The organism is Mesorhizobium sp. M0184 (assembly GCF_040322215.1).
In the GTDB taxonomy this organism is placed as follows: Bacteria; Pseudomonadota; Alphaproteobacteria; order Rhizobiales; family Rhizobiaceae; genus Mesorhizobium.
This window is the reverse complement of sequence record NZ_JAMYSZ010000004.1, coordinates 1-225,146: the sequence shown is the minus strand read 5'-3', so window position 1 is coordinate 225,146 and position 225,146 is coordinate 1. Positions and strand designations below refer to the sequence as shown.

General features: G+C 62.0%; 206 protein-coding genes, 1 tRNA gene and 13 pseudogenes. 98 read left to right on the top strand and 122 right to left on the bottom strand.

Annotation, left to right across the window (positions count from 1 at the left end; all coding sequences use genetic code 11):
- Positions 1 to 335 precede the first annotated feature (335 nt).
- From NKJ23_RS07945 to NKJ23_RS07935, 3 genes are all read left to right on the top strand, one after another.
- Complete coding sequence (locus tag NKJ23_RS07945; protein WP_352679746.1) at positions 336 to 2,447, top strand: S9 family peptidase; 2,112 nt, start codon at positions 336 to 338, stop codon at positions 2,445 to 2,447.
- 77 nt (positions 2,448 to 2,524) lie between these two features.
- Entirely contained in the window at positions 2,525 to 3,151 is a 627-nt protein-coding gene (locus tag NKJ23_RS07940) for a LysE family translocator (RefSeq protein WP_352679744.1), read from the top strand.
- Between the two features lie 145 nt (positions 3,152 to 3,296).
- Positions 3,297 to 3,680, top strand: coding sequence for an SET domain-containing protein (locus tag NKJ23_RS07935; protein ID WP_352470993.1), 384 nt, complete (start codon positions 3,297 to 3,299; stop codon positions 3,678 to 3,680).
- 11 nt (positions 3,681 to 3,691) lie between these two features.
- Here the strand turns inward: NKJ23_RS07935 and NKJ23_RS07930 are convergent, their stop codons facing one another.
- The 4 genes from NKJ23_RS07930 to NKJ23_RS07915 all read right to left on the bottom strand — a co-directional run bounded on the left by NKJ23_RS07930 (position 3,692) and on the right by NKJ23_RS07915 (position 6,852).
- Positions 3,692 to 4,642 carry a cytochrome c gene (locus NKJ23_RS07930; protein ID WP_352679741.1) on the bottom strand — a complete coding sequence of 317 codons (951 nt, stop codon included), beginning with the start codon at positions 4,640 to 4,642 and terminating at the stop codon, positions 3,692 to 3,694.
- A 9-nt stretch (positions 4,643 to 4,651) separates the two neighbouring features.
- Positions 4,652 to 5,095: a c-type cytochrome gene (locus NKJ23_RS07925; RefSeq protein ID WP_352449059.1), complete on the bottom strand. Its 444-nt coding sequence runs from the start codon at positions 5,093 to 5,095 to the stop codon at positions 4,652 to 4,654.
- Positions 5,096 to 5,269: 174 nt separating this feature from the next.
- Positions 5,270 to 5,866, bottom strand: a complete 597-nt coding sequence (locus tag NKJ23_RS07920) for a superoxide dismutase (protein ID WP_023677850.1) — start codon at positions 5,864 to 5,866, stop codon at positions 5,270 to 5,272.
- 107 nt (positions 5,867 to 5,973) lie between these two features.
- A complete protein-coding gene (locus NKJ23_RS07915; RefSeq protein ID WP_352679739.1) occupies positions 5,974 to 6,852 on the bottom strand; it encodes a branched-chain amino acid aminotransferase in 879 nt (292 codons plus the stop codon).
- 151 nt (positions 6,853 to 7,003) lie between these two features.
- Between NKJ23_RS07915 and NKJ23_RS07910 the strand changes: the two genes are divergently transcribed.
- Complete coding sequence (locus tag NKJ23_RS07910; protein ID WP_352679737.1) at positions 7,004 to 7,666, top strand: haloacid dehalogenase type II; 663 nt, start codon at positions 7,004 to 7,006, stop codon at positions 7,664 to 7,666.
- 171 nt (positions 7,667 to 7,837) lie between these two features.
- The gene (locus NKJ23_RS07905) at positions 7,838 to 8,662 is read left to right on the top strand and encodes a L,D-transpeptidase (RefSeq protein ID WP_352679734.1); all 825 of its coding nucleotides are present in this window, start codon (positions 7,838 to 7,840) and stop codon (positions 8,660 to 8,662) included.
- Positions 8,663 to 9,019: 357 nt separating this feature from the next.
- Here the strand turns inward: NKJ23_RS07905 and NKJ23_RS07900 are convergent, their stop codons facing one another.
- The 7 genes from NKJ23_RS07900 to NKJ23_RS07870 all read right to left on the bottom strand — a co-directional run bounded on the left by NKJ23_RS07900 (position 9,020) and on the right by NKJ23_RS07870 (position 15,000).
- Positions 9,020 to 9,439 carry an Ohr family peroxiredoxin gene (locus tag NKJ23_RS07900; protein ID WP_352679731.1) on the bottom strand — a complete coding sequence of 140 codons (420 nt, stop codon included), beginning with the start codon at positions 9,437 to 9,439 and terminating at the stop codon, positions 9,020 to 9,022.
- A gap of 55 nt (positions 9,440 to 9,494) precedes the next feature.
- Positions 9,495 to 10,556, bottom strand: a complete 1,062-nt coding sequence (locus NKJ23_RS07895; protein WP_352679728.1) for an alpha/beta fold hydrolase — start codon at positions 10,554 to 10,556, stop codon at positions 9,495 to 9,497.
- Between the two features lie 46 nt (positions 10,557 to 10,602).
- A complete protein-coding gene (locus NKJ23_RS07890; RefSeq protein ID WP_352679726.1) occupies positions 10,603 to 11,349 on the bottom strand; it encodes an SDR family oxidoreductase in 747 nt (248 codons plus the stop codon).
- A 91-nt stretch (positions 11,350 to 11,440) separates the two neighbouring features.
- On the bottom strand, positions 11,441 to 12,097 hold the full coding sequence (locus tag NKJ23_RS07885; protein ID WP_502902512.1) for a VOC family protein: 657 nt from the start codon (positions 12,095 to 12,097) through the stop codon (positions 11,441 to 11,443).
- Positions 12,098 to 12,318: 221 nt separating this feature from the next.
- A complete protein-coding gene (locus NKJ23_RS07880) occupies positions 12,319 to 12,966 on the bottom strand; it encodes a cysteine hydrolase family protein (protein ID WP_352679720.1) in 648 nt (215 codons plus the stop codon).
- Positions 12,967 to 13,013: 47 nt separating this feature from the next.
- Positions 13,014 to 13,550: a hypothetical protein gene (locus NKJ23_RS07875; protein ID WP_352679875.1), complete on the bottom strand. Its 537-nt coding sequence runs from the start codon at positions 13,548 to 13,550 to the stop codon at positions 13,014 to 13,016.
- Positions 13,551 to 13,680: 130 nt separating this feature from the next.
- Entirely contained in the window at positions 13,681 to 15,000 is a 1,320-nt protein-coding gene (locus tag NKJ23_RS07870) for an epoxide hydrolase family protein (protein ID WP_502902509.1), read from the bottom strand.
- A gap of 207 nt (positions 15,001 to 15,207) precedes the next feature.
- On the opposite strand from NKJ23_RS07870, the gene NKJ23_RS07865 reads away from it, so the two are divergent.
- The gene (locus tag NKJ23_RS07865) at positions 15,208 to 18,066 is read left to right on the top strand and encodes an ATP-binding protein (RefSeq protein ID WP_352679717.1); all 2,859 of its coding nucleotides are present in this window, start codon (positions 15,208 to 15,210) and stop codon (positions 18,064 to 18,066) included.
- Positions 18,067 to 18,219: 153 nt separating this feature from the next.
- Here the strand turns inward: NKJ23_RS07865 and NKJ23_RS07860 are convergent, their stop codons facing one another.
- Complete coding sequence (locus NKJ23_RS07860; protein WP_352679716.1) at positions 18,220 to 19,752, bottom strand: helicase HerA-like C-terminal domain-containing protein; 1,533 nt, start codon at positions 19,750 to 19,752, stop codon at positions 18,220 to 18,222.
- 276 nt (positions 19,753 to 20,028) lie between these two features.
- Here NKJ23_RS07860 and NKJ23_RS07855 point away from each other — a divergent pair, with 276 nt between their 5' ends.
- The 4 genes from NKJ23_RS07855 (at position 20,029) to NKJ23_RS07840 (ending at position 24,272) form a co-directional block, all read left to right on the top strand.
- On the top strand, positions 20,029 to 21,471 hold the full coding sequence (locus NKJ23_RS07855) for a methylmalonyl-CoA mutase subunit beta (RefSeq protein WP_352679713.1): 1,443 nt from the start codon (positions 20,029 to 20,031) through the stop codon (positions 21,469 to 21,471).
- Positions 21,468 to 23,591 (top strand): methylmalonyl-CoA mutase, encoded by a 2,124-nt coding sequence (gene scpA, locus NKJ23_RS07850; protein WP_352679710.1) that lies wholly within the window; start codon positions 21,468 to 21,470, stop codon positions 23,589 to 23,591. The genes NKJ23_RS07855 and scpA overlap by 4 nt, the downstream gene beginning before the upstream one ends.
- Before the next feature lie 73 nt (positions 23,592 to 23,664).
- Complete coding sequence (locus tag NKJ23_RS07845) at positions 23,665 to 23,886, top strand: AbrB/MazE/SpoVT family DNA-binding domain-containing protein (RefSeq protein ID WP_352645795.1); 222 nt, start codon at positions 23,665 to 23,667, stop codon at positions 23,884 to 23,886.
- Positions 23,883 to 24,272 (top strand): type II toxin-antitoxin system death-on-curing family toxin, encoded by a 390-nt coding sequence (locus tag NKJ23_RS07840; protein ID WP_352645793.1) that lies wholly within the window; start codon positions 23,883 to 23,885, stop codon positions 24,270 to 24,272. The genes NKJ23_RS07845 and NKJ23_RS07840 overlap by 4 nt, the downstream gene beginning before the upstream one ends.
- Here the strand turns inward: NKJ23_RS07840 and NKJ23_RS07835 are convergent.
- Entirely contained in the window at positions 24,269 to 24,742 is a 474-nt protein-coding gene (locus NKJ23_RS07835) for a GreA/GreB family elongation factor (RefSeq protein WP_352490814.1), read from the bottom strand. The two genes, NKJ23_RS07840 and NKJ23_RS07835, sit on opposite strands and share 4 nt — an antisense overlap.
- Before the next feature lie 141 nt (positions 24,743 to 24,883).
- Positions 24,884 to 25,702, bottom strand: coding sequence for a class I SAM-dependent methyltransferase (locus NKJ23_RS07830; RefSeq protein ID WP_352679705.1), 819 nt, complete (start codon positions 25,700 to 25,702; stop codon positions 24,884 to 24,886).
- A gap of 21 nt (positions 25,703 to 25,723) precedes the next feature.
- Between NKJ23_RS07830 and NKJ23_RS07825 the strand changes: the two genes are divergently transcribed.
- Complete coding sequence (locus NKJ23_RS07825; RefSeq protein ID WP_352679702.1) at positions 25,724 to 26,509, top strand: TetR/AcrR family transcriptional regulator; 786 nt, start codon at positions 25,724 to 25,726, stop codon at positions 26,507 to 26,509.
- A gap of 92 nt (positions 26,510 to 26,601) precedes the next feature.
- On the top strand, positions 26,602 to 27,978 hold the full coding sequence (locus NKJ23_RS07820; RefSeq protein WP_352679700.1) for a TIGR03808 family TAT-translocated repetitive protein: 1,377 nt from the start codon (positions 26,602 to 26,604) through the stop codon (positions 27,976 to 27,978).
- On the opposite strand, the gene NKJ23_RS07815 is transcribed toward NKJ23_RS07820, so the two are convergent.
- Both NKJ23_RS07815 and NKJ23_RS07810 read right to left on the bottom strand, forming a co-directional pair.
- Positions 27,971 to 28,975 (bottom strand): asparaginase, encoded by a 1,005-nt coding sequence (locus NKJ23_RS07815; protein ID WP_352679697.1) that lies wholly within the window; start codon positions 28,973 to 28,975, stop codon positions 27,971 to 27,973. The genes NKJ23_RS07820 and NKJ23_RS07815 overlap by 8 nt on opposite strands.
- 25 nt (positions 28,976 to 29,000) lie before the next feature.
- Complete coding sequence (locus tag NKJ23_RS07810) at positions 29,001 to 30,167, bottom strand: acetyl-CoA acetyltransferase (RefSeq protein WP_352679694.1); 1,167 nt, start codon at positions 30,165 to 30,167, stop codon at positions 29,001 to 29,003.
- 224 nt (positions 30,168 to 30,391) lie between these two features.
- On the opposite strand from NKJ23_RS07810, the gene betI reads away from it, so the two are divergent.
- From betI to betB, 5 genes are read left to right on the top strand one after another with little or no spacing between them, the layout of a single operon-like run.
- Positions 30,392 to 30,982: a choline-binding transcriptional repressor BetI gene (gene betI, locus NKJ23_RS07805; protein ID WP_352449081.1), complete on the top strand. Its 591-nt coding sequence runs from the start codon at positions 30,392 to 30,394 to the stop codon at positions 30,980 to 30,982.
- Positions 30,979 to 32,508: a choline-sulfatase gene (betC, locus tag NKJ23_RS07800; protein ID WP_352679690.1), complete on the top strand. Its 1,530-nt coding sequence runs from the start codon at positions 30,979 to 30,981 to the stop codon at positions 32,506 to 32,508. Before betI ends, betC begins: the two co-directional genes overlap by 4 nt.
- Complete coding sequence (locus tag NKJ23_RS07795; RefSeq protein ID WP_502896959.1) at positions 32,508 to 33,515, top strand: threonine/serine dehydratase family protein; 1,008 nt, start codon at positions 32,508 to 32,510, stop codon at positions 33,513 to 33,515. Before betC ends, NKJ23_RS07795 begins: the two co-directional genes overlap by 1 nt.
- Positions 33,516 to 33,518: 3 nt before the next feature.
- The gene (gene betA, locus NKJ23_RS07790; protein WP_352679685.1) at positions 33,519 to 35,171 is read left to right on the top strand and encodes a choline dehydrogenase; all 1,653 of its coding nucleotides are present in this window, start codon (positions 33,519 to 33,521) and stop codon (positions 35,169 to 35,171) included.
- Between the two features lie 59 nt (positions 35,172 to 35,230).
- Complete coding sequence (gene betB, locus NKJ23_RS07785) at positions 35,231 to 36,694, top strand: betaine-aldehyde dehydrogenase (protein ID WP_352679682.1); 1,464 nt, start codon at positions 35,231 to 35,233, stop codon at positions 36,692 to 36,694.
- On the opposite strand, the gene NKJ23_RS07780 is transcribed toward betB, so the two are convergent.
- Both NKJ23_RS07780 and NKJ23_RS07775 read right to left on the bottom strand, forming a co-directional pair.
- Positions 36,658 to 38,928 carry an AGE family epimerase/isomerase gene (locus NKJ23_RS07780; protein ID WP_352679679.1) on the bottom strand — a complete coding sequence of 757 codons (2,271 nt, stop codon included), beginning with the start codon at positions 38,926 to 38,928 and terminating at the stop codon, positions 36,658 to 36,660. The two genes, betB and NKJ23_RS07780, sit on opposite strands and share 37 nt — an antisense overlap.
- A gap of 17 nt (positions 38,929 to 38,945) precedes the next feature.
- Complete coding sequence (locus NKJ23_RS07775; protein WP_502902508.1) at positions 38,946 to 40,460, bottom strand: phosphomannomutase/phosphoglucomutase; 1,515 nt, start codon at positions 40,458 to 40,460, stop codon at positions 38,946 to 38,948.
- Between the two features lie 205 nt (positions 40,461 to 40,665).
- Between NKJ23_RS07775 and NKJ23_RS07770 the strand changes: the two genes are divergently transcribed.
- A tRNA-Pro gene (locus NKJ23_RS07770) sits at positions 40,666 to 40,742 on the top strand.
- 499 nt (positions 40,743 to 41,241) lie between these two features.
- Positions 41,242 to 42,264 carry a site-specific integrase gene (locus tag NKJ23_RS07765; RefSeq protein WP_352679674.1) on the top strand — a complete coding sequence of 341 codons (1,023 nt, stop codon included), beginning with the start codon at positions 41,242 to 41,244 and terminating at the stop codon, positions 42,262 to 42,264.
- On the opposite strand, the gene NKJ23_RS07760 is transcribed toward NKJ23_RS07765, so the two are convergent.
- From NKJ23_RS07760 to NKJ23_RS07745, 4 genes are all read right to left on the bottom strand, one after another.
- A complete protein-coding gene (locus NKJ23_RS07760) occupies positions 42,239 to 43,858 on the bottom strand; it encodes an ABC transporter ATP-binding protein (protein WP_352679671.1) in 1,620 nt (539 codons plus the stop codon). The two genes, NKJ23_RS07765 and NKJ23_RS07760, sit on opposite strands and share 26 nt — an antisense overlap.
- 1 nt (position 43,859) lies before the next feature.
- On the bottom strand, positions 43,860 to 44,978 hold the full coding sequence (locus NKJ23_RS07755) for an ABC transporter permease (RefSeq protein ID WP_352679668.1): 1,119 nt from the start codon (positions 44,976 to 44,978) through the stop codon (positions 43,860 to 43,862).
- Complete coding sequence (locus NKJ23_RS07750; protein WP_352679665.1) at positions 44,971 to 45,894, bottom strand: ABC transporter permease subunit; 924 nt, start codon at positions 45,892 to 45,894, stop codon at positions 44,971 to 44,973. Before NKJ23_RS07750 ends, NKJ23_RS07755 begins: the two co-directional genes overlap by 8 nt.
- Before the next feature lie 166 nt (positions 45,895 to 46,060).
- The gene (locus NKJ23_RS07745; RefSeq protein ID WP_352679662.1) at positions 46,061 to 47,653 is read right to left on the bottom strand and encodes a peptide ABC transporter substrate-binding protein; all 1,593 of its coding nucleotides are present in this window, start codon (positions 47,651 to 47,653) and stop codon (positions 46,061 to 46,063) included.
- A 381-nt stretch (positions 47,654 to 48,034) separates the two neighbouring features.
- Between NKJ23_RS07745 and NKJ23_RS07740 the strand changes: the two genes are divergently transcribed.
- On the top strand, positions 48,035 to 48,514 hold the full coding sequence (locus NKJ23_RS07740; RefSeq protein WP_352645782.1) for a TadE family protein: 480 nt from the start codon (positions 48,035 to 48,037) through the stop codon (positions 48,512 to 48,514).
- 1 nt (position 48,515) lies between these two features.
- Complete coding sequence (locus tag NKJ23_RS07735) at positions 48,516 to 50,300, top strand: pilus assembly protein TadG-related protein (RefSeq protein ID WP_352679659.1); 1,785 nt, start codon at positions 48,516 to 48,518, stop codon at positions 50,298 to 50,300.
- Between the two features lie 16 nt (positions 50,301 to 50,316).
- On the opposite strand, the gene bglA is transcribed toward NKJ23_RS07735, so the two are convergent.
- The 10 genes from bglA to NKJ23_RS07685 all read right to left on the bottom strand — a co-directional run bounded on the left by bglA (position 50,317) and on the right by NKJ23_RS07685 (position 66,326).
- Positions 50,317 to 51,945 (bottom strand): beta-galactosidase BglA, encoded by a 1,629-nt coding sequence (bglA, locus tag NKJ23_RS07730; protein WP_352679657.1) that lies wholly within the window; start codon positions 51,943 to 51,945, stop codon positions 50,317 to 50,319.
- Entirely contained in the window at positions 51,935 to 53,968 is a 2,034-nt protein-coding gene (gene glgX, locus NKJ23_RS07725; RefSeq protein WP_352679654.1) for a glycogen debranching protein GlgX, read from the bottom strand. The genes bglA and glgX overlap by 11 nt, the downstream gene beginning before the upstream one ends.
- Positions 53,968 to 55,596 carry an alpha-D-glucose phosphate-specific phosphoglucomutase gene (locus tag NKJ23_RS07720; RefSeq protein ID WP_352679651.1) on the bottom strand — a complete coding sequence of 543 codons (1,629 nt, stop codon included), beginning with the start codon at positions 55,594 to 55,596 and terminating at the stop codon, positions 53,968 to 53,970. The genes glgX and NKJ23_RS07720 overlap by 1 nt, the downstream gene beginning before the upstream one ends.
- A gap of 3 nt (positions 55,597 to 55,599) precedes the next feature.
- Complete coding sequence (glgA, locus tag NKJ23_RS07715) at positions 55,600 to 57,045, bottom strand: glycogen synthase GlgA (RefSeq protein ID WP_352679648.1); 1,446 nt, start codon at positions 57,043 to 57,045, stop codon at positions 55,600 to 55,602.
- Between the two features lie 3 nt (positions 57,046 to 57,048).
- Positions 57,049 to 58,314 carry a glucose-1-phosphate adenylyltransferase gene (gene glgC, locus NKJ23_RS07710; protein ID WP_352525595.1) on the bottom strand — a complete coding sequence of 422 codons (1,266 nt, stop codon included), beginning with the start codon at positions 58,312 to 58,314 and terminating at the stop codon, positions 57,049 to 57,051.
- Between the two features lie 36 nt (positions 58,315 to 58,350).
- Positions 58,351 to 60,564 carry a 1,4-alpha-glucan branching protein GlgB gene (gene glgB / locus NKJ23_RS07705; RefSeq protein ID WP_352679645.1) on the bottom strand — a complete coding sequence of 738 codons (2,214 nt, stop codon included), beginning with the start codon at positions 60,562 to 60,564 and terminating at the stop codon, positions 58,351 to 58,353.
- A 145-nt stretch (positions 60,565 to 60,709) separates the two neighbouring features.
- On the bottom strand, positions 60,710 to 63,178 hold the full coding sequence (locus tag NKJ23_RS07700; RefSeq protein ID WP_352679642.1) for a glycogen/starch/alpha-glucan phosphorylase: 2,469 nt from the start codon (positions 63,176 to 63,178) through the stop codon (positions 60,710 to 60,712).
- Positions 63,179 to 63,353: 175 nt separating this feature from the next.
- A complete protein-coding gene (locus tag NKJ23_RS07695) occupies positions 63,354 to 64,142 on the bottom strand; it encodes an ATP-binding cassette domain-containing protein (RefSeq protein WP_023679303.1) in 789 nt (262 codons plus the stop codon).
- Complete coding sequence (locus tag NKJ23_RS07690) at positions 64,139 to 65,221, bottom strand: ABC transporter permease (RefSeq protein WP_352679639.1); 1,083 nt, start codon at positions 65,219 to 65,221, stop codon at positions 64,139 to 64,141. Before NKJ23_RS07690 ends, NKJ23_RS07695 begins: the two co-directional genes overlap by 4 nt.
- Positions 65,222 to 65,309: 88 nt before the next feature.
- The gene (locus tag NKJ23_RS07685) at positions 65,310 to 66,326 is read right to left on the bottom strand and encodes a sugar ABC transporter substrate-binding protein (protein ID WP_352449223.1); all 1,017 of its coding nucleotides are present in this window, start codon (positions 66,324 to 66,326) and stop codon (positions 65,310 to 65,312) included.
- A 229-nt stretch (positions 66,327 to 66,555) separates the two neighbouring features.
- On the opposite strand from NKJ23_RS07685, the gene NKJ23_RS07680 reads away from it, so the two are divergent.
- From NKJ23_RS07680 to NKJ23_RS07660, 5 genes are all read left to right on the top strand, one after another.
- The gene (locus tag NKJ23_RS07680; RefSeq protein WP_352679636.1) at positions 66,556 to 67,785 is read left to right on the top strand and encodes an ROK family transcriptional regulator; all 1,230 of its coding nucleotides are present in this window, start codon (positions 66,556 to 66,558) and stop codon (positions 67,783 to 67,785) included.
- A gap of 2 nt (positions 67,786 to 67,787) precedes the next feature.
- A complete protein-coding gene (locus tag NKJ23_RS07675; RefSeq protein WP_352618617.1) occupies positions 67,788 to 68,234 on the top strand; it encodes an RbsD/FucU family protein in 447 nt (148 codons plus the stop codon).
- Complete coding sequence (locus tag NKJ23_RS07670; RefSeq protein WP_352679633.1) at positions 68,231 to 69,154, top strand: carbohydrate kinase family protein; 924 nt, start codon at positions 68,231 to 68,233, stop codon at positions 69,152 to 69,154. The genes NKJ23_RS07675 and NKJ23_RS07670 overlap by 4 nt, the downstream gene beginning before the upstream one ends.
- A 252-nt stretch (positions 69,155 to 69,406) precedes the next feature.
- Positions 69,407 to 70,549 (top strand): DegT/DnrJ/EryC1/StrS family aminotransferase, encoded by a 1,143-nt coding sequence (locus NKJ23_RS07665; protein WP_352679630.1) that lies wholly within the window; start codon positions 69,407 to 69,409, stop codon positions 70,547 to 70,549.
- Positions 70,550 to 70,567: 18 nt separating this feature from the next.
- Complete coding sequence (locus tag NKJ23_RS07660; RefSeq protein WP_352679628.1) at positions 70,568 to 70,774, top strand: hypothetical protein; 207 nt, start codon at positions 70,568 to 70,570, stop codon at positions 70,772 to 70,774.
- Positions 70,775 to 70,795: 21 nt separating this feature from the next.
- On the opposite strand, the gene NKJ23_RS07655 is transcribed toward NKJ23_RS07660, so the two are convergent.
- Both NKJ23_RS07655 and NKJ23_RS07650 read right to left on the bottom strand, forming a co-directional pair.
- Entirely contained in the window at positions 70,796 to 71,200 is a 405-nt protein-coding gene (locus NKJ23_RS07655) for a type II toxin-antitoxin system VapC family toxin (RefSeq protein WP_352679625.1), read from the bottom strand.
- Entirely contained in the window at positions 71,197 to 71,430 is a 234-nt protein-coding gene (locus NKJ23_RS07650) for an AbrB/MazE/SpoVT family DNA-binding domain-containing protein (protein ID WP_292653638.1), read from the bottom strand. Before NKJ23_RS07650 ends, NKJ23_RS07655 begins: the two co-directional genes overlap by 4 nt.
- 252 nt (positions 71,431 to 71,682) lie before the next feature.
- Here NKJ23_RS07650 and NKJ23_RS07645 point away from each other — a divergent pair, with 252 nt between their 5' ends.
- Positions 71,683 to 72,702, top strand: coding sequence for an LLM class flavin-dependent oxidoreductase (locus NKJ23_RS07645; protein ID WP_352679622.1), 1,020 nt, complete (start codon positions 71,683 to 71,685; stop codon positions 72,700 to 72,702).
- Between the two features lie 37 nt (positions 72,703 to 72,739).
- Here NKJ23_RS07645 and NKJ23_RS07640 read toward each other — a convergent pair whose 3' ends face one another.
- The 3 genes from NKJ23_RS07640 to NKJ23_RS07630 form a co-directional block, all read right to left on the bottom strand.
- Positions 72,740 to 73,222 (bottom strand): RES family NAD+ phosphorylase, encoded by a 483-nt coding sequence (locus NKJ23_RS07640; protein WP_352679619.1) that lies wholly within the window; start codon positions 73,220 to 73,222, stop codon positions 72,740 to 72,742.
- A complete protein-coding gene (locus NKJ23_RS07635; RefSeq protein ID WP_352679869.1) occupies positions 73,219 to 73,653 on the bottom strand; it encodes an antitoxin Xre-like helix-turn-helix domain-containing protein in 435 nt (144 codons plus the stop codon). The genes NKJ23_RS07640 and NKJ23_RS07635 overlap by 4 nt, the downstream gene beginning before the upstream one ends.
- 69 nt (positions 73,654 to 73,722) lie before the next feature.
- Positions 73,723 to 74,349 carry a CDP-alcohol phosphatidyltransferase family protein gene (locus tag NKJ23_RS07630; RefSeq protein WP_352679617.1) on the bottom strand — a complete coding sequence of 209 codons (627 nt, stop codon included), beginning with the start codon at positions 74,347 to 74,349 and terminating at the stop codon, positions 73,723 to 73,725.
- 268 nt (positions 74,350 to 74,617) lie between these two features.
- Between NKJ23_RS07630 and NKJ23_RS07625 the strand changes: the two genes are divergently transcribed.
- Positions 74,618 to 75,178 carry a phosphatidylglycerophosphatase A family protein gene (locus NKJ23_RS07625; RefSeq protein WP_352679614.1) on the top strand — a complete coding sequence of 187 codons (561 nt, stop codon included), beginning with the start codon at positions 74,618 to 74,620 and terminating at the stop codon, positions 75,176 to 75,178.
- 81 nt (positions 75,179 to 75,259) lie between these two features.
- The gene (locus NKJ23_RS07620; protein ID WP_352679611.1) at positions 75,260 to 76,336 is read left to right on the top strand and encodes a tartrate dehydrogenase; all 1,077 of its coding nucleotides are present in this window, start codon (positions 75,260 to 75,262) and stop codon (positions 76,334 to 76,336) included.
- Between the two features lie 98 nt (positions 76,337 to 76,434).
- On the opposite strand, the pseudogene NKJ23_RS07615 reads toward NKJ23_RS07620, so the two are convergent.
- The 5 genes and pseudogenes from NKJ23_RS07615 to NKJ23_RS07595 all read right to left on the bottom strand — a co-directional run.
- A pseudogene (locus NKJ23_RS07615) lies at positions 76,435 to 76,569 on the bottom strand (hypothetical protein); the annotation flags it as partial.
- Positions 76,570 to 76,772: 203 nt separating this feature from the next.
- Entirely contained in the window at positions 76,773 to 77,951 is a 1,179-nt protein-coding gene (locus NKJ23_RS07610; RefSeq protein ID WP_352679609.1) for a hypothetical protein, read from the bottom strand.
- Positions 77,952 to 78,006: 55 nt separating this feature from the next.
- A complete protein-coding gene (locus NKJ23_RS07605; protein ID WP_352679606.1) occupies positions 78,007 to 79,014 on the bottom strand; it encodes a succinylglutamate desuccinylase/aspartoacylase family protein in 1,008 nt (335 codons plus the stop codon).
- A gap of 9 nt (positions 79,015 to 79,023) precedes the next feature.
- The gene (locus tag NKJ23_RS07600) at positions 79,024 to 79,368 is read right to left on the bottom strand and encodes a RidA family protein (RefSeq protein ID WP_352525568.1); all 345 of its coding nucleotides are present in this window, start codon (positions 79,366 to 79,368) and stop codon (positions 79,024 to 79,026) included.
- A 48-nt stretch (positions 79,369 to 79,416) separates the two neighbouring features.
- Positions 79,417 to 80,736: an alanine racemase gene (locus NKJ23_RS07595; RefSeq protein WP_352679605.1), complete on the bottom strand. Its 1,320-nt coding sequence runs from the start codon at positions 80,734 to 80,736 to the stop codon at positions 79,417 to 79,419.
- 77 nt (positions 80,737 to 80,813) lie between these two features.
- On the opposite strand from NKJ23_RS07595, the gene NKJ23_RS07590 reads away from it, so the two are divergent.
- Positions 80,814 to 81,755 carry an amidohydrolase family protein gene (locus NKJ23_RS07590; RefSeq protein WP_352679602.1) on the top strand — a complete coding sequence of 314 codons (942 nt, stop codon included), beginning with the start codon at positions 80,814 to 80,816 and terminating at the stop codon, positions 81,753 to 81,755.
- Here the strand turns inward: NKJ23_RS07590 and NKJ23_RS07585 are convergent.
- Genes NKJ23_RS07585 through NKJ23_RS07570 form a run of 4 tightly spaced genes read right to left on the bottom strand, consistent with a single transcriptional unit; the run spans position 81,729 to position 86,238 of the window.
- Positions 81,729 to 82,700 carry an ABC transporter permease gene (locus tag NKJ23_RS07585; RefSeq protein WP_352679601.1) on the bottom strand — a complete coding sequence of 324 codons (972 nt, stop codon included), beginning with the start codon at positions 82,698 to 82,700 and terminating at the stop codon, positions 81,729 to 81,731. The two genes, NKJ23_RS07590 and NKJ23_RS07585, sit on opposite strands and share 27 nt — an antisense overlap.
- Positions 82,697 to 83,662 (bottom strand): ABC transporter permease, encoded by a 966-nt coding sequence (locus tag NKJ23_RS07580; protein ID WP_352679598.1) that lies wholly within the window; start codon positions 83,660 to 83,662, stop codon positions 82,697 to 82,699. The genes NKJ23_RS07585 and NKJ23_RS07580 overlap by 4 nt, the downstream gene beginning before the upstream one ends.
- Positions 83,659 to 85,167, bottom strand: coding sequence for a sugar ABC transporter ATP-binding protein (locus tag NKJ23_RS07575; protein WP_352679595.1), 1,509 nt, complete (start codon positions 85,165 to 85,167; stop codon positions 83,659 to 83,661). The genes NKJ23_RS07580 and NKJ23_RS07575 overlap by 4 nt, the downstream gene beginning before the upstream one ends.
- Positions 85,168 to 85,185: 18 nt before the next feature.
- On the bottom strand, positions 85,186 to 86,238 hold the full coding sequence (locus NKJ23_RS07570) for an ABC transporter substrate-binding protein (protein ID WP_352470927.1): 1,053 nt from the start codon (positions 86,236 to 86,238) through the stop codon (positions 85,186 to 85,188).
- A 240-nt stretch (positions 86,239 to 86,478) separates the two neighbouring features.
- Between NKJ23_RS07570 and NKJ23_RS07565 the strand changes: the two genes are divergently transcribed.
- On the top strand, positions 86,479 to 87,279 hold the full coding sequence (locus NKJ23_RS07565; protein ID WP_352679593.1) for an IclR family transcriptional regulator: 801 nt from the start codon (positions 86,479 to 86,481) through the stop codon (positions 87,277 to 87,279).
- Positions 87,280 to 87,454: 175 nt separating this feature from the next.
- On the opposite strand, the gene NKJ23_RS07560 is transcribed toward NKJ23_RS07565, so the two are convergent.
- The 3 genes from NKJ23_RS07560 to NKJ23_RS07550 form a co-directional block, all read right to left on the bottom strand.
- Positions 87,455 to 88,033 carry an SDR family NAD(P)-dependent oxidoreductase gene (locus NKJ23_RS07560; protein ID WP_352679590.1) on the bottom strand — a complete coding sequence of 193 codons (579 nt, stop codon included), beginning with the start codon at positions 88,031 to 88,033 and terminating at the stop codon, positions 87,455 to 87,457.
- Entirely contained in the window at positions 88,030 to 88,275 is a 246-nt protein-coding gene (locus NKJ23_RS07555; protein ID WP_352679588.1) for an SDR family NAD(P)-dependent oxidoreductase, read from the bottom strand. Before NKJ23_RS07555 ends, NKJ23_RS07560 begins: the two co-directional genes overlap by 4 nt.
- A gap of 213 nt (positions 88,276 to 88,488) precedes the next feature.
- Positions 88,489 to 89,412, bottom strand: a complete 924-nt coding sequence (locus NKJ23_RS07550) for a LysR family transcriptional regulator (RefSeq protein ID WP_352679586.1) — start codon at positions 89,410 to 89,412, stop codon at positions 88,489 to 88,491.
- Positions 89,413 to 89,518: 106 nt separating this feature from the next.
- Between NKJ23_RS07550 and NKJ23_RS07545 the strand changes: the two genes are divergently transcribed.
- The 4 genes and pseudogenes from NKJ23_RS07545 to NKJ23_RS07530 all read left to right on the top strand — a co-directional run bounded on the left by NKJ23_RS07545 (position 89,519) and on the right by NKJ23_RS07530 (position 93,150).
- On the top strand, positions 89,519 to 90,562 hold the full coding sequence (locus NKJ23_RS07545) for an aldo/keto reductase (RefSeq protein ID WP_352679585.1): 1,044 nt from the start codon (positions 89,519 to 89,521) through the stop codon (positions 90,560 to 90,562).
- 64 nt (positions 90,563 to 90,626) lie between these two features.
- Positions 90,627 to 91,166: pseudogene (locus tag NKJ23_RS07540) on the top strand (NADPH-dependent FMN reductase); the annotation flags it as partial.
- Positions 91,167 to 91,352: 186 nt separating this feature from the next.
- Positions 91,353 to 92,258 carry an NAD(P)-dependent oxidoreductase gene (locus NKJ23_RS07535; protein WP_352679583.1) on the top strand — a complete coding sequence of 302 codons (906 nt, stop codon included), beginning with the start codon at positions 91,353 to 91,355 and terminating at the stop codon, positions 92,256 to 92,258.
- A 328-nt stretch (positions 92,259 to 92,586) separates the two neighbouring features.
- Positions 92,587 to 93,150: a cytochrome b gene (locus NKJ23_RS07530; protein WP_352679580.1), complete on the top strand. Its 564-nt coding sequence runs from the start codon at positions 92,587 to 92,589 to the stop codon at positions 93,148 to 93,150.
- A gap of 534 nt (positions 93,151 to 93,684) precedes the next feature.
- On the opposite strand, the gene NKJ23_RS07525 is transcribed toward NKJ23_RS07530, so the two are convergent.
- Positions 93,685 to 95,229, bottom strand: a complete 1,545-nt coding sequence (locus tag NKJ23_RS07525) for a winged helix-turn-helix domain-containing protein (RefSeq protein ID WP_352679577.1) — start codon at positions 95,227 to 95,229, stop codon at positions 93,685 to 93,687.
- Between the two features lie 188 nt (positions 95,230 to 95,417).
- On the opposite strand from NKJ23_RS07525, the gene NKJ23_RS07520 reads away from it, so the two are divergent.
- Entirely contained in the window at positions 95,418 to 96,119 is a 702-nt protein-coding gene (locus NKJ23_RS07520; protein WP_352679574.1) for an alpha/beta hydrolase, read from the top strand.
- Positions 96,120 to 96,258: 139 nt separating this feature from the next.
- Here NKJ23_RS07520 and NKJ23_RS07515 read toward each other — a convergent pair.
- Positions 96,259 to 96,712, bottom strand: a pseudogene (locus NKJ23_RS07515) (NAD(P)H-dependent oxidoreductase); the annotation flags it as partial.
- A gap of 70 nt (positions 96,713 to 96,782) precedes the next feature.
- On the opposite strand from NKJ23_RS07515, the pseudogene NKJ23_RS07510 reads away from it, so the two are divergent.
- A pseudogene (locus NKJ23_RS07510) lies at positions 96,783 to 97,256 on the top strand (amino acid synthesis family protein); the annotation flags it as partial.
- Between the two features lie 34 nt (positions 97,257 to 97,290).
- On the opposite strand, the gene NKJ23_RS07505 reads toward NKJ23_RS07510, so the two are convergent.
- A complete protein-coding gene (locus tag NKJ23_RS07505; RefSeq protein ID WP_352679571.1) occupies positions 97,291 to 98,325 on the bottom strand; it encodes an aldo/keto reductase in 1,035 nt (344 codons plus the stop codon).
- 187 nt (positions 98,326 to 98,512) lie between these two features.
- Here NKJ23_RS07505 and NKJ23_RS07500 point away from each other — a divergent pair, with 187 nt between their 5' ends.
- From NKJ23_RS07500 to kdgD, 4 genes are all read left to right on the top strand, one after another.
- The gene (locus NKJ23_RS07500; RefSeq protein ID WP_352679568.1) at positions 98,513 to 99,604 is read left to right on the top strand and encodes a sugar ABC transporter substrate-binding protein; all 1,092 of its coding nucleotides are present in this window, start codon (positions 98,513 to 98,515) and stop codon (positions 99,602 to 99,604) included.
- 208 nt (positions 99,605 to 99,812) lie between these two features.
- Positions 99,813 to 100,823 (top strand): ABC transporter permease, encoded by a 1,011-nt coding sequence (locus NKJ23_RS07495; protein ID WP_352679565.1) that lies wholly within the window; start codon positions 99,813 to 99,815, stop codon positions 100,821 to 100,823.
- Positions 100,820 to 101,647: an ATP-binding cassette domain-containing protein gene (locus NKJ23_RS07490; RefSeq protein ID WP_352679563.1), complete on the top strand. Its 828-nt coding sequence runs from the start codon at positions 100,820 to 100,822 to the stop codon at positions 101,645 to 101,647. Before NKJ23_RS07495 ends, NKJ23_RS07490 begins: the two co-directional genes overlap by 4 nt.
- A 91-nt stretch (positions 101,648 to 101,738) precedes the next feature.
- Positions 101,739 to 102,671 carry a 5-dehydro-4-deoxyglucarate dehydratase gene (gene kdgD, locus NKJ23_RS07485; protein WP_502902507.1) on the top strand — a complete coding sequence of 311 codons (933 nt, stop codon included), beginning with the start codon at positions 101,739 to 101,741 and terminating at the stop codon, positions 102,669 to 102,671.
- A gap of 49 nt (positions 102,672 to 102,720) precedes the next feature.
- Here the strand turns inward: kdgD and NKJ23_RS07480 are convergent, their stop codons facing one another.
- On the bottom strand, positions 102,721 to 103,452 hold the full coding sequence (locus tag NKJ23_RS07480; protein ID WP_352679560.1) for a FadR/GntR family transcriptional regulator: 732 nt from the start codon (positions 103,450 to 103,452) through the stop codon (positions 102,721 to 102,723).
- Positions 103,453 to 103,610: 158 nt separating this feature from the next.
- Between NKJ23_RS07480 and NKJ23_RS07475 the strand changes: the two genes are divergently transcribed.
- A complete protein-coding gene (locus NKJ23_RS07475) occupies positions 103,611 to 104,441 on the top strand; it encodes an NAD-dependent epimerase/dehydratase family protein (protein ID WP_352679557.1) in 831 nt (276 codons plus the stop codon).
- A gap of 5 nt (positions 104,442 to 104,446) precedes the next feature.
- On the opposite strand, the gene NKJ23_RS07470 is transcribed toward NKJ23_RS07475, so the two are convergent.
- Complete coding sequence (locus tag NKJ23_RS07470) at positions 104,447 to 106,042, bottom strand: GMC family oxidoreductase (protein ID WP_352679554.1); 1,596 nt, start codon at positions 106,040 to 106,042, stop codon at positions 104,447 to 104,449.
- Between the two features lie 214 nt (positions 106,043 to 106,256).
- On the opposite strand from NKJ23_RS07470, the gene NKJ23_RS07465 reads away from it, so the two are divergent.
- The 4 genes from NKJ23_RS07465 to NKJ23_RS07450 all read left to right on the top strand — a co-directional run bounded on the left by NKJ23_RS07465 (position 106,257) and on the right by NKJ23_RS07450 (position 110,967).
- Entirely contained in the window at positions 106,257 to 107,339 is a 1,083-nt protein-coding gene (locus NKJ23_RS07465; RefSeq protein WP_352679552.1) for a sugar ABC transporter substrate-binding protein, read from the top strand.
- Positions 107,340 to 107,497: 158 nt separating this feature from the next.
- Positions 107,498 to 108,481: an ABC transporter permease gene (locus NKJ23_RS07460; protein ID WP_502902511.1), complete on the top strand. Its 984-nt coding sequence runs from the start codon at positions 107,498 to 107,500 to the stop codon at positions 108,479 to 108,481.
- A gap of 5 nt (positions 108,482 to 108,486) precedes the next feature.
- Positions 108,487 to 109,989 carry a sugar ABC transporter ATP-binding protein gene (locus NKJ23_RS07455; protein WP_352679548.1) on the top strand — a complete coding sequence of 501 codons (1,503 nt, stop codon included), beginning with the start codon at positions 108,487 to 108,489 and terminating at the stop codon, positions 109,987 to 109,989.
- Between the two features lie 9 nt (positions 109,990 to 109,998).
- Complete coding sequence (locus tag NKJ23_RS07450) at positions 109,999 to 110,967, top strand: ABC transporter permease (protein WP_352679545.1); 969 nt, start codon at positions 109,999 to 110,001, stop codon at positions 110,965 to 110,967.
- A gap of 86 nt (positions 110,968 to 111,053) precedes the next feature.
- Here NKJ23_RS07450 and gloA read toward each other — a convergent pair whose 3' ends face one another.
- Positions 111,054 to 111,467, bottom strand: a complete 414-nt coding sequence (gloA, locus tag NKJ23_RS07445; protein WP_352679542.1) for a lactoylglutathione lyase — start codon at positions 111,465 to 111,467, stop codon at positions 111,054 to 111,056.
- 161 nt (positions 111,468 to 111,628) lie between these two features.
- On the opposite strand from gloA, the gene NKJ23_RS07440 reads away from it, so the two are divergent.
- Both NKJ23_RS07440 and NKJ23_RS07435 read left to right on the top strand, forming a co-directional pair.
- A complete protein-coding gene (locus NKJ23_RS07440) occupies positions 111,629 to 113,071 on the top strand; it encodes an FAD-binding oxidoreductase (protein ID WP_352679539.1) in 1,443 nt (480 codons plus the stop codon).
- A gap of 3 nt (positions 113,072 to 113,074) precedes the next feature.
- Positions 113,075 to 113,860, top strand: coding sequence for a FadR/GntR family transcriptional regulator (locus tag NKJ23_RS07435; protein ID WP_352679536.1), 786 nt, complete (start codon positions 113,075 to 113,077; stop codon positions 113,858 to 113,860).
- 16 nt (positions 113,861 to 113,876) lie between these two features.
- Here NKJ23_RS07435 and NKJ23_RS07430 read toward each other — a convergent pair whose 3' ends face one another.
- Positions 113,877 to 114,794 carry an NAD(P)-dependent oxidoreductase gene (locus NKJ23_RS07430; protein WP_352679534.1) on the bottom strand — a complete coding sequence of 306 codons (918 nt, stop codon included), beginning with the start codon at positions 114,792 to 114,794 and terminating at the stop codon, positions 113,877 to 113,879.
- Between the two features lie 101 nt (positions 114,795 to 114,895).
- Between NKJ23_RS07430 and NKJ23_RS07425 the strand changes: the two genes are divergently transcribed.
- The gene (locus tag NKJ23_RS07425; protein ID WP_352679532.1) at positions 114,896 to 115,645 is read left to right on the top strand and encodes a FadR/GntR family transcriptional regulator; all 750 of its coding nucleotides are present in this window, start codon (positions 114,896 to 114,898) and stop codon (positions 115,643 to 115,645) included.
- 8 nt (positions 115,646 to 115,653) lie between these two features.
- Here NKJ23_RS07425 and NKJ23_RS07420 read toward each other — a convergent pair whose 3' ends face one another.
- The 5 genes from NKJ23_RS07420 to NKJ23_RS07400 form a co-directional block, all read right to left on the bottom strand.
- Positions 115,654 to 116,385, bottom strand: coding sequence for an ABC transporter ATP-binding protein (locus NKJ23_RS07420; RefSeq protein WP_352679530.1), 732 nt, complete (start codon positions 116,383 to 116,385; stop codon positions 115,654 to 115,656).
- Positions 116,382 to 117,107, bottom strand: a complete 726-nt coding sequence (locus NKJ23_RS07415; protein ID WP_352679528.1) for an ABC transporter ATP-binding protein — start codon at positions 117,105 to 117,107, stop codon at positions 116,382 to 116,384. The genes NKJ23_RS07420 and NKJ23_RS07415 overlap by 4 nt, the downstream gene beginning before the upstream one ends.
- A complete protein-coding gene (locus tag NKJ23_RS07410; RefSeq protein WP_352679526.1) occupies positions 117,104 to 118,156 on the bottom strand; it encodes a branched-chain amino acid ABC transporter permease in 1,053 nt (350 codons plus the stop codon). Before NKJ23_RS07410 ends, NKJ23_RS07415 begins: the two co-directional genes overlap by 4 nt.
- A complete protein-coding gene (locus tag NKJ23_RS07405; protein WP_352579325.1) occupies positions 118,153 to 119,034 on the bottom strand; it encodes a branched-chain amino acid ABC transporter permease in 882 nt (293 codons plus the stop codon). The genes NKJ23_RS07410 and NKJ23_RS07405 overlap by 4 nt, the downstream gene beginning before the upstream one ends.
- Positions 119,035 to 119,131: 97 nt before the next feature.
- Positions 119,132 to 120,346: an ABC transporter substrate-binding protein gene (locus tag NKJ23_RS07400; RefSeq protein ID WP_352679524.1), complete on the bottom strand. Its 1,215-nt coding sequence runs from the start codon at positions 120,344 to 120,346 to the stop codon at positions 119,132 to 119,134.
- 163 nt (positions 120,347 to 120,509) lie between these two features.
- On the opposite strand from NKJ23_RS07400, the gene NKJ23_RS07395 reads away from it, so the two are divergent.
- Positions 120,510 to 121,496 (top strand): aldo/keto reductase, encoded by a 987-nt coding sequence (locus tag NKJ23_RS07395; RefSeq protein ID WP_352679521.1) that lies wholly within the window; start codon positions 120,510 to 120,512, stop codon positions 121,494 to 121,496.
- 178 nt (positions 121,497 to 121,674) lie between these two features.
- Here NKJ23_RS07395 and NKJ23_RS07390 read toward each other — a convergent pair whose 3' ends face one another.
- Both NKJ23_RS07390 and NKJ23_RS07385 read right to left on the bottom strand, forming a co-directional pair.
- Entirely contained in the window at positions 121,675 to 121,854 is a 180-nt protein-coding gene (locus tag NKJ23_RS07390; protein ID WP_352679518.1) for an SDR family NAD(P)-dependent oxidoreductase, read from the bottom strand.
- A gap of 31 nt (positions 121,855 to 121,885) precedes the next feature.
- A pseudogene (locus NKJ23_RS07385) lies at positions 121,886 to 122,389 on the bottom strand (enolase C-terminal domain-like protein); the annotation flags it as partial.
- A 332-nt stretch (positions 122,390 to 122,721) separates the two neighbouring features.
- On the opposite strand from NKJ23_RS07385, the gene NKJ23_RS07380 reads away from it, so the two are divergent.
- The 4 genes from NKJ23_RS07380 to NKJ23_RS07365 all read left to right on the top strand — a co-directional run bounded on the left by NKJ23_RS07380 (position 122,722) and on the right by NKJ23_RS07365 (position 124,928).
- Entirely contained in the window at positions 122,722 to 123,459 is a 738-nt protein-coding gene (locus NKJ23_RS07380; RefSeq protein WP_352679515.1) for a hypothetical protein, read from the top strand.
- Positions 123,356 to 123,751 carry a phage holin family protein gene (locus tag NKJ23_RS07375; RefSeq protein ID WP_352679513.1) on the top strand — a complete coding sequence of 132 codons (396 nt, stop codon included), beginning with the start codon at positions 123,356 to 123,358 and terminating at the stop codon, positions 123,749 to 123,751. Before NKJ23_RS07380 ends, NKJ23_RS07375 begins: the two co-directional genes overlap by 104 nt.
- Positions 123,748 to 124,242, top strand: a complete 495-nt coding sequence (locus NKJ23_RS07370) for a hypothetical protein (protein WP_352679510.1) — start codon at positions 123,748 to 123,750, stop codon at positions 124,240 to 124,242. The genes NKJ23_RS07375 and NKJ23_RS07370 overlap by 4 nt, the downstream gene beginning before the upstream one ends.
- Positions 124,243 to 124,358: 116 nt before the next feature.
- Positions 124,359 to 124,928, top strand: a complete 570-nt coding sequence (locus tag NKJ23_RS07365) for an ATP synthase subunit B family protein (RefSeq protein WP_352679508.1) — start codon at positions 124,359 to 124,361, stop codon at positions 124,926 to 124,928.
- On the opposite strand, the pseudogene NKJ23_RS07360 reads toward NKJ23_RS07365, so the two are convergent.
- From NKJ23_RS07360 to NKJ23_RS07235, 26 genes and pseudogenes are all read right to left on the bottom strand, one after another.
- A pseudogene (locus tag NKJ23_RS07360) lies at positions 124,925 to 125,445 on the bottom strand (ferritin-like domain-containing protein). The gene NKJ23_RS07365 and the pseudogene NKJ23_RS07360 sit on opposite strands and share 4 nt — an antisense overlap.
- Positions 125,446 to 125,533: 88 nt before the next feature.
- A complete protein-coding gene (locus NKJ23_RS07355) occupies positions 125,534 to 125,779 on the bottom strand; it encodes a hypothetical protein (RefSeq protein ID WP_352679505.1) in 246 nt (81 codons plus the stop codon).
- The gene (locus NKJ23_RS07350) at positions 125,776 to 126,825 is read right to left on the bottom strand and encodes a M20/M25/M40 family metallo-hydrolase (protein ID WP_352679502.1); all 1,050 of its coding nucleotides are present in this window, start codon (positions 126,823 to 126,825) and stop codon (positions 125,776 to 125,778) included. Before NKJ23_RS07350 ends, NKJ23_RS07355 begins: the two co-directional genes overlap by 4 nt.
- Positions 126,747 to 127,172, bottom strand: coding sequence for a hypothetical protein (locus NKJ23_RS07345; RefSeq protein ID WP_352679499.1), 426 nt, complete (start codon positions 127,170 to 127,172; stop codon positions 126,747 to 126,749). The genes NKJ23_RS07350 and NKJ23_RS07345 overlap by 79 nt, the downstream gene beginning before the upstream one ends.
- A 391-nt stretch (positions 127,173 to 127,563) precedes the next feature.
- Positions 127,564 to 128,385 carry an IclR family transcriptional regulator gene (locus NKJ23_RS07340; RefSeq protein WP_352679496.1) on the bottom strand — a complete coding sequence of 274 codons (822 nt, stop codon included), beginning with the start codon at positions 128,383 to 128,385 and terminating at the stop codon, positions 127,564 to 127,566.
- Between the two features lie 56 nt (positions 128,386 to 128,441).
- A complete protein-coding gene (locus NKJ23_RS07335) occupies positions 128,442 to 129,641 on the bottom strand; it encodes an aminotransferase class V-fold PLP-dependent enzyme (RefSeq protein ID WP_352679493.1) in 1,200 nt (399 codons plus the stop codon).
- Positions 129,642 to 129,671: 30 nt separating this feature from the next.
- Positions 129,672 to 130,163: a RidA family protein gene (locus tag NKJ23_RS07330; protein WP_352679490.1), complete on the bottom strand. Its 492-nt coding sequence runs from the start codon at positions 130,161 to 130,163 to the stop codon at positions 129,672 to 129,674.
- A 13-nt stretch (positions 130,164 to 130,176) separates the two neighbouring features.
- A complete protein-coding gene (locus NKJ23_RS07325; RefSeq protein ID WP_352679487.1) occupies positions 130,177 to 131,169 on the bottom strand; it encodes an ABC transporter ATP-binding protein in 993 nt (330 codons plus the stop codon).
- Positions 131,166 to 132,173, bottom strand: a complete 1,008-nt coding sequence (locus NKJ23_RS07320) for an ABC transporter ATP-binding protein (protein WP_352679863.1) — start codon at positions 132,171 to 132,173, stop codon at positions 131,166 to 131,168. Before NKJ23_RS07320 ends, NKJ23_RS07325 begins: the two co-directional genes overlap by 4 nt.
- A gap of 8 nt (positions 132,174 to 132,181) precedes the next feature.
- Entirely contained in the window at positions 132,182 to 133,405 is a 1,224-nt protein-coding gene (locus NKJ23_RS07315; protein ID WP_352679484.1) for an amidohydrolase/deacetylase family metallohydrolase, read from the bottom strand.
- Positions 133,405 to 134,268 carry an ABC transporter permease gene (locus tag NKJ23_RS07310; protein WP_352679481.1) on the bottom strand — a complete coding sequence of 288 codons (864 nt, stop codon included), beginning with the start codon at positions 134,266 to 134,268 and terminating at the stop codon, positions 133,405 to 133,407. Before NKJ23_RS07310 ends, NKJ23_RS07315 begins: the two co-directional genes overlap by 1 nt.
- On the bottom strand, positions 134,268 to 135,209 hold the full coding sequence (locus NKJ23_RS07305) for an ABC transporter permease (protein WP_352679478.1): 942 nt from the start codon (positions 135,207 to 135,209) through the stop codon (positions 134,268 to 134,270). Before NKJ23_RS07305 ends, NKJ23_RS07310 begins: the two co-directional genes overlap by 1 nt.
- Before the next feature lie 105 nt (positions 135,210 to 135,314).
- Positions 135,315 to 136,853: an ABC transporter substrate-binding protein gene (locus NKJ23_RS07300; protein ID WP_502902505.1), complete on the bottom strand. Its 1,539-nt coding sequence runs from the start codon at positions 136,851 to 136,853 to the stop codon at positions 135,315 to 135,317.
- 436 nt (positions 136,854 to 137,289) lie between these two features.
- Positions 137,290 to 137,700, bottom strand: a pseudogene (locus NKJ23_RS07295) (PIN domain-containing protein).
- Positions 137,697 to 137,945, bottom strand: a complete 249-nt coding sequence (locus NKJ23_RS07290; RefSeq protein ID WP_352679475.1) for a type II toxin-antitoxin system VapB family antitoxin — start codon at positions 137,943 to 137,945, stop codon at positions 137,697 to 137,699. The pseudogene NKJ23_RS07295 and the gene NKJ23_RS07290 overlap by 4 nt, the downstream one beginning before the upstream one ends.
- A gap of 472 nt (positions 137,946 to 138,417) precedes the next feature.
- Entirely contained in the window at positions 138,418 to 139,707 is a 1,290-nt protein-coding gene (locus NKJ23_RS07285; RefSeq protein ID WP_352569919.1) for an ABC transporter substrate-binding protein, read from the bottom strand.
- Positions 139,708 to 139,735: 28 nt separating this feature from the next.
- Positions 139,736 to 140,572, bottom strand: coding sequence for a carbohydrate ABC transporter permease (locus NKJ23_RS07280; RefSeq protein ID WP_352569920.1), 837 nt, complete (start codon positions 140,570 to 140,572; stop codon positions 139,736 to 139,738).
- Positions 140,562 to 141,509 carry a carbohydrate ABC transporter permease gene (locus NKJ23_RS07275; RefSeq protein WP_352569921.1) on the bottom strand — a complete coding sequence of 316 codons (948 nt, stop codon included), beginning with the start codon at positions 141,507 to 141,509 and terminating at the stop codon, positions 140,562 to 140,564. Before NKJ23_RS07275 ends, NKJ23_RS07280 begins: the two co-directional genes overlap by 11 nt.
- Before the next feature lie 24 nt (positions 141,510 to 141,533).
- On the bottom strand, positions 141,534 to 142,397 hold the full coding sequence (locus tag NKJ23_RS07270; RefSeq protein WP_352679472.1) for a TauD/TfdA dioxygenase family protein: 864 nt from the start codon (positions 142,395 to 142,397) through the stop codon (positions 141,534 to 141,536).
- A gap of 111 nt (positions 142,398 to 142,508) precedes the next feature.
- Positions 142,509 to 143,216 (bottom strand): TetR/AcrR family transcriptional regulator, encoded by a 708-nt coding sequence (locus tag NKJ23_RS07265; RefSeq protein WP_352679469.1) that lies wholly within the window; start codon positions 143,214 to 143,216, stop codon positions 142,509 to 142,511.
- Positions 143,210 to 143,575: a DUF982 domain-containing protein gene (locus tag NKJ23_RS07260; RefSeq protein WP_352679857.1), complete on the bottom strand. Its 366-nt coding sequence runs from the start codon at positions 143,573 to 143,575 to the stop codon at positions 143,210 to 143,212. The genes NKJ23_RS07265 and NKJ23_RS07260 overlap by 7 nt, the downstream gene beginning before the upstream one ends.
- Positions 143,576 to 143,610: 35 nt before the next feature.
- A complete protein-coding gene (locus NKJ23_RS07255; RefSeq protein ID WP_352679467.1) occupies positions 143,611 to 143,856 on the bottom strand; it encodes a DUF982 domain-containing protein in 246 nt (81 codons plus the stop codon).
- 8 nt (positions 143,857 to 143,864) lie between these two features.
- The gene (locus NKJ23_RS07250; protein WP_352679464.1) at positions 143,865 to 144,110 is read right to left on the bottom strand and encodes a DUF982 domain-containing protein; all 246 of its coding nucleotides are present in this window, start codon (positions 144,108 to 144,110) and stop codon (positions 143,865 to 143,867) included.
- A 233-nt stretch (positions 144,111 to 144,343) separates the two neighbouring features.
- The gene (locus NKJ23_RS07245) at positions 144,344 to 144,586 is read right to left on the bottom strand and encodes a DUF982 domain-containing protein (protein WP_352503357.1); all 243 of its coding nucleotides are present in this window, start codon (positions 144,584 to 144,586) and stop codon (positions 144,344 to 144,346) included.
- A gap of 877 nt (positions 144,587 to 145,463) precedes the next feature.
- Positions 145,464 to 146,192 carry a hypothetical protein gene (locus tag NKJ23_RS07240; RefSeq protein ID WP_352679461.1) on the bottom strand — a complete coding sequence of 243 codons (729 nt, stop codon included), beginning with the start codon at positions 146,190 to 146,192 and terminating at the stop codon, positions 145,464 to 145,466.
- A 40-nt stretch (positions 146,193 to 146,232) separates the two neighbouring features.
- Complete coding sequence (locus NKJ23_RS07235; protein WP_352679458.1) at positions 146,233 to 147,402, bottom strand: coiled-coil domain-containing protein; 1,170 nt, start codon at positions 147,400 to 147,402, stop codon at positions 146,233 to 146,235.
- Positions 147,403 to 147,709: 307 nt separating this feature from the next.
- On the opposite strand from NKJ23_RS07235, the gene NKJ23_RS07230 reads away from it, so the two are divergent.
- The gene (locus NKJ23_RS07230; protein ID WP_352569929.1) at positions 147,710 to 147,973 is read left to right on the top strand and encodes a glutathione S-transferase N-terminal domain-containing protein; all 264 of its coding nucleotides are present in this window, start codon (positions 147,710 to 147,712) and stop codon (positions 147,971 to 147,973) included.
- Positions 147,974 to 148,200: 227 nt separating this feature from the next.
- Here the strand turns inward: NKJ23_RS07230 and NKJ23_RS07225 are convergent, their stop codons facing one another.
- From NKJ23_RS07225 to NKJ23_RS07205, 5 genes are all read right to left on the bottom strand, one after another.
- Positions 148,201 to 149,058, bottom strand: coding sequence for a protein-L-isoaspartate O-methyltransferase family protein (locus NKJ23_RS07225; RefSeq protein ID WP_352645731.1), 858 nt, complete (start codon positions 149,056 to 149,058; stop codon positions 148,201 to 148,203).
- 321 nt (positions 149,059 to 149,379) lie between these two features.
- Positions 149,380 to 150,501: a LacI family DNA-binding transcriptional regulator gene (locus tag NKJ23_RS07220; RefSeq protein WP_352645729.1), complete on the bottom strand. Its 1,122-nt coding sequence runs from the start codon at positions 150,499 to 150,501 to the stop codon at positions 149,380 to 149,382.
- Positions 150,502 to 150,579: 78 nt separating this feature from the next.
- Positions 150,580 to 152,109: an amino acid ABC transporter permease/ATP-binding protein gene (locus tag NKJ23_RS07215; protein WP_352645727.1), complete on the bottom strand. Its 1,530-nt coding sequence runs from the start codon at positions 152,107 to 152,109 to the stop codon at positions 150,580 to 150,582.
- Positions 152,110 to 152,185: 76 nt separating this feature from the next.
- The gene (locus NKJ23_RS07210; RefSeq protein WP_352637498.1) at positions 152,186 to 153,022 is read right to left on the bottom strand and encodes an ABC transporter substrate-binding protein; all 837 of its coding nucleotides are present in this window, start codon (positions 153,020 to 153,022) and stop codon (positions 152,186 to 152,188) included.
- Between the two features lie 163 nt (positions 153,023 to 153,185).
- Positions 153,186 to 154,052, bottom strand: a complete 867-nt coding sequence (locus tag NKJ23_RS07205) for a PfkB family carbohydrate kinase (protein ID WP_352679454.1) — start codon at positions 154,050 to 154,052, stop codon at positions 153,186 to 153,188.
- A 102-nt stretch (positions 154,053 to 154,154) separates the two neighbouring features.
- On the opposite strand from NKJ23_RS07205, the gene NKJ23_RS07200 reads away from it, so the two are divergent.
- Both NKJ23_RS07200 and NKJ23_RS07195 read left to right on the top strand, forming a co-directional pair.
- Positions 154,155 to 155,156: an SIS domain-containing protein gene (locus tag NKJ23_RS07200; protein ID WP_352679452.1), complete on the top strand. Its 1,002-nt coding sequence runs from the start codon at positions 154,155 to 154,157 to the stop codon at positions 155,154 to 155,156.
- Between the two features lie 64 nt (positions 155,157 to 155,220).
- Positions 155,221 to 156,348: an NAD(P)/FAD-dependent oxidoreductase gene (locus tag NKJ23_RS07195; protein ID WP_352679449.1), complete on the top strand. Its 1,128-nt coding sequence runs from the start codon at positions 155,221 to 155,223 to the stop codon at positions 156,346 to 156,348.
- A gap of 683 nt (positions 156,349 to 157,031) precedes the next feature.
- Here the strand turns inward: NKJ23_RS07195 and NKJ23_RS07190 are convergent.
- The 4 genes from NKJ23_RS07190 to NKJ23_RS07175 form a co-directional block, all read right to left on the bottom strand.
- Positions 157,032 to 157,469, bottom strand: a complete 438-nt coding sequence (locus tag NKJ23_RS07190) for a TA system VapC family ribonuclease toxin (RefSeq protein ID WP_352679446.1) — start codon at positions 157,467 to 157,469, stop codon at positions 157,032 to 157,034.
- Positions 157,466 to 157,693, bottom strand: a complete 228-nt coding sequence (locus NKJ23_RS07185) for a hypothetical protein (protein WP_023679266.1) — start codon at positions 157,691 to 157,693, stop codon at positions 157,466 to 157,468. Before NKJ23_RS07185 ends, NKJ23_RS07190 begins: the two co-directional genes overlap by 4 nt.
- A gap of 343 nt (positions 157,694 to 158,036) precedes the next feature.
- Positions 158,037 to 158,630, bottom strand: coding sequence for a DJ-1/PfpI family protein (locus NKJ23_RS07180; protein WP_023679265.1), 594 nt, complete (start codon positions 158,628 to 158,630; stop codon positions 158,037 to 158,039).
- A 151-nt stretch (positions 158,631 to 158,781) separates the two neighbouring features.
- A complete protein-coding gene (locus NKJ23_RS07175) occupies positions 158,782 to 159,483 on the bottom strand; it encodes a GntR family transcriptional regulator (RefSeq protein ID WP_352679444.1) in 702 nt (233 codons plus the stop codon).
- Between the two features lie 323 nt (positions 159,484 to 159,806).
- Between NKJ23_RS07175 and NKJ23_RS07170 the strand changes: the two genes are divergently transcribed.
- The 3 genes from NKJ23_RS07170 to NKJ23_RS07160 are packed head-to-tail and all read left to right on the top strand — an operon-like array spanning position 159,807 to position 163,369.
- Entirely contained in the window at positions 159,807 to 161,033 is a 1,227-nt protein-coding gene (locus NKJ23_RS07170) for an iron-containing alcohol dehydrogenase (protein WP_352679442.1), read from the top strand.
- A gap of 18 nt (positions 161,034 to 161,051) precedes the next feature.
- Complete coding sequence (locus tag NKJ23_RS07165; protein ID WP_352679440.1) at positions 161,052 to 162,539, top strand: NAD-dependent succinate-semialdehyde dehydrogenase; 1,488 nt, start codon at positions 161,052 to 161,054, stop codon at positions 162,537 to 162,539.
- 8 nt (positions 162,540 to 162,547) lie between these two features.
- Positions 162,548 to 163,369 carry an alpha/beta hydrolase gene (locus NKJ23_RS07160; RefSeq protein WP_352679439.1) on the top strand — a complete coding sequence of 274 codons (822 nt, stop codon included), beginning with the start codon at positions 162,548 to 162,550 and terminating at the stop codon, positions 163,367 to 163,369.
- On the opposite strand, the gene NKJ23_RS07155 is transcribed toward NKJ23_RS07160, so the two are convergent.
- The 6 genes from NKJ23_RS07155 to NKJ23_RS07130 form a co-directional block, all read right to left on the bottom strand.
- Entirely contained in the window at positions 163,370 to 164,119 is a 750-nt protein-coding gene (locus NKJ23_RS07155) for a ribonuclease activity regulator RraA (protein ID WP_352679437.1), read from the bottom strand.
- A gap of 22 nt (positions 164,120 to 164,141) precedes the next feature.
- Positions 164,142 to 165,305, bottom strand: coding sequence for a mandelate racemase/muconate lactonizing enzyme family protein (locus NKJ23_RS07150; RefSeq protein WP_352679434.1), 1,164 nt, complete (start codon positions 165,303 to 165,305; stop codon positions 164,142 to 164,144).
- Between the two features lie 33 nt (positions 165,306 to 165,338).
- Positions 165,339 to 166,436 (bottom strand): ABC transporter ATP-binding protein, encoded by a 1,098-nt coding sequence (locus tag NKJ23_RS07145; protein ID WP_352679432.1) that lies wholly within the window; start codon positions 166,434 to 166,436, stop codon positions 165,339 to 165,341.
- A 10-nt stretch (positions 166,437 to 166,446) separates the two neighbouring features.
- Complete coding sequence (locus tag NKJ23_RS07140; protein WP_352679430.1) at positions 166,447 to 167,337, bottom strand: carbohydrate ABC transporter permease; 891 nt, start codon at positions 167,335 to 167,337, stop codon at positions 166,447 to 166,449.
- A complete protein-coding gene (locus tag NKJ23_RS07135; protein ID WP_352679428.1) occupies positions 167,337 to 168,296 on the bottom strand; it encodes a carbohydrate ABC transporter permease in 960 nt (319 codons plus the stop codon). Before NKJ23_RS07135 ends, NKJ23_RS07140 begins: the two co-directional genes overlap by 1 nt.
- Before the next feature lie 79 nt (positions 168,297 to 168,375).
- On the bottom strand, positions 168,376 to 169,854 hold the full coding sequence (locus NKJ23_RS07130) for an ABC transporter substrate-binding protein (RefSeq protein WP_352679426.1): 1,479 nt from the start codon (positions 169,852 to 169,854) through the stop codon (positions 168,376 to 168,378).
- Positions 169,855 to 170,062: 208 nt separating this feature from the next.
- On the opposite strand from NKJ23_RS07130, the gene NKJ23_RS07125 reads away from it, so the two are divergent.
- From NKJ23_RS07125 to NKJ23_RS07110, 4 genes are read left to right on the top strand one after another with little or no spacing between them, the layout of a single operon-like run.
- The gene (locus NKJ23_RS07125) at positions 170,063 to 170,773 is read left to right on the top strand and encodes a GntR family transcriptional regulator (RefSeq protein WP_023679253.1); all 711 of its coding nucleotides are present in this window, start codon (positions 170,063 to 170,065) and stop codon (positions 170,771 to 170,773) included.
- A gap of 54 nt (positions 170,774 to 170,827) precedes the next feature.
- Positions 170,828 to 171,994, top strand: a complete 1,167-nt coding sequence (locus NKJ23_RS07120; RefSeq protein WP_352679424.1) for a mandelate racemase/muconate lactonizing enzyme family protein — start codon at positions 170,828 to 170,830, stop codon at positions 171,992 to 171,994.
- 56 nt (positions 171,995 to 172,050) lie between these two features.
- The gene (locus NKJ23_RS07115) at positions 172,051 to 173,412 is read left to right on the top strand and encodes a mandelate racemase/muconate lactonizing enzyme family protein (protein WP_352679421.1); all 1,362 of its coding nucleotides are present in this window, start codon (positions 172,051 to 172,053) and stop codon (positions 173,410 to 173,412) included.
- 17 nt (positions 173,413 to 173,429) lie between these two features.
- Positions 173,430 to 174,629 carry a mandelate racemase/muconate lactonizing enzyme family protein gene (locus NKJ23_RS07110; RefSeq protein ID WP_352679419.1) on the top strand — a complete coding sequence of 400 codons (1,200 nt, stop codon included), beginning with the start codon at positions 173,430 to 173,432 and terminating at the stop codon, positions 174,627 to 174,629.
- A 277-nt stretch (positions 174,630 to 174,906) separates the two neighbouring features.
- On the opposite strand, the gene NKJ23_RS07105 is transcribed toward NKJ23_RS07110, so the two are convergent.
- The 3 genes and pseudogenes from NKJ23_RS07105 to NKJ23_RS07100 form a co-directional block, all read right to left on the bottom strand.
- Entirely contained in the window at positions 174,907 to 176,493 is a 1,587-nt protein-coding gene (locus NKJ23_RS07105; protein WP_352679416.1) for a serine hydrolase, read from the bottom strand.
- A gap of 745 nt (positions 176,494 to 177,238) precedes the next feature.
- A pseudogene (locus NKJ23_RS34635) lies at positions 177,239 to 177,400 on the bottom strand (IS91 family transposase); the annotation flags it as partial.
- A 21-nt stretch (positions 177,401 to 177,421) separates the two neighbouring features.
- Positions 177,422 to 177,730: a hypothetical protein gene (locus tag NKJ23_RS07100; protein WP_156937426.1), complete on the bottom strand. Its 309-nt coding sequence runs from the start codon at positions 177,728 to 177,730 to the stop codon at positions 177,422 to 177,424.
- Between the two features lie 88 nt (positions 177,731 to 177,818).
- Between NKJ23_RS07100 and NKJ23_RS07095 the strand changes: the two genes are divergently transcribed.
- Both NKJ23_RS07095 and NKJ23_RS07090 read left to right on the top strand, forming a co-directional pair.
- Positions 177,819 to 179,495 carry a winged helix-turn-helix domain-containing tetratricopeptide repeat protein gene (locus NKJ23_RS07095; protein ID WP_352679414.1) on the top strand — a complete coding sequence of 559 codons (1,677 nt, stop codon included), beginning with the start codon at positions 177,819 to 177,821 and terminating at the stop codon, positions 179,493 to 179,495.
- Between the two features lie 70 nt (positions 179,496 to 179,565).
- Positions 179,566 to 179,733: a hypothetical protein gene (locus NKJ23_RS07090; protein WP_352679411.1), complete on the top strand. Its 168-nt coding sequence runs from the start codon at positions 179,566 to 179,568 to the stop codon at positions 179,731 to 179,733.
- 246 nt (positions 179,734 to 179,979) lie between these two features.
- On the opposite strand, the pseudogene NKJ23_RS07085 reads toward NKJ23_RS07090, so the two are convergent.
- Positions 179,980 to 180,611 (bottom strand): annotated as a pseudogene (locus NKJ23_RS07085) (tyrosine-type recombinase/integrase).
- A gap of 435 nt (positions 180,612 to 181,046) precedes the next feature.
- On the opposite strand from NKJ23_RS07085, the gene NKJ23_RS07080 reads away from it, so the two are divergent.
- The 9 genes from NKJ23_RS07080 to NKJ23_RS07040 are packed head-to-tail and all read left to right on the top strand — an operon-like array spanning position 181,047 to position 191,000.
- Positions 181,047 to 182,057, top strand: a complete 1,011-nt coding sequence (locus tag NKJ23_RS07080; protein WP_352679409.1) for an ABC transporter substrate-binding protein — start codon at positions 181,047 to 181,049, stop codon at positions 182,055 to 182,057.
- A 47-nt stretch (positions 182,058 to 182,104) separates the two neighbouring features.
- Complete coding sequence (locus NKJ23_RS07075) at positions 182,105 to 183,115, top strand: ABC transporter substrate-binding protein (protein ID WP_352449181.1); 1,011 nt, start codon at positions 182,105 to 182,107, stop codon at positions 183,113 to 183,115.
- 44 nt (positions 183,116 to 183,159) lie between these two features.
- Positions 183,160 to 184,167 carry an ABC transporter substrate-binding protein gene (locus NKJ23_RS07070; protein WP_352449182.1) on the top strand — a complete coding sequence of 336 codons (1,008 nt, stop codon included), beginning with the start codon at positions 183,160 to 183,162 and terminating at the stop codon, positions 184,165 to 184,167.
- 30 nt (positions 184,168 to 184,197) lie between these two features.
- Complete coding sequence (locus NKJ23_RS07065) at positions 184,198 to 185,217, top strand: ABC transporter substrate-binding protein (RefSeq protein WP_352449183.1); 1,020 nt, start codon at positions 184,198 to 184,200, stop codon at positions 185,215 to 185,217.
- Between the two features lie 38 nt (positions 185,218 to 185,255).
- A complete protein-coding gene (locus NKJ23_RS07060; RefSeq protein ID WP_352449184.1) occupies positions 185,256 to 186,254 on the top strand; it encodes an ABC transporter substrate-binding protein in 999 nt (332 codons plus the stop codon).
- Entirely contained in the window at positions 186,251 to 186,856 is a 606-nt protein-coding gene (locus NKJ23_RS07055) for an SCO family protein (RefSeq protein ID WP_352449185.1), read from the top strand. Before NKJ23_RS07060 ends, NKJ23_RS07055 begins: the two co-directional genes overlap by 4 nt.
- Positions 186,822 to 189,476 (top strand): GAF domain-containing protein, encoded by a 2,655-nt coding sequence (locus tag NKJ23_RS07050; RefSeq protein WP_352679404.1) that lies wholly within the window; start codon positions 186,822 to 186,824, stop codon positions 189,474 to 189,476. Before NKJ23_RS07055 ends, NKJ23_RS07050 begins: the two co-directional genes overlap by 35 nt.
- Positions 189,473 to 189,838, top strand: coding sequence for a response regulator (locus tag NKJ23_RS07045; RefSeq protein WP_352449187.1), 366 nt, complete (start codon positions 189,473 to 189,475; stop codon positions 189,836 to 189,838). The genes NKJ23_RS07050 and NKJ23_RS07045 overlap by 4 nt, the downstream gene beginning before the upstream one ends.
- A 13-nt stretch (positions 189,839 to 189,851) precedes the next feature.
- Positions 189,852 to 191,000, top strand: coding sequence for an adenylate/guanylate cyclase domain-containing protein (locus NKJ23_RS07040; protein ID WP_352449188.1), 1,149 nt, complete (start codon positions 189,852 to 189,854; stop codon positions 190,998 to 191,000).
- Between the two features lie 282 nt (positions 191,001 to 191,282).
- Here NKJ23_RS07040 and NKJ23_RS07035 read toward each other — a convergent pair whose 3' ends face one another.
- Together NKJ23_RS07035 and NKJ23_RS07030 are read right to left on the bottom strand one after the other, a co-directional pair.
- Positions 191,283 to 191,795 (bottom strand): OmpA family protein, encoded by a 513-nt coding sequence (locus NKJ23_RS07035; protein ID WP_352449189.1) that lies wholly within the window; start codon positions 191,793 to 191,795, stop codon positions 191,283 to 191,285.
- 10 nt (positions 191,796 to 191,805) lie between these two features.
- Positions 191,806 to 192,465 (bottom strand): L,D-transpeptidase, encoded by a 660-nt coding sequence (locus tag NKJ23_RS07030; RefSeq protein WP_352449190.1) that lies wholly within the window; start codon positions 192,463 to 192,465, stop codon positions 191,806 to 191,808.
- A 267-nt stretch (positions 192,466 to 192,732) separates the two neighbouring features.
- Between NKJ23_RS07030 and NKJ23_RS07025 the strand changes: the two genes are divergently transcribed.
- Positions 192,733 to 193,866 (top strand): aminopeptidase, encoded by a 1,134-nt coding sequence (locus NKJ23_RS07025; RefSeq protein WP_352679401.1) that lies wholly within the window; start codon positions 192,733 to 192,735, stop codon positions 193,864 to 193,866.
- A gap of 159 nt (positions 193,867 to 194,025) precedes the next feature.
- Here the strand turns inward: NKJ23_RS07025 and NKJ23_RS07020 are convergent, their stop codons facing one another.
- Positions 194,026 to 194,259: a hypothetical protein gene (locus NKJ23_RS07020; RefSeq protein ID WP_023679240.1), complete on the bottom strand. Its 234-nt coding sequence runs from the start codon at positions 194,257 to 194,259 to the stop codon at positions 194,026 to 194,028.
- 320 nt (positions 194,260 to 194,579) lie between these two features.
- Here NKJ23_RS07020 and NKJ23_RS07015 point away from each other — a divergent pair.
- Positions 194,580 to 195,185 (top strand): annotated as a pseudogene (locus NKJ23_RS07015) (enolase C-terminal domain-like protein); the annotation flags it as partial.
- Positions 195,186 to 195,323: 138 nt separating this feature from the next.
- Positions 195,324 to 195,573: pseudogene (locus tag NKJ23_RS07010) on the top strand (glutathione S-transferase family protein); the annotation flags it as partial.
- A gap of 55 nt (positions 195,574 to 195,628) precedes the next feature.
- Here the strand turns inward: NKJ23_RS07010 and NKJ23_RS07005 are convergent.
- The gene (locus NKJ23_RS07005; protein ID WP_352449192.1) at positions 195,629 to 197,299 is read right to left on the bottom strand and encodes an FAD-dependent oxidoreductase; all 1,671 of its coding nucleotides are present in this window, start codon (positions 197,297 to 197,299) and stop codon (positions 195,629 to 195,631) included.
- Between the two features lie 161 nt (positions 197,300 to 197,460).
- Here NKJ23_RS07005 and NKJ23_RS07000 point away from each other — a divergent pair.
- From NKJ23_RS07000 to NKJ23_RS06980, 5 genes and pseudogenes are all read left to right on the top strand, one after another.
- Positions 197,461 to 197,718: pseudogene (locus NKJ23_RS07000) on the top strand (SAM-dependent methyltransferase); the annotation flags it as partial.
- Positions 197,719 to 197,756: 38 nt separating this feature from the next.
- The gene (locus NKJ23_RS06995; RefSeq protein ID WP_352679399.1) at positions 197,757 to 198,080 is read left to right on the top strand and encodes a DUF718 domain-containing protein; all 324 of its coding nucleotides are present in this window, start codon (positions 197,757 to 197,759) and stop codon (positions 198,078 to 198,080) included.
- An 815-nt stretch (positions 198,081 to 198,895) separates the two neighbouring features.
- Positions 198,896 to 200,251 carry a selenium-binding family protein gene (locus NKJ23_RS06990; protein WP_352679397.1) on the top strand — a complete coding sequence of 452 codons (1,356 nt, stop codon included), beginning with the start codon at positions 198,896 to 198,898 and terminating at the stop codon, positions 200,249 to 200,251.
- Positions 200,248 to 200,619 carry a 2Fe-2S iron-sulfur cluster-binding protein gene (locus NKJ23_RS06985; RefSeq protein WP_352449195.1) on the top strand — a complete coding sequence of 124 codons (372 nt, stop codon included), beginning with the start codon at positions 200,248 to 200,250 and terminating at the stop codon, positions 200,617 to 200,619. The genes NKJ23_RS06990 and NKJ23_RS06985 overlap by 4 nt, the downstream gene beginning before the upstream one ends.
- Before the next feature lie 5 nt (positions 200,620 to 200,624).
- Positions 200,625 to 201,074, top strand: a complete 450-nt coding sequence (locus NKJ23_RS06980) for a CoA-binding protein (protein WP_352645845.1) — start codon at positions 200,625 to 200,627, stop codon at positions 201,072 to 201,074.
- A gap of 73 nt (positions 201,075 to 201,147) precedes the next feature.
- Here NKJ23_RS06980 and NKJ23_RS06975 read toward each other — a convergent pair whose 3' ends face one another.
- Positions 201,148 to 202,377 (bottom strand): NAD(P)-binding domain-containing protein, encoded by a 1,230-nt coding sequence (locus tag NKJ23_RS06975; protein ID WP_352679395.1) that lies wholly within the window; start codon positions 202,375 to 202,377, stop codon positions 201,148 to 201,150.
- Positions 202,378 to 202,436: 59 nt separating this feature from the next.
- The gene (locus tag NKJ23_RS06970; RefSeq protein ID WP_023679231.1) at positions 202,437 to 202,994 is read right to left on the bottom strand and encodes an OsmC family protein; all 558 of its coding nucleotides are present in this window, start codon (positions 202,992 to 202,994) and stop codon (positions 202,437 to 202,439) included.
- 1,338 nt (positions 202,995 to 204,332) lie between these two features.
- On the opposite strand from NKJ23_RS06970, the gene NKJ23_RS06965 reads away from it, so the two are divergent.
- The 8 genes from NKJ23_RS06965 (at position 204,333) to NKJ23_RS06930 (ending at position 211,502) form a co-directional block, all read left to right on the top strand.
- Positions 204,333 to 204,944, top strand: coding sequence for a cupin domain-containing protein (locus NKJ23_RS06965; protein WP_023679230.1), 612 nt, complete (start codon positions 204,333 to 204,335; stop codon positions 204,942 to 204,944).
- A 116-nt stretch (positions 204,945 to 205,060) separates the two neighbouring features.
- Positions 205,061 to 205,999, top strand: coding sequence for an ABC transporter substrate-binding protein (locus NKJ23_RS06960; RefSeq protein WP_352449198.1), 939 nt, complete (start codon positions 205,061 to 205,063; stop codon positions 205,997 to 205,999).
- Positions 206,000 to 206,073: 74 nt separating this feature from the next.
- On the top strand, positions 206,074 to 206,871 hold the full coding sequence (locus tag NKJ23_RS06955; RefSeq protein ID WP_352449199.1) for an ATP-binding cassette domain-containing protein: 798 nt from the start codon (positions 206,074 to 206,076) through the stop codon (positions 206,869 to 206,871).
- Positions 206,868 to 207,872 carry an ABC transporter permease gene (locus tag NKJ23_RS06950; protein ID WP_023679227.1) on the top strand — a complete coding sequence of 335 codons (1,005 nt, stop codon included), beginning with the start codon at positions 206,868 to 206,870 and terminating at the stop codon, positions 207,870 to 207,872. Before NKJ23_RS06955 ends, NKJ23_RS06950 begins: the two co-directional genes overlap by 4 nt.
- A 4-nt stretch (positions 207,873 to 207,876) precedes the next feature.
- The gene (locus NKJ23_RS06945) at positions 207,877 to 208,965 is read left to right on the top strand and encodes a phosphotriesterase family protein (protein ID WP_023679226.1); all 1,089 of its coding nucleotides are present in this window, start codon (positions 207,877 to 207,879) and stop codon (positions 208,963 to 208,965) included.
- A gap of 27 nt (positions 208,966 to 208,992) precedes the next feature.
- Positions 208,993 to 209,763: a glutamine amidotransferase gene (locus NKJ23_RS06940; RefSeq protein ID WP_023679225.1), complete on the top strand. Its 771-nt coding sequence runs from the start codon at positions 208,993 to 208,995 to the stop codon at positions 209,761 to 209,763.
- A gap of 3 nt (positions 209,764 to 209,766) precedes the next feature.
- On the top strand, positions 209,767 to 210,675 hold the full coding sequence (locus NKJ23_RS06935; RefSeq protein WP_023679224.1) for a ribokinase: 909 nt from the start codon (positions 209,767 to 209,769) through the stop codon (positions 210,673 to 210,675).
- The gene (locus NKJ23_RS06930; RefSeq protein ID WP_023679223.1) at positions 210,672 to 211,502 is read left to right on the top strand and encodes a BtpA/SgcQ family protein; all 831 of its coding nucleotides are present in this window, start codon (positions 210,672 to 210,674) and stop codon (positions 211,500 to 211,502) included. The genes NKJ23_RS06935 and NKJ23_RS06930 overlap by 4 nt, the downstream gene beginning before the upstream one ends.
- 222 nt (positions 211,503 to 211,724) lie before the next feature.
- On the opposite strand, the gene NKJ23_RS06925 is transcribed toward NKJ23_RS06930, so the two are convergent.
- From NKJ23_RS06925 to NKJ23_RS06910, 4 genes are all read right to left on the bottom strand, one after another.
- Positions 211,725 to 211,925 carry a PIN domain-containing protein gene (locus NKJ23_RS06925; protein ID WP_352679391.1) on the bottom strand — a complete coding sequence of 67 codons (201 nt, stop codon included), beginning with the start codon at positions 211,923 to 211,925 and terminating at the stop codon, positions 211,725 to 211,727.
- Entirely contained in the window at positions 211,922 to 212,167 is a 246-nt protein-coding gene (locus tag NKJ23_RS06920) for a type II toxin-antitoxin system Phd/YefM family antitoxin (RefSeq protein ID WP_023679222.1), read from the bottom strand. Before NKJ23_RS06920 ends, NKJ23_RS06925 begins: the two co-directional genes overlap by 4 nt.
- 382 nt (positions 212,168 to 212,549) lie before the next feature.
- Positions 212,550 to 212,837 (bottom strand): hypothetical protein, encoded by a 288-nt coding sequence (locus tag NKJ23_RS06915; RefSeq protein WP_023679221.1) that lies wholly within the window; start codon positions 212,835 to 212,837, stop codon positions 212,550 to 212,552.
- A gap of 366 nt (positions 212,838 to 213,203) precedes the next feature.
- On the bottom strand, positions 213,204 to 213,668 hold the full coding sequence (locus NKJ23_RS06910) for a hypothetical protein (protein WP_245274788.1): 465 nt from the start codon (positions 213,666 to 213,668) through the stop codon (positions 213,204 to 213,206).
- Between the two features lie 236 nt (positions 213,669 to 213,904).
- Between NKJ23_RS06910 and NKJ23_RS06905 the strand changes: the two genes are divergently transcribed.
- The gene (locus NKJ23_RS06905) at positions 213,905 to 214,297 is read left to right on the top strand and encodes a hypothetical protein (RefSeq protein ID WP_031212493.1); all 393 of its coding nucleotides are present in this window, start codon (positions 213,905 to 213,907) and stop codon (positions 214,295 to 214,297) included.
- A gap of 57 nt (positions 214,298 to 214,354) precedes the next feature.
- On the opposite strand, the gene NKJ23_RS06900 is transcribed toward NKJ23_RS06905, so the two are convergent.
- Positions 214,355 to 215,896, bottom strand: coding sequence for a caspase family protein (locus NKJ23_RS06900; RefSeq protein WP_352679388.1), 1,542 nt, complete (start codon positions 215,894 to 215,896; stop codon positions 214,355 to 214,357).
- Positions 215,897 to 216,105: 209 nt separating this feature from the next.
- Here NKJ23_RS06900 and NKJ23_RS06895 point away from each other — a divergent pair, with 209 nt between their 5' ends.
- From NKJ23_RS06895 to NKJ23_RS06885, 3 genes are all read left to right on the top strand, one after another.
- Entirely contained in the window at positions 216,106 to 218,055 is a 1,950-nt protein-coding gene (locus tag NKJ23_RS06895) for an adenylate/guanylate cyclase domain-containing protein (protein WP_156937424.1), read from the top strand.
- A 26-nt stretch (positions 218,056 to 218,081) separates the two neighbouring features.
- Positions 218,082 to 218,840, top strand: coding sequence for a hypothetical protein (locus NKJ23_RS06890; protein WP_352679385.1), 759 nt, complete (start codon positions 218,082 to 218,084; stop codon positions 218,838 to 218,840).
- Between the two features lie 457 nt (positions 218,841 to 219,297).
- Positions 219,298 to 219,759 (top strand): phasin, encoded by a 462-nt coding sequence (locus NKJ23_RS06885; RefSeq protein ID WP_352616184.1) that lies wholly within the window; start codon positions 219,298 to 219,300, stop codon positions 219,757 to 219,759.
- On the opposite strand, the gene NKJ23_RS06880 is transcribed toward NKJ23_RS06885, so the two are convergent.
- Positions 219,756 to 220,073, bottom strand: coding sequence for a hypothetical protein (locus NKJ23_RS06880; protein WP_023679214.1), 318 nt, complete (start codon positions 220,071 to 220,073; stop codon positions 219,756 to 219,758). The genes NKJ23_RS06885 and NKJ23_RS06880 overlap by 4 nt on opposite strands.
- Before the next feature lie 367 nt (positions 220,074 to 220,440).
- Here NKJ23_RS06880 and NKJ23_RS06875 point away from each other — a divergent pair, with 367 nt between their 5' ends.
- The 3 genes from NKJ23_RS06875 (at position 220,441) to NKJ23_RS06865 (ending at position 223,547) form a co-directional block, all read left to right on the top strand.
- The gene (locus NKJ23_RS06875; RefSeq protein WP_352646160.1) at positions 220,441 to 221,580 is read left to right on the top strand and encodes an FIST N-terminal domain-containing protein; all 1,140 of its coding nucleotides are present in this window, start codon (positions 220,441 to 220,443) and stop codon (positions 221,578 to 221,580) included.
- A 10-nt stretch (positions 221,581 to 221,590) separates the two neighbouring features.
- Positions 221,591 to 222,931: an ATP-binding response regulator gene (locus NKJ23_RS06870; protein WP_352646163.1), complete on the top strand. Its 1,341-nt coding sequence runs from the start codon at positions 221,591 to 221,593 to the stop codon at positions 222,929 to 222,931.
- A 70-nt stretch (positions 222,932 to 223,001) separates the two neighbouring features.
- Complete coding sequence (locus NKJ23_RS06865) at positions 223,002 to 223,547, top strand: hypothetical protein (RefSeq protein ID WP_352646165.1); 546 nt, start codon at positions 223,002 to 223,004, stop codon at positions 223,545 to 223,547.
- A 98-nt stretch (positions 223,548 to 223,645) separates the two neighbouring features.
- On the opposite strand, the gene NKJ23_RS06860 is transcribed toward NKJ23_RS06865, so the two are convergent.
- Together NKJ23_RS06860 and NKJ23_RS06855 are read right to left on the bottom strand one after the other, a co-directional pair.
- Entirely contained in the window at positions 223,646 to 224,329 is a 684-nt protein-coding gene (locus NKJ23_RS06860; RefSeq protein ID WP_023679211.1) for a response regulator, read from the bottom strand.
- A 730-nt stretch (positions 224,330 to 225,059) separates the two neighbouring features.
- A pseudogene (locus NKJ23_RS06855) lies at positions 225,060 to 225,146 on the bottom strand (S-(hydroxymethyl)glutathione synthase); the annotation flags it as partial.

Sequence of the window (225,146 nt, the reverse complement as noted above, 5' to 3'; positions counted from 1 at the left end):
GCCGATTCAGTAAAATCATAGGTTGCGAAGCGTTACTGTTGCTCGCGAGCCGTCGCCGGAGCGGTGCGCTGTGTCATTGAAATGGGGTAATGTATTTCCGTAGACCCAGCCATATCGGCCACTTGCCAAGCCGCGAAGGCAGTTGCATGAGATTGACCGGCACTGGCAGGGTCATCGCAGCGACGGCGAGAACCGCGGCAGTCCGAGAAGAAATATTCGTTATCCGCTCCTCCAGCCCGTCCTCTCGAGCCACCACGACAATAGATCATAGCCCTTGAACCCGCGCTGCTCGGCGTGTTCATTCGCCATTCAAGTAGCTTCCACAGCGAGACGCAATGACCAGAACCCCAGTGTTTCCGACCGCCACGCCGCCGCAGCCGGAGAGGCGGCCGATCTTCGACACGCATCACGGCATAACGCGGACGGACGATTATGCCTGGCTGAGGGCCGCCAATTGGCAAGAGATGTTTAGGGATCCGTCCCTGCTCGACGGCCAAATCCGCGCCCACCTCGAAGCCGAGAATGCCTACCAGGCGGCGCTGATGGCCGATACGGTCCAACTGCAGAAGCAGCTTTTCGCGGAAATGAAGGGACGCATCAAGGAAGACGATTCTTCCGTGCCGATGAAGGACGGACCTTACGCCTACGGCTCCTCCTTCAAGCTTGGCGGCCAGCAGCCGCGTTATTTCCGCACGGCGCGTGACGGCGGCGACAAGCAGATATTGCTCGACGGCGATGCCGAGGCCGAGGGCAAGCCCTATTTCCGCCTGGGCGGCGTCGATCATTCGGACGACCACAGCAAGCTGCTCTGGGCCTTCGACGACAAGGGTTCCGAATTCTACACGCTGCGCGTCCGCGATCTGGCCGGCGGCAACGATCTGGCGGACAGGGTCCCGGACACCGGCGGCGGCGGTGTGTGGGATGCCGGCAATGACGGTTTTTTCTACACCCGCCTCGACCCCAACCACCGTCCTTCCAAAGTGCTGTTCCATGCGCTTGGCGACGGTCCTGAAAACGACCGGCTGATCTACGAGGAGACCGATCCCGGCTTTTTCATGGATGTCGGCGGCACGCGCTCCAACGAGTGGATCATGATTGGCATCAACGATCATGAGACCTCGGAATACCGTATCATGAGCGCCAACGATCCGTTCGCAGAGCCGAAGCTGGTTGCGGCGCGCCAGACCGGCCTGCAGTACGAACTCGAGGAAGGCGGCGACATCTTCTTCATCCTCACCAATGCCGACGGCGCCAAGGACTTCAAGATCATGACGGCGCCGGCCCACGATCCGGTGCGCGCCAACTGGCAGGAACTGGTGCCGCACGAAGCGGGCCGGTTGATCCTTTCGGTGATCGGCTTCAAGGACCACATGGTCCGGCTCGAGCGCAAGGAAGGCCTGCCGCGCATCGTCGTACGCGACCGCAAGAGCGGCGAGGAGCACCTGATCTCCTTCGACGAGGAAGCCTTCTCGCTCGGCCTGTCCGGCTCCTACGAATACGACACCGAGATCATGCGCTTTTCCTATTCGTCGATGACGACCCCGGCGCAGGTCTTCGATTACAACATGCGCACCCGCGAGCGGGTGCTGCTCAAGACCCAGGAAGTGCCGTCCGGCCACGACCCGGAGCACTACGTCACGCGCCGGCTGATGGCGCCTGCCGCCGACGGCGAATTGGTGCCGATCTCGCTCCTCCATCACCGCGACACACCGCTCGACGGGTCCGCCCCTTGCCTGCTTTACGGCTACGGATCTTACGGCATAGCCGTACCCGCCGCGTTCAACACCAATCTGTTTTCGCTGGTCGACCGCGGCTTTGTCTACGCGATAGCCCATGTTCGCGGCGGCAAGGACAAGGGCTATGGCTGGTACGACGACGGCAAGCGGGCGAACAAGATGAACACGTTCACCGATTTTGTCGCTGCCGCCCACCACCTCGTCGCCGAACGCTATACACAGCATGACCGCATCGTTGCGCAAGGCGGTTCGGCCGGCGGCATGCTGATGGGCGCGGTCGCCAACATGGCGCCGCAATGCTTCGGCGGCATCGTCGCCGAGGTCCCCTTCGTCGACGTGCTCACCACCATGCTCGACGCCAGCTTGCCGCTGACGCCGCCGGAATGGCCGGAATGGGGCAATCCGATCGCGTCGGCGGAGGATTACCGGACCATCGCCGCCTACTCGCCCTACGACAATGTCGCCGCACTCGACTATCCGCCGATCCTGGCACTGGCCGGCCTGACCGACCCGCGCGTCACCTATTGGGAGCCGGCCAAATGGGCGGCGCGGCTGCGCGACCGCAAGACGGGTGAAAATCCGGTGCTGTTCAAGATCAACCTGGATTCAGGCCATGCCGGCGCGTCCGGCCGGTTTTCAAGACTGGAGGAAATCGCCTTCACCTACGCCTTCGGGCTCAAGGTGACGGGCAAGGCCGAGCTTGCGGCGTGAACATCGGCGGATGAGCCGTCATTGCCTTCCGTTCCGCGACGTGGCTTCATTGGCGGTGAGAGTTGCGGAGCCCACCAATGATCGATCTCGCCACGTTGATAGCTTATGTCGCGGTTGTGCTTGGCTTTGTCTTCATCCCAGGTCCCGCCACTCTTCTGACGGTGGCGCGGGCAACCAGTTCCGGAACCAGGGTGGGCATTGCGACCGGCGCCGGGATCGCGGCCGGCGACGTGGTTCACACCTTCATGGCGATCGTCGGCATTTCGGCGATCATTGCCACGTCGGCGGCGCTTTTCAGCATCGTGAAGTACATCGGCGCAGCCTACCTCATTTATCTCGGCATTCGCGCGATCATCGAGAAAACGCCTGCCTATCCGGCCGCCAGCGCACTTGCGATCCCCGCTGCCAAAGCATTTCGGCAGGCTGTTTTGACCGAGGTTCTCAATCCCAAGACCGCGCTTTTCTTCCTCGCATTTCTTCCGCAGTTCGTGCGGCCTGAAAACGGATCGGTGATGCTTCAACTGGCAATATTGGGCGTCATCTTTGTTCTGTTGGGCCTCGTCAGCACGGTGGTTTTCGCCGTGGGTGCGGGCGGCCTCGGTGCATTCATGCGCCGAAACCCGACGGTGCTGAGATGGCAAGGCAAGGCTGTCGGCGGTATCTATTGCGCCTTAGGCATCCGGCTGGCGCTGCAACAGCGCTAGGGTCTCGACAGGCGACGAGCCGTACGAGGCTTCGGATAATGGGCAGGCACAGCTGATTTTCCGCTCGCAATTGCAAAGGCCGCGCGCTACCCAGTGCGCGGCCTTTTCACAGCCGCGCCAACACACAATCACCCAGGGATCTGCCATGTTGCTCGTCGATGTCTATCTCGACAAATCGCCCATCCAGGGCATCGGCGTCTTTGCCAAGAACCACATTGCCCGCGGCACGCTGGTCTGGAAGCTCGACCCAAAATACGACCGGCGCATCGAGGTGGAGACCTATGAGCGGGAAACCGGGCCGGTCAAAACCTATCTCGACCGCTACGCCTATCCGGACCGGCGCGACCCGAACTACATCGTCTTCGAAGCCGACGATGCGCGCTACATGAACCATGCCGACGACCCGAATTGCGATGTCTCGCAGCCGGAGGAGACCTATGCCTTGCGCGACATTGCGCCCGGCGAGGAAATGACCTGCGACTACAATCACTTCTTCGAAACCGGCTTCGACTTTCTCGGCGACCGCTGACGCAACGGCCGTCAGCTCGACGGCTTCTTACGCGCCGGATAGCCGTTGGGGTGCGGCGGCACGGCTTTCAGGTAGGCGGCGATCGCCGCGCGGTCCTCCGGGGTCAGCACGGCCATGTTCCGCTGCACGTCGACCATGGCGCCGCCGACCGTATCGAAATCCGGCGTGAAGCCGGTTTCGAGATAGTTGGCGATGTCGGCCTCGGACCAGTCCGCGATGCCGCCCTCGCCCGACGTGATGTTCGGCACGATGCCGCTGCCTTCGGCGGCGGCCGCACCTGCCAGCCATTGGCTCTTCCTGGTGCCGCCGGTAAGATCCCGCGGCGTGTGGCATTCGCCGCAATGGCCGGGGCCTTCGACCAGATAGCGGCCGGCCTGCACCGGCTGCGGCGTGCCGTCGGCGAAGGAAACGACCGGCTGGTCGCTCAAATAGAGCAATTTCCACAGACCAAGGCCGCGTCGGACGTTGAAGGGAAACCCCAGCGAATTGGCGGGCGCCTTGCCGGCGACCGCGGGCAAGGTCTTCAGGAAAGCGTAGAGATCGGCAATGTCGGCCGGCTTCATGCGCGCGTAGGAGGTATAGGGAAATGCCGGATAGAGATGCTCGCCCGACGGCGACACGCCCTTCAGCATGGCGTTGGCAAGATCCTCGACCGACCAGGCGCCGATGCCGTCCCTGGTATCCTGCGATATGTTCGGCGGCACGAAGGTGCCGAATGGCGTCTTGAGTTCAAGGCCGCCCGCCAGCTGAAGACGGGCGTCGCCTTGCGAGCCAGGCTTGGCATGACAGGATGTGCAGCCGCCGGCGTAGAAGATGCGCTTGCCCCTGGCGGCGTCGCCAGGACCAAGCTCAGCCAGCGTTGCGGCATCGAGCCTGACCGGAGCCGACAGGAACCAGCCGGCAATCGCGGCCGCGCCGCCCAGAACGAAGGCGGCGCCGACAAGTTTCTTCAGCAAGCGCATTGCCCGCTATCAGCCTTTTTTCACCCGGTAGTTTTGATGACAGTTGCCGCAGCCGCCGCCGATGGTGTTGAACTGCGCCTTCAACGCGTCGGCATCCGCAGGTGCTGCGGCGACCGCCGCCTTGACGTCGGCGAGGTACTTGCCTTCAGCCGTCTTGAAGCCGGCCATGTCCTGCCAGATTTTTGGGGACGCCGTGGTGTCGCCGGTGTCGCTGCCCGCCGGGAAAAGCGTGTCGACGCCGGCATGGAATTTCTCGGCATTGACCTGCAGTGCCTGCAACGCCGTCAGCACCGAAGCTGCGTCGTAGGGCGTCTCGCCCTTGACCACTTTCGACAAGCCGGCGGCGATCTTGCCACGTTCCTTCATCAGGGCCTGCCGGTCGGCTACCGGGTCGGCAAATGCCGCCGAACCGGCGAAGGCGAGCATCGAGATGGCGAGGATAAGCTTTCTCATTCACTTGGCTCCATGTTGAAGGCAATTCAGGATGCGGCCCCACCCCGATGACAAACGGCAAGGATGGCTTAAAAATTCCGACGCTTCGCCTCACGCTTGCGTGAAATTTTTGCAGCTGTCGTTCTGATGCTGAAAAAGAAAAGCCCCGGTTCTGCCGGGGCTTTCTGGAACGGATCAGGCCTTTTCGTAGAGCTCGAGCACATAGTCCCAGTTGATGAGACTGTCGACGAAGGCTTCGAGATATTTCGGCCGGGCGTTGCGATAATCGATGTAATAGGAATGTTCCCAGACATCGACGCCGAGGATCGGCGTTGCGCCATGGACGAGCGGGTTCTCGCCATTCGGCGTCTTCGAGATCGCCAGCTTGCCGTCCTTGACCGAGACCCAGGCCCAGCCCGAACCGAACTGGGTGGTGCCGGCGGCGATGAAGTCGGCCTTGAACTTGTCGTAGCCACCAAGATCGCTGTCGACCGCCTTTTGCAATGCGCCCGGCAGCTTGTTGCCACCGCCGCCCTTCTTCATCCATTTCCAGAAATGGATATGATTGTAGTGCTGGGCGGCATTGTTGAAGAGGCCCGCATTCTTGCCGAAGGACTGTTTGACGGCCTCTTCGACCGACAAATCGCCCATGCCCGCCTCGGCGGCCAGCTTGTTGCCGTTGTCGACATAGGCCTTGTGATGCTTGTCGTGGTGATATTCCAGCGTTTCCTTGGACATGTAAGGCTGCAAAGCCTCGTAATCATAGGGCAAGGCGGGCAATTCAAAAGCCATCGGTCGTACTCCCTCGTGGAAAAATCCGGTGTCGATACCGGACTAACATAGGACTGGATTGGTCTGGAACAACTCCGGAAACGAAGCGCCGGCCGCTTTTTAGCGGGTCAGCCGGGCGAAGTCGAATGCGCCCATTCCCAATAGAGTTCGCGCGCCTTCTTGGCGACCGGTCCGGGCTGCAGATTGCGATCCTCGATACGGGTGACCGGCACGACTTTCGAGTGGTTTCCCGTCGAGAAGATTTCGTCCGCCTCCAGGAAATCGCGGATCGACAGCGTCTTTTCCGTCGTCGTGAAACCGTATTCGCCTAGCAGGGCCATGGTGCGCGCGCGGGTAATGCCGGACAGGAAGGTGCCGTTCGGCGCCGGCGTCAGGACATGGCCGTCCTTGACCAGGAAAATATTCGAGGTCCCGGTCTCGGCGACATTGCCCAGCATGTCGAGCACGAGCGCATTGTCGAAGCCGCGCATCTTGGCTTCTAGGATGGCCCGGCCGTTGTTGGGATAAAGGCAGCCGGCCTTGGCGTTGGTCGGCATGGTTTCGATGGTCGGGCGCCGGAACGGCGACACCGTCACCGAAAACCCCGCCGGCGAGATCATCGGCGATTCGTAGAGGCAAAGGCAGAAACGCGTCGAGGCCGGGTCGGCCGGGACGCCCATATAGCCGCCATGCTCGGCCCAATACATCGGCCTGATATAGACCGCCGTCTTGCCGTCGAACTTCTTCAGCCCGTCCCAGGTCAGGCCGACGATCTTGTCGGTGCTCATCGTCGGCTTCAGGCCGAGCGCGATCGCCGAGGCGTTCACCCTCGCTGCATGGCGATCGAGATCGGGAGCGACGCCCTCGAACCAGCGGGCGCCGTCGAACACGCTGGTGCCGAGCCACATGGCGTGGCTGCGCGGCCCTAGAACGGCAATATTGCCCTCGTACCAGTCGCCGTCGACGAAGGTCCATGTCGCGGATTGCGCCGCAGTCGCCAATGTCATTGCCAGGTTCCGTTCGATGCTTGTTGCGGCGCATTGGAAGATGCTTTGGCGGCCGCCGTCAACCGGCTTGGCTGAGATTTGTTAAGGCCAGCGGGCTGGCGGACTGCAATCAGCGCTTGCGCCTTGCCTTACGCGGCCTCAAAACTGTCGAATGCAGTTCGCGGCTTACGTTTTCGATGCCTATGGCACGCTGTTCGACGTGCATGCGGCCGTGCGCCGTCACGCCGACCAGATCGGGCCGGACGGCCAGTTGCTGTCCGATATCTGGCGCGCCAAGCAGCTGGAATATTCCTGGGTCAGGACGCTGATGGGGGCCTATGCCGATTTCTGGCAGCTCACCGAGCAGGCGCTCGATTTCGCCCTGCGCAAGGTTCCGTCCGCCGATGCCGGACTGAAAGCGAAGCTGCTCGAGGCTTATTGGCGGCTGGACTGCTATCCGGAGGTGCCGGCCGTGCTCAAGGCGCTCAAGGCATCGGGGGCAAGGCTGGCGATCCTGTCCAACGGTTCGCCTGAAATGCTGGAGGCGGCCGTCAAGTCCGCCGCGCTCGACCAGGTCCTGGACGACGTCTTTTCCGTCGACAGCGTCAGGCGCTTCAAGACCGATCCGTCGGTCTACGACATGGTCACCACGGGCTGGCGCCTCTATCCGGACGCTGTCTCTTTCCAGTCATCCAACCGCTGGGACATCGCCGGCGCCACCAAATTCGGCTTCAGGACGGTGTGGATCAACCGCGCCAATCAGCCAGAGGAATACCGGGATTTTCCACCGGCCCTGATCCTGCCGTCCCTTGAAGGTCTGGTCGCCGGGGGGTGACACCGGAAATGTTGCGTCGGCGCAACAGTGACGATCCAGTCACAGCTTTGCCTTTGTTTGTCCACCCTGCGGCCAGAATTGGAACCGCCTATCGCGCCGGGCATTGCTCGGCACCTGCGCAACAGGACGCATTTATGCTTTGTTGCGATTTGAGACTTAAAAAAGGCAATCATGTTCACACCCCAATCGTCCTCTCTGCGCCTTAGCCGTCGCGGTTTCCTCAACGCAGCAGCCCTTGGCGCCGCCTCGATCGCGGTCTCCAGTTGCACCACCCTGTCGCAGCAGCCGGTCGAGCCACCGCCGCCGACCTATGTCGAGCCGGCGCTCGGCGACTATGTGACGATGTATGGGCCGATGTCGGATGGCGGCTTCGAGCTGCCGGCCATACCGGTCGACAAGATCGACCCGCAGTTCCTGCGCCAGATCGTGGACGATCCGACCGGTCAGCAGCCGGGCACCATCGTCGTCGACACCACCAACCACTTCCTCTACCTGGTGCGCCCGGGCGGCCAGGCGATCCGCTACGGCGTCGGCCTCGGCCGCGCCGGCTTCGAATGGTCGGGCGATGCGGTGGTCCAATGGAAGCAGAAATGGCCGAAATGGACGCCGCCGGACGAAATGATCGTCCGCCAGCCCGAACTAAGACCGTACAGCGCCGACAATGGCGGCATGCCCGGCGGGCTCAAGAACCCGCTTGGCGCGCGGGCGCTTTATCTCTTCCAGGGCAACCAGGACACGCTCTACCGCTTGCACGGTTCGCCGGAATGGCGGTCGATCGGCAAGTCGGTGTCGTCGGGCTGTGTGCGCCTGATGAACCAGGACATTATCGACCTCTACGATCGTGTGCCGAACAAGACCCCGGTCGTGGTGACGGCCGACATCGGCCAGCCGATGGTGGCGACAGCAAACCGCAAAGCCATCCCGATCGACGCCGGCGTGCCGGAAGGATCGATCCTGCTCGGCCCGATAAAAGCGGTGACCAACTCGATCTTCTGAGCTGGCCGAAAGCGCGGGGGCGGAATTGCTCACGGCTCCTGCTGGTTTTGCCGAGCGTCGGCTTGCCCGTTCCGGTGCCCGCCTTTGGATTTGATGCCTACGTTGAGGCGGACTTTGCCGCACGTGTGTGCAGACGCCACCAGTGACAGCTCATGACCCAGAGCGGACATTTCGCGCTCAGAAGGGATTATCACGGTGATCGGAGGGATACCCCTCCTGTCATCCTGACCGTATTTGTGCTGGATGCGCTCTGACAGGTGCGATGCCGTGGCAGGTTTTTGTAGACCTTGGCGAGAAGGAATGATCCAAAATGTAACCCTGGCCATGCCAATTGCTTCAACGATCGATGCAATCCACTCAGAGCAGGTTGATCGCAATTTGCACGTTGCCGCGCGTCGCTTTCGAGTACGGACAAATGTCGTGCGCCTCGTCGATCAGGGCTCGTGCGGTATTGTACTCCACGCCGGGCAGGCTGACGTTGAGCCGAGTGCTGAGAGAGTAGCCGTCGTCCCCGAGATTCAGATCAACCTCGGCATCGATTCTCACTCCGGCCGGCAGCGTAATTTTTTGTTCGTGAGCCACAGACGCAACCGCGCTTGCGAAGCTGGCCGACCAGCCGGCTGCAAGCAGTTGCTCCGGGTTGGTGCCGATGCGCGCCGATCCGGGTATGGAAAGCCTGATGTCCAGAAGGCCATCAGAGCTGCGCGAGGTGCCATTCTCGCGGCCACCTGTGGTTGCGGTCCTGGCCGTGTAAACAACCCTTGCGATCGGGTTCATAGGCATTCTTTTGGTGGTTGTCGTACCTGCCGGAGGGGCGGTGCCGCGAACTCGATCACGCGTCGACCTCGACAACGGCGTCGGCAAAGGCCTGTGGTGCTTCCTGAGGTAGGTTGTGTCCAATGCCGCCCATGACTACCCGGTGGCTATATCTGCCTGAAAACATCTTGGCGTAAGCGCTGGCGTCCGGATGCGGCGCGCCATTGGCGTCGCCCTCGAGCGTCATCGTGGGCACGGAGATGACGGGTGCCTGAGCAAGCCGCTGCTCCAGTGAATCATATTGCGCCTCGCCTTCTGCCAGGCCGAGCCGCCAGCGATAATTGTGGATGACGATCGCGACGTGATCCGGATTGTCCAAGGCCGCAGCACTCCGCTCGAACGTGGGCTCATCGAAATTCCATTGCGGCGAGGCGAGCTGCCAAATCAGCCTGGCGAAATCGCGCGTATATTTCTCGTAGCCGACACGGCCGCGATCGGTAGCGAAGTAATATTGGTACCACCATTGCAGCTCGGCCTTCGGCGGCAGCGGCAGTTTGCCGGCTTGCTGGTTGCCGATGAGATAGCCGCTCACCGAGACCATCGCCTTGCAGCGTTCCGGCCACAGGGCGGCGATGATGTTCGCCGTCCGAGCGCCCCAGTCGCAGCCGGCAATCGTCGCCTTCTCGATACCCAGCGCATCCATCAGCGCGACGATGTCGGCAGCGATGGCCGACTGCTGACCATTGCGCATCGTCTCGTCCGACAGGAACCGCGTCGTGCCGTATCCGCGCAGGTAGGGCACGATCACGCGGCGGCCTTTCGCCGCCAGAATGGGCGCAACGTCGACATATGTGTGGATGTCGTAAGGCCAGCCATGGAGAAGGATAACGGGCGGACCGTCGGCAGGGCCGGCCTCTGCATAGCCGACATTAAGGACACCGGCATCGATCTGCCTGGGTTCGCCGAACGAGTTCTTTGCCGTGTGCATCGCAGAGGCCGTCGTCTGGTCGACTCCGCTGGGCGCCGCCTTCGCTGTCGCGGTCATGCCGAGTTCGGCAAGCGTCATGCCCATTGCGGCTGCACCGATCAGGCGACGGCGGCGCTCATCGATTTTGTCGCAAACACTGATCGTGTTCATGGTGATGTCTCTTTGTGATGAGGCAATGTGCTTTGTTCCTGCGTAGTCACGAGACGAGCTGCTGGCCGCCGTCGACGTCGTATGTCGCGCCCGTCAGCGCCGTGTTGCTCATGATGTGAACGGCGAGCGCGGCGACATCAGCCGGTCCGACGACACGTCGGATTGGCAGCGTCGCGCGCAGTTCGTCGCGCCGCTTGTCGAGGTTGTCGCCGAGCAGCGACGCCGACGTGTCGACGAAGCCTGCGGCGATCAGGTTGACGCGTATCGGCGCGAGCTCGAGCGCGAGATTGGCGATGAGCGCGGGGAACGCGACGGTAACCGTCGAGACGATCGCGAGGCCTGGTTTTGGGCGGCGTGCGCCCGTGCCGCCCATGAATATCAGTGAGCCGGCCGACCCGACCTTGCCAGCGGCGCTGCGTGCCACATTGAGCGCGAGCAATAGGTGGTCCGTGAGATCGTGTCGTGCCTCCTCGGGAGGAATTTCGAGGGGTGAGCGATAATGGGGAGCGCCGGCAGTAACCATCACATGGTCGATCAAGTCCGGCAGATCTTGAAAGAACGACTTCAGCTGGGTCGCATCGTTGGCGTCGAAGGCGGCGGTGCCCTCAGCGCTAATCTCGCACGCTGCTTGATCGAGGCGGTCGCGATTGCGTCCGGTGAGGATGACGCGGGCGCCTTCGGCGCGGGCACGCCGGGCGGTCTCCAGACCGATGCCGGCGCTACCGCCGATGACGACGACGGTCTGGCCAAGAAGTTCAGGTTCGCGCTGAGTGGGGATGGCTGCGGTACTCATGATTTCCTCCGATAAAGGCCGTCAGGTCGCCACGATCTCCGCAGGCCGCGGACGAATACGGCGGCAGTGTGCCGCCGTCTGGAAGCTCGTCCTACTGCGGCAGTTCCTCGCCAGACTGCTCGGCCACCATGTATTCGGCGTACCAGTCCGGCCAGTTCTCGTCACGCTGGCCGCCGGTCCGCTTCTCGTGCTCTCCGTGGGCGACCGACGCGCGCCGCATTGCGGCGGCCAGGTCGCCCTCGGAGGCGAAGCTCGTCGCCTTCGAGTCGATCCGGCCCGGAAACCGGGTGGTGATCTCCTGGAGCAGCCAGCCGTTCCCGTCGGGATCGCTGAACGTTGCAAAGGAGACGTAGCTGCGTCCCTCCGGGTCCCGACCATTGACAGCAGGCTGTCCCGGACCGGCACGGTGGAACACTTCGCTCACATCTGCACCGTGAGCGATGAGCTCGGCGCGCGCCGCTACGATGTCGGACACGATGAGATAGAGACCCTGTGTCGACCCCGGCGCGGCCGAGGTGACACCCTTGCCGAAGTGGATCGAGCCAGGCGAGCCCGGAGGCGTGAACTGCACAACCCGGAACGTGTCGCCGACCGCGAAGTCGGCATCGAGCCGCCAGCCGAGGCCCTCGTAGAACTGCTTGGAGCGGTCGACGTCTGCGACCGGAATAACGACAACCTCGAACTTCAGGTCGACGGGACGTGCGCTTGCGGTGTCGGAGGTCTTTTCGCCCTGACGGGCCGTTGCGATGTCTGACATGGTCGTTTTCTTTCCAGTTGGGTGGGACCTGGTCCTGCCCGATCGTTGCCACGTAATGACCGAGCCTGTTCTGGATCTCTCTGCTGGATGTCGGCCAGAGCCAAGTTCTCTTCGACATATTTTGACGCGTCGAGCGCACGGAAACGGTCCGCCGGTGTGCAGAGTGAGATGCGCACGGTTAGCCATTCCCTCGCGTGTGAGATCGATCATCACTACGCCTCGGCGGCCGAGGTCTGGACGGCAGAAATCGAGTCGATGATTTCGTCTGTCGTGACAATCGCGCTGGCGTAGTTCGGCATGTTGATGTCGAGAGCCGCGTGCATCTCCTCATCCGAGTAGTCTGCCGTCGCGTCCCTCACCATGGTTACGTCGTAGCCGAGCTCGGCGGCGAAGCGAACGGTCGCTTCGACGCAGGTGTGTGCGATCAGTCCGATGACAATGAGTTTCTGGATTCCGTGCCTTTTCAGCTGCAGATCCAGATCCGTATTGGCGAACCCACTGGAACACCAATGTTCGGTGGCGACAGTTTCGCCTGGCTTGGGCTCGAACTCGGACCGAATCTCGCCGCCCCAGGTGCCGTATTCAAAGCTCTTGCTCTTCCATGCTCTCTTCTGGACGGGCGCGACGTAAGTCCATGTCTCATAGTCGCCCGGACGGTATCGATGATGCATTGCATAGAAGACGCGAAGCTTAGCTTGACGCGCGGCATTCAGGACTTGCAGCATGTGAGGCACGCAGCCGTTCGCCTCTGCGACAGCCCGGATGCGGGGCCATATCTTGCCCCCATCGGAAATGAAGTCGTTGTACGGATCGATCACCAGAAGTGCGGTGACCTCCCGGTCATGTGCGTGCCTCGTCATTGTGCCTCCTCCATGGAGCGGCTAGATCACAAGAAAGATGCTGCCGCTCAGTTCCTGAGCGCGGCTCGTTCGATGCTGGCCGCAAAAAGCGGCGTCTCGCCCTTGTTGTGAGCGATCGACATGGGCTGGCGCTGTGACCGAAGCACCTCGAACGGGATGCCCTGGCGCTCGAAGAAGGCCATGAATTCCTTCGTGGCCCAGGACCGGACGTGGTTGGTAAACTCACATCGGCGACTGTCGATAGCCTTGACGCTCAGCTCCCAATGCACATGGATCGTGGTGCGGCCCGTAGGCGTGAAGAGGTCTGAAACCGACTCCAGGATGAGGTGATCCTTGCGGCCGAGCGTCTCGACATAGTGTTGCACCATCAGGCTGCCGCCGATGATCTCGACATTGATCGACATGCGCTTGCCATCCGGCGCCGTCGTGAAACCGGCCGCTATGTGGGCGGGCGAACACCCCTGATATTCATGTTCCGACAGCGCGAAGCACCAGTTGGGAATGTCGATCTTCTCGATCGGCGCGTTGATGATAGCCGTAAAGCTTGAATCGACGATCTCATGATCCTCGACGGGGGCTGCCATCTTCGTGATGGGTTCGTGCGATGCGGAAGATTGCGCGATTGCTGACATGACGTTCTCCTTTGTCCCGGGCTCAATCGGGTTGCCTTGGACAGTCGAGCAGGTGTGACTGCAAGCGGAACCCTCTGGGGGTTCAGATTTGCTGGCGCAGCGGACGAAATGCCGTCCGGAGTTCGGCGGTGAAGGCCGCGGGCTGCTCCCAGGCTGCGAAATGGCCGCCCTTGAGGAGCCTGTTGTAATGGATAAGCTTCGGATACGCCTTTTCAGCCCAGCTCTGCGGCGCCTGGTAGATCTCGTCCGGGAAGGCGCTCACAGCGACCGGGATCTTGATGCCCCTGGGGTCGAAGAAGCCTCCCGTCGGGTGGTGCGCGTTGTCCCAGTAAAGACGCGCCGAGGAGATCGCCGTGTTGGTCAGCCAGTACATCGTGACATTGTCCAGGATATCATCCTTCGTCAGCCCTTCCGCCTGCCCGTCGAAGACGCGTGCGATCAGCTCGTAGCTGCGGATGTCGTGGTCGAGCATCCAGGCTGCGAGACCGACCGGCGAGTCGACGATGCCGTAGAGCGTCTGCGGGCGATTGTTCATCTCGATCGCGTAGCCCAGCCCGTTCTTGTAGAAGTCGTCGAGCTGGTCGTAGGCCCGCTTCTCGTCGGGCGAGAGGCCGGCGGGCGCCGGGCCGCCGGCGGCAAGCGCCTTCGAGATGTCGGCGGGCACGGTGGCAGCCATGTTGGTGTGGATGCCGAGCAAGCCCGGAGGCTCTTGCAGAGCCATCGTCTCCGACACGGCGTTGCCCCAGTCGCCGCCCTGTGCGACGTATTTCGTGTAGTCGAGACGCTGCATCAGCGTAGCCCACGCCTTGGCGATGCGGGCAGGGATCCAGCCAGGTGCCGTCGGCTTGCCGGAGAACCCATAGCCCGGCAAGGACGGGATCACCACGTGGAACGCATCCGCCTCGGTCCCGCCGTATGCAGTTGGATTGGTGAGTGGCTCGATGACCTTCAACTGCTCTATGATCGAGCCAGGCCAGCCATGCGTGACGATGATCGGCAGGGCATTCTCATGCCTGGAGCGGACATGGATGAAGTGGATGTCCAGCCCGTCGATCTCGGTGATGAACTGCGGCAGGGCATGGAGCCGGGTCTCCATCTTGCGCCAATCGTAATCCGTCGCCCAGTACTTCGCGAGCTTCTGCATTGTGGCGAGCTGCACGCCCTGGGTGTCGTCGGCCACATTCTCCTGGTCCGGCCAGCGGGTCGCGGCGACGCGTCGGCTAAGCTCGTCGATTTCCTCCTGAGGAAAGCTGACCTTGAAGGGCCGGATCGCATCGCCCGCGGCTGCGGCGACCGATGGGAGCAGGCTGGCAGTACCTACGGCGGCAATGCCCATTGCGGCCGTGCTCAAAACCAGGCGGCGGTCCTGATCGATTAGTTCGGGAGTCTTGGTCGTATTCATGGGTCTCTCCTGGGGGGTGCTCGGTGCTGCCGAAAACTTACGCCCGCAGGACGAGAATCGCCCGTTATTTGTTGTGAGCCCCCTGTTAGTCGCTGTCAGCGCTGGTGGCTCCGGGCAGCGGGGTCCTGCCACCGTTCGCCTATGGTGCAGGTGTTGTACTTGACTTAGACTATAAGCTTGGTGGCGGGCGGCTCCGAGAGAAGCGCCATGACGATAGTGGCAGGTCAGGCCAAGGACGGGCTGTCGTTCGGTCCTTTCCATCTGGTTGCGAGCGAAAGGCTCGTCACAAAAGACGGCGCTCCCTTGGCGCTGGGTTCGCGTGCACTGGACATTCTCATTGTCCTGATCTCCATGCCGAATGAAATCGTCGGCAAAAAGGATCTGATGTCACGGGTTTGGCCCGATGTCGTAGTCGAGGAAGGCAGCCTGCGGTTTCACATGACCAGGCTCCGCAAGGCGCTGGGTGACGGAAAGGACGGCGCACGATACATCGCGACACTACCAGGGCGGGGTTATTGCTTCATCGCGCCCGTCTCGCAGACCGGCGGTCCGCGCGATGAAGAGCCTGCAGCTGCCGCCAGTTTTCCGCACGCGAATCTTCCGAGCCGCTTGGGCCGAATGGTTGGCCGGGACGACGACGTTCTCCAGCTGTCGGCTCGACTGAATGCGTCGCGCTTCGTCACAATCGTTGGCGCGGGCGGCGTCGGCAAAACCACCGTCGCGATCGCGGTCGGACATCACCTCATTGACGCCTTCGCGGGCGCTGTGCTGTTCGTCGACCTGGGAATGCTCGGCGATCCCGACCTGGTGACGACAGCCGTCGCCTCCATGCTTGGGCTGTCGGTTCAATCGAGTGACGCGACGCCCAATCTGATCGCCTACCTGCGCAACAAGCGGATGCTTTTAATCCTCGACACCTGCGAGCATCTCGTCGATGCGGTGGCGCCTCTGGCCGCAAGCATCATCGACGCGGCGTCGCAGGTCCACATTCTGGCAACAAGTCGCGAAGCGCTTCGGGTCGAAGGCGAGCATATCTACCGATTGGATGCCCTTGCCTGTCCGCCGGACGACCCAAGGCTTACGGCGGCGGTTGTCCAGACGTTCCCGGCCATTCAACTGTTCGTGGAGCGCGCGGTGGCAAGTGGCGCGCGCTTGGATGTCAGCGATGCGGAAGCCCTGATCGTCGCAAGCATCTGTCGAAAGCTTGACGGTGTGGCGCTCGCAATCGAGTTGGCGGCCCGGCGGGTCGAGTCTTATGGATTGCAACAAACGGCCGCGCTTCTCGATCAACGTCTGACTTTGCTGTGGCTGGGATCGCGGACCGCGCCACCGCGTCAAAAGACCCTGCAGGCCACGCTGGATTGGAGCTTTGGGCTACTTACCGACCTGGAGCGCGCAGTGCTTCGCAGGCTCGCTGTATTCCTTGGTCATTTCACGCTCGATGCGGTCTTGGAAGTCGTTACAAGCGCTGCCCTCGACAGATCGACCGTTCTTAATGCCATGGATAGTCTTGTTGCCAAGTCGATCATAGCGACGCGCCCGCTCGGAGCGATGATGCGCTATCGGCTCCTGGATACCACGCGCGCCTACGTCCTCGATATCAGCATAGATGACGCCGAGGCCGCCGATCTGGCGGTGCGCCACGCAGCCTACTATCGAAGATGGCTTGAGCAAACAGGTATCGAGTGGCCAGGTCTGGCGACCGGCGAAGAGCGGGCTCCTCACTTCGCCGCCATCAACAATGTGCGGGCCGCTCTGGAATGGTGCTTCGGCGAGGGCGGAAACGCCGATATCGGCATCGGACTTGCCACTGCTGCCGCGCCTGTTTTCCTGGCGATGTCCTTGTTGCCGGAGTGTCATCGCTGGTCAGAACGCGCGATATTCGCTCTCGACGATGCCGCTCTTGGCGGACTTGACGAGATGCATCTCCAGGCAGCCTTGGGTGTGTCCCTGATGTTCATGCGGGGAGGACGTGATGCGGCGCGCGTCGCTCTGGAGAAAAGCCTGGCGATTGCCGAAGAACGCGGTGATACGTTGGATCAAGTGCGCCTGCTGGGTCCGCTCAACATGTTCCACCTGCGGACAGGCAATTTCGTGACCGCCCTCCAGTTTGCAAAACGCTGTTCAGCCATAGCCGCGACCCTGGAGGATCCGGTCGTGATTGCGTTGGCGCATACCATTCTGGGGATATCGCTTCACCTTCGTGGTGACCTGGCCGAAGCCCGCGCGGAGCTTGAGGCAGCGCTGGATCGTGGGCCACGCTCTCAGCGAACCACAACGGTCTATCTCGGTTTCGAGGGCAAAATCCTGGCCAAGGCTATCCTGGCGAGGAACCTTTGGCTGCAAGGCCATCCGGACCAAGCCATGGACCGTGCTCGACAGGCCGTCGAAGAGGCCGCCGCCATGGATCATTCGCTGACGCTGGCGATAGCCTTGATCTGGGGAATATCGGTATTCCTGTGGGCAGGCGAACTGGAGAGTGCTGAGGCATACATAGACATGCTCATTTCCCGCGCTGAATCCCATTCCATGGCTCCGTACCTGCTGGTTGGTCGAGGATTCAAAAGCGACGTCGCGATCGGTCAAGGCGACGCGCAAGGTGGTGTCGAGGGACTGCGAACTTCTCTCCAGAAGCTCCACGCGGCGCCTTACGAATTGCTCACAACTGCACTCAACCTCTCGCTGGTCAGGGGGTTGTCCGCGATCGGTCAGGTCGATGAAGCAATGGTGCTGATCGACGATTCACTTGGTCAAGTCGAAAAGAACGGCGACCTAATGTACCTTCCGGAGTTGCTGCGGATGAAGGGAAGCCTTATTCTCCAGGTGTCGGAACGCAATCGCGCCGAAGCCGAGACATGCCTGTTGCAGGCGCTGGAGTTGAGCCGCAGTCAGGGTGCGCGAGCATGGGAGCTGCGAACCGCAGTCGACATGGCGACGCTGATGGCCGGGCAAGGAGAAGCCGGCAGCGCTTGCGCGCTGTTACAGCCGGTATACGAGCAATTCGAGGAAGGCCTGAGTACAGCAGATTTGAAGGCCGCCGAGCGCCTGGTGGCGACGCTGAGCTAGCTACCGCCGATACGCGTTACACTTTTGCAGACGGCCCGACGGCAGCTATTGGCGCATAGCCGCCGTCCGCTGTCCTCCAGATCTGGCTACTGGCGCTTGATGTGTAAGACAGAATTACCAACACCGACGCCCGCCTTCGGGTCCGATGCCCCCTCACCTGCCCCTGGACAAGCTCCCCAAAATCCCGCGGACGATCGCCCGTCCGACCGACGACCCGACCGAGCGCACGACTGATTTGATCGCCGCCTCCGCCACCGTCTGGCGGTTGGAGGGGCGCGGCGCGCGGCGGCCGCCGGTCGGCTGGGGATCGTCATTGCCGAAGCCGGGAATAGTCCAGCGCGAACGGCCTGCGTCCTGTTGCTGCGCCTGTGCCTCCTGGGCGTCCTTAGCCTTTTTCTGCAGGATCTCGAAAGCCGATTCGCGATCGACGGTCTGGTCGTACTGTCCCGCAACCGGGCTCTCATTGATCAGCTTGCGGCGCTCTTCGGGCGTGATCGGGCCAAGCCGCGAGGACGGCGGGCGGATCAGCGTTCGCTGCACCATGGAGGGCACGCCCTTGGCTTCCAGCGTCGAGACAAGCGCCTCGCCGGTGCCGAGCTGCGTGATCACGGTTGCGCAGTCGAAATCGGGATTGGGCCTGAACGTCTCGGCCGCCGTCTTGACGGCCTTCTGTTCGCGCGGCGTATAGGCACGAAGTGCGTGCTGCACGCGGTTGCCCAACTGGGCCAGCACCGTTTCGGGGATATCCAGCGGATTTTGCGTGACGAAATAAACGCCGACGCCCTTCGAACGGATCAGCCGGACCACCTGCTCGACGCGGTCGATCAGCACCTTCGGCGCGTCGTCGAACAAAAGATGCGCCTCGTCGAAGAAGAAGACCAGCTTCGGCTTGTCGGGATCGCCGACCTCGGGCAGTTCCTCGAACAGTTCCGATATCAGCCATAGAAGGAACGTCGCATAGAGCCGCGGATTCATCATCAGCTTGTCGGCGGCGAGCACGCTGATGGCGCCGCGTCCATCGCGCGTGGTGCGCATGATGTCGGATATCCGCATTGCCGGCTCGCCGAAGAAATTGGCAGCGCCCTGCTGCTCCAGGACCAGCAGCGTGCGCTGGATCGCGCCGACCGAAGGTTTCGTAACATTGCCGTAGCGGGCGCCGATCTCTTCGGCGCGGTCGGCGATATTGGCGAGCAGTGACTGCAGGTCCTTCAAATCGAGCAGCAGAAGGCCTTCCTCGTCGGCGATGCGGAAGGCGATGTTCATGATGCCTTCCTGCGCCTCGGAAAGGTTCATCAGCCGCGACAGAAGCAGTGGGCCCATCTCCGAGATGGTGGCGCGGATCGGGTGGCCCTGCTCGCCGAACAGATCCCAGAAGATAACCGGGAATTCCTGGAATTCATAGGGATCGAGCTTGACCTGCTCGGCCCGCTTGACCAGGAAATCCTGCGCTGTGCCCATCATGGCGATACCCGACAGGTCGCCCTTGATGTCGGCGCAGAATACCGGCACGCCGGCGTTGGAGAAACCCTCGGCCAATATCTGCAGGGTCACCGTCTTGCCGGTGCCGGTCGCGCCGGTGACCAGGCCGTGACGATTGCCATATTGCAGCAAAAGCTGTTCGGGCCGCTGATAGCTGTCGTCCGGCTTGCGGCTGGCCCCTATGAAGATACTGGTATCGTCGGCCATGTGTCCGGTCTCCGCAAACCTATAGGGTTGAATGCCCTGATCCCTTGAAGAAAAGGGAGCCCCGCCGCAGGTATAGTGAGGCCGTTGCGCAGCGACAATGGGCATCGCCGAAAATGGCTTTTTGGAGCTTGCGGAACCCGCCCATGTTTGGCAATCGGTTGACGGTCACCGTCACGGAAGGCGTGTTGCACGGGACGTGTGCTGCATTGTGATATCGGGCCGGGGACCGTAGACTGACATAGTCGGCCGCTGCGGCCGCTAGAACGAGGAGAACCGATGGGCGCCGGTGCCTTGACCCAGGATGCCGAACTTCCGAACGTCGACCGGCAACGATGGCTGGCGCTGGCGGAGAAGGCGCTGGCCGGCGGGTCCTTCGAGGAAAAGCTCGTCTCGCATACGGACGACGCCATCCGCATCGAGCCGCTCTACGAGCGTTCGGTAAGCGCCGAGCCTGTCGTGCGCGCCAACCCGGGATCACCGTGGATCGTCAGCCAGCGCATCGACGATCCGGACATAGGCCGCGCCAGTGCGCAGGCGCTGGAAGACGTCGCGCAGGGTGCCACCGGACTGTCGCTTGTCTTCGAGGGTGCGCCGAACGCCTTCGGCTATGGCTTGCCGAGGACGGCGGAGGCGCTGGAGGGCGTGCTCGACGGCGTACCGCTCAACCGCATCCAGATCCGCATCGACGCCCATCCCTGGAGCCGTGCCGTGGCCGACTGGCTGGTGGCGTTTTTGACCAAGCGCCGCTCCGACCCGGCAAAGCTCAACCTCTCCTTCGGCATCGATCCGGCGGCGATCTTTGCCGGGACCGGCAGGCTGCGCATGTCGATCGAGGCTTTACAGGCTTCGATGCCGCAATCGCTGGCGCATTTCTTTTCGATGGGTTTGCCCGGCGTGCTGCTGGAGGCCGACGGGCGGGTATTCCACAATGCCGGCGCCACCGAGGCGCAGGAGCTTGGCACCATGCTCGCCTCGGCCGTCTCCTATTTGAGGCTGTTCGAGAAGGCGCGCCAGCCGCTCGTCTACGCGGCGCCGCATATCGGTTTTGCGCTCAGCGTCGATCAGGACCAGTTCGTTTCGACGGCCAAGGTCAGGGCGTTGCGCAGGCTGTGGGCGCGTGTCCAGGAGGCCTGCTCGATACCGCCCTCCACCGCCAGCATCCATGCCGAAACCTCCTTCCGGATGATGACGGCGGCCGACCCGGAAACCAACATCCTGCGCACCACCATCGCCGCTTTCGCGGCTGCCGCCGGCGGCGCGGATTCGATCGCCATCCTGCCGCACACCATCGCGCACGGCCTGCCGGCGGGGTTTGCTCGCCGCGTTGCCCGCAACGCGCAACTGATCATGGCCAATGAAAGCCACATCGACCACGTCGCCGATCCAGCTTGCGGTTCGGGCGCCGTCGAAGCGCTGACTGCGGAGCTCTGCGCGGCGGCCTGGCAGGAGTTCCAGCAGATCGAGGCGGAAGGCGGCGTGCTGACCAGCCTTGAGCAAGGCCACATCCAGAGACGCGTCCAGGCAGCTTCCGCCCGCCGCAACGCTGCCTACCAGGCCGGCGAACGGGCGATCGTCGGCACGACGCTGCACCCGTCGAAAACCGAGCGTCCGGTCGAGACGCTGGCGGCGGAGCGGCGGCCTGCCTTCACCGAAGGCGTTGCGGTGTGCGAGCCGCTATTTCCGATCCGTATCGATCAGTCGATCGGAGCCGTACCATGATCCCGGATTTCAGCCAGATCGGCTGGTCGCCGCCACGGCGGGTGCCGGTCGAGGTCAAAGGCCAGCGGATGACGCCGGAAGGCATCGCCGTCAAGCATCTCTACAACCAGGGCGATCTCAAGGGCTTGCCACATCTCGATACCTATCCGGGCCTGCCGCCCTTCGTGCGCGGCCCCTATCCGACGATGTATGTCCAGCAACCCTGGACGATTCGGCAATATGCCGGCTTCTCGACTGCCGAAGAGTCCAACGCCTTCTACCGTCGCAACCTTGCCGCCGGCCAGAAGGGCCTGTCGGTCGCCTTCGATCTCGCCACGCATCGCGGCTACGACAGCGACCATCCGCGCGTCGCCGGCGATGTCGGCATGGCCGGCGTGGCCATCGATTCCATTCTCGACATGCGCCAGCTGTTCGACGGCATCCCGCTGGATGAGATGACGGTGTCGATGACGATGAATGGCGCGGTGCTGCCGATCATGGCGCTCTATATCGTCGCGGCGGAGGAACAGGGCGTCGCGCAGAAGGATCTCACCGGGACCATTCAGAACGACATCCTGAAAGAGTTCATGGTACGCAACACCTACATCTATCCGCCAAAACCCTCGATGCGGATCGTGTCGGACATTTTTTCCTACACGTCGAAGCACATGCCGAAGTTCAATTCGATCTCTATCTCCGGCTACCACATGCAGGAGGCAGGTGCGACGGCGGATCTCGAGCTCGCCTACACGATTGCCGACGGTATCGAATATGCGCGCGCCGGCGTCGCGGCCGGCCTCGACATCGACCGTTTCGCGCCGCGCCTTTCCTTCTTCTGGGCGATCGGCATGAATTTCTTCATGGAAGTCGCCAAGCTGAGAGCAGCGCGCCTTTTGTGGGCCAGCCTGATGCTGAAGAACTTTTCGCCGAAAGACGAGCGCTCGCTGTCGCTGCGCACCCATTGCCAGACTTCGGGCTGGTCGCTGACGGCGCAGGATCCCTACAACAACATCATCCGCACCATGATCGAGGCGATGGCCGCCACTCAAGGCCACACGCAGTCGCTGCACACCAATTCCTTCGACGAGGCAATGGCGCTGCCGACCGACCATTCGGCCCGCATCGCCCGCAACACACAGCTCATCCTGCAGAAGGAATCCGGCACGACGCGCATTATCGACCCGTGGGGTGGCTCCGCCTATGTCGAACGGCTGACACATGATCTGGCGGCGCGCGCGCTTGCGCATATCGAGGAGGTCGAGAGCCTCGGCGGCATGGCCGCAGCGATCGAAAAGGGCCTACCGAAGCTGCGCATCGAAGAGGCTGCCGCGCGCACCCAGGCGCGCATCGATTCCGGCGAACAGATCGTGGTCGGTGTCAATGCCCAGCGTCCCGGCACGGACATCGAAGTCGACGTGCTGAAGATCGACAATGCCGAAGTCAGGGCGCGGCAATTGTCGAAGCTGCAGCGGCTGAAAGGCACGCGTGACGTCGCCGCCGTCGAGAGCGCGCTCGATGCGCTTACCCGTGCTGCCGGGAGTAACGCAAACCTGCTGGAATTCGCCATCCGGGCCGCACGCGCCAACGCCACCGTCGGCGAGATTTCGCTGGCGCTGGAAAAGGTTTTCGGCCGCCATGTCGCCTCGGTGCAGACGATCTCCGGCGTCTATCGCAACGCGCTCGGAGACAATCCGGTGGTCGACCGGCTGCAGGACAAGATCGTCGCGTTCGAGGAGAAGTCCGGCGGCAAGCCGCGCATTCTGGTCGCCAAAATGGGGCAAGACGGCCATGATCGCGGCCAGAAAGTGATCGCCACCGCCTTTGCCGACCTAGGCTTCGACGTCACCGTCGGGCCGATGTTCCAGACGCCGGACGAGATCGCCAGGCTGGCCGTCGAGCATGACGTGCACATCGTCGGCGCCTCGTCGCTGGCAGCAGGCCATTTGACGCTCATTCCCGAACTCAGGCTTGCACTGAAGAAGTTGGGCCGCGAAGACATGCTGATCGTCGCCGGCGGCGTCATCCCGCCGCAGGATTACGACTCAGTCCGGCAGGCAGGCGCCACTGAAATCTTCCCGCCCGGCACGGTCATCCCGGAAGCGGCGGAGCGGCTGATGGACCGGCTGCTGCAGGCCGGCTGACGCTTTGTTATAATGTCTGTTGTAACAAGAAACGCGCTGAGTTATAATCAGTGTTGCAACAGGATGCCTCACCATGAAAACGACCATTCGCAAGATCGGCAATTCCGAAGGCGTGATCCTGCCGAGGGAGCTTCTCGATCGTCTGAACCTGAAGGCCGGCGACCAGCTTCAAATCGTTGAAACAGGTGACGGTTTTGCGCTGAGGCCGGTGGACGACAGCTTCGAGCGGCAAATGAAAGCTGCCCGCGAGGTCATGGACAAATACAAGGTCGCGCTTCAGAAGCTCGCCGAATGAGCTGGGAGTTTCTGACGAGGCGTGCAGTCGAAGCCATGCACGCGGAGCAGTTGCGCCGACACGGCGGAGCACAAGGCTTGAGGGATGAAAATGCCCTCGAATCGGCGCTCGCTCGCGCCGAAAACAAGGCCAACTACGGAGACCCGTCGGTTGAGGAACTCGCAGCCGCCTATGTCTTCTGCATTGCCAGAAATCATGCCTTTGTCGACGGCAACAAACGCACCGCCATTGTCGCGGCCGGCGCATTTCTGATTGTGAATGGTTATGCCCTGTCGGCCAATGACGGCATGCTTTACGAATTCGTCATGGGCGTCGCCGCCGGCGAAATCGACGAGGCCGGCGCCGCGGCGTTCTTCCGCGATCATGTCGTTAAGCTCGAAGACTAACTGTCGGAGAGCTTGACGATTTCCCATTCCTTGCCATTGACCACGGCAACTTCGCCGACCTTCTTGCCGAACAGCGCCATCGCCATCGGCGACATATGGGAAATTGTCCCCTTAGCGGGATTGGCTTCGTCCTCGCCGACGATCTTCCAATGCACCTTCTTGCCGTCGTGGCTTTCCAGGGTGACGCCCATGCCGAAGCGAACCATGTCGCTGCCCGGTTCCGGCACGGAGAGCTCGGCGCTTTCCCGCCTTGCCGTCCAATAGCGAAGATCGCGCGAAACCAGCGCGATGCGCTCGCGGTCGGCCCTCTTCTCGGCTCTGCCCAGTTCGTCGCGCAGAGCGGCCACCTCGGCATCGATCAGCGCCATGCCGCGTTCCGTGACCAGATTGCGGTGATGGCTGATCGGCCGCTCGCCGATGCCGGCAATGGCGTTTTCGCTGTCTTCCTCGCGGGTGAAGGCCCTGCTCATCTGACGAACTTAGGCTTGGAATGGCGACTCCACAAGCCATTGCTGATGAAGAGACTAATGGTGAAGATCTGGGTTCAGTACCCGAGATTAGACAGCTGTTTGGGTGTAAAGCTGACCATGCGAATGCCTCAACTTGGCGCACTATCGCGCTTCGAGGGCCGCAAGGCTAAGGTCCGGTTGCGCAACTAGGTAGCGGAGCCCCTTGGTTCCGACGTCGCCTTGCTCAACGATATTGAAGCCGTGCCGGCCGAGATCCGCTGCAACTTTGTCCAAATCGACGTAACCATGCCGGTGGAGCCGAAAGGTGCTCTTCCGGCGCGGCGGTTTCGCAAAATCGACGATAAGCACACGACCGCCCGGCCTCAGGACGCGGAAGGCCTCTCTGCCGAATTCCTCGCGGCCCTTCTTTGGAAGATGGTGGAACATCAGCGTGCTGAGGACGACATCAAATTCCCCATCCTTGAAAGGCAGTTCCTGAGCGGTGGCGGTCGAGAACCCGACTTGTAGCCCGGCTCGCCGGGCCTTTGCCGTCGCGCGCGCAACCATTTCGGCTGAGGCGTCGACGCCGTCCACACGCCCCTCCGGCCCCACCTTCTGTCTGACGAGGAGCGCGGTGGTGCCGGTGCCGCACCCGACATCCAGGACCACTTCTCCCGGTTTCAGCTCCGCAAAGCTTAATATCCTTTCGCGAAAAGCACGTTCGCGACCGAAGGTCAGAAGCCACGCCAGCATATCGTACAGGGCGGCGGAATGAAGCGTGATGCCGACATGCGGCGCCTTCTCCTCGCCGGCGGCCGGTCTGCGGTCCTTGGCGGACAGCCGCCCGTGAGCGCTTTGCCATATCAATAAGCTCGCGACTACGACGAGTGCACCAGCATGAAGCAGGAGGACGGGAACTCCCAAGGAAAAGACCGCATTTGCCTGTCCCAACGAGAAAAATGCCGCGAGCACCACGGCCACTTTGACGAGCGCGACTAGCGCATGCCCTCCAACTATTGTTCCGAAAAGACGTTGGTGCATTGCTTTATCTCCGGCCAGCCGGGCATCGCGCCGGGCCTTCCGCAAGAGCATATGATACTGGACAGTGTGTCCAGTATCAGTTTTACTGGCCACATCGCACCGACGCGCCCAATACTGGACGATTTGGTGTCCTTTGGCCGGAAAAGGATGTTGCCGATGCCAGCCGGACCGATCGACCGTCGGGTCGCCAGGACCCGCAGCCGACTGCAGCAGGCGCTTTTCAGATTGACCGCCGAGAAGGGATATACGGCGATCACGGTCGAGGACATCTGCAGGGAAGCCGATGTCGGCCGCTCGACTTTCTACACGCACTATCCCGACAAGGACTACTTGAGGAAAGCAACGATCGACGAGCATATGAAGGGCTTGCAGGCACGTGGTGCCGAACGCCATTCGCAGAGAAATGCCAAGGGCTTTTCCTTCAGCGGTCCGGTGTTCGAGCATGCTCTTGCCACGCGGGAGATGCACCGTGCGCTGATGGGCGGGAAAAAGCGCGAAATGCCAGAAGAGATCCGCGGCTGGATAAGCAGGCAGGTTCGCCATGAGTTGGCGAATATCCAAGGTGATGAAGGCGGAGTCAGACTTGAGATCGCCACACGCTTCATCGTTGGCGCGTTCTTTGAAGTGATGCACTGGTGGCTTGAGAGGGATACGAAGCTGTCTCCCGCGGAGATCGACCAGACATTCCTGCAACTTGCCTTCAACGGGGTAAATGCGGTGATCGCTGAGCCAACGAGGATCGAATAGGGGCCAAGCGTCAGATTTTCACCACGAGTTCGACCGGGCTAGTCTGGCACGAATCCTGCGGCGTGAGCGTTGGACGCAAGGGATCTGTGCCGATGTTGAACAGAAGAACGCTGCTTGCGCAGACCGCCGGCTTTGCCGTCATGGGGCTTTCGCTCGGCAAGGCAGCGGCGAAAAACCTTCCCGGCATCGAGAAAGCCGCAATGCGTGGCGCGATCAACGCGACCGAGCTCGGCGTCCGGCCCGGCGCGCTAGACGATCAGAGCAAGGCTTTCACCAAGCTGCTGCGCGACGCGCACGACCGCGACATGCCGGTGTTCCTGCCGCCGGGGATCTATATCGTTTCCAACCTGTCGCTGCCCGGCCGGGTGCGCCTGTCCGGCGTGCCGGGCGCATCGCGGATCGTCTATGGCGGCAATGGCCATCTCATCATGGCCGAACGGGCCGAGCATATCGAACTCAGCGGGCTGGTGTTCGATGGCAGCAACCGCTGGATGGGCGACTACACGCAAGGCCTGCTCGATCTGCGCCGCATCGCCCATCTGGTCGTCGACAACTGCCAGATGACCGGCAGCGGCAAGAACGGTCTGGCGCTCGAACACGCCTCGGGCCGCATCCAGCGCTCGGAGATATCCGGTGCGGCCGATGCCGGCATCTATTCGGTCGAGGCCGATGGCCTGGAAATATCAGGCAATAGCGTCTCCGACTGCGCCAATGGCGGCATTCTCGTGCACCGCTGGCAGGCGGCGGAAGACGGCACCATCGTCAGCGGCAACCGGATCGAGCGCATCCAGGCGCGCGGCGGCGGAACCGGCCAGAACGGCAACGGCATCAATGCGTTCCGCGCCGGCAACGTCATCATCTCCGGTAATATTGTTTCGGACTGCGCGTTTTCGGCGATCCGCGCCAACAGTGCCAGCAATTTGCAGATCACCGGCAATACCTGCTCGCGCTCGGGCGAAACGGCCGTGTATTCCGAATTCTCATTCGAAGGCGCGATCATCGGCAACAACATCGTCGATGGCGCCGCCAATGGTATTTCGATCGTCAATTTCAACGAAGGCGGCCGCATGGGCGTGTGCTCCGGCAACATCGTCCGCAATCTGGCGACCAGCGGCCCCTACCCTGCGGACGCGCCCGGCTTCGGCGTCGGCATCAGCGTCGAGGCAGACACCACAGTTTTCGGCAATGTCGTCGAGAATGCGCCACTCTACGGCATGCAGATCGGCTGGGGACCGTTCATGCGCAATGTGGTCGCCACGGGAAACGTCATCCGCAAGGCGGGGACCGGTATCGTCGTCAGCGTGGTCGAGGGTGCCGGGACGGCAATCATTTCCGACAACGTCATCGACGGGGTCCAGAACGGCGCGATCGTCGGCCAGCGCTGGGCCGAGCCGGTAACCGGCGACCTCGCCGCGTCAGGCAATGCCGGCTATGCGCATCTGACCGTCGAGCGCAATCATGTCAGTTGAGGGTGGCCGTCGGCCGGAGCGCGCCGACCTTGGCGCCGATCCGGCTTTCAATGGGCGGATTTGCCTGTTCGATCAATTTCACAGCGAGCGCGTGGTCGGCGTGCAGCAGCTTAGCCAGCACGGCCGCGACCATCACTTCAGCGGCGCGGCCGGCGCCATCGTCGCATTTCAGCGCGATGCCAAGGCCAAGCTCCGGAACGGCGGCGCAAAAAACACCTTCGGCGCCTCCCTTGACGAAAATCCGGCCCAGGGCGGCCTCCATCATCGCGACGTCGGACCTGCCCGTGCCGGCGACGAAAAACGGCTCGGCCATGCAGGCAGAAAGCAGCCGCTTCGCCGCCCGGGCGCGCACCGGCTCGAAGCCGGCACCTGTCGCCATGCGAGCAAAGCCAAGCGCAAAGCTGCGCAACGGCACGGCATAGGTCGGAATCGAGCAGCCGTCGGTGCCGCGGTGATCGGCGTCATGGGCAGCACCGGTCACCGCCTGCATCGCTTCGCGCACCATCTCCTGCGAAGCATGGCCAGCCTTGACGTAACCACGATGGGCGATGCCGCTGTGAACGCAGGTGCATAGGAAGCCTGAGTGCTTGCCGGAACAATTGTTGTGCAAGGTGTTCGGCGCACGGCCGGCGCGCGCGAGCGCCAGCGTCGCCCCGTGGCTCGACGGCCAATGCGCGCCGCATTCGAGTGCCGTCTCGTCGAGGCCGGCTTTCGCCAGCATGGCGCGCGCCAGCTCGACATGCGGCGGCTCGCCGGAATGGGAGGCGCAGGCCAGCGCCAGCTCCCGGTCACCGAAGCCGTAGGCATCGGCAGCGCCGCTCTCGACCAGCGGCAACGCCTGGATCGCCTTGACCGCCGAGCGCGGGAACACCGGCTGTGCCGTGTCGCCGATCTCCCAGACAGGCTTGCCGTCGGCGTCGAAGACGGCAACAGCGCCGCGATGGGCACTCTCGACGATTGCGCCGCGCAAGACTTCGACCAGAACCGGATTTGCCATGTCACCTCCCGCAATGCGGGCGGGTTTATCTGATCCGGTCGAGAATGGAAACGTAGTTGGCGACCGCGGCACCACCCATGTTGAAGATGCCGCCGAGTTTTGCTCCCGGCACCTGGATGCCGCCCGCCTCGCCGACAAGCTGCATGGCGCTCAGCACATGCATCGATACGCCGGTGGCACCGATCGGGTGGCCCTTGGCCTTCAGCCCGCCCGACGGATTGACCGGCAGCCTTCCATCTTTCGCCGTCTCGCCGTCCAGGGCCAGCTTGGCGCCCTCGCCCGGCTTGGCCAGGCCCATCGCCTCATACTCGATCAGTTCGGCGATGGTGAAACAGTCATGCGTCTCGACGAAGGACAGGTCGCCGAGCGTCACGCCCGCCTGCTTCAGCGCCTGGTTCCACGCCTGCTCGCAGCCTTCGAAGGCGAGAATGTCGCGCTTCGACATCGGCAGGAAATCCTGCACATGCTCATTGGCGCGGAAGGCGACGGCGCGGCGCATCTTCAGCGCCGTGGCCGTGTCGGCAAGGACAAGCGCGGCGGCACCGTCCGACACCAGCGAGCAGTCTGTGCGCTTCAGCGGACCGGCGACGAAGGGGTTTTTTTCGCTTTCCTGCCTGCAGAACTCGTAGCCGAAATCCTTGCGCATCTGCGCGTAGGGATTGTCGACGCCGTTCTTGTGGTTCTTGGCGGCAATCATCGCCAGCGCATCCGACTGGTCGCCGTAGCGCTGGAAATAGGCTTGGGCGATCTTGCCGAAGACGCCAGCGAAGCCTGCCGGCGTGTCACCGTCCTCCGGCAGATACGAGGCCTTGAGCAGGTTCTTGCCGATCTCGGGACCGGGCGTCGTCGTCATCTGCTCGGCGCCGACCACCAGCACGATACGGGCGGCATTGGCGTCGATGGCGCGGATACCTTGCCTGACCGCCGCCGAGCCGGTGGCGCAGGCGTTCTCGACGCGGGTCGCCGGCTTGAAGCGCAGCCGGTCGTCGGCCTGGAGGACCAGGCTCGCGGTGAAATCCTGGCCGGAAAACCCGGCGTTGAAGTGGCCGAGCACGATCTCGTCGACGTCATCCGGACCGATGCCGGCATGATCGAGCGCCTCGACTGCCACCTTGGTGATCAGGCCCTCCAGCGTCTCGCCTTCGAGCTTGCCGAAGCGCAAATGCGCCCAACCGACGATGCATGCTGTCATGGCGATCTCCATCCTGTGGACCCGGGCTACGCGATACTGCGCGCGCATCAGCATTGTTCAAGCATGAACCGTTTCGCCGGCCTCGTGAAGGGGCCAGAACCGCACAATCGCTTGATCTTGATCATCTGGTCATAGTGCTTGGCTTTTGCCAGCAAATCAGGCCGGATTTTTGTTGATTGATGCGTCAATAAAAAATAATCTTGTCGCAACAGGCCGGAGCAGGAATGCCGAAACTCGGAATGGAGCCGTTGCGCCGCAGGGCGCTCATCGACGCAACGATCTCGGCGATCGGCGAGCGCGGTTCGCTTGATGTGACGATGTCGGAAATCGCCGGCCGCGCCGGCGTGTCCTCGGCGCTTGCCCACCATTATTTCGGCGCCAAGGACGAATTGCTGTTGGCGACGATGCGGCACATCCTGAGCGAGCTCACCGCCGATACGCGCCGTGCACTTCGCGCGGCCGGCACGGCGCGCCAGCGCGTCTCGGCGGTGGTCGCGGTCAACTTCTCCGACATCCAGTTCCAGCCCGAAACGATCGCCGCCTGGCTCGCCTTCTATGTCGAGGCGCAGAAATCGGCAGCACTCCGCCGGCTGCTCAAGGTCTATGCGCGCCGGCTGCATTCCAATCTGCTCAGCGGGCTGGCCGGCATCCTGCCGAGAAGCGAGGCCGACCGGGTCGCCGAAGCGACCGCGGCGCTGATCGACGGGCTCTATATCAGGCGCGCGCTGAAGGACGGTGTTCCCGATGCCGCGACCGCGATTGCACTGGTCGAGGACTATCTCGAAACGAAGCTCAGCGGACGGCAGAAGCAGTGACATCCAAGCGACCCAACATCCTGATCGTCATGGTCGATCAGCTCAACGGAACGCTATTTCCAGACGGGCCGGCAGACTTCCTGCACGCGCCGCATCTAAAGGCGCTCGCCGCGCGTTCGGCGCGTTTTTGCAACAATTACACCGCGTCACCGCTCTGCGCGCCAGGCCGGGCCGCATTCATGAGCGGCCAATTGCCGTCACGCACCGGGGTCTATGACAATGCCGCCGAATTCACCTCGTCGATCCCGACCTTTGCTCATCATCTGCGTGCCGCCGGCTATCACACCTGCCTTTCCGGCAAGATGCATTTCGTCGGTCCGGACCAGTTGCACGGCTTCGAAGAGCGGCTGACCACCGACATCTATCCGGCCGATTTCGGCTGGACACCCGACTATCGCAAACCCGGCGAGCGCATCGACTGGTGGTATCACAATCTCGGCTCCGTCAGCGGCGCCGGTACTGCCGAGATCACCAACCAGCTGGAATATGACGACGAGGTCGCCTTCCATGCGGTGCAGAAGCTCTATGATTTTGCCCGCGTCTCCGACGATGCCGCACATCGGCCCTGGTGCTTGACGGTTTCCTTCACCCATCCGCACGATCCTTACGTCGCACGGCGGCAATACTGGGACCTCTACGAGGATTGCCCGGCGCTCGAGCCCGAGGTCGGCTTCATTCCTTACGACAGGCAGGACCCGCATTCGCAGCGGCTCTACCGCGCCAGCGACTATGACAGGTTCGACATCACCGCTGAGCAGATACGCCGCGCACGGCGCGGCTATTTCGCCAACATCTCCTATCTCGACGACAAGCTCGGCGAATTGATGTCGGTGCTCGAGCACACACACATGCTCGACGACACGGTCATCCTGTTCTGCTCGGATCACGGCGACATGCTCGGCGAGCGCGGCCTGTGGTTCAAGATGTGCTTCTTCGAAGGTTCGGCGCGGGTGCCGCTGATGGTCGCCGGCAAGGGCATCGCCGCCGGCCTGATCGACACGCCGGTCTCCAATCTCGACGTGACGCCGACGCTTTGCGACCTCGCCGGCATCGACATCAGCGCGATTGCGCCGTGGACTGACGGCCAGTCGCTGCTGCTGTTGCTGAACGGAAAGAAACGCTCCGCGCCGGTGCTGATGGAATATGCCGCCGAAGGCTCCAACGCGCCGATGGTGGCGATGCGCGAGGGCCGCTACAAATTCATCCATTGCGAGATCGATCCGCCGCAACTGTTTGATCTTGAATCGGATTCGCAAGAATTGACCAATCTCGCCGCCGATCTGGCCAATGCGGCATTGGTGGCCGCTTTCACAGACAAGGTGCGGGCGCGCTGGGACATGGCGGCCTTCGACGCGGCGGTGCGTGCCAGCCAGGCACGCCGCTGGGTGGTCTACCCGGCGCTGCGCAACGGCACCCATTATCCCTGGGAATTCCAGCCGCTGCAGAAGGCATCGGAGCGCTACATGCGCAACCACATGAACCTCGACCTGCTCGAAGAGCAGAAGCGCTTTCCGCGAGGCGAATGATGGCAGATAGTCTCGTCCCCTCGCTCGACCATCTCAGGCACGCCTATGCCGTCACCTCCAAGGCGACGCAGGTCACGCCGCTGCTGGAATCGGCGGCACTCGCGCGCGAGACCGGCGCCGCCCGCGTCTTCGTCAAGGCCGAATCGCTGCAATGGGCAGGATCGTTCAAGGTGCGCGGCGCCTACTGGCGGCTGAAGAAGCTCTCGCCTGACGAAGCCAAAAAGGGCGTCGTCGCCTACTCCTCCGGCAATTTTGCGCAGGGGCTAGCGGCGGCTGGCCAAGCGCTTGGCATTCCCGTCACCATCGTCATGCCGATCGACGCGCCGGCCGCCAAGCGCGACGCCACATTGGGTTACGGCGCGCGCGTGGTGCTGACTGACCATGGCGAGCGCGCGCGTGAGGAAGTCGCCGCCGCCAAGGCGCGCGAGATCGCTGCGAGCGAAGGCCTGGCGCTGCTGCACCCGTTCGACGATCCGGAGATCGTCGCCGGCCAGGCCGGTGCCGGGCTGGAGGCACTCGACCAGATCGCCGCCAGGCAAGCGGAGGCCGATCTCTTGTTCTGCTCGGTCGGCGGCGGCGGCCTGATCGGCGGTGTTTCACTGGCCTTTCACTACCTGTCGCCAGCCACGAAGATCATCGGCGTCGAGCCGGAAGGTTTTGACGGCATGGGCTCGTCGCTGGCGCATGGCGCCATCGAAACCATGCCGATCGGGCCGAAATCGATCTGCGACGGGCTGATGTCGCGGCGGCCCGGCGACGCGCCGTTCGCAGCGGTGAAGGCCGCCGGCGTTCGCGGCGTCACCGTCGACGATGCTTCGGTGCGGCGCGCCATGCGCCTCGCCTTCGAGCGGCTGAAGCTGGTGCTCGAGCCATCCGGCGCTGCTTCGCTGGCGGCGTTGCTCGGCGGCAAGGTCGACGTCACCGGCAAGACCGTTCTCGTAATGGCAACCGGCGGCAACGTCTCGCTGGCCGATTTCATTGCGCATATGAACCACGGGCGCGCATGAACCATGCTTGAAGCGGATTTCGTCATCATCGGCTCCGGCTCGGCCGGTTCGGCCATGGCCTACCGGCTCTCGGAGGACGGCAAGCATTCGGTGATCGTCATCGAATATGGCGGCAGCGATATCGGCCCGCTGATCCAGATGCCGTCGGCACTGTCGATCCCGCTCAATATGAGCCTCTACGACTGGGGCTTTGCCAGCGAGCCGGAGCCGCACCTCGGCGGCCGCGTGCTGGCGACGCCGCGCGGCAAGGTCATCGGCGGCTCGTCGTCGATCAACGGCATGGTCTATGTGCGCGGCCATGCCCGCGACTTCGACCATTGGGCCGAACAGGGCGCGACCGGCTGGGGCTTTGCCGATGTGCTCCCGTACTTCAAGCGCATGGAGGACAGCAATGGCGGCGAGAATGGCTGGCGCGGCCATGGCGGGCCGCTGACTGTGCAGCGCGGCTCGAGGACGAACCCACTCTACGGCGCCTTCGTCGAGGCAGGCCGTCAGGCCGGTTTCGAGCTGACCGACGACTATAATGGCGCGAAGCAGGAAGGCTTTGGGCCGATGGAGCAGACCATTCGCGGCGGCCGTCGCTGGTCCGCGGCGAGCGCCTATCTGAGGCCGGCGCTGAGGCGGAAAAATGTCAGCCTGGTCAAAGGTTTCGCCCGGCGGGTAATCGTCGAGAATCAACGCGCCACCGGCGTCGAGATCGAAGTGCGCAAACGGATTCAGGTGGTCAGAGCGCGGCGCGAGGTGATCGTTGCCGCGTCCTCGATCAACTCGCCCAAGATCCTGATGCTGTCCGGCATCGGCCCCGGCCAGCACCTTAGGGAGAACGGCATCCCGGTGATCGCCGACCGGCCCGGAGTCGGCCGCAATCTGCAGGACCATATGGAACTTTACATCCAGCAGGAATCGACAAAGCCGATCACGCTGAACTCCGTCTTGAACCCGTTCTCGAAGGCGCTGATCGGGGCACAATGGCTGTTCTTCAAATCCGGCCTCGGTGCCACCAATCATTTCGAGGCGGCCGCCTTCGTGCGCTCGCGCGCCGGCGTCGACTATCCCGATATCCAGTATCACTTCATCCCGGCCGCGGTCCGCTATGACGGCAAGGCGGCGGCCAAGGCGCATGGTTTCCAGGCGCATGTCGGGCCGATGCGGTCGAAGTCGCGCGGTTCGGTCACGCTGCGCTCGCCCGATCCCAAATCGAAGCCGGTGATCCGCTTCAACTACATGTCGCATCCGGACGACTGGACGGAGTTCCGCCACTGCATCCGGCTGACCCGCGAGATCTTCGGGCAAGCGGCCTTCGATCCGTACCGCGGCAAGGAACTGTCGCCGGGCTCGCATGTACAATCGGATGAAGAGCTCGACGCCTTCATTCGCGACCACGCCGAAAGCGCCTACCACCCTTGCGGCACCTGCAAGTTGGGCCGTGCCGATGATGCGATGAGCGTCGTCGATCCGGAATGCCGCGTCATTGGCGTCGAAGGGCTTCGGGTCGCCGATTCCTCGATCTTTCCACGCGTCACCAACGGCAATCTCAACGCGCCGTCGATCATGACCGGCGAGAAGGCCGCCGACCACATTCTCGGGCGTACGCCGCTGCCACCGTCCAACCAGGAACCATGGATCAATCCGCGCTGGCAGGTGTCGGACAGATAGGCCATGATCCGGCGGACGCATATTCCGCATGCCGCGACAAGACGATTTGGAGAACAGTCATGCGCGCCCAGCCAACGGCATCGCATTATGTCAACGGCCGCTATATCGACGACGAGCGCGGCGCAGCGCTGCCGGTTATCTATCCGGCAACCGGCGAGACCATCGCCATGCTGCGCTCGGCGACGCCGAACGTGCTGGAGCTCGCGATCGAGGCGGCGCGTGCAGCACAACCGGCCTGGGCGCGGCTGAAGCCGGTCGAACGCGGCCGCATCCTGCGCCGCGCCGCCGACATCTTGCGCGCGCGCAATGCCGATCTGGCGCGCATCGAGACGCTGGATACCGGTAAGCCGATCCAGGAGACGCTGGTTGCGGACGCCCCGTCGGCGGCCGACTGCCTGGAATATTTCGGCGGCGCCGTCGCCGCCTTTAATGGCGAAGCCGTCGATCTCGGCGGACCCTTTGCCTATACCAGGCGCGAGGCGCTCGGCGTTTGCGTCGGCATCGGCGCCTGGAACTATCCGATCCAGATCGCCGGCTGGAAGTCGGCGCCGGCCCTCGCCATGGGCAATGCGATGGTGTTCAAGCCCTCGGAGAACACGCCGCTTTCAGCGCTGGCGCTCGCCGAGATCTACACCGAGGCCGGGCTGCCCGACGGGCTGTTCAACGTCGTGCAGGGTTTTGGCGATGTCGGCGCCGGTCTTGTCGGACATGATGTCGTCGCAAAGGTCTCGGTGACCGGCTCGGTGCCGACCGGCCGCAAGGTGCTGTCGCTCGCCGGCTCGAAGATGAAGCACGCGACGATGGAGCTCGGCGGCAAGTCGCCGCTGATCGTCTTCGAAGACGCCAACCTCGAAAATGCCATCGGCGGCGCGATGCTCGGCAATTTCTATTCGACCGGCCAGATCTGCTCCAACGGCACGCGGGTCTTCGTGCAGAGCAGCATCCATGACCGTTTCGTCGAGAGGCTGACCGAACGGACGAAGAAAATCCGCATCGGCGATCCGCTCGATCTGGACACGCAGATGGGGCCGCTGGTCTCGAAGGCGCAGCACGACAAGGTGGTTTCTTACATCGAGGCCGGCAAGCAGGATGGCGCGGTGCTCGCCTGCGGCGGAAACGTGCCTTCGCTGCAGGGTTTCCATGGTGGCTTCTTCGTCGAGCCGACGGTGTTCACCGGTGTCACCGACACGATGCGCATCGCGCGCGAGGAGATTTTCGGGCCGGTGATGAGTGTGCTGAAATTCGACAGCGAGGACGAGGTGATCGAGCGCGCCAACGATACCGAATTCGGCCTCGCCGCTGGCGTGTTCACCCGCGATCTGCAGCGCGCCCATCGTGTCATCGCCGAACTGCAGGCCGGCACCTGCTGGATCAACGCCTACAATCTGACGCCGGTCGAAATCCCCTTCGGCGGCTTCAAGCAGTCCGGCATCGGCCGCGAGAATTCGCTCGCGGCACTGGCGCTCTATTCGCAACTGAAGTCGGTCTATGTCGAGACCGGGGATGTCGCCAGCCCGTACTGATCCTTGCAGGCCGTGCCGTCCAGATATTGGGTCAGCGCGCAGACCAGATGATAGAAGATGCTGGCCGGCACCTCGCTTGCCAGTGAACGGCCGCGCTCGTCGATGCGGTCGATCCACAGGCCGAGCGGTGCGGGATTGATGTGCCAGCGGAACAGCCGGCCGACACGCGCCTCGATTTCCGGCTTCAGGTCGGGACCGCCCGAACCGTCCAGCGCGATCGCCGCCTTGATCGCTTCGGCCTGTGGCCAGCTGCGCGAGACGCGGTCGAGCGGCAGCCCTTGCCGCGAGACCGCGCCGTAGGCGAGGCCTGTGGCGCGGTTCAGGCCATTGGCAATTGCCGACGCGTAAAGCTTCCGGGCAAGGGCGGTCAAGCCGCTCTGGCCGCTGCGCCCGGCGAAGTCGACCAGCAGCGAGGCCCATTCGAAATGATGGCCGGGTTCGGTCCACGTGCCCTTCTCGCCAGGGGCCGGCCGCCATTCATTGTCGAAATACTCACCCAGCGTCCAGCTTTCCGGGTCGAAGAAATGGCTGCGGAACAGATCGACGATGCGCGCGGCGCGACGAAGATAGGCGCGCTCGCCCGTCGCCTGATGCCAGGCCAGGAATGCCTCGAGCAGATGCATGTGCGGGTTGGAGCGGCGCTCGCCCTCGCCGCTCGAGGTCTCGCGGAAGCCGGTCAGGCGTTCGTCCTCGAGATGCGCGTCGATGAACGCGAAGGTCTCCTCGCCAAGCCGCAACGCATCGGGATTACCGCACATATGGGCATGCGCAAGCGCCAGGAGCACGCAGGAATGGTCATAGGCATCCTCGGCGGCGTCGGCGACAGTGCCGTCGATGTTGAGCGTGCGTACCCAGCCGCCATTGTCGGTACGTCCGTGCCTGGCCATGAATTCGAGGCCGTGGCTGATCAGCCGATCGGCCGGGCCGTTCCAGCCGCGCGCCTTGGCGACGGCGAAGGCGTAGATCTGCCTGGCCTGAGTGCGCATGCGTTTGGGTTTCATCAGTGGGGCGGCATCGAAGCCGAGCGCCTCGTGGAACCCGCCATGGCGCTCATCGACGCCGACCGTCGACCACAACGGCACCGTCTCCTCGAACAGCCAATGGTGCACGCGGCGCTGCCAGGCGCCGCTTTCGATGACGCGGTCGTCGGCGGGCGTGAACCTGGTCTCGAGGCGGCCGCTTTTTTCGAGCTGCTCGACGATCTTCTTGACGTTCTGGCTGTGGCTGACCGGCGCGACGAAAGTGGCGTCGGCCGTCGACACGATGGCGACGTCCTTCAGGCCAATGGCCGACAGCAGGCGGCCGTCGCTGCGGATATAGGAGTTCTCGCAATCGATGGCGACGACATCGCCGACGATGACGTTGCCCTGGGTGTCGGAGGGGCCGACGTCGAGCAGCGATTGCCAGGAGCCGAGATCGTTCCAGCGAAAACCGGCCGGCACCATGGCGATGCCGCTCGCGCGCTCCATGATCGCATAGTCGATCGATGTCGATGGGATGGCGGCATAGAGCTCCAGAGGCATGTAGAGGCCGGAAAGGTCCGATGTGGCACCCTGGTAGGCAGCCTCGGTGGCGCTCCAGATGTCGGGCTGGAAAGCCATGAACGCATCGCGCATGGCACTGGCGCGAAACAGGAAGATGCCGGTGTTCCAGTAGAAATTGCCGGCCTCGAGATAGCTCTGCGCCGTGGCGAGATCGGGTTTTTCGACGAAACGCGAGACATCGCAGATGCCGTCGCGCTCGCCGGCCACCTCGATGTAGCCATAACCGGTCTCGGGTTGGGCGGGCTTGATGCCGAACACCACCAACCTGCCTTGGCGCGCGGCCGCAGTGCCGGCCTCGATGCTCCGCCAGAACTGCTGCGCGGTCGCGATCTCATGGTCGGACGGCACCACCAGTACCAGGCTGTCGCCGAATTCCGACAGCGTGCGCAGGCTTGCCAAAGCGACGGCCGCCGCGGTGTTGCGTCCGGTCGGCTCGAAGAGCGGACCGCCGCCGGAAAGCTCGTGACCGGCAATGTCGGCATGAACGCGGTCGGCATGCCTTTCCGAGGCAATCAGGAAAACCGGCGTTTCGCCTTCCAGCCGCGCGGTCAGCCGCCGCAGCGTCTTGGCCAGCATCGAGCCGTCGCCGGAGAAATCATGGAACTGCTTGGGATTGTCCTCGCGCGACAGCGGCCACAGCCGCGAGCCGACGCCGCCGCTCATCACAAAACTGACGATCCGTTCGGTCATGAAAACAAGCCTCGTGCTCAAAAGGTCTGATTGTAGGCGCCGACTTCGGAGCTGCGGCGCAGCACCGCATCGACGCCTTCGAACATCTGCCGCCGCCGCTCGGACGATACCGGACTCTCCACCACCACCACAAGCTCAGGCTTGTTCGATGATGCCCGCACCAACCCCCAGGTACCATCCTCCGCAACGACCCTGACGCCGTTGACGGTGATCAGTTCGGCGATCTTCTGGCCGGCGAAGACGGCGCCCTCGTCCTTCATCTTGCGAAAGTCGCCTACGACGCGCTCGACCACGCCGTATTTGAGTTCGTCGGCGCAATGTGGCGACATGGTCGGCGTGCCGAAGGTCAGCGGCAGATCGCGGTAAAGATCCGCCATGCTGCTTTGCGGGCTGCGATCCAGCATCTGGCATATGGCGATGGCCGTGACCAGGCCATCGTCATAGCCGCGGCCGATCGGCGGATTGAAGAAGAAATGGCCCGATTTCTCGAAACCGGCGGCGGCGCCGAGTTCGGCGACGCGCCGCTTGATATAGGAGTGACCGGTTTTCCAATAGTCGGTGACCGCGCCATTTTCCCGCAACACCTTGTCAGTCATGAACAACCCGGTCGACTTGACGTCGACGACGAAAGTCGAGCCGGGATAGAGGTGCGAAATGTCGCGCGCCAGCATGACGCCGACCTTGTCGGCGAATATCTCGTTGCCTTCATTGTCGACCACGCCGCAGCGGTCGCCGTCGCCGTCGAAACCGAGCCCGACATCGGCGCCCGTTTCCAGCACCTTGTCGCGAATGGCGTGCAGCATCTGCATATCTTCGGGGTTGGGATTGTAATTGGGAAAAGTATGATCGAGCTCGACGTCGAGCGGGATCACCTCGCAGCCGATCCTTTCCAGTGCCTCGGGAGCGAAAGCCCCGGCGGTGCCGTTGCCGCAAGCGGCCACCACCTTGAGCTTCCTGGAGATACGCTTTCCCGCTGTCAGATCGTCGAGGTAGGTTTTGCGGAAATCCGCAACGAAGTCATAGGAGCCACCACCGACAAGGTCGAAATCGCCTGAGAGCACGATCGCCTTCAGCGCGCTCATCTCCTCCGGACCAAAAGTCAGCGGGCGCGCCGCGCCCATCTTGACGCCGGTCCAGCCATTCTCGTTGTGCGAGGCAGTGACCATGGCGACGGAGGGCGTGTCGAGCGCGAACTGGGCGAAATAAGCCATCGGCGACAGGACCAGCCCGATATCCTTGACCCGTGCGCCGGCTGCCATCAGCCCGGAAACCAGCGCCAGCTTTATGGCAAGCGAATAGGAACGGAAATCGTGACCGGTGACGATGTCGGGTCCGGCACCCAGGCGACGGATCAGCGTGCCGAGCCCCATGCCGAGCGCCTGGACGCCGATCAGATTGAGTTCCGGCGTTTCGTTCGAGCCGGGATGGCCGAACCACCAGCGCGCATCATATTCGCGAAACCCGGAGGGTTTGATCAGCGCCGAGGTTTCAAACTCAAAAGTGTTTGGTCTGACATCGCTAACGATCTTCATCGACAAGGCTGCAAACTCCAGGCGGCTGAATCAGGTGCTTCGAGGCAAGTGGACGGTTACCCAGATGCCCTTTAAGCCGTGTTTGTGCGACAGGAAACTGAAACCTGTATGACGTGGCGGCGAAAGCGAAAGAAATGCGACAGAAGCGCTGCCATTGGCGCTTGCAGTAACCAAACGCGGCGGCTATAAGCCCGCGGTCTGGTCACGGAGTGTAGCGCAGCCTGGTAGCGCACATCGTTCGGGACGATGGGGTCGCAGGTTCAAATCCTGCCACTCCGACCAGAAAAAACATCCCCGGTTCAAGGCCCGCAGGCGCTCTTTCCAAATTACCCCTATACATTCGGACAAGAAGGCAGGTCTGGCCGGGGAGAGGCTAAGCGGTGCCCGCAGGGGCATCGGATCGCGGCTAATGCCGACGCGAGCGGATGTTCGTCATCGGCAAAAAGCGACTTTCCATGGCACCCGAAACCTCCCCCGCTTCGGCATGCCAAGTCGTCCGGTGAAGGCCGGCGTGAGATTTACACCTCAGTTATGACCGCAACATGGGGTAGCCCGGGCCACCATTTTGACGCGGCTGTCGGCTACCCTCCGGGAACTCACCAAAACCTATCGTCCGGCGCGAAAGCCAAGCCGGTGCGATTCCTCCGCCGCATTTCGCAAGTCTTTGCATCTCACAGCACTATCGCCCATTTTGCTTGTTGCAAAGCCGGTCTTGTTGCCTCTTCTAACGATCCCCATCCGCAGGACGAACAACTTCGGAGCAAAAAAGGGGACCATCGTGATGACCCATCATCATGCCCGCACGGCAGCAGCGTCTAGCGCTTCAGGTATGCTGCGCCCTCAACTCGGGCCTGCCGCCGCCGGCAAATATCAGCCCCCGATCTCCAGGGCCGATGCCCGCCGCCTGACTGTCGGTGACATCCTCGCCGCCTATGCCGAAGCACGCCAGGCCAAGATTGCCGGTCGCAAGGAATTTCTCGCCAGGATGCGTTTTCTGAACGAATTCTTCGTCACCGAGCCGGTCGCCAGCATCAATGGAGATCGCTGCCGCGCCTATGTCGAGCACCGTTCGCGCGAGCGCAATCGGGTAGAGCGTGAGCGAATCGCCAAGCTCAACGCTGCGGCGATGGAGACCCGCCGTGCGTTACTCCCGGCGTGGCGAGACAAGGACTTTACATCAGGCCCGCGTCGCGATCTTGAGGACCTCCGCTCGGCGATCAACTTTTGGGCCAAGGAATACGGTCTCGATCCGAAGCCGTCCGTCACCTTGCCAGACAAACCAGCAGCGCGCGAGCGCTGGCTGACGCGCGAGGAAGCAGCGGGACTGCTGCGCGCGGCATTGCGGCTGCGCCGGAAGCACGGTCAGTATGCTCATCTCTGCCGCTTTATCATTGTGGGGCTCTACACTGGCTGCAGACATCGTTCAATCCTGCAACTCAATTGGGATGGCGAGGCCGCAGAAGCTTGGCCGGACCTAGGCCGCGGCGTGCTCTATTGCAAAGATCAGCACGCGAAAAAAAGCAAGAAATGGCGTCCGCCGACGCGACTGCCGTCACGGCTGATCGCCCATATGCGCCGCTGGAAGCGTATCGATTGCGACTGCGGGCCGGTCGTCCATGACAGCCTGGGCGAACCGACAAAGCGCATCGAGAAGGCGTTCCGCACCTGCCGCGTGGAAGCCGGGCTCGGCCACGATGTCACCCCGAATGTGCTTCGCTATACCCGCGCCATGTGGCCTGTGCTGTGCGACGTCGACATGTGGCGGATCGCCAGCAAGGCTATGCGCTCAGGCGAAATCGCGTGACATCGATGGCCGCGGCCATCAGTGTCTGTGTGTAGGTTGCCTGCGGATTGCTGAAGATCGCCTCGGCCGGCCCCTCCTCGACGATCTTGCCCTGTTTCATAACGATGATGTAGTCGGCCATGGCGCGCACGACGGCGAGATCGTGGCTGATGAACAGATAGGACAGCTCGTGGTCGGCCTGCAGCTTGCGCAGCAATTCGACGATCTGCTTCTGCACGGAGCGGTCCAGCGCCGAGGTCGGCTCGTCCAGCACCACCACTTTCGGCTTCAGTATCATGGCGCGCGCAATGGCGATGCGCTGCCGCTGACCGCCGGAGAATTCATGCGGATAGCGGTTGCGCGTGTTCGGGTCGAGCCCGACTTCGAGCAAGGCATCGACCGCGCGGAGATCGCGCTGCCTGCCCGACAGATTGGGCTCATGGACCAGAAGCCCCTCGGTGATGATCTGGCCGACGGTCATGCGTGGCGACAGCGAGCCGAACGGATCCTGGAAAACCAGCTGCAATTCGCGCCGCAGCGGCCGCATCGCCTGGCGGTCGGCGTGGGAAATGTCGCGGTCACCAAGCCGGATGATACCGTCGCTGGGCAGGAGCCGCAGCAAGGCGCGGCCGAGCGTCGATTTTCCCGATCCGGATTCGCCGACGATGCCGATCGTCTGGTTGCGCTTCAGCCGTATCGAAATGCGATCGACGGCGCGCAGCAGCAGCGGCTCGCCGCCAAGAAATCCGCCGCCGATCTTGAAGGTCACCTCGACGTTCCTGCCTTCAAGCAGGACAGGGGCATTCGGAGGCGGCGGCGCCTTGGTGCCGGTCGGTTCGGCGGCAAGCAGCATCTTGGTGTAGCCGTGCTGCGGGTTGGCGAAGATTGCTTCCGCCTCGCCCTCCTCGACCACCTCGCCATAGCGCATCACATAGACCCGGTCGGCAAAGCGCCTGACGATGCCGAGATCGTGGGTGATGAAGACGATCGCCATGCCGAGCTTGCGCTGCAGTTCGGCGAGCAGCATGAGGATCTGCGCCTGGATGGTGACGTCGAGCGCGGTCGTCGGCTCGTCGGCGATCAGTATGTCGGGATCGTTGGCCAGCGCCATGGCGATCATTACGCGCTGGCGCTGGCCGCCCGACAACTCGTGCGGATAGGATTTCATCCGCCGCTCCGGATCGGGAATATGGACCAGCCGCAGCAGCTTGAGCGCCTCCTCGCGCGCCGCGGCGGCGCCAAGTCCGCGATGCTTGCGGATCGGCTCGATCAGCTGGTTGCCGATCGAATAGAGCGGGTCGAGCGAAGTCATCGGCTCCTGGAAGATCATGCTGATCTTGCGGCCGCGGATCTTGTTGAGCTCTGGCTTGCCCAGCGTCAAAAGATTGCGGCCGCGATAATCGACGGTGCCGGTGGCTTCGCCGTTCGAGGCGAGCAGGCTCATCGCCGCCATCATCGTCTGGCTCTTGCCGGAACCGGATTCGCCGACGACGGCGACGGTTTCGCCTGATTTGACGTGGATGTTGATGCCCTTCACCGCCTCCACCACACCGTCGAGGGTGCGGAAGCGGACGCAAAGGTCCTTGACGCTGAGGATGGTTTCGGAAGCAGCCATCTCAACGATCCTTCGGGTCGAGCGCGTCGCGCAGCCCATCGCCGACGAAGTTCAGCGCGAACAGCGTGGAGACGAGAAAGAAGGCCGGGAACAGAAGCAGCCAGTTGGCCGAGCCGATGTTCTGGGCGCCGACCGAAATCAGCACGCCCCAGCTGGTCATCGGCTCCTGGACGCCGAGCCCGAGGAACGACAAAAAACTCTCCAGGATGATGACCTGCGGCACGAGCAGCGTCATGTAGATCACCACCGGCCCGAGCAAATTGGGGATCACATGGCGCAGCAGAATGCCGCGCTGGCCGACGCCCATCGCCTCCGCCGCCTGGACATATTCCTGCCGGCGGATCGACAGCGCCTGTCCGCGCACGATGCGCGCCATATCGAGCCACAGCACCGCGCCGACGGCCAGGAACATCAGCACGAAGTTCCTGCCGAAGAACACCACCAGCATGATGACGAAGAAGATGAACGGCAAAGAATAGAGCACGTCGACGACACGCATCATCACCTCGTCGACCCTGCCGCCGGCAAGGCCGGCGGTGGCGCCGTAGAGCACGCCGATGACCACGGCTACGATGCCGGCAAGCAGGCCGATGGCCAGCGATATGCGCCCGGCCATCAGCGTTCGGGACAAGAGATCGCGGCCGGTATTGTCGGTGCCGAACAGGAAATATTGCTGCTTGATCGAGGCACTCATCACCATTTCGAGACCGTCCGGCGATTTGCTCTCGATCTTTGTGTCATCAAAGGTATCGGAACGATCAAGGTAGCGAATGTTGCGGTCGTCGATCGGCTTGGACGATTTTACGGTAACGAACACACGGCTGCCCTCCTGCCGCCACTCCTTGATTTCGGCGCGCATGCGCCTGATCGCCTCGTCGAGAGCGCCTTCGATCATGTCGGCCTTCGGATAGGCGGAGAAGCTCGGCGGCGTACGGACGTAATCGCCATAGATGGTGGTGTATTGGTGCGGCACGAAAGAGGGCCCAAACACGCTGATGACGGCGATGAAGGCAAGATAATAGAGGCTGAGCATGGCTGCGCGATTGGCCTTGAGGCGCGCCCAGGCGTCACCCCACAGGGATCGGCCGACGACCGGTGCGGCTACTGCGATATCAGTCATAGCGCACCCTCGGATCGACGACCCCGTAGAGGACGTCGACGATCAGGTTGAAGACAATTGTGAAGAGCGCGATCACCACCACTGTCCCCATCACCAGTGTGTAGTCACGGTTGAGCGCAGCAACGACAAAATGGCGGCCGATGCCCGGGATAGAGAAGATGGTCTCGACAATAATCGAGCCAGTGAGAAGGGCCGCGGCTGCCGGACCGGTGAAGGAGACGATCGGCAGGATGGCGCCGCGCAGCGCATGCTTGACGACGACTGACCAGTCGGACAGGCCGAGAGCGCGCGCGGTGCGGATGTGATGCGAGTGCAGCGATTCGATCATCGAGCCGCGCATCAGGCGGGCAACGATGGCGATCTGCGGCAGAGCGAGCGTCAGTACCGGGCCGACCTTGTTGATGAGGGCTCCGTCGCCCCAGCCGCCGATCGGCAGCAGCTTCCAGGTCAATCCGAATACAAGCTGGATTATCGGGGCGATGACGAAGGTTGGTATGGTGCTGCCGGCGGTCGCCAGCGCGATCACAGAATAGTCGGCAAGCTTGTTCTGGTTGAGCGCGGCAACAGTGCCGAGCACGCTGCCGAGGAGCAGCGCCAGAACGAGCGCCGAAGCGCCAAGTTGGATCGAGATCGGCAGGCCTTCCCTGAACAACTCGCCGACGGTGAAATCCGGCATGTTGTAGCTGGGGCCGAAATTGCCGCGCAGAAGATTGCCTAAATAATGGAGGTACTGCAGCCAGAGCGGGTCGTTGAGCCCGAACTGGGCTTCGAGATTGGCCCTGATCTCGGGGCTCAGGCCCCGCTCCTGGTTGAACGGGCCGCCCGGCGCGACGCGTATCAGAAAGAACGCTATAGTCACGATGACGAACAGCGTCGGGATGGCGGTCAGGAGCCGCCGGAAAACGAATCGCAGCATCGATGCCCCGCTTGATCCAGAGCAGCGCGCGTCCGGCTGGACGATTGCGCTCTAGCCTTCAAATCTTCGCACCGACATTGTCGAAAATCGAATCCGGTTCCCGGGCCGATGCGATGGCAAACCGGCGCCGCCGCGCATTGAGTCGCGCGGCGGCCTGGCTAAGGGATCAGTCCTTGCTGATGAAGCGGGACGGATGGATGTCCATCACATTGTCGTCGAAGCCGTGCAGCTTCGAGGAAACGATGTCGTGGTAGCTGTAGTAGAGAAGCGGGATCTCGCCGACGTCGTCGACGAGGATGCGCTCGGCCTCGGCGAGTTCCTTCATGCGCTGTTCGGGCTTGCCGCCGGCGGCGGCGGCCTTGTCCATGGCCGCCTCGAATTTCGGGCTGTTATAGCTCGAATAATTGTTGCCGCTGGCCTTGCGAGATATGCCGAGGAAGGTTTCCGGGTCCTTGTAATCGGCGATCCAGGCGGCACGCGCCACATCGTAGTCGCCCTTCTGCTCGAGGAAGGAGTAGTGGGTCTTGGTGTCGGTGTTGAGCAGCGTGACCTCGACGCCAAGCGGCTTCAACTGTTCCTGGATGGCGACAGCGGTGTTCTTGTGGTTTTCCGAGGTGTTGTAGCGGATCTGCATCTTCAACGGATGCTCGGGTGTATAGCCGAGTTTCTCGAGGATCTTCTTGGCAGCGTCCTCGCGGTCGATCTGCGGCATGTCGGCGTATTTGGCCAGTGCCGGCGTGTAGCCCTGGATACCCGGAGGGACCATCGAATAGCCGGGCAGCATCGAATTCTGCCAGACTTTTTCAGCGAGGAAGTCGCGATCGATCGCCATCGAGATAGCGTTGCGCAGTTCGACGTTGTCCCAAGGCGCCTTGTCGGTCTTGATCGCGTAATAGTAGATGCCGAGATATGGCCCGACACGGACCTGGTCGCCGAATTTGGTCTTGAGATCGGCGAGCTGTTCGGTCGGCAGGTCACCGTAACTGTCGAATTCGCCGGCCTCGAAGCGCTTCATCGCGGACGAGCGATCCTCGGTCGGGATGTAGTTGACCACGTCGAACTTGACGCTGGCGGCGTCCCAGAATTTCGGATTCTTGACCAGCTTCAGATGGTCGTTGGGAATCCACTCCGCCGCTGTAAAGGCCCCGTTGGAGACCAGCTTGCCTGCCTTGATCCAGTCGGCGCCAAGCTTTTCGATAGACGCCTTGTTAACTGGATAGGTCGCCTGATGGGTCAGCATCTCCAGAAAGTAAGGCGTTGGCGCCTTGAGCGTGACTTCGAGGGTAGTTGCATCAATCGCCTTGACGCCCATATCCTCCGGCTTGCCCTTCTTGGTGTTGACTTCCTCGGCACCCTTCACAGGATAGAGCATGGAAGCGTATTCGGCTGCGGTGGCCGGATCTTCAAGCCGACGGAACGAATAAACGAAGTCGTCCGCCGTCACCGGGCTGCCATCCGACCAGAGGCCGTCCTTGCGCAGCTTGAAGGTGTAGACGGTGCCGTCGTCGGACACCGTCCAGCTTTCGGCGGCGCCTGGAATGAGATTCGTCTTCTGGTCATGCATCACGAGGCCCTGGAACAGGTCGCGTATGATATCGGCTTCGTAGACCGTCGAGGTCTTGTGCGGATCGAGCGTCTCCGCTTCGGCGGCGGCTCCGCGGTTGTAGACGGTTTCGGCGAAAGCCGGCGTGTAGAACGTACCGGCGGCCAAGACCATGGTCGTGGCGAGTACCGTCGCCTTCAGCACATGTTTCAGCATGGAGTTCTCCCTAATGACGTCGCCCTTCAGCCACGTCTCCAAGTGTTGACGCCCCGAAACCGATTGGTTGGTTCCTTTCGAGCGCGCAGCCGGTTCCCTCTCCGGCAGCTGGTGGCCAAACAGTAACGTGGAGATTTTTTATTTCAACAGACTCTCGGGGTCACCCAAAGTAAGGGGGCCGGGGCAGTCGTTTTGCGGGCGGCCAATCAATGGTCGAAACCATGAGTTTGACTGGGTTTCCCGGCCAGAACGCCGATCTGGGAAATAATCTGGCCGATCATTTCAGTTTACCGGATTGTATTAATTGGTTCTTAGGCAACCAAGGGTTACAAATTTCGATGGAATCGGCACATCGACCTTGGGTTCCAACGGGCAAGGGCAATGAACAAGATAGACAGTAATACTGTCGCATTGAAGCGTAAAATATTGCGCCACGTACGGACGAATCTACGCAAAATTGGAGAAGAGTCCGGAACTTCCGCGGTCGAGTTCGCCCTGCTTTCCCCAATCTTTATCCTTCTTTTGCTCGGAATGGTTGCATATGGTATCTATTTTGGTGCAAGCAACTCCTTGCAGCAAATCGCCGCCGATGCCGCCCGCACCGCAATTGCCGGATTGAATCAAACCGAGCGCCAGGCGCTGGTGGCGAGTTTCGTCAAAAACAATGCCAGTGGATACCCGTTCGTCGATTCCGGCAAGCTGACCTATCAGGCGACGGACAGCACGGCCGACGGAAATCAGTTCGTCGTGTCGATCCAGTACGATGCCAGCAACCTGCCGATCTGGAACCTGTTACCAAGCCTTGCGATGCCGCAAACCACGATGTCGCGCAGATCTACCATCAGGATTGGAGGCATTTGAAATGTCGCAGTTCTTGCTGAGGAGCATCGGGCGGATCGCTCGCTCGATGGTTGGCGACAAGAAGGCGAACTTTGCCGTCATGACGGCGCTGACAGCGCCATTCGCGCTGGGGCTGGCGGCCTTCGCTGTCGACGAAGGTTCGATCTACACGGAGCGCAGGGAAGCCCAGGCGATGACCGATCTGGCGGCGATCACCGCGGCGTCGAACATCAACAATATGGAAGCCGCGGCGGTAACCACGCTCAGTGACAACCGAATGCCCGGCATCATTGTTCAAAAGGCAGGTCAGACAATGGTTCCCACGGTTGGCAAAACCGTCGTGTCGGTCACCGGCGGCCGATACTCAGCGGCGTCCTCCGTTGGCGTCGACAAGCGCTTCGAAGCCGGTAAAACGCCTTACAACGCCGTTCGCGTCACTCTGCAAAAAATCCCCGCCCGGTATTTCGCCAGTTCGCTCATCCCTACTCCGGTTGTCGGCACCGAAGCCATTGCCAGCGTGACCCCGCAAGCGATGTTCTCGGTCGGGTCCAGGCTCCTCAGCGTCAATGGCGGCATCCTCAACGCGCTTCTCAGCAAGTTGCTGGGCGCCAACATTTCGCTCAGCGTCATGGACTACAACGCGCTGATCTCGGCCGATGTAAACGTGCTTTCGTTCGTCGATGCCCTTGCCGTACAGTTGCAACTGACAGGTGTCAGCTATTCCGACGTGCTGGCGTCAAAAGCGACGGTAGGCCAGATCGCGACCGCCATGGCCAATGCGTCCGGGTCGGGCAGCGCCAGCAAACTTGTGCTGCAGACGATCGCGTCGAGGGCCACCAACACGGTCAAGATACCCCTCAGTCATCTTATCGATCTTGGCTCGATCGGTAAGCTCGGCCTCGGACAAAAGTCTCCCGGCTTTTCCGTCGACGCAAGCGCGATGGGCATGCTGGGTGCCGCCGCCTCGCTGGCCAATGGCTCAAACCAGGTCCAGGTCGATCTCGGCGCCACTATTCCGGGACTTACCTCCACCACGCTCGCCATCGCCATCGGTGAGCCAATGCAATATTCACCCTGGCTGGCCGTCGGGGAAAAAGGCACCGTGGTGCGCACCGCGCAGACGCGCATCAAGCTGGTCACCACAGTGGGCATCGGCAATTCCAATCTCGGCGGCGGCATCAGCCTGCTGTCCGTCAACCTGCCTCTGCATGTCGAAGTCGCCTATGCGGAAGCCAAGCTAACCGACATCAGCTGCCCGACGGGCCGGCCCGATAGCATCAAGGTCTCGATCGCCGCGCAGCCTGGCGTGGCCTCGCTGCACCTTGCCACCAGCGACGCCGACAACAACCCATCGGCTTTCGCCGATTTCAGCAATCCGCAATCGTTCTCCGATGCCACGATTGCACAGGTAAGCGTAAAGCTTCTGCTGCTCACCCTCAATCTGCTCGATGTGAAGGGTTCGTCATCACTTGCCATCACCAACAACGATCCGACCGCATTGACGTTCGACAGCACCGATATCGCAAACAAGACGATAAAAACTGTCGCCACAAAAAACCTGACGCAATCACTCACGACATCGCTGGTCAGCGGCCTCTCGCTCCCGGTCAACGCACTGGGCCTCGGGCTGGACGTGACGGCCCTGCTCGGAACGGTTAAGCCGGCGGTGGTAACGGTTCTGAACGGCGTGACGGCGCCGGTCGACGAACTGGTCTATAACGTGCTTGCAGCTGTCGGCGTGCATGTCGGCGAGGCCGATGTGCGGGTTGTCGGCGCGACTTGCGGGCGCTCCGTGCTCGTTCAATGAGATAATGAAATAGAGCTCAGCCGATCCGGCCGAGGAAGCAGCCCAGCGGCGGCAGCGACAGAGTTCTTTCCTGCAAGACGCCGGCAGCACCGCCAAGGTCTATCGGCTCTATCGCTTCCAGATCCGGTGGCAATTGCCAGCCGGCCGGCTCGTCGGCGAAATTGAAGACACAGAGCAGCTTTTCGTCATCGCCTTCGCGAATGAAAGCAAGGACGTCGCCTTCGGCATCGAGGAACCGGATCGAGCCTCGAACCAGCGCCGGATGCTGCTTGCGCAAGGCCAGCATCGCCCGGTAGCTCGCCAGGACGGAGGTTTGCTCGCCGTCCTGGACGTCGACCGCCTGGGCGCGATGGCTTGCCGGGACCGGAAGCCACGGCTTGCCGGTCGAAAAGCCGGCATTGTCGGCGCCAGCCTCCCAGACCATCGGCGTTCGGCACCCATCCCGTCCCTTGATTGCCGGCCAGAAGCGGATGCCGAAGGGATCGCGCAAATCCTCGAACGCCGGTTCGGCCTCCTCCAGCCCGAGTTCTTCGCCCTGGTAGAGGCAGATCGATCCGCGCAGGCAAGAAAGCAGCACGATCGAGAATTTCGCCACCCTGTCCGGATCGCCGCCCGGCCTTGTCCATCGACTGACATGGCGCACGACATCGTGGTTGGAGAACGCCCAGCAAACCCAGCCGTCGAATACCTTACTCTCGAAGGCCTCGACACAGCCACGCACATGCGACGCCGAGAATTGCGGGCCGAGCAGGTCGAACGTGTAGGACATTTGGAGCTTGTCGCCACCGCCGGTATAGGCGGCGAGCGTCTGCAAGGAACGCGTTTCGTCGCCAATCTCGCCGACAGCGACGCGGCCTTCATATTCGTCAAGCAAGGCCCGGAAGCGCCTGAGGAAAGCAAGGTTTTCCGGCTGGCTCTTGTCGAACAGATGCTCCTGATAGAGATAGGGGCTGGGTGCCGTATTGGTGCCGGCGACGCTTTCCGCCAAAGGCGGGTTGCTGCGCAGCCAGCGGTCGTGGATGTAATAGTTGACCGTATCCAGCCGGAAACCGTCGACGCCGCGCTCGAGCCAGAACCGCACCGTTTCCAGCAAGGCGTCCTGCACCTGCGGGTTGTGGAAATTCAGGTCCGGCTGCGAGGCAAGGAAATTGTGCAGGTAATATTGCCTGCGCGTTGCGTCCCATTCCCAGGCCGGGCCGCCGAAAAGCGACAGCCAGTTGTTGGGGGCGGTGCCGTCGGGCTTCGCATCGGCCCAGACGTACCAGTCGGCCTTGGGGTTGTCGCGGCTCGTGCGGCTTTCGACGAACCATTCGTGCCGATCCGACGAATGCGACAAGACTTGATCGATGATCACCTTCAGGCCGAGCCGGTGTGCCTCGGCAACCAGCGCGTCGAAATCCTCTGATGTGCCGAACATCGGATCGACGGCGCAGTAATCCGAAACGTCGTAGCCCATATCGGCCATTGGCGACTTGAAGAAAGGCGACAGCCACACCGCGTCGACACCCAGCGATGCGACATGGGCCAGCCTCGAGGTGATGCCGCGGAGATCGCCGCTGCCGTCGCCTGTCGTATCCTGGAAGGAGCGCGGGTAGATCTGATAGATGACGCAGCCGCGCCACCATTCGGCATTGTCAGCCATCATGGCTCTCCCCTGCGCCCGCCCGCGCTGTCCTGCTTTCGATCATGAACAGGACCGTTCGCCCAGGCACCGGCCGCGAGATATAGCTACTATCCGGTTCGATAGCTGGGCGCCAAAGAAAACCCGCCCGTTCCGGCAGCGTGAACATGCAGGCCCGGCGGTCGCCGTTGATGATCACCGCAAGGCGACTGTTCTCACCGCTCCCGAGAACCAGGACCAGCCGGTGCCGCCTGGCATCGTGCCAGGCGGCCTCGTCGAGCGGCATGCCGGTTTCCGTCAGCCAGGCTACGTCTGGGATTTCCGAGCCCGCAGGCGGTTCTCCGGTCAGGAATGTTGTGTCCAAAAGCGCCGGCACGGCACGACGCATCTTGGCGAGCAGAACCGTGTACAGCTCCAGTGCCCGGTCGCGCCCGGCCCAGTCGAGCCAGGTGATGTCATTGTCCTGCGCGTAGGCGTTGTTGTTGCCGCGCTGCGTGCGGCCGAACTCGTCGCCGGCCGTCAGCATGATCGTGCCGCGCGAGGCAAAGAGCGTCGCCAGCAGCGCGCACTGGTCATCGAAACGGGCCGTAACGATTGACTGGTCGCCGGTCTCGCCCTCGAGGCCATTGTTCCAGGACAGGTTGTCGTCGTGGCCATCGCGGTTCTTTTCGCCATTGGCCTCATTATGCTTGTGCTCATAGGCAACGATATCGGCCAGCGTCATGCCGTCATGCGCGGCGATGAAGTTGATGCTGCGGCTCGTTGTCTGGCCTGGTTTGGCAAAGGCATCGGACGAACCGGCAAGCCGCGTCGCCAAGGCACCGATCATGCCGCCGTCGCCGCGCCAGAAACGGCGGATATCGTCACGGCATATGTCGTTCCATTCGAGGAAGGGTGGCGGAAAATTGCCGAGCTGATAGCCATCCGGTCCGATATCCCAAGGCTCGGCGATCAGCACCCGGTCGCCAAGAACAGGATCTTTGCGAATGGCGTTCAGCAGCGGCGCATCGGCGTCGAAAACGCCGTCGACGCGGCCGAGGATCGGCGCCAGGTCGAAGCGGAATCCGTCGACACCGGCGCGCTGGACAAAGTGGCGAAGCGTGTCGAGGACCATTTCCCGGACGACCGGATGCTCGCAGGCGAGCGTATTGCCGGTTCCGGTGTCATTGACCAGAGCGCCGTCGGCCTCGTGCCGGTAATAGGCGCGATTGTCGAGCCCGCGCAGCGACAATGTCGGGCCGAGCCGGTCGCTTTCGCCGGTGTGGTTGAACACCAGGTCGAGAATGGTGCCGATGCCGGCCTCGCGCAGCGCGGCGACCGTTCCGCGCAACTCGGCCAGACCGCCGGGCGCCAGTCGCGGATCGAGCGCCATGAAGGTCACGGGATTATAACCCCAGGCGTTGCGCAGACCGAGCGGCGGTAAATGCCGTTCGTCGATCGATGCAGTCACCGGCATCAACTCAATGGCTGCCACGCCGAGTTTTTGCAGATGCTCGACAACGAGGGGGTGAGCGAGCGCTCCAATGGTGCCGCGTTGCTTCTCGGGAATGTCCTTATGCAGCTTTGTGAACGCGCGTACCGGCACTTCGTAGATGAGGCCGCCGGGCCGAAACAGCGGCGGCAAGGCGGGCAAGGGTTCCGGCAAGGCGCCGGCGATGGCTTTCGGCATCAGCGGCGCCGTGTCGGCCCCCTCGCCCCGGCGCGCGGCTAGCCGGCCGTCATAGGCATAGGGCCTGTCGATCTCGACGGCATACGGATCGGCCAGCAGCTTGTCGGGATCGAACCAGAGACCGTGTTCCGGCGCGTAGTCGCCATCGGCACGGAACCCGTATCGGGTGCCGGCGGCGAGACCGGCAACAAAAAGTGCGTGGACGCCCTCGCCTTCCGACTGGAGTTCCAGCCGGTCGATTTCGCGGTTGCCGTGTTCGTCGAAAATCGAAACCCAGATGCGCCGAGCCAACGAGGACCATGCGGCGAAGCGGATGCCGCCCTCCCCGGCAAGCCCGCCAAATCGCGGACGATAGCCGGCGGATAGTCCCGACGACATCAGGTGATGACGCTCGGTTTGGCGCGGCCGGTATGGCTGCGAATCCCGGCAATGTCGTCGGCCGCCGCGATCAGATCGGCAAGCGCCTCCTGGGTGTCGAGATCGTGGCGGTTCTTGTCCGGCTCGTAGCGCTCGACATAAAGCCGCAGCGTCGCGCCCGAGGTGCCGGTGCCGGACAGGCGGAAGACGACGCGTGAGCCGCCTTCGAACAACACCCTGATGCCCTGGTTCTTGCTGACCGAGCCGTCGACCGGATCGTGATAGGCGAAATCATCGGCGCTGGCGATCGTCATGCCGCGCACGCTGGTGCCAGGCAGCGAGCCGAGCTTGGCGCGCAGCTCGTCGACAAGCGCGTTGGCACGATCAATCTCGACCTCCTCGTAGTCGTGGCGCGAATAATAGTTACGGCCATAGGCCGCCCAATGCTGGGTGACGATCTGCTTGGCGCTTTCGCCGCGCACGGCAAGGATGTTGAGCCATAAAAGCACAGCCCACAGGCCGTCCTTTTCGCGGACATGGTTGGAGCCGGTCCCCGCACTCTCCTCGCCGCAGATCGTCGCCATGCCGGCATCGAGCAAATTGCCGAAGAACTTCCAGCCGGTCGGCGTTTCATAGATGCCGATGCCGAGTTTTTCGGCGACCCGGTCGGCAGCACCGCTGGTCGGCATCGAGCGGGCGATGCCTTTCAGCCCCGCCTTGTAGCCCGGCGCCAGATGGGCATTGGCGGCGAGCATGGCCACTGAATCCGATGGGGTGATGAAAATGCCCTTGCCGATGATCAGGTTGCGGTCGCCGTCGCCGTCGGAGGCGGCGCCGAAATCGGGCGCGTCCGGTCCCATCATCTCGTCATAGAGGTGTTTTGCGTGGACCAGATTGGGATCGGGATGGTGGCCGCCGAAATCCGGCAGCGGGATGAAATTACGGGCGGTGCCGTTGGGCGCACCGAGCCGGTTTTCGAGGATCTCCTTGGCATAGGGACCGGTCACCGCATGCATGGCATCGAAGCGCATGCGGAAGCCTGATTTGAACAGCGCCCGCAAGGCGTCGAAATCGAACAGGCTTTCCATCAGTTCGGCATAATCGGCGACCGGATCGATGATCTCGACGGTCATGTCCCCCGTCTTGACCGTGCCGATCGTATCGATGTCGACCGGTCCGATATCGGCGATCTTGAAGCTCGAGATAGCCTTGGTCCTGGCGAAGATCGCGTCGGTCAGCTTTTCCGGTGCCGGGCCGCCATTGCCGGCATTGTACTTGATGCCAAAATCCTCATGCGGGCCGCCCGGATTGTGGCTGGCCGACAGGATGATGCCGCCGAAGGTCTTGTATTTGCGGATGACATGCGAAGCGGCAGGTGTCGACAATATACCGCCCTGCCCGACCATCACCTTGCCGAAGCCGTTTGCCGCGGCCATGGCGATGGCCTTCTGGATGACCTCGCGGTTATAGAAGCGGCCGTCACCGCCGATCACCAGGGTTTTGCCCTCGAACCCTTCCAGCGCGTCGAAGATCGACTGGATGAAGTTCTCGGCATAGTGCTCCTGCTGGAACACCGGGACTTTCTTGCGCAGCCCGGAGGTGCCGGGCTTCTGGTCGGTATAGGGTTTGGTAGCGACAGTGCGGATCATGCGTCAGGCAGCCCTTTTCGAAAGCAGCAAGCGATAGAGTTCGACATATTTTTCGGCGCTTTTGTCCCACGACACATCGGCCTTCATGCCTTGCCGCTGCATCGACGTCCAGACCGTGGGGTTGGCATGCGCCTCGACAAGGCGGCGGATGGCATGCAGCAGGGCGCCGGCATTGGCGGGCGCAAACTGGAAGCCGGTCGCCACGCCGGCCGAAATGGCGGCTTCGTTGGCATCGATGACCGTGTCGGCAAGGCCGCCGGTGCGCGCGACGACCGGCACGCAGCCATAGCGCAGCCCGTAAAGCTGCGTCAGCCCGCAAGGCTCGAAGCGCGACGGGATGATAATGGCGTCGCAGCCGCCCTGCATAGTGTGGGAGAGCCCCTCGTCATAGCCGACGACTACGCCAATGCGGCCGCGATGGCGGGCTGCGGCGGCAAGCAATGCGCCTTCGAGGCCGGCGTCGCCGGAGCCGAGGATCGCCAGCCGCGCACCTGCCGCGACGATACCGTCGACGGCCGCCGCCAATATGTCCATGCCCTTTTGCCAGGTCAGCCGGCTGACGACGCAAACGATCGGGCTGTCGTCGCGATCGAGGTTGAAGCGATCCTCGACCGCGGCCTTGTTGGGCATCCGCGCCTTGAGCGTCTTTGCCGTGTAGTTGGAAACCAGATGCTTGTCGGTTTCCGGGTTCCAGATCTCGGTATCGATGCCGTTGACGATGCCATGGAGATCGACGGAGCGCATGTTGATCAGCCCGTCGAGGCCCATGCCGAATTCGGGCAAGCGGATCTCCTGCGCATAGGTCGGGCTGACCGTGGTGATCGCCCAAGCGGCCTGCAGGCCGGCCTTGAGGAAGCCGACGCCGCCATAGTATTCGACGCCGTCAAGCGCCATCGCCGCCGCCGGCAGGCCAAGCTCGCCAAAGATGCCGGCGCCGAACTGGCCCTGGAAGGCGAGGTTGTGCACGGTGATCATCGACGGCGTGCCGACCGCCTTGCCGTAGCGCATGTAGGCGAGCGTCATTGCCGACTGCCAGTCATGGGCATGGACGATATCGGGCAGGTAGCCCGAGATAGCGCCGCCGGCGATGTCGCCGCCGACCCGGCTCAACGCCGCGAACCGCCGCCAATTGTCCGGCCAGTCGGCGCCGGTCGCATTGCCGTATGGGCCGCCGGGACGGTCGAAAAGATGCGGCGCGTCGAGCACGAACAGGTCGAGCCCGGCGATCTGGACGGCATGCACTGAAGCCTTGCCGCCGTGCAGCAGCGGATATTGTTGAACCGCCTTCTTTTTCCTGAAGGCGTCCATCACCTGGGGATAGCCGGGGACGAGCGTGCGCATGGTGACGCCGTTGCCGGCCAATGCCACGGGCAAGGCGCCGGTTACGTCGGCGAGCCCGCCGGTCTTGACCAGCGGAAAGATCTCGGGCGTCACCGACAGAACCTGCATGCACTACGATCCCAGCCTGTTGACCATGTCCTGCGTGACCAGGCAGATGCCTTTTTCCGAAACGCGGAAACGCTTGGCGTCGAGGACGGGATCCTCGCCGACCACCAGCCCCTCCGGGATCCTGACGCCGTGATCGATGACCACGCGCTTCAGCCTGGCGTTGCGGCCGACATGAACGTCGGGCAGCATGACGACCTCCTCCAGCGTCGAATAGGAATTGATGCGCGCGCCGGTGAAGATCAGGCTTCGCTTCAGCGAAGCGCCCGAGACGATGCAATCGCCCGAGACGAGAGACGAGACGGCCGACCCGCGGCGGCCATCCTCGTCATGGACGAACTTTGCCGGCGGCTTCAATTCGGCATAGGTCCAGATCGGCCAGTCGCGGTCGTAGAGGTCGAGTTCCGGCGTGATGTCGGTCAGGTCGATATTGGCTTCCCAATAGGCGTCGACCGTGCCGACGTCGCGCCAATAGGCCTCGTTCTCGGCGGTCGAGCGCACGCAGGATTTGGCGAAACGATGGGCGATCGCCTTTCCGTGCTCGACGATGTAGGGGATGATATCCTTGCCGAAGTCGCGGCTCGAGCCGGGCTCCGCCGCATCGCGACGCAATTGCTCCATCAGGAACTTGGTCTTGAACACATAGATGCCCATCGAGGCCAGCGCAAAATCCGGTTTGTCGGGAATGCCGGGCGGATCGGCGGGCTTTTCGATGAAGGAGATGATGGTGTCCTTGGTGTCGACATGCATGACGCCGAAGCCGGTGGCTTCCATGCGCGGCACTTCGAGGCAGCCGACGGTGACATCGGCGCCAGCCTCGACATGCTGGCGAAGCATCAGCTCGTAGTCCATCTTGTAGATGTGGTCGCCGGCAAGGATGACCATGTATTCCGGCCCGTAGGCCTCGATGATGTCGATGTTCTGGTAGACGGCATCGGCGGTGCCCTCATACCATTGCGTTTCCGAGACGCGCTGGCTGGCCGGCAGGATGTCGAAGCTCTCGTTGCGCTCGGGCCGCAGGAAGTTCCAGCCGCGCTGCAAATGGCGGATCAGCGAATGCGCCTTGTACTGGGTGGCGACGCCGAGGCGGCGGATACCGGAATTGAGCGCGTTGGAGAGCGCGAAATCGATGATGCGCGTCTTGCCGCCGAAATAGACCGCCGGCTTGGCGCGGCGGTCGGTCAGTTCCTTGAGCCGGCTGCCGCGGCCGCCGGCCAGCACATAAGCCATGGCGTCGCGTGCCAGCGGCTGGGTTCGTTTTATTTCAGCCATTCTTATCCTCCCACATTATTCGTTCAAGGACATAGCTCAGTCCGGGACGAATTCGAGCATGATCGTCGACAGCGGCGGCAAAAGCATCGTCGCCGAAATGCCTCCTCCTTCCGCCTGAGCCTCGACGCCGCCGCTATTGCCCTTGCCGGAACCGCCATAATCCGTGGCATCGGTGTTGATGATCTCGCGCCATTTTCCGGCGTGCGGCAACGGCACGCGGTAATTGTCGCGCGGCACCGGCGTGAAGTTGGAAATGACCGCGACCGGGTTGCCGCCCGGCGCGCTGCGCAGCCAGGCAAATACTGAGTTCGCGCTGTCGTCGACGATCAGCCAGGAAAAGCCCTCCGGCTCGCAGTCGCGGGCATGCAGCGCGGGGCGCGAGCGGTAGAGATAGTTGAGATCGCGCACCGTCTGCCAGACGCCGCGGTGGAGCCGGAAATCGAGCAGGTTCCAGTCGAGCGCGCGCCCCTCGCTCCACTCGCGGCGCTGTGCGAACTCCTGGCCCATGAACAACAGCTTCTTGCCGGGATAACCCCACATGAAGGCGTAATAGGCGCGCAACGTCGCGAATTTCTGCCAGTCGTCGCCGGCCATCTTGTTGAGCAGCGTGCCCTTGCCGTGCACCACTTCGTCATGGGACAGCGGCAGCACGAAATTCTCGCTGAAGGCGTAGACCAGACCGAAGGTGATGTCGTTGTGGTGATGCTTGCGGAAGATCGGCTCCTTGGAGAAATACTCCAAAGTGTCATGCATGAAGCCCATGTTCCATTTGAAACCGAAGCCCAGTCCGCCTTCATGCACCGGCTGCGAGACTTTCGGCCACGAGGTCGATTCCTCGGCGATGGTCATCACACCTGGATGGTGGCCGTAGACCTCCTTGTTCATACGCTGCAGGAAGCTGACCGCTTCGAGGTTCTCCCGCCCGCCCTTCTCGTTGGGAATCCATTCACCGGCCTTGCGCGAATAATCGAGATAAAGCATCGAGGCGACCGCATCGACGCGCAGTCCGTCGACGTGATATTTCTCGGCCCAGAACAGCGCATTGTTGACCAGGAACGAAATCACTTCGCGGCGGCCGAAATTGTAGATCGCTGTGTTCCAGTCGGGATGGAAGCCCTTGCGCGGATCGGCATGTTCGTAGAGCGCGGTGCCGTCGAACTTTGCCAGACCGTGTTCGTCAACCGGGAAATGCGCCGGCACCCAGTCGAGGATGACGCCGATGCCTGCACGGTGGGCGCCGTCGACGAAGCGGGCAAAACCGTCCGGATCGCCAAAGCGGGCACTCGGCGCATAAAGGCCCGTCGTCTGGTAGCCCCAGGACGGGTCATAAGGATGTTCGGAGATCGGCATGAATTCGATGTGGGTAAAACCGGTCTCGACCACGTAAGGGATCAGCCTGTCGGCGAGCTCATCCCACGACAGGAAGCTGCCGTCGTCGTGAAGCCGCCATGACCCGGCATGGACCTCGTAGATCGATACGGCTTCGCGCCTGTGGTCGGCATTGCGCCAGTAGTTCCGGTGCGCCTCGTCACCCCATTCATGCGCCGGCGGCAGTGCCGTCACCGAGGCGGTGGCCGGGCGCAGTTCGGACTTGAAGGCGAACGGATCGGCTTTGAGCGGCAATCTCACGCCATCCGGCCCGATGATTTCATACTTATATGGGCGGCCAGCGCCGATGTCGGGAATGAACAGCTCCCAGATGCCGGTGTCGCGGCGGACGCGCATGGTATGCCTGCGGCCGTCCCACTCGTTGAAGTCGCCGACCACCGAGACGCGCCTTGCATTGGGCGCCCACACCGCAAAATGCACACCCGATGCACCTTCATGGTCGATGAGATGGGCGCCGAGCTTGTCGAACAGCCTGAGATGCGATCCTTCGGCGATGTAATAATCGTCCATCGGGCCGAGCACGGGGCCGAAGGAATATGGATCGGTCAGCCACCAGTCACCGCCGGAATTCCTTGCATGATAGCGCAGCGGCTGGCGTTTGCGCAGCGACAGTTTGCCTTCGAAGAAACCGCGGTCGTCGCGTCTCGACAGCTCGCCGGCCTTCTTGCCGGTCAGCGTATAGGCGGTGACGAACTCGGCATGAGGGACGAAGCAGCGGGCGACAAAGCCCTTTCCCGCCTCATGCACGCCAAGCACGGCAAACGGATCGCCGTGCGTGCCGGCGACAATCGCCGCGACATCGCCGGCTGGCGCCAGTCCGTCCGGCCCGCTTGTCGCAACGGTCGCGCGCGGCTTGCTCATCAGGCAGTGACCCTCCCCGGGCACCAAGTGTATGTTTCTAGTGGAGTTTTGAATTCGACATTCGCATGCCGCCTTACCCTCCAAGGGATGCGAGGGTCAAATCACTCCACTAGGGCCACATTGTTCCTGGTCTCATGCAATCACATCAGGCGGGCACGTGCCAGATGTCTTTCGCATATTGGCGGATCGTGCGGTCGGACGAGAACCAGCCGACGCGCGCGACATTGCGGATGGCTCTGGCGTACCAATCCGGGCTGTTGCGCCAGACGGTATCGACGTCGCGCTGGGTGGCGGCGTAGGCATCGAAATCCGCGGCGACCATGAACCAGTCGCTCTGGTAAAGACCGTTGATCAGGTCGCGATAACGGTCCGGATCGTCAGGTGAAAAGACTCCGGATGAAACCGCGGCCAGCGCCTGCGCCAATTCAGGCGATCCCTCGATCACAGCGCGCGGATCGTAACCATTGTTGCGTCGCTCGGCGACCTCATCGGTGGTCAGGCCGAAGATGAAGATATTGTCGTCGCCCACGCATTCCTTGATCTCGACATTGGCGCCGTCGAGCGTGCCGATGGTCAGCGCGCCGTTCAGCGCGAACTTCATGTTGCCGGTGCCGGACGCTTCCATGCCGGCGGTCGATATCTGCTCCGAAAGATCGGCGGCCGGCATCATGATCTCGGCAAGGCTGACATTGTAGTTCGGCACGAACACCACTTTCAGCAAACCGCGCACCGCCGGGTCGCGGTTGATGACCCGGGCGACGTCATTGGCAAGTTTGATGATCAGCTTGGCGTTGTGATAGCTGGGCGCCGCCTTGCCGCCGAAGAATTTGACGCGAGGCATCCAGTCGCGCTCCGGATGCGAGCGGATCTGGTCGTAAAGCGCGACCGCTTCGAGAATGTTCAAGAGCTGGCGCTTATATTCGTGGATGCGCTTGACCTGGATGTCGAACAGCGCCGATGGGTCGACCTTGATGCCGAGCCGGTCGGCAACGAGCTTGGCAAGCCTCGCCTTGTTCGCCCGTTTGACGGCGGCGAACTTGTCGCGGAAGGCGGCGTCCTCGGCGAAAGGATCAAGCCGCTTTATCTCGTCGATGTCGTCGAGGAAGCCGTCGCCAATCGCCTCTCGGGTGAGTGCAGTGAGGCCGGGATTGCACTGTATCAGCCAGCGCCGCGGTGTGATCCCGTTGGTCTTGTTGTTGATGCGATCCGGGTAGAGCCTGTGGAGGTCGGCAAACACCGTCTCCTTCATCAATTCCGTGTGCAGGGCAGAGACGCCGTTGATCGAGTGCGAGCCGACAAAGGCCAGATTGCCCATGCGCACGCGGCGATCGCCATTTTCCTGGATCAGCGAGATGCGGCTGATCTGCTCGTCCGAGAACTGGTCGGAGGCGCGCGCCTCGAGCAGCACCTCGGCGTTGATGGCGTAGACGATCTGCATGTGGCGCGGCAACAGCCGCTCGAACAGCGGCACGGGCCAGCTTTCCAGCGCTTCGGGAAGCAGCGTGTGGTTGGTGTAGCCGAAGGTGCGCTTGGTGATACTCCAGGCCTGGTCGAAATCCATGCCGTGGACATCCATCAACAGGCGCATCAGCTCGGCTACGGCGATCGCAGGATGGGTGTCGTTGAGATGGATCGCCGCCTTGTCGGGCAGCGATTGCAGGTCGCCATACTGGCTGAGATGACGCTGGACGATGTCCTGCAGCGAGGCGGTGGAGAAGAAATACTCCTGCCTGAGCCGCAGCTCCTGGCCGGCCTTGTGGGAATCGGCCGGGTAAAGGACGCGCGACAACGCATCGGCCTTGTTGCTTTCGGCGAGCGCGCCGATGTGATCGCCGGCGTTGAACTTGTCGAGCAGGATCGGGTCGACCGGCATGCCGGACCACAGACGCAGCGTGTTGACGCGGTTGGCCCGCCAGCCAACCACCGGCGTATCATAGGCAACGGCCAGAACATGTTCGGTCGGCTTCCAGACGTGGCGCTCGAGCCGGCCGTCCTTCGACGTGACCGATTCCACCGAGCCGCCGAAGCCGACCTCGAAGGAGCGTTCGCGGCGCTCGAACTCCCAGGGATTGCCGTGATCGAGCCACGTCTCGGGCAGCTCCACCTGCCAGCCGTCATGGATCTCCTGCCGAAACATGCCGTTGGCGTAGCGGATGCCGTAGCCATGCGCGGGGATATTGACGGTCGCCATGCTTTCCATGAAGCAGGCGGCGAGCCGGCCAAGACCGCCATTGCCAAGGGCAGCGTCCGGTTCGAGCGCAGCAATGATGTCGAGGTCGACGCCAAGCGACGACAGCGCCTCGCGCATATTGTCCATCAGGCCGAGATTGGAGAAGGCATCGCGCATCAGGCGGCCGATGAGGAATTCCAGCGACAAATAGTAGACGCGCTTTTCCTGCTGGGCGTAGGCCTCTTGGGTCGCCTGCATCCAGTGATCGACTATGCGGTCGCGTACAACCTTGATTGAGGCGGTGAGCCAATCGTACTGGGTTGCAACGTTGGTGCCCTTGCCGACCCTGTATTTGAGGGCTTGCAAGACTTCCTCGGCGAGCGTCTTGGGATCCGGGTTTTTGAGCGTGGGCAGAGGAGCTTCGGTTGTCATCGCGCGCGTCATGCTGCCTCTCGTGACGTTGCCAGGATCATGCGGCTTTCACCATCTCTGCCAATGCTAGTACATCCCACCGGATGTTCAATCGATTCAGGTGATCGCAAGCCGGGTTGCCCTGCGGCAATTTGGCATTTGGAAACAGCGCGTTTGGGCCCCTCGGCGATGGGCCTCAAGTTCTTGCTCAAGCCGCCAGCGCCGCTTCCGGCGGCACCTTGGCGCCGGTCATGAAGGCGACCGCATCGGACATCGTATACTGCTTCGGATCGATGACACACAGGCGACGGCCGAGCCGATGAATGTGGATGCGGTCGGCCACCTCGAAGACATGCGGCATATTGTGTGAAATCAACACGATCGGCAGGCCTCGGCGTTTTACGTCGAGTATGAGTTCGAGCACGCGGCGGCTCTCCTTGACGCCGAGCGCAGCCGTCGGCTCATCCATGATGACCATCTTCGAGCCGAAGGCGGCGGCACGCGCCACCGCCACGCCTTGGCGCTGGCCGCCCGAGAGCGTTTCCACCGCCTGGCTGATGTTCTGGATCGTCATCAGGCCAAGTTCGGTGAGCTTGTCGCGGGCACGCTTTTCCATCGCCGGACGGTCGAGCATGCGCAGCCATTCGCCGAGGAACCCGGGCTTGCGGATCTCCCGGCCGAGGAACATGTTGTCGGCGATAGACAGCGCCGGCGACAGCGCCAGGTTCTGATAGACGGTCTCGATGCCGGCCTCGCGCGCCTCCATCGGTGATTTGAAGGCAATAGGCTTGCCTTCAAGCCGTATCTCACCTTCGTCCGGGGTGACCGCTCCGGAAATGGCTTTGATAAGCGACGACTTGCCGGCGCCGTTGTCGCCAATGACAGCAAGGATTTCGCCCGGATAGAGGTCGAAGTCTGCGCTGTCGAGAGCGGTGACGCGGCCGTAGCGCTTGACCAGGCTGCGCGCGGTAAGGATCGGTTCGTGAGTCTGGTTCATGCCGAGATCTTCCTGATCCACTGGTCGATACCAACAGCGATGATGATAAGGGCGCCGACGGACAATTGCGTCCATTGCGGATCTGTCCCCCAAAGCCTGAGGCCGAGCGCGAACACGCCGACGATCAGCGCACCGAAGATGGTCCCGAGGATGGAGCCGCGGCCGCCGAACAGCGAAGTGCCGCCGATCACCACGGCGGTAATCGAATTGATGTTCTCGAACTGCCCGGCCTGCGGCGAGACCGATCCGATGCGTCCGATCAGGGCCCAGCCGGCGATGGCGCAAATGATACCAGTCAGCGTGTAGACCGCGACCAGCATCCGGCTGACGCGCACTCCCGACAGTTCCGCGGCCTCCGGGTCGTCGCCCACCGCATAGACGTGCCGGCCCCACGCGGTGTGATTGAGCACGTACCAGGCAATTGCCGCCATGATCAGCACCAACAGCACGCCATAGGTGAAGACGGCGCCGCCGATCCTGAACGATCCGCCGAAAAACTGCAGCAGCGGCGCCGTCGTCTCGAGATCCTGGCTGCGGATGGTCTCGTTACCGGAATAGATGAAGTTGATGGCAGCGTAGATCGACCAGGTGCCGAGCGTCACGATGAAGGGCGGCAGTTTCACCCAGGCGATGAGAATGCCGTTGATCAAGCCGCAAATCGCGCCGACAAGCAGCCCGACGGCAACGGCCACCGGCGCTGGAACACCGTAATGCATGGCAAACTGGCCCATGACGACCGAGCTCAGCACCATGATGGCACCGACGGACAGGTCGATGCCGGCGGTGAGCACCACCAGTGTCTGCGCGATGCCGACCATGCCGGTTATCGCCACCTGCTGGAGGATCAGGGTGAGGGTGAAAGGAGAAAAGAAGCGTCCGCCGACAAAGACTGCGAACAGAGCCACCGAGATGATCAGGATGATCAGCGGCACCATGGCAGGGCTTTTGTGCAAGCGGTGCTGGATGCTCTCCAGCGTCGAGCGGGAATGCGTCTCGAATGAAGCGACGCTGGTGTCGCTAGTGGCCAGGACCGTCTCGAATTCCTGCGGTCCCTTGCTCCTGGTTGTTTCGACGCTCAAGTCGACCTCCCGCCTGTGATGTGGAGCGGCCGAAACCGCTCCACATTCTCTATTGTTCTTTTGAAGTTGAGCCGATCAGGGGATCAAATCAACCCCAGCACTTGCTGAGGCCTTGCTTCGTGTCGATGGATTCGATGCCGGCGGCAGGCTTGTCGGTGATCAGCGTCACGCCGGTGTTGTAGAAGTTCAGACCGGGCGACGGCTCAGGCTTCTTGCCGCTGTCGGCAAAGGTCTTGATCGCCTCGATGCCGAGCGAGGCCATGAGCAGTGGATATTGCTGTGAAGTGGCGCCGATCACGCCCTCGGCAACGTTCTTGACACCCGGGCAGCCGCCATCGACCGAGACAATCAGGACGTCCTTCTCCTTGCCGACGGCCTTCAGCGCCTGGTAGGCGCCCGCGGCCGCGGGTTCATTGATGGTGTAGACGACGTTGATATCCGGATCCTTCTGCAGGCAGTTCTCCATGGCAGTGTGCCCGCCATCCTCATTGCCGCTCGACAGATCGTGACAGACATTGCGTGCGTCGGTTTCGTCGCCGATCTTGTTGGGGTCGCCGAGGTCGATGCCGAAGCCCTTCATGAAGCCTTGATCACGCTGCACGTCGACGGAGGGCTGGCTGGCGATAAGATCCATGTAGGCGATGTGCGCGTCCTTGGCCTTGTCGCCCAAGGTGGCCTTTGCCCAGGAGCCGATAAGCTCGCCGGCCTTGAAATTGTCGGTCGCAAACGTCGCATCGGCGGCGTCGGCAGGCTCGAGCTGGGTGTCCAGAGCGATCACCAGCACCCCTGCATCACGCGCCTTCTTCACCGCCGGCACGATGGCCGCAGTGTCGGTGGCGGTGATCAAAATACCCTTGGCGCCGTCGGCGATGCAGGATTCGATCGCCGCAACCTGGCCCTCATTGTCACCTTCCGCCTTGCCGGCGTAGGCCTTCAGATCGACACCAATTTCCTTGGCTTTCGCGGCGGCACCTTCCTTCATCTTGACGAAGAAGGGATTGGTGTCGGTCTTGGTGATCAAGCAGGCGCCGACCCCGGCGGCCGATGCCGTCGATGCAAACGCCATCAAGCTCAGTCCGGCCGCGGCAAACACGGTGGATTTCAACAGTTTTGACGTGGTCACGATTTTCCTCCCATGGAACCATTTAGGATGCCGGCCAACCGGCATCTGCAGCGCGTCCGACGAAATCTCCCAGTGTCGACGCCGATCTCAAGAGACACCAGTCCGCCAGCACTGTCAATAATTAAATCACTCTTATTTATTATTGACATCGCAGGATTGTTCACCCACTCTAGACCAAAAGCATTGAGGGGAAACGACGGGAGGAACAGGGGTGGAGACCGGCGTTACGAGGCACGGTTCGCCCGATGCGGCCGAAAGCCGTCTGCACCGCGGCACCAATCAAAGCGGCATGCGGGACCACAATGAGCGGCTGGTGCTGTCGCTGGTGCGTCAGCACGGCAGCCTGGCCAAATCCGATATTGCGCGCATGACGGGCCTTTCGGCGCAGACAGTGTCCGTCATCATGCGCGAGCTGGAGGAGGACGACCTGCTCGTCCGCCAGGCGCCGTTGCGCGGCAAGATCGGCCAGCCCTCGATACCCATGGCGCTCAATCCCGACGGCGCCTATTTCATCGGCCTGAAGATCGGCCGCCGCAGCGCCGAGCTGGTGCTGATCGATTTCCTCGGCAATGTGCGCTCGATGCTGCAGCATTCATACCGCTATCCAGCGCCGCGCGAGACGGTGGAATTCGTCACGAGCGGCATGAAGAAGATGCGCGGCGAACTCACCCCGGCGCAGGACAAACGCATTGCCGGGCTTGGCATCGCCATGCCGTTCGAATTGTGGAACTGGGCCGACACCGCCGGCGCGCCGCGCGAAATCATGGACGAATGGCGCCATCGCGATATTCGCGCCGACATCCAGGCGCAATGCGAATTTCCAGTCTATCTGCAGAACGACGCCACCTCGGCCTGCGGCGCCGAGCTCGTGTTCGGCCACGCGGCGGGTGCGGCACGCGATTTCGTCTACTTCTATATCGGCGCCTTTGCCGGCGGCGGCATCGTGCTGAACGGCCGGCTGTTTGGCGGCCCGACCGGCAATGCCGGCGCGCTGGGCTCAATGCCGGTGCCCGGGCCGGACGGCAAGCCGACGCAGTTGATCGACGTGGCGTCGATCGCCATGCTGGAAAAGGCGCTCAACGCGCGCGGCATCGAGGCCTCGCATCTGTGGACATCACCGGGGGACTGGGGCGAGATCGGCGCCGAGCTTGACGACTGGATCGCCAGCGCCTCGCAGGCGCTTGCCTATGCCATCGTTTCGGCCTCCTCCGTCATTGACTTCGAAGCCGCGGTGATCGACGGATGGATGCCGCTTGCCGTGCGCAGGCGGCTTGTCGATGCCGTCATCCAAGCCATCGGCAGGATCGACGGCGAAGGCCTGAGGCTGCCGGCCGTTCGCGAGGGAACGGTCGGCATCCATGCGCGGGCGCTGGGTGGCGCCAGCCTGCCGCTGTCGGAGCGCTTCCTCATCGGCTCGACCACGATTTCCCGGAGCTTCTGAGCATGCTGATCGGCATCCCGGCGCTGCTCGGCCCCGAGCTTCTGGCGATATTGCGCGCCATGGGCCATGGCGACGAGATCGCCTTGGTCGACGGCAACTACCCGGCCGAGCAGCAGGCACAGCGGCTGATCCGCGCCGACGGTCATCATCTCGTCCCCGTGCTCGATGCGGTATTGAGCGTATTGCCGGTCGACGATGCCGTGCCGCACGCGCTGTTTCGCGCCTCGGCCAAAGGCGATCCCCTGCTCGCCGATCCGGTTCACCATGAGATGGAAGCGATCTGCGCCAGGCGTGCGCCGGGCCGCAAGGTGGTTGCGCTTGCCGGTGCCGACTTCTATGCACGGGTCAAGGCCGCGCACGCGATCGTCGCGACGAGCGAGCCGCGGCTTTATGCCAACATCATCATTCGCAAGGGCGTGATCTATCCGCCGGAAAGCAAGACTTCATGATTCTCTGCTGCGGCGAAGCCCTGATCGACATGCTGCCGCGCACCACGACGGAGGGCGAGCCGGCCTTTGCGCCCTATGTCGGCGGTGCCGTCTTCAACTCGGCCATTGCGCTCGGCCGGCTCGGAGCGCCGGCCGGCTTCTTCTCCGGCCTGTCGTCGGATCTGTTCGGCGGCCAGTTCAGGGAGGCGCTGGGGGCCAGCAAGGTCAGTTCCACCTATGCGCACACTTCGCCGCGGCCGACCACGCTCGCCTTCGTGCGGCTCACCAACGGCCAAGCGACCTACACATTCTATGACGAGAACACCGCCGGGCGCATGCTGACCATCGAGGACCTGCCGGAACTCGGCAGCGAGATCGAGGCCATGCTGTTCGGCGCCATCAGCCTGATCTCCGAGCCGGCCGGATCGGCCTATGAGGAGTTCATGCGGCGCGAGCATGAGCGCCGCGTGATGATGCTCGACCCCAACATCCGGCCAAACTTCATTCCCGACAAAGCCAAGCACCTCAGGCGCATCCGCGGCATGATGGCGATGGCCGACATCGTCAAATTGTCGGACGAGGATCTGAACTGGTTCGGCGAAGCCGGCTCGCATGAGGACGTCGTCCGCAACTGGCTGGATCGCGGCCCGAAGCTGATCGTCGTCACCCACGGCAGCGAGGGCGCGGTCGGTTACAGCAGCCAGCACCGCGTCACGGTCGTGCCGGACAAGGTCGAGGTGGTCGATACGGTCGGCGCCGGCGACACGTTCAATGCCGGCATCCTCGCCTCCTTGCACGAGCAGGGCCTGCTGTCGAAGACGGCAATCGCCAGCTTGCCGGAAGAAGCCATCCACAAGGCGCTGACGCTCGGCGCCAAAGCCGCGGCGGTGACGGTATCGCGGGCCGGCGCCAACCCGCCATGGCGGCATGAAATCGCCTGACCGGCTGGCAACAGCCTCGCGGACCGCTTGCCGGCGATCACTTTATGTTTCGTCCAGCCTGGCGGGCGGGATGCGAAGCCTGTATCAGGCCGGCCGAAGCCCGGATTTCCTCGCGTTTAAGAGGGCAGATCGGAAACCAGAGGTAACAGGCTGCGACACTTGAGCAATTCAGGGTTTTGCCCTGCGGCTTTCTCGGCCGTGCCAAGTCTGCTACCAGCGGCCGGTTATCTGGCTAAACCGTTTGAGGCCGACATGCAGTTCATCGATCTTGGCGCGCAGCGCGAACGCATCCGCGACAGGCTGAAAGCGGCAATCGACCGGGTCGTCGACGAAGGCCGCTATATTCTCGGACCTCAGGTCACCGAATTCGAAAACAAGCTCGCCGCCTATATCGGCACCAAGCATGTGGTCGCTTGCGCCAACGGCACCGATGCGCTGCTGCTGCCGCTGTTTGCCGCCGGCATCGGCCCGGGCGACGCGGTGTTCGTGCCGAGCTTCACCTTCGCCGCCACGGCCGAAGTGGTGGCGCTGACCAAGGCCGAACCGGTGTTCGTCGATGTCGATGCCGACAGCTACAATATCGACATCGCCAGCCTCGAGGCGGCAATCGCCATGATCAAGGCGGAGGGCCGGCTGAGGCCGAAGGCGATCATTCCCGTCGACCTGTTCGGCCTCGCCGCCGATTACGAGGCGATCATGGCCATCGCCGATCGGGAAGGCCTGATGGTCATCGAGGATGCGGCGCAGGCGACCGGCGGCTCGGCTCACGGCAAGATGTGCGGCTCGTTCGGCACCGTCGGCTCGACCAGCTTCTATCCGGCAAAGCCGCTCGGCTGCTATGGCGACGGCGGTGCGATGTTCACCAATGATGATGCGCTGGCCGAACAGCTGCGCTCGTTCGCCTTTCACGGCAAGGGCGAAACGCAATACGACAATGTCCGCGTCGGCATCAATTCACGGCTCGACACGCTGCAGGCGGCGATCCTGATCGAGAAGCTGGCCATCCTCGAGGACGAGATGGTGGCGCGGCAAGCGGTCGCCAATCGCTATGCCGAAGGTGTCGGCGATATCGTCAAGGCGGCGCGCAATCTGGGCGGCGGCCGCTCGGCCTGGGCGCAATACGCCATCGAAACGCCGAAACGCGACGGGCTCAAGGCACATCTCGGTGAAAAGGGCATTCCGTCGGTTATCTACTATGTGAAACCGCTGCACAGCCAGATTGCCTATCGCGATTATCCGCGCACGCCGACCGGCCTTGCCGTTTCGGAAGAGTTGCCGAAGCGCATCCTGTGCCTGCCGATGCATCCCTATCTGAGCGAGGCTGACCAGGACCGGATCATCGAAACGATCCGTAACTATATCGGCTCGAATTCGGCGCATGTAGCGGCGGCATAAATTCGAAAGTTTCGAAGCGTGGTCGCGGAATACATCGACGAGTTCATCATGTTCTGCGCCGGGTTGTGGATGGCTGGCGTCGGCTTCGGATTTCTCTCGAACCCCTCTCAAGCTCGCCCGGGCCAGCAGCAGGCATGGTGGACCAACTTTGGGACCCATTTTAAATGGATGGGGCCGCTGTTGATCATCATCGCGATAGTGCTCGCATTCGCGGCGCCTTCCTAGCGGCCGTGTTCGACGGGCTATTCACGAGTTCGGTGCGATCAGCTTGAGTGATGGAAAATAGGTACGATAGCGACCAACATCGCGAGTGAGCAGCGGCAGCCCATTGACTGCGGCATGGGCACCGATGAAGAAGTCAGGCAGCACGCCGGTGCGCAACCCGCCCGATCTCCTGTATTGGGTAAAGACCTTTCCCGCGAGGAACAGTGCTGCCCGTGGCATCGAAGCGATTTCGAGACCAGCTTTGTCAAGAAACGCGTCGAGATCCTCGATGCGCCCGTATCGAACAGCCAACTCGGCATAGACAGCATCGTTGATCAACAGCGGCCCAGTCAGGCTTTGCGCCTCAAGCTGGGCGATCGACCAATCCGCCCAGTTCGGATCATTGGTGACAAGATCGAGCAGAACGTTGGTGTCGACCAGCGTCACACGTCGCCACGCGTCAGTGCCATGATCGCGTCGGTATCGAGACCCTTGCCGGCATGGCCGCGCAATTTCGCGAAGCGGCTCGCAGGCTGCTTCTTGTCACTGCGCGTAATCACGACGTTACCGTCATCGGCGCGGCGGAAGTCGACTCTGCTGCCCGGGACGATCCCAAGCAGTTCGCGGACCGGCTTTGGAATGGTCACCTGTCCCTTGGCTGTGACTTTGGTGGTCATGTTCGAACCTCCGTAATACCAATAATCAATAAGGTATTACTCGTCGTGTTGGATTTCAACCGCTATATCCACATTCATCCCGCCATTCGCGATCACACGTTCGCCTTCAGAATTGCCAAAACTCCTCCCCTGCCCTTCTCCACAAATGTGCCGGAGCGGCTTTGAAGATTGCCGTCAGGGCGGAATTTTGGGATGCTTTGCTCTGCGCCGAAGCATAGTCTGCACCTGTCTTCCCTCTAGGCTGGCTATTTCATGAAGAAGATTGGTTTCCTCTCGTTCGGGCACTGGACGCCCTCGCCGCAATCGCAGACGCGGACGGCATCCGACGCGCTTTTGCAGTCCGTCGAGCTGGCCGTCGCGGCCGAGGAGCTGGGTGCGGACGGCGCGTATTTCCGCGTGCATCACTTCGCGCGCCAGCTCGCCTCGCCCTTTCCGCTGCTGGCAGCGGTTGGGGCGAAGACCAGCCGAATCGAGATCGGCACGGCGGTGATCGACATGCGCTATGAGAACCCGCTCTACATGGCCGAGGACGCTGGCGCCGCCGATCTGATCGCCGGAGGGCGTCTGCAGCTGGGCATCAGCCGCGGCTCGCCGGAGCAGGTGATCGAGGGATGGCGCTACTTCGGCTATGCCCCGCAAGAGGGCGAGAGCGATGCCGACATGGCCCGCAGACACACCGGAGTGCTGCTCGAAGTGTTGCTGGGCAAAGGTTTTGCGCAGCCTAATCCGCGGCCGATGTTTCCCAACCCGCCCGGCCTGCTTCGCGTCGAACCACACTCGGAGGGCCTGCGCGAGCGCATCTGGTGGGGCGCCGCCACAAACGCCACCGCAGAATGGGCGGCGAAACTGGGGATGAACCTGCAGAGTTCCACGCTCAAATTCGACGAAGGCGGAAAGCCGTTTCACATCCAGCAGGCCGAACAGATCCAGGCTTTTCGTCAGGCCTGGAAGGCGGCCGGCCACACGCGCGAGCCGCGTGTGTCGGTCAGCCGCAGCATTTTTGCCCTGGTCGACGATCGCGACCGCGCCTATTTCGGCGGCAATGAGAGCGGAGATCAGTTCGGTTACATCGAGGCAGACAGGCGCGCCGTGTTCGGCCGCTCCTACGCCGCCGAGCCGGACGTGCTCATCGAACAGCTAAAGGGCGACGAAGCCATTGTGGAGGCCGATACGCTGCTGCTTACCGTCCCCAACCAGCTCGGCGTCAACTACAACGCCCATGTCATCGAGGCGATCCTGACCCATGTCGCCCCCGGCTTGGGCTGGCGCTGACGGGTTGTGTTAAGTATGAACCTGCCTCTCTGCCCGCTCAGGAGCCAAACAGGCGGCTATCCCAGTATACGGGTTGATGCAGGCTGGCCGTGATCAGGGAAAACTCCGGATGTGCCGGATTGATTAACACGTTGTTGTCGAGGCGAGCCACGACGCTTGGCACGATCAGGATCGCGCTGCGGCGCTCGATACACCATGTCTCACCGAATTCCTTGCTCACCGTTGCCGGCATCATATCCCATCCGGGCAACGACGGCTGAGAAAAGATTTCGTAGCTCAGCCCGCGCGGAAGCATGATCTGGACGTAATGCTGGTTGGGCGGCAGTCTGCCGCTGCCGTGCACCAGCTTTTCCAGCAAGGCCGTCGAATAATGCTCGCTGGTGTAGATCAACGGGCTGCCGGGCGTGTTCCAGCGGCCAGGCGCTATCGTCGAGCCAGTCGCGTCGAAGATCGGATATGTGCCGGCTGGATCGCCGATCCTGAAGCACTGCAGCGTGCGATCGAGTATCTGCGCCGTCAAGCAGCGGTGCCGTACTTCAGGCCTGCAAGGATATCGAGCACCAGTTCGGCGCCGATCTCGCTTTGAATGACCACGTCGATCGGGCGTCGGTCTTCCAGCATGGGATGAGACCGAAACAGAAAGTCACGAGCCTCACCTTCGATCTGCCAAACGTCGAGGGCCAGGTTCCATACGCGCGCCACCCGCGCCACCCGCATGCCCTCTTCCGAAGAGAGTCGGAGAGCACCTCTCTTGCGGCGCTCATAAGTTGCCTTTGGGACGAGGCGATATTTGAATTGCGTATCGGCCGGTGCCAGCAATTGTGAGACGCGTTCAAGCGCACCCAACGGCAATCCGTCTTCGATTCGAGCCATCAGCCCGAATGGCGACCGTGCAGCCGTCTCCTTGGGCGGCAGCCCCAGCACATCGGCTATATTTCCAAATGCTAACATCTCTGCTTCCCATTCATATGAAGCAGTATATAGCCTCACATGAGGCTTAATGCAAGCGGTCTTGCGGTCTCACGGCTGCTTGCCGTCGGCTCGTTTAAGCATCGCAAATGCACGACTGATCCGTTGTAGCGCTGTGGCGTTGGCCAGTACTGCGTACAGCGCGAACCCACCCGCCAGAATCCAGGGCGAAGCCGCGCCCATGGCGGTAGCAACTCCGTCCGCGGCGAGCAGCACGCAAATGAACACCAGACGTTCCATCCGCTCGAAGAAATCCGGCCACCCGTAGTTTTCGACAGGGATTTCCAGCGCCGTCCGCGCCTTGGCATAGCTCGTGAGAATGCCGCCGGCGAACGCGAACATTGCGATCGCCCACAGATCGGCGACCCAGCCTATTGCCGCAAAGACCGCCAGTTCCTGGTACCGGTCGACCATTGCGTCGAAATAGCCACCGGCCTTGGTGATCATATCTCTCCGGCGGGCGACCGCGCCGTCCAGGGCGTCGAAGGTGAAGGCAAACGCCAGGCACAGGCCGAAGGCCAAGCTTGATTCGTGGTACAGGTAGGCACCCGAGGACAGCGCGACGAGCACGAGCCCGCCGGCCGTAACCTGGTTCGGTGTCATGCCGATCGCGATCAGCGGAGAGGCGGCCTGCTCCCACAGCGGGTCGATGCGACTTTTCATGAGACCGGCGATCATGGATGACTCGGCTCCTCTGATGATGTCGTTTCATGGAGCTTTACCAGCAATTTGCCGGTTTGTTCCACCGTCGCTACCGTTCGACTTGGTCAACGCGGGCGGAGAACCGGGCTCAGCAACGTTCTCAACGCGCCGCAACAGCGATTTCTTTTGGCGAATGCGGCCAACGGATTAAGGTGCTTGCCAAGCTGACGGCGAAACAGAACTTCCGGTCGCAGCGACAACTGCCCGATGGCATTTCACCGTTTGGGCAATGCCCTTGTGACGGTTGCGCAAAGCGACCGGCGGTCTGGCGGCAGCACCCGAACGATGTGACTATGGTGCTTGCCATCCGTGGGAAGCCGGCCGAAACTCGATGCATAAATTTCCACCCAAGCTCGCATACCTGCTCGCAACCTCTGTCGGCGCGGGATTGTCTCCAATTTGGCCGGGCACGGCCGGCGCAATGGTTGGAGTGGCTGTTGCCACGGCTCTGACACCTGCATCGCCTTGGCTGACCGTGCTTGCCTATGCGGCCCTATTCGCGGTCGGCGTATGGGCGTCGTCGCACGTTGTCTCCCGTACCGGGACGGAGGACCCGCAGATCGTCGTCATTGATGAAACCTTCGGCGCCGCCGTGACACTTTCCATGCTGCCGGTCGACCCGCTGTGGTGGGCAGCAGGCTTCCTTGCTTTCCGGTTTTTCGACGTCGTCAAGCCTTGGCCCATCCGTATCATGCATGAGAAGGTAAGGGGCGGGGCCGGCATCATGATGGACGATGCGGCTGCGGCTGTGGCCGCCGGGGTGCTGCTGCTCCTGCTGAACGGTTTGATCAACCATTTGCCGTAACCGCGACATTCGGTCTCGACTGCCAACGGCCAGCACGATGGTCCATGGGAGTTTAGCACCACAAGGGGAGGACCGGACCCAATGCGAAGCTATAGAATCGCGGCCATTCCAGGCGATGGGATCGGCAAGGAAGTCGTAGCCGCCGGCCTTCGTGCGCTGGCCGCCTGCGCCACGCGCGACGGTGGTTTCAATCTCGAAGTGCAGCACTTCGACTGGGGCTCGGACTACTACAAGGTCAACGGCGTGATGATGCCCAAGGACGGCACTGAGCGGCTGAAGGCCTTCGACGCCATCTATTTCGGCGCCGTCGGCGCACCTGACGTGCCTGACCATCTGACGTTGTGGGGGCTGCGGCTGGCGATCTGCCAGCCCTTCGACCAATATGCCAACGTCCGCCCGACCCGCATCCTGCCCGGTATCGAGAGCCCGCTTCGTGGTGTCGCGGCAGGCGATCTCGACTGGGTCATCGTCCGGGAGAATTCGGAAGGCGAATACGCCGGCCAGGGCGGGCGCTCGCATCTCGGCCTGCCCGAGGAAGTCGCCACCGAGGTCGCGATCTTCACCCGCGCCGGCGTAACGCGCATCATGCGCTTCGCCTTCGAGATGGCGCGGTCACGGCCGCGCAAGCTGTTGACCGTGGTCACCAAGTCGAATGCCCAGCGTCACGGCATGGTGCTGTGGGACGACATCGCCCGTGAGGTCGCGGCCGATTTCCCGGATATCGCATGGGACAAAATGCTGGTCGACGCAATGACGGTGCGCATGACACTCAATCCGCGCTCGCTCGACACGATCGTTGCCACCAATCTTCACGCCGATATCCTGTCGGATCTTGCGGCGGCGCTTGCCGGATCGATCGGCATCGCGCCGACTGCGAACCTCAACCCCGAGCGGCGGTTTCCGTCGATGTTCGAGCCGATCCACGGCTCGGCCTTCGACATCACCGGCAAGGGCATTGCCAATCCGATCGGCACGTTCTGGTCGGCGGTGATGATGCTGGAGCATCTTGGCGAGCCGACTGCCGCGGCGCGCCTGATGCGCGCCATTGAGCGCGTGACCGCGGACGCCTCACTGCACACGCCCGACCTCGGCGGAATCACCACCACCGACAAGGTCACCGAAGCGGTTTGCGCGGCACTACTCGGCGACAACGAGTAGGAAAAGGAGCAAGCGCCTGGACATCGCTGTCATTCCCAGTGTTGGCATCGGCAAGGAAGTCATGCCCGAAGGCGGGAGGCATCTGCACTCGCCGCCGCTCACCGATGGTGTTCGTGTGCCTGTGTGTGGAAACCGAACCCATCAAGTGTTTCGATCAGCATCTCTACAGGATCAGGCACACCGTGCGTTGATCGCCACGCGACAAAGCCGTCCGGCCTGACCAAGGCGGCACCGCGCTACGTATACTCGGAAGCGTATAAAGACTAAAATACGCTAGGGCGTATAACCTTCGGTCCACATGGACCTTCACGGGCCATGCTTTCAGCTTTTCCGGCCGCCGCCGACCAATGTGACCGAAGCGAATAGTCGGCACGCTCATAAAGCTCCAAGGCAAAGCGAGGTCAGTCCTAGCAGACTGCGGCAACGGGTCGGTTTTTCAAACGGATCGTGCGGCACTCACCCAGTCGAGTCGTGCGGCAGGGACAAGGCCGTAATTGTAAAAATTGATGCCGTCGACATCCGGCGCCATCGCAGGTTTCACCTTGGCGGTGAGGATGTCGGGGCCTGCCATTTCCGGATAGAACAGCCGGTAGCCGGCGCCGAGGAATTTTTCCGCGCCAAGGGCTGCGCGTCCGGCCGCCATCAGGCTAGCGACATCGCCGGCCTGCATGTCGTAGGCACACAGGATTGCCCCGTCACAGACCTTGCCGAGCGCCGCGAGATCGCAGCCGCCAAGCCAACCGTCTTTCAAATCGATGATGACAACGCGGGTCGCCGGATTGCCCACCTCGCGCAGTTCGGCGACCAGGCTGGTCACCGGTTCGAACCGCCACAGCAGGTAGCCATAGAGTTCCGGCCATGGCAAAAAAGTGTCGAGGCCGTTCCCCGGAAAATCTGGAAAGCGCCGTTCGGGAACGGCGCGCTCGCAGGTCTCGACGATCCATTGCCCGACGAGCTTGCGCGCTACTTCGCCGTCGACGCCGGCCCCGGCCGCGCGCGCAAGGCAGGACGGACAGAAACATATCGACAACAGAAAATCGTCTTCCGGCGTCAGCCCGACACCATCTTTCTCATGATGGTATTCGTGGGCGAAGCCCATGAAGGATGGGCTTTCAAGCTCGATCCGGTCCGGCCGGTAGCTGTGCGAGATATCGGCGATCAGCGCGCGGACATAGGCGCGCGCATCCGGATGTGATGGGCAGAGATTGTAGTAGTTGGGATCGCCGAACGCGTTGCGGGTTACGGCCTGCGGATGAAGCATGCCGAGCCGGGTGTTGTGCAAGCAGACCGTCCAGCACGAAACGCCGAGCCCGCCCACCTCGCGCCGGCGGACAAGGTCACCAAGCACATCGCCGCCTTCCATGATCACGTCCGCCACCTTGGGCTGGATGGCAAGGTCGGCCCAGTGTGCCGCATCTGGCTTGAAATAGATGGTTCCGTCTTCGGGAAAATAGGCTTTCCGGCGCGGGCTGCGCGGCTGCAGAAACCGGCCAGCGTGATACGAAGTCGCCAGACTGATCATGTTGAGCCCGGCACGCTCGACAAGATCGCGTTCGACCGTCTCCAAGCCCACATCCTGGACATCCCAAGGATAGGTCCACATTGACAGTTGCATCCGGTTATCCTCAGTCTTGATCCCGATATGGGCGTATGGTCGGGAGGGCTTCTTATCAGTCGACCGGCTCGGCGACCTGCATGAGGCAGTCTCCCGCCTCGCACATCGTGTGCAGCCGGCGCGAAAGCACAATGCCGCTTTCGGCGAAGTGCAGGGCTTGCTCGGCGAGGTCGAGCCGTTCGAGGTCGTGGTACCAGCCCGCCAGTTGGCCTGAAGTCACGCTGTCGCCCAGCCTGACTGCCGGCTCGAACCAACCACGGCTTGTGGCATAAAGGCCCTGACTGTGCCGAGACAAGGAAAGAAGCCGCGTCGGCGCCGAAGGCCTGGTTGCCGGTGCAAGAACCGGCGCCTCGATCACTCCCAAGGCGACCATCAGGGCGTCGAGTGCGCGGGCGGTAATCTCCATCGTATCGACCGTGACAGTGCCACCGCCGCCGAACTCTCCGCTGACGCCGATGGCGCCGGCCCGGCGCGCCGCACCCATGGAGGTCGGTGAGGCCTGGCCGTTGTCGGCCACGAACCCATATGGCATGGTGAGCGTCCGCATTAGCTCCACACCGCGCCGGTGCCGGTCGGGATCGGTATTGCGCTCGACAAGCGCGGTCGGCAGATGCTCCATCGAGGTGCCGCCAGAATGAATGTCGAAGATGACGTCGTGGCGGGGAAACAGTTCCATCTCCAGGAAATTGGCAAGCCGGCTTGTTGGCGTGCCTGACGGGTCGCCCGGAAAGGCGCGGTTGAGGTTGCCGCCGTCGAGTGGCGAGCAGCGCTTTGCGGCCATCACCGCCGGCACGTTCGCCATCGGCAGGATGGTGACGCGACCCTTGATCCGCTTGGGATCGAGCCGGCGCACCAGCTTTGCCAGCGACAGCTCGCCTTCATATTCGTCGCCGTGATTGCCGGCCATCAGAAGCACCGACGGGCCTTCGCCGTTGCGGACAAGGCAGATCGGGACCTTGACCTGGAAATAGGGCGAACGGTCGATCGAAAACGGAATGCTGAGATGGCCGAGTGTCTTGCCGTCCCGGTCGAAGTCGAGCGTATGGCTGAGGCCGGTATGCATGGCGGCGGCTCAGACAGCTGCGATCGCAGTGACCTCTATGCGGAGGTCGGGATCGGCGAGACGCGCCTCGACACAGGCGCGCGCCGGCAGGCGCGCAGGATCCACCCAGGCATCGTAGATGCTGTTCACGGCATCGAAGTCGGCGATCTGCGGCAGGAAGATGTTGATCGCCACTAGCCTCGACTTGCTGCTGCCGGCCTCGACAAGGAGTGCCTCGACCTTGGAGAGCACGTCGCTCGTCTGACCCTCGATGCCGGCCTTGCGGTCGTCTGCCACCTGGCCTGCGATGTGCACGAGGCCGCCATAGACGACCGCCTGAGACATGCGGGAGCCGGACTGGAAGTACTTGATCATATCAGATCCTTTCGAGGTTCTCTTTTTTGGAGTGGCCGCGATATCTGGTCAGCCGAAATAGGTAGGAAAGGCGTGGCGGACATACCCGGCTGCGTCGGCGCCGAAGATCACGCGATAGCGATCGAGGCAGGTGCAGGGGTGCGAGATGCCGAATTCAACGACGTCACCAACGGCAATATCGTCGCCTGACGCAATTGTCAGGAAGGCGTGCTGGTCGTTGAGCCTGAAGACCTCGGCACGCGCTTTCGGCAGCTGCTTGCCGGCACGAAAGATGGTCACGACCTTCGGAAAGCCCTGGTCGAACGACACGTCGCGCATGCCCATACCGCAGATAGCAAGGCCGGGCTCCGGCCGCGACAGTACCTCGGCCCACAGACGCAAAGCCGGATGGAAGGAATTTCGTGCGGAAGCACTGACGCCGCCGATCGCAAAACCGTCGCGGGCATCGAGTGCGCCCAGCGACCTGTCGTAGACGCCATGGTCGTGAAAGAAGATGGCGCCGCTGCGCAGCACCAACGTGGCATTGCCGTCCCTGGAGACGAGGGGCGAAAGCGCTGCGACCACCTTGTCGAAGTACACCGAGCCGCCGGCGGTGACGATCAGCGGGGTGTCGCCGCCCACGCGGGCGCGGAGCCGCAGGAACATATCGGCTGTCATTGCCAACAGGGCGGATATCGCCTCATCGGTCCGGCCAGGATCGGCTTGCGCCGCGGCACCTTCGTAGGTTGCGACGCCGGCGATCAGCAGCCGCCCGCCGGCTGCTACAACCGCGTCGGCGATCGCCTCGGCTTCGCCGGTGGTCCGGGCGCCTGCCCTTCCCGCACCAAGTTCGACGAACACGCGCAATGGCGGCAGCGTCGCATTGGCGCGCCAAGCTTCAGCAAGCGCATTCACGGCGTCGAAAGAGTCGGCAAAAACGTAGAACTCGGCGTTTGGCCAGGCGCCGACGAGGACAGCAAGTCGGTTCGCACCACCTGGTCCACCGACCTCATTGGCGATGATCAGCCGAGAGAGCCCGGCTCTGAGCATCACTGTGGCCTGCCTTATGTCGGCGACGGTCGTGCCCCATGCTCCGGCCTCGATCAGGGACCGGGCAAGGTCAGGCGCCATCGGGGTCTTGGCATGCGGGGCGATCATGGCGCCCTGTTCTCGCGCATACCCCAGGAACAGGTCACGATTGGCGATGAAGGCCTCCTCGTCGAGGGTCAACACCGGCAACGACATACGTCCATGCGCTGGATGCCAGCGCTCAGATGCGACAAGGCTGCTGTCCAGCCCGAGGGTGCCAGGCGGCACGCCGCGGATACGATCGTCGAGCAGGAAATTTTCACGGGTCGCGAGCGACAGTACGGGTGAGTTTTCGGTCATCCGATGCTAGTCCTTTCGCTTTCGCAGGATGAAGTCCGGATCGATTTCCGATGCCGGCCACACTATGAGAGAGATGCGTGCCAAAGCGTTACTCCGGACCGATCATCGATGCCCACCATCACCTTTGGGATCTCGGCCTCGGCCGCCATCCCTGGCTCACGCCCACGGCTGGCGAACGCGGCGGTCTGGGCGAGCTTGGCCCCTTGCGGCGAAACTACCTTCCTGAAGATTATTTGCGCGACGCCGGCCAGCACAATGTCGTCGCCACCGTCCATGTTGAAGCCGGTTGGGCCGGGGATGACTGCGTCGGTGAAACGCGGTGGCTTGAAACCCTCGACAAGTCGCGCGGCGTGGCCGCCCGTTATGTCGTTCACGTACCACTGGCGAATCGCCAAGCGCCGGCGCTGGTCGAGGCGCAGGCGGCATTCGACCGTGTCGTCGGCATACGCGACATACTGAGCTGGGATCCGGATCCCGCCCGTCGTTTTGCTCCCCGTGACGGCATCATTGACGATCCGGCCTGGCGTGCCGGCCTGTCCCTGCTTAGGCGCCACCGGCTGGTTTTCGACCTGATGGTGTTTCCGCGCCAGCTCACCGGCGCGGCGCGCCTCGCAGCGGCCTTTCCGGACCAGCTCTTTGTTCTCAACCATTGCGGCAGCCCGATCGATCGCGATGCGGACGGGATGCGGGTGTGGCGCGAAGGGCTGCGGCTTTTGTCGGAGCGCGAGAACGTCGCGATCAAGATATCGGATCTGGTCGCCTACGATCATGATTGGACGCTCGACAGCCTAAGGTCGGTTGTCATGCATTGCATCGACTGTTTCGGTACGCGGCGCGCGATGTTCGGCAGCGACTTTCCGGTCGCCGGCCTGCATGCATCGTTCGATGCGGTGTATGACAGCTTCAAGGCCATTGCAGGAGAGCTTTCCGCGGACGAGCAGACGGCACTGTTCTACAGCAATGCACGGCGCATTTATCGGCTGGACGATATGTCATCGGCGGGCCTGCTCTCTGCCTGAGAGAAGCAGCAGCCCCAGGATCAGCGACCCGAACAGGATACTGCGCCAGCCGGGCGATGCGTTGACGACGGTGATCAGCGCCGTGATCGTAACCAGCAGGATGGCGCCGGGGATGGTGCCGGCATAGGTGCCGAGCCCGCCGAGGATCGAGGTGCCGCCAAGCACCACGGCGGCAATCGAGGCGAGCAGATAAGGATCGCCGATACCGACATAGCCTTGTCCGTTCATGCCGAGGACCAAGACACCGGCAAGTCCCGAACAGAAGCCGCTGATGCCGTAGACCGCGAGCGTGGTCGAGGCGACGGGAACCCCGGACAGCGCCGCGGCGAGCGGATTGGCGCCCATCGCGAATATGCGGGCGCCAAGGGATGTCGCATGCATCGTGGTCAGAACGGTCACTGAAATGACCACCCACAAAAGCACGCCTGCCGGAATACCGACCGGCCGCGCATTGCCGAGCCAGCGGACCAGCGGGTTCTCGGCGGTCACGGCACTCCCGCCGGCGATGATGATCAGCAGACCTTGCAGGAATGTCGCCATCGCCAGTGTCATGATCATCGGATGAACGCGCAGCAGCGCCACGCCCAGCCCGTTCACCAGACCGATTGCGCTCGTCAACGTGAGAACTGCAAGAACGGCGGTGAGCCCTGTCGGATCCGCCTGCCACGAAAGCAGCGGCAGGCTGACAGCGCTAACCGTGACGATCGCCGCGACGGAAAGGTCGATGCCGCCGGCAATCACCACGAAAGTTTGGCCCGCCGCAACCAGGCCGATCACCGCGCCCAATTCAACCAAATAGCGCAAATGCCCATAAGCGCCGAAGCCAGGTGAAGCGAAGCTCGCCGCGATCCACACCGCCGCAACTATAGCGATCGTAAGGAAGGGCCGGCTGCGCAGAATCGTCAGGGCGCGCCTGCCGCTCACGCTCTCTTTCCGTGCTGTCATTGCTGCACCTTGCGGAATTGCGGGATGGCGACCGCGCCGATGATGATGAGGCCCTGGGCGACATATTGGGCGACCGGCGTGAAGCCGAGGAAGAACATGACACTGATCATCAGGCTGAGCAGCAGGCTGCCCGCAAGAGCGCCGCGCATGGTGCCCTGGCCGCCAAGGAAACCGATGCCGCCGAGCACTGCGGCGGCAATGGAATTCAGCGTGAACGCCGTGCCGATGACTGGATCGCCCGAACCCGTTTGCGCGGCGACGAACAGGCCGGCGCCTGTGCAAAGCAGGCCGCTAATCGCGTAGGCGGCGATCCGGGCACCGTCGACCGGCACGCTGGAGCGGTAGGCGCCGACGGGATTTTCGCCTGCAGCATAGATGCTCAAACCAAGCGGCGTGGCGAGATAGAGTTTCCACAAAAGCACGATGAGTACCAGCAGCACGAATGCCGCCGGCGTGTTGCCGGCAAGCAGGTCCGACAGCCACTCGGGTATGGCGCCGCCCGGCCTCGGCAGGATGAGCAGCGCAGCACCGCCGATAATGAAGGAGCCAGCGAGCGTCACCACAATCGCCGGCAACCGAAGTTTCACGACGATGAATCCGATCGCGGCACCGATGCCGAGACCGGTCAGCGCCACCGCAGCGGCACCGCCGGCTACGCCCAGCGGTCCAGTCATCGTCGTCGCAGCCATCACCGCGCCCAGGCTGACCATTGCGCCGATGGCCAGGCTTATGCCGCCGGTGAGCATGAGGATCGCCTGAGCCATCGCAACCAGCGCCAGTGGAAACCAGCTCTGGGTGAATTTGGCGAAGCCCGACGCTGTCAAGAGGCCGGGAAACAGGAAACCGTAGGCAATGACGAACGCCAGGACCACAGCGAACAGGCTGCGCACGCCGACATTGCGGCGCAGCTGAACCGGCCAGTAGAGCGCGCCGGCTTGGCTTGAGGATGCAACCGTGCTCATGCCGCAACTTTCTGCTGTTCGGCGCCCATTGCGGCGGAAACGATGGCTTCCTCGCTCAGTGCCTCGCGCTTGAGCATGGCCACGATGCGGCCTTCGCGGACCACGCCGACGCGGTCGCAAAGGTGCACCAGTTCGGGTGTGTCGGAACTGAGCAGCACGATCGCCTTGCCGGCGGCGGCGAGTTTGCGAAGCATCATGTAGATCTCACGCTTGGTCTCGACATCGACGCCGCGCGTCGGGTCATTGAGGAGAAGCACAAGCGGCTCGTGTGGCATCCATTTCGCCAGCGCGACCTTCTGCTGGTTGCCACCTGAGAGTGCCTGCGCCGGGCGGTCGAGGTCGCCCTTGATGGCAAGCTGGGCGGCGAGGCCCCTTGCCATATCGCGCTCGGCACGCCGGCTGCGCAGCTTCAGCGCCGGCAGCCTTGCGAAGGCGGGCAGCATCATGTTGGTGATGATGGGATGGATCAGGTGCAGGCCTTCGCGCTTGCGGTCAGCCGGGACATAAGCGAGGCCGAGCGCATTGGCTTTCGGCACGCCGCCGGGCAAACCCGAAACACCGTTTACCGTCGCGGATACCGTCCTGGCGGGGATCGCGCCGTAAAGGCCAAGCAGCAGATCTTCCTGCCCCTGCCCGACCAGGCCGCCAATGCCAAGCACCTCGCCCGTCCTGATGTCGAGATCAACGTCGCGCATCAGGCCGGCCGAAAAATTTCGAACCGAGATGGCGTCGGCCGGCGATGGCGAAGGCCGCCATCGTGGAAAGAGATCGCCGGGGTCGCGGCCGACCATCAGCCGTACCAGCCCGGCGGCATCGGTTCCTTCCAGCGAGCAGTCCGCCGTGCAGGTCCCGTCCTTGAGCACGGTGACATGCTGGCACAGCGTCATCACCTCGTTCAGTCGGTGCGAGATGTAGAGAATAGCGATGCCCTCGCCCCGAAGCCTTTCCAGCAGGTCGGTGAGGATTTTTGTCTCCGTTGCCGAGAGCGATGAGGTGGGTTCGTCGAGAATGAGCACGCGCGGCCGGCGGTAAAGCGCCTTGGCGATCTCCACCATCTGCCGGCGGCCGAGGGACAGGTGCCCCACCGGCGTCGACAGCGGTTCGTAAAGCCCGACAAGATCGCATGCGGCCCTGGCCCGGACGGCAAGCTCGTTGTAGTCGATCAAGCCGAACCGCTTGGGATAGGCACCGAGCCCGATGTTTTCGGCAATGGACAGGCTGGCCGTCAAGCTGAGTTCCTGCTGGACAACGGCGATCCCGGCCTGTCGCGCATTAGCGGGGGTCATGCGCGAGACCGGGCGCCCATCGACCTCGATCGCCCCACCGTCCGGGCGCAAGGCGCCGGACAAAAGGTTGATCAATGTCGACTTACCTGCGCCGTTCTCGCCCAGCAGCGCATGCACGCGGCCCGGCTGGAGAGCGACGGAAACGTTGCGCAGAACGGGGTTGCCGAAGAAGGACTTCGACACCCCCCGCGCAGCGAGAAGCGGAGCCGTGGTTGTCAATGCTACAACCCTTCAGGCTTATTTCTGGGCCAGCAGCTTCTTGAATAGATCCTCATCGTACGGCGAATAGATGTAACCGTCAGCCGGGAAATCCTTCGCCCGGGCGAGGTATTCGTCGATGTTGGAATTGTCGATCACCGGCAACGGGATCTTGACGAAAGCCGGCACATCCTCGCCCTCCAGTGCCTGGACGGCGGTGTAGGTGGCGAAGGCGCCGAGCCAGTTCGGCTGCATCGTCGCCCAGCTCTTCAGGCCCTTTTCCTTCCACAGTTCGAGAAACTGGCGCGCATTCTCGCCGGTGATCGGCACCTGGTCGCGGCCCTGCTTGTCGAGCGCGAGCACGGCGCCCGCCGACAACGCGCCGCCCAGCGACAGGATGCCGTCGATTTCGGGGTTGGCGAAAAGCAGGCTGGTGACGGCCTCCTGGGCGGGCGCGACATTGTAGGGCGTGTTAGTCTCGGCAAGCACCTTCACATCGGGATGGGCCTTAAGCTCGGCATCGGCGCCTTTGCGCCGGTCGTCGCTGACCGAAACGCCGGCTGGGCCATTGAGGATGAGGATCTTGCCCTTGCCGCCGATGGCGTCGATCAGGAACTTGGCCGCCTGATCGCCCCACTGTGAGGAATCGGTGTTGACCTTGGCGGTCACCTGGTCGGTATCGACGAGGCTGTCGAAGTTGATGATGGCGATGCCCTTGGCGCAGGCGTCCGCCAGCACGCGCGCCGGCGCGGTCGACGAACCAGCGATCAAGATGATGGCATCGACATCGGAATCGATCATCGACTGGATCTGCTGAATCTGGACGTTGGCGTCGCCCTGGGCATCGGTCACGACGAGTTTGTCGACCAAGCCTTGCTTCTTCAAAGTCTCGACTTCGGCTTCGATCGTGCCCTGTGTCTGCTTCATCCAGGTCGGCACTGAATAGATATTGGCCCAGCCGATCGTATATGGCGCTTTGCGATCGCCCTTGATGCATTTAGCGGCGGCGTTGGCCTGCGAACCGGCGCCGAGGCTAAGGAGAAGGCCGAGGCAAAGGGCACTGGCGGATGCGAAAAACGATGATTTCGTCATGATTGTTCCCTTCTGAAGTTATGCCTGGACGTGCGGGGTCGGGACGAGAAAACCCGCCGGTTGCCGTATCGGAAACCGCCCGTTTTTCTCGTCAGGACTTACTGCGCCTGGCTCGTTATTGTCCGATATTTCAGACAATAAGCCTGTATATCGGACAAAGGGGATGCTAGACTGAGCCTTGACATCTTTCAAGCGTCTTGAGACGAGGGCCGAAATGATTTTTGCGCGGGTGCGGCCTACATGAGCGATGGCGTCACTGGTCTAATTGGAACGGAAGCCGGCGCCGAGCCGCGCAATGGCGAACGGCGTCGCGGGATCGACCGCGTCATCATGCTACTCGAGGCCCTTCTGCGGCACCGCGCGCCGATGCGCGTCGGCGACATCGCCAAGATGATCGGCGCGCCGCGTTCAACCACTTATGAAATCGTCAACAGTCTGCTGGAAGCCGAAATGCTCGAAAATGTCGGAACGGAAGGCTATGTCTATTTCGGAAAGGCGATGCATCTGTTCGGCTGGGCCTACTCACATCATAATGCCCATTACCGGCGCATCATCGAAACCCTGGACAAACTAGGCGCGGAGACGAGCGAGACCGTCCAACTGTGCGGCCTGCGCGGGACCAAATATGTCGTCCTTGATTGCCGGGACTCGCCTGGCCCGTTCCGGATTTCAAGCGATGTCGGAGTCGAGGTGCCGATACCGTGGACGGCGTCCGGAAGGCTGCTGCTCGGCCATATGAGCGAGCAGGAAATACGGGACTTCATTCCGCCTGGCGACTACACGCTTCCCGACGGCCGCGTCATTGCGCCAGCCGAGTTCTTCGGCGATGTCGCTCTGGCGCGCCAGCAAGGTTTCAGCGAGACCGCCGCTCTGGCCGACCGCTTCACCTGGTGCATGGCCGCGCCCATCCGCGACGGCAACGGAGCCATCAACAAGACGCTTTGTTTCGTGTTGCCCGTCGACACGCCAGAAGCGCGGCGCAGCGAATTGCTTGCCCTGTTATGCGAGCGCGCCAGTGGGTTGTCGCTCGCGGGAAGCTAGTAAAAAATCGGCGCGCGAAGGTCCGGGGTAGGCTCCGTTCGTTCAGCCGCAGCAGCGAAGCCCGAAACTGGTACTGCGGTGAGTATGGCAAAGGCGGCAGCGCGCTCCTGCTACCAGATCATCGCATATTCGATCGGAAAGATCGGCAGTCGGCTTCGGCCTGGTTCAGACCTGCCTACGGAGTGTCGCCGACCATGCCTGAGAACAGCACCGAACCGCGCTGATCGAGAAGAGAAAGCGAAGTGAAGTCCAGTATCGAGAGCCCTCCGTCGGCGATCAGGGTTTGGCCCGTGACGAACGAAGCTTCATCACTCGCGAGGAACGCCACCGCCGCAGCGATTTCGGCCGGCGTTCCCATTCGGCCCAATACGCTTGGCGGCACCGTCCAATCGCCGGCGCTGCCCGACGCGGGCGTCGTTAGGTCGGTTTCGGTGGCAATCCAACCGGGGCTGACGCAGTTTACTCTGATTCCGTGCGGAGCACCCTCGATGGCCAGCGATCGCGTGAGCGCTTCGACGGCCGCCTTGGCGACGCAGTACAGGCCCCAATTGCCGTGCAATGTGGCCGTGGACGATATGTTAACAATCGCACCTCCGCCTGAATCCCGCAGCAGCGGCAAGGCGTAGGATGATACAAAATAGGTGGAGTCCAGGTTGGCGCCGCGCATCTTGTCCCATCTCGCGCCGGGACGATCGCCTGGTTCAATTCCGCTTCGGCGCGAACCGGCGCCTGCATTGTTGACGACGACACTCAATCGCCCCATTGGCCGATTAGGCCGATCAGGTCCTCTACTTGACGTTCCTCCGACAGATCGCACGGGAAAAAGCGAGCGTCACCTTCAAGCGCCTTTGCTTCCACTTCAACGGCGCGGCCCTTCTCTTGATCGCGGCCGGCGAAAGCAATCCGGGCTCCCTCTTTTAACAAATACTGAACGATTCCGCGTCCTATCCCCGAATTTCCGCCGGTCACGAGAACGTCTTTACCTTTGAACCGCATGGTTTACCCCTGCTCGCAAGTTGGGCAGAGGCCCGCGAACTGCGGCATCTCTGGTCCCATCCCCTAAGAAACGACGGACGAGAACGATGTATATCTCGCCCTTCAAATCAGCGTCAGCGCCACAGCCAGGTCGAGGATTAGCCATCGTTTGCTGGGAGCAATTCTTTAAGTGGCGGCAATTGCGGGCGCGCCAGATCCGGCCTTTTTTTGAAGTCATGGTTGGTATTGTAAACTGCTGTCGGATCTCCTTGCATCCGCCAGAAGTTCCAGAAAGGCCTTCGGGGCATGATCTGCGGGGTAAGGACTGGCACCCTCGCCGGCTGCGTAAGCTACGACGAGTTCCCAGCAGATCTCCGTTTGCGCAATCGGGGTGATGTGGAGCGTGGAGCGCCGTGCTTCAGCGATGGCTTCCGGAACAAGGGCGATCCCGAGGCCGCGCGCGACCAATTCCAGGAGCGTTTCAAGGTCGCTAACCTCGAAGACGGTGCGACGCTCTATGCCGGCCTCCAGAAAAGCGCGGTCCACGAGTTTCCGCGTCCCCCACTCCGGCTCGAAATCGACGAATGGTTCGCCTTTCAACGCGGAGAGCGACACCTCGTCACCGCCCGCCAGGTCGTGATCGAGTGCGCAGATCACGACGAGAGATTCACAAGCAATCATGGTTGTCGCGATGCCGACTGGCGGCTCGCATAGAGGCAAAAACGCAAGGTCAATTCGCCCGCTTCTGATCTTCTCCAGAAGATGGGTCGAGCTTCCCTGGCAGAGCCGGACCTCGATACCTGGGTGCTGCGCATGGAACCGCGCGAGCAGCGACGGCAGATCCAGAAAAGCCGGGAGACTCTGCACGGTGCCGATAGTGAGCGTGCCTTGATCCAGTCCCTTTATCGCCGCCACGGTGTCGCGAGCTTCGCGCACCGCTTCAAGTGCCGCTCGCGCCTTGTCGAGGAAGACACGGCCGGTGGTCGTAAGCCGTACCTGTCGCGTACTGCGAATGAAGAGCTGAGCGCCGAGCTCCTCCTCGAGAGCCCGGATGGAAACCGACAGAGCCGATTGGACAATATTCACCCTCTGGGCGGCCCGGGTGAAATGGTTCTCCTCGGCGACCGCCACGAAATGCTGCAACTGGCGCAGTTCCATGATTGCCGTCCTATTAAGGCATTAAACCGATCAATAGCATCTCAATTATCCATTGGAAAGATGGACGGAGATTTCTCATGTTGCGGTGCACATAGGAGAATGCATCATGGATACGCTTCAACAATCGACATCCCTCGCCAAGGCACTCCCGACCCGCCGCTTGGGTCGCACCGACATGGAGATCACCCATGTCGGGTTCGGCGCCTGGGCGATCGGCGGAGCCGATTGGGCCGTTGGTTGGGGTGCACAGGACGATAGCGACTCGATCACTGCAATACGGCATGCGGTGGAACGCGGTATCAATTGGATCGACACGGCGGCTATTTACGGCCTCGGCCACTCGGAAGAGGTCGTGCGTCAAGCGCTCGCTGAGATCCCGGCCAATGAGCGGCCTTACGTTTTCACCAAGTGCGGCCTCATCTGGGACGAAAACGATCGCCAAGCGCTCCCCAGCAAAGTCGGCGCGCCTGCAAGCATCCGCCGCGAGGTGGAAGCCTCGCTGAAGCGCCTCGGGGTTGAGCGCATCGATCTCTACCAGATGCACTGGCCGGCCGAAGATGGCACGCCGCTTGAAGTGTATTGGCAAACGCTCCTCGAACTGAAGAAGGAGGGCAAGGTGCGTGCCGTCGGCCTTTCAAATCATAGTGCCGCGCAGTTGGAAACGGCCCAGAGCCTCGGCCATGTCGACACGTTGCAGCCGCCGTTCTCCGCGATTCGTCGCGATGTCGCCCAGGCCGAATTGCCCTGGTGCCACGCTCATGGGACTGGCGTCATTGTCTACAGCCCCATGCAATCCGGCCTTCTCACCGGCGGCTTCTCCGTCGCGCGCGCCCGGGCCCTGCCGAAAGACGACTGGCGATCCCGCAATGCGGAATTTTCCGGCGAAAAGCTTACCCGCAACCTGGCGTTCGCCGGTGCCTTAATACCGATCGCCGAGCGTCACAGCACGAGCGTTGCCGCGGTTGCGATCGCTTGGACGCTGGCCTGGCCGGGGGTGACGGGTGCGATCGTCGGCGCGCGCAGCCCGGCTCAGGTGGATGGCTGGCTTGACGCGGCAAGCTTCGAATTGACCGGGCGGGATTTGGCCGAGATCGCTGCCGCCATTGAAGCGACCGGCGCCGGCTCGGGCCCGTTGCAGTCCGAAAAGTAATTGTACCGGTGACGATGATAGCAGCACGTAGCCAGGCGCGGCTCCTCGGCCTGCCGGGGAGCCGCGCCGAGGCTCTTACTCCCTTGCTGTCCTGCGAGGCCTGCAGCCGGCGCTCAGTTCGGGGGTAGATCTCCAAATCTGCGATCCGCGGCTACCTCTTTACGATCAGGACGAAGACGGACCGTCGACACCGCAGACGGTGCAGGCGTTCAGGCAAGCCGTTGCGGAAAGCGACGGGATCGTAATCGCGACGCCGGAGTACAATCACGGCATCCCAGGCGTCGTCAAGAACGCGCTTGACTGGGCGTCGAGGCCACTCGGTCGGTCGGCGTTGACCGGCAAAGCGGTGCTCGTCATCTCCGTGTCGCCGGCCTTTACCGGCGGCGTTCGTGCTCAGGCACAGGCCAACGAGACGCTGCTCGCCATCCAGTCACGTCCCGTTCTCGGTCCGCAGGTCGTCATCGGCAACGTTGCCGACAAGATCAGGGATGGACGATTGACCGACGAGCCCAGCCTGCGCTTCGCCTTATCGGCGATCGATCGCCTGATCGCCCTTTGCCCAGCTGGTCATCAGGCCGAGTATGCGCAACCGTCGTTGAGCTGAGTCCAGATAATTTCCGAAAGTGCACTGCATGTTGGCAACCGCACGGTGATGGAGCACGTTCCAACGGGAACCGTATACCGCAAGACCTCAAGCCCAGGAGATCCAGCCAACCCGAGCGTCTGGATCGGGCGGATCGGCACGAGTGAGAAACGCGCGTTTCGCGACCCGCATGGAAAGGAGAACATCATGGATGTCGGCTTCATCGGACTGGGGCACATGGGGGCCGGAATGGCCACGAACATTCTCGAGGCAGGGCATGCCATGACCGTCTACAACCGAACGCCGGGCAAGGACGAGGTCCTCGTCCGCAAGGGTGCGCGCTCGGCGGCCGAGCTCTCAGATGCCTGCCGCGGCGAGGCTGTCGTCACCATGCTGGCAGACGATCACGCGGTCGAAAGCGTGGTCTATGGCGATGGCGGCTTGCTCGCGACCCTTCGCACAGGAGCGACACACATCTCCTTCAGCACGATCAGTGTCGCTCTGTCGGAGCGCCTGGCGGCCGATCATGCCGCGGCTGGCCAGCGCTTCGTCGCAGCGCCGGTGTTCGGCCGGCCCGATGTGGCGGCTGCCGGCAAACTGTTCGTCGTCGCGGCCGGCGCGCCGGACGCCATTGCAGCCGTGCAGCCGATTCTCGACGCCGTGGGCCAGAAGACCTTCGTCGTCTCCGAGACGCCGAAAGCCGCCAATCTGGTAAAGCTTAGCGGCAACTTTCTGATCGCCTCGGTGATCGAATCGCTCGGCGAAGCCATCGCGCTGGTCAGCAAGGGCGGCGTCGAAAAGCAACAATATCTCGACCTTCTGACGTCGACCTTGTTCACGGCACCCGTCTACAAAACCTATGGCGCGCTGATCGTGGAGGGCAAGTTCAAGCCGGCTGGCTTCGCAGCGCCGCTCGGCCATAAGGACATCCGGCTGACCCTAGCGGCAGCCGAGGACCTACGCGTGCCGCTGCCCCTCGCAAGCCTCCTGCGCAACCGCTTCCTCACCCTGCTTGCCCATGGCGGCGAAAAGCTCGACTGGTCGGCCATCGGCCAGCTTGCCGCCAGGGATGCCGGGGCAGACGTACCTTCGGCGGCGGGCATGCCCTCATAGGAGGTATAACCAAGCAGTATCCGCCGCCCTGCCCGGAAACGCCTGGCGTTTTTTGTAGGAGGCCGGCGTCGCGAAGGATCATGCGCAGTGTGGTCCGCAGGATCAGGCACATGGCGGACAGTCAGGCGTCTCGCCCGTGTAGCGGATCTTCAGTGCTTCCTCCCAATCAGCGCAGGTCCGCGACTGGAGGACGGCAAGGAGACCCAGCCTGCATCACTCGCCCTCGTTGCGGCTGAGAGACGCTTTGCATTACGAAACCGTAACATCGGAGCCGCAACTTCGCCCTAATGCAGTTAGCAACTCGAACGGTCTAAACCGGAGATGCCCTATGCCGATAGTCGGTTATTCCTCGGTCCAGAAGAGTTTGCACTGGGCTTTGTTCGCGTTGGTTGTAGGCATATATCTCCTGACCTTCGGCGATGATCTCTTCCAACATGGCGATCCCAACCGAGCCCTTGCATGGTGGCTTCACATCTCCTTTGGCCTGCTTCTGGCTGCTCTCGTGCTCTGGCGGGTGGCCTTGCGGTTGGCAAGAGGCGCACCGACTCTCCCCAATTCCATGACAGGTTTCGAACGTGCCGTGGCCAAGCTTGGTCATCTCGCCCTGTATGTCCTGCTTGTCGCAATTCCCGTGCTTGGCATCCTGCTAACGTGGTTTAGGGGCGATGCACTGACCTTTTTCGGATTGTTTACGATCCCGGCACCCTTTGTGCCGGATCGCGGCATCGCGAGCAGTATCAGAGAAATTCATAGCCTTTGCGCCAACGCAATCCTGATCCTGGCTGGCGGACACGCGCTAGCCGCACTATGGCACCACTTCGTGAAGAGGGACGACGTGTTGGAGCGGATGCTGCCCCATAGCCATCATCCCCAGCTTCGGCGATTTCATTGACGCGACAAGCCTGAAGGTCCGCGGCTGGGTGGACAACCCGAACGGGGAACTGATGGGGCCAGGCGTTGATCAAGTGCTGGATGGAGCCCTTGATGGCCTGACAGGATTAGCCGCTCCAGATCTGACAGATTGATAAGATCTTGCCTTTTGGCCATCACCAAACGTCTGGCTTGCAATGACACTACGCCCAGCATGCCGCCGCTCGTCTACGTTGACGCCCGAAACCAAGCGGTATGCATTTTGCAAGCGTTTATGGCTTCTGCTCGGTATCTGGATGCTTTTCTTCCGTCAGGCAACAGTGGAGCGAGCCGGCGCTTTCCTGACATCAGCGAGCGCACCGTCAATGAGATCGCACTGAGCCCGCGCACTGTTCAGTCATTGCCGAGGCCGCGCGAATATCTGGCCGGCAGGGCATTGTTGTGTGGCGGGTGCCGAAGCATCATGAGTGCCGGCGCCAGCGCAGCGCCGCACCGCCGATGCTTCGCGCTGCTCGCATGGGGAGCATTTCCGCGAGCCGGTTCGCGCGTTTCTCGGCTATGCCGGCAAGCCTGCCATCCGCATGGCGTCGGTGACGTCATCAACGATATCAGGTGCAAGTCCCACTGCGGCAGCCCAGCGGCCGATGGTGAAGCGCGGGTCGAGCGACAAAAGCCGCGTGGCCGATACTTTGGCCTCGTCGAGCCGCCCGAGCCTGGCCAGCGGTGCGGCCAGCCATCCGTGCAGCATGCTGAATCCGGGGTTCATTTCTACCGCCCGTCGGCCTGATATGACGGCCTGCTCGTGCCGGCCGGACAGGAAGTTGCCGAATCCGATCACGCCTTGCGGTACGCAGCTCATGGCGTCGAGGGGGTTCAGCCGTAACGCTTGCTCGCCCCAGTCGATCGCCCGGGCAGCGTCGCCGCCATACGCTACCGACACGCAGCCGAAGGCATAGATGAAGGCGCAGGAGGCGCTGAGCGTCAAGGCATGGGCAAACGCCTCGTCGGCCAGTCTGCGATCGTGCTCCACGATGCCGATGGTGAACCCGGCCAGAGCGAGCGCCATGGCGTCGCCCGAGCCGTGCTCGATCGCTGCATGGGCATGGCGGATCGATCTTTCCTGATTCTCCGGTTTCATGCCGCCGCGCACGAATAGTGACTGATGCGCCCAGGCGGCAAAGCCATGGGCAAGGGCGTAAGTCGGCTCGATGGCTAAAGACTGCTCCAGCAGCGGCAGGCCCTTGGCTGCACCCTGCGGCATGAAGGTGTAGACATCGGGCAGCGCGCGAAGCAGAAGATCGTAGGCGTCGAGACTGTCGGGGCGCTTGCGTCGGACGCGTTCGATCTCGGCCCGGCGCAGATTGGGCTCTATTGCCGCGATCACGCTGATGGTGATCTCGTCCTGCAGCGCGAACACATCGGTCAGTTCGCGGTCGTAGCGTTCGGCCCACAGATGGCTGCCGTTCTCCGCATCGATGAGCTGGCCGGTGATGCGCACGCGACTTCCCACCTTGCGCACGCTGCCTTCCAGCACGTAGCGCACGCCGAGCTCGTGTCCGATCTGCTTCACATCCACCGCGCGGCCCTTGTAGGTGAAGGAGGAATTTCGCGCGATGACGAACAGCCACCTTATGCGCGACAGACCGGTGATGATGTCCTCGACCATGCCGTCGGCAAAGTAGTCCTGATCCGGATCGCCGCTCAGGTTCACGAAGGGAAGCACGGCGATGGAAGGACGGGCGGGAATGCCCAGGCCAGGCTTCGGTTGCTCCACCGGTGCCGTAGCCTCGGCCTCCTCGCGCACGGTGCCAACGAAGCGAAGGCCCCTGCGCAGGATGGTGCGGATGAGGCGCTGCTCCTCGCCACTGTCGTGCAGCGCATTGCGCGCTGCGTTGATGCGGCTGGCGAGCGTGGCGTCCGAGACGATGCGGCCCTGCCAGACCGCATCGATCAAATCGTCCTTGCTGACCACCCGCTCGCGATTGCGGATCAGATATTGCAGCAGGTCGAACACCTGCGGCTCGATGGAAATCAGGTCGTTGCCGCGACGCAGTTCGCGCCGATCGCCGTCCAGGGCAAAATCCTCGAAGAGATACGGCAACTTGCTGGCTCCAGATCGCGCGGGAAATAGCGACTCTCAACACTGTAGCCGCCTCGTGGGCGCAAAATCAAAGCGATCTGAATGCAAAATCAAGGCGGCCTGAATGTCGCCTCAAAGCGCGTCCGTCGGCCCTGCCGCATAGTCCTCCTGCAACCAACGCAAACAACACTTTGAAAAGGAGAACTCAAATGTCGAACACTGCCGCAAAGTCCGTCGTCCTCGTACATGGCGGCTTCGTCGATGGCTCCGGGTGGGACGGGGTCTACCAGATCCTCAAGAAAGACGGCTATGACGTGACCATCGTCCAGAACCCGACGACCTCGCTCGCCCACGATGTCACTGTCACCAAGCGCGCCATCGCCGCCGCTCCCGGCAACGTCATCCTGGTCGGCCACTCTTATGGCGGCGTCGTGGTGTCGGAAGCCGGCACCGATCCGAAGGTGGCAGGTGTCGTCTATATCGCAGCCTTCGCACCGGATGCAGGCGAGTCGGTTTCGACCCTGATCGCCAACCCGCCGCCCGGAGCGTCGGTGCCGCCGATCCTGCCGCCCGTCGACGGCTTCCTAATGCTCGACAAGGCCAAGTTCGCCGCTTCGTTCGCCGCCGATGTCCGTCCTTCGCTCGCCTCCTTCATGGCCGATTCGCAGGTGCCGTGGGGTGTGGCGGCGCTCGAAGGCAAGGTCACCGCTCCAGCCTGGAAGGTGAAGCCCTCGTGGTATCTCGTCGCCACCGACGACAAGATGATCCCGCCGCCGGCGCAGCGCCAGATGGCAACCCGCGCCCAGGCGACGACAGTTGAGGTTGTCGGCAGCCACGCTGTCTATGTCTCCAACCCCGCAGCTGTCGCCAAACTCATCGAACAGGCGGCCACCAGCGTCGTCAAGAACTGAACCCGCATCCACTTCATGGACAGCCTGGGCGCCTGGCGGCACCCAGGCTCTTTGCTGTTCTCATCATGCGCCCATAAGCTCCGCCGAACCCGGTTTGCGGCTCACCGATTCGCCGTCCCGTTTGCGTCAACAATCCGTCTCAGATCGACCGCTGATTGACCTGCTTGGCGACCTCTTCGGCGCTTTCGACGCGCTCTGAATAGCGATCGGTAAGGGAGGCGGGACGGTCGCGCAGAAGCAGGGTGAACTTCATCAGCTCCTCCATCACGTCAACGATACGGTTGTAGCAGGACGACGGCTTCATCCGGCCAGCCTCGTCGAACTCTGCGAAGGCCTTCTACCGAAGACTGGTTCGGGATCGTAACCATCCGCATCCACCGGCCGAGGATGCGGAGCTGGTTGACGGCGTTGAGGCTCTGCGAGCCACCCGACACCTGCATGACGGCGTGCGTGCGGCCCTGGGTCGTCCTGACACCGCCTGTCGACAACGGCAGCCAGTCAATCTGGGCTTTCATGACGCCAGACATCGACCCGTGGCGCTCTGGCGAACACCAGACCTGACCTTCCGACCAGATCGAGAGATCCCGGAGCTCTCCACAGAACGTCGCCAGCGGCATACTGCTGAACGGGGATAAGCAGGAGCACTAGCTGTGGAGCCTCAGGGCGGGGCGGGGCTTCGTCGAAAACCTTCGCCCCGAAATCCTAGACGTCACCCCCAAGGTCGGCGCCGAACTCACCCGGCGGCTGATCGCCTTGATGCCGCCTAGTGAAATCGAATCCTACGGCAAGGCTGCGGCGGTCGGCGTCAACGGCGAGATCGAGCATGCCTCGGCGCTGATCCACACACTGCGCTTTGGCAATCTGTTCCGCGACGCCGTTGGCGGCACCACCTATCTCGAATTCTGCAATACGCGAAACGCGCCCGGGGCATTGCTGTCATTGCCGATGATGCACAAGAGCGAGAACGGCAGGCGCTCGCATTTCCTCACGGCAAATTTCCAGATCGCCGACGCGCCAGGTGCCGACGAAGTGCTGGTTGCCATTGGAGCAGCCAATGGCGGACGGATGCATGCCCGGATCGCCGATCGCTTTCAGGATGTTGCAGAAATGGAGGCGGAGAACGCCTCCGCGCTATGAGTGGTCGCTCGGGCAGCCAAGCTCAGATTGCCCGTCACGATCGAGGTACGGGTGCATCGATTTCAATCAGTCGGGCGTCCTTGAGATCGGCCCACAGAGCCGGAGGAATGTCCTCGCGCAAATAACCCAGACTCTGCTTCAGCTCTTCGACCGACCGCGCGCCTGGTATGACGCTCGACACCAAGGGGTGGCCGAGCGGGAACTGAAGTGCGGCCGCCGGCAACGATACATGATAGCGGGCGCAGACCGCCTCGATGCGCCTAACGCGTTCAAGCACCGGCTCCGGCGCCGGCCTGGTGTTGAAGGTCGCGCCCTTGACGGCACCCGTGGCCAGGATGCCGGAATTATAGGGACCGCCGATGATGATCCTAGTGCCGCGCTGCTCGCACAGCGGCAGCAAGGTCGCCAGCGGCTCCTGCTCGAGCAGCGTGTAGCGGCCGGCAAGCAGGAAATAGTCGAATTCCCCGGCCACGACGAAATCGGAGAGCATCTGCCATTGGTTGATGCCGACGCCGACCGCCTTGATGACGCCTTGCGAACGCAACTCGTCGAGCGCCGGGTAGGCGCCGTTCATGGCCTCCCTGAAGCGGCTTCTGGCATAGGGGTCCTCGCCGGGGCCGAAATGAATGGCTTCGTCCGGATCATGGATCGAGACCATGTCGACATAGTCGGTGTCGAGGCGCTTCAGCGTTCCTTCGAGCGAACGCATCACGGCATCGCGCGAATAGTCGAACTCGGCGCGGAAGGAGCCGGGCTGGTCCCACAGCGCCGGCTGAAGGTCCTCGGGCGGGATCGGCACGAGGTCGTAGCCGATCTTCGACGAGATGACGATGTCGGCGCGCGGCAGCGACTTGATCGCCAGCCCAAGCCGGGTCTCGCTGACGCCAAACCCATAGACCGGCGCGGTGTCGAAATAACGGATGCCATTGTCGTAGGCCGCGTGCACCGTCTTGACCGCGGCGTTGGTGTCGACGGCGCGATACATGTTGCCCAGCCCGGTGCCGCCGAGCCCGATCGTCGTCACCTTCAGGCCGTTCTTCGCGACAGCCCTGAATTCGATTTCAGCCATTTTCTCTTCCTGTGATCCCTGCTGTCCATCGTGCCGATCAAGCGGCAGCCTTCCCGTACCGCGCTCAGGCCGCGAAAGGCCATCGTGAATCCGGCGTCGAAAAAGCATTGACACAAAAGTTGTCATATAACAATGTAACCAGACGACAAATGTGGGCAAGTCCGCAAAACGAAGAGGGAGGAACCAAATGGACGACGAAACGAATAATCAGATGGAGATGGTGAATGCCGCCATCAGCCGGCGCAGTGCTTTCGCACTGGCCGGAAAGCTCGGTTTGGGTGCCGCCGGCCTGGCCAGCGGCCTAGCAGGTGCGGGTCTTGCCAGTGGCATCAGTGCCGCGAAGGCAGCGGATTCATCGGCCGGCCTGCCGAAGAAGCCCTACAAGTTCCACTTCGTCTGCCATGTGACGCTCGACCAGTTCTTCACGCCGACGGTCTATGGCATCCAGGACGCCTGCGCCGCCTTCGGGTGCAGCTATCAGTGGACGGGTTCGCAGAAGAACGTCGTCTCCGAAATGGTCAGCGCCATGCAGACCGCGATCGCGCAGAAGTCGGACGGCATCGCCGTCTGCCTGGTCGATCCGACGGCCTTCGACGCCGCCACCGACATGGCCGCGCAGGCCGGCATCCCGGTCGTCGCCTTCAACGCCGACGTGCCGGTCGGTAGCCCCAACAAGCGGCTGTCCTATGTCGGCCAGCCGCTTTATCAGTCGGGGTACAATTCGGCGCTGAAGTGGCTGAAGCTGATTCCCAAGGGCGGCCACGTCATGCTGTCGATCGGCGTTCCCGGCTCGCTCAACACGCAGCCGCGCCTCGACGGCTACATCCAGGCGATTAAGGACAGCGGCAGCGGCGTCACTTACGATGTCGTCAACACCGGACCCGATCCGGCAACGGAAATCTCGCGCGTCGAGAGCTACTATCTCAGCCACAAGGACGTCAAGGGCATGTTCGGCACCGGCGGTTCCGACACCTATGCCTGCGGTTTCATCTCCAACAAATATGGCCTGGTGAAAGCCGGCGGCGCCGTGGCCGGCTTCGACCTGTTCCCGCAGACGCTGGACTTCATCAAGTCCGGCGACGTCAACTTCACCACCGACCAGCAGGCCTATCTGCAAGGCTTCCTGCCCGTCCAGCAGATGTACCTGTACAAGCTCTCCGGCGGTCTCGTCGGCCCGGCCAACAGCGATACCAGCCAGGCCTATGTGACCAAGGACAATGTCGACGCCTATGTCGGCAAGTCCCGCTTCGAGGGTCGCAGCGACGTCGAGCCGACCTGACACTGTCCAGCAGGCGAAACTTCTGCCCTCGCCGCGTCATCTTCCGATGACGTGGCGAGGGCCCCCGCCGACTGACGGAAAGTCAGTCGGCTAGCCTGTCGCCGATCCGTCTCTTCGCCCAGAATTCGAAATCAGGAAGACAAGTGTGCCGCCAATCGAACCTAAGCCAGCGAAGAATAGGACAGTTGGCGTCAAGATACCGCACACGATGACAGAGAGGCTGCTCATCCTGCTTTCCCGCTACCGGGAGGCCAGTATCGCCGTGGTCGCCGTAGTGCTGGTGATCTATTTCCAGGTCGGCAGCGATGGCGGATTCCTGTCGCCGCAATTCATGAGCGTCGTGCTGCGCGACACCGGCCGGCTCGGCCTGATCGCCGCTGCCGAGGTCATGCTGATGATCACCGGACAGATCGATCTCTCCTTGAGCGCCATCTTTTCGATCGCACCTTACGTCATGGCTCTGATGTCGGTTGCCTGGGGCGTACCGCTGGCTGTCGGCGCGGTCATCGGCGTGCTGATCGGCATACTTGTCGGGGCCATCAACGGTATCATTACGGTACGTTTCCGCGTGCCGTCGCTGATTACCACGGTCGGCACGCTGTTCTTCCTGCAGGGCATCGTCGTCTCGATCTACAACAGCCAGCCGATCGTCGCGCCGGTCGAACAGCCGTTCAACGCGATCTTAGGACAGAGCCTCTACCAGCCGTCGGATGCCCTGCTTTCCTGGCACGGCGTAACGGCCTTCACGCCCTTCCTGTGGACGGTGCTGATCGTGCTGGTGCTGGCGCTGGTGCTCAACCGAACCACCTTCGGGCTGCACACGATCGCGACGGGAAGCAACATCATCGGCGCGCGTGAGATCGGCGTGCGTAGCGACCGGATGAAGGTCTACAATTTCATGATCGCCGGCGGCTGCGCGGCTTTTGCCGGCATCATCAACACCGCCCAATTCACATCCGCCGACCCGCAGGCCGGTAGCCCGTTTCTCACCTTGCAGGCGATCGCGGCAGCAGTCATCGGCGGCACCTCGCTGATGGGCGGCTCCGGCACCGTCCTCGGCGCTCTGATCGGCGCCTTCGTAGTCGCCTCACTCAACAACGGACTGGTGATGATCGGCGCCCAGGCCACGGTTTCCGACATCTATCTCGGCGCCGCCATCATCGCCGCCATGGTACTCAGCATCCAGGTCGACCGCCTGCGCACCAGGAGGCGCCTATGAACAAGCAGACCATTCCGCCGCTCGCACCCGATGCGCCGGTCGTCCTGGAAATGTCAAACATCTCCAAGAGCTTTGGCGCCGTCACCGCGCTGGTCGATGTCTCGATCAAGCTGCGTCAGGGCGAGGTTCTGGCGCTGGTTGGCGACAATGGGGCTGGCAAGTCCACCCTGATCAAGATCCTGTCCGGTTTTCACCGGCCGGACACCGGCACGATTGTGTCGCAAGGCAAGGAGGTGCGTTTTGCTTCGCCACGAGACGCACGTGCCCAAGGCATCGAAACCGTCTACCAGGACCTCGCGCTGATCGGCGACCTCAGCGTCTTCCACAACATGTTCCTGGGCCGCGAATACCACAAGCGCATCCTTGGGCTGAACCTGCTGGACAACAGGAGAATGCGCGAGCAGGCGCAGGTCTACCTGGACACGCTGGGCATCTCGATCCCCAGCGTCAACAGCACGGTCGACCTTCTGTCGGGCGGACAGCGCCAATGTATCGCCGTTGCCCGCTCGATCTACTCGTCGCCCAAGATACTGGTCCTCGACGAGCCGCTGGCCGCACTCGGCGTGCGCGAGAGCGCGCATGTTCTGGGCCTGATCCAGAACCTTCGCCAGCAGCGCCAGGTCTCGGTGATCCTGATCGTTCACAACTACAATCAGATCTTCGAAGTCTGCGACCGCATCAACTTCCTGCATTCGGGCGAGGTCGCGCTTGACGCGTCCACATCCGAGACGAGCGAGGAGGAATTGATCCGCATTGTCAAGTCGGGTCTCGGCAGCAAGGCGATCGACGCCGCGGCAGCCGAAGTCCGACCAGGCATCGTATGACCCTGCCGCCACCAAACATTACGGCCACAAAAACCTTTGCCGGCCTGATCATCCAACCCGATTTGCCGACCCCATATACGGAGTACTTGTCTTGACGTTCTCACCCACCGAGTTGACCAAATCTCTTGGCCGCGGGCTGTTGTCCTTTCCGCTGACCTTTTTCGACGAAGCCTGCGCGTTCAACGAAGCGGGCTATCGCGCCCATGTCGCGCAGCAGGGCGCTGCCGGAGCGAGCGGGCTTTTCGCGGCCGGCGGCACGGGCGAATTCTTTTCGCTGACGCTCGATGAGTACAAGCGCGTCGTGAGGGCAGCGTCGGATGAAGTTCCCGATCACCTGCCGCTGCTGGCCGGCGTCGGCTACGGCACGCATATGGCGATGGAATTCGCCAAGGCCGCGGAGGCCAATGGCGCCGACGGCCTGCTGGTGCTGCCGCCCTATCTGGTCAAGTCCGAGCAGGAGGGCCTGCGCCGGCATCTGACCGCCATCTGCCGCTCGGTCGGCATCGGTGTGATCGCCTACAACAGGGACAATGCGGTGCTGACACCCGAGACCCTCGACCGGTTGGCGCAGGACTGCCCGAACCTGATCGGGCTCAAGGATGGCGTCGGCGACATCGAGCTTCTCACCGCCTTGCGCTATCGCATGGACGACCGCCTGATCTTCATCGGCGGCATGCCGACGGCCGAAGTCCATGCCAGTGCCGCCGCCGCCATCGGCATGACGACCTATTCGTCGGCGATCTACAATTTCGCGCCTGAGATGGCGCTGCGTTTCTTCAACGCCTTGCGCGCCGGGCGCACGGCGGAAGTCGGCGATCTCATCCGCACCTTCTTCCTGCCCTACCTCGCCATCCGCAACCGGCGTGCCGGCTATGCCGTCTCGATCGTCAAGGCGGGCGCGCGCATCGCGGGGATCGACTGTGGACCGGTCCGGTTGCCGCTTCTCGACCTGACGGCGGATGAGGAGCGGCAGCTTGCGGCGCTCATGCAGTCCTGCCGCATGCCCGTCGGAGAGTTGGCGTGAGATCGGATGGGCTGCGCAAACGGATCGAAGATCAGGTTTGACGCCAGTGTTACGACCTGACCGAACCGTCGACCATGCGGCGATAGCGCTCGCGGCCCGCCTCCAAATGTTCGCGCAAGGTGAAGCGGGCGGCTTCGACATTCTGCCGCTCGATGGCCTGATAGATGCGGCGGTGTTCCATCTGGACCTGCTCGAGATAGAGCCGCCGCTGCTCCGGCGTTTCGGCCCGCGGGCGGATCGACTGGCGCGGAATGATGACCGGTCCGAGAAAATGCATGAAGCGCTCGAAATAGGGATTGCCGGTTGCCGAGGCGATCGCCCGGTGAAAGGCAAAATCCGGCTCGATGGCGCTGTCGCCGGCGGCGATAGACGCATCGATGGCATCGAGACAATCGCGCATGCGGGCAAGGTCGTCGTCGCTGCGCTTCTCGGCGGCGATGCCGGCGGCTTCGAGTTCCACCGCGAGCCGCAGCTGCAGCACGTTCTGGACTTCCGTCAGCGAGTGAAGCTCGTCGGAGACGATGCGAAAAGTGGTGTTGGCCTCATGGTCGGCGATGAACACGCCCGACCCCTGACGGCTGACCACAAGCCCTTCCGAGCGCAGCGAAGCCATGGCCTCGCGTATCACCGTGCGGCTGACCCCGAATTGCGCGATCAGTTCCTGCTCGGTCGGCAACTTCTCGCCGCTGGTCAGATGGCCGGCGCGTATTTCGCGCGCAAACCAGTCGGCCACTTGCGCCGTGCGGCTGATCTGCGGGGGAAGGCCAAAGGAACGTTTCATCGCCACCAAGCAATAAACGAACCGCTGTTCTTGGCAACTAATTATTTATATGGTGATATGATGACATTTACGAGGCGCTCGGCGCGCAAAATCTCCATTCGCCTTGCCAGGCCGGCTCGAACATGTCTCCCGATTTTCCGACCATGAAAGGACAGGGATTGGCTCTCCCCGACAGACCGGTGCTGTTGACCGGAGCCTCCGGCACGATTGGACGCCTGCTTTCGGCGAGGCTGGCGGCGCTCGGCTGGACCTTGCGGCTCACCGATGTCGTGCCCCTGCCGATCCCGCTCCCGCGCAACGCAAGTTTCGACATTGTCGATCTCGAGGACCAGCAGGCGGTGAACGATCTCGCCCGGGGATGCGGTCTGATCCTGCATTTCGGCGGCATATCCACCGAACAATCCTTCGAGACGGTGCTCGGCCCCAACCTGCGCGGCAGCTTCCATATCTACGAGGCGGCGCGCAGCCAGAAGGCGCGCGTGGTTTTTCCTTCCTCGGTGCACGCCGTCGGCCTCTATGAGCGGACAGAGATCCTCGACCAGGACTGCCTGTTGCGGCCGGACGGCTATTACGGCCTGTCGAAGGCCTATGGCGAGATGCTGGCGCGGCTGTATTGGGACAAGCACGCGGTCGAAAGCGTGCTGATCCGCATCGGCTCGGTGCTGCCGGAGGTTCCGGACGAAAGGATCCTGTCGACCTGGATATCGCATGACGATTTTATCAGGCTGATCGAGCGTTGCGCCGGGGCCGAGCATGTCGACTGCTCGGTCATCTGGGGGCAGTCCAACAACAGCCGCGGCTTCTGGCGGCACGATGCCCGCCACAAGATCGGCTGGGCGCCGCTCGACAGTTCCGACAGCCAGGCCGAGCGCGTTCGCGGCAAGGTGACGGACAATCCGGTCGTGGAGCGATACCAGGGCGGCAAGTTCATCGTTATCGACTATAGCCGCGCCGACTTCCCGCCGCGCTCGATGTTCCCTGACGAATGAGCTCGCTACACCGGCAACAGGCCCCGCCCGGCGATCATATCGGCTGCCTTTTCAGCGATCATGATGACGGCGGCGTTGGTGTTTGACGACACGATGCGTGGCATCACCGAGCTGTCGCAGACGCGCAGGCCTTGAAGCCCGCGCACGCGAAGCTCGGGATCGACGACGCTCTGCGCATCGCCGCCCATTCGGCAGGAGCCGACCGGATGGTAGGCGCTGCGGCCATGCTCGCGGGCGAAGGCTTCGAGTGCCGCGCGTCCCTTGATTGCCGTGCCCGGAAGGTGCTCCCGACTGATGTATTTTGCAAAGGCCGGCTGAGACAGGATCTCGCGGCTGATCTCGATGCCATCGACGGCGCGCTCCAGGTCGTAGGGTTCGGCGAAAGGGTTGGGATCGATGACCGGAGCATCGCGCGGATCGGCTGATCTGAGCGTGACGCTGCCGCGCGAGCGGGGGCGGACATGGTAGGAATTCAGCGTGCAGCCATTGCCACCAGGGACCGAGCCGATGCCCTCCTCGACACCGGCACCGGGCAGGAAATGAAACTGGATGTCCGGGGTTTTCTCCGTGCGGTCGCCCCACCAGAAACCGCCGGCTTCGACGATGTTGGACGCCACCGGCCCCTTGCCGAACAGCGCATATTCCAAGCCGGCGACCGCCTGCCAGCGCTTTTTCTTATAGCGGTCGATACCGTGCGGCCCGTTGAGTTCGGCGACGACGTCGATATCCATGTGATCGTGCAGGTTCTGGCCAACGCCAGGCAGATCGTGGATCACCTTGATACCGTGCGTGCCAAGATGCGCGGCCGGGCCGATGCCCGACAGCATAAGCAGTTTGGGCGAGCCGATGGCGCCGGCGGTGATGATCACCTCGCGCTCGGCGCGCAGCAGTTCCGCACGGCCATTGACGATGATCTCGACGCCGACGGCGTGCCCATTTTCGACAACGATGCGGCTGACCGTTGCGTCAGTGCGCAGCGTCAGGTTCTTGCGGCTCATCGAGGGCTTGAGGTACGCGACGGCAGTGCTGCTGCGGCGGCCGTTGCGCGTCGTCGTCTGGTAAAGCCCCGCCCCTTCCTGCTGACCGGCGTTGAAGTCGGCGCGATACGGAAGACCGGCCTGCTGCGCCGCCCTGACGAAAACCCGTGTCAGCGGATGCGGCGTGCCACTCGAAACGCCGAGCGGCCCTTCGGTGCCGTGATGTGGGCCGGCGAAAGTGTCGTTGCCTTCGGAGCGCCGGAAATACGGCAGCACGTCGGCATAGCTCCAGCCGGCGCAACCCTCCTCAGTCGCCCAGTCGTCATAGTCTTGCGGGCAGCCGCGCGTGAACACCTGCGCGTTGATCGAGGAGCCGCCACCGAGAACGCGTGCTTGCGGATAGACCATGGCGCGGCCGTCGATCGCCTTGCCGGGCGCCGTTTCGTAACCCCAGATCAGTGGCCCCGACGTCATCTTGAAGAAGCCGACCGGCAGATGGATGTAGCGATCCGTGTCGGGTGGACCGGCCTCGAGCAGCACGACCGACAGGTCGGGATTCTCGCTGAGCCTGGCGGCAAGGATGCAGCCAGCCGAGCCACCGCCGACGATGATGTAATCCGGCATTCTTCCTCCGATGCCACGGCCGAAAATCCCGCCCGGCTCACATGCGCGTGACGATCTCAAGTCGCTTGTGTCGCGTCAAGAGAAAGGGTATGGTTATCGTGTTGAAGGGTTGTCGTACAAGTAGAGGAACTTGACAATCCCTCGATCGGAGGCCCGGCCGCGTCCCCGCGCATGCAGCCGGGCGGGAAACAGATTTCAATCGGGAGGTTTGATAATGAAGGACAGGAAGAGTTTGACGCTTTCCGGCACAGTCAGTCGCCGGACACTGATGCTGGGCGCCACGGCCGGAGTGGCCGCACTTGCCATGCCAAGGGTCCTGCGCGCACAGGAAAAGCCGACGCTGGTGACGTCGATCCGCTCGCTATCTAATCCCTACCATGCGGTGTGGAAAACCGGCGCCGAGGCCTATGCCAAATGGGCCGGACTCGAGCATGTTACGCTGGTTTCGGAAGGCAACAGCGAGAAGGGCATCGCCGACATCAAGGCCATGCTTGCCAAGACCGGCGGCAACATGGTGCTCAATTCCGACCCCAACGATACGCCGGACGCGCGCCCCATCGTCGAGGCCTGCGCCAAGGCCGGCGCCTATGTGGTGACGCAATGGAACAAGCCGCCGGATCTGCACCCCAAGGACTTCAACCCGAACTACGTTTCCCACATCGAGTTCGACGGCATCTCGAGTGGCAAGACCATCGCCGAGATCCTGTTCAAGACGATCGGCGGCAAGGGTGGCATCGTCGCACTCGGCGGCTTGATCTCGACCACCGCGGCGATCGAACGCAAGAAGGGTCTCGACGCGGCGCTCGCCGCCAATCCCGACATCAAGCTGCTCGACTTCCAGGTCGCCAACTGGAAATCGACCGAAGCCTTCGACCTGATGGGCAATCTGCTCACCCGCTTCGGCGACGACATCAAGGGCATCTGGGCCGCCAATGACGATATGGGCTCCGGCGCACTCGAAGCGCTGCGCGCCGAAAACCTTGCCGGCAAGGTGCCGATCGTCGGTGTCGACGGCATCAAGACGGCGGTGGACGCAGTGCGCACGGGCGAGTTTGCCTGCACCGTCACCTCGGATCCGTTCTGGCAGGGTGGCATGGGGCTAGCCATCGGCTACAACGCCAAGATCGGCAAGTTCGATCCGGTCAAGGAGCCGCCGGAGCACCGCGAATTCTACGGCAAGGCGGTGCTGATCTCGCACGACAATGTCGAGGAGTATTACAAGACCAACGTCGATGCGAAGCCCGAGATCGACTGGAACGACCTGTGGGGTCGGGTGACCGGAGCCATCCGTACCTGATCGCCGGAGCGGGCTGCTTACTCCCTGGCGGCCCGCTCCCTTTTACAGACGCCATTGCATCAGCATCGGCGACTGTCATGACGCAGACGGGAAGCGGTTTCTTGACAATCGATACAGAACCCCTGAAGTCCGTTTCGGACATCGAGCGGACGACGCTTATGACACTGATCCCCGGCCGCATCGCCGGCCTGTTCGGCGGCAGGCGCTGGCGCAGCCTGGCGCCGCTGGCGGTGCTGATCGTGCTATGCGTGCTGATCGCCATTGCCAATCCCAATTTCATCGAATTGCGCAACCTCGTGCGCGTCGCCAATTCGGCCGCCGTGCCGCTAACGCTGGCCATGGGGCTGACCTTCATCATCCTGATGGGCAGCATCGACCTGTCGGTCGAGGGCACGCTGTCGGTAGCGGCGATGGTGGTGGTGCTGCTCGCCGCCAATGACGGCAACGGCAATGACTACGGCTGGTGGGCGGTGCTCGCTGCGGTGGCTGCCGGAACGGCGATGGGCCTTGTCAGTGGTCTGGTGCAGACTATGCTGAGGATCCCGTCCTTCATGGCCACGCTTGGCATGTGGTTCATCGGTCTCGGTTTGTCGGTCTATATGCTCGGCGGCTCGGCGATCCGCCTCAACGACGCCTCGATCCGCGATCTGGCGCTGACCCGTTTCCTTGGGCTGCCGCTGGCGGTGTGGGTCGCCACCGGAGCGTTCCTGCTCGCCGCCGTCATCCAGTATCACACCAAGCTCGGGCGCCACATCCTGGCGATCGGCGGTGACGAGGACGTGGCCAAGCTCTCCGGTGTCAACGTGGTGCGCGTGCGCATCACGGCCTTCGCGCTGGCTGGCTTCTTCTTCGGCATAGCCGGCGTGCTTGCCGCGGCTCAACTCGGCCAGTCGCATGCCGTCATCGGCGACGGCAGGCTGTTTGCCGCGGTCACCGCCGTCGTCGTCGGCGGCACGGCTTTGACCGGCGGCGAGGGCGGCGTCGTCAACACGCTGATCGGCGTGCTGATCGTCACCGTGCTTGCCAACGGCATGATCCTGCTCGGCATCTCGCCCTTCATCCAGCAGACGGTGCAGGGACTGATGATCATCGCCGCTGTGGCGCTGTCGCTCGATCGCGTCCGCCTCAAAATAGTGAAGTGAGCGCCATGTTGAGCGCATCCGGCATCATCAAGACTTTTCCCGGCGTCCACGCTCTGCGCGACGTCTCGATCGAGGTTCGGCCGAACGAAGTGGTTGGGCTGATCGGCGAGAACGGCGCCGGCAAGTCGACGCTTATGCGGGTGCTGGCCGGCACCTACCGGCCGGATGGCGGCACCCTCACGCTCGACGGCGAGCAACTTAAGCTGCGCAATGCCCGCGACGCCGCAAGGCACGGCATCGGCATGGTGTTCCAGGAACAATCGCTGGTGCTCAACCTGACGGTGGCCGAAAACATCTATCTCGGCCAGGAAGACCGCTTCACGCGCTTCGGCATCGTCAACTGGCGCGGCTTGAATACAGCAGCGCGCCGCCAGCTCGGCAAGATCGGCATAGACATCGATGTCACCGCGCGCACCTCCGAACTCACCTTCGCCGCGCGCCAGATGGTCGAGCTGGCCAAGGCGCTGACGCTAGAGGAAATGGTCGAGCGGCCGCTGCTGATCCTGCTCGACGAGCCGACTTCGGTGCTCAATGCCGCCGACATCAAGGTGCTGTTCGCGCGCGTCCGTTCGCTCAAATCCCGCGCCAGCTTCGTCTTCGTCTCGCACCGTCTCGACGAGGTGCTGGCGATCTCCGACCGCGTCTACACGATGAAGGATGGCGCGGTGGTCGCCGAACACCGCACTGCCGAGGTCACCGCGCCGGAGCTGCACGAGATCATGGTCGGACGCGGGCTGCAGGCCGAATACTACCGCGAGGCCCGCCAGCAGGCGCCGCGCGAGGAGACAATGGTCGAAACCAGGCGGCTTGGCGTCGCCGGCGCCTACCATGGCGTGGACCTCAGGATCAGGGCCGGCGAGATCGTCGGCATCGCTGGCGTCGTCGGTTCCGGCCGCGAGGAAGTCACCCGCACGGTCGGCGGCTTCCTTCAGCACAGCGCAGGCGAAATTATAATCGCCGGCGACGCCGTGCATTTCGGCTCGCCGGAGCCGGCCGTGCGCAAGGGCATCGGCTATGTGCCGCGCGAACGGCGGCTCGAGGGCCTGGTGATGTTCCTGTCTATCGCAGAAAACATCTCGCTCGCCGACCTGTCGAGTGTCATGCGCCACGGCGCGATCGACTACGGCAAGGAGCGCCGGCTTGCCGCCGACTGGATCAAGCGGCTGCGCATCAAGGCGCCAGGCCCCGATGCGGCCTGCCGCAAGCTCAGCGGCGGCAATCAGCAGAAGGTGGTGCTGGCACGCTGGATGACGGCGGGCTCGCGCATCCTGGTGCTCGACCATCCGACCCGCGGCCTCGATGTCGGCGCCAAGGAGGAGGTCTATGAATTGATCCGCGATCTTTCCGGACAGGGCGTGGCGATCCTGCTGATCTCCGACACGCTGGAGGAAACGATCGGTCTGTCGCACCAGGTGCTGGTGATGCGCGACGGCGAGATCACCGCGCGCTTCGACGCCAGTCCCGGCAACAAGCCGGACCAGGTCGAACTGTTGCGGGCGATGGTGTGAGGCCGGCCTATGAAAGAGATATTTTCCCTGCAAAGATTCCTCGACAGCAAATGGACACATGGCGCCATTCCGCTGGTGTTGCTTGTCGCCTTGCTGCTGATCATCGAGATCGCCGCACCCGGCTTTCTCACCGGCGAAACCGTGGCCTTGCTGTTCGCCAACACCGCCGTGCTGTTCATCCTGGCGACCGGCGTCACCTTCGCCATCCTGCTCGGCGGCATCGACCTGTCGATCCAGGCGGTCGCCTCGCTGGCGAGCGTGATCCTGGCGCAGTTGCTGCCCTCGCTCGGCCTCGCCGCCTTTCCGGTGGCGATCCTGTCCGGTCTCGCCTTCGGGGTGTTGAGCGGTATCGTCCACGTCAAGCTGCGCGTCCCGTCTTTCGTGGCGACGCTCGCCACCGGTGGCGTGGTGACAGGCATTGCGCTCTGGGTTTCCGACGGCCGCGCCATCACCATCGAGGAAGGCGGCCGCGAAAACACCGCCTGGATCAACGCCACGATCGCCGGCCTGCCGGTGGTGGTGCTGATTTCGGCGGTGATCGGCATCGCCGGCTTTCTCGCCTTGCGCTATACGCGCTTTGGCCGCCAGGCGATCGCAGTCGGCGCCGGCGAACCTGCTGCCTGGGCGGCAGGCATCAATGTCGACCGCACCAAGATCATCGCTTTTGCGGCTTCGGGCATGCTGGCCGCCGTCGCCGGCGTCGTGCTGGCGGCAAGGCTGTCGAGTGGCTCGCCGGTTCTCGCCAATCAGTTGCTGCTGCCGGCCATTGCCGCCGTCATCGTCGGCGGCACCGCCATCACCGGCGGACTGGGTGGTGTCGCCCGCACGGCGGTCGGCGCACTGATCATTTCGATCGTGCGCATCGGCATGACCTTCATCGGCGTCAACATTTTCCTGGAAAACATGGTGTTCGGCGCGGTCCTGATCGCCGCCGTCGCCATCACCATCGACCGCAGCAAGATCGCGGTCATCAAGTGACAGAGCCATCCGCACCGCCTCCCAAGCAAGCGCGGACAGGACGGGACCGCATCGGCACAAAGCCGATGCGGTCCCGCCTGAAGCCCCTACATCGTGTCGAGGCCGATCAGTTCGATCTTGTAGCCATCCGGGTCTTCAACGAAGGCGATGTGGGTCGTGCCATGCTGCATCGGCCCGGGCTTGCGCGGGATCTTGGCACCACGCTTTTCGAGCTCGGCGCAGACGCCGTAGATGTCGTTGACGCCGAGCGCCAGATGGCCAAAGCCGGTGCCGATCTCGTAGGGCTCCTCGCGGCCCCAGTTCAGCGTCAGCTCAACGACCGCCTCCTTGTCCTCCGGACCATAGCCGACGAAGGCGTTGGTAAACTTGCCGCCCGGATAGTCGTCCCGGCGCAGCAAGGTCATGCCGAGCACTTCGGTGTAGAAGGCAATCGACCTGTCGAGGTCGAGCACCCTGATCATGGTATGCATGTAGCGGAAGCGGCCTGGGGCGTCGCTCATGGGGAAAGTCCTCCGAATTCGGTGATTTGCTGGTCTGACCATCCACATCAAACGGCTGGTTGGGAAACGGCGCCGCTTGATGTTCTAAATCAGGGTTGTATGATAACACGACAAGAACGGTGGTTGTCCAGTCGTTTCCGCAGAGAGTCCAGAGCCAGGTCATGAATGTCGTGCAGCCCACCTCCGCATCGCTGATAGCAGCCCTTGCCGGCGTGTTGCCGAATGGCGGGTTGCTGACTAACGAGGAAGATCTGGCGCGCTATAGCCGCGACTGGTCGGGCGACCATTTCGGCCGCCCGCTGGCGGTGGCGCGCCCGGCCTCGGTCGCGGAGATGTCGGCGCTGATGCGGCGCTGCCACGAGGAGCGTATCCCTGTCGTGCCACAGGGCGGCCTGACCGGCCTCGTCGGCGCGGCGGTGGCGGCAGACAGCGGCGAAGTGGTGATCTCGCTGGAGCGCCTGAACACAATCCGCTCCGTCAACCCGATCGATTTCGCCATGGTGGTTGAGGCCGGTTGCATCCTTGAGGACGCCAAGCGTGCCGCCGAAGCGCATGATTGCCTGCTGCCGATCACCTTCGGGGCGCAAGGGAGCTGCCGCATCGGCGGCAACGTCGCCACCAATGCCGGCGGCTTCAACGTGCTACGCTACGGCATGACGCGCGACCTTGTGCTTGGCCTGGAAGTTGTGCTGGCCGACGGTCGGGTGTGGAATGGACTGAAGGTGCTGCGCAAAGACAATCGCGGCTACGACCTCAAGCAGGTCTTCATCGGCAGCGAAGGCACGCTCGGCATCGTCACCGCCGCGGCGCTAAAACTCTATCCTAAGCCGACGCAGATCGAGACGGCGTTGGTCGGGCTGCGCTCGGTCGAGGACGCCATGGCGCTCTATGCACGGGCACGGCGCGACTGCAGCGACCTTTTGACCGCCTTCGAATTGATCCTGCGCCGTGGCATCGAGATCACCATGCGCGAGGCTGCGGATTTTCGGGAGCCATTGACCAGAGCCTACCCGGCCTATGTGCTGATCGAAGTTTCCGCCGGCGGATTGATCGACTTGTCCGCCATGCTTCTGGATTTTCTCGCCGGCGTTACCGATCTCGTCGAGGACGGCGTGGTGGCCTCGACCAGAGCCCAGGGCGATCGGCTGTGGCGCTACCGCGAGATCATGGTCGAGCGGCAGGGCCGCGGCGGCCGCTATCTGCGCACCGACGTTTCGGTGCCGATCTCGAAACTCGCTGATTTCGTTACCGACGCACTGGCGGCGCTGGAGCAAGCGCGGCCGGACGCATTCGCCGTCACCTACGGCCATGTCGGCGACGGCAACATCCATCTCAACGTCGTGCCGCCGGAAGGCATGGCACCCGAGGCCGTCGAGCAGCTGTTCGAAGAGGCCGAAGCCCATATCTTCGCAGTAGTCGACCGCTATGGCGGCTCGATCAGCGCCGAACACGGGATCGGCCGGGTCAAGCAGAAGGCCTTCCTCGAACGCATGGACCCGGTGGCGCTCGATCTGGCGGCAGGCATCAAGGAAGCCTTCGATCCGCACCACATCCTGAGCAACGGGCGCATTCTGGCGTCCAAATCCGCCGTCGACTATAGGTGAGCGATGACGCTGAAGCTCGACAAGGTCAATCGCGGACCACACCTCTCCACTCTGGTCGCCAGTTCCATCTCGCGCGAGATCGCACAGGGGCGCCTGAAGCCCGGCGATCAGCTGCCAACCGAGCAGGCGCTGGCCACCACTTTCGGGGTCAGCCGCAACGTCGTGCGTGAGGCGATCGCGCGGCTGCGCTCGGAAGGCCGCATCTGGTCTCAGCAGGGGCGCGGCGCCTTCGTCGTCGAAGCCGGCAACGCGACCGTGCTCACCATCGACTACGAAGCGCTGCAACGTGCCGACTCTTTCCGCAGCCTGTTCGAACTGCGCGGCATCCTCGAGGTGCAGGCCGCCGCACTTGCCGCAACACGGCATACAGCCGCCGACCTCGCAGCGATGGGCGAAGCGTTGGCCGGCATGCGTGCAGCGCCCTATGGCAGCGTCGCCTGGCTGCGCAGCGACCTTGAATTCCACCGCACCGTCGCCGAGGCGACGCGCAACAGCTACATGGGCCAGTTTCTGGTCTTCGTTTCAGAGCGCGTTCGCGAAAGCATCCTCGCCGCCGGCAACCAGCAGAAATCCGACGACATGGCGCGCATCACGCTGGGCGAGCACGAGCGCATCTTCGCCGCCATCCGCGCTGGCGATGTCGAGGCGGCACAAACGGCCATGCATGACCATCTGGCGGGAGCCGCTTTGCGCGTCGGGCTGCATGACAGTGATGCGGTCGCCGAGGTGACACTTCAGTTGCCACAGGCGAGGCGAAAGAAGGCCACTCGCGGGCAAGCCATCGGGTAACGGGCTTCGCTCCACATCAGTTCGTTTTGGGCTCAACCAGCGAGACCCCGTTCAGGCCGGCGATGATATCGGAAAGCGCCGGCACGAATTTTTCGCCATGACCGGTGGTGACTGCGGTGGCGAAGCCGTTGCGCACCGCAGCACCAATCGGATTGGCGACGCCGGCAGCCTGCGCAAAGGAAGCAAGATAGGTCATGTCCTTGAGCGCATTGGCGATGGCAAAACGCTGTGCGTTCTCGTTGCGGTTCAGCACGAAGTCGAAGAAGGCCTGGTAGAAGCCGCAGTCCATGCGGCTGCCCGAGATGACGCTGTTGAAGACCTGCGGCGTCAGGCCGGCCTTTGCGCCGAGCGTCAGCGCCTCCGAATAGATCGCCGAGTACCCCATCGAGATGAAATTGTTGAGCAGCTTCATGGTGTGGCCGCTGCCGGTCGGTCCGGTGTGCACGATGCGCGCGGCAAAGGCTTCGAGCACCGGCCGCGCCCGCGCGACGGCTTCTGCCGAGCCGCCGACCATGACGTCGAGCTTGCCCTCGGCTGCTTCCTTGGGTGTACGCGCCAGCGGCGCATCGATCAGCGTCAAGCCTTGAGCGGCGAGTTCGGCCGCCAGCGCTGTCGTCAACGACGGGTTGGAGGTCGAGCAGTCGATGATCAGCAGCGGTCTGCCGGCCGTAGCCAGCCCGTCCGGTCCCTTCACCAGCGCTTCCACCTCGCGCGAACCGGTGACGCAAAGGACGACGACGTCGCTCGCGGCGGCAAGCTTGTGCAGGCTTTCTGCCTCTGTGGCGCCGGCCGCGACGAACCGGTCGGCCGCATCGCGGCTGCGATGCGCCCAGACCGTCAGAGGCCAGCCTTTGGCCAGAAGATTGGCAGCCATGCCGGCGCCCATGCTGCCCAGTCCGATGAAGCCTATGCGTTCCTTCATGTTTTTCTCCAATTGTGCCGCATGCCGGGCAGCAGCTGCATTTCCTCACCTTGCGGCGAGAACGTGTCGATGCAATCCTTGCCGGAGAATCGGACCGGAGGCTGCATCCCCCGATGGCGGATCACGAGACCATGCTTTTCGACGCCATACCGCAAGCGCCTAATCTGAGGAGCGGGCTCGTCAACACACTGATCGCGCAGATCGAAGCCGGCGACCTTGCGCCGGGTCAGAGGCTGCCGACCGAGCAGGAGATCGTCGCTGCGACCGGCGTGAGCCGCACCGTCGTGCGCGAGGCGCTGGCTGCGTTGCGCGCCCGGGGGCTTATCACCACCCGCCAGGGTCTGGGTGCTTTCGTCACCAAGGATCCCCTGCCCCGGACCTTTTCCATCCTGCCGGACGATCTTGAATCGATCGACGAGGTGTTGCGTGTGCTCGAACTGCGCATGGGCATCGAGGTGGAAGCGACCGGCCTTGCCGCCGAGCGGCGCAGCGACGCAGCACTTGAGCAGATGAGCTCCCGGCTTGACGCGCTTGAAGCCGCGGTCCGCGCCGGCGAGTCGGGCTCGGAAGAGGATTTCGGCTTTCACCGCGCCATTCTCGCCGCGACGCGTAACGCCAATTTCACCCGGCTGTTCGACACCTTTGGCAGCGCCATGATCCCGCGCCAGTGGACCCGGCTCGATCGCATGACCGTTCCCGAACGGGAAAAATACCTCGCCCGCATGCAGCGCGAGCATCGAGCCATTCTCGCCGCCATCGAAGCCAGGGACGTGAATGCGGCGCGCCGTGCCATGCGCAGCCACCTGACCAAGAGCTATGCCCGTTTCGCGACCTTGCGCGACAAGGCCGAACGCGGCGACTGAGCCCTTGCTCATATCGCTGTTCCCGCCACGCCGCCGAGGTAGAGATCCCGCATCAGCGACATGTCGCGCAATTCCGCGATCGGCCCCGAGACGACGATGCGGCCGTTCTGCATCAGGTAGCCGCGCGAGGCGACCGACAGCGCCAGACCGGCATTCTGCTCGACCAGCAGCACCGAGGCGCCAAAACGCTCGCCGACGTCGAGGATGATCGCCTTGATCTCCTTGACCAGCAGCGGCGACAGGCCGAGCGACGGCTCGTCGAGCAGGAGAACGCGCGGCCGCGCCATCAGGCCGCGCGCGATCGCCAGCATCTGCTGCTGGCCACCGCTCAGCGAGCCGCCCTTGTCGCGCCGCTTGGTGGCGAGGATCGGAAAGAAGGCCAGCATCGTAGCGAAGTCGGCTTCGATGGCATCATCGTCACGGCGTGAATAGGCGCCGAGGCGGAGATTTTCCCCGACCGTCATGTCGACGAATATTTTTCGTCCCTCCGGCACCAGCACGACGCCACGGGTTGCCATGATATCGGCGGGCAGGCCGGTAACGTCGCCGCCGTCGAAAACGATGTTGCCGGCGCGCGGCCTGACCAGCCCGGCGATCGCCTTCAGCAGTGTCGACTTGCCGGCGCCGTTGGGCCCGAGGATTGTGACGATCTCGCTTTTGGCCAAAGTCAGCGAGACACCCCGGTTGACGATGGTCGGGCCATAGCCGGTGACAACATCGGAAATGGCGAGCAGGCTCACAGGTCGCCTCCCAGATAGACTTCCAGGACCTTGGGATCGGCAAGCACCGTCTCGGTCGTTCCGTCGGCGATCTTGGAGCCGAAGTCGAGCACGGCAAGGCGCCGGCACAGCATCTGCATCAGCTTCATGTCGTGGTCGATGACGCAGACGGTGATGCCATGGCCTGGCAGTTGGCGCACAAGCCCGACAAGAGCAGTGGTTTCGCGGTCGTTGAGCCCCGCGGCCGGCTCGTCGAGCAGCAGCAGCGTCGGCTGCGCGGCGAGTGCCAGCGCCAGGCCGAGCAGGCGCAGGCTGCCGAACGGCAGCACGCCGGCCTTTTCATCCGCTAGCGCTGTCAGACCGACGAAATCGAGCAGCGCCTGCGGCTTCGGCCAGGGGGTGTTGGCGCTTGCTCGGGCTCGCACATGCTCGCCGGCGATCTGCACATTCTCCAGCACGCCGAGGCCGGCGAAAGCCATCGCCTGCTGGAAGGTGTAGCCGATGCCTGCCCGCGAAATGGCGTGCGGCGCCGAACCGGTGATGTCGCGCCCGCGAAACGACACGCTGCCAGCGCTGGGCTTATGGACGCCAGTGACGACGTTGAACAAAGTCGTCTTGCCCGAGCCGTTCGGGCCGACCACGCCGAGGATTTCGCCTTCCGTGATGGAGAGGTCGACGCCGGCGAGCGCGGTGACGCCGCCGAACTGCTTGCTCAAGGCGCGGATCTCCAGGATCGGGCTCATCGCCGCGCCTCGGAGGGACTGCCGCCGGCACTGTTTTCCAGTTCCTGCCGCTCTTTCGGCCTCGCCAAAAGGACTTTGCGCACGGCCGCGGCGATGCCGGCGATCAGTCCGTCGGGCAGAAGCAGAATGACGGCGATCAGGCAGACGCCGTAGACGATGCGCGACTGGACCGGATCGAGATTGAGAACTTCCGGCAGGAAGGCGACCAGGATGCCGCCGGCGAGAGGACCTGCGATCAGACGGGCGCCGCCGATCATCACCATCAGCGCCAGATAGATGCTCGGAAAGGACGCAAACTGCGTCGGCGAGATGTGGCCGAGGAAATAGGCCAGCAGCACACCGGAGATGCCGGCAAAGACACCGCTGACGACGAAAGCGCCGATCTTGTGCCGGCCGACATTGATGCCGAGCGAAGCCGCAAGTTTCTCGTTCTCCCGGATAGCACGCAACGTGCGGCCATAGGACGAGTTGATGATCGCCCAGCTCGCCACCGCCGCGACAGTCACGAAAGCCACCACCATCAAATAGTAGCGCGTCAGGTCGCTCATGTCGGCGCCGAACAGGGTGACCGGACCAGCAAGGTCGAGCCCCGTCGCCGCACCCGTATAGTCGCCGCCATTGGTGAGCACGATGGCGAGCAACTGCCCGAAGGCGAAAGTCATGATGACGAAGTGATGGCCGCCGACGCGCAGCGACGGAATGCCGACAATCATCGCGAATACGGCGCTCGCAAGGGCGGCCGCCGGCAGCGTTGCCCAAAAGCCGACGCCGAAATCGCGCGCCAGGATCGCCGCTGCATAGGCGCCGACGCCGACCAATGCCGCGTGGCCCATCGACAGGATGCCGGTCTGGCCGAACAGCACCGACAGCCCGTAAAGGGCGATCACATTGGTGCCGGCCGAGATCGCCAGCGACAGGAAGCGGTTGCTCGGCGAGAACAGCGGCACAAGCGCGATCAGCGCCAGGATGACCAGCACCGGAGGCAGGGACCGCATTGCCTTGAAGGCGGGGGCCGCGCGACCACCGTGGAACTCCTGGCCTGCGTTCATGACGCCATCCTGGGTCCGCTGGTGCCGCCGAACAGGCCGTGCGGGCGAACGATCAGCACCAGGATCATCAGGGCGAAGGAATAGGCGTCGGTCCATTGCGAGAAGCCGTAGCCGGCGCTGAAGCCTTCGACGATGCCGAGGATGAGACCGGCGGCGACGGCGCCGTAGATGTTGCCGAGCCCGCCGATCAGCGCAACGGCGAACCCCTTCATCACCATGGCGCCACCGGTGAACGGCGTGATCGGAAACAGCGCGATCAGCAATGCGCCGCCAAGCCCGGCAAGCGCACTGCCGAGCACGAACACGCCGGAGATGTAGCGGCGCACCGGAATGCCCATCAGGGCCGCGGTGTCGCGGTCCTCCACGCTGGCCCGCAACGCCCGGCCGTAGCGGCTTGCCGTGATCATCCGGAAGCTGAGCGCCACCACGGCGATGGTGATCAGGATGACCATGACGCGCACGGACGCGATACGCACGCCGCCGACGTCCCAGACGGTGGTCAGCGGGCGCGGGATGCTCTTCTGGTTGGGGTTCCAGAACAGCACGACGACGTGCTGCAGGACGACGATGAGGCCGAGCGAAACGATGAAGCCATTGGTCGGCCGCTCAAGCGTGAAGCGGAAAAGGCCGCGCTCGAGAATGTAGCCCATCAGCCCGACCGCCAGGATCGCCAACACCACCGCAAGCGGAAAGCCGAGGCCGGCGCTGACGGCAAGCCAGGTGACGATGCCGCCGATCATCAGGAATTCGCCATGAGCGAAGTTGATGATGCCGGTCAGGCCGAAGATCAGGGTCACGCCAATGGCGATGAGTGTGATCACGCTGGCGATGGAAAGGCCGTTGAGGATCTGTTGGATAAAGATATCCACGGCTGACATCCGCTGTTGATGGAGGCGGGCGATCAAGACCTGCCTGTATTCAAGAAGGATGAGTTGGCAACGGGTGACGCCGCCAACTCAGGGATCAGTTCCCAGATCAGCTCTTCGGGGCTTCAGCCGGCGGCTGCTGCATGGAGCAGGAGATGGCGCCGCCAGGTGCCGCGGCGCAGACCTCGGTGGCATGGGTGACCTGATGGGTTGGATTGAAAATCAGGTCATCCGAGACCACGCCCTGATGGTGCAGCGTCAGCAACGCTTCGACCGTCTTGTCCGGATCGAAGCTGCCGGCTTTCTCCCATGCTTCGGCGAGGAAATGCACATAGTCGTGGTAGAGCAGCGACACCGACGAGGTCACGCCGTGCGGCGCGCCGGCGGCGAAGTAAGCGTCGAAATAGGCCTTGGCTTTCGGGTTGGACGACTCGCCCCAGCAGACCGGCACGCAGCTCATTGCCACCGGCACATCGGCCGTCAGCGCCTTTTCCTTCCATATGCCGGGGTCGACGCCGAACAGGAAATAGCTCTTGGCGGCACCCAGTTCGAGCGCCTGCGGCAGCGCCGTCAGCGTTGAATCGCCATTGTACCAGAAGTGGATGATATCCGGATTGAGGCTCTTGGCGCGGGTCAGGAAGGGCGAGAAGTCGGTCGTATCTGGCGGATAGAAGATGATGTCGGGAACGTCTTGGCCCTCGGCTTTCAGCGCCTTGTAGTAATAGGACGACAGGAACTGGCCGGTGGCGTCGTTGCCGACGATCATGACCGATTTCTTTGGCTTAAAACCGAGCAGTGGTTCAAGCAAGGTCAACACGCCCCGCGCGGTCGATCCGGACCGCTGGAATTCCTGCGGCTCGGACTGGAAGAGATAGTGATCCTCTCCGCCCGGCTTGACGGAGTCGGGTGTCAGGATTTTCGCCAGTGTCGAATTGCCGGCGAAATGAATGATCTTGGCCGGCTGCGTGATCTTGGCCATCGCCAGCGTGAAGTCATGCGTCTCCGATCCGAAGATCGCCTGCACCTTCACGTCGCGAACCAGTTCCTGGGTGGCGGCGATGGCGGTGGCGATATCGGTGCGGTCATCGCGTTTGACCATTTCCAGCTTGTAGGTCTTGCCGCCGACCTTGATGCCGCCGGCGTCGTTGATCTGCTTGACGGCAAGCCCGACGCCCGCGGGCAAAGTGTGACCGGCGGAAACGAACGAGCCCGATTCCGCCGCGACGACGCCAATCTTGACGATGTTGTCCTCGGCGAACGCAGGATGGGCAAGCGCGCTAAGGCAAAGTGCCGCCGACGCGCTCATTTTCAGAACGGTTTTCAACTTGAGATCCTCCCGACTCCAAATCTTTGCAGTCTTACCGGGTTGTCATACAACCCTGTTATCTGGTAAATCTAACGAACGCGGATGTCAATCGCGTCATCATTCGATTAAGTACCGCGAGCAGGATGCGAATCGGCTTGCTAGCCGGAACGAGGGACAGGACATGCAGTCACGGAAATTCGGCCGCACTGGCCGCAAGGTCAGCGAGATCGGCTTTGGTTCATGGGCGATCGGCGCCGCCTGGGGCGAGGTCAATGACGACGACGCAGTGGCCGCTCTGCACGCCGCCCTCGATGCCGGCGTGACCTTCATCGACACCGCCGATGTCTATGGCGACGGCCGCTCCGAGAAACTCATCGCCAGGGTGATGAGGGAACGCGGCGGGGAGCGGCCATTCATTGCCACCAAGGCCGGAAAGCGGCTGCCGACGCAGACGGTCGAAGGCTTTACGCAAGAGAACCTGACCGACTGGATTGACCGCAGCCTCAGATATCTCGAGGCCGACACGCTCGATCTCGTGCAACTGCATTGCCCGCTGACCGACCTCTATTATCACCCGGAAGTGTTCGAGCGGCTCGACCGCCTCGTTGAGCAAGGCAAGATCCGCAACTACGGCGTCAGCGTCGAGCGCGTCGAAGAGGCGCTGAAGGCGATGGAATATCCAGGCGTCGTCAGCGTCCAGATCATCTTCAACGCCTTCCGCCAGCGCCCTGCCGAACAGTTCTTCGACCTGGCCAAGAATAACGATGTCGCCATCATCGCCCGCGTACCGCTGGCCAGCGGGTTGCTGTCGGGAAAATTCAAGGCCGAGACCAAATTCGAGGACAATGACCACCGCAAATTCAACCGCAACGGCGAGGCCTTCGACGTCGGTGAAACCTTCTCGGGTGTGCCCTATGAGGTCGGGCTGGCGGCGGTCGAGCGCATCCGGCCGCTGGTTTCTGATGGCACGACGATGGCAAAATTTGCGCTGCGCTGGATCCTAATGTTCGACGCGGTCACGGTGGTTATTCCCGGCGCGCGCAACCCGGCTCAGGCCCGCTCCAATGCCGAGGCCGCGGCACTGCCGCCGCTCTCCGGCGAGGTCATGGAGGAGATCCGTACTGTCTACGACCAGGATATCAAGCCCTACGTGCATCAACGCTGGTGATCAAAGTTGAAGGCCAGCCTCCATAGTTCCCGATCCCGAATCAGGGGAGCGGATAGTCGTCGCGTTCAGTACCCATCCCTGCTTTTGCGGGAAATCGAGTCTGGGGGAGAGAAGACGTCGACCAGTTGATTGAGGCCAGCGTCAACAGTTCGCGTGGTGTGGACAGCTGACGGCGGGATCACGGCGACCGAGGGTGCCCATCGTCGGTGAACTGTTTGGCGACGACGAGTGTATCGTCCGCGTGACCGACTACGGCAACGTTGGCGCCTCGCTCGGCTAGCAGCCGGGCCGTGGCCAAGCCAATGCCGGAACTTCCCCCGAGTACAGAGGCCGTTCGGCCCTCGAACTCGCGCTCCACTGGTAGAAGCTCCTCATCCTTCCCTCCGGCACTAGCAGGACTGACCGAATGCCGCCACCGCCTGGTCGGTCAGCGTGCAACCTGCCCCAGGCATCTGCGGCCGGACATAGTGGCCGTCCTCGACCTTGATGGGCTCGACAAAACAGTCCTTGATCCAGGGGATGTATTCCAGCATCGAGGTCGCCGGATGCCAGTATGAAAGGTGAACATGCACCTGCCCCATGTCGCCGACGTGAGCGACGACCGGCAGGCGGTGCGAGTGGGCGTTGTGCGCAACCTGGATGTACTCGGTGATACCCGCGATGCGCGTGACGTCAGGCTGCACGTATTGCACCGCGCCGGCGTCGATGAAGGTGTTGAACGCGTCGGCGGTATAGAGCTGCTCGCCAAGAGCCACGGGGATCGACGTCGATCGCGCAAGCGCGGCATGGGACCCCACATCATCATACCACATGGGTTCCTCGAACCAGAACACGTCGAGCGGCTCGGCCTGAGCGCAGAACCGCTGACAGGTGGGCAGATCCCATTTGCCGGACCTGAGGTGCTGATGATCGCGCGGCCTGCGATCGACTGGTGAAGACAAGCCGTGGCAGCTGCCGCGGCTTGCCGATCACGGCCCTCACAGAGGCATTGCGGACGGCGCGAGAAAACTTCTTTGTGACGGCGTTTCGCAGGGGCGAAGCAGGCCTCAGAACGGTTAGGCAGCGCTTACCAAAAAAGATGTCGCCGGAAGGGAACTCAGGAAGCCCAGGCAAGTTCTGTGCGAAGTGGAGGAGATTGCGCCATGAACAGTGTCATTTATCTCATCGGCCTTGTCGTCGTCGTGCTTGCGATCCTCTCCTTCCTCGGATTCCACTAGGAGACACCATGCAGCACCAAAACGATCAGGGCCGTCAGACGGCCGATTTCGAGACAGCCAAAAGCGAGCTTTCGGAAAGATTACAACGAGAAAAGCAGACCGCGACCGAGGCGCTACATGACGCTCGCGACGAGGTCACTCGGAAAGCCAGCGATTACGCTTCGGAAGCCAAGCAAGCGTTGTTCGACAAGGCAGAGGGAACACAACGCGACGTCAGCGCCAACTTGAAGGCCTTAAGCGGTGCATTGCGCGCGGCAAGCGAGCATCTGGCCAATAATGATCAACGGACCGCTTCAAAGTTCGCCCTCGATGCCGCAGGCGGGCTTGAGCGGCTTTCATCCTCATTAAAGGATAAGCCGTTCGATGAGGTGCTTGGCGAAATCCAGTCCTTCGGCCGTGAAAACTCCGGGGCGCTGATCGCTGGCTCGGTATTGGCTGGCTTGGCGTTAGGACGGTTCATCAAGAGCTCGCCGCCATCTGCTTCGATCGGGACCCCGGATCAGTCGGGAGCAGGCCGGGCGTCCGAGACGGGTTCGAGCTCGAATGAGTTCGGATGGCGATCGGCAGAGCCAGTTGAGCCTACGTTATCCCGCTCGATCAGTCCGGCGATGACTGGGCCGATGCAAGTCTGGAGCAAAACCCATGACCGACAATCAGGACACTCGCAGCCTGACAACCCTTGTTGGCGATCTGGCACAGCAGGTTACAACTCTGCTTCAAACCGAAAGCAGGCTGTTGCGGGCTGAAATGTCGGAAAAGGTGAGCAAGGCCGGCGCCGGCGCCGTGGAGGTGGTAGGAGGCGCCATTTGCCTGCTCGCCGCCCTGATGGTGCTTTTGCAGGCGCTGGTGATTGCCTTGGCGAGCGCCGGATTGGGAGCCGGATGGTCTTCGCTGCTGGTCGGCGTCGTGGTGGCGATGCTGGGCGTCATACTCTTGCGCTCCGGCAAAGCAAGCATGGCTCCTTCCGAACTCACGCCCGACCGCACACAAGACCAGCTTAAGCGTGATGCACGCGTGATCAAGGAACAGATAAGATGACCGAAAAATCCGCAGCCGAGTTGGAACGCGATGCTGATATCGCCCGCGCCAGAGTCGCAGATACCGCAGACTCGATCCGCAGCAAGATGACACCGGGTCAACTGATCGACGAATTCACCGGAATATTCAGCGGTGAGGGATCCGCTATGCTCACCAACCTCAAGACTCAGGTCAGGGACAATCCGTTGCCGCTTACCTTGGTCGGCGCCGGCCTGGCCTGGCTGATGCTCGGCAAGGGCACGTCCGTGGACAGTTCAGCACTAGGTGACTATCAGACCCGCAGAGAACCTGACCCCGCCAGGGATTTCTCCGACCGGCGCAACTTGGGCGGCGAGGGATGGCAGGGTCGAGCGGCGACGAGTACGGTGCCGAGAGCGAAGATTCCGGAATCGGCACCACGCTCTCCGATGCCGCTGGTTCGGTTGCTTCCGTTGCAGGCGGCGCCGCTGAAGCTGTGGCAGACCTTGCGGATAACGCCAGAGAAGGAGTGAGAAGCACGGCAGGACAGCTCGGCTCAGCCGCCAGTGATGTGGCCGCACGGGCGCGTCAGTCGGCGCAGGACCTGTTCCAGCGCGAGCCTCTGGCGATAGCCGCGGTGGGCCTTGCCGTGGGCACCGCCATCGGCGTGATGCTGCCTCACACCGCCGCGGAAGACGAGCAACTTGGCGCCTACCGTGACAAGCTTCGTGACAGTGCCGAGGACGTCTTCGAGAAGGGCCTGGAGCAGGCCAAGCAGGTCGCCGCCGAAGCCTATGAGACCGCAAAAGAAGAGGCTGACCGACAGGGCACCAGCGGCGATGCCGAGACGTTGGTCGACCGCGTCGGGGAAGTCGTAAAATCGACGGCAAGCAAAACCGAGGAAGCCATTCGCGATCGTTTGCCGGAGTCGGACGACTCCCGGATCGGAGGAGTCTCCGAAAACTACGCCATAGCGCTGTCGCCGGTCTTTCGTGGTGACGCCTGTCGCGGGCCGCCCCGCCGTCGGAATGTTTCACCCGGGGTCAGAATGTCGGAAGTCCGCCAGGGGTCCGCCACCTTTCCAGCCGGCTGTGATTGCCGGGGCATCAATCGATCAAAAACGGAGGCTCTCCGTCCGGTCCTGAAAACAACCACCCCGTCGCGGTCGATCCGCCGAGGGTGGTTGCCAGGAACTCCTCTTGGCCAGCGGGCGGCCTAGCTCTTGGCGGTCTCTCCCGGCTCACGCAGCCTGGCGTATTGAAAGGTTACGTCGCGCAGGTTCTGCTTCAACCAGTCGGCCATGGCCTCTTCTTCGTTCAGGTTTTGCTGAAGAGAGCTTTTTGCCCGGTTGAACGCTCCGGCCTCGGCGAGCACGAGCAGGGAGTTGTGGGCGCGATCTCATAGTTTTCGAACGCAAAATTGGCGAAGCTGTTCTTGAGGATTTCGTCACCGGCTACGGAATGTCCCATCGCCGCCATGCTGCCGACCATCGACATGGCTGTGTCCTTGAAGGTCGAATGGTCCTCATCAAGGCCGTCCAGAATCGATTCGAGCCGGGCGATCTGCCCTTCTGTCTCCTGGATGTACTGCTGCAGGCGGTCGGCGACCTGCGGATAGTTCTCCATCCGCTTGACTTGAGGCTTCATGATCGACAGCGCCTGATTCTTCATGGCGTTCGCGTTGCGCAACCCGACAATGAAGATCGAGCGGGTTTCGGAATTGACATCAGTGTCCATCGGATTTCCTCGCCGGTGGATCTGACATCCAGACCTTGGCGTTGAAGATTTGTTCCTGGCAAGGTGTCGAGGCATAGGGCTTTCGCGCCTATTCCGGCTTTGTAAGAAGTGCAGCACAAACATCGCTCACGACTTGTGGCAGGACGTCGGAAGCGTGGCCGATATGCAGACGCTCGAGCGGCGTGTGGTAGTCTCGTCCCCACGGGCCGATATTGATGGTGGGAATGTTGGCTAGCCCACCTGACTTCGGCCAGCGAATGCCCTCCCCCCACATCGGCGTGTTGCGGGCGACGACGTCGAGACCGGACTCGGCGGCCTCCCCAAAGAAGCTCATATCCGAGATGCCGGCGAAATAATCCGCACAGCTGATTGCTGAGCCATAGCGGGCGCTTGCGCCGGCGGCGATGTCCGAGACGATGGCGCGCGCAGCCTCGCCGCTGCCGGCTTCTCCGAAAGGCCCGTCGGCAGATAAGGTATCGAGCCGAAGCCGGTGACGATTGCCGGTCCCAGCAAGCGGCTCAATCGCCATGCCTCCTCGGTGGCCAGCCGGCATTGCTCCGGCAGAGGAAGATCGCCAGCGGCAAGGGACGCTCCAACCGCGCCAAGCCTTGATCTTGCTTCCGCATCGAGACGGTCCAGCACTGCCTCGTAACGATACAGGGGAATTGTTTCGACGAGATCGATCGCGGCGCTGCCGTGCTGGGAGCGCCGCCGCCGCTTCAGCTCCGTCAGGCAGGCAGAAACAGCATCTGCGCACAGCCGATCGAAACGATCAAGCACCTCATCGGGCGTCCAGCGATAGCTCAGCACGTTGAAGGTGGCGAAGGCCGTAGCCGGCGTTGTCACGTCATAGCCGGACTTGCCGTCGCGGATGCTGAGCAGACTCGGCGGCGTGCCCTGAACGTCCTGGAAATCGTCGGTAAGCTCCGATGCCCATTCCACCCGGGCGGCTATTGCGGCGGTAACCGCTGCGGCATTCAGGCCATTCAGGGGAAAACCGCTATGCGCGGGAACTCCGACGACATAGGCGGTCGGAAGCAGCTTGCCCACCGTTCCGAGCGCGATGATGCGACCCTTGCTGCCGTCACCGTCGTCGGCGATCGCATCGAGATTGATCGCCGCCAGGATATCCAACCCGCGCTCGCTGGCAATGGTGGTAAAAGCCTGTGCCGCCTTGCGCGCACCGGCAGAATTGTTCTCTTCGTCGGGAACGGCGATGAACAGAAGGTTCCCGCCCGGATCGGGGCTTTCGGCGAATTCGGCGCAGACCGCCAGCCCGGCGGCGAGGCCGGCCTTCATGTCTAGCAGGCCGCGGCCGGCGAGAAACTCTCCCGAGACGAAATCGTCCCGCGCCCGCCTGGCGGCAGGCGCATCGGCCATGGCCAAGCTTTGCTCAGCGCCTTGGTGAGCTGTTGCGGCTGGGTGGCCAGATTTTCCAGCTCGCCATAGTCGCGCGTTGTGACGGTGTCGTAGTGACCGGTCAGCACAACGGTGGCGCGGCCAGTGCCACGGACCAGCATCCCCACGCAGTGCCGGCGGTCTCCCAGTTTGACCTCTATGGTCCAGGTTTCCGCGTGGCGAAACGCGGTCTCGCGGCGCAACCCGTCGGCCAGCCATAGGCCGAACGCGGCTTCGCCGTCGGTGCCGGTGACGCTTTTCCGTTCGGTCAGCGCGATTGCCCAATGTCTGGCACGGCCCGCCTGGCGGCTCGTCGCTCCACTGTTCATCACTATCCCACGCAAGTGAAAGAACCCGAGCTTAGTGCGGCCCTCAGCCTTCTCAAGCGCATTTTCCTAGGGCGCGCGATCTGTCGCTCTGCAGGCGCCTGGGCCGCCATGATCTTGGAACCCTTTTAGCGGTGAAGGATTAAGCCTTGGTCGCGACCTTCGGTGCGCCCGTTATCGCCACAACATCGCCATGCGACAGTCCTACTTTGCCGACCGAGCGAAATTCTTTGGTTGTAACGTGACCCCGTGGCATCGCTCACACCAGCTCGCCATCCGGACATTGTGTGCAAGTGAGCGACACGCCGGTCCAATGGGATCATTTCTGGTTCGGTGAGCGGGATGTGCAGAAGCGCACCATCCCGCCATTTTGCCAACTCGCGCCGGGCGTTGGTTATGGCCGGTCGGCCCGCCAACCGAGCCGCGACTCGATGCGGCGCGCACTGGTCTTGACCATCGTAATCAAATCCGGGTTCTTTTGCTTCAGCTTCACGTCCGGGACGACGATCGAGATCGTGGCACGGCAGGCTCCTTGGTTGTCACGGATGGGAGCCGCAATGCAGGCAACTGAAAAGTCGGATTCACCAGCCTGGATCGACAGGCCCTGCTCCAGTGCTGCGGCGGCCGCCCGAGCGAGCACATCCTCGTCCGTCTCGGCGCGTCCAGTCGGAGAGGCGATCGCGGATCGGGCGAAAATTGCGCGGCGTTCGGCTTCCGGCAAATGGCCGACGAGCAGCCGGCCGGAGGCAGTCCAGTTCAGCGGCGTTCGGGTCCCGACACGGGATGTGACCTGGAAATGATCTTTGCCCTCTTCCATCGCAAGCACGACCATGTGGTCACCGTCACGTCCGCATAGCTGGATCGTCTCTTTCGAACTCTGGGCCAGCTCGTGCATCTCCTGCGTTGCCACATTGAGCAGGTCCAATGTGCGAGCATAGGTCAGGCCGTACTGATAGAGCCGCGGGCCCAGCCAGAGCAGGCCGCCGTCCTTGCGGTCCAGCAGTTCCTTTTCGACCAGATCGTCGACGATAACGTAGATCGTCGAGAGGGGGGCGCCGATGTCGTGTGCTATCTCATACGCCGTTGCTGGCCGCCCCTGCTTTTGCAGATAATCGAGGATCTGCAGCGCACGGTCGATACCGCTGGTGCGCGAGCGGCGGGGCTCCCGTGCGCCTTCGGCCGGGTTCAGGTGCAGGTCGGGCGCTGTGGTGGGCATGGCATTCTCGGTTTTGCGTGCACTGTAAGGCAGCCGGGCATTTACCACAGCCACCCTCAATCCGGCCAGTTGAGGATCGCAGCCTCGCGGGCCATGAGACGCTCGTTCCATGGTGTGGCGATGATCGCATTCGACTTGCGCGCGCCATCAAGCTCCTCGGCAAGCCGTGCCGCCACGACGAATTCTTCGTCGGGATGCAAATTGCATGGATCGAGGAAGAAATAGCCGTGCTCGACCTCATGGTCGCGGACGACCACCGGCGGATTGCCGGCTGCCATCCGGTCGGCCAGATCCCAAGCCGTAATGCGGGCTTCGCCGGCATCAACCGACACCTTCAAGCGATCGAGCGGATTGCTGGTCGGGTCGGGTACGATGGCCGCGGCGATGCCAGGCCGCCCCTCGAGCGCTTGCGCCCAGCAGTCGAGCGCTCGGCGTTCGCGAGCACGGATACCGTCATGGTCACGCGTTTTCCAGGCCTGGAGAGCAGCGAGCGCACCGACGATGCCTTCCTTGCCGACCTTCATGCCGCGCCCGATGCCCCGGTTCTGCAGATAGACGTCGCGCACCCGTGCCTTCGAGCCTGCGACGATGCCGGATGTCGGGCCGCCCAGGAATTTGTGACCCGAATACAGCACCAGATCGGCTCCGCTGGCGAGAAAACCCGCCAGGTCGTATTCGGACGCTGCGTCGACGATGACCGGGACCCCGCATGCATGGGCGGCTTCGACGAACATCTTCAGCGGGATTTGCCCATACTCTACGACATGGTGCGACACGACATAGATTGCTGCAGCAGTGCGCTCGGTGATCGCGCCTGAGAGCTGATACGCCGAGGCGCTGGTCGCCTGACCGACCGGCACGACATTAGCGCCGGCGAGACGGATCGCCTGTTCGATCGGTGCGCCGTAGCTGACCATGTGGCCGGACTGGATGACGACCTCGTCTTTCAGTCCGGCGGTATCCGGCAGCCGTTCGATCGCGGCAAGGTCCGGGCCGGTCATGCTGGCCGCCACGGCCAGGCTGATTGCGGCGGAACAGGAAGCGGTGATGAAGCCGGCCTCCGCGCCCGTCAATTCGGCGATCACGGCGCTGGCCTTGCGGTGCAGATCGGCCATTTCGACAAACTCGGTGAGAATGCGGGACAGAGCCTCGACAGCCGCGGGAACGACAATGGAGGCGCCGAGCGAGGTCATCGTGCCAGAGACGTTGATGACGGGCCTGAGGCCCAGATGGCTGCGGATATCGTCGACAGGCATGGTCTTGTGCTCCGGCTATTCGTGATGCGATCAATCAATGGCGATGACGGCTTCGATTTCGACGCTGATTCTTCCCGGCAGTGATCCGTGGCCGACCGCGGAGCGGGCATGGGTGCCGCGCTCGCCGAAAACATCGATGAGCAGGTCCGAGCAGCCGTTGATCACCGCGGGGTGGTCGGCGAAATCCGGCGTGGCGTTGACCATGCCGAACACCTTCACCACACGCCGCACGCGGCGCAGATCGCCGAGCGCTGCGTGCATGACGGCAATGAGGTTGACACCGGTCAGCCGCGCATGGGCATAGGCCTGATCGACGGTGACGTCGGCACCAACCTTGCCCGTATAGACCCGGCCGTCGGCCTCACTCGGCCCCTGGCCGGACAGGAACAGCAGCTTACCCTCCTGCACATGCGTGACAAAATTGGCGATCGGCGGCGGCGCCTCGGGCAGCGTTATTCCAAGCGCCAAAAGCCGGTCGTAGGGCGTGCTTTCCGGTCGCTTCATGAGCTCGGAAAAAGTCATACACAAACTCCAATCAGATCGTTTTTTCGTTGTGCCGGATGCAGGCCACGTGATGCCCGCCGCCGATATCGTCGAGGGGCGGAATGATTCCGGCGCAGGCAGCAATTGCCTCCGGACAGCGGGTGCGGAAGACACAGCCGGAAGGCGGGTCAATCGGGCTCGGAATGTCGCCGTGCAAGACGACGTGGGTGCGCCGGCGAGTCGGGTCGGGTACGGGTGCCGTCGCCAGCAATGCCCTGGTGTATGGGTGCCGCGGCGCGGCGTAGAGAAGACGGCTCGGTCCACGCTCCATGACGCGGCCGAGATACATCACCACCACTTCGTCGCAAAGGTATTCGACCACCGAGAGGTCATGCGCGATGAACAGCAGCGTCAGGCCGAGCCGCTTTTGCAACCCACCGAGCAAGTTGAGCACCTGCGCCTGCACCGACACATCAAGCGCCGAGACCGGCTCGTCGGCGACGACGAATTCCGGCTCGACGGCGAGCGCGCGCGCAATGCCGATGCGCTGGCGCTGGCCGCCGGAGAATTCGTGCGGGTAGCGCTTGGCGTGATCGGGTGACAGGCCGACCAGCGTCAGCAGTTCGGCGACCCTGTCGGCACGCCGCTTGCCTCGCGGAAAGCCGCGTGCGTCGAGTGCCTCGCCGATGATGGCGGCGATGCGCATGCGCGGGTTGAGGCTGGAGAATGGATCCTGGAACACGATCTGCAGCTTTTGCCGGTAGCCGCGCATTTCACGTGCGGACAGCGAAAAGAGATCGACGCCGTCGAACAGCGCCTTGCCTCTGGTCGGCTCTACCAGCCTGAGGATGGCGCGCCCGGCGGTGGTCTTGCCGGAGCCGGACTCGCCGACCAACCCGACCGTCGAGCCGCGTCCAACATCGAAGCTGACATCCTCGACAGCATGAATGATGCGGCCATTGCGGGCGGGAAAATGCTTCGTCAGACCCTGCACGCTGAGCAATGGCGCAGCCTCCGCACGACCGGCGATCACCGGGGCGCTCACAGCTCTGCACTCCTGATGCAACGGGAAGCGCCATGCAGTCCTGCCGGCATCAATGGCGGCGGTGCCGCCCGACAGGGCGCAATAGCGAAGTCACAGCGCGGCTCGAAGGCGCAACCCGGCGGCAGTGCGGTGATCGGCGGCACGCTGCCGGGAATGGAATAGAGCGTCCGGCGCTCGCCGTCGTCACCGATGTCGCGCGCGGCATTGGGCGTGCAGGCCAGCAGCCCCCTCGTGTAGGGATGGCGCTGGTGCGCAAACAGGTCGTTGACCGGTGCCTGCTCGACGACACGGCCGCCATACATGACGACGACATCATGGGCGATCTCGGCGACGACGCCGAGATTGTGGGTGATGAAAAGGATCGACATCCCCATCTCGACCTGAAGGCGACGCAAGAGATCGAGGATCTGCGCCTGGATGGTGACGTCGAGGGCAGTAGTCGGTTCGTCGGCGATCAGCAGCGACGGATTGCAGGCGAGTGCCATGGCGATCATGACGCGCTGGCGCATGCCGCCGGACATCTGGTGTGGATAATCGTCGAGCCGCGAGACGGCGTCCGGAATCTCGACATGCTTCAGCATGGCGAGCGCACGGCTGCGCGCTTCCTGCCGGTTCACCGGCTCGTGCAGGGCGATCATTTCGCCGATCTGATCGCCGACCGTGAAGAGCGGGTTCAGGCTGGTCATCGGCTCCTGGAAAATCATTGCGATTTCCCGGCCGCGTACCTTGCGGAATTCCTTCTGGGTAAATCCGGCGAGGTCGTGCACATGCTCCTGCCGGTCGCGGAACAATATCTGGCCGCCGGCGATCCTTCCGGGCCGTGACAGCAGGCCCATGATCGACAGGCTGGTCACCGACTTGCCGGAACCGGATTCTCCGACCACGGCCAGCGTCTTGCCGTGCTTCAGGTCGAAGGTGACGCCATCGACCGCCTTGGCGGTAAGGCGGCGGGTCTGAAACCAGATCCGCAAGTCCCGAACCGACAAGATGATCTCACTGGCGATCGCGCCGCTCATGATTTCCACCCGCAATGCGGACAGACGGGCACACTGCCCGCAGACCCTTCCGGCGGCAGGTGGCGGTGGGCAACGATCGCCTCGGCGCCGAGGACAGCGCAGCGCGGCTCGAATAGCCGGTGCAGCGTGCTTGTTGCCCCTTGCGAATCCTTCACGGTGAGTTCGGCCTCGACGAGGTCGAACAAAGTGAATTCCGCTGGCCTGCCCTTTTCCAGCAACCCGTCGGCGGGCAACCGGATGGCGCGGCGCGGCGCCGTCGTCGAGGCCGTGACCACATCCTCGAATGCCATGCCGAGCGACAACAGCTTCGACATGGTGGTTGCCATATCCCACACCGCGCCGTCGAGCGAACGGTTGTGCAGATCGGTCGAGATCGTCTTCGGTGGCAGACCGCGCTCTAGCGCCGCCCTGGCGACATCGAAGGAGAAGGAGGCGCCGCCGTGGCCGACATCAAGCACAATGCCGCGCCGCGCCGCATCCTCGGCGAGCCGATAAAGATCGTCGTCCTCGATGATCGAGCCGCCGGCCTTGCCATTGAAGCAATGAGTGACGATGTCGCCTTCGCTCAGCAGGCCGAGAACGTCGTCATAGAGTGGCGGCGGCTCACCAACGTGCACCATCAGCGGCAGCTTGAGGATGCGCCCGAGCTTCTTCGCCAGCCGCACCGGCGTCAGATCCCAGCCGCCGGTAATGACGTGGCTGGCACGCACCTTCAGTCCGACGATGACGTCGCGGTTGGCCTCGACGGTGGCAATGGTGCGGTCGATATCGATCGAGCGCATGTCGATCAGCTCACTGACACGGTTGCAGGCGACGAGACCGATCGAACCTATGTTCAGGAACGCGTATATGTTCTCTCGCGCCGGCTCTATGATGAACTCGCGAAAGCCGTGGAAATTGGCTTCGCCGGCCGAGCCGGCATCGACCATCGTGGTGACGCCTCGGGCGGCGCCACATTGCTGCGGCCGCAGCGAAATGTCGGTGCCGCCGTACCAGACATGCACGTGGAGGTCGGTCCAGCCGGGCGACAGGAACGCGCCATTGGCGTCAAGCATCTTCACATCGTCACCAACGGCGATCGTTGAGCCAGTTTCGGCGATGCGGCCATCCTTGCCGATCAGCACGTCGATGGTCTGGCCAAACCCGCCGCCGAAGCCGACTGGTTTTGCGCGCTTGATCAACAGCGGCCTTTCGGATTGGGAAGAGCGATTGCCGAACATCAGATGTCCTTTGCCAGACGAGGATCGAGAAGGTCGCGCAAACCGTCGCCGACGAGCTGCAGCGACAGCACGGTGACGACGATGGCGCCGCCCGGAAACATCATGATCCAGCCGGCCTGATCCATGTATTGACGGCCGGTGGCGATCATTGTGCCCCAGGTCGGGATGTCGGGCGATATGCCGACGCCAAGGAAGGACAGACCGGCCTCGGCCAGGATGGCGTTGGCGAAGATGAAGGTTGCCTGTACCAGCAATGGAGAGGTGACGTTGCGCAGGACGTGCCGCACCAGGATAACCGGCGTCGGCACGCCGAGTGCGCGGGCCGCCTCGACATAGGGGAGTTCGCGAATGACCAGCGTCGAGGCCCGCACCACGCGTGCGAGCCGCGGCGCATAAACCACGCCGAGGGCGACCACGACATTGAAAGCGGTGGCCCCTAGTGCCGCCACGAGCGCAATTGCGAGCAATATGTCGGGAAAAGCCATCATGGCGTCGATCAACCGCGACACCGGCGCGTCGAGCCTTCTGAAGAAGCCGGAAGTCAGTCCCAAAACGACGCCGATGATCGAGGCGAAGATCACGACAGCAAAGCCGACCGTCAGCGAAGTGCGCGCGGCGTAAAGCATGCGGGTAAAGATATCGCGCCCGAGATCGTCGGTGCCGAACAGGTGGTCGAGGCTCGGCGGATGCAGCCGGCTGGCAATGGAGAGCTTGGTCGGTGCGTAGGGGGCGATGACCGGCGCGAGGATTGCGGCGAGCACGATGACCATCATTACGGCGATGCCCACCGCCGCCGTCGGCCGGGTCATCAGCCGCGAGAGGATATTTGGCTCTGCCTGGAGCGGCACCGAGATAGCGGCCATCAGTAGCGAACCCTCGGATCGACAGCCAGATAGAGCATGTCGATGGCGAAATTGACCAAGACGTACAGCCCGGCAATGACCAGCAGCGCGCCTTGGATAACCGGATAGTCGCGCCGCAAAACCGCCGAGACGACCAAGCTGCCGACGCCGGGCAGGCCGAACACCGTCTCGGTCACCACCGCACCGGAGATGAGCAGTGCCGCGGTCAGGCCGATGACGGTGAGGATGGGGATCAAGGCATTTCTGAAGGCATGCTTCAGCACCACACGCCATTCGCTCATGCCTTTGGCCCGGGCGGTCCGCACATAGTCGTCACTGAGCACGTCGAGCATCGAGGCGCGAGTGAAGCGGGTGATCAGTGCCGAGCTTATGAGACCGAGCGCCAGCGCCGGCAGCACCAGATGGTCAAGCCGGTCGGCAAACGAAGCTCCCGGCCCTCCATAGCCAGATGTGTCGAACCAGCCGAGCTTCACGGCGAAGAACTGAATGAACAAAAGGCCGAGCCAGAAGCTCGGCACGCTGGCCGCGAACATGGCAATCGTGGTTGCCGCCTGGTCGAAGATAGAGCCACGCTTATAGGCCGACATGATTCCGACCGGCAGCGCGATGAGCGTTGCGATCACCAGGGAGAAGACGGTGAGAAAAAATGTCGGTTCGGCGCGTTGGGCGAGCGCGGTCGTGACCGGCTCGCCCAGGAAGATCGACTGGCCGAAGTCGCCTCGGACGACATCGAGAACGTAGCGCCCGAACTGTTCGAGGATGGAGCCGTCGAGGCCGAGCTTGGACCGCAGCGCGGCTATATCGGCGGCCGTGGCGTCTGGACCCAGCATGACCGCCGCCGGATCGCCGGGCGTCACCCGTACGATGACGAACACGATCGTGACGACCAGCGCCATGACGACGATCATGCCGAGAAGTCTGTTGAGGATTGAGCGCAGCATCGGCCATCTCTGAGCAATCGTCGAACGGTTTGCCGGGCGCCGGCTTTGTCGGCCGGCACCCGACCGCCTATCCTTGGGTTGAGGCGGAAGGTGGGAGGAGCCGTCTCAGTTGCCTTCCAGATAAGCGTTCCAGAAATAGGGCCATGGCGCCGGCGTCACGCCTTTCAGCTTGGGGGCCTGGGCGGCCAAGGCGTTGAAGTCGCCGACCTTGAACGCTGGGACCTCGTCATAGATCGCCTTCTGGACATCTGCGAACAGCGCGACGCGCTTGGCCGGATCGGCTTCGGCGTTGAACGCCTCAAGCACCTGGTGCTTGCGATTCGAAACCCACCAACCCGGCGAGGAATCCGACATTATGCCCGTGAGCGACGGCTCGGGCAGGAACGGACTGTGGGTAATGTAGATGTCCCACAGCGCCGGGTCGGTGCGGTTCTTGGTCAGCGTCGCCCATTCGACCACATCGAGTTGGACCTGGAAGCCGGCGGCTTTTAGATACTCGGCCGCGACCTGCGCCATCTTGTAGTGGAACTCGTACTGGCGGCTGGTGAGGATGCGCAAAGGCTTGCCGTCATAGCCGGCTTCCTTCAGCAGCGCCGCAGCCGCTTCGGTGTCGCCATCGGGCTTGTAGGGCTCGGTGCCGGCGTCCGTGTGCCAGGCAAAGCCTTGCGGGTACATGTCGCCGTCGGCTGCGAAGAAGTCCTTCGATCCGAATGCGGCGAGCAGCATGTCGTTCGGCGCCAGCGCCGCTTGTATCGCCTTGCGGATGCGAATGTCGGAATTCAGCCCCTGCTTGGTATTCAGGACGAATACCGGCCAGCCGAACGGCTTCAAGATGACCGGCTGGGTCTTGCCACCCGAGATTTTGTCAAAGGACTCGACCGGCAGCGAGTCAACATAGGCGAACTGGCCGGAGACAGCGCCTTCGACGCGCGTGTTCGCATCGGGAACCGGCACGAAACGGATTTCGTCGAGATACTGTTTTCTGGCGCCACCATAGCCGTTCGGTTCGCCGTCGCGCGACTTGTAACCGTCGAACCGGGCAAGCTGGATGTACTGGTCGGGTTTGCGTTCCTTCAACATGTACGGGCCGGTACCGACGAAGCTGGTCAGCGGCTCCTGTCCCACGTTTTCCGACGGGATGATGATCGCAGCGGCATTGTTCAGCGACAGAAGCGACAGAAGCGGCGCGAACGGCTTTTTCAGGGTGATTTTGATGGTGTTGTCGTCAACGGCGTCGACCGCAGCGATGACTTCGGCTGCCTGCTTGCCGCGCGTGGCAATCTTCATCCAGCGCTGCAGCGAAGCGACCACATCGGCCGAATTCATATCACTGCCGTCGTGGAACTTTACGCCGGTTCTGAGCGGAATGGTGTAGGTAAGGCCATCGGGCGAAATCTGTGGCATGTCGGCGGCCAACAGCGGCGTGATGCCCCAATCCTTGTCGAAGGTATAGAGCGTCTCGTAGATGTGCTGCGTGACGATGCCAACCAGATCGGCGGTCGAGGCCATCGGATCGAGCGTCGGCGGCTCCCCAATGGTCGCCACGTCGATCACTCCACCTTTAGCGGGCTCGGCCCAGGCAGCGCCTGTCGCCGGCAGCATAAGCGCGGCGAGCGAAGCGACGATTTGCAAGAAACGCTTCATCTTGGTTCCCTTCGCTGTGTTCCATAGTAATGGAATTTGTATCCTAGTTACGGATCAAGTAAACGCATCTGAATATGGCAACGTCAAGCTTTTTTCGTCGAGCGGAAGTCGCGCGATTAGGAGCCGTTGATGATCTTCGTGCGCCAAGGGCGTGGCTCGCCGTCCCGTCCAAGAGCCGGCATCACACCGTCGTCCAGCGATCGGAAAAACCTCAGGTAGATGGTGGGACAGAATGAAGCAAAGGAGCCGAAGGATACTACGCACCCCAACAAGACCCGCTGGCATCAGCGCTTGATGGGGTTGATAAGTGCAAAAGCAGCTCGGCCATGCCTCAGCAGCGCCGGCGCGACCGTTTCCGGGTCAATCTCACCAAGGAATCGGGGCTTAGGGGATGCCCCTCTCTTCCCGATGCTGAACGACGCCTACTTCCGAGGCGTCAAAACTCCCAAGGAGAGATCAGATCGAGGCCGGTCCTATCGAAGTCGCTCAAGTTTCGCGTCGCAAGGCGGCCTCCGTTGACACGCGCTATCGCGGCGATCATGCGTCGGGCGCGGACATACCCAGACCTTGGCGTGCAGCAGTTCCCATAATTGCCCCGTAGGCCAATGCGGCTTCCTCAGTCAGCCCGAAGATTCGGCCGGCGAAACGACGAGACCAATCGGACAAGCCCTGCTCCAGCCGCTCGGCACGCTGATCGGGTCGAATTTTTTGAATGCCGAAGGAAATCTCGGCGATTGTCACAGTCGGAAGCGCCAGTTCAGCATCATGGCGAACCAGCCATGCGTAGCGGCAGCGCTAGGCGCCTTCTTCAAAGCTTCAGAAACCACATGGTGTCCAGAAAGATCAAAGCTCAGGTCCTACATGAACCCGCTGATCGTCTCGGATCCCCGCTTCAAGGTCGATATCGGTGCCGTAAATCGTCGCGATGCGCGCGTAAAACATCGACGCAGGTTCGCGACCTGCCTCCCGCGCTTCGTAGGATTCAAGGGCACGTTCGACGATGTCTGCAATCGAACGATTTTCGCGACGGGCAAGCCGGTGCGCAAGGTCTCGCGCTCTGGCACTTCTTACGGAAAGTTGAGGCTCTGCCATGTGGGTCTCCTTTTCCGCAGATATAGCGCGGCAGCTTTGCGCCATCGAGATGGCAGGCGATGGCTTGCCATCTTGAGGGCAGAAGAGAATCTGCCGAGTTGATGCGCGCGCCTCATCATGCCTGAAAACGCGCAAAGATATGGCGCGTTGCTTACGCGGGCCGATCGCGCGCTGTAAGCAGCGCGAACGGGTGGTATCAGCAACCTGGAGATCGTCTCGCTGCATTCCACAGGAAGAATAACAACGACATTATATCCGCGTCCTCATCCCCGCCCGACCGTGGCGCCCGATCATTCATCCTCTTGCCACCAGCACGCTGCTAAGCAGTCCAGAGCTCGCGCCACCGAAGGCCCGGCCAATGGACATCGCCTCACCCGAGCCTCACCCGACAACAATTTTACGACCGCGCCTGATCCTCACCGATGAGCCGCCTGGTATGTGCGAGGCGACATGGCCACGTCGGTCCATACGATTACGCTGGCATCAGCGGCTTGACGCGGTCGACAATGGCGGCGACCGCTTCCTTCGGGTTCTTGCGACCGAGGACGGCGAGCTGAACCTCCTCGAGAAACGTCGACTGAGCGCGAGCGGCTTCGGGAAAAGCCGGGAAGGCTGGTCTCGCCTTGGCAAGGGCGGCAGCCTCGACCTTCGCCTGCGGCTGCGACCCGGCGAACGACGGCTCGGCATAGGTCGATGAGCGGACGGGGCCATTGCCGTTGCGCGCCATATCGAGTGTAGCCGCCTTGCTCGCTACGAAGCGGAGATAGCTCCAGGAGAGTTTCTTGTCCGCCGAATTGGCGGGAATGGCCATAGCCCAGGATTCGACGACCGGGTGCATTTCCTGACCGCTGCCGAGGGTCTTGGAGCCGGGGAACTCGATCGCCTTGATCTTTCCCGGCGCGGTCGACTGTTCCTTGTTGTTGAGCTGCGCGTAGCGGGCGAAAGGCAGCACCGCGAAGGCTGCGCGTCCCTGCTGCATCCAAGTCACCATGTCGTCATTGCGCGTCGTGGCGTAGCTGCGGGGGAGCGCCCCGGCCTTGAAGAGGTCGGCGAGCACGGACAGGCCTTTTTCCATCGCCTCCGGATCGGGAACCACCCGGAACTGCTTGTCGATAAAATCGCCGCCAAAGGCGCGGGCGAACATGACCGGGAAGACGGCGAGGTCGCTCGCAAGGATCATGCCGACGACCGGCGTACTGGACTTGGAGGTGAAGGTCAGCTTCTTCGCCTGCTCGACCAGCTCCTCCAGCGTGTCCGGTGGCGCCGAAATGCCGGCCTCCTGAAGCAGCTCCTCGTTGTAGAAAAGCCCCTGCGTGGCATGGCGCACCGGGATGCCGACGAGCTTGCCGCCGACGGTCATCGACTGGCGCAGGCCCTCGACGATATCGTCGAAATCCTCGATCGGCTCGGCTTTCCGGAGGTCGTCGAGCGGCTCGAAGAGCGAGGCGATCTGCGATGTCATGCGGTTGTCGATGATATAGCCGACGTTGAAATCGGTCTCGCTCAGGCTCGCCTCCCGGAATAGCCGGTCCTGGAGCGGATTGCTGTCGAGCGTCGTCCAGGAGATCTGGGCGTTGTTCTTGTCCTCCCAGGGCTTGATGACATTGCCGGCGGCGCCGGTCGTCAGGTTGGTTTGGTGGACGCGATGGCAAAGCACGTTCAGCGTCTTTACCTGAGCATGGGCCAACCGGCCAAATGCGCCCGTCGCGCCGGCGGCCATCGCGGTCGTCAGCAGGGCTCTGCGTGTCATGTGCAAAGGCATTGTCTTCCTCCCTTTCTCGGTGACGTCGTCACCCCTTGGTCGCGCCGGCGGTCAACCCGGCGACAAGAAACCGGTTCATCAGGACCACGAAGACGAGAACCGGCAGCAATTGGACGGTAGAGGCCGCAAAGAGCACGCCCCAGTCGACGCCATCGATCGAGCTGATCATCTCTGAAAGGACCAAAGGCGCAGTCTTGGCGTGGTTGGCGGTGAAGATATAGGCGAACAGAAACTCGTTCCACGCGAAGACGACGACGAAGACGGCGACGGCGAGCATGCCGGGCGCTACGAGCGGCAAGATGATCTTCACAAGGATCGTCAGCGGCCGCGCGCCGTCGAGGACAGCCGCCTCGTCGAGTTCGCGCGGCACCTGGTCAATGAACGTGCGCATCAGGAGCGTGCCGAGCGAGACGAAGAAGGTCGCGTAGAGCAGGATCAGCACCAGATGGGTGTCGTTGAGCCCGAGCCGATTGACGACCGGGAACAGTGGCAGCGTCACGACGATCGGCGGGATCAGCCGCGATCCGATCAGAAACATCACCGATCCCTCCAGGAAACGGACGCCTCGATAGCGCGAGTAGGCGAAACCAGCGAGCAAACTTGCCATGACGGCAAGCGCCGTTGCCCCGGTGGTGATGATCAGGCTGTTGACGAGCCCGTCGAAAAAGGCCGGCCAGCGCTGCCATAACGAGGCGTAGTGCTCGAAGGTCGGTTCGAAGAAGAGCTCTGGTGGAACCGCGAAAATCTCGCGACCGGGTTTGAACGACGAGAGCACGATGAAACCGATCGGAAACAGCGACCAGACGACGATTGCCGCAACAGCGAGCGTCTTTCCGGCACCGATGGCGAGACGCTTAGAACGCATTGGCCACGGATTCCTTGCGCAGCCGCCATACATAGCCAGTCGCAAGCAGCAGCGAGATGACGACCATCATCCACGCCGTCGCGGCCGCCGTGCCGAACGAGTTGTAGCGGAAGCCTTCCTGATAGAGATAAACGGAAACGACCTCGGTCGTGCGCGCCGGGCCGCCCTGGGTCAGGAGCCAGACCTCGGAAAAGAGGCGGAAGGCGAAGATGTAGCGGAAGAGCAGCGCGATCAGGATCGCTGGCGCCAGAAGCGGTAGCGTGATGTTGCGGAAGAGCTGGAACGCGTTGGCCCCGTCGGTGCGCCCAGCCTCGTAGAGCTCCTTCGGAACCGCGAGCCGTGCCGCATAGAGAATGATGAATGTGAATGGCAGGTGCAGCCAGATTGTCAGCAGGCCGACGAGGATGAGGCCATGGGAAGGGATGAACGTCCAGTCGAGCGTCGGCAGCCCGGTGTATCGCAGCATCAGCGTGATCGGCCCGACGTCTGGATCGAACAGGAAGCGCCACATTGCGACCGCCGTCACCTCGCTGATAGCGTAAGGAGCGAGCACCACGACGAGCATGACACGCTGGAAGGGAAGCCCGGAGGCGAAAAGCAGAGCCAGGCCGAGACCGAGCAGAAGTTCGATATGAACCGCGACGGCGACGACGAGGACCGTGTTCCAGATCGAACCCCAAAAATATGGATCGGTGAGGACGCGGATATAGTTATCGAGCCCAACGAAGCTTGCCGATTGGCCGAATGACGAGGCCTCGAAACTCAGCCACAGGACGAAGATGGAGGGCAGCACGATGATCCCAAGCACCAGGAGGTGCACGGGCGTCGCATAGAGATAGGCAGGCGAAAACGCGAAGCGCCGCCTCTTGGTCTCGCCAGCCGCTTCCGCCGCCCCTTCCCCTCTGTGGCCGACGGACGCCTCGGAACCAAATGCCATTGCTCCTCCCTGAGCGGTTGCGCGTCAGCCGTCCCTGGCGGCAAGTGGAACGGTGCCCTCCACCGTCGTTCGGTACATCACCCGGCGATATCCGGGATAATCGTTGATGGCAGTGTGCAGGACGTGGGGATTGTTCCACATGCCGAGCGTCTTCGGTTCCCAACGCAGCCTGCAGTTGAACTCGGGCCGGACAGCCCGCGCCATCAGGAAGTCGATCATCGGCTTGCTTTCTTCCTCCGTCATCCCCTTAAAATTGGTCATCACGCTGCTGACGAAGACATAGCGCCGGCCAGTCTTGGGGTGCCGACAGATCACAGGGTGCTCGACGACGGCATTCTCGATCGCCTCGACATCGGCCTTGACGCCCAGCCGACTGTGGGCCGCGTTGATGGCGAAGACCCCGCGGCCGCTATGGACGCCCGTCAGCCCTTGCAGGATTTCGACCAGCCGCGGCGAAAGCGAGTCATATGCCTTCTCGAGGCTTGAGAAGCATGTGTCGCCGCCGACCGGCGGCACCTCTTCACCGTAGAGGATCGTAATGCCTGGCGGCTTTGGTAGCCAGGCGAGGTCCATGTGCCAGTCCTCGCCGATCACCTTGCCCGTGTCGTCCGGCTCGCGCACGAAGCGCACGATATCGTCGAAGCCGTCGATCGGCGTGTGCACCGGATTGCCGCTAAATGGCCCGAACCGGCGCGCGACCTTGTGGACGCCAGCGGCGTCAAGCTCCTGATCGCGCACGGCGAGCGCATGATACTGGTAGAGCGCGCGGCGAACGTCTTCGAAAGCATCCTCGCTCGCGCCCGCCAGATCGATCCCGCGGATTTCTGCACCGAGCGCTCCAGTGAAGGGGCTGACCTCGAAACGGGTGAATTCGTCATCGCGTAGCACGTGATCCTCCCTTGTACGCGCCTCGTCGCCGCCACGGGCTGACTTACCTGTAAGTAAGTAACCCGGAGGCTAACATCTGTCAACTCGCCCTCGCTTTGATCCACTGGATGTCTAGCCTCGGCGCGAGCCCTTCCCCGCATCCTGCCAAGCTGCGCGGATGATCGCCGCCAGTGCTGCGAAGGTCCTAGCGACCTCGTCGAAGCTTCCGGTGTCCTGCGTCATCGGTGGACAGGACAGAAGGGTAATGCGCAGCATGTGCACGAGTTCGTCCCTGAGCGTGTCGGGAGAAAGTTCTCCATCCTTCACAGCCTGGTCCACCGCATGGCGTAGGCTCTGTTCATAGACCCGGTTGACACGCTCCAGGGCATGTTCGGCTGGTTCGCCGAGAACTGGGAGGTCGTGGCGAAGGCGCGAAAGCGGGCTCCACATATTGCGGGCTCCCGTCTCAGCGTTGAAACGTTCATAGAAGCGGCGCAGATCCTCGAGCTGCATATCGAGACGGTCGAAGAACCGGATATCGGGGGTCGTCCAGAAGCGCTTGATGCGGGCCTCGGCGTTGGCGGCGAAGTCCGCGATCAATTCCTCCATCAGCTGACGCTTGTTGCCGAAGTGATGATGGATGTTGGCGCGCGTCGTGCCGATTGCCGTCGCTATATCGCCGAAGCTGAAACCATCGTGGCCGCGCAGGACATAGAACTCGGCCGCGACCTCTTTGATTCTGCTGCGGGTAGAGTGCGCCTCATCGCCGGGAGATCCTGAAGTGTTGGCTCTCATATCCCTTCCGAAATTCATGCCGCTCGCCATCGCGACAATCAGCATACGAAACGTGCTGCAACCGTCCGCCGGTCGGCACAGACGCGATCAGCGTTGCTACACCATACAATGTCATGGGATGTACCCGTCGTACATGGATCTTCTTCTACGCTCAGGTGGGAACTAATTTGCGCCAGTTCGCGACATTCAACGTTTCGCACGAACATCCCCTCCTCCTTAGCAGCAGCCCCGAAGGCCTTACGGGCCTCCTCCGGGGTCGCCCGATCCTCGACGGCGTCGATGCATAGTTGCACAGCCTTCCTCCACTTAGGTCCCATCTTGATCCACTTCAGGAGTTCCTCGGCGGCACCCTCGACATTGTTACACCCGTAGGTGACCCCAGGTCGGTCGGTCTTGACGTACACCGGAGGGGAGAACCAATGGGTTGCCACGACACCTCCTACTCAGGGGAGAGATACATCTTGGCCTCCTTTGCGGCAGCCTCAAAGGCCTTTCGCACCACCTGAGGGTCAATCGAATCGCCCTCCAGATCTGACAGGCACAGCGTCACCGCCTTATGCCAGCAGGGTCCTCTCCGGGTCCACGTTTTGAGCTGCTCAAGGGCTGCCCTCGCATTGTTGCAGCCATGCCAGACACCGGTTTCAGTCTTCACGAACACCGGAGGGACGAACCAATGGGTTGCCATGATACCTCCTAGTCAGGGGAGAGATACACGTTGGCCTCCTTGGCAGCCGCCTCGAAGGCTTCACGGACCTCTTGGGGGGAGGATTTGCCCTCGAATGCATCGACGCAGGATTGGACAGCCTTGGTCCACTTCGGGCCCTTTGTGTCCCACCCCATGAGCTCCTCGGCGGCTCCCTCGACGTGGCTGACCCCATTGCGAATGCCCGGACGTTTCGTCTTCAAGTAGACCGGTGGAGAGAACCAGAGAGGACCCATAAGGGGGAACTTAGAGCGGCAAGAGCCCGCCGACCAACCCCGCTTTAGCCGCAGCTAAGGGAACGATGTAGGCCCTCGCGGGTTTAGAGGTGGCAGCGGGATTCTTCGTGGATGTGCAGCCGCTGTGGGGGGGTCCGTCGCCTCTCCCTCACTGGCGGCGGGCTCCTTTCGCGCGAAGGCGGTGTTGGTAATAGACACCTAGAAGCTTATACCGCATCCAATTTAGCTAGTTCTCATTGGGGGAGTAATGTCCCCTCCTCTTTTGCAGCAGCCAGAAATGCCTTACGGGCCTCCTCAGGTTCCATCTCGTCGAATATCACGGCCATGCAAACGCGCACCGCGAGGTCCCAGCAAGGGCCACGCTTGGTCCACTTCATCAGCTCCTCGCCGGCTTTCTCGGCGTTGTTGACGTTGCGGATGATCCCGGGACGCTCGGTCTTGACGGGGACCGGAGGGTTGAACCAGTGGAGAGCCATACGTCACTCTTTGTCGGCCCTATCAAGTTCCTCCAGCAAATACCTTTGCTCAGCCGGCAGCTCCCGTTCTACAGGCAGATTTAGCAGGTTGCGAAGGTAATTGCGGATTACCTCTGAGGTGATCCAGTGCCGCACAACTTTGGCAATAACCTTCTGTTTGGCTTTATCGATTTCAACCACATTCGGGCCTACATCTTAAAAGGACCGAACTGCACCTCGAGCGGATTTGTTCCTTAAGGGGGCCAGAATGTTTGATACAAAAATCTGGGCGGGTGATCGGATAACTGGCTCGCGCGAGGCCCCCCGCGCGCCCTTCGTTTCCCACTGGCGAGGCCCTAACAATCCCCGTCAGAGAAGTTGGAACCCAACATCGTGAGCCTGAGCCAGAAGTTACGCAGCCAGCAGCCGTTCTGCATCTATTGTGCCGGATCGGCTCGCCGCGTCGACATCGACCACGTGCCGCCACGGGTCTGTTCGATGGCAAGTGGCGACCGAAGGGCGGGAAGTGACTACCTGCAAGGCATGCCATGAAGGGACGCGCGAGATGGACGATGTCGCGGCGTTCGCAAGCCGTTCCTGCCCAACCCGACGACTGGGGGACAGCATGGTTGTCATTGGTCATGACGATCACCTGGGCGGTGCGCCAAGAGGGCTTGGGCACGGGAGGCGCACCGTCTAGGGACAAAGGCTGCGATGCTTCGTCAGGATTGTTCCGATATCAGCGAGTCCGCTTCTTGATAGGTCTTGCGACCAGTACGCCCGCGCGCGGGGCCACAGGTCGAGGCTAGGAACTCACACTCGCGGGCACTGGTTGATCACCGAGCCAACACGAGCGACCTCGGCTAAGCGCCGTGTGTCCCTCTTACAGGCTTGGCTGCTATATTATTGCAGTGACCCTGCCCGACGCATCGAGGCGACAACTGACTTGCGCCTGCCGGACTTCGATGCCACCTTGTCTAGCGTAGTCTATTCGCACCTCGATCGGCGCCGTGAGTGCGCCTTGACGTTGACGCAAGGCACCTGCGCTTACCGCGTGGACACGGACGGCGCCAAGCGGCGTCGCAGCGGACACGATCGCCGCGCGGCAGGCACGCACCACTGCGGCTGGCGTACCGGTTTTCGCTTTCAGCGGTGCCAGAAACTCAGCGGGATAGCCCTTGGTGACCCGCTCGGAACCACCGTCACCAGGTTTAGAGGGCAGGAGGACGGGTGGCAGGACGATCGATTGCCTGGCGGTCTTGGCAGAGGCAGTGGCTGTGGTGGCTGCGGCCGGACTACCGGGAGCGGTAACCGATTCGTTTTCGGCGGCTGGATCGTCGCCCACACCGACATCCGTCGAAATCCCTCCGCTTGTATCACCTACAGTGCCGCTGGCACTAACGCTTGCGTCGACTGAGCCGTCATCTGCGCCGACCGAAGCTCCAACGCTTGCTCCGCCTACACCGTCGACGCTCGTGCCCACCCCCACAGATACGCCTTGCGAACCGGCGCTCACTCCAGCACCGACCCCGGCACCGCCAACATTGGCGCCTACACCTGCATCAAGAGCCGAGGCAGGCCCGATTGCGATCCCGATCGTCAACGCGGCTGCGACGTATTTTTTCATTATCATACTCCCCTGCGGCATACATTTCGCTCACTATTCTTCACTGGCCTAGGTCGAGCTTTTTCGGTGGTCGCGTTGGGAGCAATGCGGCGGGAAGAGCGATGGTTGACAGCAGAACAGGTTGCGGTGACTTTTGGACCTTCACTTTCTGTTTTTCCGGCAAGCCCGGTTTACGGACTGGTTGGGAGCCCGGACGCGATAACCTACTTGCAAGTGCACTCGCGGGGGTACGTGCTTTCGGCGCGCGCTCCACAGCTGCAGTGCGACGCTTGCCCTTGACAATATCAATTGCCTCACGCGCGGCACTGAGGCTGCGGGCTAGACCGATAGCCCTTTCACGCTCTTGGTCCAGCGCCGCACTCAATTCTATCGAGTTCTGCTTTAAAGCATCGCGTTCCATGCGAACGATGGCGAGGCCTCGTACAGCTGAATCTGCTCGTTCGCGTCCCAGTTCGAGTGCTTCTCGAGCTTGCTTTACAGCGGCCTCGGCCACCTGTCGGTCCCTTATGGCGTTGGCCTGCTCGACGGCTGCCAGATTTGCGCCTGTCTTAAGAGCATCGATCGTTTGGCGAGCCGTAGTAAGTTCTTGTTCCAAGAGCTCAACCTTGTGCCGCTCGTCATCAAGCGCTCGCTTGGCAGCAAGCTGAGAGACTTCCATAGAGGGGTGCGCTCCAAGCGTGGCAGCCTTCTCGCTGTTCCAGAGACTGGCTTCGGCCCTGTAGCTTTCGATAACGCGCTGCGCCGTCTCCAGATCGAGGGCGAGCGCTTCGTCTGTTCGCTGCTGCTCTTTTAGGGCTTGTGCTTGCTGAGCCACCGTGTCTGCCAGTACGTGTGCCTGGGCGCTTAGGTCACGTGCGCCGCGCTGCATAACGCCTAGCTCCGCTCGTGCTGCGGCCAATTCGCGGCGTAAAGCCTCCTCATGCTCGCCGAGCGGCGTTTGCGCGCCCTCCTTGAGTGCCTGTGTTTCGCTGAGCACCAGCTCTCTAGATATATAGGATCCGAGCGCGCTCGGTTGCGGCTTGCCCGGTTCTTTGTCGACCTCGGTGTGTTCGGAAACCACGACCGACGAGCTGTCGTTAGCTGCGGCAACAGCTGACGCTTCGGGCGCCAACTGACTATTTGCCGGAGATGCCGACAGCAGAACAAGGCATAACGGAACGAGGGATAGCATGGCGCTACACCCCCTGCCGCGTATCTGCAGATGATTCATCACTGAACCTCACCGACCGCGGCCCTCACCGCTATTGTATTCTCCACTTACGCGCGCGGCGCTGGATCAATGCTAGTGAAGCACCCTCGGCAACGCCAAGGCACCGAATAAGGCGTAAAGCCTGTCTCCTATTTCCTTACTTGTCATCATTCGAACGAACGGAACTTTCGTTCATTTACTCTGGGGTTGTCTGAAACCCCGAAAGGCTGCCCTGCTCAAAACGGCTCTGTCTGGTCACTCCAGAGCCTCCAAGATACTGGAGGTCACGCTCTGGAGGAGGACGAGCCCCATCAATCACAACGAGGATGTGTTTGCGATCAATCCGCTTGGCAAAGTGCCCGTTCTCGTTCTCAATGACGGTTATACGATCTTCGATTCGAGCGTAATCTGCGGCTATCTCGACGATCTCGAAAGCAGTCGTCGGCTCATCCCCGAAAGAGGGCGAGCAAAATGGTCCGCCTTGCGCCTCCAGGCGCTCGCCGGCGGCATGTGCGACGCAGGCATTTCCATCCGCTGGGAAACGAGCGCCGCCCTGAACATCTGCGTTACCCTGCCTTGGGCGCAGGCATGACGATGAAGCTCATCGAATTCTATAACTTTGTGGAACGCGAGGTCGAATCGACGCGCCGCTCCATGTCGGCCACATCGCGCTCGCCACTTGTCTAAGCTGGCTGGAATTCCGGAGATTACCCGACTTCTTGCAGGGGAGGCCACGACTGACGGTATAGATCCTTCGTGCAACGCCCTTCAATGCGTGCCACACCCTACGACGGTGACCCGCGAGATTGATATCGATCTCTAGGCTTTCGAAATCCAATATGCGTCGGCAACTAGCCAAGCGTTCTCGAGGCGATTTGCTGGTCGTCCTCGATGGTATTGCGCGAGACCAGTGACCTTGCCTCGCGCAGCCTTTAGAGCGGCCATCAACGCCTTTTCTTCGTCACTGCGCCTAGCTCCGCTGCAGGGGTAAAACCCGCATGGCATAAGTGATCTTACAGGAAACGCACAGCCAGCCCTTTCCAGAAGCATCATGAAGCCTCGTTGGTCTTCACCTGTGAACGGCAGCGCCATCCGACCCTTGTCGGACAAATTTGAAAGCCACCGTTCCGGCACGTGCGTCACTCCGGCAAAGGCGGCCACGACATCGAGGTTTGGCAGATCGACTGCCTGCGTTGCATCACCGGATATCACTTCTACATGGGCATAATGAGCAAGATTGCTTTGCGCTCGCCGGGCCAGTTCTTCGTCGATCTCATATGCAATCACGCGCCCTTCAGAACCCGTCAGTTCAGCGAGGATGGCGGTGAAATAGCCGACACCAGCACCCACCTGAAGGACAGTCTGGCCGGCGGCGACGTTCAGATGGTCGAAAACCAATGCCCAAAGCGACGGCAACCCGCTGTTTAATCCGCGCTTTTCGTCAAGCGAGACCAGAACGTCGTGGTAAATCTCGTGAAGTGCGGCTGAAGGGCTGGTATGGACCGCCCCGATTTGCAATCTCGAATGGATACGCCAAGGCCCGTTGCCAAGGTACTGTTCGCGCGGAACCTTTGCGAAGGCCTCGATGACTGCAGGGTTGTGCAAGACAGGCGATGAGACACGCAGGTCTTCGGCAAACCACCGGCGCGGTTCACTAACATCGGTTCTTGTTGGCATGGAATATATCGGCTCCCGGATTGTGCGTACTCTGTGATGCTCTCAGAAAACCGGCCGACGGCAAAGGATCGCTATCCCCGCACTGCGCGGCGATGCTCGTTGTTTGTTTGCCTTCGACCGCGCCCTGCCCTCTCCGTCCCTCGACCCGCCCGGCTGCTGGCGTTCGCAGTGTAAACCGAAAATGGCGCGTCGGTTCCAGGTGAGCGATTTCAAACTAACTTGTCGATGTTTTCCAGAATGAAGCACGACCGTTTTGGGTCAACGCAACCACAGCTTGAAATGTCAGGGACGCACCTGCTGCGGGACCTCGGATGATCCAACCTACGATTGGCCATGCACGGCAATGGAATTTCGTTCCACGATCTGGGCTGCCAGGACACGATGCTCGAAGGGTAACGTGGCCTCCGCCAACCTCTTCAACAGAAGCTCCGCTGCCGCCGCCCCGATCAAATGCGCCGGCTGGGCGATGGCTGTGATACCCTGGGCCACGAACTGCATCCAATCGAGATCGTCGAAGCAAAGCAGCGAAACGTCTCCTGGAATCGCAAGCTTTAGTGCGGAAGTCGCCTCCAGAACGCCTGTCGACATCACACCATCGGCGGTAAATAGAGCGGACGGCGTATTGCGCATTGTCAGCAGATCGAGCGCCTCCTTGCGAGCTGCCTCGCTAGAATAGACCGCTACGCGGCGGATCAACCGCAGATCCGGGTCGATACCTGCGGCACGATGGGCTTCGAGATAACCCAACAATCGTTGCCAGCTTGGATGATGGTAGCGAACATCGAAGCTGGAGAGATCAACGTTCGCCACAAAGGAGCCAACATCATCGCGGTGGCCCGGCCCGAGTTCCGCCAGTATTCCGATGCGGCTGTGTCCGGCGGCGATCATGGCCGCGATGCTGTTACGCGTTACAGAAACGTTGTCGACCACGACTGAATCGGTTTCCAGGCCCGCCACTATGCGGTCGAACTGCACGACGGGGCAGCGGGCCGCGACTGCTTCACGAAGATGATCCGGCTCGTCCACGAAGGTCGATGAGACGATCAACCCATCGACCTGCTTTTCCAGCAGCAACTGCACCGCCTCTCGCTCGAGGTCGGCATTTTCGTCACTATTCGTAACGATAACCCCGAAGCCGCCACCGCGCGCGACATCCCCTATTCCGCGCAGCACGCTGGCGTAGAATGGGCTTTCGATGTCGCCAACCACAACTCCGATAGTCTGCGTCTTACCGGTGATCAGGCCTTTGGCCAGGCGATTGGGGCGATAGCCCAGCGCAGCTGCGGCGGCGCGCACCTTCTCCTGAACCTCGGAGCTGCTGTAGCCGTAGCCACCAAGGACACGCCCGGCGGTGGCGGAACTCACCCCGGCCCGGCGAGCGACCTCTATGATAGTTGCGTTTTTCGACGATCTTTGAGTCACTCGGCAAACCCCGCCGCCCATGCGCGCGACCTAGCGGCAGTTAAGCCCGCCCCGCAAGGCCGAACACCGCAACACCCGCCGTTGCGCACACCATTGCAATCACAGCACCTCTGACAGAAAGCGCCGAAGACGCGGGCTTTGCGGATTGTCGAATAGATCCTCTGGTCGGCCTGCCTCGACTATCCGCCCCTCGTCCATGAATACGACCTGGTTCGCGACCTTGCGAGCGAAGTTCATCTCGTGCGTAACGACCACCATCGTCATCCCGCCCCGCCCGAGATCGGCCATCAAGTTCAGGACACCTTTGACCAATTCCGGATCGAGGGCACTGGTGACTTCGTCGAACAGCATGATTTCGGGTTCGAGGGCCAGGGCGCGCGCGATAGCCACCCGCTGCTGTTGCCCGCCCGAGAGATTGGCCGGCCGATGGTCTTTGCGCTCCAGCAGTCCGACTTCATGCAGCCTCGCTAAGGCCGCCCCCTCAGCCTCCTCGCGCGACATGCGTTTTACTTTGCGCAGCGCCAGGGTGATGTTGGCGAGGGCGCTGCGGTCGGGAAACAGATTGAACTGCTGGAAAACCATGCCGACGCGCCGGCGGAGTTGGTCAGGGGTCTGTTTGTAGATGCTTTCGCCATCGAGCAGAATGTCACCGGCTCGACACTCTACGAGGCGGTTGAGGCAACGCAGCAAGGTCGACTTGCCCGAGCCGGACGGACCGACGAGGCAGGTGACGGTCCCGGGCTCGACCTTCAGACTGACGTCATGGAGCACCTGGACGGCGCCGTAGGCCATGTCGATGTTCTTGACCTCGATGCCGCCGCCCTTGAAGCGGGTGGGCGCCGCTGCGGGCAATTTCGCTGCGCCCGGCACGCCGGCTTCGGCAAGCTCGGCGACTTCCTTGAGGCCGCTCTGCACAGCGGTGATACGTTTGCCGACGCGCATGCGCGCGTCGATGTAATTGACGAGGTGGGTCAGCGGCACCGTGATCACGAGATAGAACACGCCGGCCAGCAACAGCGGCGACAGGTTGCCGGTCAGCACGGCCTGGTCCTGGCCAACGCGGAACAGTTCGCGTTCGGAGGCGAGCAGACCAAGGAAATAGACCAGGCTGGAGTCTTTGACGTTGCCAATGAACTGGTTGACCAGTGCGGGCAGGACGCGGCGGATGCCTTGCGGGATCACCACCAGGCGCATGCCTTGGCCATACGTCATACCGAGAGTGCGGGTGGCGTCGATCTGACCACGCTCGACGCTCTGGATGCCGGCGCGGAAAATCTCTCCGATATAGGCGCCGGCGATCAGGCTGAGCGCCAGAATGCCCAGCGGATAAGGCGACGGACCGAACAGATCTCGGCCCAACCGCGCGAAGCCTTGGCCAATGATCAGGATCGTGACAATAGCAGGAAGCCCGCGGAAGATATCGGTGTAGACCCGCGCAAGGAGTTTCAGCGGCCGGTTCTCTGAAATCCCCATGACTGCGAGGACGATACCGATCAGCGTCCCGAAAAACGTCGAGGCAAGGGCCAGGATCAAAGTGTTCTTGAGGCCGACCATCACCATGTTTGGCAGAACTTCTGCCATCGCCTGGAAATCAAGGAAGCTGCGGGCGAAGGTATCGAACCAGCTCATATCAAGTCCATCTATGACTCGGCCGGGCACCGTTGCTCACGGGCCCGGCCGGAAACGAAAATGAATACGCGCGAATTTACTTCTTGGGCAGATATTGATCCGGCATCGGAGTGCCCGGGAACCACTTCTCATGCAGCCGTTTCCAGGTGCCATCGTCCATGGCCTGGCGCAGCGCCTTGTTGAGCGCCTCGCGGAAGGCATCGTTGCCTTTCTTGACCACGAACCCGGCTGGCGCATCGAAGGACGGCACATTCATTGTTATCTTCAGGTTCTTGTAGCGCTCCACATACTGCTTGGCCGACTCATAGTCAGTGAAATGGCCGTCGATCGTCCCGTTATTCAGCGCCGCCACCGCAGTGTTGTTGTCGGGGAATTTGACAATGTCGCCCTTCAGATTCTTCTCGGCATAGATTTCCTGCAGCGTTCCCTGGATCACGCCGATGCGCTTTCCGGCGGTGCTCTCATTGCTCGTCAGTGCCGGATCAGCCGAAATGATCGACAGGTAGCCGGCGAGATAGCCGTCGCCAAAATCCACGGTCTTCTTGCGCTCCGCGGTCGTGCCGATGGCGGCGACAGCGACGTCGAACCGGCCGTTGGCAACCGACGGCAGCAGCGCCGAGAATTCCTGGCCGGTGAAAACGACCTGTTCCTCCTTGAACCCGAGCCGGCGCGCCACATCGCGGAAGAGTTCAGCGTCGAAGCCAGTGAAGTTACCGTTGGCGTCGGTGAAGACATAGGGTTTCGCATCGCCCATGGTTCCGACGCTGATCACCGTCGGGTCGATGAGGTTGTAGGGGTTGTCGGCCGCGTTTGCCTGCGTTGACGAGGCCAACGTGCCAAGTCCTGTCAACAGCGCGATCGTCAGCGCCAGACCGGATTTCACAAGTTGGCGCCTGCTCGAATTCGTGTGCATGTCTTCTCCTCTTACGATTGGCCGAACTCGGCCCTGCGATCCCACTCGACGTCTCATCCATCAAAACGCTCTTAGGTGGCGTTTTGGCCAGATAGGTGAGAACGTTATCATTTCCTCTAGCATTGTCCATTTCTCGCGTCAATTGTTTCGGAGAATTTCGCTGCTAGACGGTTTTCCAGTCTTGAGCGTGCCGAGCTCCGCGAAGGATCTCCGGCGTCATCTTTCCTAACTCGATTGCTGTCGCATGGCCGATCGCCCCGTAGTACCGGCAGGTAGCGGCCGCCGCCTCCGCGGCATGGCCGAGAATGTCTTGAGGCGCCTCTTCCTTAAGCAGGCCGAATAGCGTTCTGGCGATGAAGGTGTCGCCCGCGCCCAGGGTGTCGACCGGTTCGACCAGCCGCGCCTGGGTGCGGTAAGAGACCGTGTCGGCGTGAAGCACCGCGCCGGCTCGGCCACGAGTCACAAGGACCCACTTTGAACCATATCCAAGGAGTTCGGCTGCGATTGCGGCCAATTCGTTGTCGTCGAGACCGTCACCCGAGACGGAAGCCAGATAGCAATAGGGCCCAATCTCGCGTCGATGTCCCGGTTCCCGCCGCGTAGAAAAGTCGTAAGACAGCAGGGACTTACTCGATACAGCGGCAACCCACGGGTCTAACCCGCTGGACTGGCCGATGTGGACGGCCTGAAAGCTCGAGAGAAAATCCAGATCTTCTTGCGTCGGCGTAAACACCGAAACTCCGAGATCGAAGTCCAGGAAAATCCGATCGGCGTTGCGGTGACCTATGAGGCAGTAAGCGGTCGGCCCCTCGAGGCGCCGTAATCGGGTGATGTCCACGCGCTCCGACGCCAGTGCAGTGCAGATAAGGTCCCCCGCCCGGTCTTTGCCGATCGCTCCGACATAGGCCGATCGCCCGCCGAAGCGGCTGACATAGACCGAGACATTGAGGCAATTTCCACCAGGATACATCTCGCCGCGAGCAAGATAACAATCGACCACGTTATCGCCTATCGCGGCAATCTTGACCATTGCAGGACTTTCAGTTTAAAGGATGTGATAACGTTCGCACACTGGCTGCCATCTGTCAATTGTGCGCCGGCCCGCAGCTCTGCCAACGAGACGAGGAAGCTCATGATTTCCGCCCTGCCCGCCGACGTGGAACGCGCCCTGACCGCTACGGCGGGCAGGCGGTTTTCGCACCTATTCCTCGTGGCGTGCGGCGGCTCGCTCTCGATCATGATGGCAGGCAAATACTTCGTCGACCGTCACAGCGGCACATTCGCCTGCGACATCTACAACGCGGATGAGTTCGTCTGCCGAGACCCGCGACGGCTGGGACCCGACGCGCTCGTTGTCCTTTGCTCGCAGACCGGCACCACCCACGAAACTGTGCGAGCGGCCAATCATGCAAAGGATCGAGGCGCAACGACAATCGGCATGACGCTCGACCAGATATCGCCCCTCGCGCAGGCGGTCGACCACGCAGTCGCCTACCAGGCCTCCTACACGACGGGCAAACCGATCGAAGCAGCCCGCAGCAACTACGGCGTGCTCTACATGTTGCTCGCCGGCCTAATCGATGCTCGGGAGGATGCCGGACTGACCGCCGATCTGCTGATGAGCCTGAGCCATCTTCAGCCGGCGATAGAGCGTGCGCACCGGACCTATGCCGACCGGTTTAAGGCCTTCGCACCCCGTTTCGCGCCGTGCAATACGATCTACACACTGGCCAGCGGTGCAAGCTATGGTGCGGCGTATTCCTACGCCATCTGCGTGTTGATGGAGATGCAGTGGTACGACTCGCAAGCCATACACGCCAACGAGTTCTTTCACGGCCCATTTGAGGTGGTGGACCGGGATGCTTGCTTCGTGGTCTTGCTGGGTTTGGACGAAACGCGGAGCCTATCCGAACGCGCCCGCGACTTCCTTTTCAAACATGGAAGCCGGGAAAACATCCTGGTGCTAGATGGAGCGGAACTCGACCTCAGCGGTATGTCCGATGACATCAAACCCTATCTCGTTCCCTTGGTCTTCTTCGACACTCTATGGCGATTTGCCTATGAGCTGGCCGGCCTGCGTGGCCGGCCGATGCTCGATGGCCGGCGCTACATGAAGAAGCTAACGGACTACTAGTTCCGCCGCGCTCTGCAGCGATCCAACAACTCCCAGCCCGGCTTCTGCGTAGAAGGATTTCCCTATGACTGCATCTGCAAAACCGCGCCAAGTCGTCGTTGTCGGCGCAGGCATCTTCGGCACCTCTTCCGCGCTGCACCTCGCTCGTCTTGGCTTTGATGTAACCATTGTCAATGACGGCGCGCCGGCCAACGGTGCATCCGGCCGTTCACTTTCCTGGCTGAACTCAGCGCGACGTGCCGACACTGCCTATCACCGCTTGAGGCTTGCAGGCATCGACCGTTATCGGACCCTGGCGGCCACAAGGCCGGAAACCGCGTCGTGGCTTCGCTTTGACGGCGGCCTCACCTGGGATGCGGATGATGAGTCGAACCAGATCGCGTCCATCTGCCAGCTGGAGCAGGAAATTGGTTATGACGCGCTTCTGCTCGGCCCTGCCGAAGTTGGTGCAATGACGCCCGGCGTCAATGCCAATGCAATCACCCCGCAGGGCGCAATCTTCAATCCTGGCGAAGGATGGGTCGACCTGCCCTCCTTGATCGATCTGCTACTCAATGAATTCCGCTCCCGCGGCGGCAAGCTTATCCAGGACGCTGGACGCGTGCGGATAGATGCCACAGGTGGTCGCGCGCGTGGCGTCGTCACTGCCGATGGTGCGCCGATAAAGGCGGATGCAATGGTCCTTGCCGTTGGGCCAGCGACGCCTGTCATGCTTGCGGAGATCGGCGTCCATGTCCCCGACGCCACGCCGATTTCACTTCTCTTGAAGACCAAGCCGATCAAGACCGAGCTCCGTGCCGTGCTGAATACGCCCCGCGTGGCGGTTCGCCCGACGCCGGATGGCGCACTTGTTTTGGATTCGGCGTGGTCGGAGGAAGAAGTCGTGGTCAACTCTGACGGAACCTACACCGTGCACGACAAGACCGTCAAAGGACTGCTCGAGGAGGCTAGTGCGGTGCTCGAGGGCAATCCGCGGCTCCAACTCGCTACCTATGCAGTTGGCCCGAAGCCCATCCCCGGCGACGGCGAGCCAGTGCTTGGCTCCATCGAGACCGTTGCCGAACTTCACGTCGCCTTCAGCCACAGCGGCGCCACGCTTGGATTGATCGTCGGCGAATTGCTTGCCAAAGAAATCGCCTCCGGCAATCCGCATCCCATGCTTGCAACCTTCCGCGCCAACCGTTTCAGCTGACAGGGCATCGCGGCCGAGGTCGAACTGTCCAGATGGGCCGCGGGCCTGGGGAATCCTGGCAAGAATCGCTAAACAGCGAATTTCTGCTTCTTGCAGCTTCAACGTTGGACCGAGGGTGGTCAAGACCAAGAAGCTGAGGTGCCCGGAGGAGCATCTCCAACCCGAATCCGAGCGTGAACTCGGCCGCGCCAGCCATCGAGATGAACACGTCCTGCGGCATGCCGAAGGTCAGAAACGGCTTATCTTCGACCAGCGGGTAGAACCACTCCGGATAGGCTCGATGTCGCGAGGTCCTAGAGGTTGTAAGGTGGGACACGAACGTGCGGCGCGTCTGTCTGGCGCCAGTCTCGAAAGTATTGGCGACTACACCGCCAGCGCCCCTGAGCACCGATGTCTTGCAATGGATCACCCAGCAAACATTCGTCGCCAAGAAACAACAGCGTCGCTTCGTAAGCCGACGCATTGTACCAGTCGCAGGCAGCCGCGCAACGGTTCAAGCCCGACCTTGACTGGAAGCTGGAGAACGAACCATCGAAGAGGGGCGGCATGTTGAGACACTCGTGGCCTTGGACGAACGGTAGCGCATTGCGCCTGAGCGCACCGGCCTGATGGTGCTGCGCGGCTATGCCTATCTCAACCTGCGCGGTTCGGCGATGCAGAACAGACAAAAAGAGCCTGGCGGTCTACCTTGTGGGAATCAGGTGCAGTGCAGACCTCCCGCCCTTCACGGCCGCGACTGACAGCTTGCGGTCAAAGCTCGCAAGTTGGCCGCCACGCGCCTTGGCGAGCGCAAGAAGATAGGTATCGGTGACCTGTGCCGAGGTCAGGATTTTCGCTGCATCGATGTCGCCGGAGCCAACCAGGCTCACATCGTCGGGCCAGAAGCTGTGCCCGTGCAGAGCCCGCAACTTGGCAACGATTTGCGCAACGACGGCGGGCGAGCCGGGAGAATTGGGATATCTTTGGTTGCCGACGATGCGCAGGACGCCGTTTTCGGTGATGGGACACGTAGCCCATGCGGCGTTGCCGGCCTGTTCGAACCAGTCATGCGCGTCGTCATGGGCGACGTGGCCAGGATCGATCAGTGCGATCAGCACATTGACATCGAGCAGGAACGTCAAGGCAGTTCGTCTCGCAGGGCATTGACCGTCTCAAGCGTGACAGGAGGTGCATCCGGCCGAGGCGACAGTAGAGGAATCCCGTTGCGCTCGCCGCCGGCTTGAGGCCGGCGCAGCGAGCGCCGGGCGAGATCGGTGATGACCTCGCCGAGGCTGCGATCCTGCTGCCGGGCGATGGCCTTGGCCGCAACCAGGACGTCGTCATCGATCGCCAGTGTGGTTCTCATGTCGCCCTCCTGGTGCGCATCAATCATCACGCATCATATAGAGCAGCAACGTCGGGTACTCAAGCGGTGCGACTTCCGACAGCGGTGCGACTTCGTAGCGTCGTAAGCAGATGAGTTGTCCGGATTAGGTAGCACACGAGTTGTCCGATCACTCGTAAGCGAGTTTGGTTTCCCTCACCCTTTGACTACCGACAAAGTTGCGCAGGGCCGAGGGGACCGTTATGGCCGCGCTATCTAAGGGACGTGCCTTCCGGAAGCTTATCAGCTCGGGAGACTATCGGCAGAAGCTACGGAGGCTGCAGCAAGGACCGACGCACCCTTTTGGATGCGTCGGAGCAAAGGTCTACGCGTGGCGGATCTCCGTTCCCAGCACCTTCAGGCATTCGCGGATGAACGCTGCAAGCGCCGTCCAGCCCTTTGCCGAAACCATCGTGCCATCCACATATGCCTCCGTTGGAGACAGATCGATGTAGATGCCGCCCGCAAGCGTCACTTCGGGCTCGCAAGCCGCCAGTGCGCCGACCTTCTTGCCACGCACGACGCCGTCCACCGCAATCAGGATCTGCACGCCGTGGCAGATCGTGAAGATCGGCTTCTTGGTTTCGTGGAAGTGGCGCACCATCGCCTGTACGCGCTTGTCGGTGCGGATGTATTCGGGGCCACGGCCGCCGGCGCAGTACACAGCGTGGTATTGCTCCAACTGCTTCTCAGCGTCGGAAAAGGTCTTGTTGATCAGCGCATAGTGGCCGAGCTTTTCGGTGTAGGTCTGATCGCCCTCGAAATCGTGCAGCGATGTTTTGATCAGGTCTCCGGCGCTTTTGTCTGGGCACACGACGTGAACGGTGTGGCCCACCGCTTCCATCGCCTGCTGGTAGACGAAGATTTCGTATTCCTCGGTGAATTCACCAGTCAGCATCAGGATCTTTTTGCCTGGCATGGTACTTCCTTTCCTGTGACAACGGCCGGGCGAGACCTGTACTCGCCTGGTAGGTTTGAGTTTCTAGAAGGGTGAATCGGGGAAGTAGTCTTCGTTGGCACTGACCGGCGTGATGACCGTCAACGGCGGGTACGGGGACATCGGGACAGTCTCAGTCGAACGCCAGCAACAAACGGTCGCGGGAATGCTCGATATGGCGACGCATCGCCTGCTCGGCAGCGGCAGGATCGGCCGCAGCGAAAGCGGCCAGGATGGCCTCATGCTCGTCAAGCGCCTCTTCGGTGACGCGCGAGTGGAACATCAGGCGAAATATGTGGAAGTGGGTATGCTGGTGCGCCAGCGTCTCGCGCACGAGCTCGTTGTTGGCGAATTCCATGACCTTGTCATGGAAAATGGCATCCTGGCGGGCAAAGTTGGAATACCGCAGGCGCTCGTCCTTGCCCTCACGGCGCGCCATGACGCCGGCCGATTTCTGAAGCTGTGCGAGCTTTGCCTCGTCCATGAGCACTGCTGCCTTGGCTGCGCTATGGGGCTCGAGCAGCAGGCGAAGCTCGTAGAGTTCATCGAACCGTCGTTTCGTAATCTGCGGCGCAGCGCGGTAACCGATCAGATGCGTCTTCAGCACCAGGCCTTCGCCTTCGAGCCGGCCGAGCGCCTCGCGGATCGGCGTGTGGGATACGTTGAATTCCTTGACCAGGCTGTCGACGGTGATGCGCGAGCCCGGCGCAATCTTCAGCGACATGAGTTGCGCAAAGATCGCTTCGTAGACGTCCTCAACCAGGCTGCTGGAGCGCTGGATACGCCCGCCGGCGAGGTTCGCTTCGTCTAGACTGGGTAAGTTCATGGCCTGCATGTTTTGCCTCTTGACACATCAAGTTGCTAACACGATGCTCCGGCCAATGCAATCCTATATCCTATACGATTTTATAGAGGATATCATTTGCGGCAGCTAGGAGACAAAGCAATCGAATTTGCAGTGGCCCTGCTGGAACAGCGTGCCGCCCTGGGAGCCCGTGCTTCCTCACCTGCTGAACGGACCGCCAGCGTTGCGGGCGATGGTTCGGCACGTCGATACGCAACCGCGCTGCGAGACGGGTTTTACATCGAACCCGGCCTTTGGGCCGAGTTGAACGCCATCTCGCATTCCAATCCAGTCATCATCACAGGATGCAGGTCATGAGCCTTTTCACTGCCATAAGGCTGCCGCGCGAAATCCTCTTCGGGAAGGGCCAACGCCACGTCATCCCGGTTGTCGCGGCGAGGCTCGGGCGTCGCGCGCTCGTCTGCACCGATGAACGTTTTGCCGCAACGGGCCCGTTCGCAGAGATTGTCACTGGGCTGCGAGCCGCCTCGATAGACGTACTGGTGCATGACCGTGTGCTACCCGACGTCCCCCGGGACACCGTTGCCGTCTGCGTCGAGGAAGCACGGAAGTTCGCGCCCGACATGGTGATCGGCATTGGCGGCGGCAGCTGTCTCGACATGGCCAAATGCGCCGCGCTGCTCATCAGCCACGGCGGTCAGCTCCAGGATTACTACGGCGAGTTCAAGGTGCCCGGCCCGACGCTGCCGCTGATCGCGGTGCCGACGACAGCCGGCACCGGCTCTGAAGTCACCCCGGTTGCCGTGATCTCGGATCCGGATCGCACGCTGAAGGTCGGCATCTCCAGCCCGTATCTGATCGCGGCCGCGGCCATCTGCGACCCTGAGCTGACGATGACATGCCCGCCGGGATTGACGGCGATCGCAGGCGCCGATGCGCTGACGCACGCGATCGAGGCCTTCACCGCCGCCAGGCGGGGGACCGATCCCGGCCTTCCGCAGAAACATGTCTTTATCGGCAAAACCGCTTTGACCGATCATTTCGCCCTGCTGGCGATCAAGCTGCTTGGCCGAAGCCTTGAAACGGCATACCGCCGGCCCTCTGACGAGGACGCCCGGGCCGACGTCATGATGGGTGCACTTGCAGCCGGCTGCGCGTTCGGAACGGCCGGCACGGCGGCAGCGCACGCCGTGCAATATCCGGTTGGCGCGATAACCCACACCGCTCACGGATTGGGTGTCGCCACCATGCTGCCATTCGTCATGAAGTACAACAGAACAGCCGCAGCGACCGAGATGGCCGAGATCGCCAACGCGCTCTGCCTCGATGGAAAAGGCCGGACGCCCGAAGAGTTGGCCGACGCGACCATTGGCGAGGTCAGTCGGCTGTTTGGGGCAATCGGGATCACCCCCACGTTGGCCGAGCTGGGGCTGCCTGCCGACAAGCTCGATTGGACGGCGGAACAGGCGATCGGTATCGAGCGCCTCATCAAGAACAATCCGCGGCCATTCGATTTGAGGTCCATGCGACGCCTGGTCCAGGCCGCCTTTGATGGCGACCTCGCCAGCTGCGTCATGTAAACAAGCGGGAATATCGAGATGAACACGTTTTCACAGGTTCTGTCGGATGATCAGGGCGTCAGCGACTTTCACACAATTTCGCACCGGCTGTATATTGGCGGCCAATGGCGGCAGTCCGCGGATGGCAGGGTAATTCCGGTCATTGATCCGTCGACGGAAGCCATCATCGCGGCCGTACCCGATGCGACCTTGGAGGACGCGGCCGCCGCCGTTGACGCCGCTGCCAAAGCAGCCCATGGCTGGCGGACAACGTCGCCGCGAAAGCGCTCCGAGATCCTCAGACGCTGCTTTGAGCTGATGACGGAACGATCGGAGGCACTGGCTACTCTCATCGCACTGGAAAACGGCAAGGCCCTGCGGGATGCCCGCGGCGAGATCGCTTATGCGGCGGAATTTTTCCGTTGGAATGCCGAGGAGGCCGTTCGCATTACCGGTGAATTCGGTACTGCGCCTTCCGGCACCAACCGCATTGTGGTCGACTACGAACCGATCGGCATCTGCGTCCTGATCACGCCCTGGAATTTTCCTGCCGCGATGGCGACGCGCAAGATCGCGCCGGCACTTGCCGCAGGATGCACGGTGATCCTGAAGCCGGCCAGCGAGACCCCGCTTACCGCCTACGCGCTGGCCGCGCTCTATCAGGACGCAGGCGTTCCACCGGGGGTGGTCAACGTCCTGACAACCTCCAGTCCCGGCCCTTTGACAGCCGCCATGCTGGCCGATCCGCGAGTGCGCAAACTCTCCTTCACCGGTTCGACGGGTGTGGGTCGCGCTCTGCTGGCAGAGGCTGCCAGGTATGTGGTCTCGTGTTCCATGGAACTCGGCGGCAACGCACCGTTCATTGTGTTCGACGACGCCGATCTCGAAGCGGCGCTCGATGGCGCAATGGTGGCCAAGATGCGCAACGCCGGCGAGGCCTGCACGGCCGCAAACCGCCTCTACGTGCAATCTGGCATCTACGAAGCCTTCTCCGAGGGCCTCGAGAAGCGGATGTCTTCGCTCAAGGTCGGCGCCGGCACCGACCCGGACACGGAATGCGGGCCCATGATCACGAAAAAGGCGGTCGAGAAGATAGACCGCCTTGTCGTCGACGCGGTCACACGCGGCGCGCGGGTCTTGTGCGGCGGCTCAGTCCTGTCCGGACGTGGCTTCTTCTACCCTCCGACAGTGCTTCGCGACGTGCCGGGCGACGCAAAGATGGCGCATGAGGAGATATTCGGGCCGGTGGCGCCAATCTCGAGCTTCGAAACGGAGGCCGAGGTCATCGCGCGCGCCAATGACACCGAATATGGGCTTGCTGCCTACATCTACACGCGCGATCTGGCGCGCGGCATGCGGGTGGCCTCCCGGATCGAGGCCGGGATGATTGCTCTCAACCGCGGGCTGATGTCCGATCCGGCAGCCCCCTTCGGCGGCGTCAAGCAGAGCGGGCTCGGTCGCGAAGGAGGGCAGCATCACGGCATTGCGGAATTCATGGAGGCGAAATACCTCGCCATCAGCATGTGAGCAGAAGAATGCAAGGCGATCCCTTTCGCATCCGCGACCACGTCGCGGATTTTGACGAAATCGTGCAGGACTTCGTTGATCGCAGCGAGGTCGCCCGCGCCACCATTGCGATGACCGCTGACGTGGCCTACGGACCGGATCCGACCGAGACCATGGACCTGTTCTTTCCCGCGGGCAAAAGAACGGCGCTTCCGGTGCACATCTTTGTCCATGGCGGCTACTGGAGAATGTTCTCCAAGCGCGACTATTCATATATGGCGACGACGATTACCCAGGCCGGGGCCATTGCCGTCATCCTTGATTATGCTCTGATGCCCAAGGTCCGAATGGCGAGGATCGTCGACCAGGTGCGCCGGGCCAAGCAGTGGGTCCTGGCCAACATCGCCGATCATGGCGGAAGCCCGGCGGCCCTGACCGTCAGTGGTCATTCGGCTGGAGCCCATCTTGCAACGTTCCTGTTCGACGGGGCGCACACCCCCTCGAATGTAAGGGCAGCCCTTCTGTTGAGCGGGCTCTACGATTTGAAGCCGCTCCAGGATTCCTTTCTCGCCAACGAGATTGGAATAACCGACGAGGAAGTCGCCATGTTCACGCCGCTCGCCTGTCGGCATGATCCTCAAACCAAGGCGGCGGTTCTGGTCGGAGCCAATGAGACGCCACCCTTCCATCAGCAAGCCGATCGATTCGAAGCAAGCTTGCTGCGGCAGGGATCGTTGGTAACGTCGCATGTGCTCCCGAACCGCAACCACATGGACAGTGTCAGAGATCTCGGCGTGCCGGGGACCGGGGCTGCCGATTGCCTGGCAAAACTGATCGCCAAGGCCTGCTGACTAACTCGTGTTCTCCAGGCGATTTGTTTTGCGCCACTCCTCGTACTCCCCGCGGGCATCGTCATGCAGCGGATAATAACGTTGCAACGGCCCGCCCTCCATGAGCTTCGCTCGCGAGAACTCCTCCCAATCGTGATGCCTCTGTGATTCTTCGATCACCTTCGGGGCCATTGCGACGGGAAGCACCACCACCCCGTCGTCGTCGGCGACGATGATGTCGCCGGGGATCACCGTGACACCGCCGCAAGCAATCGGAACGTTGACGGCATTGGGATAGATGCTGGTCTGCACATGATAGTTTGGCGTCCAGCCGCGCAGCCATAGGGGCAGATCGAGCTTTTCGACATTGGGCCGGTCGCGCATGCACCCATCGATGACGATACCCGCCCCGCCCCTGCCCTTGAAATACGTCGACATCATATCGCCGAAGACGCCCGAGCTCATGTCGCCGCGCGCGTCGACCACGACCACATCGCCCTCCTGCGCGTGATAGAGCACGTGCCGGTGCAGCTGTGTCTCCGGATCGGCATATTCTCCTTCGGTGAAGAGGTCCGGCCGCTGCGGCAGGAACTGCAGCGTCAGCGCCGGCCCGACGATCGACTTCCCGTGGTTTTGCGCCACCGGACCGACCATGTGCGGATTGCGGAAGCCCATGTGGCCAAGCGTGCCGGCAACCGTCGCGGCGCCGATCTCCCTTAGCGCGTCGATCAGGTCTTTAGGCGGCCGCGTGATGTCGGAAGTATGCGTCATTGTGGACTCCGATTGAATGGAACTACCAGTTCGTAACTGAACCATCGCGGCGCTTAAGGTGAGGCGCTTCCCAGAAACGCAAACTCTGCGCCTGGACCGCAACTTCGTTGACCTCGACGCCGAGCCCCGGCAGATCGCTGACCGGGTAATCGGTCCCGTCGAGCCGTGGTTGCACGGGGAAGAAGTCGGAATTGTCGAAGCCCAGCTTTGTTTCGGGTGCCCTGGTCTCGAGCCACGCGAAGTTGGGTACCGCGGCAGCGAGATGCACGGTCGCGGCCGTGCACACTGGACCAAGGGGATTGTGCGGCATCAGGTCCACATAGTGCGCCTCGCTCCAGCCAGCGATTTTCATCGCCTCGGTGAGCCCGCCGACATTGCAAACATCGATCCGGTTGAACTGATGGATGCCGCGCTCGATGTAGGGCAGGAACTGCCACTTGCTGGCAAATTCCTCGCCTATGGCAAAGGGGATTTCGGTCATCGTGCGCAGCGATTCATAGGCCTCCGGCGTTTCGGCCCGTATCGGCTCCTCGAGGAAATCAAGCACGCCGCGACCGAGCTTGTTGCAGAAGCTCGCCGCCTCTGCCACCGACAGCCGATGATGATAGTCGAGGCCGAGGACCACATCGCTGCCCAGCGCCTCGCGCGCCTTGTTCAGCATACCCGCGGTAGCGCCGATGGACTCGCGCGGCTCGAAGATGTCCTTGCTGTTTTGCCCGAAGGGGAAGAAGCGGATCGCCTGCCACCCCTGCGCGCGAAGTTCGCGGGCCCGTTCGATGGCAACGTCGCCCTCGGCCTCGTCGCCGGTCGAGGCAAAGGTGGGAATGCGGTCGCGCTGCTTGCCGCCCAGCAGCTCGTAGACCGGCACGCCCAGCGCCTTGCCCTTGATGTCGTGAAGGGCGATGTCGATGGCGGAAATCGCCGCCTGAAGGACTCGCCCGCCTTCGAAGTACTGGCTGCGGTAAATCTCCTGCCAGATCCGCCCGATCTGCATCGGGTCGCGGCCGATGAGAAACTCGCGATAGTGCTCGACCGCGCCGGCCACGGCCCTCTCGCGACCGCTCAAGCCGCTCTCGCCCCAACCGAAGATGCCCTGGTCGGTCTCGACCTTGACGAGCATCTGGTTGCGCGTTCCTACCCACACCGGATAGGGCTTGATCGCGGTGATCTTAAGCTTCTCAGTCATCCACGCCCACGTTTCACGCGCATTCGCCCTATCTCAGTTGGCCTTGAGGGCCATTTCAGTTTCGCCATCGAACAGATGCATCCGCTCCTGGTCGAACTCGAGCCAGATCTGCTCGTCGGGCGCGACGGCAATGTTCGGCGGCACGCTGACGTTGACGATGGCGCCGGACAGGAACGCCTGAACGAAGGTGACGTCGCCGGTCGGCTCCACCGTATAGGCTTTGGCCGGGACGCTGCCTGGCACCGCACTCTTGTGGAGCTTGATCGTCGAGTGACGTGCGCCGAGCACGACTTTCCGGGTCGTCGCTTTCGCCACCTTCTGGGCATTGCGCGGTGAGAGCTCAAGGCGCCAGCCCTCGGCGCCGGTCAACACCGTGTTGCCGTTTGCCGTGGAGGCCTCTAACGGAATAAGGCTCATCGCCGGGCTGCCGATGAAGCTGGCCACGAACATGTTCACCGGATGGGCAAAGACCTGCGCCGGTGAATCGTATTGCTGCAGGTAGCCGCCATTCATCACCGCCATCTTGTCAGCCATGGTCACGGCTTCGAGCTGGTCGTGCGTCACATAGATGATCGTCGCCTTGAGGTCCTGGTGGAAACGCTTGATCTCCGACCGCATCTGCACGCGCAGTTTGGCATCGAGGTTGGACAGTGGCTCGTCCATGAGGAACACTGCGGGGTCGCGAACGAGGGCACGGCCAAGAGCCACACGCTGCTGCTGCCCGCCCGAAAGTTCGCGCGGCTTGCGCTCGAGCAGGTGCGTCATGTCGAGCACTCGCGCCGCTTCCTTGACCTTCTTGTCGATCTCGTCCCTGGGGAGTTTGCGCATCTGAAGCGGGAACGCCAGGTTCTTGTAGACCGATTTCTGCGGGTAGAGCGCGTAGTTCTGGAACACCATTGCGATGTCCCGGTCCTTGGGGTCGAGGTGGTTGACCACGCGCTCGCCGATGATGATGTCGCCCGCTGTGATCGGGGTCAGCCCAGCGACGAGATTGAGCGTGGTTGTCTTGCCGCAGCCTGAAGGGCCGACGAGCGCAACGAACTCGCCGTCATTGACCGTCAGCGAAACGTGGTTGACAGCTTTGAAGCTGCCATAGCTCTTGACGAGATCTTGGAGGACCACGTGGGCCATCGGCAACTCCCTAGTGCTTGACCGCGCCTTCTGTAAGGGCGCGTACGAAGTATCGTTGCAGGACCAGGAACAGCACCACGACGGGTACACTCATCATGAAGCTGGCCGCCATCAGGCCCGGAAAGTCCGTCGTATTTTCCGAGAAGAAGCGTTGGATGCCGACCGGCAGGGTCAACTGCTCGTTCTTGGAGAGGAAGGTGTAGGCGTAGATGTACTCGTTCCACGCGCCGATGAAGGAATAGATTGCGGTGGCGATGATCCCCGGCGTCGAGAGCGGCATCACGATCATGATGAAGGCCTGGAACCGTGTTGCGCCGTCGATGCGCGCCGCCTGCTCAAGCTGCACTGGGATATTGTCGTAAAAGCCCTTGAGCAGCCAGATCGCCAGCGGCAGGCCAAAGGTGAGATAGGTGAGTATCAGTGAGCCATGCGTGTTTATCAGACCGATCGCGCGCATCAGGATGAAGAGTGGCACGAGAAAGATCACCGCCGGGAACATATTGCGCAGCAGCACGGCAAAGAACAGGAAATTCCGGCCGGGGAAACTGAAGCGCGAAAACGCGTAGGCCGCTGGGACAGCCACGATCACCGAAAGGATTGTCGTGACGGTCGACACGAAAAGGCTGTTCCAGAAGAAGCGAAGGAAGTCCTGGCCGACGCTGTTCTGCGGATCGAGCAGTTTCTGATAGCTGGCGAGGGTAGGTTCGTCCGGCCACCATTGCGGCGGGAATTGCGTCGCCGCGAATCCGGACTTGATCGAGGTGATCAGCATCCAGATCATCGGCAACGCGGTATAAAGCAGCATGAACACGAGGAATATGCGCCCGGCCCACCGCCATCCGTCGACGCGCATGCGGCGACGGGCCTGGGTTCGAGGTGCCGTCTCGGCAATCGTGCTCATCAGGCGCTCCCCTCTTTCCGCTCGTTGCCGCTTAACGCACGGACGTAGAAGTAGCCCAGCGTCATCAGTGTGAGGAACAGGAGCACCGAATAGGCCGATGCCACGCCCCAGCGCTGCCGTCCGAAGGCGAGCTCATAAATGTGGGTTATCCAGATATGCGATGCGTTCGACGGCCCGCCGCCGGTCATGATCCAGGGGATGATGAAGGAATTGAAGTTGGCCACAGCGAGCAGCAGCATCGTCACCACCGAGACGTTGCGCAAGTGCGGGAAGGTGACGTGCCAAAAGCGCTGCCATGCATTGGCACCGTCGACTTTTGCGGCACGCAGCAACTGATCGGGGACTGTCTGCAGGCCGGCCATCATCATGATCATGGCAAACGGAAACTCGCGCCAGATATTGACGACGATCAGCGAGGGCAGCACCGTGCTGACATTGTCGATGAAATTCGGCGGCTGGGCGGCCAATCCGAGGCCGACCAGCACCGCGCCGATGATCCCGAAGTCCGAATGGTAGATCCACTTCCAGATGTAGGAGGCGGCGACGGCGCTGATGACCCAAGGGATGATCAGGACGGCGCGCAGGACACCACGGCCGATGAAGTCGCGGTGGAGCGCCAGCGCTGTGGCAAACCCCAGGACAAAGGAGATGAAAGTTGACCCCAGAGTCCAGATCAGTGTGTTCCAGGTGACTTTCCAGAACACCTGACTGGTGAGGATGGTTGTGTAGTTGTCGAAGCCGATGAAGGTCTTGTCGCGGAGCTGCAGGCCAGGCGGTGTCTTAAAGAACGACAGCTCGACCGTGTAGTAGATCGGATAGGCGATGACGATGAGCATCACGGCGATCGCCGGGAGCACATACGCGTAGTCCGCGCGATCCTCCCAGATCTTCCGCAGCGTGCCGGACCAACCGGGTTGCAATCTTCGGCGAGCCTCGGCCTTGCCGGTCACGATCGTCACTTGTGGCGTGCCCTTATTCTTCGGAACGAGGCGGCTGCGCCAGCGGCGCAGCCGGTCTAGGTCGTGGGTGTGGCTTGGACTAGAGTCCGCCCATCAGGTCTTTTACCTTCTTGGCCGCGTCGTCCGCTGCCTCGTCGACGGTCATCGCTCCGGTCAGGGCATTCTGCAGCATGTCCGGGATGATGATGTTCATGATCTCGGGGGCCTGCGGCAGAGCTGGGAACGGGATGCCGTATGGCAGCATCGAGGTGGTGACGTCGAGGAACTTGATGTTGTCCAGACGTTCCTTCATCCACTTGGTCTTGAAGCCGTTGAGGTTGCCAGGGTTTGATCCGGCGTAGGCCATCTTCAGCGACCATTCAGGGCTCGTCCACATGCAGATGATAGCTTTCGCAGCCGGCTCGTCTACCTTGCCGCCCTCGACATATTCGGGTTTCAGGATGTGAATGTTCGAGCCGCCGAACACGACGGCGCGCTTGCCGTCGGGACCAGTCGGGATCAGGCCGTAGCGCATGTTGTCGATGACCGTCTGCGCCTTGTTCTTGTCGGTGCCCGTCGCCTTTTTCTGCAGGTCGAGCATGACGTTGTAATCGGACGGGTGCGAGATCATCATGCCGAGCTGGCCGGCGACGAACAGGGGCTGGTTATCGGCCTGCTGGTTGGTGAGCGCCGAAACCGGAACCGACTTGTCGCGAACATACATGTCGTAGGAGGCTTGCAGCGCTGCCTTGCTCTGCGGGCTATCGAGCTGGACCTGCTCATAGGTCGGGTTTGCCGTCGCTTCGTCGAAGACGCCGCCACCATAGGCCCATAGCTGTGGCATGAAGCGGTACGGCGTATTGCCGGCATTCTTGCGAGCCACGAGGCCGTAGCCGGCAATGCCAAGCTTGTCGTGGATCTGCTTGGAATATTTGACGACGTCGTCCCAGGTTGCCGGAGCCTTGTCCGGATCGAGGCCCGCACGCTTGAAGATGTCGGCGTTCCAGATGAACGCCATCGTCTCATTGTTGGTCGGAATGCCGTAGGTCACGCCCTCCCAGGTCACTGCCTTCATGGCGCCGGGCCAGAAATCCTCGGTCGAATACCCCACATCCTCGGGCTTGAGCGGCTGCAGATAGCCCTTTGAGGCGAACTCGGTACCACCCAGGATTTGCAGGCGGACCGCCATCGGCGCGGCATTGCCCAGGAGCGCCGTGCGGAACTTGTCGAGAAGGTCGTTATAGGTGAGGGCTTGTTCCTCGAGCTGGATGTTCGGATAGGTTTTGCGGAAGGTCTCGAAGAATTCCTTGTAGTACTGGCGCAGGAGGTCGGGGTCGCCCTCGAACACGCCCTGATACCAGAAAGTCAGTCGCCCCTTGTAGTCGAGCGGGGTAACCTTGGCGCAATCGGCAGCCGTGTCAAAGTCCTGTGTGCCGGCGATGGAGCGCACATATTCCGGCGACCACTTGCTCAGGTCGACCGGTGGCGCACCCAGCGCCGAAGTAGACGTCAGGGATGCCATCAAAGCAGTGGCGACAGTGCCGCGCAGGACGGCACTGCCGAGCGCAATTCTCGTCATAGGTATCCTCCCTGGTTCTCCCATGCCGCCCTAAAGCGGTCCTTGCTCGTTTCGATCGCGAGGATGCTTCTTTCAGCTCAGTGTATCCTCTCGATCGCTTGGTACGTTTTCAGATCATGAATTGCCTGTCAACGCGCAGAATCGTACATTGTTTGCGAAAGCCGTGTGTGATATCGGGCAAGTTATGTATTAAATTGGGGAGCCGGCCTTGGCCGAAATAAGCGATTTCAAAGCGATGCCACCGGTGGGGACCGATCCCATCGGGGCCTCCAGCGAGGGCGCCTCGCTTTATGAATTGATCAGGGAAGACATCATCGAGGGACGGCTCGCCGCTAACGAACGGCTTGTCGTCACCGATCTCGCCCGGCGTCACGGCACCTCGACCAATCCTGTGCGCGAGGCCCTGCAGCTGCTGCGCGGCGAAGGTTTTGTCACCTTTGTCGCCAACCGCGGGGCGCGCGTCCGACCCATAGATCAGGATTTTGTCCGGGATATCTACGAGATCGGTGTTCTGATCGAGCCAGCCCTGACACGATGGTTTGTGAATATGGCTACCGGCGAGGACATCGCCGAACTCGAACGTCTCCAGGGCCTGATCGAAGAGAACAATTTCGCCGACACATTCAGGCATAGTGAGCTGGATACCGCTTTCCACACCGTGATGTACCAGCGGCACTACAACCGCCACGCAGCCGAGCTTTGGTGGAAGCATCGCGAAGTGCTGCGAGCCGTGAGCCGTCGTTTCAATTTCACGCTGGCGCGACGTGCCGCGATCATGCGCGAGCACCGCGAACTCATCGCGCTTGTGAAGGCGGGAGAGGCCGACAAGGCGGCCGAACTCGTTTCCCGCCATGTCGAGGGTTCGGGCCGGCATATTCTCGAACAGATGCGAGCGCGCAACGCCGCTCGGGCCGGATAGAATGTCCAGTCCAGAACATCGTTAGCTGACCATTTTCAGGCAAAGGTAGTTGAGATGAAAATCACGAGCATTCGGCCGTGGCTGATCAAGTCCGATGCTTCCTACTGGGGAGAGTTCCTGTTCGTCGAAGTGACGACCAACGAGGGAGTGAGTGGCTGGGGAGAGATCACCACCACGACAAGGCTCGCCAACCGCGCTCTCTGCACGATCCTGCGGCAGATCGGCGTCGCCGTGACAGGCGAGGATCCCGCGCGTATCGAGCATCTCTGGCACAAGATCTTCCGCAGCTTCACCTACATGGGAAGCCGCGGCGCCGCCGTCGAATGCGTGAGCGCCATCGATATTGCCCTCTGGGACATCCGGGGCAAAGTCCTCGGCAAGCCGATTTACGAGCTGCTTGGCGGGCCGGTACGCGATGAAATCGCGCTCTACACCCATCCCAACCAGGCCAAATTCACCAGCAAGGAGGCTGTGGTCCGCGAAATTCTAGACATTGTCGAGTCCGGACACACTGCGCTCAAGTTCGATCCCTACCCCCACCAGGGCCGCAGCGCCGATGGCCTGCCCCGCGAACAGCGAGACGGCTACCTCGATGGCAGCATGACCCGCAAGGACGAGCGCGAAGCCGCCGAACTCACGGCTCTGATCCGCGAAACGGCAGGACCCGATGTCGACATTCTCATCGATGCGCACGGCCGCTTCGACGTCCCCACCGCCATTCGCCTCTGTCGGAGCCTCGAGGAGGCCGGCCAGATCGACTGGTTTGAGGAGCCCTGCCCGCCCGAGAGCCTTAACGCCCTCAAGCAGGTACGTGAGAAGGTCAATACCGCCATCTCGTGGGGCGAGCGCGGCCACACGAAGTGGGATTTCGTGCCGGTACTCGAGAACAGGCTCGCTGATTACATCATGCCCGACGTTACCTGGACCGGCGGCATTACCGAACTCAAGAAGATTGCTGCGCTATGCGAAGCCTACTACGTGCCGGTCTCGCCACATGACGCCGCGGGACCGATCAACGTGGTTGCGGGAGCGCAGGTGATGATGACCGTTCCCAACTTCTACAAACTCGAAACATCGGAGTGGAACCTGGGCAAATACGATCACCTGATCGACAGACCACTCGACATTTCGAACGGCAGCCTCAAGCTGACGTCGAAGCCTGGTCTCGGTATTGAGATGGACCGCGACTACTTGCAGGCCCACGAGATTGAGCTGGGCTAGCAACACGCTGTGCCGGCCCAGGGTGCGGGACGACAAGCCGAAAACGAGGATAAGTCATGGCAAAGACAGGTGGCGCCGACGAAGCGCTCAATCGGGTAAACGCGAACTCCAAGCCATCCCAGCTTCGTATCACCGACATGCGGGTAGCCGAAATCGTCGGCGCGCCGTTCACCTCAACCCTGCTCAAGATTTACACCAACCAGGGCATCGTCGGGCTTGGCGAGGTGCGCGACGGCGCCAGTGCCACCTACGCGCTGATGCTGAAGAGCCGGCTGCTTGGCGAGAACCCTTGCGACATCGACCGCCTGTTTCGCCGGATCAAGCAGTTCGGTGGCCATGGCCGGCAAGGCGGCGGCGTCTCGGCGGTCGAGATCGCGTTGTGGGATCTCGCCGGCAAGGCCTATGGCGTTCCCATCTACCAGATGCTCGGCGGCCGGTTTCGGGAGAAGGTGCGCGTCTATTGCGACACCGACGCTACCGTGCCGAGCGGCACCGAGACCGGCAAGCGCCTCAAGCAGCGCATGGCGCTCGGCTTCACCTTCCTCAAGATGGATCTGGGGCTGATGCAGATCGCGGATGTACCCGGTGCGGTCGTCTCCCCTGCCGGTTCACTTGAAGGGTACCGCATCCATCCCGGCCGCGGCCCGGTCAAGACCATGGAGGAGCGGCGCGCCCGCAATGCCGTTTACGATTTGCATAACGTCCCCCATCCGTTTACCGGCCTCCACTTTTCCGACAAGGGCCTCGACCTGCTTGAACAGTACATTGCCGAGGTTCGCGATGTTATCGGCATGGATATTCCGCTCGCCATTGACCATGTCGGCCACATCTCGCTGCAGAACGGCATTCGGCTCGCCAGGCGGATTGAAAAATACGTGCCGGCCTGGCTCGAGGATGTGATCCCATGGCAGTACACCGAGCAGTTCCGGCAACTGCAGGCCGCCACTACGGTGCCGATCTGCACCGGCGAGGACATCTACCTTAAGGAAGGCTTCGAGCCTCTGCTCAAGAGCGGCGGCCTCTCCATTATCCACCCGGACCTGCTCACCAGCGGGGGCATCCTCGAGACCAAGAAGATCGGCGACATGGCCCAGGACCACGGCGTCGCAATGGCCATCCATATGGCCGAAAGTCCAATCGCCGCAATGGCCGCGGCACATGTCGCGACCGCGACCGAAAACTTCATGGCGCTCGAATACCACTCTGCCGATGTCGACTGGTGGGACGATATCGTCACCGGCGTTCCCAAGCCGCTCGTGAAGGACGGCTTTATCACTGTTCCGGACAAACCTGGCCTGGGGATTGACGACGTCGTCGACGAGGTGATCTCGCAGCATCTGCAGCCGGGTGTCACCGGCATCTGGCAGCCCACGGATCACTGGGACAACGAGTATTCCTGGGACCGTATCTGGAGCTGAGGCGAAAAGAACCGAAGATGAAGATCACCGATCTCCGCTGCGCCGTCATCGGCAAACATCCCATCGTCCGCATCGTTACCGACGAGGGCCTCTATGGCCTTGGCGAAGTCGAGTTCACCAAGACCTATCTCAAGCCTTGGGTGCTGCATTTCCGTGAGGCGCTGATCGGCGAGGACCCTACCGACGTCGAGCGGGTGATGCTGAAGATCCGCCAACGCGGCTCTTTCAAGCCCTATGGCGCGGCGGTAAGCGCTATCGAGCATGCGCTGTGGGACATAGCCGGCAAGGCCGCAGGCGTGCCGGCCTACAAACTGCTCGGCGGCAAGGTGCGCGACAAGGTGCGCGTCTATAACGGCTCGATCCGGCAGAAGCGAACGGGGGACCGGCCGGAGGATTACGCCGCTGACGTGAAATGGATGATGGAGCAGCCGCAGAATTTCTTCATGATCAAGCAAGGAATCTCGTTCCACTCCAACATGAAGGACACCATCGAGGACTTCCATTACGGCGTGACGCAGAATAAGGCCGGCTACCACGGTGCTATGGATCAGGGCGTCATCAGCGAGCGCGGTTTCAACCACATGCTCGACTGCGTGATCGCGATGAAGGAAGTGCTGGGCGACAAGGTCAGCCTGGCGCTCGACTGCGGCCCGGGCTGGATGCTGCCCGATGCAATCAAGTTCGCTCGCGCGGTCGAGAAGTACAATTTGATGTGGCTCGAGGACATGCTGACCGGCGACTATGTGCCGTGGGTCAATCCGCAGGCCTATCGGGAGCTGACCACCGCCACCTCGACGCCAATTCATACCGGCGAGCAGATATACCTGCGGCACAATTTCAAGGAGCTGATCGAAACGCAGGCGGTGCGCGTCATCGGCCCCGATCCGGCCGATATTGGCGGCATTGCCGAGCTCAAATGGGTCGCCGAGCACGCCTGTATGCACTCGATCCTGATGGCACCGCACGGCACCGCGAACGGCCTTCTCGGCCTCGGCGCGCTGATCAATGTCTGCGCCACCCTGCCCGCCAACTTCATTGCCTTCGAATACCCGAGCGCCTCCGACCCCTGGTGGGAGGACCTCGTAATCGGCCTGCCGTCGCAGATCGTGAAGGACAGCATGGTGGACTTGCTGGAAGCGCCGGGGCTGGGCCTCGACATCGACGCCGAAGCAGGCAGGAAGTATCTCCGGGAAGAGGATGCAGGCTTCTTCGACTGAACCATCCTTCTTGCGCCACACTGCACCGCGCGGACTGATTCTCGCAAATTGGCATCCAGAATGACCGTTTCGGGCCTGGAGCCGTCGGTCTGCTTCGGATCAGCGGCTGGCCAAAGCCGACGTAGCTTGTCGGAAGCTCCCGAGCAAATGCCGGCTTCCTGATTTCCATGCCCGGAAGCGAACCGTCACAAATCCGCCATCTCAGGCATCACCTTGCAGACGGCCGGTTCGCCTTTTCGACGGCATAGGGTGTATGGAGCACCCGACGCCCCCACCCCTACCTCTGAAAATGCCCCAACCCGCTCTCATTCAGATAGTCCACCGTCATCACCCGCGCGCGAATGCCGCCGGGGGAACCAACGAACTTCACCGATGACAGCGAGCCGGTCGGCGCGTTCTCTCCGCGGGGCGTGAGGGCGTAGGTGTCGCCGTCCCAGTGCTCGAGCGTGAACTGCATGGGCTTGGGGCCGAGTTCGAGCATCAGCTTGTCGCCATCGGCCCGCACGGTGGCGGTGTCGAAATAGTTGCTCGTATATTGGCCCTCGTAGAAGGATGGACTGCGCGCCTTGGCGGGGTTCGTCGGCTTGTCCTTGCCGGCGAGGTCGCCCACCGGCTTGTAGTAGGCCATGAACCGCGGCTTGATGTAGGGATACCAGTCGCGAGTGACCTGGCCATATTGCACGATGTCCATGAAGCTGGCGGCGACCGCCTCGGCGGCGCCGACGGGGGAGCCGTTGGTGAGCACGACGATGCCGACATCGGCCGAGGGCAAGATCTGGAAGGTGGTGCCGGCGCCGAGCAGGAAGGCGCCGGAATGGCCCATGGTGGTGCGCCCATTGGCGTTCACCCCCACATTGAAGCCATAGCCATAGGAGCTGGCCCGCGTATCGGGCGTCTCGCCGCGGTAGGTCACGCTCTGCGGTGTGATGGCGGGCTGCAGGATCTTCGGGTCGATCATGGGCTGGCCGTTATAGGTGCCGTCGCCAAGCAGCAGGATCATCCACTTGGCAAGATCCTGGGCGCTGGAGGAGACGCCGCCGGCGGGCGCCTGCTGGTCGGGGTCGCGGTCATAGAGCGGCTCGAACACATTCTCCGCCACGCGCGCATGCAGCAGGGCGCGGTTCTTGCCGGCGGCAATGAAGTCCTCGTGCCGATAGCTGCTCGAGCGCATGCCGAGCGGATCGAACAACAGGCTCTTGGCCAGCGGCTCCCAAGGCTGTTTCTCGGCGTGGGCCACTGCCTCGGCGCCGACCGTCGTGCCGAAATTGGCGTAGTGATAGGAGATGCGGAAGGGATCGAGCGGCACCATCCACAGGCTCCCGACGATCTGCTTGCGCTGGAAGCCGAGATCCTCGAGTTCGTCGCCCGCCGCCATCGGCAGGCCCGAGCGATGCGCGAAGAAATCGCCGATGGTGGCGTTGCCCGAGACATAGTCGAGATTGAGGCGAAAGCCGTCCCAGACCTTGCCGACCGGGGTATCCCAGTCGAAGCTGTGGTCCTTCGTCATGGCGATCGCGGCCACCGTGGCCGAGATCGACTTCGACACCGAGGCGACCTGGAAAATGGTGGTGCTGCTGACCTTAGAAGTGTGGTCCCGGTTGTCGCGAAGGCCATAGCCCTCGTCAAAGATCATTTTGCCGCCATGCACCACCGCCACGGCGAAGCCGGGAACGTCGGATGCTTCCTTGACTTTCTTGACGATGTCCGGCAGCGCGGCCAGCGCCTTCTCGACACCGCCGGGATACAGCTGCATAGCATCCTGCGGCGGCGATGGCCCAAGCTCCGGCAGGCAGGACTGCGCGGCTGCCACGGCGGGCAGCATGGTAACGAGGGAAAGTACCAGGAGAGCAGCGACCTTCTTCATTGCATGTCCTCAAACTTGCACCGGCAGATGATCGGACCATACGCGGCAAGATGAAAGATGGTTGCGGCTATTTTCCAATGAAATGTTTAAGTTCAAAGATCAGACAGAGACGGCGGCTGCGTGTCATGTAATTTCGGAGTGGTGAAGTATCCGTGTTACCTACGCGCCCGGCAATGGGATGGGATTGGGCGGGAGAACGTCAACTTTCCAAGCCCGAGCGGCAAATGGCATCCGATCACGAGTTGTTCGCCAACGGGCTGGCGGCCAACCAGAAAGTCATCGAAGCCAATATATGGCCCATCGCGGGGCCCTATGGCCTGCTGCATGGAGTCCGATGGCCGAGGGGCCGGGACGCTTCGTCTTCACCGATCTTGCCTGCGGCACGGGGCCGTTTGCTGTCCGTCCGGTTATTGCCGCGGGACCAGTTAAAGCCGCCGTTCGGCTCACGTGAAGAGTTTCGGGCGCTGGCAGGCGTACGAAAGTCCCCGAGGAAGGAACCCGCGGGCCGCAGACGATGGCTATGGGGATTTCGGATTTCGGCAGACGTCGGCGATGGCGTGACCGCCGTCGGGAAGCGCTGGGGTGAATGCGGACAGACCGCTTCGTTGCGCCCCCGCGCGGTGTTGTCGGCTTGGTCGGCAGCTGGACGCGACCTCTTCAGCATCGAGGATCATCATGGACGTGCGTCGATCCGTTGCCGGAGGCTGAGTGCCTGCAGCTGAAGGCTGAACCATTCCATGCCGGGTCATGGCGTGCTGCTCCCGGTCGACCGGGAGCCGTGTGGTGGTCCGCGCGGTTGCCTCCACCGTTCAAACAGCTCGATGACGATCATGCGGCCGCCGCAGCACGGGCACGGCGGGCGGAAGTCGTCCGGTTCGTCGGGGTCGCCGTCGTCGGGCGGCGCGGCAGGGGCAGTCGAGGATCGCCCTCACTGACCCTCCTGGGTAAGTTGGAAGATACTGGCCGTCCGAGCAGGACCAACGTTAGTTAGCTCACAGTACGTGAAAGAAGCAAAAGAACCCGGTTGCGGCGGAAGAAATTCCCCCTGGTGCTTCCACGCGAGGCAGGTTTTGATCGTGTCGAAAGATTTTTGTTCTCGGCGTTCATCGATGCGGCCATCGATAAATACAAGAGAAATTACATGCGCGGTTGCATTTAGAGATTGAGGATCTGCTTTCGCAGCCGTTGGCACTGCCAAGAGAAGAGCCAGAGCGATGATGAGCTTGGTGCGATTCATGTCGTCCTCCGTTTCATCCGGTGCTGCTGGGGTCGCTTGGAGGCGAAGGCCGAATGGGCTAGACTAGGAAGCGCGCCAGGAAGGTGAAATGTCCCGAACGGCCCCTGAAATTGACCTGAAATCTGCTGAAACGATCACGTTCCGCGGTTTCGTCTTCCTGACCAAAAGCAAAGAACTCCGAACCGTCGAAGGCAAAGCGGTCAATCTTCGCAGCCAGTCCGCCGAGGTGCTCTCGGTGCTCGCGGCGCGACCGGGCGAAATCGTGTCCAAGGATGCTCTGATGCAGGCGGTTTGGCCCGATACCTTCGTGACCGACGACAGCCTCACTCAATGCATTGCCGATATTCGCCGCGCGTTGGGGGACGACGCGCACGTGATGGTGGAAACCGTCCCAAAGAGAGGCTACCGACTGAACGCCGATCTATCGGACGCGGCGGACCCAAACGCCGCAGCCGGCACGGAACGTGCCAGGACCCGATTCTCGCAGCGCGGCTTCATTCTTGCTGCACTCGCTCTCCTTGCGGCAGCGATCGGCGCATACTACGGCGCGGAAGCCTGGCGAGCCGCTCCCGTTCGTTCGAGCGACATGCCCAGGATTGCGATCCTTCCCTTCGACGACATGAGTGCAGGTGCGGACAAGGGATATCTCAGCGATGCCGTTGCCGAGGGGATCATCACCGAGCTGGCGCGGAGCAAGACTTATGCCGTCATCGCCCGGAACTCGAGCTTCAGGTACCGCGGTAAGCCGATCGACGCCAGACGGATTGGAGATGAACTCGGCGTCGACTACCTGCTCGAAGGCAGCCAGCAGAAGATCGGAGACCGGCTGAAAGTGTCCGCCCAGTTGCTGAATGCGCATGACGGATCACATGTCTGGGCCAACTCCTACAACCGGGAGATTGGCGATCTTTTCGTCGTCCAGGAGGAAATCATCCGCACGCTTGCGGATCGGGTCGGAATAAGGATCGAGCGACCGTTGCCACAGAGCGATGCCGCGCAGGTCAGCGCGCTCCGCTATTACCTGATGGGGAGGGCCAAGATCGGAGAGGATATCTCAGCCGAGGGGAACGAGCTGTTAAGGCAGTTCAGCCTCAAGGCGATCGAAGCGGATCCGAACTCCCAGTTCGGCTATATCGGGCTGGCCTGGTACTATCGCAATGACGCGGTATTCGGGTGGCACGCGCAGGAACACAACCGGAACGAGGCGTTGAAACTCGCTGCCAAATACGCCGACAAGGCCATCCTGCTCGCTCCTGATGACGCAGAAGCGCATGAGGTCCGCGCCAGCATCCACACCGAAGCCGGAGAGGTCGAGCAGGCCCTCGCCCAGTACGATCAGGCGATCGCCTTGAACCCGAGCAACTCGCATATCCTCGTCATGAGTACGAACGTGCTGTTGTATGTTGGCCGCGCCGACGAAGCGATCGATCGGATCGAGCAGGCCAAAGGCATCGATCCCTTCCACCCTGACTGGTTTCACTGGCAGATGGGCTGGGCGCTCTGGGAAAAGAACGATTGTGGGGCGGCGCTGGCTGCGATGCGGAAAATGTCCAGGATCCCGAGCGGCGCACAGCGCATGCTTGCGGGGATCCACGCTTGTCTAGGAAACAAGCGAGAGGCAAAGGAAGCGCTTGCGGTTTTCCTCCAGAACACTCCCAGTGAATCCATCAGTAAAGAACGCAGGGAGTGGGACAAGATTTGGACCGCACCCGGAAGCCTCGACCGCTGGATCAAGCAGATGCGGTTCGCGGGGTTGCCGGAGTGACGGCCGACCGTATGCGACCCAGCAGAAATCATGGGCTGCAAACGACCCTTGAAGTGGGCCACGAGCGCTGGTGGGCCTCACGCTCAGGGCGCCGATGCGTACCAAACACCTTCATTTCCTCAGTTTTATGTTGCGACTTGCCAGGCTGGCCGATGGCCAGCCTGATGCGGCCGCGGAGACGATCGCGGTAATGCGCCAGGCCCATCCGCGCTTCACACTCAAGGTCTTTCGTCGCTAGGAACCCTACAGGGAGGCGGAGGTGCTCGATAAGATTGTCACGCTCCTGCGCCGTGCCGGTATTCCGGACTGACCTTGGTCGTCTACTTGCCGCCTCGCCTGAACCAGTGACAGCTGCGTCCGCAATTACTATCCTGGCGACGCATGCCGCTGCGTCCGCTTTGGGGAATCAAAGAACGCGAGCCCGATGACCGACATCGGCGCATTGCCGATCGCGGCTCCACCAGTCGAGCGGAGCCGCTTGTGGTCAGGCCTCTGTCGCCTCGGATAATGCGAGCGCATCTTCTACATCCACACCGAGATACCGCACCGTGTTCTCGATCTTGGTGTGGCCGAGCAGGATCTGCACCGCACGGAGATTGCCTGTCGCCTTGTAGATGATGGAGGCTTGGTGCGGCGAAGCGAGTGCGTGCCATACTCTTCTCGGCGCAGACCGATCGCCGACACCCATTCATCCACCAGTCGTGCATATTGGCTCGTGCTCAAATGCGCGGCGGCATCAACACGACTGGGAAACGCGAAGTCGTCCACTGTTCCGCTACGTCTCTCAAGCCATGCCAACAGACTTGCTCGCGCATCTGACGTGATACTCGAACTGAACCGGTCGCCGGTCTTCTGCTGAACCACCATTGAAGCGGGCCCGGATTTCCGGACCCGCCACAAGCATACCGATCTTGATCTTCACTAGGTCGCAACCCCGCAGCTTGCTGTCGATCGCGAGGTCAAGCAGGCATGATCCCTCATTCGTCCTTCGCGATTGAGGAAGAAGCGGATTGCCCATATCTGCCGCGGCTTCGGGGCTCGCTTGGCTCCGACCTGCCGACCAGCGTTCCATACCGGCCGCCCCTTGGCTGCCGGATCGTATTGTGAAATGGCCATCGTCATTCTCCTTCGGCCAATATTGGCCATTGGAGAAACGATCCGAGGGTCTCGGGCGCGGCGTGGCCGACAGCGGAATTGCGGCTTTTGGCGTCCCGCCAGCAGCACCTCGCTGTCAGTGGGAGACCGTTTGCGCGGTTGCGAATGGCCACTTCGGGTTTACTGCGGCCGGCCCCACCCGCTGAACGTCCGCTATCGTTCTTCGGACGCGGATTGGCGTAGTAAGTTTTGCGCTCGCAACCTACGCAAATTGGGCGTATCGTCAGTATATCGTCGGTTGCTAATACATGGGCCGGCGACTGAGAGCGCAAGACTCCCGCATCGGACTAGGCGCGCTAGGTTCCACAACCACTCGTCGCGCTCTGCCTCTGCCGAAACCTCTTTTGCTCGGTTCCGGCCAGAATTGCCTTTTGCAAATCGGAAGAGGAGCGCTTGATGCAGATTCTGCAAACCCGCCGCCGATTCCTGACCGGCGCTGCAATGGCAGGCGCTGCCGGTATCGTCGGTCTTCCGGAGTCACTCCACGCCGAGCCGCTGGAAACGACGACGGTTCGTCTGCCGCGGTGGGTTGGTGGTTCCTATTGCTGGGCAGGCGCGTACATCGCCGGAGAACTGATGCGCGCAGAGGGCTTCACCGACGTTCGCTACGTAGAAGCCGACAGAAGCGTCGACCAATCGGAATGGATCGCACGCGGTGAGACCGATTTCTCTGTGAACTTTCCGCCGAATCAGATCGCGTCGATCGACGCTGGCGTGCCGATCAAGGTGCTAACCGGGTTGCACTCGGGATGCCTCGAACTGATCGCCAAGGAGAGCATCCGCAGCGTCACGGATCTGCGGGGCAAGAGGGTGGGCGTGGATGGTTTCAATAACTCGCGACACATGTGGCTGATGCTCATGTCCGCGTATGTCGGGCTCGATCCCGTGAACGATATCCAATGGGTCTTGACTAAGGACGTCAAGCCCACGGAACTCTTCATCCAAGGGAAGATCGACGCATTCCTTGGGACGCCGCCCCAGCCGCAGGAGCTGCGCGCCAAGAAGATCGGCCACACGATCCTCAACAATGCCGTCGACCGCCCATGGTCACAGTATTTCTGCTGCATGATCTCCGCCACCACGGACTACGTGAACAGGTACCCGGTGGCGACCAAGCGGGTCTTGCGATCCATCCTCAAGGGCGCCGACCTCTGCGTGTCGGATCCGCAGTGGGTGGCCCGGCAGATGGTCGATCGCGATTTCGTCCCGTCGCATGACTACGCGCTCCAAACGCTCAAGGATATCCGCTACGACCGCTGGCGGGAATTCGATCCTGAAGACTCCCTGCGGTTCTACACACTGCGCATGCAGGAGACGGGCATGATCAAATCGAGCCCGCAACAGATCATCGCCAACGGAACGGACTGGCACTTCCTCGACGAGTTGAAGCGTGAGCTGAAAACCTGAGCAGCTGGCTGACTCGTTGTGCCTTTTTCCTTGGGAAGGAGAAGCCCATGCAGATCATCCAGAACCGCCGTCATTTCCTAGCCGGCGCTGCGGCCGTCGGCGCCGCAGGAATTATCGGCACCGCAACACAAGCCCGGGCCGAGCCGCCGCTGGAGACCACTTCCGTCCGCCTGCCGCGGTACATCGGCGGCGCCTATTGCTGGGCGGGCCTGTACATCGCCGGAGAAATGCTGCGCGCCGAGGGGTTCACCGATGTCCGGTATGTGCAAGGCGACAAGAAGGTTGATCATTCGGCGTGGATCGCAAACGGCGAGACGGATTTCAGTGTGAACTACGTGCCGATTCATCTGGCGTCGATCGATGCAGGAGTGCCGATCAGGGTACTAAGCGGACTGCACTCCGGGTGCCTCGAACTGATCGCCAACGACAGCGTCAAAGGCATCTCGGACCTGCGGGGAAAGCGGGTTGGGGTCTTTACGCTTGATTCGCCGCAATACGTGTTGGTTTCTCTGATGGCCGCCTATGTTGGGCTCGATCCCGTCAACGACATCGAATGGGTCATCGAAGAACACAATTTTGCGGAAGGCTTCGTCGAAGGAAAATACGATGCAGTCCTCGGCCAACCGCCCCGCACGCAGGAACTTCGCTCCAGGAAAGTAGGCCATACGATCCTCAACTCGACCACCGACCTGCCCTGGTCGCAGCATTTCTGCTGCATGATTTCCGCGACTGCGGATTATGTCGACAGGCATCCGGTGGCGACAAAGCGCGTGCTCAGGGCCATCCTCAAGGGCGCCGACCTCTGCGCGTCGGATCCGCCATTGGTAGCGCAGCAGATGGTCGATCGAGGGTTCGTGCCCAGCTACGACTACGCGCTGCAAACGCTGCACGACATCCGGTACGACAGGTGGCGGGATTACGATGCCGAAGCCTCGATGCGCTTCTACGCGCTGCGCATGCACGAAACGGGCATGATCAAGTCGAGCCCGCAAACGATCATCGCCACCGGCACTGACTGGCGTTTCCTTGACGAGTTGAAGCGCGAGTTGAAGACGTGAGGGGCAGCCAGCCTCGTGCCATTTTCAATGGGAGGGAGAACCCCATGCAGATCATCCAGAACCGCCGCCGCTTCCTGGCCGGTGCTGCGGCAGCAGGCGCTGCAGGTCTCATCGGCGCAACGACTGACGCTTGGGCCGAGGCACCCCCTGAAACGACCTCCGTCCGCTTGCCGCGGTGGATCGATGGTGCCTACTGCTGGGCGGGGATGTACCTGGCCGGAGAGCTCCTCAAAGCGGAGGGCTTCACCGACGTCCGCTACGTGCAGGGCGACGAGAAAGTCGATCAGGCGGTGTGGATTGCACGCGGCGACACGGATTTCAGCATGAACTACGCGCCGGTCCATGTCGCGTCGATCGACGCCGGCGTGCCAATCAGGGTGCTTGGCGGTCTGCACTCCGGGTGCCTCGAGCTGATCGCCAACGACAGCATCCAAGGCATCCCGGACCTCAAGGGCAAGCGGGTGGGCATGCACGACATCGATGCGCCGTCGCGCGTGCTGGTCGCCCTGATGGCCGCCTATATCGGACTGGACCCCGTCAACGACATCGAATGGGTCCAGGAAAGCAAGCCGGTGGAAGCCTTCGCCGACGGGAAGTTCGATGCATATCTCTTCACGCCGCCGGAGACGCAGCAACTGCGCGCCAAGAAAATCGGCCACACGATCCTCAACACGACCCTCGACCGCCCTTGGTCGCAGTACTTCTGCTGCATGACTTCGGCCGCTGCGGACTACGTGAACAGATATCCGGTGGCGACCAAGCGCGTGCTAAGAGCCATCGTCAAGGGCGCCGACCTATGCATTTCGGATCCCGCATGGAGTGCAGCGCAGATGGTCGATCGAGGTTTCGTCCCCAGCTACGAAATCGCGCTGCAAACGCTGAGCGACACGCGGTACGACGTCTGGCGGGACTACGATGCCGAAGCCTCGATGCGCTTCTATGCGCTGCGCATGCACGAAACGGGCATGATCAAGTCGAGCCCACAGCAGATCATCGCCGATGGAACGGACTGGCGCTTCATCGAGGAGCTGAAGCGTGAGTTGAAAACCTGAGCCTGCTTTGTCCCAGGGAGGAAGCGTGACATGCGGATCATTCAAAATCGACGCCGTTTCATGGCCGGCCTGGCAGCCGGCACCGTGGGAATTGTCGCAACCCCGAGATTGGCGTTTGCCGAGCCGGAGCCCGAGACGACCAGTGTCCGGCTGGGCCGGTGGGTCGGAGGCGCCTACTGCTGGGAGTCGCTCTACCTCGCTGGCGAACTGCTCCGCGCCGGCGGTATGACCGATGTCCAGTACGTGCAAGGTAATCAAAAGTACTTCGACAGCAGCGAATGGATTGCAGCGGGTGAGACGGACTTCGACTTCAACATGCCGCCGATGCACATCCGCAGCGTCGAGGCCGGGGTGCCCGTCAAGATCCTGGCCGGCGTGCATTCCGGCTGCTGGGAGTTGCGAGCGAACGATCGCGTCAACAGCGTTGCCGACCTAAAGGGCAAGCGGGTGGGGGTCTGGGCGATGAACGACCACCCGCAGGTGTTTCTCCAACTGCTGATCAACTATGTCGGGCTCGATCCCAACCACGATGTTGAGTGGGTCGTAGGCGTCCAGGAGAACGGCTCGCTCATGCAGAACTTCATCGACGGCAAGGTCGATGCCTTCCTGGTAGACACCAGCCAATACTCCGAGGTTCGGAACAAGAAGGTAGGTCACACGGTCTTCAGCAATCTTATCGACCGTCCTTGGTCGCAGTATTTTTGTTGCATGCTCGCCGGCCGGACCGACTATGTCGATAAGTATCCGGTCGCCACCAAGCGCGTGCTGCGGGCCATCCTCCAGGCTGTCGAATTCTGCGTGTCGAACCCGAAATCGGCCGCCCGCGCGGTGGTTGATCGAGGCTTTCTGCCGAGCTACGACGTTGCGCTGACCACTCTGCAGAACACCGGGCACGACAGGTGGCGGGAATACGATGCTGAAGACTCGGTGCGCTTCTACGCGCTGCGCCTCCTGGAGACGGGCATGATCAAGTCGAGCCCGCAGGAGATCATCGTCAAAGGGACGGATTTCCACTTCTTCGAAGAGATCAAGCGCGAACTGAAGACGTGAAAGGCGCAGCGCGAAGGACCGCTGAAGAGGAGAACGTCATGCACATCATCCAGAACCGCCGCCGCTTCATGGCCGGCATCGCGGCGGGTGCCGCGGGATTAGTCGCAGCCCCGAGGCTGGCGCTCACCGAGCCGGCGCCAGAGACGACGAAAGTCCGGTTGCCGGTGTTCGCCAAGGTCTCGGACTGCCAATCGCCGATGTATGCGGCCACCGAGCTTCTGCATGCCGAAGGCTTGGCCGACGTTGAGTTCGTGTCTTCGGGCACCGGCCCGGATTCGTCGGACTGGATCGGCCACGGCGAGATCGACTTCGACTGGAACTACCCGCTCGCGCATGTGCTTAACATCGCAAAAGGCGCGCCGATAAAAGTCTTGACCGGCTTGCATGTCGGCTGTCTTGAGCTGATCGCAAACGATCGGGTCGTTGGCATCCCTGATCTGAAGGGTAAGACGGTCGGAGTGGATGGCAGCACCATCCAGTATCTGTTGCTGAATGTGATGTCTTCCTATGTTGGCCTTGATCCGGCAAAGGATTTCGAAACTCTCGTAACCCCCGATGCGGTTCAAAGCCTCGCGGAGGGTAAGATCGATGCGTTCCTCGGCGGACCGCCCACGCCCCAGCAGGCGCGCGAGCGAAAGCTCGGCCATGTACTTGTCAGCACGGCGATCGACAAACCATGGTCGCAGTATTTTTGTTGCATGCTCGCGAGCACCGCAGATTACGCAGGACGTTACCCGATGGCGACTAAACGAGTCATGCGCTCCCTACTCAAGGCCGTGGACCTCTGCATAACCAATCCGGAAGCGGTTGCGAAAAGTGCGGTCGATATAGGCTACGCCACCGACTACACGCTTCAGGCTATCCGTTCCGACATACGCTACGACAAATGGCGCGAATATGACCCCGAGGATTCCCTGCGTTTCTATGCGCTGCGTATGCAGGAGACAAATGCGGTCACGATGAGGCCACAGGAGGTTCTGGACCGCGGCACCGACTGGCGTTTCCTTAAGGAGCTCAAGCGCGAGATGAAGACGTGAGCCGCTGGCCGACGCGCGCGTTGCTGCTCCTCGCCCTCGTCGCTGAGCCTGCGCACACCTCTGCGCACGAAGCGTCAGCGCACGCTGGGAACAGCGAGCGCCTGCCGATGATGGGCGCTGCACCGGATTTCACGCTGATATCGCAGGACCACAAGCCGGTGTCGCTGCGCGACTTCCGCGGCAAGGTGGTCGCCATCGCCTTCATCTATACGTACTGTACCGACGTCTGCCCCATGCTGACCGCCCATATGGCCAGCGTGCAGGAAAAGTTGGGTAGTGCGTTCGGACCCCAAATCGCCTTTGTTTCGATCACCGTCGACCCGGAGCGCGACACGCCCGATGTTTTGAAGGAATATGCGCAGAATTTTGGCGCCGATCTGAAGGGCTGGTCGTTTCTTACCGGCGATCCGGCGGTCGTCCATGAGGTGGGACGGAAATACGGGGTCATCGCGAAGAAGGCGGCGAACGGAGATGTCGACCATACCTTGTTGACGTCGCTCGTAGACCCCAATGGCATCTTGCGAGTACAGTATCTTGGCGTCCGGTTCGACTTGGAGGAGTTCCGGGATGACCTTGTCAGCCTCTTGGACGAATCCAAATAGCATAACGAACCGGCTCGTTGGCTGGGTTGCCCGGCTGCCGGCGCGCGTCCAGACCAAGCTCTTGATCGCGTTCCTGTCGATCGTCGGCCTGCTGATCGTGCTCGGGGCCGTCGGGTTGCAGGTGCTGAGTGGGGTCAACGATCAGACCAACGAGCTGATCAAGCTGCAGCGCAGGATCGCGGCCTACCGCCAGGTACAGCACGATACGACCAGCCAGCTCTACGGCATCTCCACCGCCCTGTTGCTTCAGGACGACCGGATGCTGGATGCGGCGCTGCGCCAGCTCAATCAGTTCGGCTACGACCTCGACCGCATGGAGTTCGTCGCCAAAGCCGAGGTGGAAGTGCTTGGCCAGGTCAGGCAAGAGTACGAACGGCTGACGGCCGGCGTGACGCACGTGGCAGAACTCGTCCGCGCCGGCCGTACTGAGGAGGCGCGCAAGGTTCAGCTTGATGAAATCATACCGTCGGCTGATCGCCTCGAGCGGCTGACAAACCAGCTGGTCAACATGGCCGAAGCCGACATGGTGGCGGCCATCGAAACGACCGAGGGTGCGTACGGCACGTCCAGACTGATCGTGGTCTCGTTTGCGGTGGGCAGTATCCTGCTGGCGTTGGGGCTCGGCTACATCATCTCCTGGTCGTTGATCGAACCGGTCAAGAAGATCGAGACGCGTCTCAGCCAGATAGCGGCCGGCGACTTCGCCCAACAGGTTGCCGTCGCCAATCGCGACGAACTTGGAGTGCTCGCCGCTAACGTCAACCGGACCTCCGACCAGCTGGGGCGCCTGTATCAGGAGATTGAGACGCGCACCCAGCAGCTCGACGAAGCCCTTCAGCAGCAGACAGCCACTGCAGACGTTCTGAAGGTCATCAGCCGCTCTACCTTCGATCTGCAGGTCGTGCTCGATACGTTGGTGGAATCGGCTGTCAGGCTCTGCCGTGCCGACAAGGGTGGTATCGTGCAGTTGCTTGATGGCGTATTCCGCTATGTGTCGACGCATGGCTACCCGCCCAGCTTCCGTGCTTATGTCGACGCCAATCCACTTCCAGAGCTTGCCGCAGGCCGAGGCTCCGCCGTAGGGCGCGTAATCGAAGAACGGCGGATCGTGCAAATCGAAGACGTGACCGCTGATCCGGACTACCGCGTTGTCTTGATCGCTGAGGCAGGCGGATTCCGCACCGTCCTCGCTGCCCCGCTGTTGCGGGAAGGTGATCTCGTTGGCGTATTCGTCATGACGAGGGTTGAGCCGCAACCTTTCAATCCCAAGGAGATCGCGCTCGTCGAGACATTCGCCGACCAGGCCGTGATCGCCATCGAGAATGCGCGGCTCTTCGAGGCGGTGCAGTCACGGACGCGCGAGCTTGCCGCGTCTGTTGGTGAGCTCGAGGCGCTTGGTGAGGTGAGCAAGGCGGTCAATTCGACGCTGGATCTCGACACCGTGCTGAAAACGATCGTCGCCAAGGCGGTCCAGTTGTCGGAGACGGATGCTGGCACCATCTACGTGTTCAGCAGCACGCGGCAGCAATTCCGTCCGCGCGCAAACTTCGGTATGAGCGATGAGCTTATCGCCGCAGTCTCGCACCAGACGATCGGGCTGGCCGACATGGGGATCGGCGACGCGCCCGGGCGCTGCATGCCGGTGCAGTTTCCCGACCTCAGCGAGGAGACCTCATCCTTCCTTGTAAGAAAGACGATCGTCGACGCCGGATATCGCGGTATCCTGATCGTTCCGCTGCTGAGGCCCAACAAGATCGTCGGTGCACTGGTCGTCAGGCGCCACAAGCCAGGTGCCTTCCATGAGCAAGTTGTCCACCTGCTGGAGACCTTCGCTGCCCAATCGGTGCTCGCGATCCAGAATGCCAAGCTGTTCAGCGAGATCGAGGAGAAAGGCCGGGAGCTGGAGGCAGCTAGCCGCCACAAGTCCCAGTTCCTCGCGAATATGAGCCACGAGCTCAGGACACCGCTCAATTCGGTCTTGGGCTTCACAGAACTGCTGGTCGACGGCATCTACGGCGAACTCCCGGACAAGGCAAAGACGACCGTCGCGCGCGTGCAGGCGAACGGCCGTCACCTCCTCGGGCTCATCAATGACGTACTCGACCTTTCCAAGATCGAAGCCGGCCAGCTCACGCTGGCGATCGAGGACTACTCCATCGCGCAGATTGTTCGATCGACCGTTACGGCTGTCGAACCGCTGGCACGAGCGAAGGGTCTTGAGCTTTCAACGACTGTTGCCGAGAACCTTCCATTCGGCCGCGGGGACGAACGCCGTTTGATGCAGGTCCTGCTCAATCTTGCAGGCAATGCCGTCAAGTTCACCGAAACGGGTGCGGTCGACATTCTTGCCGGCGCGGCCGACGGACACTTCGAGATCACCGTCCGAGACACCGGTCCCGGCATCGCGTCCAAGGACCAGGCTCTCATCTTCGAAGAATTCCAGCAGGTCGACAACAGCAGCACCAGGCAGAAGGGTGGCACAGGTCTTGGCCTGGCGATCTCGAAGCGCATCGTCGAAATGCATGGCGGAACCATAGACGTCGAGTCCGTGATCGGGTCAGGGTCGACATTCCGCCTGAAGATACCGATCCGGGTGCAAGAGGACGTGAGGGCCGCATGAGCAAACGAATCCTGATGGTGGAAGACACCGAGGACAACCGCCAGATCATCCGCGACCTCATTGCCACCACCGAATACGAACTGATCGAGGCGGCGGACGGCGCCGCCGGCATCGCTGCAGCGGGAGCGCACAGGCCAGACCTGATCCTTATGGACATTCAGCTCCCGGTGATCGACGGGTATGAAGCGACCCGCCGCATCAAGGCCGACCCGGCGCTGCGGCACATTCCGATTATCGCGGTCACCTCCTACGCGCTGTCGGGCGACGAGGCGAAAGCCCTTGCTGCTGGGTGCGATGGTTACATTGCCAAGCCATTCAGTCCGCGCCAGCTGCTTTCCGAGATTCGCGGGTTCCTTTCTTGAGGGAGGCAGCGCCTTGCACGATCCGCCTCGCATTCTCGCAGTCGACGATACTCCGGAGAACCTCGAGATCCTGCGCATGCGCCTCGAGGCGAATGGCTACGAAGTGGCGACCGCCGCCGATGGTGAAGAGGGGTTTGCAAAAGCTCGCGAACTCACGCCGGATCTGATCCTGCTCGACATCATGATGCCGAAGCTGGACGGTATCAGCGTGGTTCGCCTGCTCAAGCAGGACATCTCCCTGCAGGCGATTCCGGTCATCCTCGTCACCGCGAAGGCCGATACGCGTGATGTTGTCGAGGGGCTGGACGCCGGGGGTGACGACTACCTGACAAAGCCCTTCGAGCACAGGGCGCTGTTGGCGCGGGTGCGCTCGATGCTGCGCCAGAAGGCGCTTCACGACACCGTCGCAAGCCAGGCCCAACAGCTTCAGGATCAGGCCGCGCAGCTTTCCGATTGGAACCGCTCGCTCGAGCAGACCGTGGCGGAGCAGGTGACCGAGATCGAGCGAATGGGCCGGCTCCGACGGTTTCTGCCCGCGCAGGTCGCCGACCTCATCGTTGCGGCGGGAAATGGCGATGCGCTTCTGCAAAGTCACCGTCGCGAGGTGACCGTTGTCTTTTGCGATTTGCGCGGCTTTACGGCCTTCGCAGAGACCGCCGAACCCGAAGAAGTCATGACAGTTCTTGCCGAGTATCATTCCTGTCTTGGTGAACAAATTGTCCGCCACGAGGGGACTCTCGAGCGGTTCGTGGGCGACGGTATCGTCGTGGTTTTCAACGATCCACTGCCGTGCGCCGACCATACCGAGAGGGCCGTGTCTATGGCCGCGGCGATGCGCGATGCGATTGACGGGCATTCAGAGCAATGGCGCAAGCGGGATTACTTGCTCGGCTTCGGAATCGGCATCGCTCGGGGCCATGCAACCATCGGGCGGATCGGTTTCGATCAGCGCGCCGACTATGCGGTAATCGGCACTGTGTCGAACCATGCGGCTCGATTGTGCGAAGAGGCGAAGGCTCGACAGATTCTCGTCAGCCAACGGGTGTTCGGCGCTGTCGAGTCGCTGGTCGAATCCGTTCTTGTTGGCGAACTTACGCTGAAGGGCTTTCGCCGCCCGATGCCTGCCTATGAAATCGTGCGGTGGATCGGTCGGCCAAGCTAGCGTTAGACGCATTCCGGCTTCTTTCGGACGATGCGGCGCGTCGAACCGCCGGCACAAAGCAGCCCCAGCCATCGACCGATCTCCAGTTCGCCGCAACGGGGGAAAGCGGTCGCTCCGCGAGTAACAACCCAATGGCAGCCTACGCAAATAAAGCCTGTTCACTCGGATGTCTGCTTTTGGGATGCGGCTATGGCGTGCTCGATGACCGACATTAGGCGCAAAGCAGCCATGCCGCCGTCGCGTGTGAGACTCTGCTTCGGGCCACAAGCAGAACAGCAGCCCCTACGGCTCGTCCCTCTCATCGCGCAAATTAGACACAACGCGGCGGTTCTGCGACCTGCAGGCGGTGTCGGGGCACTCGCGGACGAGCCTGTCCTTGCCGTAGCCCTTGGCCCACATGCGGTTGCGGTCTATGCCGCCGGCGGCGAGGTAGTCCATCACCGCATCGGCGCGCTGCTGCGACAGCGCCATTTCACTTGCGCCGGGATCGTCTGCGAAACCCTGCAGCTTGAGCAGCCAGCGCGGATGCTTTGCTAGCCAGGCGATCTGGGTGTCGAGGGTGGCCTTGGCGACAGAATCGAGCGCGGCCGAACCTTGCGTGAAATAGGTGCGGCGGCCGACATTGAGGATAAAATCCTCCTCGCTGCCCGGCTGCACATTCTGGAAACCGGCAACCTCGGTGTTGGTGACGTCGGGCGTGGAAGGGGCCAGCGTGTTGCTGGTCGAGCAGGATGCGGTCAGCAGCAGCAGGCCGGCGGCGAGCAGCCGGCGCGTGTTTTCAATGATGCGGTTCATGAGGCGCCAATCATTCGACAGTGGTGGAAGCGGGCGCCTGGTCGGCGATGTGCGGCAGGACCTGCACCCCGGTGCCGATTGGGCAGCGCTGGTAGAGGTCGATGATGTCTTCCGGAAACATGCGGATGCAGCCGCTGGAAGCGTCGGTGCCGATGCTCCATGGCTCCAGCGTGCCATGCAGGCGATAGCCGGTGTCGGCGCCGTCGCGGTGCAGATAGAGCGCGCGCGGCCCGAGCGGATTGTTGGACGCGCCGCCTGCGATCATGGGGGGTAGCTCCGGCCTGCGCTTGCGCATTTCGGGGGGCGGGACCCATTGCGGCCACAGCGCGCGGCGGTCGATCGTCGCGCGGCCGTACCATTTGAAGCCGTCCTTGCCGACGCCGACGCCGTAGCGGATGGCGGTCTTGTTTTCCATGATGACGTAGAGGAAGTGGTGGCGGGTATCGACCACGACGGTGCCGACAGGCTCGCTGCTGAAATACTTGACGATCTGGCGATGCCATCTCTTGTCGATCTTGGCGAAGTTGGTCTTGCGATAGACAAAATTGTTGTCGCTGGCGGTACCGGCGAAAAAGGATTTTGCCGCCGCGGCTTGAGCAATATTGCTGGTTGCACCCACCGCGACCAGCGCCAGGCCGCCGAGCACGACACCCCTGCGTGATAAAACCATCGGCAATATTCCCCCTCATGCCAAAAGCCTGGCGGACCATAGTTGAGAATTACTTCGCCTCAAAGTGGAAAATGCTGCGTTGCTTCAGTCCGCCGTGTCCGGACATTCGGCAATTTGGCGGCGTGTGACCGAATTGTGACAATCTTGCCGAGGACGAACGTCTAGCCTAAACCCCATCCAGGATCTTAACCAAATTGGCGCGACGGTTTCGGACCGGGCGTAGTTGCGACATTTGCCCTATCCGGACGTGTGAGCGATGCTGTGGGCATGATGCATGCTTTTTTTCGTTCGGTTGCTGCGATGATCGTGATGTCCGGCGTGGCAGGTTGCACCAGCATTTCCTACTACGCACAATCCCTGAAGGGTCACCTGGAGATCATGGCGGCGCGGCAGGATGTAGGAAAGCTGATCGACAATCCTTCGACCCCTGGGACATTGCGCGCTCGAATGGCATCGGCGAGCGCCATCCGACAGTTTGCGATAGATGAACTAGCGCTGCCGGACAACAATAGCTACCGCAGCTATGTTGACGTTGGTCGGGACGCGGTGACATGGGCCATCTTCGCAGCCCCGGAATTCTCGCTGACGCCACGAACATGGTGCTTTCCAGTGTTTGGATGCGTTCCGTACCGAGGATACTTCTCCAAAAGGTCTGCGATTGAAACCGCTGTCGAACTTCAGAGACAGGGCCTGGACGTCTATGTGACGGGCATCACTGCATATTCCACACTCGGCTGGTCAAGTGACCCGCTGCTAAGCACCATGCTCAGCCAAGATGAAGCGGGTCTTGCAGGGCTGGTGTTCCATGAGCTGGCCCACCAGCGCGTCTACGTACAGGACGATTCCGGGTTCAACGAGGCGTTCGCTACCGCTGTCGAAACAACCGGTGTAAGAAAATGGCTGCGCGCGAATGGGGATACTGCCGGTTTGCGCCGTTACGAAGCCGACCGGAGGCGCAGAGCTCAATTTCTTGCGCTGGTGTCGCAGACCCGAGACGAGCTAAGGCACGTCTATGACGACAGCGCTACCTCTGAGCAAAAGCGGGCCGCAAAGATAGCCGCGATCGAACGGCTGCGGATGCGCTACCGAGAGATGCGCGACAGTCGCTGGCATGGATACCGGAGGTACGATGTCTGGTTCGATTCTCCGATCAACAACGCGAAGCTCGCCGCGACTTCCGTCTACGGCGATCGGGTGGCGACGTTTCTCCGCTTGTTCGATTTGTGTTCGGGCGACTTTCCACGATTTTTCGCGTCGGTTCGATGGATAGGAGCGTTAGACAAATCTGACCGCGCCGAAGCGCTCAAGGCGGCAGATTCATGCGATGGATCCGGTCAAATCCGCAAGCCAGAAGCGGCGAATCGGTCGCTGATGTACTCGGCAGCCGGAGCAGGTGATTGAATTGACCATTTGTCGGCCGATTTCCTAAGTGCTTTGACGTCGGCGGGGCCGGAAGCCGCATGCCGGCCTACAGAAGCCAAAAGCGGACTTGCCTGAACTCCCCGCGGGATCTTGGACCACAATGATTGCCGGCGGGCCGTGGCGCCTTAGCGTGCGCCCCTACGAGGCCGAAAACCTCACGCTCACGCCGCGCTGCCGAAAATAAGCCTGCATTAGCTTGCGGCCCGAACGGTTGTTCTGCGCCAGCCTGGTCGGATCGAACACCGCTTGTTCTATCCCCTCTCGCGCCAGCGCTGCTTTGAGCGCCGCGATATGTGCGTCGATGTCGGCATTGTTCACCCGGAGCGATGCATAGATGCTGTCGGTCGCCTCGGCCACGGTCGGCTCGCTCACGGGTGTACTCCTTTGGCTATTCGGGCGGCGGCTTAGCACAGATCAGCGGCTTCGCCGATACCGATAAGACGGCTAGATGGGCGGCAACAGTGTTCCTTGGGGTCGGCTGTGAATCATGGGTTCCGCCTGAGTCGGAGATCGCAAGCCATGTCGACACGAACGAGTCAGGAGGATTGGACGCACACGTTCGAGTATCCGAGCTTGCCTGCCGCGACGCGGGCGGGGGATGGCTCCGCCCGGGCGTGGCCTGAGGAAGTTCACCTCAAATTGCTCTTCGGAAACAGCACGCGATCGGGTCTTGCATTCATTCGCGCCAGCATTGCCTGGGCGACAGGGTCGGCCTGGCGCTAGACTGCGGCCCGGGCTGGATGCTGCCCGATGCGATCAAGTTCGCTCGCGCGGTCGAGAAGTACAATTTGATGTGGCTCGAGGACATGCTGACCGGCGACTATGTGCCGTGGGTCAATCCGCAGGCCTATCGGGAACTGACCACCTCAACCTCGACGCCAATCCACACCGGCGAGCATATCTACCTGCGGCACAATTTCAAGGAGCTGATCGAAACGCAGGCGGTGCGCGTCATCGGCCCCGATCCGGCCGATATTGGCGGCATTGCCGAGCTCAAATGGGTCGCCGAGCACGCCTGTATGCACTCGATCCTGATGGCACCGCACGGCACCGCGAACGGCCTTCTCGGCCTCGGCGCGCTGATCAATGTCTGCGCCACGCTGCCCGCCAACTACATTGCCTTCGAATACCCGAGCGCCTCCGACCCCTGGTGGGAGGACCTCGTAATCGGCCTGCCGTCGCAGATCGTGAAGGACAGCATGGTGGACCTGCTGGAAGCGCCGGGGCTGGGCCTCGATATCGACGCCGAAGCAGCCAGGAAGTATCTCCGGGAAGAGGATGCAGGCTTCTTCGACTGAACCATGCTTGCGCCACCCTGCACCGCGCAAACCGCTTCACGCAACCTGTCATCCGGAATGACCGTTTCGGGGCCGGAAGCAGACGGTCCGGTTCTCGAACGACCTAGTCAGAAAACTGCCCTTCCGCTGACGACCCGCGACGAGACCTGGCATAAGCAACGCCTGCCCATGGTCGAGGATCGCATTTTGTGGCCGGCTGGGCGAACTTTCCGATCGCCTGGGCAATGCCGACTGGCTCGATGGTGCGTTCAGCGCCGGTGACCTTCTGATGGTGGCGGTGCTGCGCAGGTTGAACGGATCGGGTATACTGGACGAATATCCGAACCTCTCCGCTTATGTAGCCCGCGGCGAAGTGCGGCCAGCCCTCAAGCGTGCTTTCGATGCTTAATTGGCGGTTTTCACGCCGCATCGACCGGCTGATGACATTCTGGTTACTTGACCCTCTAGCTTTGGTTGCGGTCTACTTTCTCTTCATTGGCCAGATACTGGTGGACGAAGGCGATGGCCATGCTGCCCTCGCCGACCGCCGAGGCAACGCGTTTGACCGGGCTCAGGCGTACGTCGCCGCAGGCGAAGATGCCGGGCGCGCTGGTCTCGAGCAGGTAGGGGTCGCGGCCATGCGACCAGAGCCCGGCCTTCTTCACGTCGTCGCCGGTCAGCACATAACCGCGTGCATCGCGCGCTACGTCGGCCGGCAGCCACTCGGTCTCGGCGTTGGCGCCGATGAACACGAACAGCCCGCCGCATTCGTGCCGGCTCACCTCGTTGCCGGTCTTGTCGAGAATGTCGATCGCCGTCAGGTGCGTCTCGCCGTGCACGGCCTGGACTTCGGAGCGAAGCTGGACCTTTACGTTGGATTTCGCCCTGAGCTGCTCGATCAGATAGTGGGACATGCTGTCGGCAAGCGAGGGGCCGCGCACCAGCAGCGTCACGCTGCGCGCATGGCCGGAAAAATGCATCGCCGCCTGGCCGGCCGAATTGCCGGCGCCGATCAGGTAGACATCCTGCCCATGCGTGCTGCTCGCCTCGCTGCGCGCGGCGCCATAATAAACGCCTTTGCCGATCAACCGGTCGAACCCGTCGATGGCAAGACGGCGCCAGGCGACGCCGGTTGCCAGGATGAGGCTGCGGGCGCGCACGACATCGGTGCCGTCGAGCACCACCTCGTGCGTCGTCGGGTCAATGCCGGCGACCGAACGGGTGACCAGGATTTCGGCGCCGAGCCGCTTTGCCTGCTGCAGCGCGCGGCTGGCAAGCTCGTCGCCGGAAATGCCGCTTGGAAAGCCGAGATAGTTCTCGATGCGCGAGGATGTTCCCGCCTGCCCGCCGGGCGCCTCGCGTTCGACGACGATGGTGCGCAGCCCCTCGGAGGCGCCATAGACCGCAGCCGCAAGACCGGCCGGTCCGCCGCCGATGATCGCGACGTCGTACTCGGCGCCGCGCGGGCGCGTCTGCAGCCCGAGGCGAATGGCAAGATCGCGCACGGCGGGTGCTTCGATAATCTCCCCGTCCGCCAGCCGGGCAACGGGACCATCGAGAGCCGGCCTGCCGAGGGCAGACCAGAAAGCCTCGGCATCCGACGTGTCGGGCAACAGCCAGGTGAACGAAATCTGGTTGCGGGCCAGAAACCGGCGCAGTTCGCCGCACGCCGTGTCCCAGCGATGGCCGACCAATGTGACGCGCGGCCTCTGCGGCTCGGCAGTGACGCTTTGCAGCCCGCCCATCCGCTCGCGGGCAAGCGCGCTGACCTTTTGGGCCACGTCCTTTGAAACCGCGGCGATGGAATAATACTGCTGAACCTCGATGCGCATGACGCGGGAAGATTCGGCGGCGCGATAGCCACCGGGAAAACCCGAGCCAAGCGCAATCGGCACCTCGCCGAAGATCGTTCCCGGCAGACGCCAACCCAGCGTTCGCTCGATGCCGTCGAAGGTCTTTAGGACTTCGATCTTGCCGGCGAGAACCGCAAACAGCGCGGCCTCTCCACCCTCGTGAATCGCGAACTCTCCGGGGCTGAGGTGAAGATCGGCCGCTGTCCGCGCCAGCCGCTCCAGCTCTGCCGCCGGCAAACCCGAAAACAACGGGATCGCTCCCACTTCATCACTTGTCAGCATGGCCCCTCGCGGGAGCCAGTTAGCGTTGTTTTTTTGTCGTGATCAATAAAAAAGTGAGGCGGAGCCGTGTTTTGGCAGAGAGCGCAACCTCCCCGTTGTTGTACGGTTGTTGTGGGGGAGATCGGCAGCCTCGACGCCATGCCACGCATGCTCGTAGCTCGCTCAAGCCGGACGGCACGTGGATGATCGTCGAGCCGTTCGCGCACGATCATCTGGCTGTTAACCCCGTCGGGCGCGCCTATTATGCCGCCTCCGCCTTTGTGTGCACGCCCGCGTCGCTGGCGCAGGATGTCGGGCTCCAGGGCTGGCGCCCAGGCCGGAGAGGCAAGGCTGAGGGAGGTCGTCACCAGCGGTGGCTTCACCGCTTCCGCCGCACCGCGGAGACGCCGTCCAACATGGTGCTGGAGGCCCGCCCGTAGTAGGATGGCTGCCGCAGGAAGATTGCTGCTCAAAAAGGTTGCTGCTCCAATCGATCGGAGGAAGCTATGACCGCCTACAATGTAGTCCGCTTTCGCACAAAGCCAAGCATAAAAAGGCCTTCGTCGAAGCGCACAAGACTATCGCGCTCAACGCGACAGGCTTTCGCAAGGGCGCCCTGATCAAGACTGGCGAGCCCACGTTCTGCTTTGTCGGCGAGTGGCAGGACATGGACAGCCTCGCCGCCGCGCGGCCGTCGATGATCGGCATTCTCGACACGTTCCGCGATATGCTCGAAGACCTCGGCGGCGACCTCGGCCTTACCGACCCGGTCTCGGGGACAGTCGTTGCTGAGGTAAGCTGAGGCAGGCTCGAGTTAGCGAAGGCCGGCCGAACTCCCAGGCGATCAACCAAAAAGGCAGAGCAGGTTTTGGCGGATGTAGCCAAGCGACAGAGGTTCGTGCCGGAATTGGTCGGGCGTCTGACGGGCTGTAGCGGCTGAGCCGGAGGCTTGGGTGGCCTCAGCCCGCTGCGTGAGGATTCACCGCGCGCTACGGTTTTTCTCTGCTTCGGATGATCCAAGCGGACAACGGTCCGACGAAGACACTGTCGGCGAGTGCTCGTTCCTCCGCACTCAAAGAACCAGGCATCGTGCACGCAGTGCTGGGTTCGCTCAGCAGCGTCGAGGTAGCGATTGCAAGGAGACTTGCTCTCATTTTGCACACCCGCTCAGACCCCACACGCATTGCGCCGATGTTAGCTCAACCTGATAGGATGACCATGCGCGATTGCGATTGAGGATCAGGTAATGGCCGGAAGCGGTCCGATCGATTGCGGTAAGAACGCGCGAGAATGCAGACATCCAATCCGGGGTTCGAAGTCTCGAACTGACCCAACCCAGACGTTCCCGACCGCTGGAATACTGTCTTGAAACCGTGGAAAGAAGCCGGGGGCTTTCACTTGGGCTTGGTCCAGGCACTGCTCTCCGATCACTCCGCCAACGTACCCTCGGGATAAGAAGCTGGCGTTGGGTGGTCCCACGGGGGCTCTGTCGCCAAGTTGTACGTCACGTGCGCACTTCACAAGCCACCTCGGCCATAGCGCCAATGCCAAGCATGCACTAACATTCCAGCTTGCCCCTTTGGGGCTGGCCAGTGATCTGTTCAAAGGGAAGTACCCATGACCAATCATTGCTGTGGACCGGGCTATGCTTCTCCAGCCGAGGCGATGACGGCACCTCGCGAAAAGCTGCTCTATACGATTGCCATCTACACCGGCACGGGCATTCAGAAGCCGGACTATCTGTGCACCATTGATGTCGACCCGGAGAGTTCGACCTACAGCCAGGTGATTTCGCGTTTGCAAATGCCGGGTATTGGTGATGAGCTTCATCACTCGGGCTGGAATGCCTGTTCGTCGTGCCACGGCGATGCGAGCATGGAGCGGAAATATCTGATCGTGCCGGGTGTGCGCTCGTCAAATCTGCATATTGTCGATTGCGGTACCGATCCGCGCAGCCCGACACTGTTCAAGGTGATAGACGGCGCTGAAATCAAAGCCAGGACTAACCTGTCGGCGCCACACACGGTGCATTGCCTCGGCTCGGACATCATCGTTTCCATGCTTGGTGACGCCCAGGGCAATGCCCCCGGCGGCTATTTGCAACTCAGCAAGGAGTTCGAGATTGTCGGCCGCTGGGAAAACTCCATGGGCAGTATCAAGTTTGGTTATGATTTCTGGTACCAGCCGCGACACAACGTAATGGTCAGCTCGGAATGGGCCGCGCCCAATACCTTCATGCCTGGCTTTGACCTGGAAGAGGTTGGTCATCTGAAATATGGCCGAGAGATCCATTTCTGGGATTTTGAAAAGAAGGAGCCAAAGCAAACATTCTATCTCGGTGAAGATGGCTTGATCCCACTGGAAGTGCGATTCCATCATAACCCCGACAGCAGTCACGGCTTTGTTGGCGCGGCCCTTTCTGCAAATATCATCCATTGGTGGAAGGACGCGGCGAGTGACTGGCAATGGGAAAAAATTGTCGATGTCGGCAATGAGCCGCATCCCGAATGGCCGATACCAATACCGGGCGTGATCTCGGTCATTCTGCTCAGCATGGACGATAGATACCTCTATCTGTGCAACTGGTTGCATGGCGACATTCGTCAGTACGACATCTCGGACCCTCACAACGCCAAGCTTACCGGACAAGTGTGGATGGGCGGACTTCTCGGCCGTGCGCCTGAGGTCAATGGCGTGAAAGTGACTGGCGGGCCTCAGATGATACAGCTCAGCCTCGACGGCAAGCGCCTTTATGTGACGACCTCACTCTTCTCGACGTGGGATAATCAGTTCTATCCCGAAATCCGCACCAATGGCGGATGCATGCTGATGGTCAATTGCGATACGGAAAACGGCGGCATGGAAATCGATCCGCTATTCGTTGTTGATTTTGGTAAGGAACCAAATGGACCAAGCCGCTGCCACGAAACCCGTTATCCCGGGGGTGATTGCACGAGTGACATCTGGGTATGACCTGCTTCACCATCATTCTCGCCAATCAAGGCGGTGCGGCCTTTGACGTCGATCACCGCAAGCCCCTCTTGCAAAGCTTGCGCGAGCAGGGCGTGGATCTGCCGTATGGGTGCAAGTATGGCGGCTGCATAACCTGTGCGGCCAAAATAATCAGCGGCAAAGTCGATCAAAAAGCGCAGCGGGCGCTGAACAACCGCCAGATCAACAATGGCTATATAATCCTCTGCGTCGCCCGCCCTATGAGCGACTGCACGCTGGAGGTCGGCGTTGAGAGCCACGACAAGCTCTATCGCAACCCCTTCCTTGACCCGCTGGCCGCTCATGAATTGAAAGCCGATATTGCGACCCCGTTGGAAGCAAAGAAATGACCCATATGAATCATGATGAGCCCTATTCGGAGGCTTATCTGCAAGACATTCTGAAATCGGTCAAAACCATCGCGATGGTTGGGGCCAGCCCCGATAAAACTAAATTTTCCTATGGGGTACTCAGGGTGCTGCACGAAATCGGCTACGACATGATCCCGGTCAACCCCAGTCCCGGTCTGGCTGAGATTCGAGGGCTTAAGGTGTACGCGTCACTAGCGGCCATCGACCGGCCTGTGGATATGGTTGAGGTTTTTCGCCGCTCCGAAGATCTGTTGGAAGTTGCACAGGAGGCCATCGCAATCAATGCCAAGGTTCTGTGGGGTCAGATTGGGGTGCGCGATGACGCTGCCGCCCAGTTGGCGGAGGAAGCGGGCTTGAAAGTTGTGATGAACCGCTGTCCCAAGATTGAGTTGTTCCGCCCCTTCTGGAAGCCAAAGCTGCACTTGGGAATATGACTGCAGGGGCGCAGAATTCGGGGTTGTCGCGGCAACCAACCTGTTCCCTCTGGAGTCTCAGACGTTGATTCTGCTAGCAGATTGAATTTTGCCCGAGGTACGATGCCAGATGATCGCTGAGATCACGCGCGTCGTCGCCAGCGCCGTCGATCAGAGCAGACTTGCGGCGGCGCAGAAACTGCGTCCCCATCAGGTACAGGCCCGGATGTTCCGCTACACCGCCGTCGTGACGGAGGTGGCCCTTGCGGTCGAGGACCGGCAGTTCCAGCCAGGAGTAGTCCGGCCGGTAGCCGGTGGCCCAGATGATCGTCCTGATAGCGCCTCCGGCAAGATCGAGGCCGAGCGGCGGGTTGTCCTCGACACGGGTCGGCGGCGGACGATCCGGCGGCCCGACCGTAGCGTCCAGGCCGTTGGCGCGCGCCCATTCGTCGATGAGGTCGAGCAGCCGTGCCATCTTGAGATCGGAAAGCGCGCACATGTTGCGCAACGACCCCGCAAACTGGGCCTTGCCGTCTTCGGTGATGCCGGCAAGACGACCGATGAGCCGGACGCCGAGGTCGTCGAGCGCATTGAGGTCGAGGGTGATGCGGTCGGGCGTGCCGGCAAGCTGTAGCGAAGGAACCCGTCGCGCCCGCCTGATGTCGTCCACCTCGTCGTAACGCTCGTCGAGCACGCCGGCGGCGTCCATCCACCATTCCAGGTCCTTGCCGCGATAGACGCGGGGCGCCCGGATGTGCTCGCCCACCGACAGGGTCACTTGACGCCCCGAACGCTGCAGCTCCTGTGCGATCTGGGTGCCGCTCGACGACGCGCCCACCACCATCACGCCACCGTCGGCGACCTGACCCGGATTGCGGTAGGACTGTGCCGTCAGCATGGCGACCGACGGCGGCACGCGGCTGGCGACGTCGGGCAGGCGCGCGATGTTGCACGCGCCCGACGCCAGCACGACGGTCCGACACCGCCACTCGCCGCGGTCCGTGCGCACAAGATATCCCGCCCCGTCGCTGCGAACCGAGGTAACGGTCGTGTGGGTTCGGACCGGAGCCGAGATCGCCTTGGCATAGTTCCCGAGGAAGTCGATCACCTCAGGCATCGTCCGGTAGCCGTCGGGATCGTCGCCGTCATAGCGGAAGCCCGGCAGCCGGCTCTGCCAGTTCGGGGTGAGCAGCCGCAGTGAATCCCATCGCTCGGTGCGCCAGGTATGGGCGATCTCGCCGCGCTCCAGCAGCACATGGTCGATAGAGCGCTCCGCGAGGCAGCGGCTCATCGCGAGCCCCGCGTGCCCCGCGCCGACGATCACTGTGGTGACGGAACTAATCGCACCCTCTCATCAGGAGAGTCTACGGTTCGAAGCGCCTTTCAATTCACCACGACCGTGACGTTCGTCGGATTGGTGACAATGTCATAGACCGCCGACCGCTTCTGCGACTGAGCGACGATAGCCTCGATGTCCTCGCGCTTGGCGTCGGCGTCGATGTTGTATTTCACCGTGATGCCGCTGAAGCCGTTGCGCACGTCGCTGTCGATGCCGAGTATTCCGGCGAGATCCATGTCGCCTTCGATGGTCGCCTTCACCGACTTCAACTGGATGTTCCGGTTCTGGGCAACCGCGGCGATGCCGGCGGTCAGGCAACTCGCCAGTCCGACCAGCACGTATTCGACGGGCGTGGCGCCCTTGTCCTGGGAAGCGAAGACCTCCGGATGGTCTGCGTCGAATGTGAAGGTGGTCTTGCGATGCTGATCCTCGCCGAGACCGTAGAAGCTCTCGACCGACGAGTGGCTGTGGGTGCCATCCTTCCATTCGCAGGCCGCGCGCCACTTGAACTGCGCTGCCTCCGGGGCGTTGGTAAGCGCTTCGCGTGCGCCGAGCAGCGCCTCTACGTTAACGCCGTTGTTTGCCTGTACTTCGGAAGCCATAATTATTATCCTCCCTACCTTGCACTGGCTCAAAAACCCGACCGATCTCACTGACCTCCCGATCAGATTTCACCATGGCGCGGCATGCTATGGGTCGCGAAGCGTTTCTTCAAGTTGTTTCCGCAGCGGAATGTTCGCCCTCGTGTGCCGAGTTGTGCCTTTGCAGGCTCTGGCGCGACCACGACCTTCAGCGTGGTCAATTGCAGTGTCTGCTTCCGGGCGGAGGCAAAGTTCGCCTCTATGGCCGACATCAGGCGCAGAGCAGACGGTCGGGTTTCCAACCCGGAGCAACAAGAGCTGACCTTTGGTCGGCGCAAGTGTCGTCCTGACGTGACCCAATGCGGTCTTCCGTTGCGAGCGTCGCTTGCTGGAGCTGCGTTAAGTCCGTCGGAGGCCAATGGTATTTTCAATGGAACGCTAATATACATGGAAACCCCAACGAGCAGCGCCTGCCAGATACTTGAGGAATGCCATGCGAAGGCTCATCTTCACGGCGATGTGTATCGCCGCCGCAACAGCCGCTAACGCCCATGATTGGTACGAAGATAAGATTGACCCACAGACCAAATTCAAGTGCTGCGGCGGTTCAGATTGCCGCGCCATACCTCGGTCTTCGGTGCGGTCCAGGGTAGACGGCGGGTACACTTATTTGCCGCATAATTTCACCATCCCACGGGACCGTGTACAGGAATCCCCGGACGGGCAATACCATATCTGCGAAAATAAATACGTTGTAACCAACCAGCTGTATTGGCGTTGCTTCTTCGCACCTCGTGTCGATGTGTCTATACTTCTAAAGCATTAACCGCGCGTCGCTTCCGCAACTTACATCAGCAAGGTGCTAGTCCATTAATTCTGTTGGACTTTCTCAAAATTGCCGAAGCTCAAGCGGTGCGCGACTGCCCCAGGGATTTCATTGGATACGTCGCGGTTATCGAGAGCCTGCGCGCCCTGGGCGTAACTCCATGGGGCGCTGCCGCGGGTGACTTCTGGGCGCGCTCCGCAATTCGGGGACAGTCCAGATTTTATCGTGTCGGCGCGGCCGTGGTTGTGTAGATTGGCTGCGTGGCCCGCCTTGCCCGCATTGTCGTTCCAAGTCCACTCGCCACGTGACGCAAACGCGGTAACGGCTGGCGATTTCGACCACGATGGACAGCCAAGCGATAGGGAATAACTGGCGCGGGATCATTCAGCACGGTTCATGCGGGAGCGGCATTCGCCGGATGAGGTAGCTGCGGCTGCAGTCTCGAATTTGACGCATCAGCACTTGCAAATCGTCAGCCGAGGTCTTTTGCTCGCGCGATAGTTGCCCTTGACCGTTGAATGGTTGGCGAACAGATGAACAAAATCGATCGACGGCGGCCAGAGTCAGAAACGGACGCCACCGTAAATGCCGCAAGACTTGGAACTCGGCTGCGCCTCGCCCGCCAGACACGCGGCATGACGCTGAAGACGCTGGCCGCGGCTGCGAATTGCTCGGAAAGCCTGCTGTCCAAGATCGAGAACGGCAAGGCTTCGCCGTCCCTGCCCATGCTTCACCGTCTGGTCGAGGTTCTCGACACCAATATCGGCTGGATGTTCGAGCAAGTCGACGACGACGAGGCGATCGTATTCCGGGCGGGCGCAAGGCCTTTGATCGCGCTCGACGCGCTACGGCGTGGCGAAGGAATTTCGCTCGAACGCATCATCCCGTATTCGCCTGGCCACCTCTTACAATGCAACATCCATCACATCGAGGCAGAGGGCTCGAGCGAAGGTCCGATCCAGCATGCCGGCGAGGAAGTCGGCTACGTGCTCGCCGGGCGGATCGAACTGATCGTCGACGGCAAGAGCCATGCTCTCGCCACGGGTGATGCCTTCGTGTTCAGGTCGGAGCTGCCGCATCATTACCGCAACATCGGCGAGGAACGCGCTAGCATTTTCTGGGTCAACACGCCGGCGACTTTCTGAGCAACGCTCTGCGTTCATTTGGATTGACAAATATTCAAGTCTCTTGAATGCTTGCCTCGTGCCTGTAGCACCAACGGGACCAGCCGAGGTCTGGTCCGCAAGCAAGGGGAACCGAAATGCGTCTGTTCAAACTTCTCGCCGGCTGTGCCGCCGCCATTGCCATGGGCTCGGCAGCCATGGGATCGGCGCTTGCCGATACGTTCGCTCTCGTCAACATCAACCAGCAGGCCCTGTTCTTCAACCAGATCAACGAGGGCGCGCAAAAGGCAGCCGACGCCGCTGGCGCCAAGCTGGTCATTTTCAACGCCAACAATGTGCCGAGCGCGCAGAACGACGCGATCGAGAACTACATCACGCAGAAAGTCGACGGCATCATTCTGGTCGCCATCGACGTCAACGGCGTCAAGCCTGCGATCACTGCAGCCAAGGCGGCCGGCATTCCCGTCATAGCCATCGACGCGCAGATCCCCGACGGCGACAATATTTCGTTCATCGGCGTCGACAACACCAAGGCCGGCGAGGACATCGGCAAATTCTACGCCGACTATGTGAAAACCGATATGGCCGGCAAGGCCAAGATCGGTATCGTCGGCGCACTCAATTCATTCATCCAGAACCAGCGCCTCGACGGCTTCAAGAAGGCGGTGACCGAAAGCGGCCAGGCCGTCACCTTCCTCGACACAGTCGACGGCCAGAACGTTCAGGAGACCGCGTTGAGCGCTTCGGAAAACCTGATGACCGCCAATCCGGACATGAACTCGCTCTATGCGACCGGCGAACCGGCCTTGCTCGGCGCCGTTTCGGCGGTGACCAGCCAGGGCCGCACCGGCGACGTCAAGGTGTTCGGCTGGGATCTGACCAAGCAGGCCGTTCAGGGCATCGACGACGGCTGGGTGGTGGCGGTCGTGCAGCAGGATCCGGCCGGCGAAGGCAAGGCCGCGGTCGAAGCGCTGGGCAAGATCAAGAAGGGCGAGAAAATCGACCCGATCATCAATATCCCGGTGACGATCGTGACCAAGAAGAATGTCGACCAATATCGCGCGATGTTCAAGTAAACTGCGTCGGCGACCGAGCCGCGGCGCCGCCCGAGGCTGCGCCGCGGATCCCTTGCAATCGCGTGGAATTCCAGATGAGCAGTGGCCAGACCTATCGGGTGCGGATGAGCGGCATCTCAAAGCGCTACAACGCCATCCAGACGCTCGATGACGTGTCGCTGACGCTGAAGCCGGGCGAGGTGCTGGGGCTGGTCGGCGACAATGGCGCCGGCAAGTCGACATTGAGCAAGGTGCTGTCGGGGGCAGTGGTTCCCGACGCCGGCACCATCGAAATCGACGGCAAGCCGGTGATCTTCAGCTCGCCGGCGGACGCACGTGCGGCGCGCGTCGAGATGGTCTACCAGGACCTGTCGCTGTGCGACACGGTCGATGTCGCCGGCAATCTGTTTCTTGGCCGCGAGCCGCGCCGCCGCATCGCAGGCATTTCCTTTCTCGACAAGAAGCGCATGCACGACGAGACGCGCCAGATGCTCGATCGGCTCGGTATCGTCATTGCAGACACGCGGCTCAAGGTTGAAAACCTCTCAGGCGGGCAGCGCCAGTCGATCGCGATCGGCCGCGCCGCCTCGTTCGAGCCGGCGGTGCTGATCATGGACGAGCCGACGGCAGCGCTTGCCGTGGCCGAAGTCGAGGCGGTGCTCGAACTGATCCGCGCGGTCAGTGCGCGCGGTGTCAGCGTCATTCTGATCACCCACCGGCTGCAGGATCTCTTCCTCGTCTGCGATCGCATTCAGGTCATGTATGAAGGGCGCAATGTCGCCGAGCGGCTGATCGGCGACACTAATATCGAAGACGTGGTCAATCTGATCGTCGGCCGCAAGTTCAATGCGCGTTCCGCCACCAATGGCTATCGCGGTGGAGCGCCGGCATGAGCGACGCGATCCACACCGCCCAGCCCTCACGAGTACGCAGGGGCACCTGGCGCGATGCGCTGCTCGCCAATGGCAGCGTCGTCTCGATCGCGCTGTTCTTTCTGGTCGTCTGCATCATCTTCTCGGTTGCGACCGACGCGTTTCTGACATCGCCCAATCTGTTGAACATCCTGCGGCAGTCGGCGCCGCTGCTGATCGTCGCCGCGGCAATGACTTTCGTCATCACCACTGGCGGCATCGATCTTTCGGTTGGCTCCGTGCTGGCGCTGGTGGCGACGCTGTCGGCGACGCTTTTGCAGTTTGGCCTGCCGTGGCCAGTCGTTATCCTCGCCATGTTGGCGCTCGGTGCCCTGCTTGGGGCGGTACAGGGCTATTTCATTGCCTATGAGGGCATCCCGTCCTTCATCGTCACGCTTGCCGGGCTTTCGGTGATCCGTGGCGTGGCGCTGCTGATCACCGGCGGCTATTCCATCCCCATCGAGCCCGGAAGCGCTTTCACGGTGCTGGGCCGCGCCTGGTTTCTTGGCGTGCCGGTGCCGGCGCTGATCGCGCTGGCGATCCTGGCCATCGCGTATCTCGCCTTCAACGAGACGCCATTCGGCCGCTATGTCACCGGTATCGGCGCCAATGCTGAGGCGGTGCGGCGCGCCGGCGTCAACACGCGGCAGACGACGCTCTTCGTGTATGTGATTTCCGCCATCGCGGCAGCCCTTGCCGGGATCATTATTGCTGCCCGGCTTGGATCGGGATCTTCGAATGCCGGCCAGGGTTTCGAGCTGGAAGTCATCGCCGCCGTCGTGCTCGGCGGCACCAGCCTGTTCGGCGGCCGCGGAACGATCATCGGCACGGTGCTCGGCGCGCTGACGGTGGCCGTCATCGGCAACGGCCTGATCCTGGCGCATCTGTCGCCTTTCCTGACGCCGATCGTCACCGGAACGATCATCCTGATCGCCATCTGGCTGAACTTCCGCCTGTTCCGCGGCGCCGTGCGGAGCCGTTGAGCCGATGAGCGATCTGTTCGATGACGCGGTGCCCAGGCGGCGGCTGCCAATCGGGGTCGAAACCGGCCATGTGATGACCGTGCTCGGCCCGGTTCCGGTCGAGGAGATGGGCATTACGCTAATGCACGAGCACATCTTGCTCGATGGGGCGCGCAGCTGGAAATGCCCCTGCCATCCCGATGACATGGCGATCGCCGAGCAGCCGGTGAACATCGAGATCATCGGCGAGTTGCGCATGAACCCATACGTCAACCGCGACAACGTCTCGCTCGACGACGCCGACCTGGCGTTGTCTGAGCTGCAGCGCTATCGCGCGTTGGGCGGCCACACCGTCGTCGATGCCACCAATATCGGCATCGGCCGCGCCCCCGAAAAGCTCGCTCGCATCAGCCGCATGTCCGGCCTGAAGATCGTCATGGGCACCGGCTTCTATCTCGAGCACACCCATCCCGAATGGCTGAAGGCGATGGATGTGGACGCCGTGACCGAGTTCATCGTCAACGATGTCGGCGGCGGCGAGACGCAGCCGCCGATCATGGCCGGGCTGATCGGCGAAGTCGGCGTCAGCAAGGATTTCACCGCCGAGGAACGCAAGTCGCTGCGAGCTTCGGCGCGCGCCTCGCGCATCACCGGCGTGCCGCTGTCGATCCATCTGCCTGGCTGGGAGCGGCTGGCGCACGAGGTGCTCGATATCGTCGAGGCCGAAGGCGCCGATCTTCGCCACACCGTGCTCTGCCACATGAACCCGAGCCACGACGATCCCGACTACCAGAAAAGCCTCGCCCGGCGCGGCGCGTTCCTCGAATACGACATGATCGGCATGGACTATTATTACGCCGACCAGGACGCGCAATCGCCCTCCGACGAGGAGAATGCACGCGCCATCGCCGCCCTTGTCGAGGCGGGCTTCGGCGACCGCCTGCTGTTGTCGCAGGATGTGTTCCTCAAGATCATGCTGACGCGCTTCGGCGGCTTCGGCTATGGCTATATCCTGAAGCATTTCATACCGCGCCTAAAACGCCACGGCGTCGAGCAGCCGGCCATCGACCGCATGTTGATCGCCAATCCGAAAAGCGTATTCGCGCGGCTCTAAGCGGCCTGGAATTACACTGGAGTTCAAATGTCCAAGAAGAAGATCCTGCTTGCCGGCGAATCCTGGGTGTCGACCGCGACCCATATCAAGGGTTTCGACCAGTTTCCGACCGTTACCTACCACACCGGCGCAGACGAGTTGCTGGACGCGCTGAAGGCGACCGACTTCGACGTGACGTTCATGCCGGCGCATGAGGCGCAGCGCGGCTTTCCACAGACCATGGAGGCGCTGTCGGCCTATGACGCGGTCGTGCTCTCCGACATCGGCGCCAACACGCTGCTGCTGCATCCCGACACCTGGGTCCACTCCAAGCCGACGCCGAACCGCCTGCGCCTGCTCCGCGATTACGTCAGCGGCGGCGGCGGTCTATTGATGTTCGGCGGTTACTACAGCTTCCAAGGCATCAATGGCGGCGCGCGCTACCGCAAGACGCCGGTCGAGGACGTGCTGCCGGTGAACTGCCTGGCCTACGACGACCGCGTCGAGGTTCCCGAAGGTTTTGCGCCGGTGCCGAAACCAGGGTCGAGCCATCCCATCCTCAGAGGCCTCGGCTCGGACTGGCCGATCCTGCTCGGTTTTAACGAGGTGACGCTGAAGGATGGGGCCGAGGTCCTGGCCAGCGTGTCGTCGGACTATGGTTCGCTGCCGCTGCTTGTCACCGGCCATTACGGCAAGGGCCGCACCGTGGCCTGGACATCCGATGTCGGGCCACATTGGCTGCCGCCGCAATTCATCGCCTGGCCAGGCTACAAGACCCTGTTCGAACAGATGCTGGGCTGGGCGACCGGTGAGAGCTGAGCCATGCATGTCCACGTCGTCGGCAATGCCTGCCTCGATACCGTGTTTCGCGTCGGCCGCTTCCCTGCCGCGGGCGAGACCTTGAATGCCGTGAGCTATGCCGACGGGCTCGGCGGCAAGGGCGCCAACCAGGCAGTCGCAGCAGCACGGACTGGTGCAGAGGTGACGTTCTGGACGGCGCTCGGCAAGGATCCCGCTGGCGCGTGGATGAGGAGCCGCCTCGACAGCGAGCTGTCAGGCCTTGAGGTGAGCGAATTCGAGCTGCCGAGCGACCGCTCGACCATCGTCGTCGATCGAGGCGGAGAGAATTTCATCGTCAGCGGCGTCGCCTGCAGCGAAGCCTTCGATCCGGTGGCGCAAACAGCACTTGTCCGCTGGATCGCTCCCGGCGACATCCTCGTCTGCCAGGGAAATTTACGGACTGCCGTGACCAATGCCTGCCTCAGAGCAGCAAAGGGAAACGGTGCGCGCACCGTTCTCAACGCCAGCCCGATCGACACGGCCTCGCTGCCCGATCTCGGCCTGGCGGAGGTTCTGGTGGTCAACCAATCCGAAGCGCAAATCTTGACCGGCCGGGATGACATGACAGCAGCCGCTCACGCGCTGGTGGCCAAAGGCGCAGGCGCCGTCGTCATCACCCTCGGTGCCGCAGGCTGTATCGTGCTTGGCACGGACCGGACGGAACCGCTTCGCTTGCCGGGGCAGCGAGTCGAAGCGCTCGACACCAGCGGCGCGGGCGATGTGCTCTGCGGCTGTCTGGCCGGTGGGCTTGCCCGGAGCATGCCGGTCATCTCGGCGCTGAAGCTGGCGCTCGCCGCTGCCGCAATCGCCGTGACACGGCCGGGCACTCTGGCATCCTGTCCTTCCGCCTCCGAGATGGCGGCGATCATCGATCAAATGGAGCTCTCATGACCCCGCTCGGCCAATCTGGCGGCAACGCGCTCGTGGACCTTTTCGGCCGCACAAAGGTGGTGATCGGCGTCGTTCATCTGGCGCCGCTGCCCGGCGCGCCGCGCTATGACGGCGAGGGTATCGAGGCGATCTACCAGCGCGGGCTCGATGACGCCAAAGCCTATCTCGACGGCGGCTGCGACGGCGTCATCATCGAGAACCATGGCGACATCCCCTTCGCCAAGCCTGATGATATCGGCCCGGAGACGGCGGCCTATATGGCGGTCGTTTCCGACCGCATCCGCCGCGAACTCGGCAGGCCGATCGGCATCAATGTGCTGGCCAATGCCGCGATCCCGGCCTTGGCGATCGCCAGCGCAGCCGGCGCCGGCTTCGTCCGAGTCAATCAATGGGCGAACGCCTACGTCGCCAATGAGGGGTTTGTCGAAGGCGAATCGGGCCGCGCGGCACGCTACCGCGCCAGGCTGCGCGCCAACGGCATCCGCATTTTCGCCGATGCCCATGTCAAGCACGGTGCACACGCCATCGTCGCCGACCGCCCGGTGGAGGAACTGGTCAAGGACCTGGTCTTCTTCGACGCCGACGCCATCATCGCCACTGGCCAGCGCACCGGTCACGCCGCGGATTTGGGCTACATAAGTATGATCAAGCAGGCCGCCGGCCTGCCGACGCTGGTCGGCAGCGGTGTCACCCCGGATAACGCCAATGATATCCTTGCCATTGTCGACGGGGTCATCATCGCCAGCGCGCTGAAGCACGACGGCGTCTGGTGGAACCAGGTCGACTCTGCTCGAGTAAAGGCGTTCATGGGTGGTCTGAAGCGATAGCTGGACTACCCTACCGAGGGGCTTGGGGTCCAGCTTGATCAGAGACGACGGACGGGCCCAGGATACTGCTCGACCAGATCGTCGACGGTCAGCAAAGTAATGCCTTCTACAATCGATTGAGCAATCAGGGTCCGATCGAATGGGTCCTTGTGGATGGGTGGAAGCCCCTCCACTGCAATGGCATGCTCGCCGGTGATGGCAGCTTATCATAGCCATTGTCGATCAGGCCCCGACGGAAAGACGCGCATCGACCTCCAAGTCAAGGCGGCCCAGACCGCGTTTAATGGCAATCTCCCAGGGAGTTGCGGCGCTGAACGTCAAGTGGTTATCGGCATTCTCGATCTCAGCGAGGGCTGCGGGCGGGAGCTTTTCGGGCTCGCCCGCCGCCCAGAGCAGAAGGTGGGTATCGAGAAGAAGTTTCATGCATCGCCGCCAAACAGCTTCTCGATTTCGTCATCGGCCATGCGATCAAAATCGTCCGGAACTGCAAACTGCCCGGCCATAAACCCCACCCGACGCATTTCGCCGGCCGCAGGTGCGTCTATGGCAACGACCTTGACCATCGGCTTGCCGGATTTGGCGATAATGAAGGATTCGCCTTTGGCCGCCCTGTCGACAAGACGAGACAGATGCGTCTTGGCCTCGTGGATATTGACGGTGCGCATTGCGGCCTCATGACTTAGTCCATGCAACTTAGTCTACACGGCCCGATTTTCGAGCGTGTTTCAGTCAGTGAAGGTGAAGGATGCCGGATGCGGCTGATCCTTTCGGATCGGCCGCATGGCACGACTTCAACAAAGACGCGTAATCGACTGTCTGAACTGCATGTTTGTTGGGACTGCGTCTCACCTGATGTTGGCCGAACCTGTTGGTCCGCCGTGCGACGTCGGAGTTCACAGGAGCGATTTTTGCCCAGCAAATGCTCTACATTGCGCTAGGGGCCGAAAGCGAAACGTCCGCTTTTAGGGCGCTGCACCACGGCGGCGACGAGCCCGACACTGTACCGAAGGCGATCGACGCGACGGGCGCCAAGGGCCTTACCGGACTCTATGTTCCCTTCACGATTCTCGGCTTAGTCGGTCGGCGGGATTGAGCCGCGCTCTCGAGGGCCAGGGCCAACCGCTTCTCGTCTTCGATGGCGCGATCGACTGCCTCAATTTCCTCTTGGAGCACCTTCAGCTCAGCTCCGTAGCTGGAGCCGTCGCTGTCCCCGATCTGAAAGCCACTTGCCCGCATTGCGTCGCGAGTATGGTGCACGTTACGGACTCCTTCGCGCCGCGTCGCGACCAAGATTTCCCTAAACTCTCCAAGACGTTCAACGTGATTGCGAGCCATTGCGTTCTCCTATTTCGTCTTCATCGTCGCCGACGGCGATTCAGAACGGCTAAAACCTACGGAGATACTCTCGACAAAGCATGAGTGCGGAAGCTCAAATTTGAATGTCTTGCAATAGCGTGAAGCGCGGCAGGCAGAAATTGGCTTCGACCCGATCGATCTCAGACCAAATGCCAGACACTTTCGGCCAAGCGCGTCTGCGGCTCCCCCAACGGGGGGCCATCCGCTCATGTAATCAGTAAAAAGTCGAGTCCGAGAATGGCCCGGGCCATGGACGTCCCGCCATTCTGGAAAGCGCGTTGAGTAATGCTCCTCGACAAACAATCATGCTGGCACACTGGCGTCGAAGGTCCGAGGCGAGGCCGGCTAATTCGTGCCGTGTTCGCTGGAGGTATCACTCCTCTCTGAATCCTGCAGTGAGGCGTGGCGAAATCCGAACTCGCCCCGTAGATGCTTGACGTGGGCTTTCACCCCGGCCTGACCCATGGTCGCCGGCCGCTTTATGCCCTTCGGCGGTGGCCCGGCGTGCTCTTGGACACGCTTCCACAGCCGTTCGCGCATCTCCTGGTTCAAGGTGATGAAGGCCGAACCGGCATATTTTCCGGTACCGGGCTTCGCCAGCAAGGCGAATGCCGCCTTGCCCGGCTCGCGCTCGACGCCCAATAGTTCGTATTCCTGGACTGTGAAGCTCTTCGTCTTCAGCCAATTCGTCGTCGGGCCGCTTCGATACGGGCTGTCGGCGCGCTTCGAGACGATGCCCTCAAGGCCCGCTTGGTCGGCAAGATAGGCGGCGGTAAGTGCAATGAGGCTCGCAATCCAAACACCGCGCATCACACGCTCGGGCGGCCTGCGCATTGTAAACACTGAGAACGCGTTGGCTTAAGCGCAAATCCTAGGGAACATGCTAGAATGTGCGGCTTCGCTCAACTTGAGCAAATGTCCCCAACGACATCTAGGACGCGCTGATTTCCGCTTCTTGAAAGCTTGTTATCATGATAATTTTCAGTCTCCTCGCTTAAGAATATATAGACATGTCAGTCAAACCGGCGGGGGATGGGGAGGATAGGATGAAACTGTTATCGCTTGTTGTCGCAGCTACGTTTTCACTTGCTATGTCCGCTTGGGCCGAGGATCTACCAAGTAGCGCGAAGAAAGCATCGATGGAAGAATTTAAGACTTTTGCTAATGGGAAAAAGGTAAATGTAATTATATACGACGCTGGAGCTGCCATAACTGCCACTCTTGTCTGGAACTGGAAGAAAAAACAGATCATTGGCGAAGCTTTGGTGAACAACAAAACTAAGATAAAGGTCAAAGTTCCCTTGACTTTCGACGGTGACAAGGCCTGTTCACAAGACCAAGGTAAACCAGTTTGTCATCTTATCTACATTGACAACGACAAATTTTACGAGGTGCGCGACGACGGCAAAGTCCACGCGACTTCGACGTTGGTTCAATGAGACGGACCACGTCCGAATGGTTTGGTCGGCGTTTGCACGGACCCGCAAATGCCGGCCCTATTCAGTACGCTTGTCAAGTCTTACGACACCTGCACACTCGCCTCCGACTCGAGAAAACTCACCGCTGCCTTTCGCACCTTGAAGCCTGCCGATGATATGGTTTTGCCTTGGCGCACCATCGTCATCGACGAAACTTAAATAGATGTCGAATGCCCCGTCGGCGGTGATTGTTCCGGCCAAAGGCACCATCGCGGAAATTTCCGTTCCATCGATAAAGATTGTCGTTGACTGTTCAGTGTAATCGCAGGCGGAATTACCTGCGCGCCGCGTCAGTGCCCACGCGCCATCAAAAGCCTTTACCTTGACCGGAGCGCAGACACGTTCTGGGATATTCTTGATTGCGCGCAACACCTCTTTCGTCGGCTCCAGGCTGGCAAGCTTCAATCCCCGCTGCTCGGCAAAGGCTTGAAGAGCTTTCCGACTTCCCGGTCCCCATTTGCCGTCTGCCTGTCCGACAAGGCAGCCGACTCGCGTTAGCTCTGTTTGCGTTGCCTTTGTCAACGCGCGCGGATCAGCCAAAGCTTGCGTCACATCTAAATCAGGATGAGCTTCTGCAACCTCCACGCCCTCGATGGAAATCGAGGGGGCTTTGCCACGATCTGTTGCTGCCTGTTCGATCTCGTCGATCTTCAAGCTGGCTAACGCCGCAAAGGCGCCGCTTGGATACTGTCTGAGATAGGCCTCAAAGAAGCGCTTGTCCGTTTTTTCCTTGATGGTCTCCCAATAGGCGACTTCTACGTCCCCTCCTTTCGCACCCGCCGTGACAGCGGTGTTTCCGGACAACGGTTGCAAAATGACGTCGCCCGTCAGCGAGGAGTTGTCCCATGGCACTTGCTTGCCGTCGGTTGCTTCAAGCACATCCCTACGGACGTTGATGAGGTCGCGGGAGATGTCCTGGCCAGGCGTACCAAGATTCTTCAGCAGCGCAGATGTGAACGGCGAGTTCCTTCCCTCGCCGTCCAGCGCAACGTTCCCGGGCTGCGTTGCAAAGGCTATGAGCGATCCAACGCCCGTGCCTAGCTTTGCCAAGCCCCGACCGACCGACCCTGATCGCGTACCCATCGAGCGCCCAAGGTTCTGTGAGAAAGGACTGTCCCGGCAAGCATCCAAAAATACCAGGTTGACCTTCGTGGTTCGCTCCATGGCCGACAAGACGAGGTCCATGGGCACGGCTTCGAAGTCGAGGTCGTTATATGTGGATAGCCGCGCATCAACGGGAGCCATGTAGTTGGTGCCGTTCACCTGGACGCCATGGCCGGCATAGAAGAGAAGCGCCATGTCGGCACCATCCAGCTTGCCGATGAAATCTCGAACCGTGCCGCGCATCCTGCTCAGATCGAGGTCCTCGCCTGCAACCACCTCAAAGCCCAACGCCTGCAGTTTTGCGGTCATATCCACCGCATCATTTTTTGGATTGGAAAGTGGAACCGCGTATCTATAGGCAGAATTACCGATGACCAGCGCGACGCGCCGTTCTGCCCACGCTTGGGCGCTCAGCGAAACTAGAAGAAGCGCAATGGCGAAGCGAAGCGCCATCATGGCTGTATATCCTTAGTCTCAGCTCATGCAGCGGATTCACCAGTCGATGGACAGGATAAAACCGGAGCAGTCTTGCGAGACTGAGCCCGGTGCTTCGCAGTGTCAAGTCCAGCGGATCTAGCGAAGGGCCCACCGCTAGCCCACAGTTCGTCAGCGGTCTATGCTGTGTAGATTCACGCCGATAGACACCGAAACGAATTGCACGCAGCTTGGCCGTCTTCACGCCGATCGGAATGGTTCAAAAAGGGCGCCTTCTCGCGTCGCTCGGATTCTTTTTCATTCTGGGCGCCTGCATTGCCACATTCTCTCCCTCAGGCGAGAAACTGCTGCGCGACGTCTTGATGACGACCATCTCGCCCTTCGTCGCGCCCCCGACAGACATCGTGATCGTAACGATCACAGAGCAGACATTGGAAAGGTTTCCCTATAGATCGCCGCTGGATAGGGGTGCCTTGGCCGACCTTGTGCAGAGAATCGATAAGGCTCATCCGAGAACAATAGGCATTGACTTGCTTTTCGATCAGCCAACCGAGGCAGAAAAGGATCGGCGCCTAGCTGAGGTTATCGAGGCGGCCGAAAGTCCGGTAATTGTCGCATCTGCATCACACGACGACGACCTTACCGACAAGCAACTGTCGTATCTTAGTCGCTTCGCGCCAAGCGCCATCCGCGGACTGGCCGCCCTGTCTCATGATAGGGTCGACGCGGTTGTGCGGGAAGAATTTCCAGGGCGCGTGGTGAATGGCAACTGGCAACCTAGCTTTGCATCAGCGCTCGCGCAGACCGCCGGCATATCGGCATCGCAAGCTGCGGAGAAGATGGTCTACTATCGGGCTACAGGCATTCATCCGGCACGATGGACAATATATCCGGCACACGCCGCCGCTTTCGCGCCCCCGGCCTGGTTCGCCGGGAAGTTCGTTTTGATCGGCGTCGACCTCCCGCTGCAGGATCGTCATGCAACCCCCTTTGCCGTGCTGAACGGCTCTGTTGCCGGAGCGCTGCCGGGTGTCGTTATTCATGCCAATGCGCTGGCGAGATTGATCAAGGGCGACAAAATCATTACGCCAGGGGCGGTGGCGGCGTTTGGGCCCTTCGTTCTCGCGACGGCGCTCTGCATCTGGGTCGCTTGGCTCCGCATATCAGTGCTGGTGAAACCTATGGTCATCATCGGCGCAGTCGTTTCGGTTTTGATCTTAGAAGCAACCGCGTTTGCCAAGGCCGGGATTCTGTTACCAATGGTCGCGCCGTCGATGCTGCTGCTAGGGCTCTCCGGATTCGTCGCAATTCTGGCATGGCACCGGGACTCGAAAGAAAGGCGTTTCGTCCAGAACGCGTTCTCTCAGTATCTCAGCCCGGCAGTCGTGGCAGAGCTAGTCAGCAAGCCGGCGTCACTGCGCCTCGGCGGATCCGAACGCTTGATAACGTGCGTGTTCACCGACCTTGAGGGGTTCACCAGTTTGGGCGAACGGACGGAACCAGAGGTATTTGCTGCGGTTCTGAATGAATACCTCGATGCGGTTTGTGGTCTCTTCATTGAACATGGAGCCACGATAGACAAACTGATAGGCGATGCAGTCATTGGTTTTTTTGGTGCACCGGGTGTGCAGGAGGACCAAGCCGAAAGGGCCCTAAAACTAACGCTCGCTACCGTCGCGATGTCTCGAAGATTTCGGACAGATGTAAAGTCTAGAGGCCACGACGTTGGCGTCACTCGTATCGGCGTCCATCGAGGACCTGCAGTTGTCGGAAATTTTGGGGGCAATCGATTCTTCAACTACACGGCCATGGGCGATACGGTGAACACCGCTGCCAGGCTCGAAGGCGCGAACAAGTTTCTAGGTACCATGAACTGCATCAGCGAGGAGGTGGCGAACTCTTCCGATGACTACCTGCTTCGGCCATCCGGTGTGTTGTGTCTGAAAGGCAAGACTGAGTGGATCTCAGCCTTCGAGTTGCTGGAGGACGGGCGTATGAATCGCGAGATGGTGGAGGCTTACTCGCAAGCTTATTTGCTGATGTCCGCGCGTGACAAGACTGCCGCTGCTGCCTTTGCATCGCTGGCCATTCAATATCCCAACGATGGCCTCGTTGCTTATCACCTTGGAAGACTGAAGCAGGGTGAGGCTGGCGATAGGATCTATCTTGAAGGCAAGTAAAACAAGCGTATGGTTGAACGTGCGTCATGTATCGGCAACCCAAAATCATTTTCCTACTGGCTGCGGCCATCGCAGCAGTTGGTTCTTGCTCGAGCGCTCTTGCGGCCAGCGAGTATGTCGTTGTCGCTGTCGATCCTCCCGCGGACAGGCCTCAGCTCGGCAAACTGTTCAGACTGGGCGACCTCGTGCATATCGAGGGTGGATCGACTGTCACTTTGATGGGTGACGATGGCTCGGTCACTGCGTTGCCGGGACCTGCGGATGTTGTGGTGACTGACGACGCATCGGGTTCTGGATCAACCTCTAACGGGGCGGCGGGCGCTTCTTCGAGTTTGACTGCGATTTCGGATCTATTGGGGAATGCCGCTGGTCAGCTCCAAACCATAGGTGGGTCTCGTGGCGTTTCCGACACGACGGCCGCCACCTTGGAACCTTGGATGGTGCCGGTCGAAAATCGTCTGACAGGCTGCGTTTATGACCTCAAACTGGAGCTTTGGCGCCCACCGGGGCACAGGGCGGATGTTTCGGTTGCCTATAATGAAGAGTCGCTGGCGACAAGCTTGGTCTGGGACAAGGACACCCCAATTTTGGCAATTCCCGGAAACATGCCACCGGATCTTCGATCCGTTGAGTTGGTGATCGACGATGAGTCGGTTCGAATGCCTATCGTGCATTTGCCCACCGGCCTCAGCCCGTCGGATCATGTGGGACTGTATGCCTGGATGATAGAAAGCGGTTGTCTTCTTCAGGCATCCGCACTGATCCGGAACTTGGCTAACCGATAGACCACCAGGGGTGGTCACTTCACGGCGCACTGGAAGCGGTAGAGGCGCGCCTTCGCGTCAACCACCGCCATATCGAGGCAACTTCTCGATGGCGCGCTAAGGAAAGCGATCGCCTTGTGCCCAGCGGGTACGCCGACTGAAAGTTTGCGGCGCACGAATTTAACGCTTTCGTTGACGTAGACTTGGACGGTTGCCGAATAGCGGCTGAAGTAGATACCCAGGTGGCAAAACGTCGTGCTCTGTTGCGAGGCTATGCTGGATCAGGTGGTCCGTCCAGAAGAGTTCTTCCTGCAGAACCGGCGATCTCGAGATGCCACCGACCCTCCGCATGCCCCCTCGGAACGCTGGAAGAGGGATGGTGCGTCGCACAAAAATATTGCAATGCACTATAAATGCCGTAACGTCAGTTTCGTAAATGAACGAGACGGCTTTTGTGAAAGGCCGTCCACCGGAAAGGATGGAAACTATGGCCAAGACCGCTGACACCGTTGAAAATACCTCATTCCCCACCTTCGACGCGTCGAAGGCTGCCGACCAGGTCCGCGCTGTCGCCGAAAAGGGCGTCGAGCAGTCGAAAGAAGCCTATGCGAAATTTGCGTCAGGCACCGAGACGACCCAGAAGGCTCTGCAGTCGAGCTTCGAAACCGCCAAGACCGTCGGCAACGAGTTGTCGCTGAAGACAATTGCTGCTCTGCGCGCCAATGCCGAAGCCGGCTTCTCGCACCTCGAAGCCCTGGTTGCCGTGAAGTCGCCGTCCGAGTTCATCGAACTCCAGACTGCCTTCTTGCGCACGCAGCTCGAAAAGACCGTCGAGCAGGCCAAGGAATTTCAGGCCGTGACGACCAAGGCTGCCGAAGATGTATCGAGGCCGATCAAGGATGTCGTTGAAAAGGCGATGAAAGATCTCAAAGTCGCCTAATTGAGTCTAAGCGATCGGAAATAACCGCGAAACAACACCTTCTCCAGCCGGTCTTTTTCCTTTTGGCTGGATGCTCTTTGGTGCCTGCGTTGCCATGGCGGTGCGGGCATAGCTCTCTCGGCTGCGATCATCCGCACAATCTGACGGCGGCGAGCGACGAGCCCGGCCAGGGCCTCGGCTTCGGTGCCGCGCAACGGGCACTTGCCGCTTGCTCGACCCAACGAAGGCAGCGTTACAGCAGCATCGGTGGTGTCGGTCCTGGCCCGCTTGCCGAGCGCATTGGCGTAGGCTGTCACCTGCCCCGGATTGACCACGACAACCGCCAGGCTAGACTGGCACCCTGTCCAAAGCGGCAACCGCTAAGCGCGATATCCTGCCCCATTCTTGGCACGTCGAGCCTGCCAGCCGTGATCCGTGGACATTCGCCTGCGGCAAATTCAGCTGGGCCTTCGTTGCACGGATGGCGGTGCGATGCGGCCTTTCGTCTGTGAGTGGCTGCGCGGACGCCGTCAAACGGCAGAAACTTCAAATCCATCATGTTGGCTCATTGCCAAAGCACCGCTTCAAGACAACAATGACCTCGACGCCGGCGCGCCAGACGCGCACAAAAAAGAGCGTTGGAGGAAATGGAGGAGGAAGCCGCTGGCCAAGTCACGGACGCGCTATGCATGCGGCCTTTCAGTGCTCACGACCGACGAATCTGACGCGGATGCGTTCGCCCGGGCGGTGGCAGCGGAAGCAGCGGCCATTGACGCCGGGTTTGCCCTCCTGTTTTTCTCGCAGAGCCTCATAGAGGCCGTCGCCCTGTCGGAAGCGCTGAAGACCCACGCGCCGGCGCTCCACTATGCCGGCTGCTCGACAGCCGGTGAGATAACGCCCAAGGGGCTGGAGGAAGGCCAGATCCTGGCTATGCTGCTTCCCTCCGTATCGTTTTCGGCAGCCAGCACCATGATCGAAAATCTGTCCTCATCAGGCATGGACGGGATTACCGGCGAAGTCGAGGCGCTGAGGCGTTCGTTACACGAGCGCCTCGGGCACGAGCGAGCCGACACCACTTTCGCGCTCTGCTTGATCGATGGCCTGTCTTATGCCGAAGAAGCGGTGACCTCCGCCATCCATTGGGGGCTCGACGACATCCCACTGATCGGCGGGTCGGCTGGCGATGATTTGAAATTCGAGACAACGCGGCTGATCTCGAACGGCAAAGTGACCTCCGACAGCGCCATCATCGTGCTGATCACCACGGAAATTCCTTTCCACGTGTTCAAAACCGACAATTTCGTTCCCACCGACGAGAAGCTGGTGGTGACGGCATCCGATCCCGACCACCGCATCGTGCGCGAATTCAACGCCACCATTGCCGCCGAGGAATATGCCGCCTCGGTCGGCGTCGTCGCGCAGATGCTGACGCCACTGAGTTTTGCCTCACACCCGGTGGTGGTGAAAGTCGGCGGCGAATTTTACTGCCGTTCAATCCAGAAGATGCACGCGGACGGCTCGCTGTCGTTCTTCTGCGCCATCGACGATGGTGTCGTGCTTGCCGTCGCCCAGCCTAAGGACATGGTCGAGGCGACCCGCGCCGCGCTCAGCGACGTCAGCGAAAGGCTTGGCGGCATTGACCTGATCCTCGGTTTCGACTGCGTGCTGCGCCGGCTCGACGCGCGCAATCGGCAGGTCTATCGCGAGATTTCGGAACTCTACAAGGTCAACAACGTCCTCGGCTTCGGCACCTATGGCGAACAGTACCGTTCGATGCATCTGAACCAGACCTTCACCGGCATCGCCTTCGGCGAACGCAAGGCGGCCGAAGCGGCGGAGTAGGAAATCCGGGATGCCGCTCAGGAACATCGACGACCTGGAAAGGCTGAAGAAGATCAACGCCGCGCTGATCAGCCGCGTCGAGCGTTCCATGGACCAGCAAGGCAATGCCTTTTCGCTGTTCCAGACCGCCATTTCGCTTGAGAGCCGGGTGCGCAGCCGCACCGAAGAGCTGCATTCGACCTTGCGCCGGCTGGAGCAGTCGAACATCGACTTGAACGCAGCCAAGGAAAACGCCGAGCTGGCGAACCTGTCCAAGACCAGGTTCCTGGCGGCCGCCAGCCATGACGTGCTGCAGCCGCTGAACGCCGCGCATCTGTCGGTCTCGGCGCTTGCCGAAGTACAGACCAGCGAGGAAGGCAGAAAGCTGGTCCGCCAGGTCGAGCGATCGCTGGAGACGATGGAGGACCTGCTCCGCACCTTGCTCGACATTTCCAAGCTCGATGCCGGCGTCGTGCAGCCCGACATCACCGATGTCAGCCTGGAGACGCTGTTTTCGTCTCTGCGCTCGGATTTTCAGCCGGTCGCGGAGATGAAGGGGCTGACGCTGAAGTTCCGGCCGGTCGATGCGCTCGTTCGTTCGGACCGAACCTTGCTGCGCCGCATCCTGCAGAACATCCTGTCCAATGCACTGCGCTATACCCGCTCGGGCGGCGTGTTGGTCGGCACCAGGCATCGCGGCGACACCATCCGCATCGACGTCGCCGATACCGGCTGCGGCATCCCCGACGACCAGCGCGAGGCGGTGTTCGAGGAATTCCATCGCGGCGTGATCCCGACCGATGCCGGGCTTGCCGCCGGCGGGCTGGGGTTGGGGCTGGCCATCGTGCGCCGCATCGCCGCGGCCCTCGGCCATCCCGTCACGTTTTCGTCGAAGGTCGGACATGGCACGATTTTCCATATCGACGTTCCGGTCGGGATCGGCGACACGGCCGATCCAATCGCCAGCACCGTCGACATGGAACGGCCGCGCGGCTACGGTCTGTTCGGCACAAGGGTGCTGCTGGTCGAGAACGACATCGACGTGCTGCAGGCGATGACCTCCCTGCTCGAGCGCTGGCAATGCCTGGTGCGCCCCGCCACCTCGACCGGTGACGCGCTCGACATGCTTGGCGATACCGACTGGTTGCCAGATATTGTCATAGCCGACCAGCATCTCGACGGCGGCGACCTCGGCACCACCACAATCGCCGAGGTCCGTGATTATCTCGGTCGCGCCGTGCCGGCGCTGATCGTCACCGCCGACGGTTCGGAGACAGTCGCCAACGCCGCCCGCGCCGCCGGCATCGAGCTGATGCGCAAGCCGCTGAAACCAGCGCAATTGAGGGCGTTGCTGGCACATCTGCTGGCTTGAACTGGTCGTATCTTCCCAGCATACGGGTCACCGTATTCCAGCCATTACTTGTGCCTAGGCGGTAATTCATATGAAGCAGATTCACTTCTTCGCGCTAAAGGACGATCTTCTTCCCGTATTGGAGGCAGTAGAACGTGAAATTTCGATAAAATACATCCTCATGGGTCATTTTCCCAAGATGGAATTCGACTCTTTTAGCAATAGAATGCAAATTCCAACTCTTGGGCAATCAACCACTGAATCGGCTTCCAGCGGTCGATCATTTCTTGTCACTGGCCACGCTGTGCCCATTGAGGTGAGGCCGATAAAAACACCTTCCGGCATCCGGTATTCGTTAGATCAGCTTGGCAATCCGGACACAGTAACTTTTTCCCCTGGTGGGCGATGGGCTGAAGATGTTGTGATAAATGGCCGCGTGGCTACGGTCTCCGACACGCCGCTCGCTCAAGAGCTAATGAAGACTTTTAATAGAGCATTCAAAAAGCAATTTAGTAAAATTAAAGCATTCTACGTTGGACCCGGGGCCGCTATTTTACTAGACGCGGGAAAGCGGCTAACTGCTGCAGAGCAATCGCCGCGTGAATTTGATCTGACTAGAGAGGCGCGGGTTGCTTAGCTGGTGTCGGGAACGTGAGAGCCGTGGCTAGTCTAGTCCGATTGCGGTGACACGAGTGCGGTCGACTACGGTGACAGTGCGCTTTTTAGCGAGCGCTCTCAAAACCCCGCCGGATCGCGAAAAAGCTCGGCATTGTCGAGCTTCGAGACCTCGATCACCGCCTGTGTGCGGCTGTAGACGTTGAGCTTGCGCAGGATTTCGGAGACATGCGCCTTGACGGTGGTCTCGCCGACCTGCAGTTCATAGGCGATCTGCTTGTTGAGCAGGCCCTGGCGCAGCATCTGCAGCACTTTGAGCTGCTGCGGTGTCAGCGTAGCCAGGCGCTGCACCATTTCGGCGCGGTCGGTGCTGTCGGCGTCGCGCGGCCGGCCTTCATAAGTCTCGGGAACATAGATCGCGCCTTCCATCACCGAGCGGATGGCGGCCGCAAGGTCGCTCTTGCGCGCCGATTTCGGGATGAAGCCGGCCGCACCGTAGGACAGCGCCTCGGAAATGATCTTCGGTTCCTCATAGCCCGAGACGATGACCACCGGCAGGCGCGGATAACGCGTCCTGAGCTGCAGCAGCCCGTCAAACCCGTGCACGTCGGGCATGCTGAGATCGAGCAGCGCCAGGTCGAACGGCTTGGCATCCGTCAGAAGCTCGAGCGCCTCGGCAATCGAGCGTGCCTCGACCGTGTCGACTTCCGGATAGGCCATCTGCACGGCACTATGCAGCGCCTCGCGAAACAGCGGATGGTCGTCAATGATCAGGAACCTGGCGCGATCGGTCATCAGCTTCATTTCGGTTTGGTCTGGCCTAGAATAGTCCTGCAACCATGGCCAGCTTATTGGCAAATAGTACATTGCCATCTTGGCCGGCTAAAGCAGAATGTGCCCATGATTTCCGCGGCGCCACGCGGCAGATGTGGCCGTTCTGAAATGCAATGCCTTGCCCGGTGGCCCAAATCGGCCGAATGTGCCGGCGACAGATCCATTGAAACAGAGACAGGTCGTGACCGACTTCCGGCTTCGCGTGACAGCCAGTGACCGCCGGCTTTCGCACTGTTGCCGGCCGCCACACGACGCTTCCCCGACGCCCGCCTTGTTCGCGGCCGCACCGATGGTATCGGCTGGCCTGGGGTCGCGCTGGTATACGGGCTGGTTTGCTGGACAAAACGCAGCAAGCTGATGGTGCTGCCGTTCAAGCCCCGCTAGGCGCTCGATGCCGTACTGGTAAGGAGCACCACCTTGCCGCCATCGCGCTTTGGGCGCGAATTTGCCCGCGATATCCAAGCTGTAGTCCACGATCTGGGCCGCGCCAAGCCAGAACCAACTGATCGCAGTCGCTGATCTTGAAGCTATACGATCCGGTTGGACCAATTTCAGCATATTCCCGTTGAGCCCAACGCCCCCGAGGCTGACAGCACGTCGGCAATGACTTACGAATCGTCTACGCGCTCGCCTGCGTTCGTTCCAACGCGTGGGACCGGGCGATTTCGTCCGGCCCCCAAGGATAGTGTCTGATCAGTCGTCAGGCCGGCAACGCGCCGGACCTCTTGGCCGTCCAGGTGGCGATATAGTCCATCAGTCCTGGATTGAGGCAATCATAAGGTTCGAG

What these genes read in the sequence shown, in the direction of transcription:
- NKJ23_RS06890 (WP_352679385.1), top strand. Translation starts at nt 218,082, where the DNA reads ATGTATCGGCAACCCAAAATCATTTTCCTACTGGCTGCGGCCATCGCA.
- NKJ23_RS07920 (WP_023677850.1), bottom strand. Translation starts at nt 5,866, where the DNA reads ATGGCTTTTGAATTGCCCGCCTTGCCCTATGATTACGAGGCTTTGCAG.
- NKJ23_RS07255 (WP_352679467.1), bottom strand. Translation starts at nt 143,856, where the DNA reads ATGGCAACCCATTGGTTCGTCCCTCCGGTGTTCGTGAAGACTGAAACC.
- NKJ23_RS07210 (WP_352637498.1), bottom strand. Translation starts at nt 153,022, where the DNA reads ATGCACACGAATTCGAGCAGGCGCCAACTTGTGAAATCCGGTCTGGCG.
- NKJ23_RS07025 (WP_352679401.1), top strand. Translation starts at nt 192,733, where the DNA reads ATGATGCATGCTTTTTTTCGTTCGGTTGCTGCGATGATCGTGATGTCC.
- betI (WP_352449081.1), top strand. Translation starts at nt 30,392, where the DNA reads ATGCCGAAACTCGGAATGGAGCCGTTGCGCCGCAGGGCGCTCATCGAC.
- NKJ23_RS07825 (WP_352679702.1), top strand. Translation starts at nt 25,724, where the DNA reads ATGCCCTCCAACTATTGTTCCGAAAAGACGTTGGTGCATTGCTTTATC.
- NKJ23_RS07110 (WP_352679419.1), top strand. Translation starts at nt 173,430, where the DNA reads ATGAAGATCACCGATCTCCGCTGCGCCGTCATCGGCAAACATCCCATC.
- NKJ23_RS07635 (WP_352679869.1), bottom strand. Translation starts at nt 73,653, where the DNA reads ATGTTAGCATTTGGAAATATAGCCGATGTGCTGGGGCTGCCGCCCAAG.
- NKJ23_RS07565 (WP_352679593.1), top strand. Translation starts at nt 86,479, where the DNA reads ATGAGCGATGGCGTCACTGGTCTAATTGGAACGGAAGCCGGCGCCGAG.
- NKJ23_RS07835 (WP_352490814.1), bottom strand. Translation starts at nt 24,742, where the DNA reads ATGAGCAGGGCCTTCACCCGCGAGGAAGACAGCGAAAACGCCATTGCC.
- NKJ23_RS06915 (WP_023679221.1), bottom strand. Translation starts at nt 212,837, where the DNA reads ATGGCTCGCAATCACGTTGAACGTCTTGGAGAGTTTAGGGAAATCTTG.
- NKJ23_RS07160 (WP_352679439.1), top strand. Translation starts at nt 162,548, where the DNA reads ATGCAAGGCGATCCCTTTCGCATCCGCGACCACGTCGCGGATTTTGAC.
- NKJ23_RS07535 (WP_352679583.1), top strand. Translation starts at nt 91,353, where the DNA reads ATGGATGTCGGCTTCATCGGACTGGGGCACATGGGGGCCGGAATGGCC.
- NKJ23_RS07340 (WP_352679496.1), bottom strand. Translation starts at nt 128,385, where the DNA reads ATGCCCACCACAGCGCCCGACCTGCACCTGAACCCGGCCGAAGGCGCA.
- NKJ23_RS07915 (WP_352679739.1), bottom strand. Translation starts at nt 6,852, where the DNA reads ATGACATTGGCGACTGCGGCGCAATCCGCGACATGGACCTTCGTCGAC.
- NKJ23_RS07045 (WP_352449187.1), top strand. Translation starts at nt 189,473, where the DNA reads ATGAGCAAACGAATCCTGATGGTGGAAGACACCGAGGACAACCGCCAG.
- NKJ23_RS07820 (WP_352679700.1), top strand. Translation starts at nt 26,602, where the DNA reads ATGTTGAACAGAAGAACGCTGCTTGCGCAGACCGCCGGCTTTGCCGTC.
- NKJ23_RS07860 (WP_352679716.1), bottom strand. Translation starts at nt 19,752, where the DNA reads ATGGCCGACGATACCAGTATCTTCATAGGGGCCAGCCGCAAGCCGGAC.
- NKJ23_RS06910 (WP_245274788.1), bottom strand. Translation starts at nt 213,668, where the DNA reads ATGCGCGGTGTTTGGATTGCGAGCCTCATTGCACTTACCGCCGCCTAT.
- NKJ23_RS07645 (WP_352679622.1), top strand. Translation starts at nt 71,683, where the DNA reads ATGAAGAAGATTGGTTTCCTCTCGTTCGGGCACTGGACGCCCTCGCCG.
- NKJ23_RS07500 (WP_352679568.1), top strand. Translation starts at nt 98,513, where the DNA reads ATGGACGACGAAACGAATAATCAGATGGAGATGGTGAATGCCGCCATC.
- NKJ23_RS06885 (WP_352616184.1), top strand. Translation starts at nt 219,298, where the DNA reads ATGGAAACTATGGCCAAGACCGCTGACACCGTTGAAAATACCTCATTC.
- NKJ23_RS07570 (WP_352470927.1), bottom strand. Translation starts at nt 86,238, where the DNA reads ATGACGAAATCATCGTTTTTCGCATCCGCCAGTGCCCTTTGCCTCGGC.
- NKJ23_RS07495 (WP_352679565.1), top strand. Translation starts at nt 99,813, where the DNA reads ATGACAGAGAGGCTGCTCATCCTGCTTTCCCGCTACCGGGAGGCCAGT.
- NKJ23_RS07395 (WP_352679521.1), top strand. Translation starts at nt 120,510, where the DNA reads ATGCAGTCACGGAAATTCGGCCGCACTGGCCGCAAGGTCAGCGAGATC.
- NKJ23_RS07905 (WP_352679734.1), top strand. Translation starts at nt 7,838, where the DNA reads ATGTTCACACCCCAATCGTCCTCTCTGCGCCTTAGCCGTCGCGGTTTC.
- gloA (WP_352679542.1), bottom strand. Translation starts at nt 111,467, where the DNA reads ATGAGCGACGCCCCAGGCCGCTTCCGCTACATGCATACCATGATCAGG.
- NKJ23_RS07070 (WP_352449182.1), top strand. Translation starts at nt 183,160, where the DNA reads ATGCAGATCATCCAGAACCGCCGCCGCTTCCTGGCCGGTGCTGCGGCA.
- glgC (WP_352525595.1), bottom strand. Translation starts at nt 58,314, where the DNA reads ATGGCTGAAATAAAACGAACCCAGCCGCTGGCACGCGACGCCATGGCT.
- NKJ23_RS07600 (WP_352525568.1), bottom strand. Translation starts at nt 79,368, where the DNA reads ATGATCAAGTACTTCCAGTCCGGCTCCCGCATGTCTCAGGCGGTCGTC.
- NKJ23_RS07880 (WP_352679720.1), bottom strand. Translation starts at nt 12,966, where the DNA reads ATGACGAGGCACGCACATGACCGGGAGGTCACCGCACTTCTGGTGATC.
- NKJ23_RS07435 (WP_352679536.1), top strand. Translation starts at nt 113,075, where the DNA reads ATGACGCTGAAGCTCGACAAGGTCAATCGCGGACCACACCTCTCCACT.
- NKJ23_RS07665 (WP_352679630.1), top strand. Translation starts at nt 69,407, where the DNA reads ATGCAGTTCATCGATCTTGGCGCGCAGCGCGAACGCATCCGCGACAGG.
- NKJ23_RS07550 (WP_352679586.1), bottom strand. Translation starts at nt 89,412, where the DNA reads ATGGAACTGCGCCAGTTGCAGCATTTCGTGGCGGTCGCCGAGGAGAAC.
- NKJ23_RS07060 (WP_352449184.1), top strand. Translation starts at nt 185,256, where the DNA reads ATGCACATCATCCAGAACCGCCGCCGCTTCATGGCCGGCATCGCGGCG.
- NKJ23_RS07355 (WP_352679505.1), bottom strand. Translation starts at nt 125,779, where the DNA reads ATGAGCTTCTTTGGGGAGGCCGCCGAGTCCGGTCTCGACGTCGTCGCC.
- NKJ23_RS07895 (WP_352679728.1), bottom strand. Translation starts at nt 10,556, where the DNA reads ATGAACACGATCAGTGTTTGCGACAAAATCGATGAGCGCCGCCGTCGC.
- NKJ23_RS07330 (WP_352679490.1), bottom strand. Translation starts at nt 130,163, where the DNA reads ATGACTTTTTCCGAGCTCATGAAGCGACCGGAAAGCACGCCCTACGAC.
- NKJ23_RS07935 (WP_352470993.1), top strand. Translation starts at nt 3,297, where the DNA reads ATGTTGCTCGTCGATGTCTATCTCGACAAATCGCCCATCCAGGGCATC.
- NKJ23_RS07605 (WP_352679606.1), bottom strand. Translation starts at nt 79,014, where the DNA reads ATGCATACCGGCCTCAGCCATACGCTCGACTTCGACCGGGACGGCAAG.
- NKJ23_RS07595 (WP_352679605.1), bottom strand. Translation starts at nt 80,736, where the DNA reads ATGACCGAAAACTCACCCGTACTGTCGCTCGCGACCCGTGAAAATTTC.
- NKJ23_RS07275 (WP_352569921.1), bottom strand. Translation starts at nt 141,509, where the DNA reads ATGGCATTTGGTTCCGAGGCGTCCGTCGGCCACAGAGGGGAAGGGGCG.
- NKJ23_RS07345 (WP_352679499.1), bottom strand. Translation starts at nt 127,172, where the DNA reads ATGAACAGTGGAGCGACGAGCCGCCAGGCGGGCCGTGCCAGACATTGG.
- NKJ23_RS06945 (WP_023679226.1), top strand. Translation starts at nt 207,877, where the DNA reads ATGAGCGATCTGTTCGATGACGCGGTGCCCAGGCGGCGGCTGCCAATC.
- NKJ23_RS07245 (WP_352503357.1), bottom strand. Translation starts at nt 144,586, where the DNA reads ATGGCTCTCCACTGGTTCAACCCTCCGGTCCCCGTCAAGACCGAGCGT.
- NKJ23_RS07180 (WP_023679265.1), bottom strand. Translation starts at nt 158,630, where the DNA reads ATGCCAGGCAAAAAGATCCTGATGCTGACTGGTGAATTCACCGAGGAA.
- NKJ23_RS07225 (WP_352645731.1), bottom strand. Translation starts at nt 149,058, where the DNA reads ATGCCAACAAGAACCGATGTTAGTGAACCGCGCCGGTGGTTTGCCGAA.
- NKJ23_RS07530 (WP_352679580.1), top strand. Translation starts at nt 92,587, where the DNA reads ATGCCGATAGTCGGTTATTCCTCGGTCCAGAAGAGTTTGCACTGGGCT.
- NKJ23_RS07440 (WP_352679539.1), top strand. Translation starts at nt 111,629, where the DNA reads ATGAATGTCGTGCAGCCCACCTCCGCATCGCTGATAGCAGCCCTTGCC.
- NKJ23_RS07670 (WP_352679633.1), top strand. Translation starts at nt 68,231, where the DNA reads ATGATTCTCTGCTGCGGCGAAGCCCTGATCGACATGCTGCCGCGCACC.
- NKJ23_RS07220 (WP_352645729.1), bottom strand. Translation starts at nt 150,501, where the DNA reads ATGGGCGGCGGGGTTTGCCGAGTGACTCAAAGATCGTCGAAAAACGCA.
- NKJ23_RS06940 (WP_023679225.1), top strand. Translation starts at nt 208,993, where the DNA reads ATGTCCAAGAAGAAGATCCTGCTTGCCGGCGAATCCTGGGTGTCGACC.
- NKJ23_RS06985 (WP_352449195.1), top strand. Translation starts at nt 200,248, where the DNA reads ATGACCTGCTTCACCATCATTCTCGCCAATCAAGGCGGTGCGGCCTTT.
- NKJ23_RS06935 (WP_023679224.1), top strand. Translation starts at nt 209,767, where the DNA reads ATGCATGTCCACGTCGTCGGCAATGCCTGCCTCGATACCGTGTTTCGC.
- NKJ23_RS07425 (WP_352679532.1), top strand. Translation starts at nt 114,896, where the DNA reads ATGGCGGATCACGAGACCATGCTTTTCGACGCCATACCGCAAGCGCCT.
- NKJ23_RS07700 (WP_352679642.1), bottom strand. Translation starts at nt 63,178, where the DNA reads ATGACGCGCGCGATGACAACCGAAGCTCCTCTGCCCACGCTCAAAAAC.
- NKJ23_RS07580 (WP_352679598.1), bottom strand. Translation starts at nt 83,662, where the DNA reads ATGAGCACGGTTGCATCCTCAAGCCAAGCCGGCGCGCTCTACTGGCCG.
- NKJ23_RS07150 (WP_352679434.1), bottom strand. Translation starts at nt 165,305, where the DNA reads ATGACTGAGAAGCTTAAGATCACCGCGATCAAGCCCTATCCGGTGTGG.
- NKJ23_RS07815 (WP_352679697.1), bottom strand. Translation starts at nt 28,975, where the DNA reads ATGGCAAATCCGGTTCTGGTCGAAGTCTTGCGCGGCGCAATCGTCGAG.
- NKJ23_RS06860 (WP_023679211.1), bottom strand. Translation starts at nt 224,329, where the DNA reads ATGAAGCTGATGACCGATCGCGCCAGGTTCCTGATCATTGACGACCAT.
- NKJ23_RS07115 (WP_352679421.1), top strand. Translation starts at nt 172,051, where the DNA reads ATGGCAAAGACAGGTGGCGCCGACGAAGCGCTCAATCGGGTAAACGCG.
- NKJ23_RS07405 (WP_352579325.1), bottom strand. Translation starts at nt 119,034, where the DNA reads ATGTCAGCCGTGGATATCTTTATCCAACAGATCCTCAACGGCCTTTCC.
- betB (WP_352679682.1), top strand. Translation starts at nt 35,231, where the DNA reads ATGCGCGCCCAGCCAACGGCATCGCATTATGTCAACGGCCGCTATATC.
- NKJ23_RS07185 (WP_023679266.1), bottom strand. Translation starts at nt 157,693, where the DNA reads ATGAGAACCACACTGGCGATCGATGACGACGTCCTGGTTGCGGCCAAG.
- NKJ23_RS07775 (WP_502902508.1), bottom strand. Translation starts at nt 40,460, where the DNA reads ATGAAGATCGTTAGCGATGTCAGACCAAACACTTTTGAGTTTGAAACC.
- betA (WP_352679685.1), top strand. Translation starts at nt 33,519, where the DNA reads ATGCTTGAAGCGGATTTCGTCATCATCGGCTCCGGCTCGGCCGGTTCG.
- NKJ23_RS06990 (WP_352679397.1), top strand. Translation starts at nt 198,896, where the DNA reads ATGACCAATCATTGCTGTGGACCGGGCTATGCTTCTCCAGCCGAGGCG.
- NKJ23_RS07870 (WP_502902509.1), bottom strand. Translation starts at nt 15,000, where the DNA reads ATGAATACGACCAAGACTCCCGAACTAATCGATCAGGACCGCCGCCTG.
- NKJ23_RS07855 (WP_352679713.1), top strand. Translation starts at nt 20,029, where the DNA reads ATGGGCGCCGGTGCCTTGACCCAGGATGCCGAACTTCCGAACGTCGAC.
- NKJ23_RS07235 (WP_352679458.1), bottom strand. Translation starts at nt 147,402, where the DNA reads ATGAATCATCTGCAGATACGCGGCAGGGGGTGTAGCGCCATGCTATCC.
- NKJ23_RS06870 (WP_352646163.1), top strand. Translation starts at nt 221,591, where the DNA reads ATGCCGCTCAGGAACATCGACGACCTGGAAAGGCTGAAGAAGATCAAC.
- NKJ23_RS07585 (WP_352679601.1), bottom strand. Translation starts at nt 82,700, where the DNA reads ATGACAGCACGGAAAGAGAGCGTGAGCGGCAGGCGCGCCCTGACGATT.
- NKJ23_RS07350 (WP_352679502.1), bottom strand. Translation starts at nt 126,825, where the DNA reads ATGGCCGATGCGCCTGCCGCCAGGCGGGCGCGGGACGATTTCGTCTCG.
- NKJ23_RS07240 (WP_352679461.1), bottom strand. Translation starts at nt 146,192, where the DNA reads ATGAAAAAATACGTCGCAGCCGCGTTGACGATCGGGATCGCAATCGGG.
- NKJ23_RS07740 (WP_352645782.1), top strand. Translation starts at nt 48,035, where the DNA reads ATGAACAAGATAGACAGTAATACTGTCGCATTGAAGCGTAAAATATTG.
- NKJ23_RS07650 (WP_292653638.1), bottom strand. Translation starts at nt 71,430, where the DNA reads ATGACCACCAAAGTCACAGCCAAGGGACAGGTGACCATTCCAAAGCCG.
- NKJ23_RS07900 (WP_352679731.1), bottom strand. Translation starts at nt 9,439, where the DNA reads ATGAACCCGATCGCAAGGGTTGTTTACACGGCCAGGACCGCAACCACA.
- NKJ23_RS07335 (WP_352679493.1), bottom strand. Translation starts at nt 129,641, where the DNA reads ATGCCTGTCGACGATATCCGCAGCCATCTGGGCCTCAGGCCCGTCATC.
- NKJ23_RS07065 (WP_352449183.1), top strand. Translation starts at nt 184,198, where the DNA reads ATGCGGATCATTCAAAATCGACGCCGTTTCATGGCCGGCCTGGCAGCC.
- NKJ23_RS07930 (WP_352679741.1), bottom strand. Translation starts at nt 4,642, where the DNA reads ATGCGCTTGCTGAAGAAACTTGTCGGCGCCGCCTTCGTTCTGGGCGGC.
- NKJ23_RS07315 (WP_352679484.1), bottom strand. Translation starts at nt 133,405, where the DNA reads ATGTTCGGCAATCGCTCTTCCCAATCCGAAAGGCCGCTGTTGATCAAG.
- NKJ23_RS07200 (WP_352679452.1), top strand. Translation starts at nt 154,155, where the DNA reads ATGATTTCCGCCCTGCCCGCCGACGTGGAACGCGCCCTGACCGCTACG.
- NKJ23_RS07105 (WP_352679416.1), bottom strand. Translation starts at nt 176,493, where the DNA reads ATGAAGAAGGTCGCTGCTCTCCTGGTACTTTCCCTCGTTACCATGCTG.
- NKJ23_RS06920 (WP_023679222.1), bottom strand. Translation starts at nt 212,167, where the DNA reads ATGCGCACCGTCAATATCCACGAGGCCAAGACGCATCTGTCTCGTCTT.
- NKJ23_RS07250 (WP_352679464.1), bottom strand. Translation starts at nt 144,110, where the DNA reads ATGGGTCCTCTCTGGTTCTCTCCACCGGTCTACTTGAAGACGAAACGT.
- NKJ23_RS07810 (WP_352679694.1), bottom strand. Translation starts at nt 30,167, where the DNA reads ATGACAGCATGCATCGTCGGTTGGGCGCATTTGCGCTTCGGCAAGCTC.
- glgB (WP_352679645.1), bottom strand. Translation starts at nt 60,564, where the DNA reads ATGAGCAAGCCGCGCGCGACCGTTGCGACAAGCGGGCCGGACGGACTG.
- NKJ23_RS07940 (WP_352679744.1), top strand. Translation starts at nt 2,525, where the DNA reads ATGATCGATCTCGCCACGTTGATAGCTTATGTCGCGGTTGTGCTTGGC.
- NKJ23_RS07375 (WP_352679513.1), top strand. Translation starts at nt 123,356, where the DNA reads ATGACCGACAATCAGGACACTCGCAGCCTGACAACCCTTGTTGGCGAT.
- NKJ23_RS07910 (WP_352679737.1), top strand. Translation starts at nt 7,004, where the DNA reads ATGCAGTTCGCGGCTTACGTTTTCGATGCCTATGGCACGCTGTTCGAC.
- NKJ23_RS07145 (WP_352679432.1), bottom strand. Translation starts at nt 166,436, where the DNA reads ATGGCCCACGTGGTCCTCCAAGATCTCGTCAAGAGCTATGGCAGCTTC.
- NKJ23_RS07925 (WP_352449059.1), bottom strand. Translation starts at nt 5,095, where the DNA reads ATGAGAAAGCTTATCCTCGCCATCTCGATGCTCGCCTTCGCCGGTTCG.
- NKJ23_RS07415 (WP_352679528.1), bottom strand. Translation starts at nt 117,107, where the DNA reads ATGAGCCCGATCCTGGAGATCCGCGCCTTGAGCAAGCAGTTCGGCGGC.
- NKJ23_RS07100 (WP_156937426.1), bottom strand. Translation starts at nt 177,730, where the DNA reads ATGAATCGCACCAAGCTCATCATCGCTCTGGCTCTTCTCTTGGCAGTG.
- NKJ23_RS07005 (WP_352449192.1), bottom strand. Translation starts at nt 197,299, where the DNA reads ATGCTGACAAGTGATGAAGTGGGAGCGATCCCGTTGTTTTCGGGTTTG.
- NKJ23_RS07170 (WP_352679442.1), top strand. Translation starts at nt 159,807, where the DNA reads ATGAGCCTTTTCACTGCCATAAGGCTGCCGCGCGAAATCCTCTTCGGG.
- NKJ23_RS07675 (WP_352618617.1), top strand. Translation starts at nt 67,788, where the DNA reads ATGCTGATCGGCATCCCGGCGCTGCTCGGCCCCGAGCTTCTGGCGATA.
- NKJ23_RS07195 (WP_352679449.1), top strand. Translation starts at nt 155,221, where the DNA reads ATGACTGCATCTGCAAAACCGCGCCAAGTCGTCGTTGTCGGCGCAGGC.
- NKJ23_RS07140 (WP_352679430.1), bottom strand. Translation starts at nt 167,337, where the DNA reads ATGAGCACGATTGCCGAGACGGCACCTCGAACCCAGGCCCGTCGCCGC.
- NKJ23_RS07865 (WP_352679717.1), top strand. Translation starts at nt 15,208, where the DNA reads ATGACGATAGTGGCAGGTCAGGCCAAGGACGGGCTGTCGTTCGGTCCT.
- NKJ23_RS07610 (WP_352679609.1), bottom strand. Translation starts at nt 77,951, where the DNA reads ATGCAACTGTCAATGTGGACCTATCCTTGGGATGTCCAGGATGTGGGC.
- NKJ23_RS07945 (WP_352679746.1), top strand. Translation starts at nt 336, where the DNA reads ATGACCAGAACCCCAGTGTTTCCGACCGCCACGCCGCCGCAGCCGGAG.
- NKJ23_RS07215 (WP_352645727.1), bottom strand. Translation starts at nt 152,109, where the DNA reads ATGAGCTGGTTCGATACCTTCGCCCGCAGCTTCCTTGATTTCCAGGCG.
- NKJ23_RS07265 (WP_352679469.1), bottom strand. Translation starts at nt 143,216, where the DNA reads ATGCTGATTGTCGCGATGGCGAGCGGCATGAATTTCGGAAGGGATATG.
- NKJ23_RS07720 (WP_352679651.1), bottom strand. Translation starts at nt 55,596, where the DNA reads ATGATCCGCACTGTCGCTACCAAACCCTATACCGACCAGAAGCCCGGC.
- NKJ23_RS07795 (WP_502896959.1), top strand. Translation starts at nt 32,508, where the DNA reads ATGGCAGATAGTCTCGTCCCCTCGCTCGACCATCTCAGGCACGCCTAT.
- NKJ23_RS07080 (WP_352679409.1), top strand. Translation starts at nt 181,047, where the DNA reads ATGCAGATTCTGCAAACCCGCCGCCGATTCCTGACCGGCGCTGCAATG.
- NKJ23_RS06960 (WP_352449198.1), top strand. Translation starts at nt 205,061, where the DNA reads ATGCGTCTGTTCAAACTTCTCGCCGGCTGTGCCGCCGCCATTGCCATG.
- NKJ23_RS07305 (WP_352679478.1), bottom strand. Translation starts at nt 135,209, where the DNA reads ATGCTGCGCTCAATCCTCAACAGACTTCTCGGCATGATCGTCGTCATG.
- NKJ23_RS07750 (WP_352679665.1), bottom strand. Translation starts at nt 45,894, where the DNA reads ATGCTGCGATTCGTTTTCCGGCGGCTCCTGACCGCCATCCCGACGCTG.
- NKJ23_RS07840 (WP_352645793.1), top strand. Translation starts at nt 23,883, where the DNA reads ATGAGCTGGGAGTTTCTGACGAGGCGTGCAGTCGAAGCCATGCACGCG.
- NKJ23_RS07465 (WP_352679552.1), top strand. Translation starts at nt 106,257, where the DNA reads ATGAAGGACAGGAAGAGTTTGACGCTTTCCGGCACAGTCAGTCGCCGG.
- NKJ23_RS07095 (WP_352679414.1), top strand. Translation starts at nt 177,819, where the DNA reads ATGTCCCGAACGGCCCCTGAAATTGACCTGAAATCTGCTGAAACGATC.
- NKJ23_RS07630 (WP_352679617.1), bottom strand. Translation starts at nt 74,349, where the DNA reads ATGATCGCCGGTCTCATGAAAAGTCGCATCGACCCGCTGTGGGAGCAG.
- NKJ23_RS07450 (WP_352679545.1), top strand. Translation starts at nt 109,999, where the DNA reads ATGAAAGAGATATTTTCCCTGCAAAGATTCCTCGACAGCAAATGGACA.
- NKJ23_RS07745 (WP_352679662.1), bottom strand. Translation starts at nt 47,653, where the DNA reads ATGCTGAAACATGTGCTGAAGGCGACGGTACTCGCCACGACCATGGTC.
- NKJ23_RS06905 (WP_031212493.1), top strand. Translation starts at nt 213,905, where the DNA reads ATGAAACTGTTATCGCTTGTTGTCGCAGCTACGTTTTCACTTGCTATG.
- NKJ23_RS07490 (WP_352679563.1), top strand. Translation starts at nt 100,820, where the DNA reads ATGAACAAGCAGACCATTCCGCCGCTCGCACCCGATGCGCCGGTCGTC.
- NKJ23_RS07165 (WP_352679440.1), top strand. Translation starts at nt 161,052, where the DNA reads ATGAACACGTTTTCACAGGTTCTGTCGGATGATCAGGGCGTCAGCGAC.
- NKJ23_RS07455 (WP_352679548.1), top strand. Translation starts at nt 108,487, where the DNA reads ATGTTGAGCGCATCCGGCATCATCAAGACTTTTCCCGGCGTCCACGCT.
- NKJ23_RS07755 (WP_352679668.1), bottom strand. Translation starts at nt 44,978, where the DNA reads ATGACTGATATCGCAGTAGCCGCACCGGTCGTCGGCCGATCCCTGTGG.
- NKJ23_RS07765 (WP_352679674.1), top strand. Translation starts at nt 41,242, where the DNA reads ATGACCCATCATCATGCCCGCACGGCAGCAGCGTCTAGCGCTTCAGGT.
- NKJ23_RS07370 (WP_352679510.1), top strand. Translation starts at nt 123,748, where the DNA reads ATGACCGAAAAATCCGCAGCCGAGTTGGAACGCGATGCTGATATCGCC.
- NKJ23_RS07845 (WP_352645795.1), top strand. Translation starts at nt 23,665, where the DNA reads ATGAAAACGACCATTCGCAAGATCGGCAATTCCGAAGGCGTGATCCTG.
- NKJ23_RS07410 (WP_352679526.1), bottom strand. Translation starts at nt 118,156, where the DNA reads ATGAACGCAGGCCAGGAGTTCCACGGTGGTCGCGCGGCCCCCGCCTTC.
- scpA (WP_352679710.1), top strand. Translation starts at nt 21,468, where the DNA reads ATGATCCCGGATTTCAGCCAGATCGGCTGGTCGCCGCCACGGCGGGTG.
- NKJ23_RS07030 (WP_352449190.1), bottom strand. Translation starts at nt 192,465, where the DNA reads ATGGTTTTATCACGCAGGGGTGTCGTGCTCGGCGGCCTGGCGCTGGTC.
- NKJ23_RS07780 (WP_352679679.1), bottom strand. Translation starts at nt 38,928, where the DNA reads ATGACCGAACGGATCGTCAGTTTTGTGATGAGCGGCGGCGTCGGCTCG.
- NKJ23_RS07290 (WP_352679475.1), bottom strand. Translation starts at nt 137,945, where the DNA reads ATGGCAGAGCCTCAACTTTCCGTAAGAAGTGCCAGAGCGCGAGACCTT.
- NKJ23_RS07155 (WP_352679437.1), bottom strand. Translation starts at nt 164,119, where the DNA reads ATGACGCATACTTCCGACATCACGCGGCCGCCTAAAGACCTGATCGAC.
- NKJ23_RS07470 (WP_352679554.1), bottom strand. Translation starts at nt 106,042, where the DNA reads ATGCCGGATTACATCATCGTCGGCGGTGGCTCGGCTGGCTGCATCCTT.
- NKJ23_RS06965 (WP_023679230.1), top strand. Translation starts at nt 204,333, where the DNA reads ATGAACAAAATCGATCGACGGCGGCCAGAGTCAGAAACGGACGCCACC.
- NKJ23_RS07555 (WP_352679588.1), bottom strand. Translation starts at nt 88,275, where the DNA reads ATGCGGTTCAAAGGTAAAGACGTTCTCGTGACCGGCGGAAATTCGGGG.
- NKJ23_RS06925 (WP_352679391.1), bottom strand. Translation starts at nt 211,925, where the DNA reads ATGAAACTTCTTCTCGATACCCACCTTCTGCTCTGGGCGGCGGGCGAG.
- NKJ23_RS07300 (WP_502902505.1), bottom strand. Translation starts at nt 136,853, where the DNA reads ATGAAGCGTTTCTTGCAAATCGTCGCTTCGCTCGCCGCGCTTATGCTG.
- NKJ23_RS06980 (WP_352645845.1), top strand. Translation starts at nt 200,625, where the DNA reads ATGAATCATGATGAGCCCTATTCGGAGGCTTATCTGCAAGACATTCTG.
- NKJ23_RS06955 (WP_352449199.1), top strand. Translation starts at nt 206,074, where the DNA reads ATGAGCAGTGGCCAGACCTATCGGGTGCGGATGAGCGGCATCTCAAAG.
- NKJ23_RS07695 (WP_023679303.1), bottom strand. Translation starts at nt 64,142, where the DNA reads ATGAACCAGACTCACGAACCGATCCTTACCGCGCGCAGCCTGGTCAAG.
- NKJ23_RS07520 (WP_352679574.1), top strand. Translation starts at nt 95,418, where the DNA reads ATGTCGAACACTGCCGCAAAGTCCGTCGTCCTCGTACATGGCGGCTTC.
- NKJ23_RS07310 (WP_352679481.1), bottom strand. Translation starts at nt 134,268, where the DNA reads ATGGCCGCTATCTCGGTGCCGCTCCAGGCAGAGCCAAATATCCTCTCG.
- NKJ23_RS07460 (WP_502902511.1), top strand. Translation starts at nt 107,498, where the DNA reads ATGACACTGATCCCCGGCCGCATCGCCGGCCTGTTCGGCGGCAGGCGC.
- NKJ23_RS06950 (WP_023679227.1), top strand. Translation starts at nt 206,868, where the DNA reads ATGAGCGACGCGATCCACACCGCCCAGCCCTCACGAGTACGCAGGGGC.
- NKJ23_RS07480 (WP_352679560.1), bottom strand. Translation starts at nt 103,452, where the DNA reads ATGAAACGTTCCTTTGGCCTTCCCCCGCAGATCAGCCGCACGGCGCAA.
- NKJ23_RS07205 (WP_352679454.1), bottom strand. Translation starts at nt 154,052, where the DNA reads ATGGTCAAGATTGCCGCGATAGGCGATAACGTGGTCGATTGTTATCTT.
- NKJ23_RS07075 (WP_352449181.1), top strand. Translation starts at nt 182,105, where the DNA reads ATGCAGATCATCCAGAACCGCCGTCATTTCCTAGCCGGCGCTGCGGCC.
- NKJ23_RS06930 (WP_023679223.1), top strand. Translation starts at nt 210,672, where the DNA reads ATGACCCCGCTCGGCCAATCTGGCGGCAACGCGCTCGTGGACCTTTTC.
- NKJ23_RS07545 (WP_352679585.1), top strand. Translation starts at nt 89,519, where the DNA reads ATGGATACGCTTCAACAATCGACATCCCTCGCCAAGGCACTCCCGACC.
- NKJ23_RS06865 (WP_352646165.1), top strand. Translation starts at nt 223,002, where the DNA reads ATGAAGCAGATTCACTTCTTCGCGCTAAAGGACGATCTTCTTCCCGTA.
- NKJ23_RS06970 (WP_023679231.1), bottom strand. Translation starts at nt 202,994, where the DNA reads ATGGCTTCCGAAGTACAGGCAAACAACGGCGTTAACGTAGAGGCGCTG.
- glgX (WP_352679654.1), bottom strand. Translation starts at nt 53,968, where the DNA reads ATGTCGTCGGGACTATCCGCCGGCTATCGTCCGCGATTTGGCGGGCTT.
- NKJ23_RS07380 (WP_352679515.1), top strand. Translation starts at nt 122,722, where the DNA reads ATGCAGCACCAAAACGATCAGGGCCGTCAGACGGCCGATTTCGAGACA.
- NKJ23_RS07735 (WP_352679659.1), top strand. Translation starts at nt 48,516, where the DNA reads ATGTCGCAGTTCTTGCTGAGGAGCATCGGGCGGATCGCTCGCTCGATG.
- glgA (WP_352679648.1), bottom strand. Translation starts at nt 57,045, where the DNA reads ATGCAGGTTCTGTCGGTGACGCCCGAGATCTTTCCGCTGGTCAAGACC.
- NKJ23_RS07035 (WP_352449189.1), bottom strand. Translation starts at nt 191,795, where the DNA reads ATGAACCGCATCATTGAAAACACGCGCCGGCTGCTCGCCGCCGGCCTG.
- NKJ23_RS07285 (WP_352569919.1), bottom strand. Translation starts at nt 139,707, where the DNA reads ATGCCTTTGCACATGACACGCAGAGCCCTGCTGACGACCGCGATGGCC.
- NKJ23_RS07505 (WP_352679571.1), bottom strand. Translation starts at nt 98,325, where the DNA reads ATGGCTGAAATCGAATTCAGGGCTGTCGCGAAGAACGGCCTGAAGGTG.
- NKJ23_RS07130 (WP_352679426.1), bottom strand. Translation starts at nt 169,854, where the DNA reads ATGACGAGAATTGCGCTCGGCAGTGCCGTCCTGCGCGGCACTGTCGCC.
- NKJ23_RS07620 (WP_352679611.1), top strand. Translation starts at nt 75,260, where the DNA reads ATGCGAAGCTATAGAATCGCGGCCATTCCAGGCGATGGGATCGGCAAG.
- bglA (WP_352679657.1), bottom strand. Translation starts at nt 51,945, where the DNA reads ATGATGGCTGACAATGCCGAATGGTGGCGCGGCTGCGTCATCTATCAG.
- NKJ23_RS07890 (WP_352679726.1), bottom strand. Translation starts at nt 11,349, where the DNA reads ATGAGTACCGCAGCCATCCCCACTCAGCGCGAACCTGAACTTCTTGGC.
- NKJ23_RS07120 (WP_352679424.1), top strand. Translation starts at nt 170,828, where the DNA reads ATGAAAATCACGAGCATTCGGCCGTGGCTGATCAAGTCCGATGCTTCC.
- NKJ23_RS07760 (WP_352679671.1), bottom strand. Translation starts at nt 43,858, where the DNA reads ATGGCTGCTTCCGAAACCATCCTCAGCGTCAAGGACCTTTGCGTCCGC.
- NKJ23_RS07050 (WP_352679404.1), top strand. Translation starts at nt 186,822, where the DNA reads ATGACCTTGTCAGCCTCTTGGACGAATCCAAATAGCATAACGAACCGG.
- NKJ23_RS06900 (WP_352679388.1), bottom strand. Translation starts at nt 215,896, where the DNA reads ATGATGGCGCTTCGCTTCGCCATTGCGCTTCTTCTAGTTTCGCTGAGC.
- NKJ23_RS07175 (WP_352679444.1), bottom strand. Translation starts at nt 159,483, where the DNA reads ATGCAGGCCATGAACTTACCCAGTCTAGACGAAGCGAACCTCGCCGGC.
- NKJ23_RS07280 (WP_352569920.1), bottom strand. Translation starts at nt 140,572, where the DNA reads ATGCGTTCTAAGCGTCTCGCCATCGGTGCCGGAAAGACGCTCGCTGTT.
- NKJ23_RS07875 (WP_352679875.1), bottom strand. Translation starts at nt 13,550, where the DNA reads ATGGCAGCCCCCGTCGAGGATCATGAGATCGTCGATTCAAGCTTTACG.